Source organism: Pseudohongiella nitratireducens (assembly GCF_001642735.1).
Lineage (GTDB): Bacteria > Pseudomonadota > Gammaproteobacteria > Pseudomonadales > Pseudohongiellaceae > Pseudohongiella > Pseudohongiella nitratireducens.
The window spans coordinates 1-198,844 of record NZ_LWHM01000006.1 but is presented as its reverse complement, the minus strand read 5'-3'; the positions used below and the strand labels follow the sequence as shown (position 1 = coordinate 198,844).

At 51.6% G+C, this 198,844-nt stretch carries 200 protein-coding genes, 1 tRNA gene, 1 other RNA gene and 2 pseudogenes; 128 read left to right on the top strand and 76 right to left on the bottom strand.

The genetic code is table 11. The features are described from left to right. The 30 genes from tuf to PSCS_RS03820 all read left to right on the top strand — a co-directional run. Positions 1-1,143 (top strand): elongation factor Tu (tuf, locus tag PSCS_RS03960; RefSeq protein ID WP_068810517.1); only part of this gene is annotated, 1,143 nt, incomplete at its 5' end. 221 nt (positions 1,144-1,364) lie between these two features. Next, the gene (gene rpsJ, locus PSCS_RS03955) at positions 1,365-1,676 is read left to right on the top strand and encodes a 30S ribosomal protein S10 (RefSeq protein WP_068810496.1); all 312 of its coding nucleotides are present in this window, start codon (positions 1,365-1,367) and stop codon (positions 1,674-1,676) included. 192 nt (positions 1,677-1,868) lie between these two features. Next, complete coding sequence (rplC, locus tag PSCS_RS03950; protein WP_068810495.1) at positions 1,869-2,522, top strand: 50S ribosomal protein L3; 654 nt, start codon at positions 1,869-1,871, stop codon at positions 2,520-2,522. Between the two features lie 6 nt (positions 2,523-2,528). Next, the gene (gene rplD, locus PSCS_RS03945; RefSeq protein WP_068810494.1) at positions 2,529-3,149 is read left to right on the top strand and encodes a 50S ribosomal protein L4; all 621 of its coding nucleotides are present in this window, start codon (positions 2,529-2,531) and stop codon (positions 3,147-3,149) included. Then, complete coding sequence (rplW, locus tag PSCS_RS03940; protein ID WP_068810493.1) at positions 3,146-3,445, top strand: 50S ribosomal protein L23; 300 nt, start codon at positions 3,146-3,148, stop codon at positions 3,443-3,445. The genes rplD and rplW overlap by 4 nt, the downstream gene beginning before the upstream one ends. Positions 3,446-3,460: 15 nt before the next feature. Then, on the top strand, positions 3,461-4,291 hold the full coding sequence (gene rplB / locus PSCS_RS03935; RefSeq protein WP_068810492.1) for a 50S ribosomal protein L2: 831 nt from the start codon (positions 3,461-3,463) through the stop codon (positions 4,289-4,291). A gap of 25 nt (positions 4,292-4,316) precedes the next feature. After that, a complete protein-coding gene (gene rpsS / locus PSCS_RS03930; RefSeq protein ID WP_068810491.1) occupies positions 4,317-4,592 on the top strand; it encodes a 30S ribosomal protein S19 in 276 nt (91 codons plus the stop codon). Positions 4,593-4,610: 18 nt separating this feature from the next. After that, positions 4,611-4,943 carry a 50S ribosomal protein L22 gene (gene rplV, locus PSCS_RS03925; protein WP_068810490.1) on the top strand — a complete coding sequence of 111 codons (333 nt, stop codon included), beginning with the start codon at positions 4,611-4,613 and terminating at the stop codon, positions 4,941-4,943. Between the two features lie 9 nt (positions 4,944-4,952). Further along, positions 4,953-5,621, top strand: a complete 669-nt coding sequence (gene rpsC, locus PSCS_RS03920) for a 30S ribosomal protein S3 (protein ID WP_068810489.1) — start codon at positions 4,953-4,955, stop codon at positions 5,619-5,621. A 13-nt stretch (positions 5,622-5,634) separates the two neighbouring features. Further along, positions 5,635-6,048 carry a 50S ribosomal protein L16 gene (rplP, locus tag PSCS_RS03915; RefSeq protein ID WP_068810488.1) on the top strand — a complete coding sequence of 138 codons (414 nt, stop codon included), beginning with the start codon at positions 5,635-5,637 and terminating at the stop codon, positions 6,046-6,048. Next, positions 6,048-6,245, top strand: coding sequence for a 50S ribosomal protein L29 (gene rpmC / locus PSCS_RS03910; RefSeq protein WP_068810487.1), 198 nt, complete (start codon positions 6,048-6,050; stop codon positions 6,243-6,245). The genes rplP and rpmC overlap by 1 nt, the downstream gene beginning before the upstream one ends. Before the next feature lie 2 nt (positions 6,246-6,247). Further along, entirely contained in the window at positions 6,248-6,526 is a 279-nt protein-coding gene (rpsQ, locus tag PSCS_RS03905; protein ID WP_068810486.1) for a 30S ribosomal protein S17, read from the top strand. A gap of 77 nt (positions 6,527-6,603) precedes the next feature. After that, positions 6,604-6,972 carry a 50S ribosomal protein L14 gene (gene rplN, locus PSCS_RS03900; RefSeq protein WP_068810485.1) on the top strand — a complete coding sequence of 123 codons (369 nt, stop codon included), beginning with the start codon at positions 6,604-6,606 and terminating at the stop codon, positions 6,970-6,972. A 21-nt stretch (positions 6,973-6,993) separates the two neighbouring features. Then, on the top strand, positions 6,994-7,305 hold the full coding sequence (gene rplX, locus PSCS_RS03895; RefSeq protein ID WP_068810484.1) for a 50S ribosomal protein L24: 312 nt from the start codon (positions 6,994-6,996) through the stop codon (positions 7,303-7,305). Positions 7,306-7,324: 19 nt separating this feature from the next. Next, a complete protein-coding gene (rplE, locus tag PSCS_RS03890) occupies positions 7,325-7,894 on the top strand; it encodes a 50S ribosomal protein L5 (RefSeq protein WP_068810483.1) in 570 nt (189 codons plus the stop codon). Position 7,895: 1 nt separating this feature from the next. Then, positions 7,896-8,201 carry a 30S ribosomal protein S14 gene (gene rpsN / locus PSCS_RS03885; protein ID WP_068810482.1) on the top strand — a complete coding sequence of 102 codons (306 nt, stop codon included), beginning with the start codon at positions 7,896-7,898 and terminating at the stop codon, positions 8,199-8,201. A gap of 14 nt (positions 8,202-8,215) precedes the next feature. After that, positions 8,216-8,611: a 30S ribosomal protein S8 gene (gene rpsH / locus PSCS_RS03880; protein WP_068810481.1), complete on the top strand. Its 396-nt coding sequence runs from the start codon at positions 8,216-8,218 to the stop codon at positions 8,609-8,611. 38 nt (positions 8,612-8,649) lie between these two features. Continuing rightward, positions 8,650-9,183 carry a 50S ribosomal protein L6 gene (gene rplF / locus PSCS_RS03875; protein ID WP_068810480.1) on the top strand — a complete coding sequence of 178 codons (534 nt, stop codon included), beginning with the start codon at positions 8,650-8,652 and terminating at the stop codon, positions 9,181-9,183. An 11-nt stretch (positions 9,184-9,194) separates the two neighbouring features. Further along, the gene (gene rplR, locus PSCS_RS03870; protein WP_068810479.1) at positions 9,195-9,545 is read left to right on the top strand and encodes a 50S ribosomal protein L18; all 351 of its coding nucleotides are present in this window, start codon (positions 9,195-9,197) and stop codon (positions 9,543-9,545) included. 12 nt (positions 9,546-9,557) lie between these two features. After that, positions 9,558-10,067 (top strand): 30S ribosomal protein S5, encoded by a 510-nt coding sequence (gene rpsE, locus PSCS_RS03865; RefSeq protein ID WP_068810478.1) that lies wholly within the window; start codon positions 9,558-9,560, stop codon positions 10,065-10,067. A 5-nt stretch (positions 10,068-10,072) separates the two neighbouring features. Continuing rightward, positions 10,073-10,255 carry a 50S ribosomal protein L30 gene (gene rpmD / locus PSCS_RS03860; RefSeq protein WP_068810477.1) on the top strand — a complete coding sequence of 61 codons (183 nt, stop codon included), beginning with the start codon at positions 10,073-10,075 and terminating at the stop codon, positions 10,253-10,255. A gap of 3 nt (positions 10,256-10,258) precedes the next feature. Continuing rightward, the gene (gene rplO, locus PSCS_RS03855) at positions 10,259-10,720 is read left to right on the top strand and encodes a 50S ribosomal protein L15 (RefSeq protein WP_068810476.1); all 462 of its coding nucleotides are present in this window, start codon (positions 10,259-10,261) and stop codon (positions 10,718-10,720) included. Between the two features lie 43 nt (positions 10,721-10,763). Further along, positions 10,764-12,089 (top strand): preprotein translocase subunit SecY, encoded by a 1,326-nt coding sequence (gene secY / locus PSCS_RS03850; RefSeq protein WP_068810475.1) that lies wholly within the window; start codon positions 10,764-10,766, stop codon positions 12,087-12,089. 60 nt (positions 12,090-12,149) lie between these two features. Continuing rightward, positions 12,150-12,266 (top strand): 50S ribosomal protein L36, encoded by a 117-nt coding sequence (gene rpmJ, locus PSCS_RS15480; RefSeq protein WP_082628126.1) that lies wholly within the window; start codon positions 12,150-12,152, stop codon positions 12,264-12,266. 102 nt (positions 12,267-12,368) lie between these two features. Next, on the top strand, positions 12,369-12,725 hold the full coding sequence (gene rpsM / locus PSCS_RS03845; RefSeq protein WP_068810474.1) for a 30S ribosomal protein S13: 357 nt from the start codon (positions 12,369-12,371) through the stop codon (positions 12,723-12,725). A 22-nt stretch (positions 12,726-12,747) separates the two neighbouring features. Then, positions 12,748-13,146 (top strand): 30S ribosomal protein S11, encoded by a 399-nt coding sequence (gene rpsK / locus PSCS_RS03840; protein ID WP_068810473.1) that lies wholly within the window; start codon positions 12,748-12,750, stop codon positions 13,144-13,146. An 84-nt stretch (positions 13,147-13,230) separates the two neighbouring features. Then, positions 13,231-13,851 (top strand): 30S ribosomal protein S4, encoded by a 621-nt coding sequence (rpsD, locus tag PSCS_RS03835; protein ID WP_068810472.1) that lies wholly within the window; start codon positions 13,231-13,233, stop codon positions 13,849-13,851. 97 nt (positions 13,852-13,948) lie between these two features. Beyond that, complete coding sequence (locus PSCS_RS03830; RefSeq protein WP_068810471.1) at positions 13,949-14,947, top strand: DNA-directed RNA polymerase subunit alpha; 999 nt, start codon at positions 13,949-13,951, stop codon at positions 14,945-14,947. 48 nt (positions 14,948-14,995) lie between these two features. Further along, a complete protein-coding gene (rplQ, locus tag PSCS_RS03825; protein WP_068810470.1) occupies positions 14,996-15,385 on the top strand; it encodes a 50S ribosomal protein L17 in 390 nt (129 codons plus the stop codon). Between the two features lie 159 nt (positions 15,386-15,544). Further along, positions 15,545-16,747 carry a pyridoxal-phosphate-dependent aminotransferase family protein gene (locus PSCS_RS03820; protein WP_068810469.1) on the top strand — a complete coding sequence of 401 codons (1,203 nt, stop codon included), beginning with the start codon at positions 15,545-15,547 and terminating at the stop codon, positions 16,745-16,747. 21 nt (positions 16,748-16,768) lie between these two features. On the opposite strand, the gene lspA is transcribed toward PSCS_RS03820, so the two are convergent. From lspA to glpK, 4 genes are all read right to left on the bottom strand, one after another. Further along, the gene (gene lspA, locus PSCS_RS03815; protein ID WP_157885614.1) at positions 16,769-17,302 is read right to left on the bottom strand and encodes a signal peptidase II; all 534 of its coding nucleotides are present in this window, start codon (positions 17,300-17,302) and stop codon (positions 16,769-16,771) included. 73 nt (positions 17,303-17,375) lie between these two features. Beyond that, positions 17,376-18,164 (bottom strand): DUF1499 domain-containing protein, encoded by a 789-nt coding sequence (locus PSCS_RS03810; protein ID WP_082866539.1) that lies wholly within the window; start codon positions 18,162-18,164, stop codon positions 17,376-17,378. Then, positions 18,161-18,832 (bottom strand): histidine phosphatase family protein, encoded by a 672-nt coding sequence (locus tag PSCS_RS03805; RefSeq protein WP_157885613.1) that lies wholly within the window; start codon positions 18,830-18,832, stop codon positions 18,161-18,163. Before PSCS_RS03805 ends, PSCS_RS03810 begins: the two co-directional genes overlap by 4 nt. Continuing rightward, positions 18,816-20,324, bottom strand: coding sequence for a glycerol kinase GlpK (gene glpK / locus PSCS_RS03800; RefSeq protein WP_068810467.1), 1,509 nt, complete (start codon positions 20,322-20,324; stop codon positions 18,816-18,818). Before glpK ends, PSCS_RS03805 begins: the two co-directional genes overlap by 17 nt. 208 nt (positions 20,325-20,532) lie before the next feature. Here glpK and PSCS_RS03795 point away from each other — a divergent pair, with 208 nt between their 5' ends. Together PSCS_RS03795 and glpD are read left to right on the top strand one after the other, a co-directional pair. Further along, positions 20,533-21,240 (top strand): hypothetical protein, encoded by a 708-nt coding sequence (locus PSCS_RS03795; protein ID WP_068893779.1) that lies wholly within the window; start codon positions 20,533-20,535, stop codon positions 21,238-21,240. 34 nt (positions 21,241-21,274) lie between these two features. After that, positions 21,275-22,819 (top strand): glycerol-3-phosphate dehydrogenase, encoded by a 1,545-nt coding sequence (glpD, locus tag PSCS_RS03790; RefSeq protein ID WP_068810465.1) that lies wholly within the window; start codon positions 21,275-21,277, stop codon positions 22,817-22,819. 25 nt (positions 22,820-22,844) lie between these two features. On the opposite strand, the gene PSCS_RS03785 is transcribed toward glpD, so the two are convergent. Together PSCS_RS03785 and PSCS_RS03780 are read right to left on the bottom strand one after the other, a co-directional pair. Then, the gene (locus PSCS_RS03785; protein ID WP_068810464.1) at positions 22,845-23,261 is read right to left on the bottom strand and encodes an SMI1/KNR4 family protein; all 417 of its coding nucleotides are present in this window, start codon (positions 23,259-23,261) and stop codon (positions 22,845-22,847) included. 53 nt (positions 23,262-23,314) lie between these two features. Next, on the bottom strand, positions 23,315-24,043 hold the full coding sequence (locus PSCS_RS03780; protein ID WP_157885612.1) for a class I SAM-dependent methyltransferase: 729 nt from the start codon (positions 24,041-24,043) through the stop codon (positions 23,315-23,317). Between the two features lie 173 nt (positions 24,044-24,216). Here PSCS_RS03780 and PSCS_RS03775 point away from each other — a divergent pair, with 173 nt between their 5' ends. Further along, positions 24,217-24,882 (top strand): alpha/beta hydrolase, encoded by a 666-nt coding sequence (locus tag PSCS_RS03775; RefSeq protein WP_068810462.1) that lies wholly within the window; start codon positions 24,217-24,219, stop codon positions 24,880-24,882. A 4-nt stretch (positions 24,883-24,886) separates the two neighbouring features. Here the strand turns inward: PSCS_RS03775 and PSCS_RS03770 are convergent, their stop codons facing one another. Next, the gene (locus PSCS_RS03770; protein ID WP_068810461.1) at positions 24,887-25,324 is read right to left on the bottom strand and encodes a DUF2214 family protein; all 438 of its coding nucleotides are present in this window, start codon (positions 25,322-25,324) and stop codon (positions 24,887-24,889) included. Between the two features lie 2 nt (positions 25,325-25,326). Beyond that, positions 25,327-25,680 carry a glutaredoxin domain-containing protein gene (locus PSCS_RS03765; protein WP_068810460.1) on the bottom strand — a complete coding sequence of 118 codons (354 nt, stop codon included), beginning with the start codon at positions 25,678-25,680 and terminating at the stop codon, positions 25,327-25,329. 99 nt (positions 25,681-25,779) lie between these two features. On the opposite strand from PSCS_RS03765, the gene PSCS_RS03760 reads away from it, so the two are divergent. Both PSCS_RS03760 and PSCS_RS03755 read left to right on the top strand, forming a co-directional pair. Then, positions 25,780-26,427, top strand: a complete 648-nt coding sequence (locus tag PSCS_RS03760) for a TetR/AcrR family transcriptional regulator (protein ID WP_068810459.1) — start codon at positions 25,780-25,782, stop codon at positions 26,425-26,427. A gap of 310 nt (positions 26,428-26,737) precedes the next feature. Next, on the top strand, positions 26,738-28,540 hold the full coding sequence (locus tag PSCS_RS03755; RefSeq protein ID WP_068810458.1) for a thioredoxin domain-containing protein: 1,803 nt from the start codon (positions 26,738-26,740) through the stop codon (positions 28,538-28,540). Positions 28,541-28,641: 101 nt separating this feature from the next. Here the strand turns inward: PSCS_RS03755 and PSCS_RS03750 are convergent, their stop codons facing one another. Continuing rightward, on the bottom strand, positions 28,642-29,745 hold the full coding sequence (locus PSCS_RS03750; RefSeq protein ID WP_068810457.1) for a helix-turn-helix domain-containing protein: 1,104 nt from the start codon (positions 29,743-29,745) through the stop codon (positions 28,642-28,644). Positions 29,746-29,922: 177 nt separating this feature from the next. Here PSCS_RS03750 and PSCS_RS03745 point away from each other — a divergent pair, with 177 nt between their 5' ends. Next, complete coding sequence (locus PSCS_RS03745; protein ID WP_068810456.1) at positions 29,923-30,918, top strand: alpha/beta hydrolase; 996 nt, start codon at positions 29,923-29,925, stop codon at positions 30,916-30,918. Further along, entirely contained in the window at positions 30,915-32,396 is a 1,482-nt protein-coding gene (locus tag PSCS_RS03740) for an ATP-binding cassette domain-containing protein (RefSeq protein ID WP_068810455.1), read from the top strand. Before PSCS_RS03745 ends, PSCS_RS03740 begins: the two co-directional genes overlap by 4 nt. A gap of 18 nt (positions 32,397-32,414) precedes the next feature. On the opposite strand, the gene PSCS_RS03735 is transcribed toward PSCS_RS03740, so the two are convergent. After that, on the bottom strand, positions 32,415-33,233 hold the full coding sequence (locus PSCS_RS03735) for a hypothetical protein (RefSeq protein WP_068810454.1): 819 nt from the start codon (positions 33,231-33,233) through the stop codon (positions 32,415-32,417). Between the two features lie 198 nt (positions 33,234-33,431). Here PSCS_RS03735 and PSCS_RS03730 point away from each other — a divergent pair, with 198 nt between their 5' ends. The 14 genes from PSCS_RS03730 to gspN all read left to right on the top strand — a co-directional run bounded on the left by PSCS_RS03730 (position 33,432) and on the right by gspN (position 49,575). Then, positions 33,432-35,075, top strand: a complete 1,644-nt coding sequence (locus PSCS_RS03730; protein WP_068810453.1) for a hypothetical protein — start codon at positions 33,432-33,434, stop codon at positions 35,073-35,075. 108 nt (positions 35,076-35,183) lie between these two features. After that, positions 35,184-37,862 (top strand): TonB-dependent receptor domain-containing protein, encoded by a 2,679-nt coding sequence (locus tag PSCS_RS03725; protein ID WP_068810452.1) that lies wholly within the window; start codon positions 35,184-35,186, stop codon positions 37,860-37,862. A 17-nt stretch (positions 37,863-37,879) separates the two neighbouring features. Next, positions 37,880-38,740: a type II secretion system protein N gene (locus tag PSCS_RS03720; RefSeq protein WP_068810451.1), complete on the top strand. Its 861-nt coding sequence runs from the start codon at positions 37,880-37,882 to the stop codon at positions 38,738-38,740. Between the two features lie 18 nt (positions 38,741-38,758). Then, positions 38,759-40,789, top strand: coding sequence for a type II secretion system secretin GspD (gspD, locus tag PSCS_RS03715; protein WP_068810450.1), 2,031 nt, complete (start codon positions 38,759-38,761; stop codon positions 40,787-40,789). After that, the gene (gspE, locus tag PSCS_RS03710; protein WP_188619146.1) at positions 40,782-42,260 is read left to right on the top strand and encodes a type II secretion system ATPase GspE; all 1,479 of its coding nucleotides are present in this window, start codon (positions 40,782-40,784) and stop codon (positions 42,258-42,260) included. The genes gspD and gspE overlap by 8 nt, the downstream gene beginning before the upstream one ends. Continuing rightward, positions 42,247-43,467, top strand: a complete 1,221-nt coding sequence (gspF, locus tag PSCS_RS03705; protein WP_068810449.1) for a type II secretion system inner membrane protein GspF — start codon at positions 42,247-42,249, stop codon at positions 43,465-43,467. The genes gspE and gspF overlap by 14 nt, the downstream gene beginning before the upstream one ends. Positions 43,468-43,555: 88 nt before the next feature. Continuing rightward, on the top strand, positions 43,556-44,011 hold the full coding sequence (gene gspG / locus PSCS_RS03700) for a type II secretion system major pseudopilin GspG (RefSeq protein WP_269801321.1): 456 nt from the start codon (positions 43,556-43,558) through the stop codon (positions 44,009-44,011). An 11-nt stretch (positions 44,012-44,022) separates the two neighbouring features. Continuing rightward, positions 44,023-44,574, top strand: coding sequence for a GspH/FimT family pseudopilin (locus tag PSCS_RS03695; protein WP_068810448.1), 552 nt, complete (start codon positions 44,023-44,025; stop codon positions 44,572-44,574). Position 44,575: 1 nt separating this feature from the next. Beyond that, positions 44,576-45,046 (top strand): type II secretion system minor pseudopilin GspI, encoded by a 471-nt coding sequence (gspI, locus tag PSCS_RS03690; protein WP_068810447.1) that lies wholly within the window; start codon positions 44,576-44,578, stop codon positions 45,044-45,046. Continuing rightward, on the top strand, positions 45,043-45,819 hold the full coding sequence (locus PSCS_RS03685; RefSeq protein WP_068810446.1) for a type II secretion system protein GspJ: 777 nt from the start codon (positions 45,043-45,045) through the stop codon (positions 45,817-45,819). Before gspI ends, PSCS_RS03685 begins: the two co-directional genes overlap by 4 nt. A 19-nt stretch (positions 45,820-45,838) precedes the next feature. Then, positions 45,839-46,921 carry a type II secretion system minor pseudopilin GspK gene (gene gspK, locus PSCS_RS03680; RefSeq protein ID WP_068810445.1) on the top strand — a complete coding sequence of 361 codons (1,083 nt, stop codon included), beginning with the start codon at positions 45,839-45,841 and terminating at the stop codon, positions 46,919-46,921. Then, the gene (gene gspL / locus PSCS_RS03675; RefSeq protein WP_068810444.1) at positions 46,918-48,159 is read left to right on the top strand and encodes a type II secretion system protein GspL; all 1,242 of its coding nucleotides are present in this window, start codon (positions 46,918-46,920) and stop codon (positions 48,157-48,159) included. The genes gspK and gspL overlap by 4 nt, the downstream gene beginning before the upstream one ends. Continuing rightward, a complete protein-coding gene (gspM, locus tag PSCS_RS03670) occupies positions 48,156-48,668 on the top strand; it encodes a type II secretion system protein GspM (protein WP_068810443.1) in 513 nt (170 codons plus the stop codon). The genes gspL and gspM overlap by 4 nt, the downstream gene beginning before the upstream one ends. A gap of 31 nt (positions 48,669-48,699) precedes the next feature. Beyond that, positions 48,700-49,575, top strand: a complete 876-nt coding sequence (gene gspN, locus PSCS_RS03665) for a type II secretion system protein N (RefSeq protein WP_068810442.1) — start codon at positions 48,700-48,702, stop codon at positions 49,573-49,575. Here gspN and pxpA read toward each other — a convergent pair. From pxpA to pxpB, 3 genes are read right to left on the bottom strand one after another with little or no spacing between them, the layout of a single operon-like run. Beyond that, positions 49,559-50,323 (bottom strand): 5-oxoprolinase subunit PxpA, encoded by a 765-nt coding sequence (gene pxpA / locus PSCS_RS03660; protein WP_068810441.1) that lies wholly within the window; start codon positions 50,321-50,323, stop codon positions 49,559-49,561. The two genes, gspN and pxpA, sit on opposite strands and share 17 nt — an antisense overlap. Continuing rightward, entirely contained in the window at positions 50,320-51,279 is a 960-nt protein-coding gene (locus tag PSCS_RS03655; RefSeq protein ID WP_068810440.1) for a 5-oxoprolinase subunit C family protein, read from the bottom strand. The genes pxpA and PSCS_RS03655 overlap by 4 nt, the downstream gene beginning before the upstream one ends. Continuing rightward, positions 51,276-51,980, bottom strand: coding sequence for a 5-oxoprolinase subunit PxpB (pxpB, locus tag PSCS_RS03650; RefSeq protein ID WP_068810439.1), 705 nt, complete (start codon positions 51,978-51,980; stop codon positions 51,276-51,278). The genes PSCS_RS03655 and pxpB overlap by 4 nt, the downstream gene beginning before the upstream one ends. Positions 51,981-52,187: 207 nt before the next feature. On the opposite strand from pxpB, the gene PSCS_RS03645 reads away from it, so the two are divergent. Beyond that, positions 52,188-52,958, top strand: a complete 771-nt coding sequence (locus PSCS_RS03645; protein ID WP_082866534.1) for an SIMPL domain-containing protein — start codon at positions 52,188-52,190, stop codon at positions 52,956-52,958. Between the two features lie 231 nt (positions 52,959-53,189). Then, positions 53,190-55,283, top strand: a complete 2,094-nt coding sequence (locus PSCS_RS03635; RefSeq protein ID WP_068810437.1) for a PQQ-dependent dehydrogenase, methanol/ethanol family — start codon at positions 53,190-53,192, stop codon at positions 55,281-55,283. Between the two features lie 78 nt (positions 55,284-55,361). Here PSCS_RS03635 and uvrA read toward each other — a convergent pair whose 3' ends face one another. Continuing rightward, positions 55,362-58,211, bottom strand: a complete 2,850-nt coding sequence (gene uvrA, locus PSCS_RS03630; protein ID WP_068810436.1) for an excinuclease ABC subunit UvrA — start codon at positions 58,209-58,211, stop codon at positions 55,362-55,364. Between the two features lie 156 nt (positions 58,212-58,367). Between uvrA and ssb the strand changes: the two genes are divergently transcribed. The 10 genes from ssb (at position 58,368) to PSCS_RS03575 (ending at position 68,400) form a co-directional block, all read left to right on the top strand. Continuing rightward, positions 58,368-58,871 carry a single-stranded DNA-binding protein gene (gene ssb, locus PSCS_RS03625; protein WP_068810435.1) on the top strand — a complete coding sequence of 168 codons (504 nt, stop codon included), beginning with the start codon at positions 58,368-58,370 and terminating at the stop codon, positions 58,869-58,871. Positions 58,872-58,922: 51 nt separating this feature from the next. After that, positions 58,923-59,825, top strand: a complete 903-nt coding sequence (locus tag PSCS_RS03620; protein WP_229694661.1) for an SDR family oxidoreductase — start codon at positions 58,923-58,925, stop codon at positions 59,823-59,825. A 3-nt stretch (positions 59,826-59,828) separates the two neighbouring features. Continuing rightward, positions 59,829-61,043 (top strand): molybdopterin molybdotransferase MoeA, encoded by a 1,215-nt coding sequence (locus PSCS_RS03615; RefSeq protein WP_068810433.1) that lies wholly within the window; start codon positions 59,829-59,831, stop codon positions 61,041-61,043. Between the two features lie 35 nt (positions 61,044-61,078). Beyond that, complete coding sequence (locus PSCS_RS03610; RefSeq protein ID WP_068810432.1) at positions 61,079-61,825, top strand: hypothetical protein; 747 nt, start codon at positions 61,079-61,081, stop codon at positions 61,823-61,825. A gap of 475 nt (positions 61,826-62,300) precedes the next feature. Continuing rightward, a complete protein-coding gene (locus tag PSCS_RS03605; protein WP_068810431.1) occupies positions 62,301-63,854 on the top strand; it encodes an SLC13 family permease in 1,554 nt (517 codons plus the stop codon). 185 nt (positions 63,855-64,039) lie between these two features. Then, positions 64,040-64,957, top strand: coding sequence for a TOBE domain-containing protein (locus PSCS_RS03600; RefSeq protein WP_106387070.1), 918 nt, complete (start codon positions 64,040-64,042; stop codon positions 64,955-64,957). Beyond that, the gene (gene modA / locus PSCS_RS03595; protein ID WP_068810430.1) at positions 64,957-65,751 is read left to right on the top strand and encodes a molybdate ABC transporter substrate-binding protein; all 795 of its coding nucleotides are present in this window, start codon (positions 64,957-64,959) and stop codon (positions 65,749-65,751) included. The genes PSCS_RS03600 and modA overlap by 1 nt, the downstream gene beginning before the upstream one ends. Before the next feature lie 9 nt (positions 65,752-65,760). Further along, a complete protein-coding gene (modB, locus tag PSCS_RS03590) occupies positions 65,761-66,471 on the top strand; it encodes a molybdate ABC transporter permease subunit (protein WP_068810429.1) in 711 nt (236 codons plus the stop codon). Continuing rightward, positions 66,468-67,559 (top strand): molybdenum ABC transporter ATP-binding protein, encoded by a 1,092-nt coding sequence (modC, locus tag PSCS_RS03585; protein ID WP_068810428.1) that lies wholly within the window; start codon positions 66,468-66,470, stop codon positions 67,557-67,559. Before modB ends, modC begins: the two co-directional genes overlap by 4 nt. Positions 67,560-67,974: 415 nt before the next feature. Further along, entirely contained in the window at positions 67,975-68,400 is a 426-nt protein-coding gene (locus PSCS_RS03575) for a TIGR01244 family sulfur transferase (protein WP_068810426.1), read from the top strand. Positions 68,401-68,449: 49 nt separating this feature from the next. Here the strand turns inward: PSCS_RS03575 and PSCS_RS03570 are convergent, their stop codons facing one another. The 11 genes from PSCS_RS03570 to dksA all read right to left on the bottom strand — a co-directional run bounded on the left by PSCS_RS03570 (position 68,450) and on the right by dksA (position 82,104). Then, positions 68,450-69,631: an acetyl-CoA C-acetyltransferase gene (locus PSCS_RS03570; protein ID WP_068810425.1), complete on the bottom strand. Its 1,182-nt coding sequence runs from the start codon at positions 69,629-69,631 to the stop codon at positions 68,450-68,452. Between the two features lie 68 nt (positions 69,632-69,699). Next, a complete protein-coding gene (gene acs / locus PSCS_RS03565) occupies positions 69,700-71,634 on the bottom strand; it encodes an acetate--CoA ligase (protein ID WP_068810424.1) in 1,935 nt (644 codons plus the stop codon). 28 nt (positions 71,635-71,662) lie between these two features. After that, positions 71,663-72,538 (bottom strand): pantoate--beta-alanine ligase, encoded by an 876-nt coding sequence (gene panC, locus PSCS_RS03560; protein ID WP_068810423.1) that lies wholly within the window; start codon positions 72,536-72,538, stop codon positions 71,663-71,665. Between the two features lie 4 nt (positions 72,539-72,542). After that, entirely contained in the window at positions 72,543-73,355 is an 813-nt protein-coding gene (panB, locus tag PSCS_RS03555) for a 3-methyl-2-oxobutanoate hydroxymethyltransferase (protein WP_068810422.1), read from the bottom strand. 44 nt (positions 73,356-73,399) lie between these two features. Further along, positions 73,400-74,047: a deoxynucleoside kinase gene (locus PSCS_RS03550; protein WP_068810421.1), complete on the bottom strand. Its 648-nt coding sequence runs from the start codon at positions 74,045-74,047 to the stop codon at positions 73,400-73,402. After that, on the bottom strand, positions 74,044-75,594 hold the full coding sequence (gene pcnB, locus PSCS_RS03545; protein ID WP_106387072.1) for a polynucleotide adenylyltransferase PcnB: 1,551 nt from the start codon (positions 75,592-75,594) through the stop codon (positions 74,044-74,046). Before pcnB ends, PSCS_RS03550 begins: the two co-directional genes overlap by 4 nt. Before the next feature lie 542 nt (positions 75,595-76,136). Then, on the bottom strand, positions 76,137-77,552 hold the full coding sequence (locus PSCS_RS03540; RefSeq protein ID WP_068810420.1) for a sigma-54-dependent transcriptional regulator: 1,416 nt from the start codon (positions 77,550-77,552) through the stop codon (positions 76,137-76,139). A 40-nt stretch (positions 77,553-77,592) separates the two neighbouring features. Further along, entirely contained in the window at positions 77,593-80,547 is a 2,955-nt protein-coding gene (locus tag PSCS_RS03535; protein WP_068810419.1) for an ATP-binding protein, read from the bottom strand. Beyond that, a complete protein-coding gene (locus tag PSCS_RS15820; RefSeq protein ID WP_157885611.1) occupies positions 80,537-80,713 on the bottom strand; it encodes a hypothetical protein in 177 nt (58 codons plus the stop codon). Before PSCS_RS15820 ends, PSCS_RS03535 begins: the two co-directional genes overlap by 11 nt. A gap of 5 nt (positions 80,714-80,718) precedes the next feature. Then, positions 80,719-81,630 carry a tRNA glutamyl-Q(34) synthetase GluQRS gene (gene gluQRS, locus PSCS_RS03530; protein ID WP_068810418.1) on the bottom strand — a complete coding sequence of 304 codons (912 nt, stop codon included), beginning with the start codon at positions 81,628-81,630 and terminating at the stop codon, positions 80,719-80,721. A gap of 21 nt (positions 81,631-81,651) precedes the next feature. After that, positions 81,652-82,104, bottom strand: a complete 453-nt coding sequence (gene dksA / locus PSCS_RS03525; protein WP_068810417.1) for an RNA polymerase-binding protein DksA — start codon at positions 82,102-82,104, stop codon at positions 81,652-81,654. Positions 82,105-82,391: 287 nt separating this feature from the next. On the opposite strand from dksA, the gene PSCS_RS03520 reads away from it, so the two are divergent. Then, the gene (locus tag PSCS_RS03520) at positions 82,392-83,609 is read left to right on the top strand and encodes an aminotransferase class I/II-fold pyridoxal phosphate-dependent enzyme (RefSeq protein ID WP_068810416.1); all 1,218 of its coding nucleotides are present in this window, start codon (positions 82,392-82,394) and stop codon (positions 83,607-83,609) included. A gap of 18 nt (positions 83,610-83,627) precedes the next feature. Here the strand turns inward: PSCS_RS03520 and PSCS_RS03515 are convergent, their stop codons facing one another. Genes PSCS_RS03515 through PSCS_RS03505 form a run of 3 tightly spaced genes read right to left on the bottom strand, consistent with a single transcriptional unit; the run spans position 83,628 to position 86,567 of the window. After that, on the bottom strand, positions 83,628-83,972 hold the full coding sequence (locus PSCS_RS03515; RefSeq protein WP_068810415.1) for a Rieske (2Fe-2S) protein: 345 nt from the start codon (positions 83,970-83,972) through the stop codon (positions 83,628-83,630). Positions 83,973-84,005: 33 nt separating this feature from the next. After that, entirely contained in the window at positions 84,006-85,244 is a 1,239-nt protein-coding gene (locus PSCS_RS03510) for a cystathionine gamma-synthase family protein (protein ID WP_068810414.1), read from the bottom strand. 3 nt (positions 85,245-85,247) lie between these two features. Then, positions 85,248-86,567, bottom strand: coding sequence for a hypothetical protein (locus PSCS_RS03505; RefSeq protein ID WP_068810413.1), 1,320 nt, complete (start codon positions 86,565-86,567; stop codon positions 85,248-85,250). Between the two features lie 97 nt (positions 86,568-86,664). Between PSCS_RS03505 and PSCS_RS03500 the strand changes: the two genes are divergently transcribed. Beyond that, positions 86,665-87,375, top strand: a complete 711-nt coding sequence (locus PSCS_RS03500) for a hypothetical protein (protein ID WP_157885610.1) — start codon at positions 86,665-86,667, stop codon at positions 87,373-87,375. Between the two features lie 43 nt (positions 87,376-87,418). Here PSCS_RS03500 and PSCS_RS03495 read toward each other — a convergent pair whose 3' ends face one another. Continuing rightward, complete coding sequence (locus tag PSCS_RS03495; RefSeq protein WP_157885609.1) at positions 87,419-88,057, bottom strand: hypothetical protein; 639 nt, start codon at positions 88,055-88,057, stop codon at positions 87,419-87,421. Between the two features lie 192 nt (positions 88,058-88,249). Here PSCS_RS03495 and apbC point away from each other — a divergent pair, with 192 nt between their 5' ends. Then, the gene (gene apbC, locus PSCS_RS03490) at positions 88,250-89,074 is read left to right on the top strand and encodes an iron-sulfur cluster carrier protein ApbC (RefSeq protein ID WP_229694657.1); all 825 of its coding nucleotides are present in this window, start codon (positions 88,250-88,252) and stop codon (positions 89,072-89,074) included. A gap of 32 nt (positions 89,075-89,106) precedes the next feature. On the opposite strand, the gene PSCS_RS03485 is transcribed toward apbC, so the two are convergent. The 3 genes from PSCS_RS03485 to PSCS_RS03475 all read right to left on the bottom strand — a co-directional run bounded on the left by PSCS_RS03485 (position 89,107) and on the right by PSCS_RS03475 (position 91,980). Further along, positions 89,107-90,786 carry a sodium:solute symporter family protein gene (locus tag PSCS_RS03485; RefSeq protein ID WP_068810509.1) on the bottom strand — a complete coding sequence of 560 codons (1,680 nt, stop codon included), beginning with the start codon at positions 90,784-90,786 and terminating at the stop codon, positions 89,107-89,109. Continuing rightward, entirely contained in the window at positions 90,786-91,118 is a 333-nt protein-coding gene (locus PSCS_RS03480; protein ID WP_068810409.1) for a DUF4212 domain-containing protein, read from the bottom strand. Before PSCS_RS03480 ends, PSCS_RS03485 begins: the two co-directional genes overlap by 1 nt. Positions 91,119-91,269: 151 nt before the next feature. Further along, positions 91,270-91,980: a histidine phosphatase family protein gene (locus tag PSCS_RS03475; RefSeq protein WP_068810408.1), complete on the bottom strand. Its 711-nt coding sequence runs from the start codon at positions 91,978-91,980 to the stop codon at positions 91,270-91,272. 102 nt (positions 91,981-92,082) lie between these two features. On the opposite strand from PSCS_RS03475, the gene PSCS_RS03470 reads away from it, so the two are divergent. Continuing rightward, entirely contained in the window at positions 92,083-93,006 is a 924-nt protein-coding gene (locus PSCS_RS03470) for a LysR family transcriptional regulator (protein WP_229694658.1), read from the top strand. A 57-nt stretch (positions 93,007-93,063) separates the two neighbouring features. Here PSCS_RS03470 and yjgA read toward each other — a convergent pair whose 3' ends face one another. The 11 genes from yjgA to PSCS_RS03415 form a co-directional block, all read right to left on the bottom strand. Continuing rightward, entirely contained in the window at positions 93,064-93,585 is a 522-nt protein-coding gene (gene yjgA, locus PSCS_RS03465) for a ribosome biogenesis factor YjgA (RefSeq protein WP_157885608.1), read from the bottom strand. Positions 93,586-93,598: 13 nt separating this feature from the next. Continuing rightward, a complete protein-coding gene (locus tag PSCS_RS03460; RefSeq protein ID WP_068810406.1) occupies positions 93,599-93,865 on the bottom strand; it encodes an HPr family phosphocarrier protein in 267 nt (88 codons plus the stop codon). Continuing rightward, positions 93,858-94,739, bottom strand: a complete 882-nt coding sequence (rapZ, locus tag PSCS_RS03455; RefSeq protein WP_068810405.1) for an RNase adapter RapZ — start codon at positions 94,737-94,739, stop codon at positions 93,858-93,860. The genes PSCS_RS03460 and rapZ overlap by 8 nt, the downstream gene beginning before the upstream one ends. Further along, positions 94,736-95,197 (bottom strand): PTS IIA-like nitrogen regulatory protein PtsN, encoded by a 462-nt coding sequence (gene ptsN / locus PSCS_RS03450; RefSeq protein ID WP_068810404.1) that lies wholly within the window; start codon positions 95,195-95,197, stop codon positions 94,736-94,738. Before ptsN ends, rapZ begins: the two co-directional genes overlap by 4 nt. 79 nt (positions 95,198-95,276) lie before the next feature. Then, positions 95,277-96,851, bottom strand: a complete 1,575-nt coding sequence (locus PSCS_RS03445) for an RNA polymerase factor sigma-54 (RefSeq protein WP_068810403.1) — start codon at positions 96,849-96,851, stop codon at positions 95,277-95,279. 132 nt (positions 96,852-96,983) lie between these two features. Then, entirely contained in the window at positions 96,984-97,709 is a 726-nt protein-coding gene (gene lptB, locus PSCS_RS03440; RefSeq protein WP_068810402.1) for an LPS export ABC transporter ATP-binding protein, read from the bottom strand. Beyond that, positions 97,706-98,308 carry an LptA/OstA family protein gene (locus PSCS_RS03435; protein WP_068810401.1) on the bottom strand — a complete coding sequence of 201 codons (603 nt, stop codon included), beginning with the start codon at positions 98,306-98,308 and terminating at the stop codon, positions 97,706-97,708. Before PSCS_RS03435 ends, lptB begins: the two co-directional genes overlap by 4 nt. Continuing rightward, positions 98,274-98,900 carry an LPS export ABC transporter periplasmic protein LptC gene (gene lptC, locus PSCS_RS03430; protein WP_068810400.1) on the bottom strand — a complete coding sequence of 209 codons (627 nt, stop codon included), beginning with the start codon at positions 98,898-98,900 and terminating at the stop codon, positions 98,274-98,276. The genes PSCS_RS03435 and lptC overlap by 35 nt, the downstream gene beginning before the upstream one ends. Further along, on the bottom strand, positions 98,894-99,445 hold the full coding sequence (locus PSCS_RS03425; RefSeq protein ID WP_068810399.1) for a KdsC family phosphatase: 552 nt from the start codon (positions 99,443-99,445) through the stop codon (positions 98,894-98,896). The genes lptC and PSCS_RS03425 overlap by 7 nt, the downstream gene beginning before the upstream one ends. A gap of 14 nt (positions 99,446-99,459) precedes the next feature. Then, positions 99,460-100,434: a KpsF/GutQ family sugar-phosphate isomerase gene (locus PSCS_RS03420; protein ID WP_068810398.1), complete on the bottom strand. Its 975-nt coding sequence runs from the start codon at positions 100,432-100,434 to the stop codon at positions 99,460-99,462. Between the two features lie 17 nt (positions 100,435-100,451). Further along, positions 100,452-101,405 (bottom strand): calcium/sodium antiporter, encoded by a 954-nt coding sequence (locus PSCS_RS03415; protein WP_068810397.1) that lies wholly within the window; start codon positions 101,403-101,405, stop codon positions 100,452-100,454. Between the two features lie 162 nt (positions 101,406-101,567). On the opposite strand from PSCS_RS03415, the gene PSCS_RS03410 reads away from it, so the two are divergent. The 5 genes from PSCS_RS03410 (at position 101,568) to hisD (ending at position 105,847) form a co-directional block, all read left to right on the top strand. Next, positions 101,568-102,182: an MlaC/ttg2D family ABC transporter substrate-binding protein gene (locus PSCS_RS03410; protein ID WP_068810396.1), complete on the top strand. Its 615-nt coding sequence runs from the start codon at positions 101,568-101,570 to the stop codon at positions 102,180-102,182. Between the two features lie 75 nt (positions 102,183-102,257). Then, entirely contained in the window at positions 102,258-102,500 is a 243-nt protein-coding gene (locus tag PSCS_RS03405; RefSeq protein WP_082866529.1) for a BolA family protein, read from the top strand. 72 nt (positions 102,501-102,572) lie between these two features. Continuing rightward, entirely contained in the window at positions 102,573-103,832 is a 1,260-nt protein-coding gene (gene murA / locus PSCS_RS03400; protein WP_068810395.1) for a UDP-N-acetylglucosamine 1-carboxyvinyltransferase, read from the top strand. Positions 103,833-103,843: 11 nt separating this feature from the next. After that, complete coding sequence (gene hisG, locus PSCS_RS03395) at positions 103,844-104,494, top strand: ATP phosphoribosyltransferase (protein WP_068810394.1); 651 nt, start codon at positions 103,844-103,846, stop codon at positions 104,492-104,494. Between the two features lie 15 nt (positions 104,495-104,509). After that, positions 104,510-105,847 carry a histidinol dehydrogenase gene (hisD, locus tag PSCS_RS03390; RefSeq protein WP_068810393.1) on the top strand — a complete coding sequence of 446 codons (1,338 nt, stop codon included), beginning with the start codon at positions 104,510-104,512 and terminating at the stop codon, positions 105,845-105,847. Positions 105,848-105,899: 52 nt separating this feature from the next. Here the strand turns inward: hisD and PSCS_RS03385 are convergent, their stop codons facing one another. After that, entirely contained in the window at positions 105,900-107,126 is a 1,227-nt protein-coding gene (locus PSCS_RS03385) for a S1C family serine protease (RefSeq protein ID WP_068810392.1), read from the bottom strand. Positions 107,127-107,186: 60 nt separating this feature from the next. Here PSCS_RS03385 and PSCS_RS03380 point away from each other — a divergent pair, with 60 nt between their 5' ends. Next, the gene (locus PSCS_RS03380; RefSeq protein ID WP_068810391.1) at positions 107,187-107,951 is read left to right on the top strand and encodes a Nif3-like dinuclear metal center hexameric protein; all 765 of its coding nucleotides are present in this window, start codon (positions 107,187-107,189) and stop codon (positions 107,949-107,951) included. A gap of 119 nt (positions 107,952-108,070) precedes the next feature. Here the strand turns inward: PSCS_RS03380 and cysN are convergent, their stop codons facing one another. From cysN to PSCS_RS03365, 3 genes are all read right to left on the bottom strand, one after another. After that, positions 108,071-109,981, bottom strand: a complete 1,911-nt coding sequence (cysN, locus tag PSCS_RS03375; protein ID WP_068810390.1) for a sulfate adenylyltransferase subunit CysN — start codon at positions 109,979-109,981, stop codon at positions 108,071-108,073. A 2-nt stretch (positions 109,982-109,983) separates the two neighbouring features. Then, a complete protein-coding gene (gene cysD, locus PSCS_RS03370) occupies positions 109,984-110,892 on the bottom strand; it encodes a sulfate adenylyltransferase subunit CysD (RefSeq protein WP_068810389.1) in 909 nt (302 codons plus the stop codon). An 83-nt stretch (positions 110,893-110,975) separates the two neighbouring features. Further along, positions 110,976-111,572 carry a YhcB family protein gene (locus PSCS_RS03365; protein WP_068810388.1) on the bottom strand — a complete coding sequence of 199 codons (597 nt, stop codon included), beginning with the start codon at positions 111,570-111,572 and terminating at the stop codon, positions 110,976-110,978. A 201-nt stretch (positions 111,573-111,773) separates the two neighbouring features. Between PSCS_RS03365 and zapE the strand changes: the two genes are divergently transcribed. The 8 genes and pseudogenes from zapE (at position 111,774) to PSCS_RS03330 (ending at position 118,060) form a co-directional block, all read left to right on the top strand. After that, complete coding sequence (zapE, locus tag PSCS_RS03360) at positions 111,774-112,910, top strand: cell division protein ZapE (protein ID WP_068810387.1); 1,137 nt, start codon at positions 111,774-111,776, stop codon at positions 112,908-112,910. A 124-nt stretch (positions 112,911-113,034) separates the two neighbouring features. After that, on the top strand, positions 113,035-113,463 hold the full coding sequence (rplM, locus tag PSCS_RS03355; protein ID WP_068810386.1) for a 50S ribosomal protein L13: 429 nt from the start codon (positions 113,035-113,037) through the stop codon (positions 113,461-113,463). A 27-nt stretch (positions 113,464-113,490) separates the two neighbouring features. After that, positions 113,491-113,883, top strand: a complete 393-nt coding sequence (gene rpsI, locus PSCS_RS03350; RefSeq protein WP_068810385.1) for a 30S ribosomal protein S9 — start codon at positions 113,491-113,493, stop codon at positions 113,881-113,883. A gap of 430 nt (positions 113,884-114,313) precedes the next feature. Continuing rightward, positions 114,314-114,913 (top strand): ubiquinol-cytochrome c reductase iron-sulfur subunit, encoded by a 600-nt coding sequence (petA, locus tag PSCS_RS03345; RefSeq protein WP_068810384.1) that lies wholly within the window; start codon positions 114,314-114,316, stop codon positions 114,911-114,913. After that, a pseudogene (locus tag PSCS_RS16310) lies at positions 114,913-116,181 on the top strand (cytochrome b); the annotation flags it as partial. The gene petA and the pseudogene PSCS_RS16310, both read left to right, overlap by 1 nt. Positions 116,182-116,346: 165 nt before the next feature. Continuing rightward, the gene (locus tag PSCS_RS16305; protein ID WP_339866690.1) at positions 116,347-116,937 is read left to right on the top strand and encodes a cytochrome c1; all 591 of its coding nucleotides are present in this window, start codon (positions 116,347-116,349) and stop codon (positions 116,935-116,937) included. A gap of 42 nt (positions 116,938-116,979) precedes the next feature. Continuing rightward, positions 116,980-117,612, top strand: coding sequence for a glutathione S-transferase N-terminal domain-containing protein (locus PSCS_RS03335; RefSeq protein ID WP_068810383.1), 633 nt, complete (start codon positions 116,980-116,982; stop codon positions 117,610-117,612). Between the two features lie 16 nt (positions 117,613-117,628). After that, positions 117,629-118,060: a ClpXP protease specificity-enhancing factor gene (locus PSCS_RS03330; RefSeq protein WP_068810505.1), complete on the top strand. Its 432-nt coding sequence runs from the start codon at positions 117,629-117,631 to the stop codon at positions 118,058-118,060. Positions 118,061-118,144: 84 nt separating this feature from the next. Here the strand turns inward: PSCS_RS03330 and PSCS_RS03325 are convergent, their stop codons facing one another. The 4 genes from PSCS_RS03325 to PSCS_RS03310 all read right to left on the bottom strand — a co-directional run bounded on the left by PSCS_RS03325 (position 118,145) and on the right by PSCS_RS03310 (position 121,611). Beyond that, on the bottom strand, positions 118,145-118,717 hold the full coding sequence (locus tag PSCS_RS03325; protein WP_082866527.1) for a BON domain-containing protein: 573 nt from the start codon (positions 118,715-118,717) through the stop codon (positions 118,145-118,147). Then, positions 118,714-119,307 (bottom strand): D-sedoheptulose-7-phosphate isomerase, encoded by a 594-nt coding sequence (locus tag PSCS_RS03320; RefSeq protein ID WP_068810381.1) that lies wholly within the window; start codon positions 119,305-119,307, stop codon positions 118,714-118,716. The genes PSCS_RS03325 and PSCS_RS03320 overlap by 4 nt, the downstream gene beginning before the upstream one ends. Before the next feature lie 67 nt (positions 119,308-119,374). Beyond that, positions 119,375-119,755 carry a YraN family protein gene (locus tag PSCS_RS03315; protein ID WP_229694659.1) on the bottom strand — a complete coding sequence of 127 codons (381 nt, stop codon included), beginning with the start codon at positions 119,753-119,755 and terminating at the stop codon, positions 119,375-119,377. Next, entirely contained in the window at positions 119,752-121,611 is a 1,860-nt protein-coding gene (locus tag PSCS_RS03310; protein WP_267890016.1) for a penicillin-binding protein activator, read from the bottom strand. Before PSCS_RS03310 ends, PSCS_RS03315 begins: the two co-directional genes overlap by 4 nt. Positions 121,612-121,801: 190 nt before the next feature. Between PSCS_RS03310 and rsmI the strand changes: the two genes are divergently transcribed. From rsmI to argJ, 21 genes are all read left to right on the top strand, one after another. Continuing rightward, on the top strand, positions 121,802-122,692 hold the full coding sequence (rsmI, locus tag PSCS_RS03305) for a 16S rRNA (cytidine(1402)-2'-O)-methyltransferase (RefSeq protein WP_068810503.1): 891 nt from the start codon (positions 121,802-121,804) through the stop codon (positions 122,690-122,692). A gap of 66 nt (positions 122,693-122,758) precedes the next feature. Further along, an RNA gene (gene rnpB, locus PSCS_RS03300) (RNase P RNA component class A) lies at positions 122,759-123,137 on the top strand. A gap of 324 nt (positions 123,138-123,461) precedes the next feature. Next, positions 123,462-123,917, top strand: coding sequence for a division/cell wall cluster transcriptional repressor MraZ (mraZ, locus tag PSCS_RS03295; RefSeq protein ID WP_068810379.1), 456 nt, complete (start codon positions 123,462-123,464; stop codon positions 123,915-123,917). Positions 123,918-123,948: 31 nt separating this feature from the next. Then, positions 123,949-124,881, top strand: a complete 933-nt coding sequence (rsmH, locus tag PSCS_RS03290) for a 16S rRNA (cytosine(1402)-N(4))-methyltransferase RsmH (RefSeq protein WP_068810378.1) — start codon at positions 123,949-123,951, stop codon at positions 124,879-124,881. Between the two features lie 81 nt (positions 124,882-124,962). Beyond that, positions 124,963-125,301 carry a cell division protein FtsL gene (ftsL, locus tag PSCS_RS03285; RefSeq protein WP_082866525.1) on the top strand — a complete coding sequence of 113 codons (339 nt, stop codon included), beginning with the start codon at positions 124,963-124,965 and terminating at the stop codon, positions 125,299-125,301. After that, positions 125,298-127,025 carry a peptidoglycan D,D-transpeptidase FtsI family protein gene (locus PSCS_RS03280; protein WP_068810377.1) on the top strand — a complete coding sequence of 576 codons (1,728 nt, stop codon included), beginning with the start codon at positions 125,298-125,300 and terminating at the stop codon, positions 127,023-127,025. Before ftsL ends, PSCS_RS03280 begins: the two co-directional genes overlap by 4 nt. 29 nt (positions 127,026-127,054) lie before the next feature. Next, positions 127,055-128,563, top strand: coding sequence for a UDP-N-acetylmuramoyl-L-alanyl-D-glutamate--2,6-diaminopimelate ligase (locus PSCS_RS03275; protein WP_068810376.1), 1,509 nt, complete (start codon positions 127,055-127,057; stop codon positions 128,561-128,563). Continuing rightward, positions 128,553-129,938, top strand: a complete 1,386-nt coding sequence (locus tag PSCS_RS03270) for a UDP-N-acetylmuramoyl-tripeptide--D-alanyl-D-alanine ligase (RefSeq protein WP_068810375.1) — start codon at positions 128,553-128,555, stop codon at positions 129,936-129,938. Before PSCS_RS03275 ends, PSCS_RS03270 begins: the two co-directional genes overlap by 11 nt. Then, positions 129,938-131,020, top strand: coding sequence for a phospho-N-acetylmuramoyl-pentapeptide-transferase (mraY, locus tag PSCS_RS03265; protein WP_068810374.1), 1,083 nt, complete (start codon positions 129,938-129,940; stop codon positions 131,018-131,020). Before PSCS_RS03270 ends, mraY begins: the two co-directional genes overlap by 1 nt. 25 nt (positions 131,021-131,045) lie before the next feature. Then, positions 131,046-132,410, top strand: a complete 1,365-nt coding sequence (murD, locus tag PSCS_RS03260; protein WP_068810373.1) for a UDP-N-acetylmuramoyl-L-alanine--D-glutamate ligase — start codon at positions 131,046-131,048, stop codon at positions 132,408-132,410. After that, positions 132,407-133,594, top strand: a complete 1,188-nt coding sequence (gene ftsW / locus PSCS_RS03255) for a putative lipid II flippase FtsW (RefSeq protein WP_068810372.1) — start codon at positions 132,407-132,409, stop codon at positions 133,592-133,594. Before murD ends, ftsW begins: the two co-directional genes overlap by 4 nt. Further along, the gene (gene murG / locus PSCS_RS03250) at positions 133,591-134,700 is read left to right on the top strand and encodes an undecaprenyldiphospho-muramoylpentapeptide beta-N-acetylglucosaminyltransferase (RefSeq protein WP_068810371.1); all 1,110 of its coding nucleotides are present in this window, start codon (positions 133,591-133,593) and stop codon (positions 134,698-134,700) included. The genes ftsW and murG overlap by 4 nt, the downstream gene beginning before the upstream one ends. Beyond that, complete coding sequence (gene murC, locus PSCS_RS03245; RefSeq protein ID WP_068810370.1) at positions 134,690-136,123, top strand: UDP-N-acetylmuramate--L-alanine ligase; 1,434 nt, start codon at positions 134,690-134,692, stop codon at positions 136,121-136,123. Before murG ends, murC begins: the two co-directional genes overlap by 11 nt. Further along, positions 136,120-137,067 (top strand): D-alanine--D-alanine ligase, encoded by a 948-nt coding sequence (locus PSCS_RS03240; protein WP_068810369.1) that lies wholly within the window; start codon positions 136,120-136,122, stop codon positions 137,065-137,067. Before murC ends, PSCS_RS03240 begins: the two co-directional genes overlap by 4 nt. Then, a complete protein-coding gene (locus PSCS_RS03235) occupies positions 137,067-138,008 on the top strand; it encodes a cell division protein FtsQ/DivIB (RefSeq protein WP_068810368.1) in 942 nt (313 codons plus the stop codon). The genes PSCS_RS03240 and PSCS_RS03235 overlap by 1 nt, the downstream gene beginning before the upstream one ends. 13 nt (positions 138,009-138,021) lie before the next feature. Continuing rightward, on the top strand, positions 138,022-139,266 hold the full coding sequence (ftsA, locus tag PSCS_RS03230; protein WP_068810367.1) for a cell division protein FtsA: 1,245 nt from the start codon (positions 138,022-138,024) through the stop codon (positions 139,264-139,266). 37 nt (positions 139,267-139,303) lie between these two features. Then, positions 139,304-140,539 carry a cell division protein FtsZ gene (gene ftsZ, locus PSCS_RS03225; protein ID WP_068810366.1) on the top strand — a complete coding sequence of 412 codons (1,236 nt, stop codon included), beginning with the start codon at positions 139,304-139,306 and terminating at the stop codon, positions 140,537-140,539. A 109-nt stretch (positions 140,540-140,648) separates the two neighbouring features. Beyond that, on the top strand, positions 140,649-141,560 hold the full coding sequence (gene lpxC, locus PSCS_RS03220; RefSeq protein ID WP_068810365.1) for a UDP-3-O-acyl-N-acetylglucosamine deacetylase: 912 nt from the start codon (positions 140,649-140,651) through the stop codon (positions 141,558-141,560). A 38-nt stretch (positions 141,561-141,598) separates the two neighbouring features. Beyond that, positions 141,599-142,021, top strand: coding sequence for a hypothetical protein (locus PSCS_RS03215; protein WP_068810364.1), 423 nt, complete (start codon positions 141,599-141,601; stop codon positions 142,019-142,021). A gap of 124 nt (positions 142,022-142,145) precedes the next feature. Next, entirely contained in the window at positions 142,146-144,917 is a 2,772-nt protein-coding gene (gene secA / locus PSCS_RS03210; RefSeq protein WP_068810363.1) for a preprotein translocase subunit SecA, read from the top strand. Between the two features lie 92 nt (positions 144,918-145,009). Further along, on the top strand, positions 145,010-146,233 hold the full coding sequence (argJ, locus tag PSCS_RS03205; RefSeq protein WP_068810362.1) for a bifunctional glutamate N-acetyltransferase/amino-acid acetyltransferase ArgJ: 1,224 nt from the start codon (positions 145,010-145,012) through the stop codon (positions 146,231-146,233). A 90-nt stretch (positions 146,234-146,323) separates the two neighbouring features. Here the strand turns inward: argJ and PSCS_RS03200 are convergent, their stop codons facing one another. The 6 genes from PSCS_RS03200 to PSCS_RS03175 are packed head-to-tail and all read right to left on the bottom strand — an operon-like array spanning position 146,324 to position 152,032. Continuing rightward, positions 146,324-147,328 (bottom strand): Nudix family hydrolase, encoded by a 1,005-nt coding sequence (locus tag PSCS_RS03200; RefSeq protein WP_068810361.1) that lies wholly within the window; start codon positions 147,326-147,328, stop codon positions 146,324-146,326. Continuing rightward, a complete protein-coding gene (gene yacG, locus PSCS_RS03195) occupies positions 147,312-147,530 on the bottom strand; it encodes a DNA gyrase inhibitor YacG (RefSeq protein WP_068810360.1) in 219 nt (72 codons plus the stop codon). Before yacG ends, PSCS_RS03200 begins: the two co-directional genes overlap by 17 nt. Next, positions 147,523-148,161, bottom strand: a complete 639-nt coding sequence (coaE, locus tag PSCS_RS03190) for a dephospho-CoA kinase (protein ID WP_068810359.1) — start codon at positions 148,159-148,161, stop codon at positions 147,523-147,525. Before coaE ends, yacG begins: the two co-directional genes overlap by 8 nt. Before the next feature lies 1 nt (position 148,162). Continuing rightward, complete coding sequence (locus tag PSCS_RS03185) at positions 148,163-149,059, bottom strand: prepilin peptidase (protein WP_068810358.1); 897 nt, start codon at positions 149,057-149,059, stop codon at positions 148,163-148,165. Then, positions 149,056-150,267, bottom strand: coding sequence for a type II secretion system F family protein (locus PSCS_RS03180; RefSeq protein WP_068810357.1), 1,212 nt, complete (start codon positions 150,265-150,267; stop codon positions 149,056-149,058). The genes PSCS_RS03185 and PSCS_RS03180 overlap by 4 nt, the downstream gene beginning before the upstream one ends. A 31-nt stretch (positions 150,268-150,298) precedes the next feature. Continuing rightward, a complete protein-coding gene (locus PSCS_RS03175) occupies positions 150,299-152,032 on the bottom strand; it encodes a GspE/PulE family protein (RefSeq protein WP_068810356.1) in 1,734 nt (577 codons plus the stop codon). Between the two features lie 131 nt (positions 152,033-152,163). On the opposite strand from PSCS_RS03175, the gene PSCS_RS16225 reads away from it, so the two are divergent. Together PSCS_RS16225 and PSCS_RS03165 are read left to right on the top strand one after the other, a co-directional pair. Continuing rightward, entirely contained in the window at positions 152,164-152,601 is a 438-nt protein-coding gene (locus tag PSCS_RS16225) for a pilin (protein ID WP_082866523.1), read from the top strand. Between the two features lie 180 nt (positions 152,602-152,781). Further along, a complete protein-coding gene (locus PSCS_RS03165; protein ID WP_068810355.1) occupies positions 152,782-153,189 on the top strand; it encodes a c-type cytochrome in 408 nt (135 codons plus the stop codon). 111 nt (positions 153,190-153,300) lie between these two features. Here PSCS_RS03165 and nadC read toward each other — a convergent pair whose 3' ends face one another. Then, entirely contained in the window at positions 153,301-154,155 is an 855-nt protein-coding gene (gene nadC, locus PSCS_RS03160) for a carboxylating nicotinate-nucleotide diphosphorylase (RefSeq protein WP_106387069.1), read from the bottom strand. A gap of 65 nt (positions 154,156-154,220) precedes the next feature. Here nadC and ampD point away from each other — a divergent pair, with 65 nt between their 5' ends. The 4 genes from ampD (at position 154,221) to aceF (ending at position 160,380) form a co-directional block, all read left to right on the top strand. Beyond that, on the top strand, positions 154,221-154,772 hold the full coding sequence (ampD, locus tag PSCS_RS03155) for a 1,6-anhydro-N-acetylmuramyl-L-alanine amidase AmpD (protein ID WP_317621777.1): 552 nt from the start codon (positions 154,221-154,223) through the stop codon (positions 154,770-154,772). After that, positions 154,769-155,716 carry a regulatory signaling modulator protein AmpE gene (gene ampE / locus PSCS_RS03150; protein WP_068810353.1) on the top strand — a complete coding sequence of 316 codons (948 nt, stop codon included), beginning with the start codon at positions 154,769-154,771 and terminating at the stop codon, positions 155,714-155,716. Before ampD ends, ampE begins: the two co-directional genes overlap by 4 nt. A gap of 263 nt (positions 155,717-155,979) precedes the next feature. Continuing rightward, positions 155,980-158,673, top strand: coding sequence for a pyruvate dehydrogenase (acetyl-transferring), homodimeric type (gene aceE, locus PSCS_RS03145; protein ID WP_068810352.1), 2,694 nt, complete (start codon positions 155,980-155,982; stop codon positions 158,671-158,673). Between the two features lie 45 nt (positions 158,674-158,718). Continuing rightward, positions 158,719-160,380 carry a dihydrolipoyllysine-residue acetyltransferase gene (aceF, locus tag PSCS_RS03140; protein ID WP_068810351.1) on the top strand — a complete coding sequence of 554 codons (1,662 nt, stop codon included), beginning with the start codon at positions 158,719-158,721 and terminating at the stop codon, positions 160,378-160,380. 431 nt (positions 160,381-160,811) lie between these two features. Here the strand turns inward: aceF and PSCS_RS03135 are convergent, their stop codons facing one another. The 4 genes from PSCS_RS03135 to PSCS_RS03120 form a co-directional block, all read right to left on the bottom strand. Further along, positions 160,812-161,756 (bottom strand): HpcH/HpaI aldolase family protein, encoded by a 945-nt coding sequence (locus PSCS_RS03135; RefSeq protein ID WP_068810350.1) that lies wholly within the window; start codon positions 161,754-161,756, stop codon positions 160,812-160,814. 240 nt (positions 161,757-161,996) lie between these two features. After that, positions 161,997-162,782 (bottom strand): ABC transporter ATP-binding protein, encoded by a 786-nt coding sequence (locus PSCS_RS03130; RefSeq protein ID WP_068810349.1) that lies wholly within the window; start codon positions 162,780-162,782, stop codon positions 161,997-161,999. Next, positions 162,772-163,785 (bottom strand): FecCD family ABC transporter permease, encoded by a 1,014-nt coding sequence (locus PSCS_RS03125; protein WP_068810348.1) that lies wholly within the window; start codon positions 163,783-163,785, stop codon positions 162,772-162,774. Before PSCS_RS03125 ends, PSCS_RS03130 begins: the two co-directional genes overlap by 11 nt. Before the next feature lie 76 nt (positions 163,786-163,861). Next, on the bottom strand, positions 163,862-164,863 hold the full coding sequence (locus tag PSCS_RS03120; RefSeq protein ID WP_068810347.1) for a ketopantoate reductase family protein: 1,002 nt from the start codon (positions 164,861-164,863) through the stop codon (positions 163,862-163,864). A gap of 102 nt (positions 164,864-164,965) precedes the next feature. On the opposite strand from PSCS_RS03120, the gene PSCS_RS03115 reads away from it, so the two are divergent. The 8 genes from PSCS_RS03115 to PSCS_RS03080 all read left to right on the top strand — a co-directional run bounded on the left by PSCS_RS03115 (position 164,966) and on the right by PSCS_RS03080 (position 172,534). After that, positions 164,966-165,448, top strand: coding sequence for a YajQ family cyclic di-GMP-binding protein (locus PSCS_RS03115; RefSeq protein WP_068810346.1), 483 nt, complete (start codon positions 164,966-164,968; stop codon positions 165,446-165,448). After that, positions 165,449-166,945: an AmpG family muropeptide MFS transporter gene (locus PSCS_RS03110; RefSeq protein ID WP_068810345.1), complete on the top strand. Its 1,497-nt coding sequence runs from the start codon at positions 165,449-165,451 to the stop codon at positions 166,943-166,945. 55 nt (positions 166,946-167,000) lie between these two features. Continuing rightward, on the top strand, positions 167,001-167,546 hold the full coding sequence (locus tag PSCS_RS03105) for an FxsA family protein (protein ID WP_068810344.1): 546 nt from the start codon (positions 167,001-167,003) through the stop codon (positions 167,544-167,546). A gap of 161 nt (positions 167,547-167,707) precedes the next feature. After that, the gene (locus PSCS_RS03100) at positions 167,708-167,998 is read left to right on the top strand and encodes a co-chaperone GroES (RefSeq protein ID WP_068810343.1); all 291 of its coding nucleotides are present in this window, start codon (positions 167,708-167,710) and stop codon (positions 167,996-167,998) included. Between the two features lie 59 nt (positions 167,999-168,057). Next, the gene (gene groL, locus PSCS_RS03095) at positions 168,058-169,713 is read left to right on the top strand and encodes a chaperonin GroEL (protein WP_068810342.1); all 1,656 of its coding nucleotides are present in this window, start codon (positions 168,058-168,060) and stop codon (positions 169,711-169,713) included. A gap of 175 nt (positions 169,714-169,888) precedes the next feature. Beyond that, positions 169,889-170,392 carry a 5-(carboxyamino)imidazole ribonucleotide mutase gene (gene purE / locus PSCS_RS03090; protein ID WP_068810341.1) on the top strand — a complete coding sequence of 168 codons (504 nt, stop codon included), beginning with the start codon at positions 169,889-169,891 and terminating at the stop codon, positions 170,390-170,392. Positions 170,393-170,397: 5 nt separating this feature from the next. Beyond that, complete coding sequence (locus PSCS_RS03085; protein WP_068810499.1) at positions 170,398-171,489, top strand: 5-(carboxyamino)imidazole ribonucleotide synthase; 1,092 nt, start codon at positions 170,398-170,400, stop codon at positions 171,487-171,489. A 112-nt stretch (positions 171,490-171,601) separates the two neighbouring features. Continuing rightward, positions 171,602-172,534 carry an alpha/beta hydrolase gene (locus tag PSCS_RS03080; protein ID WP_157885607.1) on the top strand — a complete coding sequence of 311 codons (933 nt, stop codon included), beginning with the start codon at positions 171,602-171,604 and terminating at the stop codon, positions 172,532-172,534. A gap of 29 nt (positions 172,535-172,563) precedes the next feature. On the opposite strand, the gene PSCS_RS15815 is transcribed toward PSCS_RS03080, so the two are convergent. The 3 genes from PSCS_RS15815 to PSCS_RS03065 form a co-directional block, all read right to left on the bottom strand. Further along, positions 172,564-173,427 carry an OmpA/MotB family protein gene (locus PSCS_RS15815; protein WP_068810340.1) on the bottom strand — a complete coding sequence of 288 codons (864 nt, stop codon included), beginning with the start codon at positions 173,425-173,427 and terminating at the stop codon, positions 172,564-172,566. After that, positions 173,424-174,242 (bottom strand): motility protein A, encoded by an 819-nt coding sequence (locus PSCS_RS03070; protein WP_068810339.1) that lies wholly within the window; start codon positions 174,240-174,242, stop codon positions 173,424-173,426. Before PSCS_RS03070 ends, PSCS_RS15815 begins: the two co-directional genes overlap by 4 nt. 191 nt (positions 174,243-174,433) lie before the next feature. Next, a complete protein-coding gene (locus PSCS_RS03065; protein WP_068810338.1) occupies positions 174,434-175,027 on the bottom strand; it encodes a superoxide dismutase in 594 nt (197 codons plus the stop codon). A 237-nt stretch (positions 175,028-175,264) separates the two neighbouring features. On the opposite strand from PSCS_RS03065, the gene PSCS_RS03060 reads away from it, so the two are divergent. Next, positions 175,265-176,041, top strand: a complete 777-nt coding sequence (locus PSCS_RS03060) for a hypothetical protein (RefSeq protein ID WP_068810337.1) — start codon at positions 175,265-175,267, stop codon at positions 176,039-176,041. Between the two features lie 71 nt (positions 176,042-176,112). Next, a tRNA-Leu gene (locus tag PSCS_RS03055) sits at positions 176,113-176,197 on the top strand. Positions 176,198-176,318: 121 nt separating this feature from the next. Here PSCS_RS03055 and PSCS_RS03050 read toward each other — a convergent pair. Then, a pseudogene (locus PSCS_RS03050) lies at positions 176,319-177,101 on the bottom strand (SDR family oxidoreductase). Further along, positions 177,098-177,424 carry a polyketide cyclase gene (locus tag PSCS_RS03045; protein WP_068810336.1) on the bottom strand — a complete coding sequence of 109 codons (327 nt, stop codon included), beginning with the start codon at positions 177,422-177,424 and terminating at the stop codon, positions 177,098-177,100. Before PSCS_RS03045 ends, PSCS_RS03050 begins: the two are co-directional and overlap by 4 nt. Between PSCS_RS03045 and PSCS_RS03040 the strand changes: the two genes are divergently transcribed. Continuing rightward, positions 177,423-177,716 (top strand): winged helix-turn-helix transcriptional regulator, encoded by a 294-nt coding sequence (locus PSCS_RS03040; RefSeq protein ID WP_068810335.1) that lies wholly within the window; start codon positions 177,423-177,425, stop codon positions 177,714-177,716. The genes PSCS_RS03045 and PSCS_RS03040 overlap by 2 nt on opposite strands. 104 nt (positions 177,717-177,820) lie before the next feature. On the opposite strand, the gene PSCS_RS03035 is transcribed toward PSCS_RS03040, so the two are convergent. Beyond that, complete coding sequence (locus tag PSCS_RS03035; RefSeq protein ID WP_068810334.1) at positions 177,821-179,053, bottom strand: type II toxin-antitoxin system HipA family toxin; 1,233 nt, start codon at positions 179,051-179,053, stop codon at positions 177,821-177,823. A 577-nt stretch (positions 179,054-179,630) separates the two neighbouring features. After that, complete coding sequence (locus PSCS_RS03025; protein ID WP_068810332.1) at positions 179,631-180,131, bottom strand: hypothetical protein; 501 nt, start codon at positions 180,129-180,131, stop codon at positions 179,631-179,633. A 148-nt stretch (positions 180,132-180,279) separates the two neighbouring features. Here PSCS_RS03025 and PSCS_RS03020 point away from each other — a divergent pair, with 148 nt between their 5' ends. Continuing rightward, positions 180,280-182,430 carry an FAD-dependent oxidoreductase gene (locus PSCS_RS03020; protein WP_068810331.1) on the top strand — a complete coding sequence of 717 codons (2,151 nt, stop codon included), beginning with the start codon at positions 180,280-180,282 and terminating at the stop codon, positions 182,428-182,430. Between the two features lie 113 nt (positions 182,431-182,543). Here the strand turns inward: PSCS_RS03020 and PSCS_RS03015 are convergent, their stop codons facing one another. From PSCS_RS03015 to PSCS_RS03010, 3 genes are all read right to left on the bottom strand, one after another. After that, positions 182,544-184,556 carry a TonB-dependent receptor gene (locus PSCS_RS03015; protein ID WP_082866521.1) on the bottom strand — a complete coding sequence of 671 codons (2,013 nt, stop codon included), beginning with the start codon at positions 184,554-184,556 and terminating at the stop codon, positions 182,544-182,546. After that, positions 184,557-185,102 (bottom strand): TonB-dependent receptor plug domain-containing protein, encoded by a 546-nt coding sequence (locus PSCS_RS15475; protein ID WP_157885605.1) that lies wholly within the window; start codon positions 185,100-185,102, stop codon positions 184,557-184,559. A gap of 167 nt (positions 185,103-185,269) precedes the next feature. Further along, the gene (locus PSCS_RS03010) at positions 185,270-186,814 is read right to left on the bottom strand and encodes a multicopper oxidase domain-containing protein (protein ID WP_068810330.1); all 1,545 of its coding nucleotides are present in this window, start codon (positions 186,812-186,814) and stop codon (positions 185,270-185,272) included. A 97-nt stretch (positions 186,815-186,911) separates the two neighbouring features. Between PSCS_RS03010 and PSCS_RS03005 the strand changes: the two genes are divergently transcribed. Genes PSCS_RS03005 through PSCS_RS02995 form a run of 3 tightly spaced genes read left to right on the top strand, consistent with a single transcriptional unit; the run spans position 186,912 to position 189,606 of the window. Beyond that, the gene (locus PSCS_RS03005; RefSeq protein WP_068810329.1) at positions 186,912-187,940 is read left to right on the top strand and encodes a patatin-like phospholipase family protein; all 1,029 of its coding nucleotides are present in this window, start codon (positions 186,912-186,914) and stop codon (positions 187,938-187,940) included. Next, complete coding sequence (locus tag PSCS_RS03000; RefSeq protein ID WP_229694660.1) at positions 187,937-188,800, top strand: VWA domain-containing protein; 864 nt, start codon at positions 187,937-187,939, stop codon at positions 188,798-188,800. The genes PSCS_RS03005 and PSCS_RS03000 overlap by 4 nt, the downstream gene beginning before the upstream one ends. Continuing rightward, entirely contained in the window at positions 188,797-189,606 is an 810-nt protein-coding gene (locus tag PSCS_RS02995) for a J domain-containing protein (RefSeq protein ID WP_068810328.1), read from the top strand. The genes PSCS_RS03000 and PSCS_RS02995 overlap by 4 nt, the downstream gene beginning before the upstream one ends. An 89-nt stretch (positions 189,607-189,695) precedes the next feature. On the opposite strand, the gene PSCS_RS16220 is transcribed toward PSCS_RS02995, so the two are convergent. From PSCS_RS16220 to PSCS_RS02980, 3 genes are all read right to left on the bottom strand, one after another. Then, positions 189,696-191,021, bottom strand: a complete 1,326-nt coding sequence (locus tag PSCS_RS16220; RefSeq protein ID WP_068810327.1) for a methyl-accepting chemotaxis protein — start codon at positions 191,019-191,021, stop codon at positions 189,696-189,698. 453 nt (positions 191,022-191,474) lie between these two features. Beyond that, complete coding sequence (locus PSCS_RS02985; protein WP_068810326.1) at positions 191,475-192,236, bottom strand: enoyl-CoA hydratase; 762 nt, start codon at positions 192,234-192,236, stop codon at positions 191,475-191,477. A gap of 56 nt (positions 192,237-192,292) precedes the next feature. Next, a complete protein-coding gene (locus PSCS_RS02980; protein ID WP_068810325.1) occupies positions 192,293-193,267 on the bottom strand; it encodes a ferritin-like domain-containing protein in 975 nt (324 codons plus the stop codon). 181 nt (positions 193,268-193,448) lie between these two features. On the opposite strand from PSCS_RS02980, the gene PSCS_RS02975 reads away from it, so the two are divergent. The 5 genes from PSCS_RS02975 to tnpC all read left to right on the top strand — a co-directional run bounded on the left by PSCS_RS02975 (position 193,449) and on the right by tnpC (position 198,033). Next, complete coding sequence (locus tag PSCS_RS02975; RefSeq protein WP_068810324.1) at positions 193,449-195,044, top strand: AMP-binding protein; 1,596 nt, start codon at positions 193,449-193,451, stop codon at positions 195,042-195,044. Between the two features lie 19 nt (positions 195,045-195,063). Beyond that, positions 195,064-195,300, top strand: coding sequence for a phosphopantetheine-binding protein (locus PSCS_RS02970; protein ID WP_068810323.1), 237 nt, complete (start codon positions 195,064-195,066; stop codon positions 195,298-195,300). Positions 195,301-195,683: 383 nt separating this feature from the next. Beyond that, positions 195,684-195,995 (top strand): IS66 family insertion sequence element accessory protein TnpA, encoded by a 312-nt coding sequence (gene tnpA, locus PSCS_RS02960; RefSeq protein ID WP_068810321.1) that lies wholly within the window; start codon positions 195,684-195,686, stop codon positions 195,993-195,995. A 47-nt stretch (positions 195,996-196,042) separates the two neighbouring features. Then, positions 196,043-196,363 (top strand): IS66 family insertion sequence element accessory protein TnpB, encoded by a 321-nt coding sequence (tnpB, locus tag PSCS_RS02955; protein ID WP_157885604.1) that lies wholly within the window; start codon positions 196,043-196,045, stop codon positions 196,361-196,363. A gap of 56 nt (positions 196,364-196,419) precedes the next feature. Further along, positions 196,420-198,033, top strand: a complete 1,614-nt coding sequence (gene tnpC, locus PSCS_RS02950; RefSeq protein ID WP_068810319.1) for an IS66 family transposase — start codon at positions 196,420-196,422, stop codon at positions 198,031-198,033. 51 nt (positions 198,034-198,084) lie between these two features. Here the strand turns inward: tnpC and PSCS_RS02945 are convergent. Beyond that, positions 198,085-198,844, bottom strand: a 760-nt coding sequence (locus PSCS_RS02945; protein ID WP_068810216.1) for an IS3 family transposase, incomplete at its 5' end; no start/stop codon positions are given.

The following is a 198,844-nucleotide window of genomic DNA, read 5'->3' as shown; positions in this document are numbered from 1 at the left end:
ATTGGTCACGTTGACCATGGTAAGACGACGTTGACAGCAGCACTGACGCGCGTGTGTGCAGAAGTTTGGGGTGGTGAGGCGCGTGCATTCGATATGATCGATAACGCCCCGGAAGAGCGTGAGCGTGGTATTACGATCTCCACGGCACACGTTGAGTATGACTCTCCAGAGCGTCACTATGCGCACGTTGACTGCCCAGGGCACGCCGACTACGTAAAAAACATGATTACCGGTGCGGCGCAGATGGATGGCGCTATCCTGGTATGTTCGGCTGCTGATGGCCCCATGCCGCAGACGCGAGAGCACATCCTGCTGTCACGTCAGGTAGGCGTTCCTTACATCGTTGTGTTCATGAACAAAGCGGACATGGTAGACGATGCTGAGCTGCTGGAGCTGGTTGAGATGGAAATCCGTGAGCTGTTGGACGCTTACGACTTCCCTGGCGATGACACGCCAATCATCATCGGTTCTGCGCTGATGGCGCTCAACGGTGAAGATGACAACGAGCTGGGTACAACAGCGGTCAAGAAGCTGGTAGAAACACTGGACAGCTACATTCCAGAGCCTGAGCGTGACATCGATCGTCCGTTCCTGTTGCCAATTGAGGACGTGTTCTCAATCTCTGGTCGTGGTACGGTTGTGACAGGTCGTGTTGAGCGCGGTATTGTCAAAGTTGGTGAAGAGATCGAGATTGTTGGTCTGAAAGACACCACAAAGACGACCTGTACAGGTGTTGAGATGTTCCGCAAGCTGCTCGACGAAGGTCGTGCGGGCGAGAACGTAGGTGTTCTGCTGCGCGGTACTAAGCGTGAAGATGTTGAGCGTGGTCAGGTTCTGGCCAAGCCGGGTTCAATCACGCCGCACATTCACTTTGAAGGTGAAGTGTACGTACTGAGCAAAGATGAAGGTGGTCGTCACACGCCATTCTTCAAAGGTTATCGTCCACAGTTCTACTTCCGTACAACTGACGTGACTGGTGCTGTAGAGCTGCCAGAAGGCGTTGAGATGGTAATGCCAGGTGACAACCTGAAGTTCAAAGTCACGCTGATTGCACCAATCGCAATGGACGAAGGTCTGCGATTCGCGATCCGTGAAGGTGGTCGTACCGTGGGTGCCGGCGTGGTATCCAAGATCATCGAGTAAGGACGTTAGTCTCGAAAAGAGGCGGCTCGAGTACGAGTCGCCTCTCTTTTGTTGGAAAAGTGCAGAAAAGCACGAAAAACCAGCAGATATGGAAACCTTTGCTTGACATTAAAAGGGTGCGGCCTTAGAATTCCGCTTCCTTTTTTCCAGTACCTGCAATGTCTGCAGGTGTTGAGCAAGAAAGTTATTGATTAATTTAAGTGTTTTGGAGAGCAGACTCGATGCAAAATCAGCGTATCAGAATTCGGCTGAAAGCCTTTGATCATCGGCTGATTGATCAGTCTACTCAGGAAATTGTCGATACTGCCAAGCGTACCGGTGCGCAGGTTAAGGGGCCTATCCCTCTGCCTACCAACAAGGAACGCTACACGATTCTGGTCTCGCCACACGTCAACAAAGACGCGCGTGATCAGTACGAAATCCGAACGCACAAGCGCCTTTTGGATATCGTAGAGCCAACAGAGAAAACAGTGGATGCATTGATGAAGCTGGATCTGGCGGCAGGCGTGGAAGTGCAGATCAGTCTTGGGTAAGGGCTGAGTCATCCAGAATTTTGTGTTAGGCCGGGTTTGTAGATAGAGCGAGAATGGTTCAGTAATGGTTCGAATCTGAAACAACTGATAACAGCTGGCTTGGTGGAGCTAATAAAGGCTCCCGGGCAAACATGGTGTAATGCGATAGCAGCCATAGCGGGTTAAAGCCCCGTACACGATGAGGTTCAAAAAATGTCGATTGGATTGGTCGGTCGAAAAAGCGGCATGACCCGTATTTTTACTGAAACTGGTGAATCTGTACCGGTGACAGTAGTTGAGGTCAGCCCCAACAGAATCACTCAGTTGAAAACTGAAGAAGTTGACGGCTATAGTGCTATTCAGGTGACTGCGGGTGAGCGCAAAGCTTCTCGCGTAAGCAAGTCACTTGCTGGGCATTTTTCCAAAGCTGGCACTGAAGCAGGTGATGGTCTTTGGGAATTCCGTATGGCTCAGAGCGATTGCGGCGAATTAGCGCCGGGTGCTGAGTTGACGGTAACTCTCTTTGAAGCAGGTCAGAAAGTAGATGTGACCGGTACCTCTAAAGGTAAAGGCTTCGCAGGTGCGGTTAAGCGCCACAACTTCCGTACACAGGATGCAACACACGGTAACTCTCTATCTCACCGTGCGCCTGGTTCTATTGGTCAGTGTCAAACGCCTGGGCGTGTCTGGAAAGGCAAGCGCATGGCTGGTCACATGGGTGATGTGCGTACCACAACGCAGTCACTGGAAATTGTGCGGGTAGACGCTGATAACAACCTCCTGTTGGTTAAAGGGGCTATTCCCGGCGCAACGGGTTCGCACGTTATCGTGCGTCCGTCTGTAAAGTCTTCCGGGTCCAAGGGGTAAGCACTGATGGAATTGAATCTTTCAAAGCCAGGTAGTCAGGCTGGAGCAGGAACTGTTTCAGTATCCGATGAGACCTTTGGCAAAGAATTTAACGAAGCGCTGGTACATCAGGTGGTTGTAACCTACCTGGCTGGTGCTCGTCAGGGAACGGTTAAGCAAAAGACGCGTTCTGAAGTCGCTGGTGGTGGTCGTAAGCCTTGGCGCCAAAAAGGCAGTGGTCGTGCCCGTGCCGGTACAACACGCGGTCCTATCTGGCGTTCAGGTGGCGTAACATTCGCCGCTCGCCCTCAGGATCACAGCAAAAAACTGAACCGGAAGATGTATCGCGGCGCCATGCGCAGCATTCTGTCTGAGCTTGCTCGTCAGGAGCGTCTGGTTGTGGTTGAGCAGTTTGCTGTTGATTCGCACAAAACGAAAGAGTTGTCAGTAAAGCTGAAAGAGTTTGCTTTAGACAACGTGCTGATCGTGGCGGAAGAGATCGCAGAAAACCTGTACCTGGCAGCGCGCAATCTGCGTGATGTTGATGTGCTGGATGTTGCTGGTCTGGATCCGGTTAGCCTGATCGGTTTCGAGAAGGTGCTGATAACTGTTCCTGCGCTGAAAAAGGTTGAGGAGATGTTGTCATGAACCAACAGAGACTGTATTCGGTAATCGTTGGGCCTCACGTGTCTGAAAAGGCAGCGTTGATGGCAGAAGCCAACAATCAGGTTGCTTTCCGTGTTGCGCTGGACGCGACCAAGCAGGAGATTCGCGAAGCTGTTGAAACCCTGTTCAAGGTCTCAGTCGAAGAAGTGCAGGTGTTGAACGTTAAGGGTAAAACCAAGCGTACAGCGCGCGGCAAGCTGAGAAAGAAATCTAATTGGAAAAAGGCTTATGTCAAGGTCGCGGAAGGTCAGGAAATTGACTTCGCGGAACTGGCGTAAGGAAGGGTCACGGTTATGGCAGTAGTTAAATGTAAACCCACTTCGCCTGGTCGCCGCTTTGTCGTCAAGATTGTTAATCCTGATCTGCACAAAGGCGAGCCTTATGCTGGCCTGGTGGCGTCAAAGTCAAAGACTGGTGGCCGAAATAATGCTGGTCGTATCACGCGCCGTCATGCCGGTGGTGGTCATAAGCAAAAGTACCGCATTATTGATTTCCGTCGTAACAAAGACGGTGTGCCAGCCAAAGTAGAGCGTCTGGAGTACGATCCCAATCGTACTGCCAATATTGCACTGCTTCTGTATGCTGATGGTGAGCGTCGCTACATAATCGCGCCTGCCAAAATTCAGGCTGGCGATGTTCTGCACTCAGGAAACGAAGCGCCAATCAAAACAGGTAACTGTTTGCCTCTGCGTAATATCCCGCTGGGTAGCACGGTTCACTGTGTTGAACTGAAGCCTGGTAAAGGTGCTCAGCTGGCTCGAAGCGCTGGCGGATCTGTGCAGTTGGTTGCGAAAGAAGGCAACAATGTCACGCTGCGACTGAGGTCGGGTGAGACGCGTAAAGTGCAGGCAGACTGTCGTGCTACGTTGGGTGAAGTATCCAACTCAGAGCACAGTTTGCGTTCGCTGGGTAAAGCTGGTGCGAAACGCTGGCGTGGTATTCGTCCAACGGTTCGTGGTGTTGCCATGAACCCGGTTGATCACCCACACGGTGGTGGTGAAGGTCGTACCGCGGGTGGTCGTCATCCAGTATCGCCTTGGGGTAAGCCGACGAAAGGCTACAAGACCCGCACTAACAAGCGTACTACCAAGATGATCGTACGTCGCAGAAATGCAAGCCGATAAGGCCTGACTACAGAGGATTTTAAAAGTGCCACGTTCACTGAAAAAAGGTCCATTTATTGACCTTCATTTAATGAAAAAAGTTCAGGCAGCACGGGATGCCAACGATAAGCGTCCGATTAAAACCTGGTCGCGTCGTTCCATGGTTTCTCCGGATATGCTTGGGCTGACAATAGCCGTGCACAACGGCAAGCAGCATGTGCCTGTGTTTGTTTCTGAAGACATGGTAGGTCACAAGCTGGGTGAATTCGCCTTGACTCGTAACTACCGTGGTCACGCGGCTGATAAGAAAGCCAAGCGCTGATAAACGGGGAGAATAGAGATGGAAGTTGTAGCTAAATTGCGCGGCGCTCGGCTCTCTGCCCAGAAGGCGAGATTGGTAGCCGATCAGATTCGCGGAAAAGGTGTAGAGGAAGCCCTGCAGTTGCTGACATTCAGCACCAAAAAGGGTGCTCACATTGTCAAGAAGGTGCTGGATTCTGCCATTGCCAATGCTGAACATAATGAAGGCGCCGATGTGGATGAGTTGCGTGTTTCCACAATCTTCGTCGATGAAGGTATGACCATGAAGCGAATCATGCCACGTGCTAAAGGCCGTGCCGATCGCATCCTGAAGCGTACCTGCCATATCACAGTTAAAGTAGCCGATAAGTAGGAGATTAGGATGGGTCAGAAAGTACATCCAACCGGAATTCGGCTTGGTATAGTTAAGAAGCACACTTCAGTCTGGTTTGCTGAAGGTAAAGATTATGCTGAGCATTTGCTTGTTGATTTGCAGGTGCGTGATTACATCCGCAAGCAGCTTGCCAATGCGTCTGTTTCACGTGTCGATATCGAGCGTCCTGCGCAATCTGCCAAAATCACAATTCACACGGCTCGTCCGGGTATCGTGATTGGTAAGAAGGGCGAAGATGTAGAGAAGCTGCGTAATATACTGTCTGCAAAGATGGGTGTTCCGGTTCACATCAATATCGAAGAAATTCGCAAGCCTGACCTGGACGCACAGCTGGTTGCCGATAGCGTTTCACAGCAACTGGAGCGTCGAGTCATGTTCCGCCGTGCCATGAAGCGCGCAGTTCAAAACGCGATGCGTCAAGGCGCGGAAGGTATCAAGATTCAGGTAGGTGGTCGTCTTGGTGGTGCCGAGATCGCGCGCTCTGAGTGGTACCGTGAAGGTCGAGTGCCTCTGCACACATTGCGAGCTGATATTGATTACGCAACGTCCGAGGCAAGCACAACTTACGGAATTATTGGCGTTAAGGTCTGGATCTTCAAAGGCGAAGTTCTTGACCTGAAGGAAGCCCCGGCGGCTCCGCAGAAAGCGTCCAAGTAGAGGGTAGGCCAAGATGTTACAACCAAAACGTACCAAATTCAGAAAGGTGCAGAAAGGCAGAAATCGTGGCCTGGCTCACCGTGGTAGTAAAGTTGATTTCGGTGAATACGGACTGAAGGCTCTGGGTCGTGGACGCTTGACAGCTCGCCAGATTGAGGCAGCTCGTCGTGCCATGACACGTCACGTAAAACGTGGCGGCAAGATCTGGATCCGTGTTTTCCCGGACAAGCCGATTACTCAGAAGCCTCTTGAGGTTCGTCAGGGTAAAGGTAAAGGTAGCGTGGAATATTGGGTGGCACAAATCCAGCCAGGTCGCGTGATGTTCGAGATTGAAGGTGTTGAAGAAGGCCTCGCGCGTGAAGCGTTTGAGTTGGCAGCGTCCAAACTGCCTTTTGAGACAGCGTTTGTTAAACGGACGGTGATGTGATGAAAGCCAGTGAATTACGTGAAAAGTCAGTAGAAGAACTGAGCGAGCAGCTCAATGGCCTGTATCGTGATCAGTTCAATACCCGAATTCAAAAGCGAACCGGTCAACTGGGTCAGACTCATCTGCTCAGCGCGATGAAAAATGATATCGCCCGGATTAAGACCATCATTACTGAGAAGCAGAAGAGCGGGTCCTGATTATGTCGCTGAATGAAACAAAGACCGAAACAATCGCTCGTACCGTAACCGGCAAGGTCGTCAGTGCCAAGATGGACAAGTCCATCGTAGTGCTGGTTGAGCGTCGGGTGAAACACCCCGTATACGGAAAATTTATTACACGTTCATCTAAAGTGCATGCGCACGATGCGAATAATGAGTGCAAATCAGGTGATCGCGTAACAGTTAAGGAAGTCAGTCCGATTTCAAAGACCAAGACTTGGACTTTGGTATCGATCGATGAGCGCGCGACGCAAATTTGATCACTGGCAATAAATAGGTTTCTGGCGCCTTGCGGCGTTGTTGCTAAAGCGACAGTTTAAGGGTTCGGAGAGAATCGATGATTCAGGTACAGTCATATTTAGATGTGGCAGACAACAGTGGTGCCAAGCGAGTAATGTGCATCAAGGTACTCGGTGGTTCACACCGTCGTTATGCTCGCATCGGGGATGTCATCAAAGTGACAGTTAAAGAAGCGATTCCCCGAGGCAAGGTAAAGAAAGGTCAGGTGCTGTCTGCTCTGGTCGTTCGTACCAAGAAAGGTGTTCGCAGAAGTGATGGGTCTCTCATCAAGTTCGACGATAACGCTGCGATACTTCTCAACAACCAGCAGGCGCCAATCGGGACGCGTGTCTTCGGGCCGGTGACTCGTGAACTTCGTAATGAGAAGTTTATGCGAATCATCTCCCTGGCTCCTGAAGTGCTGTGATAGATATCGAGGCTGCGGAATATGCGTAAGATTAAGACAAATGACGAAATTATCGTCGTCACAGGCAAAGACAAAGGTAAACGCGGAACAGTGAATCGACTGGTCGGCGAAAACAAAGTCATTGTCAGTGGAATCAACATGGTAAAACGGCACACCAAGCCAAACCCGAATGCCGGGATTGCTGGTGGTATCGTCGAGAAGGAAGCGCCGCTGGATATTTCCAATGTCGCAATCTTCAATCCGGAGACCAATAAAGCGGATCGCGTAGGTTTTCTGGTAGAAGACGGCAAGAAACAGCGCGTGTACAAATCCACAAATAAAGTTATTGATTAACGGAAACCAGGTCGCCAACATGGCTCAGTTAAAAGAATTTTACAGAAGTGACGTAGTGCCTGCGCTGACTAAACAGTTCGGGTTCGACAATCCAATGCGTGTCCCTCGCATTACGAAAGTGGTGCTGAACATGGGTGTCGGTGAGGCAGTTGGCGACAAGAAGTTGCTGGAAAATGCCGTTGCTGACCTGACCAAGATCAGTGGCCAGAAGCCAATTATTACTAAAGCCCGCAAATCAATCGCTGGCTTTAAAATTCGTGCCGGATGGCCGATTGGCTGCAAAGTAACACTGCGTGGCGCACGCATGTATGAGTTCCTGGATCGTCTGGTAAACATTTCGATTCCACGTACTCGTGACTTCCGCGGTTTGAACCCGAAAGCATTTGACGGTCGCGGCAACTACGCAATGGGTGTGAATGAGCAGATCATTTTCCCTGAAATCGAGTTTGATAAAGTCGATAAACTGCGTGGTCTGGATATTACGGTGACAACAACAGCGGAAAACGACGATGAAGGTCGAGCACTGTTGAGCGCAATGCGCTTCCCGTTCCGATCAATGCCTGGTAAAGCGGCTAGCAAGGAGTCCTGAGATGGCTAAGAGTTCAATGGTAGCGCGCGAAGAAAAGCGTACGCGCACAGTTGCTAAATATGCTGAAAAGCGTGCAGCACTGAAAGCGATTATTGCGGATGTCAACGCAAGTGAAGACGACAAGTGGCAGGCGCAGATCAAACTGCAAAAACTGCCTCGGGATGCAAGCCCGGTTCGTCAGCAGAAGCGCTGCCGTATCACCGGACGTCCTCACGGCGTCTATCGTAAGTTTGGTATTTGTCGCCATAAGCTGCGTGAAGCAGCCATGCGTGGTGATGTACCTGGTCTCACTAAGGCCAGCTGGTAAGCGGAGAATAGATTATGAGTATGTCAGATCCTATTGCTGATCTGCTGACGCGCATCAGGAATGCACAGATGGCCAGCTTGCCGCAAGTGAGCGCACCGTCCTCTAAACTGAAAGTTGCAATTTGCAACGTGCTGTTAGATGAAGGCTATATTAAGAGCTACCAGGTTCAGGAAGAAGGTGCTCACAACACATTGGTAGTCGACCTGAAATATTTTCAGGGAGCCCCGGTTATTGAAGAGATCAAGCGTGTAAGTAAGCCTGGTCTGCGTCAGTACAAAGGTAAAGACGAATTGCCAAAAAACCGTCAGGGACTGGGTACTGTCATCGTGTCGACTAACAAAGGCGTAATGACAGACAAGCAGGCTCGTGCCGCCGGTATCGGCGGGGAAGTTCTGTGTACGGTATTCTGATACACGAGATTCTTGAGAACAGTATATAGAGCACGATTATGTCCAGAGTAGCAAACAGCCCGATTACACTGCCTAAAGGCGTGGAAACCACAATTGCCGGTAATTCGGTAACGGTTAAAGGCAGCAAAGGTACCCTGAATCTGGATCTGCACGATAACGTACAGATTTCAGAGGAAGATGGCGTACTGCGTGTCGCGTCCAAGAATGCGTCGCGTGATGGCACGGCAATGGCAGGTACCTTCCGCGCACTTATCAACAACATGGTTGTCGGTGTCAGCACCGGTTTCGAACGCAAGCTGCAACTGCTTGGCGTTGGTTATCGAGCCAAGGCACAAGGCAACACGCTGAATATCGTTGTCGGTTATTCGCACCCGATTGATTATCCGTTACCCAAGGGTGTAACAGCTGAAACACCTTCGCAGACAGAAATTGTTCTGTCCTCAGCAGACAAACAGTTGCTGGGTCAGGTGGCATCAGAAATTCGTGCGTTCCGTCCACCGGAGCCTTACAAAGGTAAGGGCATTCGCTATGCAGACGAGAACGTTTACAGAAAAGAAGCGAAGAAAAAGTAAGGCGTGACATTATGAACGTAAAGAAGCAGGCTCGTATCCGTCGCGCACGACGTGCCCGGGCAAAGATTAATGAGCTCGGCGTAAACAGACTGTGCGTTTATCGTACTCCTCGCCACATGTATGCGCAGATCATCGCGCCAACAGGCGGTGAAATTCTCGTAGCTGCATCGACAGTCGAGAAAGAGCAGCGTGGTAGTACAACCGGCAATATCGAAGCAGCCAGCAAAATCGGTGCTTTGATTGCTGAGCGCGCCAAAGAAGCGGGCATCAGCAAAGTAGCGTTTGATCGCTCCGGTTTTAACTACCACGGTCGTGTGAAAGCACTAGCTGACGCAGCACGTGAAGGCGGCTTGGAATTTTAAGGGTTTAAGACTATGGCACTGAGAGACGAGGCGAAAAAGAACGAAGAAGGTTTGCAGGAGAAACTGATCCAGGTAAACCGTGTCGCCAAAGTGGTTAAGGGTGGTCGAATTTTCGCCTTTACTGCGCTGACAGCAGTCGGTGACGGAAATGGACGCGTTGGTTTTGGTCGTGGCAAGGCTCGTGAAGTCCCACTGGCTATCCAGAAAGCAATGGAAGCGGCTCGCCGTAACATGATTTCTGTATCACTGGACGGCAATACGCTGGAGTATCCAGTAAAAGCGCGCCACGGTGCATCAAAGATCTACATGCAGCCTGCATCAGAAGGTACTGGTATTATTGCTGGTGGCGCGATGCGTGCAGTTCTTGAACTGGCAGGTATTCAGAATGTTCTGGCCAAATGTTACGGATCTACAAATCCTGTAAACGTGGTCAATGCAACATTCAATGGCCTGAGAGACATGCGTTCGGCTGACAGCGTTGCAGCTAAACGTGGCAAGACACTTGAAGATATCCTGGGTTAACAGTTATGGCGGATAAAACAGTTAAAGTAACACTGGTTCGCAGCCCGATCGGTACGATGGCTCGCCATCGTGAGTGCCTGAAAGGCTTGGGACTGCGTCGTATGCACCAGACAGTTGAGCTGCAGGATACCCCCGCGGTACGCGGCATCATCAACAAAATCAGCTATATGCTGCAGGTTGAGGGTTAATACATGCAATTGAATACGTTGAGTCCGGCACCCGGAAGCACTCACTCCTCCAAACGCGTAGGTCGCGGCATTGGTAGCGGTTGGGGCAAAACTTGTGGTACCGGTCATAAAGGTCAGAAATCACGTAGCGGCGGAACAGTTCGTCCGGGTTTCGAAGGCGGTCAGATGCCTTTGCAGCGTCGTTTGCCAAAATATGGCTTTTCGTCGCGTGTAGGTCGCACTACTGACGAGATCCGTACAGGTGAATTGAACTCACTGGATGTTGACGTTATCGATATGGCAGCACTGAAAGCAGCAAACCTGATCACCGCTAACATCAAGCGTGTCAAGGTTATGCTTTCTGGTGAGATCACTCGCCCGGTTACAGTCGAGGGCCTGCGTGTCACCAAAGGTGCGCGTGCAGCCATCGAAGCAGCTGGCGGGAAAGTAGTAGATCCGGTTGCGGCCGACACTGCTAAGAAGTAAGCAAACGTCATCGAATCCTCATAACTGAGGCGGCAGGTAAATAATGGCAAAGCGACCGAATATGGCAGCAGGTGAAGGAATCGGAGCGGGCCTTGGAGAATTGAAGGCACGTCTGCTGTTCCTGTTGTTCGCCATCTTTGTATATCGGATTGGTACGCATATTCCTGTGCCTGGTATCGACCCGGCACAGCTGACAGCGTTATTCAACCAGAATGAGGGAACCTTCCTCGGCATGTTCAACATGTTTTCTGGTGGTGCGCTGGAGCGTATGAGTATCGTTGCGCTGGGTATCATGCCTTATATCTCTGCGTCGATAATTATGCAGCTATTGACTGCTGTAAACCCGCAACTTGCGCAATTGAAAAAAGAAGGCGAGTCGGGGCGACGCAAGATTACACAGTACACACGTTATGGTGCGCTGTTGCTGGCACTGGTTCAGGGTACCGGCATGGTGGTTGGTCTGTTGGCCCCCATGGCATACAATCCCGGCCCCGTATTCACGTTCACGGCTGTTGTCTCACTAGTGACGGGTGCCATGTTCATGATGTGGCTGGGTGAGCAGATCACAGAGCGGGGTGTCGGTAACGGTATCTCAATGTTGATCTTTGCCGGTATTGTCGCGGGCTTACCAGGTGCAATTGGTAACTCCCTGTCACAGGCGTATGAAGGTCAGATCAGTGGTTTGCTGCTGTTTGTCGTGGCTATTATTGCAGTCGTTGTTATCGCAGGTATTGTCTTTATTGAACGAGGCCAGCGAAGAATAACGGTCAATTACGCCAAGCGTCAGCAAGGCAATAAACTGTACCAGGCACAATCAAGCCATTTGCCGCTTAAGGTAAACATGGCAGGTGTGATTCCGGCAATTTTTGCTTCAAGCATTTTGTTGTTCCCGGCATCCATCGGTCAGTGGTTTGGTCAAAGTGATAACGCGGCATGGCTTCAGGACTTTGCATTGCTGATTGGTCCGGGGCAGCCACTGTATATCATTATCTTTAGTGCCATGGTTATTTTCTTCTGCTTCTTCTACACCGCTTTGGTGTTCAACCCGAAGGACGTGGCAGATAACCTGAAGCGCTCTGGCGCTTTCATTCCCGGTATTCGCCCGGGAGAGCAAACAGCACGCTACATTGATAGCGTACTGACACGACTGACAATGTTTGGCGCGATTTACATTACGATAGTATGTCTGTTGCCAAATTTCTTCCAGATGATGGCAAACGTGCCATTTAACCTGGGCGGAACAGCACTGTTGATCGTCGTGGTTGTGAGTATGGACTTCATGTCTCAGGTTCAATCTCATCTGATGTCGCATCAGTATGATTCCTTGATGAAGAAGTCGAATCTGGGCAGTTTCGGTCGCGGCCGATAACGTTTTGAGCAAAAATCGTGTGGGCAGCCCAGGCTGCTGACATCGAATGGAGAACATAAAGTGAAAGTCAGAACCTCAGTAAAAAAGATTTGCCGTAAGTGCAAAGTCATTAAGCGTAATCGTGTGGTTCGCGTCATTTGTGATGCCGAGCCTAGACACAAACAGCGCCAGGGCTAAGCCTCTGGTTGATTTTTAGAACGCCAGGGTATATCCTTTGCGCCCCTGATTTTGGGGTCGGAGCACTGGTGCACGATTAATTAGAGAGATTGGAGTTTAACTATGGCACGTATTGCCGGTGTCAACATACCAGACAACAAGCACCTGGTTATTTCCCTGAGTTACATTTACGGGGTAGGCGCCACGCGAGCAAAATTAATTTGTGATCGCGCGGGAATTGAGCCGTCCATGAAGACCAGTGAGCTGTCTACTGAGCAACTGGACACCGTGCGTGCAGAAGTTGGCAAATTCACGGTTGAAGGTGATCTGCGTCGAGAAGTATCCATGAGCATCAAGCGATTGATGGACCTGGGTTGTTTCCGTGGAATCCGTCACCGTCGCTCTCTGCCGGTTCGCGGCCAGCGCACTAAAACTAATGCTCGTACCCGTAAAGGGCCGCGCAAGCCAATTCGTAAATAACAGGTGAGTTCAGGAATTTTCTATGGCAAAGCCAGCAGCTAAAGCAGCTCCGAAGAAGAAGGCGCGCAAGTCAGTCATCGATGGTATCGCGTTTATTCACGCGTCTTTCAACAATACCATCATTACGATCACTGATCGCCAAGGTAATGCATTAAGTTGGGCAACCTCCGGTGGCTCCGGCTTCCGTGGTTCTCGTAAAAGTACGCCGTTCGCTGCCCAGGTGGCTGCGGAGCGTGCCGGTAAGAGTGCAATTGAATTGTATGGTCTTAAGAACGTTGACGTTAAAGTCAATGGTCCTGGCCCAGGTCGCGAATCTGCCGTACGTGCATTAAACGGTTGTGGACTGAAAGTTGGTGTGATCACTGACGTAACACCAATTCCACACAACGGCTGTCGTCCTCCCAAGAAACGTCGCGTATAAGTCGGCGTTCTTGGTTAATTATTATTCGGAACAGTATTTGAGTGTAACGGCCAACGGTCGTGAACTAAAAACAGGAGTCATCGTATGGCCCGTTATCTAGGCCCCAAGTGTAAACTTTCTCGTCGCGAAGGAACTGACCTCTTTCTGAAGAGTGGTGTTCGTCCGCTGGACAGCAAGTGTAAGGCGGAGACAATCCCCGGTCAGCACGGTCAGCGTCGTGGTCGTTTGTCAGACTATGGTGTACAGCTGCGTGAGAAGCAAAAAGTACGTCGTATCTACGGGGTGTTAGAGCGTCAATTCAGAACTTATTACAAGGAAGCTGCACGTCGTAAAGGCGCGACAGGTGAGAACCTGCTGCAACTGCTTGAGTCTCGTCTGGATAACGTAGTTTACCGTATGGGTTTTGGTTCCACTCGTGCGGAATCCCGTCAACTGGTATCGCACAAGGCGATCCTGGTCAATGGTAGTGTCGTTAATGTGCCTTCTTATCAGTTGGCAGAAGGTGATGTGGTCTCAATTCGTGAAAAGGCCAAGCAGCAGTTGCGCATCAAGTCTGCATTAGAGCTTGCAGGCCAGCGAACTCCGGCCGATTGGGTTTCCGTCAATGCAGGCAAGCTGGAAGGCCAGTTTAACCGCAAACCAGAGCGTGCTGATCTTTCAGCAGATATTAACGAAAACCTGATCGTCGAGCTTTACTCCAAATAATCGGTAGTGAAGGGCAAGGCGCAGTACATGCTTTGCCGGACAACCGTACGAAGGACTAAAGTTTCACATTACCGGGCTAATTGTTAAGGGTGACCCCATGCAGATTTCGTTGTCAGATTTTCTTACACCACAATTGATTAAGGTTGAAGAGTTTGACAAGTATCATTCAAAAGTGGTGCTTGAACCTCTGGAGCGTGGCTTCGGCCATACACTGGGGAACGCGTTACGTCGAATTCTCCTGTCTTCCATGCCAGGATGTGCAGTAGAAGAAGTAGAAATTGACGGCGTTGTGCACGAATACAGCAGCATCGAAGGCGTCCGTGAAGACGTCATTGAAATTCTGCTGAACCTGAAAGGTGTAGCGATTGTCCTGAATGGTCAGGATGAAGCTGTACTGACAGTCAACAAGAAAGGTCCAGGTGAAGTGACCGCTGGCGATATCGTTGGCGATCATAATGTAGAGATCGTTAATCCGGAACATGTGATAGCCAACCTGAATGCTGCCGGTGAATTGAATATGCGCCTGACTGTACGCAGCGGCCGTGGCTATGTGCCTGCAGATGCGCGTCAGCGTGATGACGATGAATCGCGCGCTGTTGGCCGTCTGATGCTGGATGCGACTTACAGCCCGGTTCTGAGCGTTGCCTACAATGTTGAAAGCACTCGTGTTGAACAGCGTACCGACCTGGATAAACTGATCCTGGATCTGCGTACCAACGGTACGATCGATCCTGAAGAGGCGATTCGTCGCGCAGCAACGATTCTGCAGCATCAGCTGGCCGTGTTTGTTGATCTGCAAAGCCAGGAAGCTGCAGCACCGGAAGAGCCTGAAGATGAAATTGATCCAATTCTGCTGCGTCCGGTTGATGACCTGGAGTTGACAGTACGCTCAGCTAACTGTCTGAAAGCGGAAGATATCTACTACATTGGCGATCTGATTCAACGCACAGAAGTTGAGTTGCTGAAGACACCAAACCTGGGTAAAAAGTCGCTGACTGAAATCAAAGACGTATTGGCTACTCGTGGCCTGTCATTAGGTTTGCGACTTGAAAACTGGCCTCCAGCCAGTCTTCGTACAGAAGAAAAGTCGAATTAATTAACTGCCTGTCAGCCGTGAGGCTGCTGTTGGAATAGGAATTGAGATATGCGTCATCGTCATAGTGGACGTAAACTGAACAGAAATTCAGCGCACCGTAAGGCCATGTTTCGTAACATGACAGCGTCACTGGTGGAGCATGAAGTTATCAAAACAACTGTCGCAAAAGCGAAAGAGCTGCGCACAGTCGCTGAGCCTTTGATTACACTGGCGAAGACAGACAGCGTTGCTAATCGTCGACTGGCCTTTAGCCGACTGCGCAGCAAAGAAGCCGTTGGAAAATTGTTTGATGATCTGGGTCCTCGTTACCAGGCACGCCCAGGTGGCTACCTCCGTATCCTCAAATGCGGTGTTCGAGCCGGTGACAAAGCCCCAATGGCTTATGTTGAACTGGTAGATCGACCAGAAGCAGCTGACGCAGAGAACGCAGAGGATTAATATCCTGTCCTGCGCATAAGCTGGTGCTAACAGCTTACTAAAGAACACAAAAAAGCCGGGTTAGCCCGGCTTTTTTGTGCCTGTTTGGTTCTCGTTGAAGTGTGGTATTGTCGGTCTGGCAGTAGTTTTAATACCCGATTGCATTAAGGAGTCGAGTTCATGGAAATTCGTTCGTTTTACCCTCAGCCTCGATTATTGATGGGGCCTGGACCTTCTGATGTGTCTGATCGGGTACTGTCTGCTTTATCCCGCCCGACTATCGGACATCTTGATCCGGATTTCATTTTTTTAATGGATGAGATCAAGCTACTACTTCAGTATGCCTTTCAAACCGACAATGCCCTGACCCTTCCTGTTTCAGCCCCGGGGTCGGCGGGTATGGAAACCGTATTCGTAAACCTTATTGAGCCAGGGGACAAAGTTGTCGTCTGCCGCAATGGGGCCTTTGGCGAGCGTATGCGTGAGAATGTCGTACGTTGTGGCGGGCATGCAGTTATGGTCGATAGCAAATGGGGTGAAGCTGTTCAACTGGATCAACTGGAGAGGGCACTGGATGACAATCCTGATGCCGTAGCCGTTGCGGCTGTTCATGCTGAAACGTCCACTGGTGTTTGCAGTGATGTTCAAGCTATCGCGACACTCGCTGATAAGCATAACTGCCTGTCCATTATCGATGCTGTCACGTCACTTGGCGGAATTCCTGTCAAAGTTGATGAGTGGGGTATCGATGCGATTTATTCCGGTACGCAAAAGTGTTTGTCTTGTGTGCCCGGTTTATCTCCTGTCAGTTTTAACGATAAAGCGGTTCAGCGGATTACAGCACGCAAACACCCGGTACAAAGCTGGTTTCTTGATCTCAACCTGGTGATTGGTTATTGGGGCAAGGGAAGCCAGACCGGTGGAAAGCGCAGTTACCACCATACCGCACCAGTTAACAATCTTTATGCGTTACATGAGTCGCTGCTGATGCTCAAAGAAGAAACGCTGTCTGCTTCCTGGCAGAGGCACCAGTTAAACCACCAGGCGCTTAAAGCCGGTATTGAATGCCTGGGCTTGAGTTTTGCCGTCTCTGCTGATGTGCGACTACCCCAGCTTAATACCATTAATGTGCCAGAAGGTGTCAACGAAGCACAATTACGCCAGCAATTACTGAATGACTGGCAGATAGAAATCGGCGCTGGCCTGGGAGATTTAGCCGGAAAGGTTTGGCGAATCGGCTTGATGGGGCACAGTGCAAGTCAGCCGAAAGTGCTTACCCTGATAAGTGCGTTGGCTGCCTGCCTGGTCGCACAAGGGGGGAGTGTGGACTCACTCGCAGCTGTGAAGTCAGCAACAAAGGTCTATGAAAGCGCAGGCAATTAATGCCTATCGTGGCCTTTGCTTCTACTGGTTGTTGTGTCGTGCTGCTATCAGGCTGAATATCAACAACGGCCACAACCCTACATGGATGAATACATCTGCTGTATTAAATATGTAATGCCAAAAAGGAATGCCGCGTATATCAATGAAATCGACCACGCTTCCGTAAACCAGACGGTCGAGCACGTTGCTAAAGCCGCCACCAGCGACAAAACCAAAGCAGATATATTCGTAGCGTTGCAGTGAACTGCTGCGCCACAGGTATACGACCAGCCCTGTCAGCAGGGCAAAGCTGAATACTGCAAAGAGCCAGCCTTTGCCCTGTGCCATACCAAACACGCCCCCCAGGTTCCGTATGTGTGTGAAATAAAGGGACGGATCGAGTACAGCAACAGAATTGCCTAAAGGTATGTTCTCATTTATCAGGTAACTGCTGGCTTGTGACGCCAGTAAAACCAGCAAGGCGATGCCGGCAAACAACAGCATGGACGCTCTGCGTTGCTTCAGGTCCGTGGTTTTTTCCTGGACTGGAGAGTTTGAATTAGCTTGCTGGCTCACGTGATACCACTCAATTTTTGTATTCGCGTGTTTAACGTAAATTTGTCAGCCAGCAAGCTTATCTAATCATCCTTCAGAGTGCATCAAAAAATGCACGCAATCTGGCAGCATTCTTGCCCACATCACTCATACCGACTCGTGAGGTGGAGCGGGCGTCAAGATAAGTGGTCTCTCCGGACTCTCGAATACGGATAACAACATCATCTTTGAAGCGGAACCAGAAGGTGGTTGCTGTTGCTTCAATACGCCCTTCTTCGGGTTCTGCTGCAACGATTTCCCAGCCTTGATCCCTGGCAGCAGCCAGTGCGCGATCAAAGACCACATCAGCAGGCTCATCAAAGGTCTGGGTGACGATATCCGGGTAGGCCTCGCGCTGCATCGCTGCCTGACGTTCAGGTGTCATTTCACCCCAGTTGCCATAATCAGTGGTATTGCTGTCTGAGCCACGCAGTGGCATTACCGCGACAAACTCTGGTGGGTTGTCGAGGTCAGTTGTAATGTCATGGATCGGAGGAATGGTGACGCCTTCCCCAGGCAGGTAGGAGTTCGGTATGTACCAGGCAATCACAGCGAGCAGGGTGGAAGCCAGCGTGATGCCCAGCATTTTACCCTGGCCATCCAGGTTGCGGGAGCGTCCTGTCAGGAACACAGCAATTGCGCTGATGACACAAAGAGCAATGATCCAGAGCACCAGCGGCTGGGCCATACGGAGAATGGTGAAACCCAGCCGGAAGTCCCAGAAACCGGCCCAGACACCAAGTGGTGCGAGAAGGGCAAAAAGAGCCAGCCCGATACCGGCGATACCGGATAACCTGACCAGAATAGAGAGCATTTTAGGTGTATTTGTTGTTTGCTCGTTCATGCGTTGTCTTCCTGAGAAATGAGGTGAGTGTATGGTTGATCAGCGTAGGTCAATATCGTTCGCTTGCCAAGCTCGTTTATCCGGATTTTACTTAGCGAGCAGTTATGCATACGAGGCGGATGCCACAACTGGTTTAGTGGCCTTTGTTCAATGGCACATAGCACCGATTTTATCCATGCGCCGTGACTGACGATGGCGATATGTTGGTGACCGTTATCATCCAGAATTTCTTGCAGCCGTGTGATTGCCCGCTGTTGTAACTCCTTGAACGTTTCTGCGCCATCAACCTGAAATTGATCCGGAGAATGCCAGAAAGCGTCAAATTGAGCCTGGTTGTCACGACGAATATCATCATAGAGTCTGCCTTCCCAGGTTCCCATCCGTATTTCACGCAGCCGGTCGCAATACGTGATTGCCATATTGCGGGCACCAAATGCCAGGTCAGCGGTTTCTCGTGTTCTCAGGCTGCTGCTGCAATAAATGCTGTCCAGGTGCTGCTCTGCCATTCGAAGTCCTAACTCCTGCGCTTGCTGGCGCCCCTGTTCTGTCAGACGAGACTCCTGCTGCCCTTGCGCGCGCCGCTCCCGGTTCCAGTCAGTTTCTCCGTGCCTGAGTAAATAGATATACCTTGTTGTTGCTGTCATAGGCTGTTTAAGATCCTCTGCCATGCTGGCTCCGTGTTCGCGCGATGGCATCCAGCCAGCGGTTATAGTGGTGGTCACGCCAATCTTTGTCTTTTGTCGGGGTAAAAGCCCGGTCCTGTTGCCACAAGGATTCAATATCCCCCAGGCTGTTAAACAGCCCACAGTGCAACCCGGCCAGGAATGCGGCCCCCAGAGCGGTAGTTTCAGTAATTTTTGGCCGTGACACTTCGCAGCCCAGCAAGTCTGCCAGGTTCTGCAGCATCAGGTTATTGGCGCTCATGCCACCATCGACCCGTAATGTGGTTGGACGTAGGCCGTCAGACTCCATTGCCTTTTGCAGATCTTTGGTCTGGAAGCAGACGGACATCAGTGCGGCAGCGACCAGTTCGGGAATACCCGCATCACGTGTAAGACCATAAATGGCGGCTCGCGCATCTGCGTCCCACCAGGGGGCGCCAAGGCCAGTAAAAGCAGGCACCATCATCACAGGCAAACCGGGCTGGGCTTGCCGGGCCAGGGCTTCACTTTGGGCCGTGTCGTCAAACAGGCGTAATTTGTCACGCAGCCACTGCATTGTGGCGCCGGCCATGAAAATACTTCCCTCCAGTGCGTAACTGGTTTTTCCCTGCAGACGATAGGCAACGGTTGTGAGCAGGCGGTGATCGGACTGTATGGCTTTCTCTCCGGTATTCATCAGCAAAAAACTGCCAGTCCCATAAGTAGACTTGGTCATGCCGGTCGAGAGGCAGCCTTGCCCGACTGTCGCCGATTGCTGGTCACCAATCATGGCGGTAATGGGTATCTTACGGCCAAACAGTCTGGCATCCGTAGAGCCGAAGTCGTCGGCACTGTTTTTCACTTCTGGCAGAATGCTGTCAGGGATATTAAACCGGGACAGTAACTCATCATCCCAGTTTTGCGTGTGAATATTGAAAAGCATGGTGCGTGAGGCGTTACTGGCATCAGTCGCATGCACTTTGCCACCGGTCAGGTGCCAGAGCAGAAAGCAATCGACAGTGCCGAAAGCCAGATTGCCAGCTTCTGCCTCTTCGCGTGCACCAGGTACATTTTCCAGCAGCCAGGCCAGTTTACTGGCTGAAAAATACGGATCAGGCAACAAGCCGGTTTTCTCCTGGATCCAGTCAGGATTACCTTCAGCGATCAGGTTGCGCTGTAAATTGTCACAGAACTCAGCTGTGCGTCTGTCTTGCCATACGATAGCGCGATGCACAGCCTTGCCAGTTTTGCGGTGCCATAACACAGTGGTCTCTCGTTGATTGGTAATACCAATAGCGGCGATACTGCCAACATCAAGGTCGGCACGGCTAATGGCGTCCTGGCAGCTGCGCAGTGTCGTACGCCAGATATCCTCGGGCTCGTGTTCTACCCACCCGTCTGCCGGGTAATGCTGCTCGTAGGCGTAGCGGCCGATAGCGATAGCTTCGCCTGTGGTAGCGAACAAAATTGCGCGGCTGCTGGTCGTTCCCTGGTCAATTGCCAGCAAGTACTTTTCCATATGCCCTCCCGTTATTCTGGCGCTTATTATTGTTGAGGTACTTCAGGATCTGTTCACAGGCCCTAAGGTGGTGCATAGCATAGTACAACAAATCAAAAGCGGTTTAATCCTAACCCGATACAGGTATTGACTGGAAAGGTGTTGTCAATGTTGGCATTATTGGGTCAATAACAATATTCACCGTAGTAGACATGGAACCTGACTGGGTATGACAAATCGAGTTCCCTCGCAGATGCGATGGCAAATACTTTATCTGGTTGCCGCGTTTTTTTTTCATGCCCTGATTGTGTATTGGGCTACAACGCGACAGCAGGAACGCCTGCATTTTGAAAACGGTTGGCTGGAGAACCTCCAGGTTCTGTATCTGGCACTGGCAGCAGCGGTGTTTGCCGTGAACGGAAAAGTTACGGTTGATCGCCATCGCGTGCTGTTTTACTGGCTATCAATGGTTTCTCTGCTTTTTATTATCAGGGAGGTAGAGTTTGGTGATCTTGCGATTCCTGCCTGGATGAAATTTATGTTGGCTGGGGCAGGGCGGGCAGTATTTTATGTTATTGCCATCGCATTGTTCATAACAATGTGCAGACAGTTTCGCGAATATTGGTGTAACCGTAGATTTTATCTGCACTCGTCACTGTTCTGGTATCTGGCAGCGAGTGGCTTTTTTCTGTTGGCTTTTAGTTTGACATTGGATCGTCAGGTTTTCGACATTACTCATTATCAACTGTTGGAAGAAGCCTCTGAAGCCATCGCTTATGTACTGTGGTTGGGTGCAGCACTATTCGGGTCTTTCGGGATAAAGCGAAGCTACCCGTTTTCGGCAATACAGAAACATTACCGTTCTGGTGACAATAGTCTGGAATTACCATTCCAGTTTGATGCTGGATTTCAGCCACCTCAGAAGCATAATCGCTAAATAAAATGTAGATGGTTATCTTGGAGACAGGTATATGGCAGGGTTCAGACAGCTCCACGAGCGATTTGGCCAGGAAGATGCGTGCTCGGATCTATTGGTTATTGGCGGTGGCATCAATGGTGCAGGTATCGCTGCTGATGCCAGTGGACGTGGATTGTCGGTGGTATTAGTGGATGGTGACGACTGGGGACATGCGACGTCCTCTGCCAGCACCAAGCTGATTCACGGTGGCCTCAGATATCTGGAGCAATGGCAGTTCAGGATGGTGAGAGAGTCGCTGCAGGAGCGCCGCATTCTTATGGAGGCTGCCCCGCACATTGTGGAACCATTAGAGTTTCACCTGGTGCATTCGCCAGAGATGCGTCCTTTCTGGATGATCTGGCTGGGTATGAAACTCTATGACACTTTAGCTGGGAGCAGCGCGTTACCGGCTTCTTCTGCGCTTCGTTTTAATCATGAAAATTCAGCATTGAAACCTCAGTACACCAAAGGGTTCAGTTATTTTGACTGCCGGGTGGATGATGCCCGCCTGGTTCTGGAAAACGTGAAACAGGCACAATCAAGAGGTGCTTGTGTTGCCAGCCGGACAAAATGTACCGGCTTGTCCGCCTTGCCTGATGGAACAGGCTGGAAGGCCGAGTTGACCTGTCAGCAAAGTGGCCAAACCTCTTCTATAAAGACTAAATGTGTTATCAATGCCACTGGCCCCTGGGCCAGCTACATTGATGACATGGCCGGGTTGAATGCTGAGCACAAAGCCAGATTAAGGTTGGTTAAAGGGTCTCATATTGTAGTGCCTGCTTTGTATGAAGGCGATCAGGCCTATTTATTACAGCTGCGCGATGGGCGGATTATTTTTACCATACCCTATCAGGATAACTTCACCATGATCGGTACGACTGATGAAGAAATCGGTGGTGATCCAGGTGATGCCAGAATCAGTGCGGCGGAAGTCACCTACCTCTGCGAGGCAGTGTCCGAATATTTTACAAACGCACCGGTTGCAAGTGATGTGGTTTGGCAATTTGCAGGTGTCCGTCCACTGGAGCAGTCGGGAGATGGATCAGAGAATGCCAGCCAGGTTTCCAGGGACTATCGGCTCAGTCTTGCATCCACACCGGCCCCATTGTTATCTGTGTATGGTGGTAAGTTAACCAGTTACCGTGCGTTAGCCGAAGCTGCGATGGATACCCTGGGAGACGTTTTTCCTCAAATGACAGAGTCATGGACGAGCACAGCATCGCTGCCAGGTGCACCCAAGGGTGAGGGTACGTTGGTATTATTGAAGGAATCCCTGCAAGCCGCATTTCCTGTGATTGAGCCTGGCGTCATTTCGCGCTGGCTGGCCAATTATGGGGCTCAGGCGGTAAAGGTGATGGATTATGCAAGCAAAGGCAGCAACGGTCTGCTCGAGGCCGGGCCATTGGTAGGCCCGGGCCTCTATAAAGCAGAACTGGATTTTTTGATAAACGAAGAGTGGGCTGAAACGGCAGAGGATGTTCTCTGGCGCAGAAGTAAACTGGGTCTGCATTGGACTGATACTGATGTTCTTGCTTTAACAGAGTACCTGCGTCAGTAGATGGTGAATTTGTGAACGATTCTGTTCATGCTTGCAGCCAGACCTGCTGAACCCAGTGCCAGATTGAGTCCCACTCTGACTCGCCGTTGGCGTCAGGCCCCAGGTCTTGCCCATCCCAATACTGGACCTTTCCGTCCGGGTCGATGCAGTAAAAGCCTTCCCCATAAGCGCATACGGGCAATAAATGTCGGGGCATGCCAACGTTCCAGGCCTGTGCGGCGACATCAGGAAGGAAAGTGTGAGAACGTTCATCCGTCACTGTAACCGGCTCAAGCGCTCCGTAAACAACGTCACTGACTTCCAGCAAGTAAACTCGCATGTCTGCTGGTATCGACATGTAAAGCTGCTCTTCAATTTCTACCAGTAAGTCTTCGTCCGGTAATTCCAGTGTCACTGATACGGGTTCATTACACTCGCGTAACTGTTCGATAATGTCTTCCACGAAAGTTTATAGCTCCTTTGTTACTACTCGTTTTTACGACTTAAGGTTTATTGCTATTGGTCTGAGATCGGTTTTCTGAAACGCAGCAAAAACTGGCTGGTTTGCCGGTTTAGCATGGGGTCGAAAATGGATCGCACGGGATTATCTGTTGCGACCTCAAGCAAAGCACTTTCTGCATCCAGAATAAAGCCGGCATCGTTTACCACCGATATTGCAGTATCAGACGGCATTCTGTGCAGGCGGCGATTGTTTAATTCAATCTGCCCGTGATGGTCTATCACGCCCAGTATGCCGCCAGGGCGCAATGTCTGGAAAAGAGTCGCCAATAGCTCACTGGCACGCTGCGGGCTGCTATTGTAATAGTCATGCAGTATTTGTGATAGCAAAATGAAATCAACCGATTCGGGAGCAAGCGACATATCGTCTACTGGGCGATCTATGCGCACAACATTATTTAGGTTCCCGGCTGCAATTTTTTGAGCCAAAGCGTCACTCTGGGTGATATCGCTGCGGTCTTCATCAAACCTGAGTGCCCTGGGAGAATTCTGAGCCAGCACTGTTCCTTCCGGGCCAACAGCCTTTGATAAAACATAAGTGAAATATCCGCCGGCGGCGTAAACATCCAGCGCAGTCATGCCGGGCTCTAGTCGGAGAAACTGAAGTACCTGTAAAGGTTTACGCTGCTCATCCCGCACCCGGTCTGCAATGTCCCGCTCTGTGCTGTTTAAGGTGTCTGCCAGTGAGGCAATGTCGAGTTGCGGTTGTGCCGCGACGGAGTGCATAACCATTGCTGTAAGGGCCAGGACTGGCAGCCATATTCGCTCTTGCATGACCAAGGCCCAATGCCGGTATTTCTCCATAGTCTGTTCTCTTTAGCCGCTGTGAGGTTTCGTTTTCCTGGTTGCTCGCTCATAATAGCGAATTTGTTGCAGTTTTAACCATGAAAGGGGGCGGTATGAGCTTATTGCCAGCTATTATTCGGGAAACAGGGAAAAAAGGCACCATTGATGCTGCCGTTATCTGGCTGCACGGCCTGGGGGCTGATGGCAGTGATTTTCTGCCTGTTATCCCTGAATTGGGGTTGCCGGATGATTTGGCTATACGTTTCATCTTTCCTAACGCGCCGAGTATCCCTGTCACCATTAATCAGGGCTTCCGAATGCCGGCCTGGTATGACATTCGAGAAATGGCCATTGATCGAAAAGTTGATGAGCAGCAACTTCGACAATCAGCTGCTGAAGTCCATAAATTTGTTGATGCGCAAATTGCCGAAGGCGTTGCAGCGGAACGGATCATCCTGGCAGGGTTCTCCCAGGGGGGAGCCGTGGTGTTGGAAGCGGGTCTAAGCTGTGAACACAAACTGGGAGGTGTTTTGTCGCTTTCCAGTTACTTCCCAACGGTTGATTCGGTGATTCCCAGTGATCAAAACCGGGCTCTGCCGGTTCGGGTCTGCCATGGCAATGCTGATCCTGTTGTGCCGGAAAGCCTGGGCAGGAAAGCTGTGGCTGACCTGGAAAGGCTGGGTTATACAGTGGAATACAGTCATTATCCGATGCAGCACGCTGTTTGCCCCCAGGAAATTAACGATATTTCACAATGGCTACAATCCAGGCTTGGCTGATACTTTATCCGGAATATCCAATCCCTCTGGCCATAAGGTAGGCCAGCGGTGGGATAGCCAGGAATATCGCCAGGGCGATTTTTTGCACCCAACCCAGCCACCGTGGCAATTGCGCTGGCAGGGAAGAGCACAACATACATCGTCGAATCGTGACGATCTGAACGACCAGGAGCAGAGCAAAGAGCATAAATATGCCTAGTTTGGCATGAAAGACGGCATTGTTGCTGTAGAATTCAGCGGGTTTGCCAATTGCCAGCCAAAGCGTCAGCCCGCTGGCCAAGGCAAAAAGCAGACAGGCAAGCTTGAGATAATACACCTTAAGTAATTGCGCAGCGGATTGCCGGTCAAACTCTGCTGAGGCAGCTGGCAAAACGATTAAGGTGCCAATGAACATCGCCAGCACTGAGAGAAGATGAAAGCTACTTATGATGGCCTCAGGCATTCTTACGCTCCGCTCTGGCCTAACCAGTTGCTAAATTGGCCTGATCGAATTGCAGCGTGAGTTTCGGTATATCCGCCGACGGACTGTCTGGCGACAAAAACCTGAGGCAATGTGCGGCTGCCGGTCAGTTGTTGCAATTCCTGTCGTAGTCTCCGGTGTTCAGCTTCGATGGCGAATTCACCGCGATCCAGCTCATATTCCTGAAAAGGAACCTTGATTTGCTGTAGAAGCTGTTTGACCGCCTGGCAGTAGCTGCACCAGGAGAGGCTGAAGACGGTCACTGGCGCCTCATGGGAGGTCAGCAGTTCGGCAATGGATAATGGCGGTTGGTTTGGCTGGTGAATATCCTGGTTCATGTTAAATCAGAGGTTCCCTAGCATCAAAATGGCGCTGATTATGGCATAATTCGCTGCTGAATAAGAATGGACTGAATTTTCATTGCGGAAACCGGATAGATGAAAGAGCAAAATACCCGTCTTGACCTCACTTTACTGGATGACCCGTCATTTGCGTCGCTGGGGCTGAGGGAGCGTAAAAAGCTGCTTCGGTTGAAGCGCATCGTCTCGGCTGCCCGGGAATTGTTCATGAAGAAAGGGTTTTCCAGTACAACTATTCAGGATATCGCCGCTGAGGCTGATGTCGGGCTGGGTACCTTATATCTCTATGCAAAGAGCAAGGAAGACTTGCTCGTCATGGTGTTCAAAAGTGACATCATCGGCATGATTGAGGAGTCCTACGCGCAAATCGACCCGGAAGCACCATTCCTGGATCAGTTAATGGTCTTTTTCGAGTGCCACATTCGTTATCACGGACATGATAAGTCGCTATCGCGCACCGTGCTGAAAGAATTGTCTTTTTCGATTACCGAACAGCGTCGGGAAGATATTGATCAAATTACCCGGCGTACCTATGGTAAGTTGATTAAACTGATTGAAGCTGCCAGAAAGTCTGGCAGACTCGAAAAAGACCTGTACACAGGGACTGCTGCCTGGAGTTCATTTGCCTTGTATTATCATCTGTTGCAAGGCTATCTCTGTGATTTTCACGATGAGGCAGAGTTTCGCAAGAGCCTGCGCAACGGGTTGTCTGTCATCTTCTCCTGAAACCTCTGTTACCCGCCAGTTAGCTGTTCTGAAGTATCAATAGCCGCTGTAAACCTTGGGTGATTTTATGCAAACTGGCGCACCAGCTCTGCGCTTCATCGCAATGTTTCCCCTGCTGCTCATTTTATGACTTTCGTCATTTGACTTTGCTTGCAGGAGTGCTACGATCAAAATATGAATGTACTCACTTTTAGCAGGTTCTGAAACTACCGTTCGTTCACTATCAGGCATTCAAAGATGTTGCAGTTTAGCTGAGCGAGCTATTATTCAATGGTCTTTGGTGAGCCAGCTCAGGCACCTTGGGGGATCTATGACTTTGCACAGACATGATAAAAAAAGAACCGTGCGCGGGGCCTTGATAGCCGTCGCTACAGCAGCAGCGCTAACGCTGACGAGTCCGGTTGTGGCAGAAAACAAGCGTGTTGGCGATTTTTCTCTGCTGGACCAGGCTGGTTATTTCCATCACATGGCCTGGTACGATAACCACAAGGCTATCGCGTTCCTGGTTCACGGGGTTGATGAGCCTGATACCCAGGCCGCGTTGAACTCATATTCAGAAATGAAAGCTGCCTATGAAGACCAGGGCATTTTGTTCATGATGATTAACCCGCTTGGCGAGGACAGGGACGCGGTTGCCAGTGATGTCGCTTCGCTTGGTATTGATATGCCTGTCCTGATTGATGATGTGCAGGTAGTCTCAGAGGACATGGGTGTTGAGCATTTTGGTGAGGCGGTCATTTACGACCCCGAAGCATTCACTGTGCTTTATCGTGGTGACGCTGCAGACGGACTGGCATCGGCCCTCGAAGCAGTTGCCAACGATACCGAGGTCCAGCAACCACTGGTTGCCACACAAGGTGCTGCTGTGACTTATACCCAGCGGCCAAATAGCAATCTTTCTTACGAGAACGATGTGGCACCGATCATTGCTGAGAACTGTGCAAGCTGTCACCGTGAAGGTGGCATTGCACCGTTTGCGCTGGATAGCCACGCCATGGTTCAGGGTTGGAGCCCTATGATCCGCGAAGTGCTGATGACCAAGCGAATGCCACCCGGACAGATTGATCCGCATGTTGGTGATTTTGACAACAGCTATGTTGTGCCGTTTGAAGATCAGCGCAAAGTGCTGGACTGGATTGCCGCCGGTTCACAAAAAGATGGCAGCACGGATCCGCTTGCTATGCTGGAATGGCCTGAAACTGACTGGGCATTCGGAGAGCCGGATTACATTATTGACATTCCCGAGCAGGAAGTACCCGCTACCGGTGTTCTGGATTACCGTTACGCGATGATCCCGATTAATCTGCCGGAAGGTGAGGATCGTTATGTGCGTGCCAGTCAGTATTTGCCGGGAGACCGGACGGTTCTGCACCATACCTTGAATGCGTTGTTCCGTCCCGGTGAGCGCCCCAATGGTAATGGTTTTGTGACCCCGCCCGATCCTAATCTGGCACATATTACACCTTACATTCCAGGTGCCGCCCCTGCAGTGGAGAAGCCCAACACAGGAGGGTTGCTGGAGCATGGTTCAACCCTGGCCATCCAGTTGCACTACACTACGACAGGCCGTGAAACGACAGATAACAGCCAGATTGGTTTGTGGTTCTATCCAGAGGATGAAGTGCCAATGGAGCGTCGAACCGGTGAATGTGCCTGCATCTTTACGCCAGGCTGGACCAATATTCCGCCATATGACCCCAACTTTGAACAGCAAACCTCAATCCTGATCCCGGACGATGCATACCTGGAAAGCTTCCTGCCACACATGCATTTCAGGGGTAAATACATGCGTTTCGAAGCGCATCTGCCTGACGGAACAGTTGAGCCGCTGATCAATATCGCTAATTATAACTACAACTGGCAGATGGAATATCGACTGGAAGACCCGATTATGGTGCCCGGTGGGACCCGCATAGTCGTCACAGCTGCTTTCGACAACTCGGAGCAGAACAAGGCCAACCCAGACCCTTCACGATCTGTGCCTTGGGGCGACCAGAGCTGGGATGAAATGTTCTTTGGCCAGGTTTACTACAAGTTTGTGGATCAGAGCCGGTATCACGCAGAGGCGGAATCCAGTGATGTCGAAGCAAATCTGGTAAGTAGTAACCAGTAACCTGATCAGGTCAAAATTTTCAGGCATAAAAAAACCGGGGCTCTCCCGGTTTTTTTATGCCTGTATGATACGTCCACTCACATGCCAGGGAATTGCACTTATCATAATTGCTGGGTCAGCCAGTGAGCGAACTGACGATCTCCTATAAACTGATCATTCAGACTGGCCTGATAGTCGCTGTCTGCTAGCACAAACTGCTGACTTCTGGCTGCAGAGGGCGTCACACCAAACTCTCGTTTAAATATTCGGTTAAAAGAGCTGGGATCATTGAATCCCCATAAGCTGGCAATTTGTGTAATTGACAGATGAGCCATGTTTTTATCAGACAGATTGCTGAGAACCCGGCTTAGTCGCTGTTGGCGTATGTACTGTTGAATACCACCAAGCGGAGCACAAACACGGTAGAGAGTGGATCGTGATATTCGTAACGCCTGGGCTATTGAGTCAGGGGTCAGAGTGTCCCGGTTCAGGTGCTGGTTAATATAGCGTTTGATTGAAATCAGGCTGCCTGCCACGGCAGCGTCAGGGAACGTTTCAAAATCCTGGTGGTTCAGATCCAGTGTTGACGCCAGTAACTCCATAGTAGGTTGCGTTAACGTAGAAGCTTGCGGCAACGTCATTGCTGGCGCCTGTTCATGTAACGACATGAGGTAGCTGCGCAGAATAATGGCTCTGGGTTCCTCCGCCGGAATAATCATGCCGTGCAAAGAGTCTGGATCAGCGACCATCGGCTCCAGTAAAGTGCGTGGAACCCAAAGCGTAAAATTCTTAAGTGCGCTGGTTCTGGAATGTATTTTTCGGGATGCATCCAAAACAAGTATGTCGCCGGGTTGAACCAGAGTACTGCTTTCTGTGTCGCTGAAAAGGCATTTTCCTTGGATGTAAAACTGTACAAGAAAGTGGTCGACGCCATTGCGTGCTGCATCTAGCGGTGAGCGCAACCATGTCGTGGCGACCGTGCTGCAGATCGATGTGATCAGGGAGCCTAGATGATAACTTTCAATATCTGCAAAAAAAGGGGTTGATGCAGTGGGTTTATCCGGCTGGGCGTCAAAAATGAAACGGGTGCTGTCGCGCCAGATTTCGATTTTCTCGTCGTCATTATCCAGTCCTGCGGTTGAAAAAAAAGAATGCTCGACTGTCTGAACTGCTTCGGAAATAGAGGTGCCAGATAGAGTTTGTTGCTCGCCAGTGTGCTCTTTCATGGTGCCACCTTCGAGTGATTTTTTTGGTTGACTGGAATAGTACTGTTTGCCTGTTGGGCAGAGCAATTGGCTCGGCAATAATGATTTGTAACAGACTCGTACAGTTAAATAACGCCTGAATGTGCTATGCTGCATTTCTGGTTTAATTAATAGAGTACTGATATGTCAGGGGTTTTTATGATTTTTCGGCAGATTTTATTGAAATCAGTCATGGTCTTGGTGCTATTGGGTGGAACGGCTGTTAACACCTTCGCACAGCAAGAGGAGAAACTGCCGGTCGGGTTGCAAACAGAGTCGTTTTACAGCCCGGCAGTTGATCGTGAAATGAAGTATGACATTGTACTGCCGCCTGATTATGAAACTTCAGACCGCCGCTATCCAGTGCTTTACTTGCTGCATGGATACATGCAGAACTATACCGTCTGGGGGCGTAACCTGGGTGCAGCTTTCTATGCACGTGATATCGGAGAGCTGATTGTGGTCATGCCTGATGCGGGGAATAGCTGGTATGTGAACTATGCTCAGAGTGAAGCAGGTCAGGTCAATAACTGGGAAGATCACATCATAAAAGATGTCATCGGGCATGTTGATGAAAATTTTCGCACCGAAGCTCGGCGTGAAGGCCGGGCAATAGGTGGCTTGTCGATGGGCGGGTTTGGTGCCATGTCACTGGCACTGCGTCACCCTGAGATGTTTGTTTCGGTTTCGAGCACCAGCGGCGCATTATCGTATGCCCGTGATCGTGCTGCCGATATTGCGGCGGGGGCACCGCCGCCTGCCAGAAGGAGCGCCGAAGACTCGCCAGAGATGGCAAGAGCGGACGCTTTTATTTCCCGTATTATCGATATACCCGGGTTCAGCACACAGGATGAACGTAACCCTGAAGGTACCGATTTCACCACAGTGGCCCAGGCTGAGTCATATGACCCTTTTAAAATCATCTATGAAGTGCCAAAGGCTGAGCTGCCTCATATTTATGTTGATGGCGGTCTTCAGGATGGTCTGCTGAATTCTGCCAGGGAGTTTATTCAGATATTGCTGTTAAATGATGTGCCCTTCGTCTACATGCAGGACCAGGGCCGTCACAATTCAGAGTACTGGCGGCGCTCGGTTGGACACTTCATGAACCTGCAGAATGAGGTGATGCAGCGGGCGCTGGATAATCGACCGTGACTCCCCTTGTGGAGCCTGTATTAAAGATATCGCAACTGGTCAGCCGTGTTAGTGCCAATACGGTGTTGCGAGTTAGCGATTTGACTATTGGACTTGGTCAGCACTGGGTTATCTATGGGCAAAATGGATCCGGTAAGAGCCTTCTTGCCGCATACCTGCTGGGACAACTGCCACTGGGCCGGCACCGTCTCTGGCAGGCGCCGACCTTAAAAGGACGCATAGCATGCGTTTCTTTTGATGAGCAGCAACAGTTAACCGCCGCCGATCGCCGGCATGATATTAGTGAGTACAGTGTCTCCGCGCATGATGAAGGCACTCGGGTATGTGACTTGCTGAGTTTGACTGGTACTCCTGGCAATGATCAAAAGCACTTGATTTCGGCATTGGGTATCGACGATTTACTGGAGCAGGGGATTCGTTTTCTGTCTTCCGGGCAACTGCGCCGTGTCATGATAGCCAGAGCGATCAGCCTTAAGCCCGTTGTGTTAATACTCGATAGTCCCCTGGACAGTATCGATGCGGTCAGTGCTGCCACCATACAAATGACACTGACAAACTGGATGGGGCCTGACAAGGCCTTGATCGAGCTGTCCCGGTCAATCGATGAGTCAGTGCCGGGTTGTACCCACATGGCTTTGATGTCTGATTGCAAGGTGGTGGCGACGGGCTCATTTACAGACATACATCGAAGCAGTCAGTTGCGAGAATTGAGCGGTGCCGTATTACCGGCACCGATGCCAATACCTGAGCCTGATGCTGAAACGTCAATGCACACGCCAGATGAAGTGATCCGGTTAGCAGGAGTCAGTGCCAGCTACGGAACGAAATTGGTGATCGACCGGCTGGATTGGCTTGTGCGCCGAGGTCAGCATGTACTGATCGAAGGCCCGAACGGCTGTGGCAAGTCAACGCTGCTATCTATCCTCACCGGGGAAAACAATTTTGCCTACGGGCAGTCGATCTGGCTGTTTGGGCAACCATGGGGCAGCGGGCAGTCAGTCTGGGATATCAAAAAACATTTCGGGGTTGTGTCGAATCACCTGCACCTGTCTTATGGGAAAGGGTGGTCGGTGCTTGATGTAGTCTGTAGTGGCTTTGCCGACACCATGGGGTTTTATGGTCAGCGTCGAGCCAGTCAGCAGCGTCTGGCCAACGCCTGGCTGAGTGCAGTGCATTCGCAGCACCTTGCCGATAGTGCTTTTGATCAGCTTAGTTTTGGCCAGCAGAAGCTGATCCTGCTGGCCCGTTCGCTGGTGAAAACGCCTCCGTTGCTGATACTTGATGAGCCTTTGGTGGGCCTGGATGACTACCATCGCAGGCTGTTGCTGTCATTGCTGGCGCGAATCGCGCAGCAAAACCATACTCAGCTGCTTTATGTCTCTCACACAGTCAATGAGAGGCCGGCTTTTTTGAACCGGCGACTCACATACCTCGGTGCTGGACGCTGGCAGTCAGCGGATTTAAAGCCTCAAGTCTGAGCCGGTGAATCAATCGTGTTACCAGGGCGCCCCGGCAATACTGCTGTCCCCCGGTACAAACAGGCGTGCCATGTCCGGAGCCTGGTGCAGGCGCGTAATCGTCAACAATACACCTGGAACATCCAGTAAATCATAATCACTGAATTCCAGCCTGCCTGAAATACGAGCTTCACGCATCTGCACGCGACCATCTTCCAGGAACGTCATATACTGATATCGCTCACCATATTCCCCCCAGTTGGCTGAGATCATTTCCTGGCCAACTTGCCCCAGCAGATTATCGACGGGATAAAACCAGCGTTCTCCTGCACTGCCAGCCAGATAGGTGATGATATGCCCTGTCGGGTAGTACCAGGCTTCATTGACCGTCCAGAAACTGTAGGTCGCCGGGTTGCCATTGGGCCACAGCAGTGTATTACCACCCCGTCCCCAGTTATAAGCCATGATCTGGCCATTAGGGTAGTAAACCGTACCTCGACTGCCAGGGCGTTCAATGAATATTTGGCCATTGGGAAAATACCAAGGGGATTCTGCCAAATCCCTTGAGATCAGTCTGCCGTTATCATACCGGTTCTCAAACTGGATCTCTTCATTGAAATGCACCGACTGGCACGCTAGCTGGTTCATGGCAACCAGGTGATTTTGTGTCTCCTGTAACGTCGCCAGATTGTCATGGTTGGCAGGTAAAATAAGGTTGATAGCTGTCATTTTCGCCATCAGCTCCAGCGTGGCACAGGCCGACTGACGCTGATCATTGTCGCTGATGTCAGCCAATGAACTGGCTGAAAAGAGCATAAAAGCAAGCAGCGTAGAGATTCGTAAGTTGTTGATAGTCATGCCGACACCTCCATTTTTTAGCGGCTGGTGCCAGCTTCTCACCCTGCAGCTGAATCCCGCCTGAATGTGGCCTTCTTCGCAAAAATCTGAATTGTCATAAAGCTGTCAAGATCCCCGTCGCACAATAACGCCCCGAAACGGTATGACAACCAAAACCCAAATATCAGAACCGGTATCTATCAAGGAGTGTTCTAGAACATGAATATCAAGTCACTTTTCGGACTTAGCCTTCTGGCAGCAGCTATCACCGCCTGTGATGGTGGTGGTGTGACATTGGCGCCGTCTAACAATGTTGAAAACTCTAATAACACTACTAACAATGGTGGTGATAATGGCGACAGCGGCTCTACTGAAAACCCTTGTGCCAGCTACACGGTTTCTGGTCAGGTTATCCAGGGAGCATTCTCTGGTGGTAATTGCACCTACTCAAACACATTCGTTAGCGACACTCGCCCTCTGACTGAAGATCTGGTGATTAACGCACTGGAAAATGACGGTCTGCATATCTTTGAGGACAGCCTGTTTGTTGGTGAAGATGTTAATGCTAACTCAGTTGCTCAGGGTGTACGTATTCCACAAGACGGTGAAGGTCCCAAGCTGACAATTGGCGCTGGCTCTAAAATCGCTTTCTTTAACTCTGAAGATTATGTGCGTATTTCACGTGGTTCTCGCATTATCGCGGAAGGTACTCGTAACAACCCAATCATTTTCTCCGCGGTTGCAGACCTGCGTGATGGTTCAGCAACTGAGGCAGATCGAGGCCTTTGGGGCGGTATGCAAATTAATGGTAACGGTCTGACTAACAAATGTACCGATGCTGACCGCCAGGCAACAGCTAATAACCCGCATAGCTGCAACGTGACTGCAGAAGGTCGCCCTGCCACATACGGTGGTAACAACAATGCTGAAAACTCTGGTGTTCTGCGCTACGTACAGATTCGTCATGCCGGCTTCGAAGTGGTTGATGGTGATGAGTTGAACGGTCTGACACTGAACGCAGTGGGTTCTGGAACAACACTGGAAAATGTTCAAGTCTATACGACGCAAGACGACGGCTTCGAAATGTTCGGTGGTGCAGTTGATCTGAAAAATGTCGTTGCAGTCAACGTTGGTGACGACTCACTGGACTTTTCAGAGGGCTGGACAGGTGATGTGCAATTTGCACTGATCGTTCAGACTTCTGGTTCTAACCGTTGCATCGAAGCAGATAACACAGGTGATTCTCAGCCTGACAACATTGCGCCTTATACCAAAGGCCGTGTTTCCAATATGACTTGTATCACATCTAACGTTGATACTAACGAAGGCACAGCACCTAGCTCTAAAGGTGATGCTGAAGGTCCTCTGTATCGCGAAGGATCTTACTTCGAACTTTATAACTCCATCATCACTTCAAACGCTGATGGTATGTCCAGCAACGAGTGTCTGGAAGTGACAAGTGATCAGACAATCGCTGGCATGAACTCAGGTATTTCTGCTGCATCAGGCAACATCATTGCTTGTACTGAAGCGTTGAAGAGTTCTGAAATTGACCTGCCTGCTTTCTGGGCTAACGGCAATGCAGTTGTAGAAAATTCTGCCAACCTGCCTGCGAATGTCATCGAAGGTCTGAGTTCCAGCAACAAGACTGCGTATGTCACTGCTTCAAACCTGCAAGACGCCAATGGTGCTGCCATCAATGTTCAGGTGTTCGATGTGACAACACTGGAAGATAGTTTTGCCGCTGACGCTGCCCCTGCAGTCGGAAGTGCTGGTAGCAGCTCCTTCTACGAGTCAGTTGATTTTGTCGGTGCAGTAAAAGCCGGTAACGACTGGGTTTCAGGCTGGACAACTGGCCTGTAAGACAGTCACAGAAGCATTGCAGTAAGTGCTGACCTGGCGGGGGTAAGACCAACATTTTGGGCTTATCCCCGTTCGGGTTATCAAAGCGAACAAAACAGACAGGTTGAGATGATGAAAAATCTGGAAAAGTTGAAGAAACGCAGTCTGGCCAAAGCAGTGGCCCTTGTTGTTGCCGGTAGCGCGGCGATACCCCTCAGTGGACAAGCTCAGGAGAACGACGAAGCGCAGACCGCACCACAAATCGAAGAAGTTGTGGTAATGGGCAGACTTCGTGATGCTGCCAGATCGCTTGTCATGGAAAGAATTGAGCAGCCATTTGCTGCTGAAGTGGTTGGTATTGAACAGATTTCCAGAGCAGGTGACTCTGATGTTGCCATGGCTCTGCGGCGTGTCACGGGTCTGACGCTGGTTGACGGGAAGTATATTTACGTTCGTGGTCTGGGTGAACGATATTCCAGTGCGACACTGAACGGCGCTGAGATTCCTTCACCGGAACTGAGCCGAAATGTTATCCCGATGGATTACATACCAGCTTCGATTCTTGAGTCAGTGAAAATCCACAAGGCGTACTCGGCAGACCAGCCTGCTGCATTTGGTGGTGGTAATGTTGATATTCGCACCAAGGGAACACCAACTGAACTGGTCTTCAATGTGTCAGTGGGTGCTGGCTGGAATACGGAGAATTCAGGTGATGGCCTGACAAACCTGGGTGATCAGGGTGATATGCCTTCTCCTATTATGACAGCAATCAATAAGTACCAGGGCGACATTCGTCCAGCCAATATTACGCGTTTTGAATACCCTTCAGCGACTACACCGACCGCTGAGCAACTGGCTGAAGGCGAGCGCATTAACAAAGAGTTAATGTTATCGTTAAATCGAGACATCAATATTGAATCCGAAACATCACTTGATCCGGATCGCAATGCATCGATTACAGCCGGTAACGCTTTCTTTATTACCGATGATATTACCGTTGGTGCCCTGGCAAATGTATCTGTAGGTGAATCAAGCAGGAACTCTGATCAGTTCGAACAGAACTTCAGTAATCCTGATGAAAGTTACAGAAACATCACACGTACGTTTACCAATGAGAGCATGACCGCAGCATTAAACCTGAGTGTTGACTATCAGGAGCGGCATAGCATTGCGACAAACAGCTATGTGCTGCAGGACGATGAAGATCAATCTTCTCTGGTACTAGGGTTTAACCCTGACTTTCAGCAAGCCAGTGGTCGGCAGCGTAAAACTAACGTAGCCCGGATGGAAAAGCGTGAGCTGGTAGTTAACCAGGTAATTGGTTCGCATCAGTTTGAACGTTATGACCTGGAAGCAATTCCCTACCTGCCGGTGCCTGAGTTTATTACCAGTGTCAACGCTGACTGGTTCTACTCACTGGCGACAGCCAGTACTGAAGTACCAAATGCAAGTTCAGTACAATCAACTAACCTGTTAGACCCGGCAACCAATCAGTTGCTGTCGAGCCAGGTGAACATAGGTTCAACGGCACAGTTCAACTTCCTCAACCTGGAAGATGAAGTGGAAAGCTGGGGATATAAGGTCGATACAGATTTCGATCTGGGCTTTACCAATGGCACGTTAAGCGGTGGTTATACTTATAGCGAGAAAGCACGTGAATACTATGGTTATACGGCTAATATCGTTACCAGTGCAACCGATCGCCTGGGTGATCCCTGGGAAGTATTCGGCGATGACAACCTCTCAGATCCGGAAAATGACTTCTTTTTAAACATGGGGTCTAATTTCGGTACAGAGAGTTATATTGCCGGCGAAACCAAGATGGCTGCCTTTGGCTCTGTTGACGCTTATCTGACAGACAGCTGGCGCGTATCAGGTGGTGTGCGTTGGGAAGATTTCACTCGCGGTGTATTACCTCTGAACCTGCTTGATTTCAAAGGTGACTCACTGCAAGCCATTATGGACCAGTTGCAAGACCCGAATCAGACACTGGCCGTTCGGAATGATGATTTGTACCCTTCTGCTGCGTTGACGTACATCAATGACGGGCTGTTTGGTACCGATAACTTTCAGGTACGGTTGGGTTACGGCCGCACGGTTGTGCGACCTGATCTACGCGAGTTCGCAGACATCCAGTTCATTGATCCTGAGTTGAATGACCGGGTTCAGGGTAACCCAAGCCTGCGTTTTTCGGATGTGGATCACTTGGACCTGCGTACTGAACTGTTCTACGAGAATGGTGATAACCTGACTGTGTCACTGTTCTACAAAGACATTACTAACCCGATTGAACGTGTCGAACGTCCTGGTCCGCAGGATGCACGCTTGCTCAGTTTTGATAACGCACTGTCCGGTGAAGTTTACGGCGTAGAATTTGAAGGCATGAAAAATATCGGTGCCGGATTCTTCTTAAGTGGTAACCTGGTATTGAGTGATTCAGAGCTTCAGTTTGATGCCTCTAGCTCACAAACCAGTCTGACCCGTCGCCTGACAGGTCATTCTGAGTATGTGGTTAACACTCAGTTGGGATATGACTCTGAGAACGGTATGCACTCGGCTTCGCTGCTGTATAACGTGTTTGGCGAACGTGTATTCTTTGGTGGTCGTAACTCGTCACCTGATGCTTTTGAGTCTCCTTTCCATTCATTGGACCTGACTTATTCGTTCTTCCCGACCGATCACATCACGCTGCGTTTGCGAGCGCAGAATATCCTGGATGAGAACCGCGAATTCACCCAGGGTGATGTTGATATCATCGATGTCGAGACCGGGTCTCGTTTGCGTTTTGATCTGCAGTGGAACCTTTAAACGCTTTGTTTAACAGGGTGAGATCGCTACTGGACAATGGACGAATCACAGCGCTGCTGGCAGTTGTATTAACAACTGCCATGCTGGCGCTGTCGGCCGTTCAGCTGTCTGATATTTTCTGGCGACTGATGTTGCCGGTTGCCGCTGTTGAAATCTCCGGAAACAATCTGGTTGAGGTTGATCGTGGTCGTCGTAACGGCGCGGTAGACAATGTTGATCTGGCGAGCGTCAGTGATGCATTGCGTTTCGACAGTCAGACTGATCTGAATAATATTTCTCCGATTAATGCTACAGAAACGCAGCTGGCGCTGGTTCTGCATGGCACTATTGTTGCCAGTGACAATGTACATTCGCGTGCGATCATTTCTTCGCAGGATTCACAATCAGTATTCCGACCCGGTGATGCCATTTCGGACAGCAGTCGCGTTAACCTGATTGCTGTGCATGAAACTTATGTCCTGCTGGATAACCAAGGTGTCACGGAAACGCTGCGCATTATCCCCAACGAAGAAGAGGCCGCTTCTGCTTTAAACACTGGCCAGGCTGAATTAATCGCAAACACGGCTGCATCCGACTCTTCAGCTTTAAGTGAGCTGGCATCCAGGCCCGTTGCCGAATGGCTGCGAATTCGTTTCGTCAATCGTGATGATGGTGTTCAAGGCTTGCAGGTGCGGCATGGCAGCCGTGTCGATATGCTCAGATCAATTGGTATTGAGCTGGGTGATGTTATTACGGCCGTTGATGGCCAATCCATTCAATCTCCGGCCCAACTGGCTGGACTTCAGGAAAAAATGACGACTTCGGGCAGCTTTACGCTGCAGATTCATCGTGCTGGTACGATGATCGATCTGGACGTTAATCCTGAGGCATTTCGTTAAACTTCACTGAGATAAGTCATGTTGAAAAGAACATTCCTGCCCCAACTGTTCCTTGTCGCTGTCATCAAAATGTCATCTGGCGCCACCGTTGCGCAAGAGATTATCACATGGACACCAAACTTCCGTGACAGCGATATTATGGAAGTCATTCGTGTTGTTCAGGATGTGACAGGTAAGACCATGGTGGTTGATCCGCGGGTGACCGGCACCATTACAGTGATGAGCAATCAGGCAGTCGATGCCGATTCCTATTATGATATTTTTCTCAGAGCATTGGACCTGGCGGGGTTTACTGCTGTTGAAACAGAGCCCGGCCTGGTCAGCATTCTCCCCTCTCAGGAAGCGCGATCAGCCGCGTTACCGATTGGTCAGTCTGTACAAGGCGGCCGTGGTCAGAATAGTGGCTATGTCACCGAAACCATTCGGCTGGACAATATCGCTGTCAATGATGTGTTGCCGGTATTACGTCCACTGGTTTCGCAAAGCAATGGACAAATGTCTGCGTTTCCTGACGGTAACATGCTGTTGCTGGTTGATACGGCATCCAATGTTCGCCGCATCCGGGAAGTACTGGCTCAGCTGGACCAGGGCGTAGCGCCAGAAACCGAGATAGTCTCACTCAAGTTTGCAATTGCGACGGACGTGGTCGAACTGGTTCGTGAAATGCAGCAAGGCCGTCGTTCCACCCCTGCTGAAGAAGGCAGCGTCAACCGCCTTGGCATCAATGCCGACCCTCGCACCAACAGTGTACTGATCAGTGGCAGTGCACGTCAGCGTGAACAGTTGCGGACATTGGTTGAGCAACTGGATCGGCCACGGGAACAGACCGGAAATACACGCGTTGTTTACCTGGAGTATGCCAATGCAGAGCGTTTGGCTGGCGTGCTCGGTCAGGTGGTTGAGAATACCTTCAACCTCAACCAGGGCGAAAACAGCGGCGGCAACAACAGTTCTGTTAGGCAGGCCAGTATTGAGGCAGATCCCGATAACAACGCCCTGATTATCACTGCTGACATGGATATCATCGAGTCGCTGATGGATGTCGTACACCGACTGGATATTCAGCGAGCACAAGTGCTGGTTGAAGCGATTATTGTCGAAATCAATGATGATACCGGCCAGAACCTGGGTATCCAGTGGCTGTTTCGGGATGACAGCGGGGCCTTTGCCAGTAGCTTTGAAGCAGGCAATAACCTGACTCAACTGGGTCAGATTGCAGAAGGCGCCTTGAATGAGGATCGTGAGGAGGGCTTAACCAGCCTCGCCGCCGGTTTGGCCGCGACAGCAGGCCAAACGATAGGTATCGGGCGTATCGGCAGCAGCAATGACCTGCTGGCACTGGTCGATATGCTGCAGGCCACTTCGGGTGCCAATATTCTTTCTACTCCAAATATCTTAACAACGGATAATTCAGAAGCGGTTATAACAGTTGGTGAAAATGTACCCTTTGTCACCGGTTCCTATACTGGCGCTAACAGCAACGGTAATGTCGATAATCCGTTCCAGACCATCACACGAGAAAATGTGGGTACTACACTGCGCGTTACCCCTCATGTGAACCAGGGCAATAATGTCGCCCTGGATATCAACCAGGAAATCTCGAGTATTTCCCAGAGAGCGGGCGCAGTGGACCTGATTACCAATGAACGCAAGATAGAAACACGCGTTACCGTAGCGGATGGGGAAATTGTTGTCCTGGGTGGCCTGATTCGCGACAACATTATTCAGAGCGAATCAAAAATACCTCTGTTGGGAGATGTGCCTGGCCTGGGCCGCCTGTTCCGTTCAAATTCCAGTTCAGTGCAAAAAACCAATTTGCTGGTCTTTATCCGTCCGACCATTTTGCGCGATGACCTCGCTTTGCGCGGCGCGACTGCAGAAAAGTACCAGCAGATCCGGAACCAGCAGATCCAGCAACAATCCCAGCGCAACATCCTGCTGGACAGTCTGGATATGCCGGTTTTACCTGAGTGGTCGTCGCAGTTGCCAACGGAAAACAGCAATGATGACACGGGCGCAGAACGTACAGCGGGAGATAACAATGAGTGAGGTAGCCCGACTGCTTCCTTATGATTTTGCCAATAGTCACGGTGTGCTTTTGGACAATGGTGATATTTACTATCGCCGGAGGCCGGATGTGTCATTACTGGCAGAGCTTAACCGGGTGATTAAAACGGATTTTTCCCTTCAGGCAATCAGTGAGCAGGATTTCCAGGCACGGTTGGCCTCGCTTTACCAAAGTGGAGCCGATGCCGCACAGCGTGCTGCTGATGAAATGGGTGACGAAGACGATCTCGCCAGTTTGATGGATGAGATTCCTTCAAATAGTGACCTGTTGTCAGATGCTGATAATGCGCCAGTGATTCGCCTGATTAACGCGCTGCTTGCGCAGGCTGTGCGTGAGAAAGCTTCTGATGTGCATATTGAACCTTTTGAGAACCAGCTGTTTGTTCGCTTTCGTGTAGATGGTGTGCTTCGGGATGTTCTGTCCCCCAAGCCAGAACTGGGCAAAGTGCTGGTTTCGCGATTGAAAGTGATGGCCAAGCTGGATATTGCCGAGAAGCGCCTGCCACAGGATGGCCGCATTCGCGTCAAACTGGCGGGCCATCAGGTGGATATTCGTATGTCGACCATACCGTCGTCATTTGGTGAGCGGGTCGTACTGCGTATTCTTGATCAGTCTGCGGGTCAACTGACCCTGGATCAACTGGATATGCCGGAGGCTGTATATCGGCATTACGCCAATGCCCTGGCCAGGCCACACGGCATTGTTCTGGTTACCGGGCCCACAGGGTCGGGCAAAACCACAACTTTGTATGCCGGATTACAGCAGATCAATGAGCGTCAGCGCAACATTATGACCATCGAAGATCCAGTGGAATATGTGTTGCAGGGTATTGGTCAGACGCAGGTTAACGCGCGTGTGGATATGACGTTTGCGCGAGGGTTGCGGGCTATTTTACGACAGGACCCTGATGTCGTAATGGTTGGTGAAATACGTGACCGGGAGACGGCAGAGATTGCTGTCCAGGCTTCTTTAACGGGTCATTTGGTACTTTCAACGTTGCATACCAATACCGCCATTGGTGCCATGATGAGGCTGCAGGATATGGGGGTGGAGCCCTTCCTTTTAGCCTCAAGTGTGCAGGTCATCATTGCCCAGCGCCTGGTCAGGCGTTTGTGCCAGGCGTGCCGTCAGCCGGTTCACATTGATACGGCTGCCAGCCAATTGACGGGGCTGCCTGAAGGCGAGGTCGTTTATCAGGCGCAAGGCTGCGATGTCTGCAACGGCAGTGGTTATAAAGGACGAACCGGTATTTATGAGGTACTGGTGATCAACGATGATATTCGTCGCATGATCCACCAGGGCGCTGAGGAACAGGAAATGCTTGGCGTACTCCGTCACCAGCATGACAGCATTGAAGCGCATGGCAGGCAGCGGATTTTGTCAGGCGAAACCAGCATTGACGAGGTGCTTCGGGTGAGTGCCTTGCAAGGAGCAGAACATGGGGGCCTATAGTTACCAGGCCCTGGATGCCCAGGGCAAAAAAATCAAAGGTGTTCTTGAGGCGGATACCGACCGCGATGCGCGACAGCAGCTTCGTGCCAAACAGCTTAAACCGATTTCGATCAGCAGTAAAAAGTCAGGTTCAGCAGCGAATACTTCACAGTTTAGCCTGTGGCGCGGGCAAAAGCTCAGTACGGCGCAATTGTCTCTTTTTAGTCGACAGCTGGCTTCCCTGGTCCAGTCTGGTATGCCGCTGGATGAAGCACTGCATATTTGCGCACGTCAAACCACGCAGCACCGCGTGCAGCGTCTGGTCTCTGAGCTGCGGTCGCGGGTGCTGGAAGGTCGTACCCTGGCGCAGGCCATGAGTGAACACCCGCTGGCGTTTAATCGCATGTATTGTGCAATGGTAAAAGCAGGCGAAACTGCCGGACACCTGGGTGAAGTCCTGGAGCGCCTGGCAATTCACACTGAAACCGGACATCAGTCACAGCAGAAATTGCAGAATGCTCTCGTTTATCCCCTGGTGCTGTTTGGTGTCAGTGTTGCTGTTGTGATGCTACTGATGAGTTTTGTGGTGCCCAGGCTGGTGTCACTGTTTTCCGCCTCTGACCGGGTTTTGCCGCCCTTGACCCGTGCCTTGATTACCGTGAGTGAATTTCTGACCAGTACGGGATTCCTGGTGCTTATTCTGTCTCTGGTTGCCATGTGGATGGGCTTTTTATTCTGGTTGAGACAGCCGGGCCAACGGCAGAAATGGCATCGACTGTTACTGAAGATACCTGGTTTAAACAGTTACTGGCGACAAGTGGACAGCACGCGTTTTGCTTCAACCTTATCCATCCTGCTCAACAGTGGCGTACCCTTGCTGGATGCCTTGCGCATCGCTTCCCAGGTATTGGATAACGTAGCACTTCAGGAGCAGGCCGATAATGTGGCAGCCAAGGTGCAGGAGGGGGCAGGTTTTAGCCGGAGCCTGGCACAATCCGCTGCCTTTCCGCCGTTGCTGGTCCAAATGGCAGCCAACGGTGAAGCTAACGGCACCCTGGCTGAACAACTGGGTTATGCGGCCAGTAACCAGGAAAGAGAATTAAATTTACGCATGGCAACGTTGATGACGCTGTTAGAGCCATTAACGATTGTCATTATGGGTGGCGTCGTCACCTTGATCATGCTGGCGGTACTGCTGCCGGTTTTTGATATCAATAGCCTGATTTAAAGTCCTGGGCAGGCGACATGACAGCAATACCAGGCGAATAGATTAGACAAATACATCAGCCAAACACGAGAGAAAACAGGTGAAAGCAATGCAGGTTCAGATGAAACGTCACAGACAGTCCGCTGGCTTCAGTTTGATTGAAATCATGGTAGTCCTGGTAATTATGGGACTGCTGATCAGTATCCTGGCACCCAATGTGCTGGGTCGGGCAGATGAGGCCCGCGTACAGAAAGTATTTGCCGATTTCAGTGCGATCGAAACGTCGCTACGAATGTATCGCCTGGATAATTATGACTACCCCACTAGTGAGCAGGGGTTGAGTGCCTTGATTGAGCGCCCGAGGATGGAGCCGGTTCCCGCTAACTGGAAATCAGATGGTTATCTTGAATCATTGCCTGTCGATCCGTGGGGGCGCGAGTATCTGTATTTGAGTCCTGGGCAGCAGGGCGCTGTGGATATTTTCACCTATGGTGCCGATGGTGTGCGCGGTGGTGAGGGGCAAAACAGCGATTACGGTAACTGGCAGCAACAGGAAAACCTGTAGGGAAGCCCTTGATGTATGACGTCACTCTCAAGCCCTCTCCAGCCACAGCAATGCAAGGGTTCAGCCTGATTGAATTGCTGGTCGTGCTGATGATAGTGGGTTTGATGAGCAGTCTGGTGATCGTTACGCTGCCAGGCGCCGGGAGTACCGGTCGGCCAGGTGAAAAGGAAGCCGGGCAACTGGCTGGGCTGTTTCGTCTTGGCAGCGCTGAGGCGGTGATCCGGGCAACGCCCATGGCGCTGTCTGTCCAGCGTGAAGAGAGCCGCAGTGGCAGGGTTTCTCTGCATTGGCTGACATGGCAGGAAGGTCGCTGGAGTGCGGCTGACATGAAAGTGTTTCCGATACCGGAAAATGTGGATATGCAGTGGCGAAAACCTCAGCAACGGCAGACAGCTGACATGTCCAATATGACTGATATGGTGCCGGATGTAGTATTTTACCCGACAGGAGAAATGACAGATTTCGAGATTCAACTGGGGGATATGACGGTTCAGCTTGATCGTTTCGGAAAGGTTCTGGTCAGCGCGGAAAGCAGTATTAGTGCAACAGGCCCGGGAGTTTAAAGTGATCGTTCGCAGCAGAGCCAGACAGCCGTCGCCGAGGCAATTCAAACTGCACCCATCGTCACCTGGCTTTTCATTAGTGGAAGTGATGGTAGCCATGTTGATTATTGGTATTGCGTTACCGGCGCTGATGTTTCAGCTGGGGACACAGATGGATAGTGCCCAGCGATTACGGGACCAGACCATTGCGGGTTGGGTGGCTCAGGACAGGCTGTTGCAAATGCGTATTGAAGCAGCCTCGGGGAGCCTGTATCGCCCGGGTATTTATAACGGCGTCGAACAACAGGCGGACCGTAACTGGCACTGGCAGATGGAAGTGGCGACGACAGCAGTGCCTGGGCTTTATCGATACGATGTTCAAGTCGCCAGTGCTGAAAACCCGGCTGAATCTCTGGTCACTTTTATGGACTACCTCGCTGCGGTGCCATCAGCTCAGCGTAATATCACTGCAGGGCAGCAGGGGGATACATGAGTTCACGTATGGTGCGAACAGCAGACCAACGTGGTTCACAGGGATTTACCTTGATTGAATTGCTGATCGCTATGTCGTTGACAGCCTTGATCGGTGTCTTGGCAGTACGATTTTTGGGCGCGGCAATGGATGCCGAAGCGCGTTCCGCCACACTGCTCGAGGACGTCAATGCGGTGGAGCAGGTTTGGCAGTTATTGGCCAGTGACCTGGAGCAGATTGCCATGCACACATTGAATCAGCCCGCTGTAGGCAATGATGTGTTTGCCGCCTTGGTCAGCGAACAGTCATCGCCAGCATTGGTGGGAGGCCCTGGACGAAGGGCTGTGCTGGATCAGGCAACCGGGCTGACGGGCGGACTGTTACTGTTTAATCGCCATGGCTGGGATAACCCATTACAGGAAGCCAGGTCTGAGGTGCAGCGGGTGCTTTATCGTCTGGCAGATAACACCTTGATACGTGATTACTGGCAGGAGAATAACCAGCGCTATTCAGCGCCGCCGGAGGGAAGCCTGCATTTGCTGTCCTCTGTGCGTGATATAGAAATCCAGTTCCTGCCTGCATTACCTGATGGTAACTCAGCGTTGAACTGGCGATCTGACTGGCCAGCGGCTGATATGAGCACTGTCACGAAGAGCGACCAGGACTCAGTATCAGAAGAGGAAGCAGGAGATGCACCGCAGATTCTGGATGCACGGCCAAGGGCAGTAGCCATCACTCTGGAAACGGAAGCATTAGGACGCGTGCAGCGATTGTTTGCATTACCTGGTATATAAATGATCGGTAAAATAGCGGATGAATAACCACACTCAACAAATCATGCCTGCTATCGCGTTGGGGCATAAGCGACAGCAAGGCAGCGCCTTGATTCTGGCGATGATGGTTGCCGCCTGGGTGGCCATTATGGCGGTGAATATGGCGGAAGATTTTCGTGTTGACAGTCGCCTGGCAGAGGGGCGCTCTCTGCAATCCCGTACGGCGGGTTACCTGCACGGTGCTGAGTCCCTGGTTGCCGGTGTGTTATGGGCTGATGTGCTGAAGGACCAAAGTGCTGAAGGTGACCGGGTTGATCATGCCGCTGAGGACTGGGCAATGGCCAGTACGACACTGCCGACAGATACAGGGTTTGTTCGGGTTGATTTAAGCGATGCGCAGGGGAAATTCAATATCAACAGTCTGTCCCGCATTGATGAAGATTTCTACGATGCATCACTACCGCTGGTGGAGCGTTTAACCGCAGAGCAGAAAATGTTCATCCGGTTGCTGAGGCTGGTGCAGCCAACCATGACCATGACCCAGGCCCAGCAATTACTTGAAGCAGTGATAGACTGGATTGATGAAGATGATAACGTCAGTGATCAGGGTGGTGCCGAGTCGCTGTATTATACCTCACAAGCCGTGTCGAGGAACCCGGCGAACCGTCTCATTGGTGATCTCAGCGAACTGCAGTCAGTCAGGTATATGAATCGGGACATACTGGCGTTACTGCGCCCTTACCTGGTCGCACTGCCTGCGGTGACGCCGGTGAATATCAATACGGCACTTCCCCTTGTCTTACAGGCCATGAATAGTGACAGCACCCTGGAGCCTGCCAGTGATGCATACCGATTGTCACTGCAGCGTTCCCGCGAAGAGTCGCCGTTCGGAACCGTCGCAGAGGCACTGAGCAACGCCGGTTTTCAGGAGGCGGTCGAGCTGTCGAATGCGTTGTCCGTTAACAGCCATTACTTTATGGCGCAGGTTGATTTAGAAGCCGGGCAACAGCAACGGCATGCCAGCTTATTGTTTTACCGTAATGACAGTGGTGTTTCGGTTGTCCGGAAACAACGCAGTCAGTTTTGCTGCCGCGCCAACGACGCGGTAAGGAATCCAATGTGAAAGTCAGTTCAGCGATCATAAAACCATTGCACCGTGATGAGTCAGGTGCCAGTTATCTCTGGCAATGCCTGGACAATAACAATCGGGCAGTGGGGGATGTTAAAACCGGTACAGCCAGGCAGATTGGTCAATATCTGAATGGCAAAGCGGGCATATTGCTTTTCGATGCCAGTGATGTAGTCGACAGCCGTGTCAAGGTCTCACAAAAACAACAAAAACAGCTCTCACAACTGTTGGCATTTGAGATTGAGCCGCAGCTTGCCAGCGATATTACGCAACTGCATATTGCTGGGCATGTGGTGGCAGGTGAAGACGTTGCCGTCGCCCACCTCGACCGCTCCTTGATGGTGGCAGCTGTTAATGATCTGGAGGCTGCCGGTGTTGCGATAAAACACTGCTACAGTGAGGGACACTTGTTAAATGCCCGGCCCGATCATTGGTTGCTGGTGCATAATCCGGTAACGGATGCTCTGACCTGTTGCTGGGGAGAGAACCGCTACTGTGCAGTAAAATCATCCCAGGCAACTATGTTAATCGACACCTTGCTCAGTGGCTGCGAACAACCGGGAAATATATCTGTGTTGACCACTTCGACTGAGGACGCGGTGCCCATCAAAGCAATGCTCGACCAGAAAACGACAGCAAGGATTCAGCTGGAAACCGGAGAGCATGTAAGCTGGCAATGGATGTCACTGGAGGAGCCGGTCCGCGCTGTCGACCTGCGCCAGGGAGAATTTCAGGCGCCGGTTCGATGGGGGCAAAAAATCGGCTGGCTACGTATGCCTGCGCTGGCCGCAGCATTGGCATTGACGACGTATATTGTTGCTACTGCCTTGTCGACGTATCAGGCGAATCGACAGTTTGAGGCATTACAGCTGGCCATTGAAGACAGTTATCGCCAGGCAATGCCACAAGGAGTCCTGGTTGATGCAGCACAACAGCTTCGCAGCCAGTTGGCGCAATTGACAGGCAGCCCGGAAGGTGCAGGGTTGTTATCAATACTGGATCAGGTGGCACCTGCCCTTGCGGACATCCAAGGTATCAGGGTACAGCGTCTTAACTACAGCGCAGGTCGGCAAGAGTTGAGCCTGTCAGTCAGTGCACTGAGTAACGAAGACATTCTTTCGTTCAACGACGCACTGAATGCAGCGGGCCTGAATGCCAGAACACAAAATATCACGCGACAAGGGGAAAGCCACCTCGCGCAATTTGTCATTTTTGCAACGGGGGTATCATGAGAGGTTTAATAGGCAAGAGATTGCAAGACTGGTATCAGGCACGCCCTGCCCGGGAACAATGGTTACTGGCTGCCGGTCTGCTGGTCATTGTCGCCTGGGCAATCTGGTTTGGCGTTATTAGCCCGCTGCATCAGGCAAACAGCCTGGCACACTCTCGAGTGTCCGCTGCGCAGCAATCGTTGCTGGAAGTGCGTGAGCTGAGCCAGCAACTGATTGCTGCCAGATCACAGCAACCGGCGTCAAGCGGGCGGCAGAGTGGTGGTCTGGCCCAATGGGTTTACCGGACGTCAGAGCAGAATAATGTGGCACTGGCTTCTCTGGATTTGTCAGCAGATGGTATGTCAGCCAACCTCAGGACAGAAACCCTGAGCCTTAGGGATGCATTGGAGTGGCTGTACGACATGGAGTCAGAGAGCCTGGCCAGGATTGATAATGTGGCATTGAATCCAGTAGCAGAAACCGACATGGATAATGCGGTTGTTGCGGCACTGAGTTTGCGCTGGCGCTAGTGAATAGTGCACGAACAAGGCCGGATAATTAATGGAAGTGAAAAATATGCGTGTTAACCGATCGTTAAAAGTCAGCCTCATTGGTTTACTGCTGATGTTCCTGGTTAGCCTGGTCGTACTGATGCCTGCCAGGCTGGGGCAGGTGATCGCCCTGCCTGAACATATCACTGTCGGTAACTGGTCAGGCAGTATCTGGCAGGGCCGTGCCGGGCATATTGCGATGAATAACAGGCAGGGACAAGTGTTGCTGGAAGGGCGTCTGGATTGGGATTTACAACTAGGGTCATTGCTGCAAGGGAAACTGTGCACCTTGTTTTATGTTGAAGAGTCGGGTCTGGCTAAGTCTCAGGCACATAGCATGGCCGCACAGGCTCAGGGACAGGCGTGCTGGGCAGATGGCACGGTTTCATTGCATGATGTGAGTTTCGCTCTGCCTGCTGAACGTATGCTGTATAACGCAGACATGTCACTGTCCGGTCTGATCCAGGGCCGGCTCCATTCACTTGAGTGGCAATTGCCTGCGAATGGCGTTCAGCAACGCATTGCAGTCTCCGGTGAGGGACAATGGCGTGATATCGATCTGACAGTGCCGGGGATGACGGCATTACGCCAGGTAGACTGGCCGAATATTCCTTTTATCATTTCTTCACCAGATCCTGGCAGCTTCCAGCTCCAGGCTGAGTTTGGCACCGGGGAGACCGTATCAGATCCTGTGAAAGACGGGTGGCCGGTTGCAGCGCTCTCAGTCAATTTGAACGTGACCATGAACGGAGCTTACCAGACAGAGATCCTGTTATTGCCAGATGAGCGTATTGATCAGGAACTGGATAACTGGCTGGCTATGCTGGCAGAGGAAGGTAGCGGTGATTTTGCTGGCGGTTATCGCTATTTTATCGCGTCGCCTTAATGGCAATATGATTTTCCGCCAGGGCTGAGCGTAACTGTTTAGCGATAACCAGGGCTTCAGGCGAGTCACCGTGCAGGCAAAGTGAGTCAGCCTGAACCGTTATGGTCTGGCCCTCCAGTGTGGTGACTGACTGATCTTCAATAAGCTGCAATGCCTGTTTGACCGCTGTTGCCGAATCGCGGATCGTGGCCCCTGCCTGTGAACGACTGACTAACGTTCCGTCAGCCTGGTAGCGACGGTCAATGAATGCCTCTGCGATAAACGGTATATTCATTGCGTTGCAAGCCCTGGCGACAGCACTGCCTGCCAATCCCATTACGGCCAGGGAGTCGTTAAAATCAATGACCCACTGACAGAAATTTCTGGCGAGTTTTTCATCACCTGCCATGTCATTATAAAGTGCACCGTGCGCTTTTACGTAGCGCAGTTCAGCGCCTGAATCTTTTGCCAGCTGATCAATATGATTTAATTGTTCAAAAACAGAATCGGCTAGCGATGACAGAGATATCGCCAGGCTTTTTCGGCCCATATTTTCCCGGTCGGGGTAGGAAGGGTGAGCACCAATGACAACGTCATACTTCTTGGCAAAACGGATAGCGTCGTTGATGGCAGTGTCATCCCCCGCGTGGGCACCACAGCTGATATTCGCAGAACTGACAATGGCCAGAATGGCTTCATCATAAGGACTGCCTTCACCCAGATCCGCGTTCAGGTCGATTGCCTGACTGTGAGTTGAGGTGTTTTTCATAGGCTGTCTTCTACACCCAGTTGTTTCGCCAGGCGTTGCATGTATTGCTGTCTGGCTGAATGTTGACCTTGCGCCTCAGCGATACTGACGGGCACAAACGTAATGATTTGTCCGGGTTGCAAATACGCCAGTTGCCAGAGATCGGCACTAATGACGCTGGCAATACAAGGATAGCCGCCGGTCGTTTGGGCGTCAGCGGCCAGTAAAATGATCTGTTCTCCGCCCGGTACCTGAATCATCCCCGGCAACACACCAGCAGACAGCCGGTTAGCTTCTGACGGGGTATCCAGTTGGCTGCCATCGAGCCGGATGCCGGTTCGGCTCAGGTTGTGACTGATTTTCCACGGGTGATACCAGAAGGCTTGCTGGCACTCTTCCGAAAAAGCGTTGATATCCAGGCCCGGTACCGCACGTAATCGGCCATCGACCTGCCAGGGTCTGACGCCATGACCACAGGCCTCGGTGTTAATGTTTGCCTGGCCAACCTTTATGACATCGTTCCGTTGTAGTGGACGCCCCTCGACGCCACCGAAGCGATTCACCAGATCGGTACTGCGTGCATGCAACTTGACCGGAACGTCAACGCCTCCGGCAATTGCCAGGTAGGCCCGACCACCTGGTTCCCGGGTGGCAGGCAAGGAGACTGTACTGCCCGCCGGGATGTTATGGGCAAACCCGCACGACAAGTCGCTTTCATTACCGTCTGAATCACAGCGTCTGGCCTGATAGTCATGCCCTGTCAGTGCAATCCGATGAGACTGATGGAACTGCAGTGTTAAGGGGGCAGTCACAATCTCCAGCCCCGCCAGATTAGCCGGGTTGCCCACCAGCCAGTTGGCGATGCTCAGTGCATAAGGGTCCATTGCACCACATTGAGGGATACCAAGGTGGCGTAAACCGGTTCGCCCTAAATCCTGGACGGTCAGCAAAGGTGAGGCCTTTATAATTTCAATCATGGCAGGGCACTACCTTCATCCCACTGTGGAATGAAACAGATTTGATCGCCTGGTTGCAAATAAGTCGGAGATGCAGAATCCGGGTTAAACAGGCTCAGGCGGGTGTGACCAATAATGTGCCAGCCGCCTGGTGAATCTGCAGGGTAAACACCCGTTGAGGTGCCACCGATAGCCACGGAGCCGGCGCGGATCCGGTTGCGGGGTGTTTTGCGCCGGGGTATGGCGAGGCGGTTATCCAGTCCGCTGAGATAAGCAAACCCCGGCATAAACCCAAGCGCACTGACTGTATAACAGGCAGTACTGTGACAATTTATGATGTCCTGCTCGCTCATGCCGCAATGGCTGGCGACAGCAGCCAGGTCGGGGCCATACTCGCCACCGTAATAGACCGGAATCTCGACTTGCCGCGATTTACGTTGCGTGTTTGTCTGGCTGCCCCAATGCTGTTCGGCTTCTTTCAGGACGCGCCGGGCGCTATGTCCATCATTAAGTACAATTAGCAGTGAGCCAGGCGCAGGCACCAGGTCCGTCAGAAGCTCGGCAACCGGGCTCTGACGTAATGTATTTGCCAGGTCGATAATACGCATCTGTAACTGATCTGCGCTGATGCTGCCTGCTTTGGGGTTCAGCCGCGGTTCAGCGAATGACAGTAGAATGGCATTCTCGGTTGCAAAATTGATACTGGGCTCTGGTATGCTCATAAAGGCAATGTAATGCAGAATGGCAAAGAGTCAAGCGCCGCCTTATGTCATTGTCAGTATCAAGCGGCCTGGAGGGCTTAGCAGGTTAAGTGGCTAAGCCCGGTAAGCAAGCGTTGTAGGTAAGCGTGGTAAGTAAACCATGAAAGGCCGGAACTCGTGGTTCGGGTTAATCATGTATGCTTTTTAGCTGTTATTGGGAGATTCATCATGAACACTGTTTCGACAATTGCAATACGCCAGCAAAATCAGCCGGTATATCTGGCCCTGGCGCTTCTTGTCATGCTGGTATTGGCACTGGCACCCGGTGCTGCCAAAGCACAGAACACGGAATTGTTACCGGAGGGGCAAACGCTAATACGCCTGTCTGTGAGTGAAACCCGCTCGGTTGAGCAGGACTTGCTGGTGGCACAGTTGCGGGTTGAGAAAGAAGACCGGGATGCAACGCTGCTGCAAAATGCTATCAACCAGATGATGACTGCAGCGCTGGATCAGGTGGATGCTGCTGCGATCTCTGACCTGGATGTGGAAACGGGTTACTACAGTGTCTATCAGACTAACCGGCAGCCCCAGGGCGGCAGAGCCGACCAGGTTTGGCGTGGCACGCAAAGCCTGACGCTGCAGTCCAGGTCGGCAGCCGATATTCTCGCTCTGGTTGGCGAACTGCAGGGCGCTGGCTTGATATTGGGCAACCTGTCTTACCAGGTCAGTGATGAGCTGGCCCGGGATGTCAGGGACTCATTGCTTGAAACTGCACTTAATAGCGCGAGAATGCAGGCCGAACGTATTGCTGAGGCGCTGGGTAAAGATAAGGTGGACATGGCGATTGTTGACCTGGATGACATCTCCCGGGGCGGCCAGCCAGTGGCCATAATGATGCGAGCGGAATCTTCTGCTGGTCTCGACGTAGCAACTCCGGCAGCGCGGGCTGGCGAGAGTGAAGTCAGTCTCACTGTCAGGGTTCAGGCCGTCGCCAAGTAGCAACAATTTGCAAAATTTCGAGCGAACGTTCTTGATTTGCCGGTGCGGGCTGCTTATTCTCGGACATGAATAACAATAATCATGCTCCGAGAATGAGGCCCGCCGATGAGATCTGACAGCAGTCGCTTAGCGCCAGAATTACTACCCCTTCCTACCTTGTCATCGCCCATCCAAAAAATGCTGGGCACCTTTCGCTCGTCATTCAAACTGTGTTTATTACCAGGTGTATTCATGCTGGTTGCCTGCAGCGGTGAGAGCCAGCCAGATTCAGTTGCCAGTTCACCTGCCCTTAATCAGGAGGCCAGTGTTGCAGGACCTGCGTTCCAGGCTGTTGATGCCGCGCGTATAGAACAGGCTGACGCGGCCCCGGAAGAGTGGTTGAGTCACGGGCGCACTTATTCAGAACAGCGCAACAGCCCGCTGGATCAGATCAATCGTAATAATGTGTCTGACCTGGGGCTGGCCTGGGATTTTGAACTGGATACCGACCGTGGCCAGGAATCAACACCACTGGTGATCGATGGCGTGGTTTATTTCACTTCCGCCTGGAGCAAAGCCTATGCGGTTGATGCCCGAACCGGCGATATGATCTGGCAGTTCGACCCGGAAGTGCCGGGTGAAAAGGCGGCGGATGCCTGTTGCGATGTGGTGAACCGCGGACTCGCTGCCTGGGGGGATGCTGTTTACCTGGGCACACTGGATGGGCGTCTGATTGCCATTGACCGGCAAACGGGCGAGGAACTGTGGTCAGTCATGACGGTGGACCCGGATAAACGCTACACCATCACGGGTGCCCCCCGTGTTGTTGATGGCAAGGTCATCATTGGCAATGGTGGTGGAGAGCTGGGTGTGCGCGGATATATTACGGCTTATGATGCTGATACCGGGGAGCAGGCCTGGCGTTTCTATACGGTTCCGGGTAACCCGGCAGACGGTTTTGAAAATGTAGCGATGGAAATGGCGGCAGAAACCTGGTCTGGCGAATGGTGGGCCATCGGTGGGGGCGGCACGGTCTGGGATTCCATGGCCTATGACCCTGAACTGGATCTGCTATATATCGGTGTCGGTAATGGCAGTCCCTGGAACCATCAACTGCGTTCCAATGGTGAGGGCGACAACCTGTTCTTGTCTTCCATCGTGGCACTGCGTCCGGACACAGGCGAATATGTCTGGCATTTCCAGACCACGCCTGCCGAATCCTGGGATTACACCGCGACACAGCACATGATTCTGGCTGACATTGAAATCAATGGCCGCATGCGTGAGGTCATCATGCAGGCACCTAAAAATGGTTTCTTTTATGTTATCGACAGACGCACTGGTGAGTTTATATCCGGAGATAACTACGTAGATGTTAACTGGGCCAGTGGACTGGATCCGGCCACAGGGCGACCGATTGAATCCGAAATTGTCCGTTATCAGCGCGACCCGGCACTTGTGATACCCGGGCCATTAGGGGCTCATAATTGGTATCCGATGTCATTTGATCCCCAAACTCAACTGGTTTTCCTGCCGGCGCAAAATACATCCTATGTCTATGCACCGGCTGATGAAGTCACTGATCAGGCCGTAGGCTGGAACCTGGGACTGGGAGCTGCCATGGCGGAGCCTGCCAACATGGCTGATCAGGGCATGATCATGGACCAGGCGCCGGCTTCCTTGCTGGCCTGGGACCCGGCAGCCCAGCAGGCTCGCTGGCGCGTGGATTACGATGTGTTGGGCAACAGTGGCCTGCTTTCCACCGGAGGTGGACTGGTTTTTCAGGGTTCAGCCGATGGGGTATTCCATGCTTACCGTACTGACAATGGCGAAGAGCTTTGGTCGCATGAGGTCGGTGATGCCATTCTTGGAGGCCCGGTCTCTTACGAACTGGATGGTGAGCAGTATGTGCTGGCGCTGGCGGGGCAGGGTGGCGCAATCCCGTTGACAATGGGTCTGACTTCCGGGAATTACCCCAGGCAGCGCAATGGCCGCCTGATGGCGTTTAAACTCAATGGTGAGGCCAGTTTGCCTGACCATCAGCAGGAGTCGCTGATTCCACTGGACCTGGAAGGGGTGAGCAGTGCTGGCAACCCCCTGTTGGGTGAAGCTATGTACGGAGCCTACTGTTCTGTGTGTCATGGCCCGGTTGCTTTGAGCGCAGGCCCGATCCCCGATCTGCGATATAGCCCGATGATTCTCAGTGAAGAGGGTTTCGCGGCGATTGTGCTTGAAGGGGCGCTGCAGGAGCAGGGTATGCCTGCCTTTGCCGCTGATATTGGTGCGACTCAGGTTGAAGGCATCCGGGCCTATTTGCTGCAACGCGCCGCATCCGTATCAGAGTGATGATCAGGCACGTGAACCGGTACGCTTCGGTTTACTAAGCATCGCAGGGGGCAGGCTGCTTTATCGAGTTAACAAGTGCTAGCCTGCCTTGCGGTTGCTGTCTGTACCTTCGAGATACTGGGCCAGGTATTGGCCGGTGTAGGAGCCTGGCGTGGCAGCGACGTCTTCCGGTGTCCCTTCAACCAGGATTCGACCGCCACCACTGCCACCTTCCGGCCCCAGGTCAACGATCCAGTCAGCCGTTTTAATCACATCCAGATTATGTTCAATCACCACGATAGTGTTGCCTTGGTCACGTAATTTGTGGAGCACGGCCAGTAACTGGCGAATGTCTTCGAAGTGCAGGCCGGTGGTGGGCTCGTCCAGAATGTAAAGTGTTTGGCCGGTATCCCGTTTGGACAGCTCTCTGGCCAGCTTGACACGTTGGGCTTCACCACCGGACAAGGTGGTAGCCGATTGCCCCAGGCAAAGGTATGTCAGGCCAACGTCAATCAGTGTCTGCAATTTGCGGGCAATCACCGGCACCGGGTCGAAAAATTCCCTGGCTTCCTCGATGGTCATATCAAGGACTTCTGCTATATTTCTGCCTTTGTAACGCACTTCCAGCGTTTCACGATTGTAGCGCTTGCCATGGCAGACATCGCAGGCCACATAGACGTCAGGTAAAAAGTGCATTTCCACTTTAACCACGCCGTCGCCCTGGCAGGCTTCGCAACGCCCTCCTTTGACATTGAAGCTGAAACGTCCCGGACCATAGCCGCGAGAGCGGGCTTCCTGTGTGCCGGCGAAGATTTCTCGTACCGCAGTGAACAGACCGGTATATGTCGCCGGATTGGAGCGGGGGGTACGGCCAATCGGGCTTTGGTCGATATCAACAACCTTGTCCAGTTGCTGCATCCCTTCAACTTTCTGATAGGGGGCCGCATCTAACGTGACGGCACCATTTAATTCCCGGGCAGCAATCGGGTAGAGCGTGCCGTTAACCAGCGTCGATTTGCCCGACCCGGACACACCGGTAACACAGGTCAGCAGGCCCAGAGGAATGCTGAGGTCTACTGACTGCAGGTTATTGCCCCTTGCGCCGACAATTTTTACGACTTTTTTGTTGCCGGGGTGAGGGTTGCGCTCCGGCACCAGAATCCGGCGCTTATTGCTAAGGTACTGGCCAGTCAGTGACTCCGGGCAGGCGATCAAGTCATCAACGGACCCCTGGGCGACGATATGACCGCCGTGAACACCGGCACCAGGGCCGATATCAATGATGTGGTCAGCGTGCCGGATGGCATCTTCATCGTGCTCAACCACGATCACAGTGTTGCCCAGGTCCCGCAAGTGGAACAGGGTTTTTAGCAATCGGTCGTTGTCACGCTGGTGCAGGCCGATGGAAGGTTCATCCAGGATGTACATCACACCAACCAGGCCGGCTCCAATCTGCGATGCCAGTCTGATGCGCTGTGCTTCGCCACCGGAGAGCGTGTCAGCACTGCGGCTCAGGGTCAGATAGTTGAGCCCCACATCAATGAGAAATTTAAGGCGCTGCTGGAGTTCTTTGAGAATTTTGTCAGCAATCTCTGCACGGGAACCGCTCAACGTCAGGCTGTCGAAATACGCCTTGGCTTGCTCAATGGTCATGGCGCTGACAGAGGGCAGTGATACGTTATTGATAAAAACGTGTCTTGCGTCGGCACACAGCCGCGTACCCTCACAGGAAGGGCAGGCATGCACACTCAGAAAGCGGGCGAGGTCTTCTCGTACTGCCTGGGATTCTGTTTCATGGTAGCGGCGTTGCATATTGGGCAGGATGCCTTCAAAGGCGTGGCGCCTGACAGTTGTATCACCCCGGTCATTGGCAAACTCAAAATCAATGATTTTGCCGCCACTGCCATTAAGAATGACGTCCTGGTGTTGCTTGCTCAACTCGCAGAAAGGAGTCTCCACGGCAAAACCGTAATGTCTGGCCAATGAACTGAGCATCTGGAAATAATAGAAATTGCGACGATCCCAGCCCCGAATCGCACCTTCAGCCAGGGATAAGGTGTCGTCGACAATAATACGGTCGACATCAAATGACTGTGAAACCCCCAAACCATCACAGGTTGGGCAGGCACCCGCCGGGTTGTTGAATGAAAACAGCCGCGGTTCCAGCTCTTTGATACTGTGTCCGCAGGTCGGGCAAGCGAAGCGCGATGAAAAGGTCAGCTCCTCCCTGTCATCATCCATGAAGGCAATTGAGGCTACGCCATCACTTAACATCAGCGCGGTTTCCAGGCTTTCGGCCAGGCGCTGTTCAATGCCGTCGCGCACTTTCAGGCGGTCGACTACCGCTTCGATAGTGTGTTTCTTGTTTTTGTCCAGGCTGCCGACTTCAACCAGTTCACTGACCTGGCCATCGACACGGACACGAATAAAGCCGTCACTCTGCAAGGACTGGAAAACACCGATATGTTCTCCTTTACGAGCCTGAATGACCGGTGCCAGAATCATGATTTTGCTGCCTTCCGGCAACCCCATTATCTGATCAACCATCTGGCTGACAGTCTGTGCCTGTAGTGGCAGATCATGGTCAGGGCAGCGCGGTTCACCGGCACGGGCATAGAGCAAACGCAAATAATCGTAGATCTCGGTGATGGTGCCCACAGTTGAACGCGGGTTGTGCGATGTTGATTTCTGTTCAATGGAAATGGCCGGCGACAGCCCTTCAATGTGGTCAATTTCCGGTTTGTCCATCATCGACAAAAACTGTCGGGCATAGGTCGACAACGACTCCACGTAGCGTCGCTGGCCTTCCGCATACAACGTATCGAATGCCAGTGATGATTTGCCGGAGCCGGAAAGACCGGTAACCACGACGAGCTTGTCGCGGGGTATATCCAGGTTAACGTTTTTCAGGTTATGGGTGCGGGCACCCCTGATACTGATGTTGTCCATGCCGATCCAGACCAATAAAAACACACCATTATGAGGAATATTGTCCGCTATCGCAAAGAGTCATTCTCTTAGCGCTAGGGACTATCTGCGAGATTGGCAGTTTCGTGCTATGCTTGATAAGAATATTGAGAACAGCCAATTTAAGGAGATAACAAGGTGGCGAGTCGCGGCGTAAACAAGGTGATTCTGGTCGGTAATGTTGGGCGGGATCCGGAAACGCGTTACATGCCCAGTGGCGGGGCAGTCTGTAACCTGGCGCTGGCAACCAGCGAGACCTGGAAGGACAAAAACACGGGTCAGAACCAGGAAAGAACCGAATGGCACCGTATTGTCTTTTTCAATCGCTTGGCAGAAATTGTCAATGAGTATGTCCGCAAAGGCAGCAAGTTGTATATTGAAGGCAGCCTGCGCACCCGTTCCTGGGAGCAGGACGGCATCAAGCGTTATGCGACCGAAATTGTTGCCAATGAAATGCAGATGCTGGATTCTCGAGGCGGTGCATCCAATGACAACTATAGTGGCATGAACCAGGACATGAATCAGGATATGTCACAGCAATCCCAGTCGTCCGGTCAATCCGGTGGCGGCCAGCCCAACCAGAGTGGTGGCCAGCAGCGTCCAAGTGATTTCGACAATTTTGACGACGACATTCCCTTTTAATTCTCACATACCATTTTTACAAGCAGGCCTGGGATATAGTCAGTGAAACTGATGATCATTGGCGCCGATTCAGCAATCGGCAACGAACTCAAACAATTGCTGGAAGAACGAGGGGTTGAATGGCTGGCACCTGACCCCGCAGCGGTAAATGCTGATGATCCCCTGGGTACTGCGCGCGTGATCACGCAAGCGGAACCCGACCAGGTCATTAATCTGGCGTCATACCTGCCGGATCAGCACGACGCTATTTTTCAGGCGGAAAAATACCCTGATGAGTGCGCTGCCATTAATCATCGCCTGCCGGAACTGCTGGCCCAGGTTTGTGATCATCTGAATATTCCGCTGATTCATCTGTCTACAGCCTACGTTTTCGGTGGTGAGAAAAAGCTTGCCTATAACGAGCAGGATGCCGTCAAGCCGGAAGGTATTTTCGGTGAGACAGCTGTCGCTGGTGAACAGGCTGTTGCGGAGACGGCTAAACATATCATTCTTCGTTGCGGTTGGCAGTTTGGGCCTGGTAAATCCCAGTGGCTGGATCGCTGGTTGGATGAACTGCGTTCCGAGGAAGGACAGGTAACGGTAACCCGGGGCAAAATGTCTCCAACGCCGCTGGAGGATATTGCTCGTGTGATTATGGCGATTTCTCTGCAGGTCGATTGTCAGGCAGATGTCTGGGGCACTTATCATTACTGTGCACTGGAACCAATGCGACAAAGCGAGTTTGTTCAGCAAATGGTCAAGTACGCGGCGCAGCATGATGAAAGTATTTATCGTTTGCTGGATCACCTGACGATCAATTTGCAGCGGGTGGAAGCCCCTCTGGTTAGCAATGCTACGTTGAATACCAAACGCATCTTCGAAACTTTCGGCATAAAACAACGCTCCTGGCATGGCAGCCTGCAACGGATGTTGAAGGCCTCATTGTCCAAATCAGCCTCGTCAGCGGGAGAGTGATTCATGTCTTCCCGCGCCGCCTTACTCTCTTTGGAGCAAGCACGTCGCCAGTTATTGGCCAGCATAGCGCCTTTGACTGATACAGAAATGGTATCACTGGCCAGCGCACTGGACAGGGTTGCTGCAGCTGATATCGCTGCGAGTATACCGGTTCCGCCCTGGGATAATGCGGCGATGGATGGGTATGCGCTACGCCGGGCAGACCTTGAACAGACACCAACCTTGCCAGTGAGCCAGCGCGTTGCTGCCGGTATGCAACCCGACCCCTTGCAGCCAGGTACTGCCGCCAGAATCTTCACTGGCGCTCCGGTACCAGACCATGCCGATACGGTGGTCATGCAGGAAAACTGTGAGCAACAAAACGGTCAGGTGACTGTGGTTCAGTTGCCAGAGCGCGGTGAGAACATTCGCCGACAGGGTAGTGATATTAGCGCGGGCAGCAAGCTGATTGAGAAAGGGCAGCGGCTGGGGCCATTCCAGCTGGGCCTGCTGGCATCCACTGGTATTGATCAGGTTCCTGTTGTTGCCAAACCCAAAGTTGCCCTCTTAATGACAGGCGATGAATTGGTTGAACCCGGTTTGACGCTGACACCGGGCAAGATTTTTAACAGCAATCAATATGTCATTCAGGCTTTGTGTCAGCGCATGGGTATCGACGTCGTCGCGTCTGATCATGTTGTAGACTCTCTGGACGCAACAGTATCTGCACTGTCGCAAGCAGCAGAAAAAGCCAATGTCATTATCACCATGGGCGGCGTCTCTGCCGGTGAAGAAGATCATGTAAAGGATGCTGTGTCCCGGGAGGGGGAGTTGCTGCTTTGGAAACTGGCCATCAAACCCGGCAAGCCATTTGCCTTTGGACGGTTTGCGGACAGTCATTTTTTCGGACTGCCAGGGAACCCGGTTTCTGCGGTCGTTACCCTACTGCTATTGGTCAGGCCAGCGTTGCTTAAATTGATGGGGGCTGCTGAAACAGACTGGCCCGAGCGCTGGGTCGAGGCCGGGTTTTCCAGGGATCAGGTCAGTGATCGCGAAGAGTATTTGCGAGTCAGCCTGAAATCTACTCCTGAAGGAGATGTTGTGCAGCCATTTTCCCGGCAAAGCTCCGGGGTTCTGTCTTCGCTGGGACAGTCAGACGGGTTGGCAGTGATTCCCAAAGGGAACAAAGTCAAGAAAGGAGATCGCTTGAGATTCCTGGCGTTTAATGCCATATTTTAGCGGCCCAATTCCTCATAACCTGTGTTGCAACTGTTATGCACGTACTCTCAGCGTTTCCCAGCTTCTCGCGTATCATCGCATCCTGTATTCTGCCTGTTTGCTTCCTGGCTGCCTGCCAAAGCCAAGCACCTCAGACCCGGCCAGTTGAAACGGTCCAGCTAGAGCCGGAGGAGCAGCCCAGCATGGCTAACCAGGAGCAGGCGCGTCGGGACCGGGAGGATGCAGAACGCCACCGGCAGTATGTCGCCGATATTTTATATGACGGTATGCGAGCTCTTCGAGAAGACCGCTTGACGACACCTGTTGAGGATAGTGCGTTCCATTACTTCAATCGTGCTTTTGCACTGGACCCGGGTAATCAGGTTGCGCTTGATGGGTTGCAGGATATCGTCGCCCGTTATTTGCAGTTAACGGAGAAAGCTGCCAGGCAAGGACATTTTGCAACTGCTGAGCAGTTCCTGGATCGGGCGATGATGGTCGACCCTGACGCTGAGGGCATTGATGTCGCAGCGCAGAACCTGCAGTTGGAACGGGAACGCACGCACAGTGTGCACCGTTTCGAGTTTGCCGGGGTCCGTACTCAGCAGCCGGCTGTCGCTGACAGCTTGCGCCAGATTGCCAGTACAGTATCCGAGATCAACGCCTTTGTACTCATCACTGCGCCTAGCGATGAAATGGGACGCTGGATGTATTCTCAGGTACAAAGCGGCATGGTTAACAGCCGGATCCGGGCAGACATCGAGATTGGCGAGCAATCCAGTGTCAGATTGGTTGTTCAATAAAGCCTTTTCGTTCATCAAGTTGTTACATTGATTCCCTAAGATACACCTGACTGGCATGCACGGATTGATGAGTGCAGTGTTTATGCCTTGTTCATCTGGGTGAGTTGTTGACCCAGTGAACCGTATTGCTGGTTTTCTTCCCGCATATTTATGGCTTTCAGATTGCAGAGATCTGAAAGCCTTTTTTTTGCGCCAGGCATAGTGCAGTTGCCCCGAAAACACTTCAAGCAAGGCACATAGGCAGGGCATCACTCCACATTCCGTAGCCAGTCAGACCACGCTTTGCCTAGCGGTCTTCACCCGCAATCGCAGCCGAACTGTTTGAGCCGTCAGGCGAGTTTTCGGCTGCTGGGTGAAAGGCCGTTAGGCAGTGGTCGGCTTCGGAATGTGGAGTGATGCCCTGCTCGCCGACTGGACAATATCCAGACTCTGCTTTAGTCTGCCTGACTGACTCCCACAAATAAAAAAATCAGACATGTTTAAACGCTTGCTTTCGTTGCTCTTCCCGGCAAATACAGCCGACCGGTCCGGCTCCTCTTCGGTATCCTCTTATTCACTGAGTCAACGTATCGGCCTGGTGGCAGGTCCTTTGATGTTCCTGTTGACGTTGCTGTTTTTTACGCCAGCAGACTTAAGTCCTGAAGGCCGGGCCGTGTTGGCAACCACAATCTGGGTTGCTATCTGGTGGATGACCGAAGCGGTGCCGATCCCGGCGGCCTCACTTCTGCCGATTGTGCTGTTACCCATAACCGGAGCGCTGGACAACAGCGCCGTCACTTCAGCTTACGGCAACGATATCATTTACCTGTTTCTGGGGGGCTTTTTCATCGCTACAGCAATGGAGAAGTGGAGTCTTCACCGTCGTATCGCCCTGGCTATCATTGCTTTTGTCGGCACCAGTACACAACGTATCCTGTTGGGTTTTATGCTGGCGACAGCCTTTCTTTCCATGTGGGTGTCAAACACTGCTTCTGTGATGATGATGGTGCCAATGGCCATGGCGATATCAAGCCAGGTCGCTGCGGCCTTAAAAGACCGGCCTGAAGCGGTTGATATACCGGTATTTGAAAAAGCGCTTTTGTTTGGCGTGGGGTATGCTGGCACTATTGGTGGCCTGGGCACACTGATCGGTACACCGCCCAATATTATATTGGCAGCGCAGGCGCGCGAATTATTCGGTTTTGAAATCAGCTTCGCCAGTTGGATGTTGATCGGTGTACCGATGGTGGCAGTGTTGCTATTAATCGCCTGGGTTTATCTGGGACGCTACGCATTCCGAATGTCGATCACTGGATTGCCCGGTGGACGCGAGATGATCAGCAAGGAACGAGAGGCATTAGGCCCCATCGGACCGGAAGAGAAAGCCGTATCCTGCGTGTTTACTCTGGCGGCATTTTTCTGGATTACCCGCTCTTTCATCTGGGTCAATGTGTTCCCGGAAATTACTGATGGTATGGTTGCCATAGCTGCTTCAGTCGCACTGTTTTTGATTCCGGCAAAGCAAGCGGATTCGCCGCGAGTGCTGAACTGGGTAGACTCAAAAAATATCCCCTGGGGCATACTGTTGCTGTTTGGTGGTGGCCTGGCGATTGCCACCGGCTTTCGTGTCACCGGTCTGTCAGACTGGATGGGTAACCAGTTAACAGTGCTGGACGGTTTGCCGGTCATCCTGGTAATTGCCCTGGCCAGTCTGCTGATCCTGTTCTTGACGGAAATCACCTCAAATACTGCCACTGCTACCATGATTGTACCGGTGGTGGCTTCCCTGGCACTGGCGCTCAATCTGCACCCGTTTGCTTTGATGATCCCTTGTGCAATGGCTGCAAACTGTGCATTTATGCTGCCGGTTGGCACGCCACCGAATGCCATCATCTTTGCAACAGAGAGGTTGCGGATGACAGAAATGATGCGGGTGGGTTTTTTATTAAACCTGACTGCAGCGGCACTGATCACCCTCGCGGTCTACTTCCTTGTGCCTCCTTTGTGGAATCTCAGCCTGGATGTTATCCCCCCCGCGTTTCAGCTTTAGATCAGCAGGCATCAGAGCTTGCCTGCTGTTCTCACCGGACGCACACGACCTGTTATCCATCAGAAAAGCGTCGCTACGTAGCTTGCAAGGGTTATTTAGTTTGGTATATATTGGTAGTCGTTATATTGCTGGGTATATATAGAGGCAGGGGATATAGATGCAGAGGGTAGATGAGGGTAGGGGTAATGAGCGAACGTCGTTCCCAGGCTGACCGACGAGCTTCTTCGGGTCGGCGAGCCTCAGAAAAGTCTGATAACACAGCTGGTTTTGCAAATGCTGCCATCGCTGTCTGTGACGAATTGGGCAAGCTCACAGCTCCTCTGCTGCTCCAACTGGACGGCGGCGATATTTCGCCACGCCGTCTTTCTCTTCTTGCTGCTATCGGGGAATTAGGCTCGATAAGCGCAGCAGCAAAATATGTTGGTATGACATACAAGGCTGCCTGGGATGCTGTGGACGCCATGAATAACCTGGCAGGCGTTGTGCTGATTGCTGCTAAACACGGCGGCAAAGGTGGTGGTGGTGCAGAATTGACTGAAGCCGGTAAACGGCTGGTTGGCGACATCAACAATATCCGCGATTTGCAAAATCGAATGCTGGCGCTGGTGGCCGCCGAAGGGGCTGATGAATCGCTCTGGCACAGCCTAAAAACAATCAGGCGAATGAACATGAGAAGCAGTGCAAGAAATATCCTGAGTGGCACCATTGAGTCGGTTGACGTGGGTGCCGTTAATACCGCGATTACCCTCAGGCTTATTGGTGATGATCGTCTTGTTGCGACTTGTACGCAAGAGAGTGTGCGGGCGATGTCACTAACACCCGGTGACAGGGTTGAAGCCTTGATCAAAGCGAGTTGGGTATTGCTGGCTGATGGTGTTGATGGCGCGTCAACAACGGCAGATAACAGCCTCACAGGTAAAGTCAGCCGTGTAACAGATGGCGCCGTCAATGCTGAAGTCAGCCTGCAACTGGAAGGAGGCAATACGCTGACTGCAATAGTGACGATGGATAGTGTCAAAAAGCTGGATATCAAACCGGGAAGGATACTGACGGCGCTGATCAATGCTTCCAGTATTATTATTCACCATGGAGATTCAGAGTGATGTGTCAGCTCCGTACACTCATTGGCATATTGCTGGCGCAGGTTTTTTGCTTTTCTTTCGCCAGTGCCGGGGACGCGACTGTTGCCGCTGCTTCCTCTTTGCGACCGACACTTGATCGCCTGGTTGAGGCCTTCGAACAGTCACACCCCGGTGATCATGTCATTCTGGTGTATGGCTCATCTGGCCGGTTAACGACCCAGATTCTCCACGGTGCACCATTTGATGTGTTTATGGCGGCCAATACTGAGTTCCCGGAGCAAATTGCTGAATCGCAACCAGAGACTTCGGTGCCCAGGCTATACGCCGCGGGACAGCTTGTGATGTGGAGCGCCAGTCGTGATGCCAGAGAAATTGGCTGGCAAGGGTTGCTGAAGCCTGAGGTGCGTCGTATAGCCATTGCCCAGCCGGATGTTGCACCTTATGGTCAGAGAGCCAGGGAGGCGTTGATTCACTATGGTATCTGGGACCAGGTGCAGGATAAACTGGTCTATGGGGAAAGTGTGTCTCAGACAGCCAGAATGGCACTAAGCGGCGCTGCTGATGTCGCCCTGTTGGCTGCTTCGCTGGCGAATCAGGAAGCGATGCAGCAACAGCCTTATATGCGTGTTGATGCCACAAGCCACCTGCCTTTGAATCAATCCATGGTAGTCACAGCACGCGGTCAGTCCAATCCGGTTGCTGCTGCCTTTTCACAGTTTGTAATGTCCTCGCAAGCGCAGTCTATTCTTTCAAGTGCCGGTTTTCTGTCTGCCAGGCAGGTCGGGCAGCAAACGCCCGCCGAGCTGGCTGAGTAAGCGGGACACATGTCTGACTTCTTTGCATTCACTCCAGCAGACTGGCAGGCGATCTGGCTAACGTTGAAGCTGTGCTTCATCACCACGCTATTGCTCATGTTGTTGGCAACCCCGCTGGCCTGGTGGCTGGCACGCGGAGGCAGCTGGTTTCATACCGTAGTTCAGTCTTTGGTGGCGCTTCCGCTCGTACTGCCGCCGACTGTGCTTGGGTTTTATTTGCTGATTTTGCTGGGGCCGCAAGGCTGGATCGGTCAAACCCTGGAAAGTATGGGGCTGAACCACCTGGCTTTCAGCTTTAACGGTATCGTGGTGGCCTCATTGATCTATTCCCTGCCTTTTGCTGTTCAGCCGCTGCAAGATGCTTTTGGCCGACTAGGGCATCGACCGCTGGAAGTTGCGGCATCCCTGGGAGCCTCACCAATGGATCGGTTGCTGACGGTTGTGTTTCCCCTGTGTCGCGGCGGATTGGTGACTGCAGCCACATTAAGCTTCGCTCATACCATGGGGGAATTTGGTGTCATTCTGATGCTGGGTGGCTCGATCCCTGGGGAAACCAGAGTGTTATCGGTGATGATCTATGATTATGCTGAAGCACTGGATTTTCAGAATGCTCACCGGCTGTCGCTGCTGATGCTGGTATTTTCTTTCCTGATCCTGGTGGCTGTCTATGGCAGGCAGCGCCGTTTCAGTCTGTTTGCTCAACGGAATGTGAACTCATGAGTCTGAATGTTTCCGTTAACTGGCAGCGGGATGCCTTTTGTTTGCAGTTGGCCCAGAGTTTCCCCAGCAAAGGGGTGACGGCTCTGTATGGCCCCTCAGGTTGTGGTAAAACCAGTCTGCTGCGTATTGTGGCCGGGCTGGAAAGAGGTGCCATGTCCAATGTCTCATTTAATGGTGTCGACTGGCAGAATGAAAGTCTCTGTGTGCCACTTGAAAAGCGGCGAATCGGTCTTGTTTTTCAGGAGGCGAGTTTGTTGCCTCACCTGGATGTCAGGGCAAACCTGGAGTATGGCTGGCGCCGAACAAAGCCAGCACAACGACGTTTGGCGCCGGAAGAAATCTACCGGATGCTGGCGCTGGAGTCTTTGTTGCAACACAGAACCGACCAGTTGTCGGGTGGCCAGCGTCAGCGCGTGGCTCTTGGGCGTGCGCTGATGACCAGCCCTGATCTGTTGTTACTTGATGAGCCACTTGCTGCTCTTGATGCTGTTGCCAAACGCCAGATACTGCCTTATCTGGCCCGGGTCGTCCGGGACACAGAGACACCGACATTGCTGGTGACTCACTCAACCGATGAAGTACTGCGACTGGCTGATCACATCGGGTTTATGGAGAATGGATCGGTTGCCCCGGTAGTCAGGCTTGCTGAAGCACTGCAAGACCCGTCTTCCCCGCTGTTTGCAGATGAAGGGGCTGTGTCGGTATTACAGGGGCAGTTTGTGATCGAAGGCAACGGTGGCTGGGGCATGTTCTCTACCACCTCGTACCACCTTCATGTCAGAAGCTCGCCTGAGTACATGTCTTTACACTCAGGTTCGACAGCATTCCAAAACCACCGCCTGCAGATCTATGCCCGTGATGTCAGTATTGCATTAACAGACCCGACTCAGATCAGTATTCAAAACCACCTCGCTGCGAAGATTAGCGGTTTGACTGAAAAGGACGATGGGTTAGTGCTGGTCAGGCTGACTTTAGCGGATGGTCAACTGTTGATGGCAGAGCTGACGTCGGCATCTGTGTCACGGCTGGGCCTGATACTCGGGATGCCAGTCTGGGCGCTTGTGAAATCTGCAGCCTTGTTACAATAAAGTCAGAAGCACCTGAGTCGAGTGGCCTGTACACACCCGTTCGCTATGCAGACTGGTTACAAGTCTTGTCTGGGGATGGGTTGCGGCTCTGGTGGCAGCCCTCTCCAGCGGCCTCCCTGCCGCCTCTGGTGATTGATACTTATCTGGAACAAATGAGTTGTGGTGTTGGGATTGTAAATATACAAGGTGTTGTGAAAGATCAAGAAGATGAGGCATTTCGCGCCTGTCATCGGCTGGCAACTGGCAGTTTGCGAGAGCTACCTGGAGTGCAGATGCAATTTTCGTCACAGCCGTGGCTCGATTACTGCTCCCGGATGCGTTAGTGTTTCGGATCAGAGTTGAAACCAGCGGCATTTTGATGCATGTTTGCGCGCCAGATTAATTCGAAAGCCTTGGATAACATTAAGGAATCAAGATGAAAGCAAAGAAGATAACAGATGATTTTTCTGTAGCAGAACAGTTGCTACCGGATGATGTGGATGAAATGGCTGCCGCTGGCTATAAAACGATTATCTGTAATCGACCCGACGGGGAAAGCTTTGATCAGCCTATCCGCGCTGAAATACAGGCGGTTGCCGAAGAGCACGAGATCGACTTCCGTTATATTCCTGTGGTATCGGGCCAGTTAAATCTGGAAGATATCGCCAAATTTACTGAGGCACTGGATGACGCTGAACGTCCTATTCTGGCGTACTGCCGCAGTGGCACTCGCTCCATTCAGCTGTGGGGGCTGGCTAACGGTTTGAAAGGCATGGCACCTGAAGAAATTGTGAAGCTTGGTGCTGAGCACGGCTACGACTTGCGTGGTGTAGCAGGGTGGCTGGCTCAGCAGTCAGAATAGTCAATCACTGACTGTGAGCCCTGAAGTCACCGGACTTGATACATGGCCGCTAAGGTCGTTCCACCGCTATCGCAACACCCTGGCCGCCACCAATACATAAGGTGGCCAGGCCTTTCCTTGCTTCGCGTTGCTGCATGGCATGAATCAGGGTAACAAGTACCCGGCACCCGGAAGCACCTATCGGGTGTCCCAATGCAATCGCGCCGCCGTTGACGTTGACCTTGTCCATGTCCCAGCCAGTCTCTTTGGCAACCGCCAGCGACTGCGCGGCGAAGGCTTCGTTAGCCTCTATCAGATCAATATCCTGTAATTGCCACTGAGCTTTTTCCAGACAACGTCTGGTTGCTGATACCGGGCCGATACCCATGATGGCCGGGTCGACACCAGCACTGGACCAGGCGCGTATGGTGGCCAATGGCACCAGCCCGTGCTGCTCGGCAACGTCCCGGCGGCAGACCAGCACCATGGCGGCACCGTCATTAATACCGGAGGCATTACCCGCTGTGACACTGCCGTCAGCCTTGAATGCCGGGCGCAGCCTGGCAAGCGATTCGGCGGTTGTGCCAGCGCGAATCCCTTCATCCTGGTCGACCATGATGGGGTCAGACTTGCGCTGGGGAACCGCGATGGGCACGATTTCTTCTGCAAATGCCCCTCTGGAAGCAGCCTCGCTGGCTTTCTGCTGGGAGGCTGCTGCGAAGGCGTCCTGTGCTTCCCGGCTTATGCTGTATTGGTCAGCCAGGTTTTCGGCGGTGATACCCATGTGATAGTCATTAAACGCATCCCAAAGCCCGTCACCGATCATCGAGTCCACAGCCTGCCAGTGTCCCATACGCTGGCCTTGGCGAGAGTGGGGGAGAACGTGCGCCGACTGGCTCATCGACTCCATACCGCCAGCGATGACCAGATTGGCATCCCCCTGGGCAATAGCTTGTGCCGCCAGGTGGACAGCCTTGAGTCCGGATCCACAAACCTTATTGATCGTCATTGCTGGTGTGGCCTGGTCCAATCCACTGTTAATGGTGACCTGGCGCGCGGTATTCTGGCCACAGCCCGCGGTCAGTACATGGCCCAGTATGACCTCATCAACTGCTGAAGCATTAATTCCGGTTTTTTTGATCAGGGCCTGCATGACCTGAGTCGCAATTTCAACCGCAGAAAGCGAAGACAAACTGCCCTGAAATGTGCCTATCGGGCTGCGAGCGGCGGCAGCAATGACGATATCTGTCATGATGTTATCCTTTAATTTGTCCTTGAATCCATGGCAACCCGGGGTGTCCCCCGGTTACAAACCGGCGACTAGCCGCGGTTAACCCGGTTATCTATCAGTGCCTGTACGACTGAAGGGTCAGCCAGCGTTGTGGTATCCCCCAGTTGCTCCGTTTCATTGGCGGCAATTTTGCGCAGGATGCGGCGCATAATTTTACCGGAACGGGTTTTCGGCAATCCGGGTGCAAACTGGATGATCTCAGGTTTAGCAAAAGATCCGATTTCAGATGCGACGAAACGGACCAGTTCGGCGTTCAGTTCATCTGAGTCTTCCACTCCTGCCATTAACGTCACGTAGGCGTAGATGGCACTGCCTTTGATATCATGGGGATATCCCACGACAGCCGCTTCGGCAACTTGCGGGTGCAAGACCAGTGCGCTTTCAATTTCGGCAGTCCCCAGACGGTGTCCTGAGACATTGATAACATCATCAACACGACCGATTATCCAATAATCACCGTCAGCATCACGTTCAGCGCTGTCACCGGTGAAGTAATAGCCGGGGTAAGCACTGAAGTAGGTGTCAATACAGCGCTGATGATCGCCATATACAGAGCGGATCTGGCCTGGCCAGCTTTGCGATATCACCAGGTTACCTTTGCCTGCCCCTTCAACAACCTGGCCTTCTGCATCGACTAACTCTGGTTTAACGCCAAAGAAAGGTCTGGTCGCGGATCCGGGTTTCAGGTCAGTGACGCCAGCGATGGGCGTAATCATCATGCCGCTGGTTTCAGTTTGCCACCAGGTATCGACAATCGGGCAGCGACCATCGCCGACCACGCGGTGATACCATTCCCAGGCTTCCGGGTTGATGGGTTCGCCAACTGAGCCCAGCACTCGCAGGGAGCTGCGTTGATAACGTTTGACGGGTTCATCACCCTGGCCCATCAGCGCACGGAGTGCGGTCGGTGCCGTATAGAAAATATTGACCCGGTGTTTGTCGATGACCTGCCAGAATCGCGAGGCATCAGGGTAAGTGGGTACACCCTCGAAGACCAGAGAGGTGGCACCATTGCAAAGTGGGCCGTAGACGATGTAGCTGTGTCCCGTCACCCAGCCTACATCAGCGGTGCACCAGTAAATTTCCCCTTCGCGGTAATCAAATACATAACGGTGCGTCATGGCAACCTGGAGCAAGTAGCCGGCAGTGGTATGCATGACGCCTTTGGGTTTGCCGGTTGAGCCTGACGTATAGAGGATAAACAGGGGGTCTTCGGAGTCCATCGGTTCAGCCGGACAATCCGTGCTGGCCGAAGCTACCGCCTCCTGGTACCAGATGTCACGCTCTTCATGCCAGTCGATATCAGCTGCAGTATGTTTAACCACTACTACTGTCGCTACGTCAGGGCAGCCTGCCAGCGCTGTATCGACATTGCTTTTCAAGGGGATACGCTTGCCGCCGCGGACGCCTTCATCGGCGGTGATGACAGCCGAGCAGGCTGAATCAAGAATACGGTCACGTATGGAGTCGGGAGAGAAGCCACCGAATACCACCGAGTGAATGGCACCAATGCGGGCACATGCCAGCATGGCATAGACGGCTTCGGGAATCATGGGCATGTAAATGCAGACCCGATCGCCTTTTTTAATTCCCCGGGATTTCAGTACATTAGCGAAGCGACAGACCGCTTCGTGCAACGCCTGATAAGTAATAGTGTCACTGGTGTCCGGCTCATCGCCCTCCCAGATCAAGGCAACCTGATCAGCGCGGGTGGGCAGGTGCCGATCAACACAGTTGTAACAGACATTAAGTTTGCCCCCCGCAAACCACTTGACGTCTGCCTTACTGAAATCACCGCTGACTACTGTGTCCCAGGGTTCAATGAAATCGATGAAGGCTTTTGCCTGGTCTGCCCAGAAGGTTTCGGGCGCCTCAATAGAGGCGTTATACATCGCCTCATAGGCTTCTTTGTCAATAAGACTGTGCGATTGAGGTTCAGCCGGGTAAACATGCTTTTCTGACATACTGCTCTCCTAAACTCTGATCCTGTTATCAAATTGGGCGACTTGTTACCATATTGTCAATTAAACGTGTTTTGCCGACGAATGCGGCAAGCAATAACACGCAATGATCAGCTGCAGCCAGCTCATCGTCGGTTAACTCAGTCATCGGCTGTAGTGTCTGATAATGGCATATCCGGAAATAGTCCATACGAATGCCGTGAGACTCCCAGTACTGACAACTGTTGTTTTCCAGTGATGAAAAGTTGTTATTACCTTGCCGGATGTCAGAGGCGACTAGCGAAAGCTGGCGATACAGGTGACGGGCGGTTTCTATTTGTGATGCTGTCAGGTAGCCATTGCGAGAGCTCAATGCCAGTCCATGCTGGTCACGGACGGTGGGGACGCCATGCAGGGTAATGTTGAAACACTGATCCGCGACCATTTTGCGGATCACCTGGAACTGCTGATAGTCTTTCAGGCCGAACAGAGCGTGATCCGGTTGAACCATGTGGAACAGTTTACTGACCACGGTGGTAACACCGTCGAAATGTCCTGGTCGGCTGGCGCCACAATGGCGGGCAGAGATGCCGGGAACATGGACCACGGTCTGTTCCTGCAACCCCTCCGGATAAACCTCGGATACGGTCGGTGCAAAAAGCACATCACAGTTGGCAGCTGTGAGTCGCTGGCTGTCCTGCGCGAGTGTCCGGGGGTAGGCATCCAGATCCTCACCTGCGCCAAACTGCATGGGGTTGACGAAAATGGAGCATACTGTGATGTCGGCAAGTCGCCTAGCCTGGTCTACCAGATTGATGTGTCCGTCGTGCAGGTTGCCCATGGTAGGTACCAGAGCAATGGTTTGCCCAGACTGACGATAACTGGTTAGTGTTGAGCGAAGCTCGTTGATGGTATGGATTGTTTGCATGACATCAGTTGAAGCTGTGCTCGGGGCCGGGGAAACGGCCTTCCCGGACATCCTCGGCATAATTCTGAATGGCGCGGGTAATATCGCCTTCCGTGCCGGCCAGGAAGTTCTTGACGAACTTCGGGCGTATGGGTGAGATACCGAGTATATCGTGTAGAACCAGAACCTGGCCGGTCGTATGCGGCCCGGCACCTATGCCAATAACCGGAATGTTAAGCGCCTCTGTGATGCGTTTTGCCAGAGAAGTTGGTACACACTCCAGTAGCACCATGCTGGCGCCTGCATTCTCAAGTGCCAGGGCATCCTGGTACATTGTTTCGGCCTGTTTATCAGCTCGCCCCTGTACCATGTAGCCGCCAATCTGATTGATTGACTGAGGTGTCAGTCCCAGGTGTACACACACAGGAATGCCTCGCTCCGCCAACAGCCGGGTGGAGCTGGCCAGCCAGGCGCCACCTTCCAGTTTGACCATTTCCGCGCCCGCCCGCATCAATGAGGCGGCGTTGTCCAGCGTTTCACTGTCGGTGGAATAGCTCATGAAAGGCATATCAGCCATGATAAAAGCGCGGCTGTTACCACGTTTGACGCAGGCGACATGGTAAACCATGTCCTGCATGGTGACGGGCAGGGTACTGTCATGGCCCTGCAGGACCATGCCCAGCGAGTCGCCAACCAGTATGACTTCGACATCGGCCTGGTTCAGTATTTGCGTGAAACAGGCGTCATAGGCTGTCAGGCTGGCGAATTTCTTGCCTTCGGCATGTAATTTGTTAAGTGTGCTGAGCGTAATGTGTGCTCGCGACGATTGTACACTCATAGTGCTCCCCCAATCAGAAATCGCAGCTTAGCGTGCGATCCGTTTTACAGCAAGGTTGGCTTGGGATTGAAGTACTGCACACCATGCAGGCCAGACAGGATTTGTTGAAGCAGTTGCTCATAGTCTGAGTCATTACCTACCAGATCAATCTCGCTGCTGTTAACGATCAGCAAAGGGGATTTGTCGTAGTAGTGGAAAAACTCGGTATAGGCGTTGTTGAGATTCTCCAGGTAGTCGGCAGTGATGGTCTGTTCCGCAGCAATACCACGTTTCTGGATGCGTTCCAGCAGGATCGGGGTTGGTGCCTGTAAGAAAATGACCAGATCCGGCGTGGGCGCGTCAATCGTCAGATGATCGTAAACATTGTTATAAATGCCAAACTCATCAGGATCCAGGTTCATACGGGCAAACAGCCTGTCTTTGTCGATCAGAAAATCAGCCACCCGTACCGGTTCAAACAGGTCATCCTGCTTCAATTCCTGTAGCTGACGGGCACGCTGAAACAGGAAAAACAGCTGAGTTGCCAGAGCATGCTGTTGTGGATTTCTGTAGAACCGCTCAAGAAAGGGATTCTCTTCCGGTCTCTCAAGTACCAGATCATAGTTGAAGCTGTCTGCCAGGCGGCGTGTCAGGCTGGTTTTGCCAACCCCTATCGGACCTTCAACAGCAATGTATCTTGGAAGTGTGGTCACGCCTTGCCGGTCTCCTGGGGTTTTTTGCGACGTCGTCGCTTGTTTTTCTTCTTGCCAGCGGGCGGTACCAACTGCTCCATCATAGCGCGCTGGCCGGCATTGTCGCAGGCTTGAAACGCTGTCCACCATTGCCCTGCCTGGGCGGTATCCTCGCCGGCTTCCTCACGTAATACGAGGAAGTCGTAGGCTGCCCGGAATTTGGGATGTGAGTACACACTTTCCACCTGTTTGGCAGAACGGGGTGCTAGTCGCCATTGTAGCTCCCAAATTTCGCGCATCATGGCCGTCAACCGCTTGGGAATGGCGGTAAACTTCAGCTGCTCCACAATGGCCTGGGAAGCGGCTTGCTGCAGTATTGGCATTGGGGGACGACCACTGTTGTTGTGCAATTGCGCAAGTTGCTGATGCAGGGCAGGCCAAAGCAGGGCGGCATACATGAATGCAGGGGTAATTGACTTGCCTTGTGATAGCCGCAAGTCAGTGTTACTCATCGCTTTTTCCAGTATGCGGGCATGAACCGGTTTGGCCTGGTCCAATGCTTCCAGAGCAGGTTTAAACAGATAGTCGGCCAGGTCATACTCTCTCAGCATACTGAAAGTCTGCTGAGCCTTACCTGTGGTGAAGAGTTTGACGGTTTCATCGAACAGGCGTGCAGAGGAGATGGAGGCGAGTAATGGCGCCAGTTCTTTAATCGGGGCTTTGGTCGCAGACTCTATCTCGAAACCAAGCTTGGAAGCCAGCCTGACCGCTCTGAGCAAACGTACTGGATCCTCGCGGTAGCGCACCGCAGGATCGCCTATCATGCGGATCTGGCGAGCCTCTATGTCCGCCAGCCCGTCAACGAAGTCGAGCAGCGCAAACCCTTTTGTCGTGTAGTAAATCGCGTTGACGCTAAAGTCCCGGCGTATGGCATCTTCGTCGATCTTGCCATAAACGTTATCGCGCAGAATCATGCCGCTGGCAGCATGCGCTGAATCAAGGTGTTTAATGGACTTTCGATCCTGGTCTTCTGTCAGGGGCTCGGTGTCATGGTGGGCGCGAAAGGTCGTTACCTCAATAATCTCTCGGCCAAACCGGACGTGAACAATTTTGAAGCGGCGGCCAATGATGCGTGCGTTTCTGAAAACAGACTTTACCTGCTCGGGCGTTGCATCGGTAGAGATATCAAAGTCTTTCGGGTGGCCACCAAGCAGCAAATCTCGGACCCCACCACCGACCAGGAAGGCCTGATAGCCTGCATCACCGAGGCGATATAGTACTTTCAGCGCGGCAGGGGAGATATCCCGGCGGGAAATATTGTGTGCATCACGTTTAACAATACTGACGTCTGCTGGTGTAATACTGGCCAGATCCTGGGGCGAGAGCGTAAAACCGTCAGCAGGGGAGTTGCCATCTTGGGGTTTCTTTGCCGTCGATTTGCGTTGCTGGCGCTGACCCTGTTTGGCTGGTCGGGGTGTGTAGTCGGTTTCAGCGGGTTTTTCAGCATTCTTCGCTGGCGCCGAGACTGTTGATTTGCCTAGGAAAAGTTTGGCAATTCGCTTCAGCATTGTAACTCTGGTTTCCATTTTGACATAGGGGTATACCTGACAAGGTTGCTGATACCGACAATAGCGGATTTCAGGCAACAAAATAAGTGCCAGATATCAAAAGGGTAATAATACACTGAAGTTGCGGGAGTTTGCAGGTGGAAATGTTCTGGGGGGTGACTCGACCCCCCCGCAAGGAAGGTATGTATTGTTTTTATTGTTATATATTGTTGTTTTTGTTTGGGCGGCACCACATTAAGTGCCTTGCTAATATACAGTGTTCATAGTTGCCGGAAGTCCCGGTCTGTTCTATGCGCCTGATTGGTTATTGTTATTTTTTTTGTGCACCGACGTTGGATGCCATTGTTTTTATTATCAGAGGTTATTTTTATTGTGTCTTGTTATTGTTATTGAACGTATATAATGCACTTACCGTGCCAGAATTAGTAAATTGTTTATTAACAGTAACTTAGTGTTTTTACTAGTCCATTTAAACTAGGCCATTTGTCTAATGTGTTACCAAATTGCCCTATAGTTATGGGTAGATGGGTATCGGTAACAGTTTATGCCTGTTTTTTCTTTCGCGGCAGACCAAATCGTTGACGTCTTTCCCAGAGACATTTGCGGCTGATCCCCAGCTTCTTTGCCAACTGGGTTTCGTTCATTTGATCCTGATGTTCCAATACAAATTTCTGGAAGTAATCTTCTAATGATAGCTCTTCTGAAGGGACGCTGGCCTCGAGTGATTCAGCGCTGGTCTGATCCCGTTCAGTCAGCGGTCGAATGGTTTTTTTGTTATTCAGGTCGATGGCGAGTAGCTCCGGACCAATTTTATCGCTTTCAGCCAGAACCACGGCTCTTTCAATGGCGTTTTCCAGCTCTCGCACATTACCTGGCCACGGATAGGTGGAAATGGCCTGTGTCGCGCCCTCTGTAAAGTTCAGCAATGGTGATTTCAGGCGCTTACAGGTGCGCTCAAGTATCGCGTCAGCCAGTTCCAGTATGTCGTTACCGCGTTCTTTCAGAGGTGGTAACAGCAGTGCCATAACATTGATCCGGTAATACAGGTCTTCACGAAAGTCACCATCGATGACCAGCTGTTTCAGGTCCCGGTGAGTGGCGGCAACCAGACGCACATCGACTTTTCTTGACTGCACTGAGCCGACTTTACGTATTTCGCTCTCCTGCAGGACGCGTAACAGGCGAGCCTGTGCATCCAGGGGTAATTCTCCGATCTCATCCAGGAATAACGTGCTGTTGTTGGCAGCTTCGACCAGGCCGGTTCTGTTGGCTGTTGCTCCGGTAAAGGCGCCCTTTTCATGGCCGAACAGTTCCGATTCGATGAGGTTTTCGGGAATGGCGGCACAATTGACAGAAATCATCTCTTCTTCGCGGCGGTCACTGAGGTCGTGGATTGCACGTGCCACCAGTTCCTTGCCGGTACCGGATTCGCCATTGATCAAAACGGTGGAGTTGGTCATGGCGACTTTACGGATTCGGCGAAACAGCTCCATCATTTGCGGACAGCTGCCAATCATGCCAGGTACGGGCGGCTCATCAGGTAAATCGTGCGGCGCGGTTGCTGGTGCGCTGTCTGAGGGCCTTGCTTCCTTAGCCTTTGATGCATGATCTTCGATGATGCGGGCGACAGCCTGAAGCATTTCTTCGTGTTCAAAGGGTTTGGGGATGTAATCAACCGCTCCCAGCTTCATGGCATCAATGGCCGAGCGCAAGCTTGAGTAGCTTGTCATGATCAGCACCGGCGTCCGCGTTTCCTTGATAATATCAGTACCCGGCGCACCCGGTAGTCTCAGGTCGCTGACGATGATATCGAAAGTCTCTTTCTTTAAAATCGCTGCAGCATCTTTGACCGAACCGGCTTCACTGACCACGTAATCATGACGCTCGAGCAACCGGCGCAGGGCCGTGCGAATCACTTGTTCATCTTCAACTACCAGAACTCTATGCGGTACCGTCATAATATACTCTGCAACATCAGATCAATTTTTCAGACTCAGGCTAAGCCTTCTCAGGGGAGTCGCGTAAAACACTGTCATCTTCCTTTGCTTCATAGGCAGGGAAGCTCAGGGTAACGCGTGTGCCCGGATTCTGCTTCCGTTCAGAAGCCAGCATTATATCAATATGTCCATTAAGGTTTTCAACCAGGCTGTACACTAATGAAAGGCCCAGGCCTGTTCCTTCGCCTGGTTCCTTTGTTGTGAAAAAAGGTTCAAACACCCGATCCCTGATAGTTTCCGGAATACCGCTGCCCTCATCGCTGACAGACACCTGTACGGAGGCAGCGATATGTTCGCACTGTATTGTTATTGTGCTTTCTTCCGGGCTGGCGTCGCGGGCATTGTTGATTAGATTGACCAGGATCTGCAGGAGTTGCTGTGAATCACCTTTCAGCCTGGCATTCGCCTCACACTGTACATCAAACTGCATGTGTTTGCCTTTCCTGTTCAGCTTGACGAGTGTGATTGCTTCATCAATGCACTCAGCTACGTGAACCACTTCCATTCTCTGTTCGGAGCGGTTGTTGGAGCCGCTGTGGGCGAAATTGACCAGGGACTGCACAATACGTGATGTGCGGTCAGTCTGCTCAATGATTTGCCGAGCCATATTGCGCAATTCATCGTTGCTGGTTTCATCGCGGATATTCTGTGCCAGGCAAGCGATTCCGGTGATAGGGTTACCGATTTCGTGAGCGACCCCGGCTGCGAGGCGTCCGATAGATGCGAGTCGCTCGCTGTGAGCCAGTTCTTCTTCCAGTAACTCTGTGTCCGTCAGATCCTCAAGCAGGATGATCACGCCATCATGTCGAACCCTTGGGCTGTCCGATTTTTCAATGACAGCTTTGTGCAGGCTGATAAAGCGTTTGTTGCCTTTGATGTTTACGGTGACTTTGTGCTGATGCGGCGCATCGTTGTCACGGAATTTGTATAACATGCTGTGCCAGGGTTCTCCGATCTCCGACAGATGGAGTCCCGCTGCTTCATCACTGGGTGTACCGGTCATGTCTGCCATCGCATGGTTCCACATGATTATCTGGTCATCCGGGCCTAATGAGCAGACACCCAGGGGCAGGTCCAACAAAATTTGCCGGTGGTAACGTCGCAGGTTGTCCAGGTCGGCAGCCATACCGGACAGGTTACTGCGGTAGGCTTCGATTCGGGTTTCGATTGCTGCCAGGTCTGAAGCGCCTGGTTCGCTGTCTGCGGTATACGGCAGAAACCGGTCGATCAGGTCATGGGCAATGGCCGGGCCAAGCAGTCCTGACAGGTTCGCCTCCAGACGTCCACGCAACAGGCGTAACGACTTGGGGCGGTGATCATTACTTTCCATATTCAGGTCGCGAAGCGCCTGCATGACCTCGCGGGTCGCTGTTCTTTCCCCCAGGGGTTTGGTTAGCTGGCGAATGAACTCTTCCGGAGAGCCTGCCGTCAGGCGGGCACGGTGTTGTCGGCGGAGGTTGTCGACAGAGCAGATGTCAGCAGAAATACGCTCTTCATTGGAGCTTTGTGACAGGAATGATACGACCATGAAGGTCAGTACGTTGCACAGCAGTGAGATCGCACTCACCTCGCGTGTGCTCAGGTCCCAGGCCGGTATCAGGTCAATGCCACTGGATACTGGCAGGAACAGGAATATTAGCCAGATGCTGGTGCCGACTGCCAGCCCCGACATAAATCCGACCTTATTACCACGTGGCCAATACAGCAGAGCGATTATCGCAGGCAGAAACTGCAGGCTGCCGATCAGACCAATGTTGCTGACAGCCCGGATATTCTGACTGTCGTTAGGCAGATAATAGAAGAGAAAGCCGCCCCAGATAAGTGCTGCGATCAGCAGTCGTCTTTTCCATAACAGCCAGCGGTAAATGTCCTGTCGGGCAGTGGGTTGCCAGATGGGCAGAATCAAGTGGTTCAGGCACATGGTGGAGAGCGACAGGGTGATAACAATCATCAGGCCACTGGCTGCTGACAAGCCACCAATAAAACCAATCAAGGAAAATACCGGTGCTCCAAGGTCATATCCCAGTGTGATCTGGAAATACTCAATGGCAAACTGACTGTTGATGCTGAGTGCAGCCCATAAGATAGGTAACACCGGCAGACCCAGCAGCAGAAAGTAAAAGGGCAGTCCCCAGCTGGCAGTGTTCAGTGCTCGCGGGTGGTTGTTTTCATGGAAGATAATATAAAACATGTGCGGGGTTGCCACGGCTGCGGTAAAGAAAATCAGTGCCGTCACGTGGTAGGTGCCAGGTGGAGCTGGTTCTTTGAGGCGCTGTAGTAACTCTGGCTGTGTATTGAGCCAGGCTTCCATTTCGGCAAAGCCGCCAAAGCCTTTGTATACTGCAAAAAAGCCCAGGACCAACAAGGCCAGCAACTTCACCACAGACTCAAAAGCAATGGTGACGACCAGTCCTTCATGCCGTTCCCGGCCTGAGCCTTTTCCGGTACCAAAGAATATGGAGAACAGCGTAATCATGATACAGAAAACCACTGCCATGATGGTTTCTGAGGAGTCTGGCGCCAGCAGTCGAACGGTGTTGGCAACGGCCTGGATTTGTAGCGACAGCAGCGGCATAACGCCCATCAGCATGACCAGGGTGGTGATTGTGCCTGCCCACGGACTGCGATAGCGAAATGCCAACAGGTCAGCCAGAGAGCTTAACTGGAAGTTTTTGGTCAGGTTCAGAATCGGGCGCAGCAATAGTGGCGACAACAGAAAAGCCAGCGATATGCCGATAAAGGGCGCCAGATAACCAAAGCCGTCACGGTAAGCGCTGCCAGTCGATGCATAATAAGACCAGACGCTGGCAAATACCCCTAACGAAAGCACATAGACAACAGGGTGGTGGACCACTTTTTCTGGAATCCAGCCACGGTCTGTGATGTAAGCGATAGCGAACAGTACACAAAGGTAGCCGGCACCAACGGCAAAAATGGTACTTAATTCAAAGTTCATCTGAATTGTTCTCCCGGTATGCCCATGCGGCAACTGCTATGACGCTGATACATATAACAAAGGGACGATACCAGGCGCCATCGACGGCCAGTGCCCAGTCCATGCTGAGCAGGAAAATGAGATACGAGAATGTCAGCATCATCAATGTCGATGGTGGGATGTACATGGCTGTCAGCCCTCTTGCTGAAGGTCAGCTAAGTCAGATGAAACGGGGATAGTATCCAATTTAGGTACCTTCTGCACATCCCAGTGATGAATTGCCCATGTCAGGATATGATCAGTAGTGTCATTGGCGATGTCATGCGGTGGCGGATGCCCCAAAGCCATCAGTGCCTCTGTTAAACAGCGGTTGATCTGGTTTTCGGGCAAAGCCGGGGCAAAGTGTTGTTTGCTCAGTTTCTGCCCCAGGCGATTAACGGCAACGGGAATATGGGCATAATGCGGTATTGGGAAGCCCAGTTGCGATTGCAGGTAAATCTGCCTTGGGGTTGAGTCCAGCAAGTCGACGCCTCTGACAACGTGCGTGATATCCTGCCAGGCATCATCAACGACAACCGCTAGCTGATAAGCGGTTAATCGATCCCGGCGCCTGATCACAAAATCGCCGCAGGCCTGTTGCAAATTTTGTTGATACGAGCCCTGGATTGCGTCTTCGAAGCTGATGCATTGATCGGTCACTCGCAATCGCAATGCATTACCCTGGTCAGGCAGGTTCATTGTGCGGCAGTGACTGTCATAAACTCCCTTTAGCTCACGGATACGCTGCCTTGGGCAGGCGCAGTGAAAACACAGGCGTTGCCCGGTCAGTGCAGCAATTGCTTCATCGTAAGCAGCCTGTCGCTGGCTCTGATAGACAACATCGCCATCCCAGTACAAGTGAAAGGCTTCGAGCGTGTGAAGTATAAGGTCAGCCGTGCCAGGAGGTTCTCTGGCAGGATCGAGGTCTTCCATGCGAACCAGCCAGGTTCCTTGCCGGGACCTGGCATCGAGAAAGCTGGCCAGTGCTGCGAGCAAAGAACCAAAATGCAGCGGCCCACTGGGCGATGGTGCGAAACGACCTGTATAGGTTTTATCAACACTCATCGCCAAGCCGGAATGCGCTTATCAGGCGCCCCACTGCTTTTCGCGGATTTCGTCTAGCGTTTTGCAGTCGATGCATTTATCAGCAGTCGGGCGTGCTTCAAGTCGTCGGATGCCAATTTCGATGCCACATGACTCGCAGTAACCGTAGTCATCCTGAGCAATCTTTTCGATAGTGGAATCGATTTTTTTGATTAGCTTGCGTTCTCTGTCGCGGGTACGCAACTCAAGGCTGAACTCTTCTTCCTGTGTGGCTCTGTCGGCTGGGTCCGGGTAATTGGCAGCGTCGTCCTGCAGGTGGTGTACCGTACGGTCGACTTCTTCCATTAACTGGTTACGCCAGGTGCGCAAAATGAGCTTGAAGTGCTCCTTTTGCGCTTCGTTCATATATTCTTCGCCTTTTTTGGCTTTATAAGGCGTGAAATTTTTCAGTACAGATGCGCTGTCAGTGACAGGAATGTCTTGCTTCTTGGACATGGTTAACCAGGCCTCTTACCCTCCAGGGTTTACGGAACTCTGTGAAAAGCGGCAATAATATGCCTTGTTTGTCACAGAATTTTGACTCTTCAACTGCGGCACAATCCTGCGTGCCTGCTTACAAATGTCAATCCGAGCCAGCATCGCCAGAGTTTGGCATTTATGTGTCCGTCTCGGCAAGCGCAGTAAGCTACCAGATAATTTACGCGCACGCTAGAAAAAATGTTATGTTGCGCTCTGGTATTTGGTTCTCAAATCTAAGTTGTTGAATTAAAGGTAGTTTAATAATGCGCATAGCGAACCGAGCGAAAAGGGTCAACCCTTTCAGGGTGATGGATGTCATGGCTCGGGCCCAGGCAAGAGAAGCGGCAGGGCTGCCTGTTATTCACCTGGAAGTGGGTGAGCCGGATTTTGGTACCTGTGAAGCAATCAGGGCGGCGGGTATAGCTGCCTTGCAATCAGGTCAAACAGCCTATACCGGTGCTACAGGTTTACCGGAGCTTCGTGAACGTATCGCCGCATTTTATGCGGCGCACCATGGTGTCACGGTCGACCCGTCGCGGATTATTATTACACCGGGCGCCAGTGGGGCGTTAGTGTTGCTGTCGCAGCTATTATTATCGCCTGGCGATGAAGTATTGATGCCAGATCCATCCTACCCCTGCAATCGTAATTTTGTCACTTTGGCTGGTGCCAGCACAACGTTGTTACCTATGGCGGGAAGTGGACGAGCCGCTCCCGATATTGAGCAGCTCAATGCCCACCTGCAAACCGGCAATCACTCGAACAAGAATACAACCCTGGCTGGTTTGTGGTTGGCGTCACCGGTTAACCCAACGGGTGCAATCATTTCCAAAGAAGAGATGCACGACCTGGCCGGCTGGTGTCGAAAACATAACTGCCACTTGCTGATGGATGAAATTTATCATGGTCTTGATTTCCGTGTTTCTCAGGGGGCTTGTCAGCGGATGGGAGATTTACCCAGTGTGCTAACGGTTGATGCCGAGGCGCTGGTCGTCAACAGCTTTTCGAAATATTTTGGCATGACAGGGTGGCGTATTGGCTGGATGGTGTTGCCAGAGAACCTGGTGGAAAGAGCCACTGTTCTGGCGCAGAACCTGTTTATATCAGCATCGACACCGGCGCAATATGCCGCTCTGCGCGCCTTTGACAGTGATGTCATTGATCAGTTGGAAGTTCAGCGTCAGGTGTTTCGGCAGCGTCGGGATTTTCTGCGCGAGGCCTTACCGTCTGCTGGCCTGGAACTGGCCTGGCAACCAGATGGCGCTTTTTACTGTTATGTGGATATCAGTCGTTACGATAACGACTGTGAGCGTTTTTGCGGCAGAATACTGGACCAGTACGGTGTGGCAATTACGCCTGGGACTGACTTTGGTGATAATCAGGCCAATCGGTATGCGCGTATTGCATACACCCGACCGGTGGAGGAATTGGAGAGCGCTGTTGAACAAATCACCCAGGCTCTCCAGGCCATCAGGGTCTAGGAAACCTGCAGGCCGGGTTCAGATACGCCCCAGCGACTGTATCAGCGCTTCATCGACCATGAGCATGCCATTACCTGTCTCAAACGGTATGGGACGCAGCGACTTCCCTTTACAAGGGCCGTGAACGCACAAGCCATCCTCGACGTTGAATAAAGCACCGTGCGTTGCGCACTGTATAAAAACGCCATCAGGGTCCAGGAATTCATCTTCCAGCCATTCCAGCGGCGTACCCAGGTGTGGGCAGCAGTTGTAATAAACGTGCAGTTGATCATCTTTGCGTACAGCGAACAGGCTTTTGTTACCGATATCAAACCCTTTTGCCCGTCCTTCAGCAATTTCATCCAGCATGCAAAGTTGAATCATATGACTCCTTGTTTTTTCTTTCAGCTCTGTCTGTCAGCTTAATGCCTGCGAAAAATCGGCCAGCAGATCATCTATGTCCTCAATACCGACTGATAACCTTATCAAGTTGTCGCTGACGCCCATGGAAGCTCTGCGCTCTGGCCCCATTTCATAGAAAATAGTATGTGCGACCGGGATGGCCAGCGTTCGTGTATCTCCCAGGTTGCTGGAAGACACAACATGTTCAAGGTTGTTGAGGAAATCAAAACAATCAATGGACGCATCCAGGTCTATGCTCATCAAGGCACCGGGGTGGCGAAATAAAGTACGCGCGCGCTGGTGTTGCGGGTGCGAGAGCAGCCCTGGGTAATTGACTTTCGCTATCGAGGGGTGCTCGTGAAAAAAATCTGCCAGTTTCTGAGCATTAAAACAGGCTCGGTCCATACGCAGTGCCAGTGTTTCTGATCCGACTGCCAGGTGGTGAGCCGCTTCCGGGCCCAGTGTGGCACCGAAATCCCTGAGGCCTTTTTTACGCACCTGGGTTAACCCCCAAGAAGAGGCGTCACCTTTTTTGTAGGTGTCCAGAATATTGTCAAAAGATGCCCAGTCAAAGGTGCCGGTATCCGTCAGCACGCCTCCCAGGGCGTTGCCGTGACCGCCAATATATTTGGTCAGGGAATTGACGACAAAGTTGGCACCGACGGTCGCTGGCCGGAACAACCAGGGAGATGTCATGGTGTTGTCGACAACATAGATCAAACCATGGCTGGCACAAAGTGCACCAATGCCAGCAAGGTCAGCCACTTGTGTGACCGGGTTGGCAATGGTTTCCGTGAACACCAGTCTGGTGTTTTCCTGAATCGCCGCTGCAACCTGATCGGCATCCGTGCTGTCAACAAAGGTAACCTCAATGCCCAGTCTCGTGAAGGTATTGAGCAGACTGTTGGTGTTGCCAAACAGGAAAGAGCTGGAGATCAGATGGTCGCCTGCCTTCAGCAATGAAAAAATCAAGGAACCGATCGCGGCCATGCCAGTGGCAAAAGCGACACTGGCGACACCATTTTCCATTTGAGTGATTTTATCCTGCAGCGCATTGACTGTCGGGTTCTGTTGCCGTCCGTAATTAAATCCGCTTTTTTTGCCCTGGAATACCGCCGCCAGTTCACGGGCATCGTCATACTCAAATGCCACTGATGTGTGGATTGGTTTGTGCAAGACGCCATGTTCCGGCTTGCCCTGACGGTCGGCATGCAGGTTTGCTGTGTTGAAGCCGGGTGGCTGCTTCTTGCTCATGATTTATTCCTGTGGCTGTCTCTCTGGTGCTTCCTGATACAAAGGAAGTGCGTCGATCATGGTTTCAATTTCTTGCAGTCGCTGTTGATAGACAGGGCTGTTGCGATCAATAAACGATTCTGCAAAATCCGATTCACTAAGTCCGTCCGCATCGGTTCTGGGTCGCGGCAACAGTTGCGACTCTTCTGTTAATGTCTGCATATAGGACTGTAACCATAAGGCTGAGTCCTGGTTATGCACGGCTATCTCACCGAGCCGAACGCCTGCGAGGTTAGCTGCCAGGTCGCTAAAGCTAAAGCCAGAACGCAAGCGCGCATCATACACTTCTTTGCTATTTGCCAAAACCTCAGCAACATCCGGGTTGGTAGACGCAGCCATGGCCGCCGAGTTGATGAAATGCTGGCTCAGGTCTTCCCGGCGGTAAAGTGAGGTCCTGATCGCGGGCAGGGTGGGTGTTTCCACCGATACCGATGAGGACAGGGCCTGGGTTAGTGGTGTATCAGTCACAAACAAGGACATTGCTTGCAGCAGGGCACGGTTTTCCTGTGCTGCATCGTCATGACTGCGCTGGGCAGCAAATGCGAACAGCTCGGGCAGCAGCGTCACCAGTGAGATTCGTCGCTGACCTTCCAGAGATGAGGTTATGAGATTGATTTGACGGACATACTCAACAATGCGTTGCTGGCCTTCAGGGGGTACCAGCATTTGCTGGCTGTAGGTGCGTATTTGCTCAAGGGTTTCCGGTTCCCATTGTACTTTCAGGTACAGCCGGTCGTTTCTCAACTGGTAATCTTTAATATTGGTGCGCAGAGAGGCCAGTTCCTGGCTTGCCGGGCTGGCTGCCTGTAAACGGAATCCTGCCAGTTTTTCGACTGAACGTTGCACGATCAATGGCACAGGCAACTGTCCGAAGTGCAGGCTTTGTAACTGGGCTCTGCCATCCTGTTGCGCGAAGCGGGCCCGGATGTTCAGATAAAAATCCACTGGGCCTAATGACTGGGGGATGGCGAGCCGGGTATTGGCTGTGTCTTCGTCAATGGTAAAGCGGATTGCTGAACCTTTGAGCGTCTGTATCTGTTGCAAGGCAAAATTAGTGAGTAGATTTAGTGAGTCGGAGTCCAGGCTCAGGTCGCTTTCCGACTGCTGCCCATAAGCCGGACTGTTATCGGCGATGATCTGTTCGATTTCCCTGATTTCTGCTGTATCAAAAGGTGCTAGACTTTCGACACTGGGCTGAGTGTCAAAAATAGCGACAACCAGCACTGTCAGCACGATGAGTGGTATCAGCAGCAGGGTGCGCTTCGATGTTAGGTATGTTGCCATAGGATGTTGAATATTCGGGTACCAAACGGTCGACAGCGATGCGCAGGAATTATAAAGTATGTGCGACGAAAAATAGAGTCAGACTGGGGATATGAGGGTGAAAATTCGCCAATTGGTGACAGAAAGCATGGGAAAGAGCCAGATTAATCAAATGCTCAAGCCTCGGTTATGGTTGGCACAAAACATGGCGGCTCGCCAGACAAGGTTCGGTATGGCCCTGGTTTCTGCCTTGGTGTTGGCATCCTGTGCCGGTACTCAGTCCGACGTTGGGCCATCCGCGTCACAAACTCAGGCTGCTGAAACGATGCAGGCGCAGGTGGAGCAGGCTGAGGCAGAGCGTATGGCGGCAGAAGAGGCTCGACAACAAGCTGAGAGACGGGAAAGAGTCCTGCAGGCTGAAGTTGACCGCCTGGCCCGTGAGGAGGCAGCTGCAGAAGCTGCCAGAGAACAGGCCGAGCGTGAGGCGGCACAGGCGCGGCGTGAGGCAGAGGAGCGTCGGCGCAGGCAACAAGCCCGTGCCGAACAGGAAGCCCGAATCGCTGCCCAGGAAGAAAGAATTAACGAACTGGAGACGCAGATTGCTTCCTATGATGCCATGATTGCTGAGCAGGAAGAGACCAATGCACGTTTACGTGATGCGGTGATGGCAGCAGAAGACCTGCTTCGGGCGCTGAATGTTGAGCAAGAGAAATATGACAACGTAGATACCAGTGGTGAGCCGATAGCGCCACTGAACAAGGCCCGTTTATCTGAACTTGAGTCTCGAACGAACCAGTTGATTAACGCAGCACAATCCCGGTCTCAGTGACAGAACCATACGCACGACTGGCTAGTAGTGAATTGGCAGGCGTCTAGTAGATCGGCAGGCGTTCAAAGTGGTACATCAACCATTGCTGGCGCATCACCGTATCTTGTGAGTCGGCATCTTGCCAGTAGGACTGCACACTGCGGACACACTGAAAAATCCGGAAAGAGCGCGTATCCTCAATGATGAGTCCCCGTACTGAGGGGTTCAGCGTGTAATTTGAAATCTCGACCAGCTTCCAGTCTTCATCCATGGTGTTGCTGACACACTCGTTGCCGTTCAACAGGTCAACATAGGGGAGTTGTGTATCCGCCCAGCCATGAGCAGGGATTTCCAGGTCAAGTTCTATCTCGGTATCTGACATGGAGCCAGATTCGTCCGCAAATACCACTTTTTCAAGCCGGTAAGCAGAGTCGCCCTCATTGTGGGCAATAATTTGCAAGCCGGCATTGCTGTTCATATACCAGGCGGCGGAATAGATAGCATACTTCACCGGGTGCTCAAAACTGCGCTGAGCCTGGGTCAGCGGGTCAGATGAACTGTCAGCGGTATCCTCCAGCGATGCGGGCTCTTCAGCTGCAACATTGCCAGCACATAAACATAAGCTGAACAGACCGGACAGCAATACTGCACTCCAGCTGGCTTGCCTGTTAACGCAAGGCGCGTTTGTATCCGAATATGTCATGACAGCAGTTTTCATAATCATGCCAATCTTGCAGTCGTTGATGAACACCATAAATCAGATATTCATGGTGTCGAATAACTGAGTTCAGTATACCTGAAATAAACGACAGATTCGCCACTTCAGCAGACAGTCCTTCAAACAAAGGCTGACTGTAAGCGATAATGACAAAAAGTCATTCTGGGAGAAAGTATTTTGAGTCATTTGGCGGGTATATCGCATATTGTCTGCATAGCATCGGGGAAAGGAGGGGTCGGTAAATCAACTACCGCCACCAATCTGGCGGTTGCCTTGCAGCAGTCAGGGTTTCGGGTGGGCTTGCTGGATGCTGATATTTATGGCCCCAGTTTGCCTGCAATGCTGGGCGTTCCTGAAGGCACCCGACCCACTGTGGTCGACAAGAAGGAAATTGAGCCTATTATGGCGCACGGGCTGGCCACGGCTTCTATCGGCTACCTGGCTGATCGTGATACCGCGATGGTCTGGCGTGCGCCAATGATAGTGGGTGCTTTTCAGCAGATATTGACACAAACCCGCTGGGGGGAGCTGGACTTTCTCATTGTCGACTTGCCGCCGGGCACCGGTGATATCCAGTTAAGTCTTTCTCAGCAGGTCCGTTTGACGGGAGCGGTTATTGTTACCACGCCGCAGGATATTGCCTTGCTGGATGCAGAAAAAGCGATACGGATGTTCGAAAAAGTCAGTGTGCCGGTATTGGGTGTGATCGAGAATATGAGCCTGCATGTTTGCAGTGAATGCGGACATGAATCGCATATTTTTGGCGAAGGCGGTGGAGAGTTGCTGGCTGCCAGATACGGGGCCGAGGTGATTGGGCATTTGCCGTTGGATGTCAGTATTCGCCATCAAGGCGATGCCGGCACCCCTGTTGTGTTGGCGGCGCCGGAAAGTCATGCGGCACGCTGTTACAGGGATGCTGCTGCGGCATTGGTCGGTCAGGTTGAGCGGCTAGCGTCAACAGGCCAGCAAAAAGGGCCAAATCTGCATATCAGTGATGACTGAGTATCGGTTTGGCCCTGTCGGGTAGTACCGGCTTAGCGGTCCCCGGGGGTCCGTATACTGTCTACCAGCTCCCGGATGTGTTGCGGTGGTGCCGCATATAGCCTGCAAACAATCAATGCCACGAGCATGTTCAATAACATCCCCAGCGCACCGATTCCTTCGGGTGATATCCCGAATAACCAGTGTTCGGCTGAGTTGGATTCTGGGGCAATGAGTTTGAAGTAGGCAATATAGCCTGAAGTAAACAGGAAGCCGGCCACCATGCCTGATATTGCGCCTTGCCGGTTCATGCGTTGAAAAAAGATACCGGTAACGATGGCCGGGAAGAAAGACGCTGCTGCCAGGCCAAAGGCAAAGGCGACGACTTCGGCGACAAAGCCTGGCGGGTTTATGCCGAAGTAACCTGCTATCAGGATCGCAATGAATATGGCAATGCGGGCAAAGAGCAGCTCCTGTTTTTCTGTAATTCCCGGCATCAGGCTGCGTTTGAGTAAATCATGGGAGACTGCCGTCGAAATCACCAGCAGCAGCCCGGCAGCCGTCGACAAGGCAGCTGCCAGAGCACCAGCGGCGACAAGCGCAATGACCCAGTCGGGCAATCCGGCAATCTCCGGGTTGGCCAGGACCATAATATCCCGGTTCACGGTGAGCTCATTGGTGGACGCATCACCGGTATATTGCACCGCCCCGTCCCCGTTCAGGTCACTGAACTGGATCAACCCTGTCTGCTCCCAGGTGTAAAACCACTCCGGTAGTGCCTGATATTCCGTGTTGCTGACAGTGGTCAGCAAATTGGTTTTTGCGAAGGCCGCAATTGCGGGTGCCGTAGTATATAAAAGGGCAATAAAGATCAGGGCGTATGCGGCTGATTTGCGGGCTGCTCGCACACCCGGCACGGTGAAGAAGCGAATAATCACATGCGGCAGGCCAGCGGTGCCAAACATCAGCGCAGCGGTGATGAAAAAGACATCCTGGGTGCTTCGTTGTCCTTCGGTATACGGAGCCAGCCCCAGCTCGGCGCTAAGGTTGTCCAGCCTGTCCAGCAAATAGCCGCCGCCATAATCGGCGTTCAGCTCAGACCCAAATCCAAGTTGTGGAATCGGGTTGCCGGTCATCATCATGGAAATAAAAATAGCAGGAACCAGGTAGGCAAATATCAGTACGCAATATTGTGCGACCTGCGTATAGGTAATGCCTTTCATGCCGCCCAGCACGGCGTAAAAAAATACGATACCCATGCCGATAAAGACACCAGTTGTGATGTCGACTTCAAGGAAGCGTGAGAACACAATCCCGGCTCCCTGCATCTGTCCGCAGACATAGACGAAAGAGACGGTAATGGCACAGACCACAGCGACGAGCCTGGCGCTGCGGGAGTAATAACGGTCACCGATAAAGTCGGGTACCGTGTACTGACCAAATTTACGCAAGTAGGGGGCAAGCAACAAAGCCAGCAATACATAACCACCGGTCCAGCCCATCAGGTAAAAAGAGCCGTCTCTCCCAAGAAAGGAAATCAGTCCTGCCATAGAGATGAACGAGGCCGCTGACATCCAGTCAGCAGCCGTGGCCATGCCATTGGCCAGCGGGGAAACACCGCTGCCGGCAACATAAAAATCGTTGGTGGAACCGGCCCGAGACCAGATGGCAATGCCGATATAGAGTCCAAAAGAGAGAGCAACAAACAGGTAGGTCCAAAGCTGTACAGTCATCATTCACGACCCCCTGTGATTTCAGAGTCGTCGCCAGCGTCATTACTACTGTCTTCAGGGCTTTGTTCAGGCGATGAGGGATGGTGGTCGCGGTACTGGCTGTCAAGCTTGTCCATGGCTTTGACATACACAAGAATCAGCGCAATGAAGACGTAAATGGCGCCTTGTTGTGCGATCCAGAACCCCAGTTTAAAACCACCGATACGGATGTTGTCGAGCCAGTCTGCTAAAACAATGCCGCAGAGATAGGAAATGAAAAACCAGATGGAGAGCAATATCATCAATAAGCGGATGTTGGCCCGCCAGTATTCACGTGCATACTTATCCTGCATACCCGAGTCCTCATTTTTATTATTGGCTCGATAGTAGCACTGGCCAGTTCCGGCTGGCTACCAGCGACAGATATTTAAAGACAGTCGGGTCTTGCTGGGCGTTTAATGGTCTGCAGGGGGCGATGATGGTAGCGGCGTGTAACGATGCTTGCTACGTGTAACTGAGGTGAGCCAGGCGGTCCTCGCGCATCAGGTGTGGCAGGGCATTGAATGAGGAAAGCTGATATCCGCGCTGATTGAAAAACAGCTGATGGTACCCGGTGTTGCGTGTCTGCATGTTTAAATCGATCATCTTTTCCACATCACATCCAAGGATTTGTGAAACCGCCAGTGCCATTGCCCCGCCAGAACTGACGACCAGGACGTTCTCATGTGCTTCGTTAGCGATGATGGTGTTCATGGCATCTGCGACTCGTTGATTGAAGTCAGGCCAGGTTTCCAGCCCTTGCTGTCTGGCGAAACACGAGGCGGTATCCTCAGCACTGGCGTGAAGTTCTCCGGCTGACCAGGCCAGGATGGCTTGCCGTAGCATTTGAAAGAAAAGTTTACCGCCGTGTCGTGTGGAGGGCAGTTCAATGCCAGCCGCATGGCAGTAAACGGATGCAACAGTTTTGAAGTCAAATTCATTGAAACCGGGGTCTGTGGATACAGGCAGATCCTGCCGGGCTCCCCGCAAAAGATGTTTGGCAGTATCTTGCTGTCGCTGCAATGTCCCGGTTACCACCCGGTCGAAATTCAGTGACAGTGATTGAAAGTATTCCCCCAGCCAATACGCCTGTTGTTCGCCTAACCTGGAAAGTTCATCATAGTTGGCTTTACCAAAAGATGCCTGACCGTGTCTGACCAAGTACAGTTGTCCCATTTCCCTTCCTGATTTTGAAATCACTCGTATTATACGTTTGTATTATTCTGTAAATTCATTACTATTCATAGGAATAATAGTAAAAAAAATCATGAAGATTGATTGTCGAGGTGTGTTCTGAAAAAGCTGGATTTAAATCTGTTCCTGGTATTCGACACCATCTATAAGGAACGCAATCTGACCGAGGCTGCCAAGATCCTGGCGATCACTCAGCCAGCAGTGAGCAATGCATTGTCGCGGTTACGCCGGGTCTTCAATGATGAGTTATTTGTCCGTACTTCCAAAGGCATGTTACCCACCCCGGTTGCCGACGGAATAGCCCAGAATGTCACCATGGCGCTAGGCATGCTGAACGCCAGTGTGCTCGAGCGAGAGGAATTCGTACCCACGCAGGCGGAACGTACTTATCACTTCAGTATGACGGATCTGGCAGAGGCTGTGCTGCTGCCCCGACTGTTTCCGTATTTTGAAAAGCACGCTCCGGGGCTGGGTTTGCAAAGCTACTACACCAAACGCCATGAACTGGTCAGAGCATTGGCGCGTGGAGAGCTGGATTTTGCGATCGATGTTCCCCTCATTGAGGATTCCCAGATTGCTCACCAGTCTCTCATGCGTGATCAGTATGTCTGTGCCACCCGACCAGATCATCCCTTGAGTGGCGATCAACTGACGCTGGAGAGCTATCTTGAGTATCCCCATATTCATGTTTCCAGCCGTCGTAAAGGGCTCGGTCAGGTAGATATGGCACTTTTAAGGCAGCAACAGGAAAGGAAAATTCAACTGCGTGTGCAGCACTATCGTGTGGCAACAGAGGTGTTACGGGAAACAGACCTGATTCTGACAGCCCCTCGTTTTCTCGCTGAACAGTTTGAGCTGTCAATACAGCCGCTGCCCTTTGATATGCCGCCGCTGGACTTGCACCTTTACTGGCATCGTCAGTCAGACAGTGATCCCTCTCATCGCTGGTTGCGAGAAACATTGCTGCGGCTGTTTCCAGGTAACCGCCCAGTTGCTGACGGGGAATAGAGCCGTTCAGCTTAGAGGAAAGAGCCGCTCAGCTTAAAGGGTGTAACCAGGGGGAAATCAGGTGTTGATGTGTTCGCCAAGGTAGTTAAGCAGCTGGCGTCGCGATTTCTTCACGGCATCGTCACTGCCGGTCTCACTGGATAGCTGCTGTTGGTGGCGCCTGACCAGCTGCCGCAACGGCTGCCTCTCTGCATTGGGAAATGCGGATAAGAAAGATTCAATGGTGTCGCCGTCACCTTCGCTTAAGCGAAGGCACCAGCGTTCGATTTCCCGGCTTCTGCCTGCCTGTCTGGCGTCCGGCGTTAACAAGCGATCGAGTTCGCCTCTTATCGCATCATGGTCTTCATGACGCATGACTTTGCCAATGAACTGTAACTGTCGGCGTTTGGCCTCATTACGGTTGGGCAGGCGGTGATAGGTTGAGATCGCTTCGCGTAACGTGTCTGACAATGGCATTTTTTGCAAGTGAGCCGGTTTGAGTTTCAGCAAGTCTTCACCGAGCGTTTGCAGTGCTGTCATCTGGCGTTTGCGCTCAGATTTGCTCTCGGGTAATGCATCTGTGTTGTCATCTATTGGCATGGCGTTCCCTGCTTTACTCATCTTCATCGAAACGGTTGTTAACCAGGTTGACGATGGCATCAAATGCTGCCTGTTCATCATGACCGTCAACGGTGATTTTTAACTCGGTCCCTTTACTGGCAGCGAGCATCATCAACGATAATATGCTGTGCGCATCAACCATTTTGTCCTGACCAATCTGCACTTTACTGTCAAAGTGACCCGCAACTTTGACAAGCTTCGATGCAGCGCGGGCATGCAGTCCCGCCTTGTTGCAGATGGTGATGCTGGCTTCAATCATGATGTGTTACCGTTTCTTTGTTGGAGAGCTCTCGGTGCATGACCTGCAAATTGATTATTTTATCGGCAAATGCCTGTTGTAACTGTTCGCATAAAAACACGGATCGATGTTGTCCACCGGTGCAGCCAATGGCGATGGTCATATAGCTGCGATTGCTGGCCTCATACTGCGGTAACCAGCGCTGGAGAAAACGCTTGATGTCATCAAGCATGCTGATGACCTCTGGCTGCACAGACAGGAAGTCCTTGACGGGTTTATCCAGGCCAGTGAACGGTTTTAGTTCGGCATCCCAGTAAGGGTTGGGCAGGCAGCGGGCATCGAAGACAATATCCGCATCCACCGGCACGCCATTCTTGAAGCCAAAAGACTCAAACATCACAGACAGTGACGATGACGTTCTGTTTATCAGTCTGGCCCGAATCAGTTCCCGTAACTGGTGGACAGACATGTGGCTGGTGTCGGTGGACAGCCCGGCAAGCACGGCGATAGGTTCCAGTAATTCTCGCTCACGATTGATTGCTTCGCGCAGACCGATTGTTTCAGTGGTTAGCGGGTGCCGTCGGCGGCTGGCGCTGAAGCGGCGAATCAGTGTCGCATCACTGGCATCCAGGTAAACAACTTCCGCATCCAACTCTGATGAGCGCAGTTCATGGACAATCGCCGGGACTTTACGCAAATCATCCGGGATGTTTCTGGCATCTATGCTGACCGCAATTCTTGATACATCCAGGTCACCTGAGCTGATACGCTTGATAAAAGCAGGCAGCAGGCTGGCAGGCAGATTGTCGATGCAATAATAGCCATGGTCCTCAAGCATGTTGAGGGCAGTGCTTTTTCCGGAGCCGGATCGCCCGCTGATAATGAGTAGTTTCACGTTTGATCGCTAAGTGCTATTGCCGTATCGAAAAGCGCTTCATTGCTGGTCTGCGCCCTGAGTTTGTGACAATAGCTGTCATTATGGAAGAGGTGCGCAAGCTCACTGAGAACACGTAAGTGTTCATCCGTCTCTTCGGCAGGAACGATCAGGACAAACAACAGGTCAACCTGTTGTGAGTCAACCGCATCAAAATCAATACCTTGGTCCAGGGTAACCAGTGCGCCGGTAATCCGGTCACAGGTACCTACCCGGCAATGAGGAATGGCAATGCCGTTGCCAATACCGGTACTGCCGAGCTGCTCTCTGGCCAATAATGCCGTATAGATGGCATCCGGTGTTAATGATGGCGTGAATGCGGCGATATGCTCACTGATCGTGGTGAGGAATCGTTTTTTGCTGACGCCAGGCAGTTTGCAAAACGTGCGCTCCGGCGTAAGTATCGAGTTGAGTTGCATGGAATATTCCTGTAGTCGTGCGATCAATATTCTAGTGACTTGTCAGATGACTGACAATCACACGCGGAGCATATTGTCGCTAGACCAGTTTCTTTCTTTCGTTTGAGGGTGGTATATGCAGCGACTCGCGATATTTTGCAATGGTTCGTCGGGCCACCTTGATTTCCTGCTCTGCCAGTAAGGCAGCGATTTTGCTGTCGCTAAGCGGTTTGCGCGGATTTTCCGCTGCCACCAGCTTTTTGATGAATGCACGAATCGCCGTTGAAGAACACTCACCTCCGCCAGCCATACTGACATGGCTCGAGAAGAAATACTTCAGTTCAAAGATGCCACGCGGAGTGTGCATGTATTTTTGAGTTGTCACACGAGAAATTGTCGATTCGTGCATCTCCACGGCTTCGGCGATATCGTGTAGGACCAATGGTTTCATGGCTTCTTCGCCGTGCTCGAGGAATTCCTGTTGGTGTTCCACGATGCGACTGGCCACTTTGAGCAGTGTTTCATTGCGGCTTTGCAGACTTTTGATAAACCAGCGGGCTTCCTGCAGATTATCTTTCAGGTAGTTGTTTTCCGTGGAATTATCCGAGCGTTTTACCAATGCCGCATAATCAGGGTTGATACGCAGTTTGGGGGCTGTTTCCGGGTTCAGTTCAACACGCCAGCGGCCACTGCGTTTGTCTTTGAGAACCACCACATCCGGGATTACGTAGCTGGCGGTTGAAGGTGCTATTTCTGAGCCCGGCCTTGGGTTCAGCCTTTCTATCACAGCAATGGCATCCCGTAACTGCGGTTCTTTCAGTCGGGTTTGGCGCATGATCTGGGTGTAATCTCTGCCGCCTAATGCCTGCAGGTGGTCTTTGACAATCATGCGCGCATGCACAATGGCATCAGTCTGCAATTCCGCAGGAATATGGTTAAGCTGGATCAATAAGCATTCGCTGAGATCCCGGTAGGCGACGCCAAGCGGGTCAAACTGCTGAATACGGTGCAGGACAGCAAGGACTTCATCAAGCTCCAGCTCTTCAAAATCATTCTGTAGACCTTCAAAAATAGATTCTGCACTAATGGAAAGTTTGCCATTGGCATCAATGGCATCAATGATCGACATCCCGATGACCCGGTCAGTATCTGACATGGGGGTCAGGTTCAGTTGCCAGCTCAGGTGGTCCTGCAGTGATTCGATCGCTGAGTCCTGGGATTCAAAATCATTGTCGCTATCGGCAGGCATGCCAGTGGAATAAGTGCTCTGGTAAATATCATCCCAACTGGTGTCGACGGAAAGTTGCTCAGGTATGTTGTTGTCATCCCAGCTGTTTTCCGGATCGCTGTCGTTGCTGCTGTAATCACTGTTGCTGCCGCTGTCTTCATGCATGGCAGTGGCATTGTCGTTCTCTGCTGAACGCGTTTGTTCCGTCTCGCGTGACTCATTCGCGGAGTTGTCGTTACTGCGCTCGTCGCTGTTACTTTCTGCGCTGTGCTGGCTGTCATCGCCGTCAAAGTTTTCATCAACTTCCAGCATGGGATTGGTTTCGAGTGCTTCGTGAATCTCGTTTTGAAGATCCAGCGTCGACAGTTGCAGCAAACGAATCGCCTGCTGCAATTGCGGTGTCATCGTGAGCTGTTGCCCAAGTTTTAGCTGTAGGGATACTTTCATAGTGTTACTGCATTCTAGAGTGTTGCTGCAGGCTCAAGCAGAATTAGCGTCATTTTTGCAAGCAAACATCATGCCGTTCATTGAGGGAATTTGCAATATGCGGATTGAGGTCAACATACCAATCAGGCAGCCTCAAATTTGAAAGTGCTTGCCAAGGTAGACTTCGCGAACCTTTTCGTTGTCCAGAATCTGTGCCGAGGTACCTTCGGCAATGATGCCGCCTTCACTGACAATATAGGCTTTTTCGCAAATATCCAATGTTTCACGCACATTATGGTCGGTTAGCAGGACACCGATATTGCGTTGGCGCAAATGTTCAATGATTGATTTGATATCGCTGACGGAAATCGGGTCGACACCAGCAAAAGGCTCATCCAGCAGGATAAACTGCGGATCTGTTGCCAGCGCCCGTGCAATCTCAGTTCGGCGTCGCTCGCCACCAGACAGACTCATACCTTTGTTGTTGCGAATGTGAGCAATATGGAACTCCTGAATCAGGCTTTCCAGTTTGTCTTTTTTCTCATCTTTATTCAGGTCTTTGCGCATCTCCAGAATGGCCATGATGTTTTGTTCCACGGTCAGGTTCCGGAAAATGGACGAGTCCTGGGGCAGATAACCCAGGCCAAGTTTGGCTCGGGCATGAATAGGGAGGCCGGTCACAGGGGTGTCGTTGATCTGAATCTGTCCGCGGTCGGCATGAACCAGTCCGACAATCATGTAAAAACAGGTCGTTTTGCCGGCGCCATTGGGTCCCAGCAAGCCGACAATCTGGCCGCTGTTGACCGATATCGACACATCGCGGACAACTTGTCGGCCTTTGTAAGATTTGGCCAGGTGTGAGGCGCTAAGCTGATTCATTCGCTCTCAACCGATATCTCGTCAGAGGGTGCAAACACGCCGCTGCAGGGACCAGGGGAATCTGATGCGCCGGTTTCAACAATGTGTTTAATCATGGCGCACTGCAGCGCTGTTCTGCCCCGGTTGAAATTGGCATCGCCGATAAATTCAACCACTGAGTATAATGTCTGTTCGGCTTCAGCTGGTGCAGGCTCGTTGTAGTAGACAATGCTGTTACTGAATCCAGTGATGTTATCCGCTGCCTCTGTTGATTCGCGAGAGAATCGGGCGGGTTCACCCTCAACGGTGACCTTGATCAGATCGCCGGAGGCGGCATCTTGTTCAACACGCGCCATATTACCCAGAATTTCCACTGCACCCTGCTTTATCTGGACATTGCCGCGCAATGTGGTGACTCTTGTGGTGCCGACGGTTTCCAGACTGCTGCCACCGTCTGCGCTGAAAAAGATGTCACTACTCTCATCCTGTGCCACTGACAGTGAGGGCAGGCATAATTGACTGACAAACAATAGGCGCATCAGGTTACGGAAAAGGCTGCGCTGAACCTTGCCTGACGCGTGACGGTTAAAGTTTGTCCCGAGAAATTCGACCTTCGACATTCGCAAGAAAATCCAGTTGGTTAGCGGCATAGTTTGCTGTCATACCGGTGGCACGTTGAAACATGCCGTTGCCTTGAACCTGTACATCAGCCTGAGTATGTAATTGTCTGTCTTCGGGGCGGATGATCAGCCATTCTGTGTTTAGTTGAATGTCATCTTCCGCGCCGAGTTCGTGCCTAATTTGTACAGCATTGTCCAAATCAAGCTGTTCAATTGACTGACTTGAGGCACCGGGCTGAATTCTGCCTGATACCGCTGATATATTCCAGCGCTCCAGCCCCTGTTCGAAAATGGTGACGACGGGTAAATCCAGTTCTGTCACGCCATTGGTGTAGCTTTGTTGAGACTCGGCGGTCAGGGTGTAATGCAAAAAGCCATTTTGATCATAGATGCGGGTACTGACGCCGTCGCCAAAACTTTCGTAGGCCGCCACCGAGCCAGGTAATGACTCGTCGTCAACTACTGTTGATGTGGTTACGCCAACGTTGCGAACCAGTAGCCAGAAAATCAGGATGGCCGGAGCCAGTGCAAGCAGCCACACCTTGAGGGGCTGATTGAGAAATTGTTCAGGAAGATGTCTGCGTATCAACATGAGCGATCCGTATAATGCCGGATAATATCGTCATACTGATTCTGGCTCTGGAGCAGCCAGTCAGCAAGTTCCCTGACTGCACCATGGCCGCCTGGTCGTTCGGTACACAAATGGGCGTGATGCTTCAGGCTCTGATGAGCGTTGGGAACCGTGATGGCCAGTGCGCAGTTGCACATAATCGTGAGATCCGGCAAGTCGTCACCCATGCAAGCGATCTGGTCGACTGACAGGTTATCGTTTTCAAGTAATTCCTGAAGTGCCTGCCACTTGTCTTCCCGTCCGGTTTGCAAGCGGCTGATACCCAGGTTTTGCGCTCTGAGCTGTAATGCTGCACTGCGTCGTCCGCTAATAATCACCACTTCAATGCCGCATTGCTGCAGCAGTTTGATACCGTGACCATCAAGGGTGTTGAATACCTTCAGGGACTCACCCTGTTCAGAGAAATACAGGCGCCCGTCTGTCAATACACCGTCTACATCAAGCACCAGCATGCGAATCTGTTTGCCTAGTTCGTCTACTGAGCTGTGTGGCTGTAAATATCTCATAGGGTTACCGCTTATCAGATGACGTTTGCCTGGAGTAAGTCATGCATACGAATGACACCATTCAAAGCACCTGAGTCGTCAACAACAATCAGTGTGTAGATCCGGTTTTCCTCCATCAGTCGTGCAGCTTCCGTCGCCATTGCTTGTGGGCTGACGGTTTTGCCATGATGGGTCATGACAGAGTCGACCTGTGTTTGCATGATGTCACAGCCTGCATCCAGAGCCCGTCGTAAATCACCGTCTGTGAATACGCCCTGGAGGTGGCCGCTGGCGTCAGTGATGGTCGTCATGCCCAGCCCTTTTGCGCTGATCTCATACAGAGCATCTTTAAGCAGAGTGCCAGGCGTGACACTGGGTATTTCATCCCCTTGGTGCATCAGGTCCTTGACCTTCAGTAACAACCTTCTGCCGAGCCGGCCACCCGGATGAGAAAAGGCAAAATCTTCTTCAGTGAAACCGCGTGCTTCCAGCAGAGCCATAGCCAGTGCGTCTCCCATCACCAGGGCTGCTGTGGTGCTTGATGTAGGGGCCTGGCCAAGTGGGCACGCTTCCTGGCTGACACTGACGTCCAGATTGGCATCAGCCGTCTCTGCAAGGACGGACGCCGGGTTGCCAGTCAAGGTAATGAACGGAACCCCTTTACGTTTAAGCAAGGGCAGAATGTTCATCAGCTCTTCGGTGGTGCCGGAGTTTGATAGAGCCAGAACCACGTCCTTGTCGGTAATCATACCCAGGTCGCCGTGGCTTGCCTCGGCCGGGTGGACAAACATGGCAGGCGTGCCTGTGCTGGAGAGTGTAGCCGCGATCTTGCGGGCAATATGCCCGGATTTGCCCATGCCGGTGACGACAATACGGCCTTCGCAGGCCAGAATCAGCTCGCAGGCATGAATAAAACTCTGGTCCAGCCTGTCGTTCAGATCGGCTATGCATTGGTGCTCAATGGCGATTGTTCGCCTGGCACTGTCGATAAGCGTCTTTTTGTCTGTCATTAATGATCCGGGATGCGTTAAACCTGACCGTACATTATGCCGAACCAGGCGAAATAAATCAGCAGAAACAAGATGCCGGCCATACGCCCGATGGGTTTTTGCTGCCTGATTGCCGGATAGCAGAAGATTACCAGAAGTACAGTCAGTACCATCATTGCAGAAATGTCTCGCTGCAACAGCTGCGGATTGAAGGGGCCCGGCGCAAGGAGTCCGGGAAAGGGCAGGACAACCAGGATGTTCATTATATTTGAGCCAATAATGTTGCCAATGGCCAGTGCGTGATGACCGCGAAGTGCACAGGTGACTGTTGCCGCCAGTTCGGGAAGACTGGTGCCCAGTGCCACCAGTGTCAGGCCAATGATGCCTGAGGATACGCCAAGAAAATCAGCGACTGATATGGCGGACTCAACCAGGTATTCAGCGCTGACAATCAGTAGCAACAAGCCGAATAACAGCCAGAATGCTGCTTTGGGGGTGCTGACATTAACGGGTATTTCTTCTTCATCTTCACTGGGCAGCGTGCTGTGTTTGCGGCTACGGAATAAGCGGTAGACAAAAAACGTTATCAGCACAATCAGGATCAGCGCGTCCATGGCTGCCAGTTGATAGTCAAGCAGCAGCACTGCGCAAGTTACGCTGACCAGCATCAGGGCAGGCAGCTCTTTATGGAGTAGCGAGGGTGGTGGTGTCAGCGGTTTGATAATTAGTGCGACTGCCAGTGCCACGCCGATGTTAAAGATATTTGAGCCGATAGCATTGCCGATAGCGAGTTCGGGTTCATCTTCCAGCGCAGAGGCTGCCGAGGAGAATATCTCCGGCGCAGACGTGCCGAAGGCGACAATGGTCAGGCCGATCACCAGTGGTGGAATACCCACGTTACGGGCAAATGCTGATGCGCCATAGACAAATTTGTCGGCACCCCAGATCAGGCCGACGAAGCCCAGGCAGATAATGACAATATCAAACAACATATAGTATCAGTGTTACAACTTGACTCATTTTTGAGCGCCCATTAGAGCGAAGGTACATGAGCCTTTGCAAGTAGTAATTTATTGAAATGGGTAATTAAGGTACACTGACGCTCCTGAACAGGAGTTGTCAGCAACTCAATGTAGCTGTCGTCGGAGGCAATTATGACAAAGCAGTTTTATCAGTTTTTTTTAGCGGTACTGGCCGGGTTGTTGCTCAGTGCAACCGCTCATGCCCAAAGTGGTAATGGCCCGTCTGCTGTGGAGGCCGCCGAGCAGTCAGTTACGGATTTACTGCAGCGGGTCAGGGACTTGCGGCCTTACTTCGATTCTGAGCCGGAAAGGTATTATGAAGGCATTGAAGAAGAAGTGACGAAGTTCGTGGATTTCCGGGAAGTGGCGCGGGGCGTCATGGCCCGGTACTCACAAATGGCGACAGATGAACAGCTTGAAGCGTTTGGTGACAAGCTGCGCGAGACGCTGACCCGCTTTTATGGTTCAGCATTGGTTGAGTACGGTGGCCAGGAACTGACCTATCTGCCGTCAGAAGAGGCTCCTGAGGATCCTGATGCGCCGACAACGGTACGTATGCAGGTCAATGCCAGTGGCTCTCAAATCGAGCTGCGTTACGCGCTGTTTAAAAATGATGCGGGTGAGTGGAAGCTCCGTAATCTGTATGTCGGAGGCATTAACCTGCGCCGTCAGTATTACACCCAGTTTGCAGCCCTGATGGCACGACACAATAACGATATCGACCAGGTTATTGAGGCGTGGCAGTAAGCAAGAGCCCAGTTTGGTCAGCCTTCTGATCAGCAGAAGGCTGAAGATCAGAAAACACAGGTTAGAGGAAAATAGATGAGTGTGGATGCACAGCAATTAAATGACGAACTGAGTGGGGTCTTATCAGACTGCCAGGTGAGTGTAGAAGGTGGTGGCGGTAAATTCCTGGTGACTGTCATTGGTGATGTGTTTGCCGGACTCAATGCTGTCAAACGTCAGCAACTGGTTTATCAACACCTGAATCCGCATATCCAGTCCGGCGCTGTCCATGCCGTCTCTATGCAACTGCATACCCCGGAGGAAGCTGCTCAGCATTAATGAGCAGCTTCTTGCTTCAGACCCGCCATCGTCCGCAATTCGCAGGCGGATAACCAGCAGACAGGAAAATTCATGGATAAATTAGCGATTCAGGGTGGAGTCCGCCTGAGTGGTGAAATTCGCGCAGCGGGTGCCAAAAACTCTGCTTTGCCTATTTTGGCGGCAACATTACTGACGGATGACGCGGTACAGGTGAGAAATGTCCCCCACCTGTACGACGTCACTACCATGTTGGAGCTGCTCGGTAGTATGGGCATTGAGCCGGTAGTGGATGCCGAGCTGAATGTCGAGGTCAAAAGCGGCTCAGTCACAGACTGTAGTGCCCCGTATGCCTTGGTCAAAACCATGCGTGCTTCCATTCTGGTACTTGGCCCGTTGCTGGCGCATTTCGGTCGTGCCGAAGTGGCCTTGCCCGGAGGTTGTGCGATAGGCAGCAGACCGGTCAATTTGCATATTAGCGCCCTGGAAAAAATGGGTGCTGATATCGTTGTTGAAGACGGTTATATCAAAGCCAGTGTCCCGGGTCGACTTAAAGGCGCGCATATTTTTATGGATATGTGCACCGTCACTGGTACAGAAAATATATTAATGGCTGCCACGCTGGCGGATGGTCAGACCATTATTGAGAATGCTGCCAAAGAGCCTGAAATTGTCGATCTGGCGAATTGCCTGATTGCGATGGGCGCTGATATCAAAGGGCAGGGTACCGATACACTGATTATCAACGGTAAAGAGCGGCTGCACGGTTGTACTTATTCCGTCATGCCTGACCGAATTGAGACCGGTACCTACCTGATTGCTGCAGCTGCCACCCGGGGCAGTATTCGCATCAAGGATACCTGCCCGGATACGCTGGAAGCAGTATTGCTCAAGCTTGAAGAAGCCGGCGCCGTTATTCGCACAGGTAAGGATTGGATTGAGCTGGACATGCAGGGCAAGCGACCCAAAGCGGTGTCTTTACGAACAGCCCCTTATCCAGCCTTTCCAACGGATATGCAGGCACAATTCATGGCGCTGAATGCCATCGCTGAAGGCGTGGGCATTGTGACTGAAACCGTATTTGAAAACCGTTTTATGCACGTACATGAAATGAACCGTATGGGGGCTTCGATGAAAGTCCAGGGTAATACTGTCACCATTACCGGCGTAGAGCAGTTAAAAGGAGCGCCGGTCATGGCAACAGATTTGCGTGCTTCTGCCAGTCTCGTGATTGCCGGGCTGGTGGCGGATAATGAAACTGTCGTCGATCGGATTTATCATATCGACCGTGGTTATGAGTGTATTGAAGAAAAAATGCGATTGCTTGGTGCCAAAATCAGGCGCTTGCCATAAGGGAGTAAAGCATGGCCCAGACAACACCTCTGGTTCTTGCCCTGACTAAGGGGCGTATCCTGCAGGAAACGTTGCCGCTACTGGAGCAGGCCGGTATTAAACTGGCCGAAGACCATACGACAAGCCGTAAACTGATCTTTGATACCAATCGGCCTGATTTGCGTATCATGATTGTTCGCGGATCGGACGTGCCAACTTATGTTGAGTTTGGCAGCGCTGATCTGGGTGTGGTCGGTAAAGACCTGTTAATGGAATACGGTGAAGGCGCTTTCTATGAGCCGCTGGATCTGGGGATTTCCCGCTGCCGCTTAATGACGGCGGCGCCAAAAGGTGCAGAGGCACCGGCAGGACGAGTCAAGGTGGCGAGTAAATTCGTCAATATTGCCCGGCGTTATTTTGCTGAGCAGGGTATCCAGACGGAAATTATCAAACTTAATGGTGCGCTTGAACTGGCGCCATCGATGGGGTTGGCTGACTGGATTGTGGACATTGTCGACAGTGGTAATACCCTGCGTGCAAATGGCATGGAACCACTGGAGCTGATTGCTGATATCAGTTCCCGGTTAATCGTCAATAAAGCCTCCATGAAAACCAAGCATGCGGCAGTCACAGCGTTGACAGAGCAAATCAAAGCTGCCGTCGCTGGTAGCCAGGCGGAGTGATTAAGGTCGTTCAAGATGACTAACGAATTCAAGATAAGACGCATGTCGACCACCGAGGCCGGTTTCGATAGTGAACTGGCTGATTTGCTGAATCGTCGTATGATTGAAGAACAGTCGCTGAGTGAAACAGTGGCCTCAATTCTGGCTGATGTCCGCCAGAATGGTGATTCAGCCGTTGTTGCCTACACACAAAAGTTTGATCGGCGTAATGATGTGTCTTCGATGGCACAGTTAACGGTGACCCAGGCGCAGTTACAGGCGGCACTGGCAGCATTGCCGGAGGATCTGTCACACGCTTTACACCTGGCGGCTGAACGGATACGACGCTATCACGAACACCAGAAGCAACCATCCTGGCAATATGAGGAAGAGGACGGATCTGTCTACGGTCAGCATGTTGTGGCACTGGAGAGGGTGGGGATTTATGTACCCGGTGGCAAGGCTAACTATCCTTCTTCCGTGTTAATGAACGCGATTCCTGCCAAAGTCGCTGGAGTCGAGCAAGTCATTATGGTGGTGCCAACTCCCTACCAGGGAGATGACGGTGGCGAGGGGCAACTGATATTTGCTGCTGCCGCTGTGGCCGGTGTTGACCAGGTTTATACCCTGGGTGGAGCACAGGCTGTGGGAGCGCTGGCGTTTGGTACTGAGACAGTGCCGCGTGTCGACAAAATTGTCGGCCCGGGCAACGTTTTCGTCACGGCTGCGAAAAAACAGGTTTTCGGTGAGGTCGGTATCGATATGGTAGCCGGCCCATCCGAGTTAACGGTGGTTTGTGATGGGCATACCGATCCCGATTGGATCGCAATGGATCTGTTCTCTCAGGCTGAACATGATGAGCAGGCGCAATCTATTCTGATCAGTCCGAATGCAGCGTTTCTCGATCAGGTTGCTGCCAGTATTGCTCGGTTGTTACCAAAGATGGAGCGTCGGAACATCATTGCAACATCGCTTCGCGACCGCGGCGCATTGATACTGGTTGAAAATGACCAGCAGGCCCTGGATGTTTGTAATCAGATAGCGCCTGAGCACCTGGAACTCTCAGTGGCTGACCCCCAGCAATGGCTACCGGGCGTAAAGCATGCCGGTGCGATTTTTCTGGGGCGTCATACCCCGGAAGCCCTGGGTGATTATTGCGCGGGACCTTGCCATGTCCTGCCAACCTCCGGAACGGCACGCTTCTTTTCGCCGCTGGGTGTTTATGATTTCCAGAAGCGCAGCTCCATCATTCAATGCTCTCCGGAAGGTGCGGCGGCGTTGGCGCCGGTCGCTGAGACGCTGGCGACCAATGAACGCCTGCAGGCGCACGCATTATCTGCCGCCTGGCGAATACCGGGCCGGGAAAAACTTTAGGCAGGTGTTGTTAGTCTCCTGGTCAGTTGCAGCGCGCGCCTTAACCAGGGTGCTAATCGTTATTACGCAGGATTGAGCTGCTGCTCTGCCCGGCGTTGAACTGTGTTCGGTATTGGGCAGTCCCGCTGCCCAGTGTGACTGTCTGATCCATGTAACGGCCATTTCGATACAATTGGAGAACGACAGTCTGACCGGGCAGTTTGCGGTTAATCTGCTCGATGGCGCCGATGACACTATCAATCGTCCGGCCATCAATCTGGACCATCACGTCGCCAGCCTGGATGCCGGCATTGGCCGCCGGGCTGCCTTCAGTGACCTGTTCAACCAATAACCCATGAATATCCGGGGTGCCAAAGAAGGTCTGGCTGCTCTCTTCTGTTAAAAGTTCGCCTGTTATTACACCAAGATAGCCCGGCGTCACCTGGCCGTGTTCGATTAACTGTTCTGCCACGATCATGGCCTTGTTAACCGGAACGGCAAAACCGATACCATCGGAGCCACCTGATTCCGAGTAGATGAAGGAGTTGATGCCGATCAGTTTGCCCTCGGCATTGATCAGTGCGCCCCCAGAATTACCATAATTCATGGCAGCATCAGTCTGGATATATTCAACCACGGGTAAACCATCACGGGGAATGCCGAGTGCGCTGACAATGCCGCGGGAAACGGATTTCTGGTTCATCAGATCCCGGCGCGGGTAGCCGATCGTCAATACGGTATCACCAACCTTAATATGGTCTGAGGTACCTACGGGAATCGCGGGGGGGAAAGTGTCTCCGTCTACTTTCAGCAGTGCCAGATCTGTTGCTGCATCAGAGCCGACTAATTCTGCTCGACCTGTGACAGTCCCCTGGTTGCCATCATTGAAATGGACTTCAATCTCTTCTGCGCCTTCGATAACATGCAGTGCTGTCAGGATGTGGCCTTCGTTGGTCACGGCAACGCCAGACCCAAGGCTGTCCCAAAGACGCTCAGAGGGAATATCCTGTAACAGTTCCCGCAAGGCAGAGGGCAACTCTTCGGTAGGAGGCAGCTGTATCTGCTCACGAATGGTCGAATGAATGCTGACGACCGAAGGAGCTGCCATGGCGATGGCAGAAGCATAGGAGCTGGCAGTATTGGTGTTTGTTGTCATTGCCTGAGGCTGCCGCTCTATCGCGGTCGCAAGCTGGCTGACCTCAGAAGATAGCTGGCTGATCTGCTGGTATTGGAACATGACCAGTGCGATGAGCACACCACTCAGTACTGGCCAGCCTGTAATCTGCAAAAGGTTTTTCATAGTTGACGCATTATGCGAATTATTTGCATTAATGTGAAGGTAACACACAGGAAATAAATGATGACAGTATTACGAGATGATCTCGTCAAACAATTAAGTCGCATGTTGCGCGTAGACCAGTTTAATGATTATTGTCCGAATGGGCTGCAAGTGGAGGGGGCCGGTACGGTTCGTCGCATTATCAGCGGGGTTACCGCCAGCCAGGCACTGATCGAAGCGGCTATTGAACGCCAGGCTGATACGGTACTGGTTCATCATGGGTATTTCTGGAAAGGCGAACCTGCAGCAGTGGCTGGCATGAAGAAACAGCGACTGAAATTACTGCTGGAGCATGATATCAATCTGCTGGCCTACCACTTGCCGCTGGATGCGCATGCTGAGTTTGGCAATAACGTTCAGTTGGCGCGGGTGCTCGACTTGCCGGTCAGCGGGGAGTTGATGAAACAGAATAACCAGGTCATGGGGTTGTTTGCAGACCTGGACGAAGCGATCTCTGGCGAACAACTGGCAAGTCGCCTGCATGAGAAGCTGGGACGTCAGGCATTGCACATTGCCCCGTCGGCGAATAAGACCATTAAGCGTATTGCCTGGTGCACCGGTGGGGCACAGTCATATATTCATCGTGCCGTGGACATTGGCGCAGATGCCTATATTTCCGGTGAGGTGTCAGAACCCACCTTTCATACTGCACGGGAACTGGGTATTCATTACTATGCAGCGGGCCACCATGCGACTGAGCGCTATGGTGCTAAAGCGTTAGGCGAGTGGCTGGCTGCTGAATATGACCTGGTGCATGAGTTTGTCGATATTGATAACCCGGTTTAACGCCGGGGACCTGCTAACAGGCTTGCTGGCCCCCTGAATCGACAAAGCCCGCCTGACATCTTGGTATGCTGTCAGATGGGCTTTGGGGTAATGTGACTTGAGGTTGGTCTGCGCCAGTGTTAGCGAGCGTTGAGGATGCCGGTCTCTTGCATCAGTTCAACCACTTTGTCCAGACAGTCTTCAACCGACAAGGCATCAGTATCCAGCTCCAGTGCGACATTTTCTGGCGGTGCGTAAGGGAAAGAGATGCCCGGTATATCGGCTGAACCCGTTGCTTCAGCTGCCGCATAAATACCACTGGGGTCACGTTGCTGACACACCTCGATTGGTGGGTTCAGATAGATGATGTGGCAGTTGTCCTTGCCGATCACACTGATCGCATGCTCACGCGAATCCGGGTTTGGTGCCACAAAAGCTGCGCAGCAAATCAGGCCCGAGTCATTGATGAAGCGTGCCACGTGTGCACTGCGGCGCAAGTTCTCGGCACGGCCTTCGGCATCATGTGGCAAGTCTTTGCTGATGCCCAGGCGCATCGCCTTGCCATCCAGCACAGTGCTTACCCGCCCCAGGTCAAACAGTCGGCGCTCAAGCCCGTGTGCCAGTGTTGATTTGCCCGACCCGGATACACCGATGAACATCACTGTGGCTGGCTTCTGGCCATAACGTGCGGCCCGCTCTTCACGTGTCACGTGTGTTGTGCTGCTGCGGTTGCGACGTTTCTTGGTGGTCGCATCAGAGGAAATCATGCCGCCGCCAACAGTGACGTTGCTGAGACGATCAATGACGATAAAGGAGCCGGTATTACGATTTTTGGTATAGGCGTCAACGCAGACGGGTTGGTCGACACTGATTTCACAAACACCAATCTCGTTCAGTTCCAGAGACGGTGAAGGGTTCTCAGCCAGCGTATTGACATCAATCTGGTGCTTGATGGCATTGATGCGTCCGCTGACCGTCTTGCCAGCCAGTTTAAAGTCATACAATTTGCCGGGTAGCAGGGGCTCTTCTATCATCCAGACAACAGTTGCCTCAAACTCATCGGTTACGGCAGGCTGGTTGTCGCGATGAACGATCATGTCGCCACGGCTGACATCAATCTCATCTTCCAGGGTTAACGTTATCGCCATATCAGAGAAAGCCAGTTCCAGCTCTTCTTCATAAGTCACAATGGACTTGACCCGGCTTTTCTTGCGAGAAGGCAGGACGATGATTTCGTCGCCCTTGCGTACAACCCCTGAGGCGATAGTGCCGCAGAAGCCACGGAAGTTCAGGTTGGGGCGGTTAACGTACTGAACCGGCAGGCGGAAATCCTGGTAGTTTTTGTCTTCTGCCAGCTCCACATTTTCCAGCAGCCACATCAGGGTAGGGCCGTCGTACCACTCCATGTTAGTGCTGTTGTTTACGACGTTGTCGCCGTCTAGTGCCGACATTGGAATAAAGTGAAATTCGGCGTCAGGCAGGTTTTTCCTGAACTCCAGGTAGTCTTTTTTGATCTCTTCGAACCGCTCTTCGCTGTAATCAACCAGGTCCATCTTGTTGACAGCAACAACGATGTGGCGGATGCCAAGCAATGAAGTGATGAAGCTATGGCGTCTTGTCTGTACCTGCACACCGTGCCGGGCATCAATCAGTATGACGGCCAGATCACAAGTTGATGCCCCGGTTGCCATGTTGCGTGTGTATTGCTCATGCCCGGGGGTGTCGGCAATGATGAACTTGCGTTTGGAGGTTGAGAAATAGCGGTAGGCCACGTCAATCGTGATGCCTTGCTCACGCTCAGCTTGCAGACCGTCCACCAGCAAGGCCAGGTCAATCTTGTCGCCTGTGGTACCGACTTTCTGGCTGTCTTTCTGAATGGCAGCCAATTGATCTTCGTAGATCATTTTGGAGTCGTGAAGCAGGCGCCCGATTAACGTGCTTTTGCCGTCATCCACACTGCCACAGGTCAGGAATCGCAGCAGTTCCTTGCGCTCGTGCTGGGCCAGGTAGGCCGTGATATCTGTGCTGATCAATTCTGATTGGTGTGACATGATTAAAAATATCCTTTGCGTTTCTTTTCTTCCATTGAACCGGCCTGGTCTGAGTCAATGAGGCGGCCCTGGCGCTCCGAACTGGTCGTCAGCAACATTTCCTGAATAATTTCAGGCAATGTGGTGGCTTTGGACTCGACGGCGCCGGTTAATGGGTAACAGCCCAGGGTGCGGAAACGCACCATTTTGTTCTCTACTTTGGTTTCCGGGGTAATCGGCATGCGATCGTCATCAACCATGATGTCAACGCCATCCATGTTGACGACCGGACGCTCCTTGGCAAAGTACAGTGGCACGATATCGATATCGTTCAGGTAGATGTACTGCCATATATCCAGCTCAGTCCAGTTGGAAAGCGGGAAGACCCGGATACTCTCACCTTTGTTAATCTTGCCGTTATAGATGTTCCACAGTTCGGGGCGCTGGTTCTTGGGGTCCCAGGAATGGTTCTTGTCGCGGAATGAGAACACCCGTTCCTTGGCCCGGGATTTCTCTTCGTCGCGTCGTCCCCCGCCAAATGCCGCGTCGAACTTATGCATGTTCAAGGCCTGGCGCAGCGCCTGGGTCTTCATGATGTCGGTATGCTTTTCGCTGCCATGAGTGAATGGCCCGATCCCGGCATCGATACCTTCCTGATTTTTGTGAACGATCAGGTCGAGGCCCAGCTTTTCCATCTGGTCATCACGAAACTGGATCATTTCCTTGAATTTCCAGGTGGTATCGACGTGCATTAAGGGGAACGGCGGACGGCCTGGATAAAATGCCTTCATTGCCAGGTGGAGCATGACCGAAGAGTCTTTACCAATTGAATAAAGCATGACAGGGTTGTCGAACTGAGCCGCGACCTCCCGGATGATATGTATGCTTTCCGCTTCGAGTTGCTTAAGATGAGTCAGGTTGTAGTCGGCCATTTATCATTCCCATAGACTGAAAAACCGCCCAGCTTCCTGCTGAGCGGTATGCAGTAAATTACTTGTCGATTGGCAGTTGAGAGCTACTGCTTTTTGTCAGTGGTGCTGGCGTCGGAATTGCTGTCGCTTTCCTTGTCGCTGTCAGCATCGCTGTTGTTGTCGCTTTCACTTTCGCTGCTGTTCTGTTTCTCGTTTGCACTGTCATCCTGGTTCTGGTCTTCGTGCTTTTCTTTCTCAAGACCGAACTCTTCGGAAAGTGCGCCAGGACCAGAGGACTTTTTCGGAGCATAGTCTTTAGGCTGCTCTATGCTATCGCTGCCCTTGGCCTTGGTGTTTGTTGCATCAACATTAGAGCTGTCTTCATCCGAGGCAAACATCTTTTGCTCACCGGCAGGAAGTAGTTTGCTCGCGACATCTTCTGTGCACAGATTCTGAGCACCGCTGGCGAGATGCTGGTAGACATCACGGTAGCTTTCGGTCATCTGGTGAACCAGTTCTGCAGTTGTGTTGAAATGCTCACTTACCTGATCCCGATACACTGCCTGATCGCGTTGTAGATCTTGCAGTCTGTTCTCAAGCTCGTTGACTCGTGCCGGATTGTCGCCCTTGATAATTCGCGCCAATAGCAAGCCTGCAGCCAGTCCGACCGCCAAGCACGTGATACCTGTCAACCAAATCATAGAAGTACCTTCTGCTTTTATTAATGAGTGCTTTGTGATTAACCGCCAATGGTGTTTCTGTATTAGCGATTCGCGATTCTATCATGAAGTGGGGAGCATGTAGAGACGCGAAAAAGAAGGTCGGAATTATCTGTGGCTGATCTGGTATAGCGGGGCTGAGTGGCATAAAATGCGCGGCACTTGAAACACAGGAACTCTGGGATGTTGCAGGATACTTTGGCTCTTCGACCCCGGCAGCGTTATGAGAATGACCTGGCCAGCGGTCGCATTCAGAAAGATAAAGCGCAGGCGGCAGCGATTGCTTATCTTGACTCGCTTTATGTGCAGCTGAATCAGGCGCCTTCCTCCCCAGGCTGGCTGGGGCGAGTCAGGGCCGCGCTGCCATCGTGGCTGTCAGGGCCGGTTGAGTCAGCGTCGCCGCAAGGATGTTATTTTTATGGCGGAGTTGGCAGAGGTAAAACTTATGTTATGGACCTGTTCTATGACAGCCTGCCATTCGAACACAAGCAGCGCACCCACTTTCATCGCTTTATGCAGCAGGTTCACGCCGGATTGAAAGCGCACAAAGGTAGCAAGGATCCACTGGAGCGTGTGGCGGATGCTATTGCTGATCAGGCGCGAGTGCTTTGCTTTGATGAATTCTTTGTGTCGGATATCGGTGATGCCATGATTCTTGCGGGGTTGCTGGGGCGTTTGTTTGAGCGAGGCGTTGTTCTTGTGGCGACGTCAAATATCCACCCGGATAAACTCTACGAAAACGGATTGCAGCGACAACGGTTTTTGCCGGCTATTGAGCTGGTAAAGACGCATACCCGGGTTTTTGAGCTGGACGGCGGGGTTGATTACCGGCTTCGCACGCTGGAGCAGGCGCCATTGTATTTCTCGCCCCTGGGTGATGACTCGGAGGCTGCTTTGCAGGGAGCTTTTGAAAACCTGGCCACGGATCAGTTGCGTTGCCGCCGAGATGTTGAGATCGAGGTGCTGGGGCGTCAGGTGCCTGCCAGAATGGAATCCGACGGAGTGGTCTGGTTTGATTTTGAAGTGCTTTGCGGTGGTACACGCAGTGCATTTGACTATATTGAGCTGGCGCGCGAGTACCATACTTTGCTGCTGTCCGGGGTTCCGCAGCTGGCAGCAGCCAACGATGATAAGGCAAGAAGATTTGTGAGTTTGGTCGATGAGCTGTATGATCGCCACGTAAAGTTATTGCTGTCGGCAGAGGTCGAACTGCGTGCCTTATATATAGGTGACGACCTGGCGTTTGTATTTGAGCGCACCCAGAGTCGTTTGCTGGAGATGCAGTCCAGAGACTATCTGGCGTTGGAGCACAGACCATAGCGGAATCACGATACTGGTGGTTGCTGCAATCAGTAATATTGTCCATAAAAATACTTGATGTTCTTGGGGCGCTTCTGTAAACTTCGCGCTCCCTGAAGATAATGCTCGTTCGGTGACGTTTAAAATGAAAACTTTTAGTGCAAAGCCACAGAATGTTGAACACAACTGGCTGTTGATAGATGCGGAAGATAAGACGCTGGGTCGACTGGCGACGGAAATCGCAACTCGCCTGCGTGGAAAACACAAGCCAGAATACACGCCTCACGTGGATACCGGCGACTTCGTCGTGGTAGTGAACGCTGAAAAAGTTCGCGTGACCGGCAATAAAGCATCTGACAAGATGTATCATCGTCATTCCGGTCACCCGGGTGGCCTGAAATCTTTCAGCTTTGAAAAGCTGATCGATCGCTCTCCAGAGCGCGTACTCAAGCTTGCTGTTAAAGGTATGCTGCCTCGTACGCCACTGGGTCGAGCCATGTTTAAAAAGCTTAAAGTGTATGCCGGTACTGAGCATCCACACGCGGCGCAGCAGCCACAGGCGCTGCAACTGTAAGAATTTAACGAGGTCCTCGGAATCCCTATGTCAACAACTCAATACTATGGCACTGGCAGACGTAAAACTGCCACCGCTCGTGTGTTCATCCAGAAAGGAACGGGCGCAATTACTGTTAACAATCGTACGCTGGATACATTCTTTGGCCGTGAAGTGGCGCAAATGATTGTAAAACAGCCGCTGGAATTGCTGGAACTGAGCGATCAGTTTGATATCAAAGTGACCGTTAACGGTGGTGGCAGCTTTGGCCAGGCGGGCGCAATTCGTCATGGTCTGACGCGGGCGCTGATTGCCTATGATGAGGAATTCCGTTCACCGCTGCGTAAAGCTGGTTTTGTAACGCGTGATGCGCGTGCAGTTGAGCGTAAGAAGATCGGTTTGCGTAAAGCACGTAAGCGTCCTCAGTTCTCCAAGCGTTAATTTTTGGGGAGCGACCTCGTTTATTGAGGTTACTTCCTGTTTGGAAAACAGCTATTTTGGCTGGATTCTGAAAAAAGCGCCCCTGATTTGTCAGGCGGCGCTTTTTTTATGTCTTTTTGAAAAAATAAATTCTTATTTATTTCAGTGGGTTAAGTGTTTTGGTGGGATATCAGTGCTTGAAAAATCTCGCTAAATTAACTACCATTCCGCCCGCTTGCCGGTTTGCGCCTTTCTATTGCTGTTCTTAAATCAAAATAATGATTGGAGCAGCTCACCTCTACATAACGGGGCAGGATGTGACTGTCTTCGTTTTTGGAGGCCATCTTAGCGCACCCTAGCAGCACAAGCAGATTTCCCCGCATCAGATCATCCTGTTCTGAAGGCGGGCGCAATTCTTTAAGACAGACGACAAAGCTCAGGAGATTACACGGTGAGTGAAGACGGTACTGATTCTGGCCGCAGGCGGTTTTTGTTGGGGTCGACCTCGGTCGTAGGGGCAGCCGGTGTGGTGGGTGCGGTAGTACCTTTCGTCGGTTCCTGGAACCCAAGCGCAAAGGCACGTGCGGCAGGTGCTCCAGTCAGGGTGGACGTAAGTCGCCTTGAAGAGGGCAGCATTTTGGGACCCATTCCAGCCTGGCGCGGCAGACCCATTTTCGTAGTCAAGCGTAGCCAGGAAGCGCTCGATGCACTTCCTACTATTACGGATCAGTTGCAAGATCCGGATTCCACGCAGCCGGAACAACCGGAATATGCGCAGAACGCTTACCGATCACGTGAACCGGATGTGCTGGTTCTGATCGGTCTGTGTCCTCACCTCTTTTGTTCTCCGACACCTCGTCTGGAGATCCGGCCAGAGCCGTTTGAGGCTAACTGGAAAGGTGGTTTCTTCTGCCCGTGTCACGGGTCCAAGTTCGACATGGCTGGCCGTGTTTATAACAACTCGCCTGCTTCTCGAAATATGGAAGTGCCTCCGCATTACTATGAATCCGAGAATATTCTGGTGATTGGTGAAGACGAGGGAAGTGCATAATGAGCGATACAAAGAAACAAGGCTGGATCGTGTCATCACTCGTCGGCCTCCGCGACTGGACAAATGATCGTTTACCGATCGTGACAGCGTGGGAAAAACACATGAGCAAGTACTACGCACCCAAGAATTTCAACTTCTGGTATTTCTTTGGCGTGTTGTCCCTGGTAGTGCTGGTTATCCAGCTGGTTTCAGGTATTGTCCTGACCATGCACTACACGAATAGTGCTGAAGGTGCATTTGCGTCTGTTGAATACATCATGCGCGATGTCGAGTTTGGGTGGCTTATCCGTTATATCCACTCAACGGGTGCGTCCGCATTCTTTATTGTTGTCTACCTGCATATGTTCCGGGGTCTGATGTACGGTTCGTACAAGAAGCCGCGTGAACTGATCTGGGTATTTGGTATGGCCATTTACCTGATCCTGATGATGGAAGGCTTCATGGGTTACGTACTGCCCTGGGGACAGATGTCCTACTGGGGTGCGAACGTAATCGTATCACTGGTTGGTGCCATTCCGGTTATTGGTGAAGACCTGCTGGTTTGGGTACGTGGTGACTTCCTGATTTCAGGCGCGACGCTGAACCGCTTCTTTGCCTTGCACGTGGTGGCATTGCCAATCGTCTTGATTGCTTTGGTTGTTCTTCACTTGCTGGCACTGCACGAAGTGGGTTCTAACAACCCTGATGGTATTGAGATCAAGAAGAACAAGGATGAGAACGGTATCCCGAAAGACGGTATTCCTTTCCACCCTTACTACACAGTTCACGACCTGGTCGGCATCTGTGTCTTCTTCTTCGTATTCTGCGGCATCCTGTTCTTTGCGCCTGAGATGGGCGGCTACTTCCTTGAGCCACCAAACTTCCAGGAAGCGAACCCGCTGGTGACGCCGGAACACGTTCCGCCGGTCTGGTACTTCACGCCATTTTATTCAATGCTGCGTGCGGTCACTGTGCCTTTGTTCGGTATCGATGCGAAGTTCTGGGGTATGATCGTGATGTTTGGTGCGATTGCCATCCTGTTTGTGTTGCCATGGCTTGACCGCAGCCCGGTTAAATCCATTCGCTACAAAGGCTGGTACAGTCGTATTGCTCTGCTGATCTTCACAGCATCATTCCTGATCCTGGGGTACCTGGGTACCGTAGGCACCAGTGCGGGACGCACTGCACTTGCGCAATTCTGTACAGTGCTGTACTTCCTCTACTTCTTCATGATGCCTTGGTACACCAAGAAGGAAGATACGTTCCCTGAGCCTGAGCGTGTGACTGGTCGCTGGATCACCGGCAAGCAGTTACTGATAACCCTGGCTCTGCTGGCTGCACTGATTCTGCTGCCGCTTAAAGCGGTTGGTGCTGAATCACATAATGTGCATCTGGATGAAGTGGAAACGGATCTGCGTGACGAAGCGTCACTGCAGCGCGGCTTTTCGACTTACATGAACTATTGTCATGGTTGTCACGCATTGCAGTACGCCCGTTATGAGCGTACTGCCAATGACCTGAACATCCCGCTGGACCTGGTCATGGATAACCTGCTGATTGGCGATCACGCTACGGGTGACCTGATGAGCAATGCCATGCAGCCCGAGGACGGCAATAACTGGTTCGGTAAAGTGCCGCCAGATTTGACGTTGATTGGTCGTATCCGTAGTCCAGAGTGGTTGTATACTTATCTGCGTTCTTTCTACGTGGATGAAAGCCGCCCCTGGGGTGTGAATAACTCGGTATTCCCTAACGTGGGTATGCCGAATGTGATGCACGGATTGCAAGGTGATGTGATTTGTACAAACGCAGAAGAAGCTGCTTCACCTGACGAATGTCATCTTGAGCACGTTGCCGGTACTGGTGACCTGTCTCCGGAAGAGTTTGATACGGTTGTAGCGGATCTGGTGAATTTCCTGTACTACATTGGTGAGCCTGTGCGTCTGAAGCGCCAGTCTATCGGTGTGTACGTACTGGGCTTCATCGCTATCCTGTTTGTTTTGGTACTGTTGCTGAACCGAGACTACTGGCGTCGTATTCACTAATCGACGTTAACCACTGTAAGGGATTGATTGAGGACAGATTATATGGGTGTGGTATCAAAACGCTCTTCCATGACGTTTTATTCGGATGGCAATAGTCAATACAGTCATCGTGTCCGCATTGTGCTTGCGGAAAAAGGTGTGACTGTTGACACGATTAGCGTAGATCCGGAGAACCCGCCCGAAGATCTGCTGTCACTCAACCCTTACGGTAGTTTGCCTACCCTGGTTGACCGGGATCTGGTGCTGTATGAAGCCAACATCATGATGGAGTATCTTGATGAGCGTTTCCCGCATCCACCGCTGTTTCCGGTTTATCCGGTCGCGCGTGCGCAGAGCCGTTTATGGATGTATCGCATACAGCGTGACTGGTGTGTTCTGGTTGATAAATTAGTGGCAGGTGAAGGCAGTGCTGCCCAGCAGGACAAAATTCGCAAAGAGCTTCGCGAAAGCCTGACGTCAATTGCGCCAATTTTCGCGGAGAAGCCCTTCTTTATGAGCGATGAGTTCACCATTGTGGATTGTTGCGTTGCTCCTATCCTGTGGCGTCTGCAATCATTGGGGATTGAGTTGGGTAACCAGAAAGCGCTTCAGCCATTGCTGCAGTATCGAGCTCGTCTGTTCAGCCGGGACTCAATTCGCAGTAGTCTTTCTGAGCAGGAAAAGGAAATGGTGTAAGGGTGGCAGGATGAGTATGACTTCAAGTCGTCCCTATCTGCTAAGCGCCTTATACGAGTGGATTCTGGATAATGAATGCACGCCTTATATTGTCGTAAATGCGTATGCTGACCAGGTTTCTGTGCCTCAGGAATACGTGAAAGACGGGCAGATTATTCTCAATATTTCTCCCTCAGCTGTGCATGGTTTGCAAATGGGCCAGGAGGCAGTGGAGTTCAGCGGTCGTTTTGCTGGCATCCCCACTCCCGTGTATGTGCCTGTTCAGGCTGTCATGGGTATCTACGCCCGGGAGAACGGGCAGGGTATGGTATTTGAAACTGAAATGCCGACGCCGCCTCCGGATGGTGGCAGTGATGACTCTGATTCGGTTGAGAAACCTGGCAAACCAGGGGCTGATAAACCTGCTCCTGCGCCTGCCAAGCGCCCCTCTTTAAGAGTGGTAAAATAGATTTCTATCCGTTACCGGCCTGAAGGTTTTAGTCAGGCCGGTAATGAATACTCAGTCAGCGTTTACCTTGTGTCTGTATTGGCGTTACAGGTATTCGAATACGCTGACAACTCTGGCAACACCGCCCACGTTCCGGGTCAGCTGTACCGCTCGCTCACCCTCACTTCGATTCACTATCCCCATCAGAAATATAGCGCCATTGTTGGCGATGACCTGCATTCTGTTGGAGTTAATATCATCATTGGCAGCCAGTTGCGTTCGCACTTTTGTTGCCAGCCAGGTGTCATTGCTCCTGGAAAGCAGGCTGCGGCTGCCTGCGATTTCCAGCTCGTTATGAACACGGCGAATGTGCACGCTGGCAGCAGCAGCAATCTCGGCAGCTTGCTGTTTCAGGGCCTCTGATTGAACCTGGCCAACCAGCAGCACGATGCCGTTGTGGCTGGTGACATTAAAGCTGGCATCCCTGAACGCCGGCTGTTGTGATTGCATGTTGACCCTGACCTTGGTTTCGATGGACTGATCTTCAACAACGGTCCCGGCTGTGCGTATATAAGGGTCTTCACGTAAACCTTCATCCCCGGTGGTCTGGGTCAATATGGTTGAGCAACTGGTCAGTGCCAGAGAGAGGCTAAAGAAAGTGAGAAATTTGCGAATCACGATGCATCTCCAAAAATTTGTATATCAATTAAATCACATAATGTGTGAGTTGTAGCCAAATGCATTTCCTGGATTTCATGGCTGACACTGCCAATGACCTGGATCTCTATGCTGTTTTCACATAGCAAGCTTCCGAGTGATGTACTTAGGGCACTGTTAAACAATACCACAGGAATACCCCGATCAGTTGCCGTTTCAATTGCTTCACGGCAGCTAGGTGTTTCGTCATTAGCACTATATAGCACAAGAATGTCCGGTGGCTGCACCAGGGTTCTGATCAGGGCAGACCAGGTGTTGCGCTGTGAAAACTCCGATACTGCTGCGCTGTAAGTTACTGAGTCAGCGTTGAGGGAAATGGCGGGCAGACCAGGTCTTTCCCGGTCAAACCGGGTCATCAGTAATGCTGCCAGGTATTGGGCAATTGACGTCGAGCCGGCCAGGCCCAGTGTCGCTACTTTTCCACCTTGCAACAGGCTGTCTCCTATCAGGTGTGCAGCGTCAATTAACTGATCCTGCACGGCATGCATTGAGCGGTCCAGTATGTCCTTGCGTTGTGCCAACTTGTCAGCAAAATAACTGGATTGATTCATACGGTTCCATACTGATTAACGAATGAGGATGACTAATATTCTACTTCAGTTAAGCGCGTACTGGCGATTATGCTGATATGGCATTACGGACCCAGTTAATCCTTTCGGGTTGACACCCGCCGTCTATACCAATGAAATCAATGCGGCTACTGACTTTTTCGGTAAGCTTGTAACGGTGAAGGTAATGCCTGGCGGTCCGGACAATTCGCTTCATTTTGACAGGAGTTATACTTTCCTGGGGTGAGACAAACCCGGCATCGCTACGAAAGCGAACTTCCACGAAAACCAGCGTTTTCTTGTCATTCATGATGAGGTCGATCTCACCGTAGCGGCAATGGTAATTGCGTGTTATCAGCGTCAGGCCGTTGCGGCATAAATAGTCAATTGCCAGGCTTTCAAATTCAGTGCCAGCAGCGCGTCTGGATGTCGGTGGAATCGGGTGCTTCACTGTTCGGTGTTTGTTTCACTGATCAATACTGGCTGACCTTCTGCAAATAAAGCGGGCAGTAATTGCCTGGAAATCCTGCCAGATTCGTCCATGCGTAATGTCCCGGTAGCGCCTTGCAGACTAACACCCGGAAAATTATCCAGTTGTGCCAGCCGGTCAAGCAAACGAAAGCTGTCTATGCCCATGGCGCGTAACCGCATGATGGTGCTGTTGCCCTCGTCAGGCCACATGCTCTGGGCATCCGGTTTTAATTCGTCTGAGTCCCGTAACAGCCAGGGGGCGTCTACGAATACTGTGTCGTTCAGGTCCCGATTGGCACCTGGTGTAGCGTTACCATCATAAATAGAGGGTAAAGCATATATGGGAACATCGCCGGCATAATGAAACGCGAAGGTTGGTAACAACTGTTTGCCTTCTGCTGGTGTTGCTTGCAAAAACAGTAAGTCGATATCCTGGCGTCGTCTTGGAATGGATATCATGCTGTCGCGAGGTAGTGTCGACAACAAGGCGTCCGCACGCGCTTCGCTGCGTTCTATATGCATAAGCTGACGGATGGTATCCGAATAACTGCTGGCGTCGCGAAAAGTCGCGCTGGACAGCGCTTTTCCGCCCAGCGATTGCCATTGCTGGGTAAAGCTGTCGCGTATTCTCGTATAATTTGCTCCATCTCTGGCCAGAACAGCTGCCTGACTGTGCCCTGCTTGCCTGGCCAGCGATGTAAGTTGTGCGATTTCATCTTCAGGTGCAAGGCCGTATTGGTAAAGGTCTCTCGGGATGACGTCACCATCATCGAGATAGTTCAATGCCAGAGTGGGCGTTGGCAAAGAGTTCATGCTCTGCAATTGTCTGACCAGCTCTTTATCCAGTGGGCCAATAATCAGGTCTGCACCAGTGCTGACAGCCTGCTGGTATAGTGGGCTGATCTCACGCGTTTGTGATGTGTCAAAAATTTCTACAGCTGGTAAAGGTTGCGACTGGCCTGCCGCATGATAATACGCCAGCATGAAACCATCGCTGATAGCCTGGCCGACGACATTCTCCATCGGCAGTAACAGGGCGACTTTCTGGGGGCGTTGTTGTTGCAGGTTAACCACATAAGCAATAGCTGAAGGCAACTGGCTTGCAGCCGGGTGAGCATTCCATAGCGCTTGCCAGCGTTCGACGGCTTCTACCTGTTCATCGATATTGTTTTGATAGCGATTAACGATGTTTGTAAGCTCCAGCCAGCCCCGCAGTTCATAGCTGTCAATAATGTCAGCTTCCGCGTTCAGAGCGCCGTCCGGCGCAGAGGACAGGATTTCCCATATCTGGTTGGCCCGGCGCTGAGCGGCATTGGTGGTTGTTGCCAGTGGTGTTGAGGTAATCGCTTTTGCTGCCGCCAGGGGTTGCTGCTGTGCCAGGTAAATCCGTGCGATTGTCTGCCCTGCTTGTCTTCGTAAATCGGAAAACTCTGTGGGCAGGTTTTGAAAAACCGGATCAGTAAGAGAAACAAGAGCTCGCTGGTTGTCATTTTGCATGAGCGCAATTTCAGCTTTTGCGAGCAGCACATTAGCCAGCAGGTTATTTTCAATCTGATCAGTTGGTATGTCGTCAAGAATCGCTGCAGCAGTATCCGTGTCGCCGTTTTCCAAAGCCAGGCGACTTGCCTGGGTTCGCAAAACAATGGCATCTTCTGTCGATGCTGTCATGGCCTGCTGCAGTTGCGAGTTGATCCGTGACTCATACGAGTCCGGTTGTGGCTTGGTGGCAGGTTGTTGATCAAGTGGGGCCTGGGGGGATGACGCGCAGCCAATTAGCAGGCATGTAGACAGCAAGAGTGACCCGTAAACCGCTCTCTTGCGATTGTTGCATTGCATGACATTACCTTTGATCAATCGTATATAGAAATCATAGCAGGCAGAACAGGGGAGTGCGACTGTTGGTATGCCTGGTAATGCGGTAAGTTCTTGCCTACTCTCTTTAAGGCTGGGTAACATGCGCCTTTGGTGTTGAGGTGGTGTAATGAGTGGCAGTGACGCAGGAGAGCAACCGTTTGGAGGTGATGGCATGCAAACGACACATGCACCGTTGCCGGAAGAAAATGTGAGCCTGTCTCCCGGTCTTTATGTGGTGGCAACGCCGCTGGGAAACCTGGCTGATATCAGTCGTCGTGCCCTGGATGTTTTGAGCAGTGCAACCGTAATTGCTGCTGAAGACACGAGGCACAGCGCCAGATTGTTGCAACACTACCAGATCAGGGCAGAGACGGTCTCCTGCCATGAGTTTACGTCAGAGGGCAAGATTCAGTACCTGCTGTCTCGTATGCAGGCGGGCGATTCTATTGCACTGATATCGGATGCAGGAACGCCGCTGATTTCAGACCCCGGGTATGTGCTGGTGGCGGCTTGTCATCGCCTGGGGTTGCCCGTTCATCCGGTGCCAGGTGCTTGTGCAGCGATAGCTGCATTGAGTGTTGCAGGATTGCCTAGTCACAATTTCCGTTTTGAGGGATTTCTTCCTGCCAAGCCAGGTAATCGTAAAAAGGCTTTAAAGTCGCTGGCCGGTGAAACGGCAACCATGATTTTTTATGAAGCGCCGCACCGTGTCATGGCATGCGTTGAGGATTTGGTTGAGGTTTTTGGTGGTGATCGTGAAATGACCGTTTGCCGGGAGTTGACCAAGCGCTGGGAAACGGTGAGATGTGCTACTGCTGAAAGTATCGCAGAGTGGATGAAAGCAGACAGTAACCAACAGCGTGGAGAGTTTGTGCTAGTGGTTGCGGGGATGGCACCTGCTGATACTGGTGACGAAATATCAGATGAGGTCCGGCATATGTTGACCGTGCTTGTGGGTTGTATGCCAGTCAGTCAGGCAGCGGCTGTGGCGGCCAAGATATCAGGGTTGAAGAAGAATCAGCTCTATCAAATAGCGTTAAGGATGCAGGGTGGCGCTGAATAAATGGCTGACGTTGTTGTTTTCGCTGAAAAAGCTTGTGTTTCCAGGCGAACTCTCATAATCTTGCTGCGAGCTGGCCAGGCAGTCGCTGCCCGGTTGCTGGTTTTGCGCAGTTTTGCGTGAATTCGGCACCAGGTGGAGGAAAGTCCGGGCTCCAAAGAGCAAAGCGCCAGGTAACGCCTGGGGGGTGAAAGCCCACGGAAAGTGCAGCAGAGAGTAGACCGCCTAAGCGCATAGCGCCGGTAAGGGTGAAAGGGTGCGGTAAGAGCGCACCGCGCGACTGGTAACAGTTCGTGGCATGGTAAACCCCGCTTGGAGCAAGGCCAAATAGGGACCCTTCGGTGTGGCTCGCACTGGGTCCGGGTAGGCTGCTTGAGGTTGATAGTGATATCAATCCCAGATGAATGACTGTCCCAGACAGAACCCGGCTTATCGGCCAGCTCGATTTTTTTCAGACTCGTTCAGAGTGCTTTTTTTCTTTCGTATTCCTCTCAAAATTCAGCCTAACATCACAATTTACTTTAAGTTGCTGATCTAGGTTTATGAAACTGTTTTTGTTTCCTCTTCTTCTTAAGTTGGGATCTCAAGGATTCCGATTTTTCCCTGAAATTTCATAAGCTTCGGCGTCTCAAAAAGTGCAAATAGTACTTGCGTTGATCTATTTCTGTGCATATAGTGTCGAAATGTGGAGTTTAGTGGGTAATAGTGTTGCAAAATGGCAGAGCGGGCGATGAAGTAAGCCTGTTGCTATTAACAATCCGGAGTGGGATCAGTGTTCAGAGGCGTCAACACAATCAATATCGATGCAAAAGGGCGTATGGCTTTGCCTGCGCGCTATCGCGATATGTTGACTGACAAATACGCTGGACACCTTGTGGCGACAGTGGATTTCTCTGGCCAGTGCCTGCTCCTTTACCCTATCGATGAGTGGGAAGTTATCCAGCAAAAAGTTGAGGCGCTATCCAGTTTTGATGCGGCCAGTCGACGCGTACAGCGTATGTTGATAGGTCATGCGCACGATTTGGAAATGGATGCCAGTGGCCGGGTGCTGTTGCCGCAGATTTTGCGCGGCAGGGCAAACCTGGAAAAACATGTTGCGCTGGTTGGACAGGGTATGAAGTTTGAAATATGGAACGAGGAAACCTGGGTTAAGAATGCTGACGATTGGTTTGACAGTGATGCAGAAACCGTTGAACTGCCTGCCGAACTTATGAACCTTTCGTTATAAACGCAGTGCCAAAAGCCGGAGCCGGTGCGAAATGACTGCATTGCAGAAACATGAAACTGTTTTGTTGAAACCTGCTGTTGATCAGCTGGTATCAGATAGCAGCGGCATTTATATCGATGGCACGTATGGCCGGGGCGGGCACTCACGAGAAATCCTTAGCAGGTTGTCAGAAAACGGGCAGTTACTGGGTATTGATAAAGATCCGAGGGCAATTGAGTCAGCTCGTGAACTTGCAGCCAGTGATGCCCGTTTTTCGGTTAAGCAATGTTCGTTTGCCGGGATCGGTGATGAACTGCGATCAAGAGACTGGTTAGGCAAACTTGATGGCGTGCTGCTTGATCTGGGAGTTTCATCGCCGCAACTGGATGAAGCAGAGCGTGGTTTCAGTTTTACCCAGGATGGGCCGCTGGACATGCGGATGAACCCCCAGGATGGGGTGTCAGCTTCAGAGTGGATCATGAATGCAGCTGAATCCGAAATTGCAGATGTGCTTTATCACTTTGGTGAGGAGCGCTTTTCCCGGCGAATTGCTAAAGCCATTGTGAAAGCCAGGGCAGAGCAACGCATAACACGCACCTTGCAGTTGGCGGAAATAGTGAAAGAGGCCAACCCGGCCTGGGAACGGCATAAGCATCCGGCGACACGAGCGTTTCAGGCTATAAGGATCCACGTTAACAACGAGCTGTCAGATGTCACTGAATTGCTGGAACAGGTTATCAGTTGGTTGCGTCCAGGCGGTCGGCTGGTGGTGATCAGTTTTCATTCACTGGAGGATCGAATAGTTAAGCAGTTCATTCGTCGTCATAGCCAGGGTGAACCAATACCGAGAGGTGTTCCTATTATGGATGAAGAGCGTCAGGTATCGCTTAAAAAGATTGGCAAAGCGATTATGCCTGAACGAGAAGAAACCACTGTTAACCCAAGGGCAAGAAGTGCAGTTATGAGGGTGGCAGAAAAAAAGTAAGCCAGGGTCTGGCAAGTAAACGGATTGCTGAAAACAGCAATACGCAATGAGTAAGAATAATCGCTCCAGGATGGGCAAAAGATGGCAGGCACAACACCACATAACAAGCAGCGAACTGAGCGCGCTACCGTGCTGCGCTGGTTGCTGCTGGGCGCCCGTCAGAATCTGACATTATTCGTTATGCTGATGGCTGTGATGGTGAGCGCAACAGCGATCGTATTAGTTAGTTTTGAAAGTCGCCTGGCCTTTCAAGAGCTCCAGCAGGAACTGGAGTTGAAAAACGACATGGAAGTGAAGTGGGGGCAACTGCTCATTGAGCAAAGCACTTTCGGTGTTGATGACAGAATCGAACGAAAAGCCAGTGAAGAACTGGATATGAAAGTTCCTGACTGGTCCAACGTTGTGGTGGTGCAACCATGAGCCAGGATAAATCAGAAGAAATTATTGGTATTTGGCGTTTGACGCTGGTGCGGGTCTGCCTGCTTCTGGCTGTTGTTGCTGTGTTGTGGAAACTTGCCTCGCTGATTCTGCTGGAGAGGGATTTTCTTCAGGGCCAGGGGGATGCCAGAACAGTCAGAACAGAGCCTCTGGTTGCTCATCGCGGTATGATTACCGATCGCAATGGCGAGCCCCTGGCAATCAGTACACCAGTAAAATCAATCTGGGTTAATCCCCGACAAATTGCTGATAAGCCAGCAGAGATTACCCGACTGGCGGACGCATTATCGCTTGATGCAGAAAGTCTGATTTCAAGTGTGCAAAGTAACGCTGGTCGGGAATTCATGTATGTCGAGCGCAGAATGCCACCTGCGGATGCAGATGCAGTTCTGGGTCTCGATATCGATGGCGTATATGCCCGCCAGGAATACCAGCGTTATTATCCTCAGGCAGAAGTCACTGCGCATGCGCTTGGTTTTAGTAATATCGATGATATTGGCCAGGAAGGCCTGGAGCTTGCTTATGATGAGTGGCTGAAAGGCATCCCCGGCAGCAAGCAGGTTGTAAAAGATCGTCGCGGAAAAATTGTCAGGGAACTGGACACCCTGGAAAGTGCACAGCCAGGCAATTCGCTCGCGTTGAGTCTCGACTTCCAGTTACAGAATCTGGCATACCGAGAATTGAAAGAAGCCTATATATACAGGCAGGCTCGCTCTGCGTCTGCTGTTGTTCTCAAAGCTGGAACGGGCGAAGTTCTGGCAATGGTCAACCAGCCTTCATTCAACCCTCATAATCGTAGCAACATCTCTGATTTTGGTGCGCTACGTAACCGTGCCATCACTGATTTATTTGAACCCGGTTCAACGCTTAAAACCTTCACTGCGATCGCCGCCATAGAGTCTGGTCGGTACACGCCCGGCACAATGATCAATACTTCTCCGGGAAGAATGCGGGTTGGTCGTGACTGGGTTTCCGACCGAGGACAGGACTTTGGCGAAATTTCCCTGGAAGAGATGCTGGTGAACTCCAGTAATGTCGCCTCAGCAAAAATTGCGCTTGATCTTGGGCATGAAGCGTTGCGGGATGTGCTGCTGCGTGTGGGGTTTGGTGAAAATCCGGCTAGTGGTTTTCCTGGGGAAAGGGCAGGTGTCATGCCAAATCACAGGGTCTGGCATGACATAGAGGTGGCAACACTCTCGTTCGGTTACGGTATGTCTACATCTGCCTTGCAGCTTGCTCAGGCATATTCGGTTATTGCTAATGATGGTTTAAAAGTGCCTGTTACCTTTCTCAAAAATGGCAATGAAATGGATGGTGCAGCTGCTCCGCAACGAGTCATTGATGAAGATGTGGTTGCTCAGGTTACCGGCATGTTAAAAGCTGTGGTTGATCCAGAGCAAGGTGGTGGTGATAGCGCAGCCGTACCTTTTTACAGCATTGCCGGGAAAACCGGTACAGCCAGGGTGGTCGGTGCAAATGGTTATGACTCCCGCCTCCATAATTCAATGTTTGCAGGTTTTATACCGGCAGATGATCCGGAAATTGTCGTTGTCATTGTAATAAATGAACCCCAGGGAAGAGAACAGTACGGTGGCCAGGTAGCTGCACCGGTGTTTGCTCGTATAGCGGCAGGTGCCATGAGGTTAATGGATGTTACACCTGATCGGGTTTCCCCTGAGAATGTCATGACACTAACAGCGAGGTGAGCGTGACAACAGTGTGCTCGACATTAAGAATGACAGAACTTAGCACCTTGCTGGAGCCATCCCTCAATCAGGCCCTGGTGGATATGGGGTGCCCGGATATTGAGATCACAGGCATCGTCCAGGATAGCCGTCAGGTTCGTGAAGGTAATCTGTATCTGGCATTGTTTGGCCGCCATCATGACGCCAGGGATTATGTGCCAGCAGCCATTTCTTCAGGCGCTGCAGCGGTTATCGTGCAGGCAGGTGGTGATTGGGAAACTCATTACCGTGATAGCAGTGGTATTCCGGTTCTGGTAGTCGATGATTTAAGAACAAAGATCGGGGTGATGGCTTCGCGTTATTATGGTTGCCCCTCAGAAAAAATGTCTGTTATCGGGATCACGGGTACTAATGGCAAAACCAGCTGCACTCAGTTCGTGGCTCAGATTTTGTCCGGACTGGGCAAGCAATGCGGTGTAGTAGGAACGATGGGAGCAGGTATTTACCCTGCATTATCTGATACTGGCTATACGACTCCTGATGCGATTGCGTTACAGGCCTGTCTGTCAGAACTTTCTGGTGCAGGTGCCGGTTATGTTGCAATGGAAGTTTCATCGCAAGGGTTGCATCAATACCGAACTGCAGGAACAAAAACTGATATTGCTGTATTCACCAACCTGACCCGCGACCATATCGACTATCACGGCAGTATGGAGGCTTATGCTGCATGCAAGCGCCGGTTGTTTGAGCAAACAGAGCTTAAGACGGGAATTGTAAATGCCGACGATCAGTATGCAGTGATGATGCTCGACGCATTACCTCGAACGGCCAACAGTTTGACTTACAGCATGGCCAGCCAGCGGGCAGACATATATGCCAGCAGTCTGAGTTTTGATACCAGTGGTTACCAGGCAACTGTGGTAACGCCCTGGGGAGAGACTGAGCTGAAAGGTAAACTGCTGGGTGCATTTAATTTCAGTAATGTTCTGACCAGCCTGGCAACGGTGATGAGTCTGGGGGAAAAGTTTTCTCTGGCAGAAGTTGCCACGCAGATAGAATCGCTGTTGCCAGTAACAGGTCGGATGGAGCTTGTTGGTACGTGTGATGGCGTTGCTGCTGTTGTTGATTATGCACATACACCAGCAGGCCTGGAGTGTGCGTTACAGGCTGTTCGTCAACATGCACGCGGCCAGGTCTGGTGTGTGTTTGGCTGTGGTGGTGATCGTGACAATGGCAAGCGTCCCATGATGGCTGAGGTTGCTGAACGGTATGCGACCCAGATTGTGGTCACTGATGATAATCCGAGGATGGAAGACCCGGATCAGATCATTACGCAAATTATGCGAGGCTTTTCTTCTGACAAATCTGTCGTGGTTCAGCGTGACAGATCTCTCGCAATTGATCATGCCATTCAACAGGCAAAATCGGGGGATGTTGTCCTGATTGCAGGGAAAGGGCATGAGACATATCAGGATGTAGCTGGTAAACGCAGTGTCTTTAGTGATGCTGCACAGGCGCGATTGGCTATTCGCCGCAGGGAGGTTGCCAATGATCTCTGAGTTGAAACTTTCTGAATTGCAATCAGTTATGCCAGCACATTTACATGGCAGGGATGTGGTGTTCAATAAAGTCAGCACAGACTCCCGTTCACTTTCAGCAGGTGATTTGTTTGTTGCCTTGCAGGGGGATAACTTCGATGGCAACCAGTTCGCTGAGCAGGCTGTATCAAGCGGTGCATGTGGCCTGATTGTCAGCCAGTTGCAACCTGGTCTTGATGTGCCCCAGTTGCAGGTTGGCAATACTGAGAAAGCACTGGGCTGGTTGGGTTATCTGAACCGCAAACAATCGCGAGCAATCGTTGTTGCGTTAACTGGATCACAGGGTAAAACGTCTGTGAAAGAAATGACACAGCGCATTCTTTCAGAAGAGTTCAGTACTCACTATACGAAAGGAAATTTGAATAATACGGTTGGTGCGCCGTTAACGCTGTTGGCAATGGATGCGCATCACGAGCGAGCCGTGATTGAGTTAGGTGCCAACAGCGCTGGTGAAATTGCCTGGACAGCAATGTTGACTGACCCTGAGGTTGTACTAATCAATAATGCATCAGAAACACACCTGGAAGGGTTCGGAAGCCTGCTCGGGGTTGTCGAAGCGAAAGGAGAAATTATCGATTCTGCTGAGTCGACAAAAGTCGTTGTGCTCAATGCTGATGACCCAAGTGTGGAAGTCTGGAAGACAAGAGCCGGACAGAGAACTGTTGTGTTGTTCTCAATAGATGAATCGAAAGCGGGGGCGGTTGATTACCTGGCAACGCAACTGGAGTGCTCAGGAGGGGAGTCCCGGTTTGTCCTGCGCGGCCCTGAAGGTCTGGAAATATCGTGTTTATTGCCCCTGCCTGGTTCTCATAATGTCGCTAATGCAGTTGCCGCTGCTTCCTTGGCATTGTCTGCTGGCGCCACAGCACGTTCAGTACAACTTGCACTGTCTAGAATGAAGGCGGTGAAAGGCCGGCTTAGTGATGTATCTGGCTGTGGAGGCTGCACTCTTATTGATGACAGCTATAACGCCAGCCCCAATTCATTTCGAGCAGCTATCGATGTACTGGTGAGTAGCGCCGACGAAAAAGGAAAAACCTCAATACTTATCATGGGTGACATGGCGGAAATGGGGGGTGAAGCAGAACTGGCTCATCGCCGTGTGGGCGAATACGCAAAAGCCGCTGGTGTTGCTGAGGTGTGGGCAACAGGTTTGCTTAGTAAACAAGCAATCGATTCTTTCGGTCATGGCGGGCAATGGTTTGAAAGTCGCCAGTCATTGATTGATTTTGCCATCAATAGCCTGGATACAAATAAAGTTGCATTGGTTAAAGGTTCTCGTAGTGCTGCGATGGATACCGTGGTTACTGCATTGAAAACAGAGGGGGCCTGCTGATGTTGGTCTTGTTATCCGAGTATTTGGCACAGTTCTATAGCGGTTTCACCGTGTTTCAGTACATTACTGTCAGAACCATCATGGGTGTGTTGACAGCGTTGATTGTCGCCCTGATGGTTGGTCCCTGGATGATACGTCGATTGAGTATCCGTCAGATTGGTCAGGTGGTGCGTGATGATGGCCCGGAAAGTCATTTGTCCAAAGCTGGCACGCCAACAATGGGCGGAGCCCTGATTCTGGTTGGTATCGCTTTAAGCACAATCTTATGGGCTGATCTGCGCAACCCTTATGTCTGGGTATCGTTAGCCGTGACACTGTCTTTTGGAGCAGTTGGCTGGGTAGATGATTACCGCAAAGTGTTCCGCAAGGATCCTACCGGACTTCCTGCTCGCTGGAAGTACTTCTGGCAATCTGCTATCGGTCTGACAGCAGCTGTTTATTTGTACATGACGGCAACAGACCCCGTACAGACGTCCTACATTATCCCTTTCTTTAAAGATGTCTCTCTCGATGTCGGGATTCTGTATGTGGTTGTCAGCTATTTTGTCATTGTGGGTAGCAGTAACGCCGTCAACCTGACAGATGGTCTGGACGGTCTGGCTATTCTGCCAACCGTGATGGTCGGTGGCGCACTCGGTATTATTGCGTACCTGGTTGGCCACGCTGAATTCTCTGCCTACCTGAATATTCCGTTTGTAACGGGAGCGGGTGAGCTGGTTATTTTCTGCGGGGCAATCGTGGGGGCTGGGCTTGGTTTCCTTTGGTTCAACACCTATCCGGCCCAGGTATTCATGGGTGATGTGGGAGCGTTGGCACTTGGTGCTGCGTTGGGAATCGTAGCCGTCATTGCCAGGCATGAAATTGTTCTTTTCATTATGGGTGGCATCTTTGTGATGGAAACCGTGTCAGTGATTTTGCAGGTTGCTTCCTACAAGTTGACCAAGAAGCGTATTTTTCGCATGGCACCTATTCACCACCACTTTGAACTTAAAGGGTGGCCTGAGCCACGCGTAATTGTTCGGTTCTGGATTATCACGGTCATGCTGGTTCTGTTTGGCTTGGCGACACTGAAATTACGTTGACCTTAAAGTAAGTATAGGCATCTACATGGTAACAAGGCAGGAAAGACAGCAGTACAAAGTCATTGTCGGTCTGGGATCGACAGGGCTTTCCTGTGCGCGTTTTTTCCATGCTCAGGGCATTCCCTTCCGGGTAGTGGATAGTCGGTTTAGCCCACCATGTCTTGCCACATTAGAAGTCGAGTTTCCATTTGTAGATGTTGAGCTGGGCGGCTTTTCGGAAGAGACCTTACTTTCTGCAGATGAACTGGTGGTGAGTCCGGGTGTCAGTCTGGCAACACCGGAGATTGCAAAGGCAATTAATTCGGGTATTCCTGTTACCGGTGATATCGATATTTTTCGTCATTATTGCAAACAGCCACTTGTTGCCATAACAGGTTCCAATGGTAAAAGCACAGTGGTGACGCTGCTTGCGGAAATGGCGCAACATGCCGGCCTGAATATGGGTGTTGGTGGCAACCTGGACGGAAGAGCCAGTATGCCAGCACTGGATATGCTGAGTAGTGAGGAGCGTGAAATATATCTGCTGGAGTTATCTTCTTTCCAGCTGGAAACAACACAGCATTTAAATGCTGATATTGCCGCTATTCTGAATATCAGTGAAGACCATATGGACCGCTACGAGTCCATGCATGAATACAGGCAAGCCAAGCTGAGAATTTTTGATGGCTGTAAAACAGCTGTTGTGAATCGTAATGACGAGTCCACTCTGCCACCTGGGACTTTTGGTGGTGAGGTGATCAGCATCGGATTTGATATTCCCCTGAGTAATGAATTCGGTATCAGAGTCCTGGAAGAGCGTGAGTGGCTGGTTAAAGGTGAAGACTGCTTAATTGCACTGGATGAAATGAAACTGGTTGGTCGGCACAATGTCGCCAATGCCATGGTTGCGCTGGCTGTTGCGATGCAAATTGGTATTCCTTTGGTTTACGCCGTGGAGACTTTAAAACAGTTTCAGGGGCTGCCGCACCGTTGTCAATGGGTTCGATCTTTACGTGGTGTTGATTACTATAATGACTCTAAAGGTACCAATGTAAGTGCCACGTGTCAGGCTATTGCCGGTGTGGCTGAAAAAATTCAGGGTGATGTTTATCTCATAGCAGGTGGGCTGGCTAAAGAGGCAGATTTCGGGCCGTTGGTTCCATTGCTGAGAAATTATGTCAGTCGCGTTGTGCTTATAGGTCGTGATCGCCAGCTTATCGCAGATGCTATTGCAGATGCTGTCGTCACTGAATTTGCCGAGTCTCTGGAAGAGGCCATTAGTACATGCAGGGAACTTGCCATTGCTGGAGATGCTGTGCTGCTTTCTCCTGCATGTGCGAGTCAGGACATGTTTAAAGATTTTGCCCACCGTGGACGTGTGTTCGTCGCAACAACGGAGGGCCTGCAATGACAGTTATTGCCAGAAAAGCCCATGGTGCTGTTCGGGTGGACAGAGAGCAGAGCATCAATCATCGCCCCAATATCCTGCTGGTTTGCACCATAGTGCTGATGGGTATCGGTCTGGTCATGATGACATCGGCCTCTACAGAAATTGCCAATAGTACTTACGGCGATCCGCTCTACTTCTTTAAACGGCAGTTGTTTTTCATGTGTCTGGGTGTGTTTTGCATGCTTGCGACAGCGCATGTGGACATGGCTCTCTGGTATCGGGCGAGTGCTGTGCTACTCATTCTCGCCATAGTGCTATTGGTTCTAGTGCTGATTCCAGGTGTGGGCACGGTTGTAAATGGCAGCGCCAGATGGATTGACTTGAAAGTATATCGCCTGCAGCCATCTGAAATGTGTAAGTTGTTTATGGTGCTCTATATATCAGCTTATCTGCACAGGCGCAGGGATGAGTTACATGCCAGTTGGGCCGGGTTTATTAAACCCATGGTTATTCTGGCGGCCTGTATTGTGCTGTTGCACTTTGAGCCAGATCACGGAGCAATGGTCATTCTGATGACGACGGTGTTCACCATGCTTTTTCTGGCTGGCGCCAGGTTACACCGCTTCATGCTGATCGTGATGGTTTGTTTTGCAGCGGTGGTTGGTCTGGCAGTCATGAAACCTTACGTAATCACACGTCTCACATCATTCCTGAACCCCTGGGCTGAGCAGTATGTTTATGGTGAAGGGTATCAATTGACGCAGGCGCTCATCGCGTTCGGTCGGGGAGAATGGTTAGGTATGGGGCTGGGTAACAGTTTGCAGAAACTGTATTTCCTGCCTGAAGCTCATACTGACTTTGTTCTCTCAATTGTCGCAGAAGAATTGGGGCTGGCCGGAGTGCTTCTGGTGCTGGTGGTCTTCAGTGTGCTGATTGCCAAAGGTTTACAGCTGGGTCGTACCGCAGAGCGGGCAGGGTTACAGTTTCATGGCTGTGTCGCATATGGCATTTCTATGGTTTTTGCCACTCAGGTTTTTATCAATTTTGGTGTCAACACAGGACTGCTGCCAACCAAAGGCTTAACGCTGCCATTTTTAAGTTACGGGGGTAACAGTTTATTGATATGCAGCGTCATGATGGGTGTGTTGCTGCGCATTGAATATGAATTAAACAACCCGGTTCCAGAGAAGGAGGACGTGGCATGACGGAAAAAAGCGTTCTCATCATGGCTGCAGGAACTGGCGGGCACATTTTTCCGGCGTTGGCAGTGGCTGAAAAACTGCAGCAAAAAGGTTTCCGGATTGATTGGCTCGGTACTCCCTCGGGAATGGAAAACCGTGTGCTTGGCGACACGTCTATCAAAGTGCATCAGTTGCCGGTAAACGGTCTGCGCGGTAAGGGGAAACTGGCATTATTGAAGGCGCCGTTCATGTTGTTTCGCTCTTTGCTGGCTGCCATTGCAGTGGTGCGGGAAGTGAAACCTTGCTGCGTATTGGGTATGGGCGGTTATGTGGCTGGTCCGGGGGGGGTTGCCGCCTGGTTGCTTGGATGCCCGCTACTGTTACATGAGCAAAATGCAGTTGCTGGTACCACAAACCGTTTGCTTGCACCATTTGCTAAGCAAATCATGACGACATACCCGGATACATTCTCTGGCAAAAACAAGGGGAAAGCGACTGTTACACAAACAGGTAATCCCGTGCGCAGTGGTATTAAGCGCCAGTTGCAATCTACCAACCAGGAACCGACCGATACCACTATTTTGCCTATAAAGGTTCTGGTGATCGGAGGAAGTCAAGGTGCCGCAGCCATCAACCAGGCAGTCGCTGAAATGGCTTGTCGGGTGTCAGCTGAAAATATGACTATCTGGCACCAGGCAGGACGGGGAAAAGTACAGAGCGTTCAAGAAGTATTGGCTGAGGCGGGTGTAGAGGAAGGTAGTGTTAGGGTTGTCGAGTTTATTGATGATATGCCGGCAGCGTACGCCTGGGCAGATATTGTTATTTGTCGGGCAGGCGCAGGCACCCTGGCAGAGATAACAGTTGCTGGGTTGCCATCGGTATTAATCCCGTACCCCTACGCAACTGATGATCATCAGCGAGTTAATGCTGAACAACTGCAGAAAGCCGGTGCAGCTGAAATGCTATTGCAATCAGAGCTCAGTAGCGAGGTATTGCAATCGGTGATGGAAACGTTAATGAAGGATGCTGGAAAGCGGCTCAGTATGGCAGAAGCAGCCAGATCTGCTGCATTCCCGGATGCCGCTGAGAATGTCGCACAGGCATGTGAGGAGTATTGTAATGGCCGCTGATCAATCCAACTATTATCAGGTGCCCGAAATGCGGCGCATTAAAGCCATACATTTTATCGGCATTGGTGGTGCCGGCATGTGTGGTATTGCTGAGGTATTGTTGAACCAGGGATACATAATCAGTGGTTCAGATATAAAAGCATCGCCGGTCACAGAAAGATTGGTAGGTATGGGCGCAGAGGTGTTTATTGGTCATGCCAGTGACAACGTTGCAAAAGCCGATGTGGTTGTCTATAGCAGTGCTGTGAAAACTGATAACCCTGAGATGTTGGCAGCAAAAGAGAAGGGTTTGCCTATTATTCCGCGTGCAGAAATGCTCTCCGAACTGATGCGATATCGTCACGCTGTGGCAATTGCCGGCACGCATGGAAAGACAACGACTACGAGTCTGGTTGCATCCATTTTTGCTGAAGCTGACCTGGCGCCTACGTTTGTGATTGGCGGGCGGCTGAATAGTGCTGGTGCCAATGCAGGTTTAGGGGAGAGTCGCTATCTGGTTTGTGAGGCTGACGAAAGTGACGTCTCCTTCCTGCACCTTCAACCAATGGTTGCAGTAGTAACAAATATTGAAGCGGATCATATGGGCTCTTATGACAACGACTTCGAAAAGATGAAGCGTTATTACATAGAGTTTCTGCACAATCTGCCTTTTTATGGTTTGGCTGTACTTTGTATCGATGATCCTGTTGTTCGTGAAATTATGCCTCGAATTTCCAGGCCGATTATTACCTATGGTTTTTCTGAGGATGCCGACTATCAAATCAAGGACTGGAAACAAAAGCGTCAGAACACATCGTTCGTTGTTAAGCGACCTGATGGGCTGCCTGATCTGAGTATTAGTCTCTCTATTCCGGGGCGACACAACGCGTTAAATGCAACAGCGGCCATTGCTGTCGCCACCGATGAAGGTATTTCTGACCAAGCTATCGGCGATGCGCTGGTACAGTTCGAAGGCGTTGGACGAAGGTTTGATATTCAGGGTGAGTTTCCTGTCAATGGTGGCGGCAAGGTTCTGCTGCTGGATGACTATGGACACCATCCCAGTGAAGTGGCTGCAACCATTAATGCACTTCGTCAGGGTTGGCCTGATGCCCGTGTCGTTATGATTTATCAGCCGCACCGGTATTCCCGCACTAAAGATCTCTATGATGACTTTGTCCAGGTGCTCTCTGATGTGGATGTGCTGCTGATGCTGGAAGTGTATGCCGCAGGAGAGTCGCCTATCCCTGGTGCAGATGCCCGGAGTCTGTGCAGAAGCATACGCATGCGAGGCAAGGTTGATCCGGTACTGGTGCGTGAAAACGATGATGTTGTTAGTGTGCTTCAGGATCTGGTTGCTGACGGGGATATAGTTATTACACAGGGAGCTGGCAGTGTTGGCGCTCTGGCTCGGCAGATTGTAGAGCGAGGATTTTTGGCATGAAGGTCAAGAAAGCAGTTTTCCATGATGCTCCTGAAAAATACGGCCGTGTGGCGGTACTTTTAGGTGGTGATTCAGCGGAAAGAGAGGTTTCACTGTTAAGCGGTGAAGCTGTACTGCAAGGCTTGCTTGGTATGGGGGTTGATGCATTTGCGATTGATGCCGGTAAGGATCTCATCGATCGGCTTCAGTCCGAAAAAATCGACCGTGTCTTTAATGTTTTACATGGTCGGGGCGGTGAAGATGGTGTCCTGCAGGGGCTGCTTGAGTACATGGGAATCCCATATACAGGAAGCGGAGTGCTGGCTTCTGCATTGGCGATGGATAAGGTCAAAACCAAGTTGATCTGGCAGCAACATGGTCTGCCAACGCCCGGGTTCAGTGCCTTAACGGTAGATACAGATTTCGAACGATTGATAGCAGAACTTGAATCCGTTGTTGTTAAGCCCTCCAGGGAGGGATCAAGTATTGGTATGTCGATAGTTGATGATGCCGTGGCGCTTGAAAATGCCTTTGCAACGGCGTCGGAATATGATGCTGATGTCATGGCTGAGCAGCGCATAGTCGGTCCTGAGTTTACAGTCCCGTTTATTGGCGATCAGGTGCTTCCTGCCATTCAATTACAGACTACGCATCAATTCTACGACTACGACGCGAAGTACATCGCGGATGATACGCAATACCTGTGTCCGGCACCTTTGAGCGAAGCCAAACAGATTGAACTGGAACATATCTGTCGCCAGGCGTTTACCACAATTGGTGCGAGTGGCTGGGGCAGGATTGACGTTATGCAGGATGACAGTGGACGGTTCTGGTTGCTGGAGTTGAATACAGTGCCCGGTATGACAAGCCATAGCCTGGTGCCCATTTCTGCCAAGGTGGCGGGACTTGAGTTTGGCGACCTGGTGTTAAAAATTCTGGATACAAGTCTGGAGAAACTAGCCTGATGTCAGCGAAAAAACGACCAACATTCAGTGCTTACAGCAGTAGTGAAAATGTCCCTGTGGATTTTGGTCCTATCAGAGCTGGTGGTCGTGTGGGTGGTAACAGTGTTGATGTTGACAATGAAAGCAGAGAGTCCACCGCTAAAAGCAAGCGTGGACGTGTGTTTATAGTTGCTGTTGCGTTGCTTGGTTGCCTGGCAATAGCAGTTAATCATTATCGTGGAATTATTGCTGACCGCATAGCGATGATGGGTGATCAACTGAACTTGCCGGAATGGCGAAGCTTGAATTTGCCTGACATGCCAAGGCCAACAATCAATCGTGAAATCAGCACAGTACGATTTGCGTCTCCATTGGATAAAGTCACTGAGACAGAAATCCGGGAAATGCTGGCTCCATACACTGAGTCAGGTTTTCTTGGTGCAGATGTGCAGGACTTAAGGGATGAGTTGCAGTCGAACCCATGGATTTCCAGAGCCAGTGTTCGTCGTGTCTGGCCTGATATTCTCGAATTGAGTTTGCAGGAAGAACAGCCTGTTGCACGGTGGGGGGCAAGTGCCTTAATCAATATCGATGGCGAGATTTTTGAAGCACCGGCGCGGGGAGAAGAGCAGTCTCTGCCCATGATGTCTGGGCCGGAAGGTAGCGAAGAGCTGGTGCAGGAAATGTATATGAGCTTCCAGCAAATGCTGGGTGCTATTGGCAAGTCGCTTGGTCAATTAGCCCTGAGTGACAGGGGAAGCTGGACGCTGACAACTGATGAAGGGCTGGTCATAAAGCTGGGCCGCACAGAGGCTGAGCAGAGACTGGCGCGTTTTACACGATTGTACCAACAGGGGTTGAGTGAACGCCTGGTCCAGGCAGAGGCTATTGATTTGAGATATGCCAATGGATTTTCAGTTAGTAATAAAGAGACTGGCGACGCATCTGTCGCCAGTCGTTGAGCAGGTGTGAGATATGAGCGCTGCAGATAACACGAATATGATTGTCGGTCTGGATATCGGCACCTCGAAAGTGGTGGCGATAGTCGGCGAGGTCAAGGAAGACGGTAACCTGAATATCGTCGGTATCGGCAGTCACCGTTCCCGGGGGCTGAAGAAAGGGACCGTCGTTAATATTGAGTCGACGGTTGAATCCATTCAGCGAGCGGTGGAAGAAGCTGAGTTGATGGCAGGTTGCCGAATTCATTCTGTCTATGCCGGTATTGCAGGCAGTCATATTCGCAGTATGAATTCGCATGGCATTGTTGCGATACGAGACCGTGAAGTCAGCCGTGCCGATATTGACCGGGTCATTGATGCCGCCCAGGCGGTAGCAATACCTGCTGATCAGCGTGTGCTTCACATTTTACCGCAGGAATACATTATTGATTCACAGGAAGGTGTTAAAGAACCGCTGGGTATGTCGGGAGTCAGGCTGGAAGCCAAAGTCCACCTGGTGACTTGTGCCATCAATGCAGTACAGAACATTGAGAAATGTATAAAACGCTGCGGCTTGCATACCGAGGAAATTATTCTCGAACAGTTGGCATCCAGCTATTCGGTTCTGACCGACGACGAGAAAGAACTTGGCGTCTGTATGGTGGATATAGGTGGTGGTACTACTGATATAGCTGTATTTACAGAGGGGGCCATACGTCACACAGGTGTGATTCCGGTTGCCGGTGATCAGGTGACCAACGATATCGCTATGGCTTTACGAACGCCAACAGATAATGCCGATGAAATCAAAATTAAATATGCCTGCGCGCTGACACAGCTTGCCAATGAAGGCGAGATGATCAAAGTTCCAGGTGTGGGAGATCGCCCGCCGCGTGAGTTGTCGCGCCAGGCGTTGGCAGAAGTCGTGGAGCCGCGTTACGACGAACTGTTTACGATGATCAAGGCAGAACTGCAGCGCAGTGGCTACGAGAACTTGATGGCTGCCGGTATTGTGCTGACCGGTGGTACCAGCAAGATGGAAGGTGTCATTGAATTGGCAGAGGAAATCTTCCATATGCCCGTACGTCTGGGGATGCCTACCAGTGTGAAAGGGTTGTCAGATATTGTCCGCAACCCGATCTATTCAACGGGTGTAGGTTTATTGATGTACGGAATGAAACAGCACCGGCATCGTGATGGGAGTCATGACCCGGTCTCAGTGAAAGAAACGAAAATCAGCGTCGTCAGTCGCGTAAAAAACTGGTTTAAGAACAATTTTTAATCCTTGTAACAATTACATGAAGCAGTAAGGGGGCCATATGTTTGAGCTATTAGATAGTGTTCCGCAAAGCGCAGTAATAAAAGTGGTAGGTGTTGGCGGCGGCGGCGGCAATGCTGTACGTCATATGATTAACAATCAGGTCGATGGTGTAGATTTTGTCTGCGCTAATACCGATGCACAGGCGTTGAAAGATGTGCACGCCAAAACATTGCTGCAACTTGGCAATGCGGTCACCAAGGGGTTGGGGGCCGGTGCGAATCCGGAAGTGGGTCGCCAGGCCGCACTGGAAGACCGGGATGAGATCGCAGAGATCCTGTCGGGTGCTGATATGGTATTTATCACCGCTGGCATGGGAGGAGGCACAGGTACTGGTGGTGCCCCCATCTTTGCTGAAGTGGCGCGAGAGCTGGGTATTCTGACTGTTGCGGTTGTCACCAAGCCGTTTCCGTTTGAAGGTAAAAAACGCTCTTTGATCGCTGAGCAGGGTATTGAGGAACTGAGTCAGCATGTCGACTCACTGATCACTATCCCAAATGAGAAATTACTGGCAGTACTGGGTAAGCAGGCATCATTGCTGGAAGCATTTAAAGCGGCGAACGATGTCTTGCTTGGGGCAGTAAAAGGCATTGCTGATCTGATTATTCGCCCCGGTATGATTAACGTCGACTTTGCGGATGTTCGTACAGTTATGTCAGAAATGGGCATGGCCATGATGGGTACTGGTGACGCGACTGGCGAGACACGCGCTCGTGATGCCGCAGAAGCCGCTATTCGCAGCCCGTTACTGGAAGACGTAAACCTGCATGGTGCACGCGGTATTCTGGTGAACATCACAGCAGGCGAGAATCTGTCGCTGGGCGAGTTCTCCGAAGTGGGTGATACGATTGCAGAATTTGCTTCTGATGATGCCACGGTGGTGGTTGGTACGGTGATTGATCCTGAAATGACGGATGAGATCCGTGTCACAGTTGTGGCAACCGGTCTGGGTGAGGTTATCTCAGCTGAGCAGCGTCCGCCACAAACCATGGAGCAACCTCGCGCGGTGGCTAGCCAGTCATCAACGTCGTCGGCCAAGCCTGAGAGCGCGCCTTTCCGCACGCCAAACCGTCCTGCTCCGGCAGAGCGCCCGGCAGCTGCAGCGCGCACCAGAGGCATGACAACAGGCAGCAGCGGCCATACTGTACAAAGCGGCAGTCTGGCACGGGCTGTAGGAGCAGAAGAAGGCATGGATTATCTGGATATTCCGGCTTTCCTGCGCCGACAGGCTGATTAAACGCCTGAAAACCAGACACCGGTACCTGGGTTGGCCCCCGGAAGGTACCGGTTTGTCTGGAATTTTGTTATGATTCAGCGAAATCACCTCAGTGGATTCAACATCTGACATGTTAAAACAGCGTACGCTTAAAAATATCATTCGTGCCACTGGCGTTGGCCTGCATACGGGACAAAAAGTCTATCTGACATTGCGCCCGGCGCCGGTCAATACCGGGATCATATTTGTTCGTACTGATATTGACAGCCGACCGGAAATTCCGGCTCAGGCACACCTTGTGGGCGATACCACGCTGTCGACAGCGCTGATAAAGGACGGTGTCCGGGTTTCTACCATTGAGCACCTGATGTCAGCACTGTCAGGTCTTGGTATTGATAACGCCTATGTTGAGATCAGTTCGGCTGAAGTGCCGATTATGGATGGTAGCGCGGGTCCGTTTGTTTTCCTCATACAATCAGCAGGTATTGAAGAGCAGGATGCTGCCAAAGAGTTTATTCGCGTTCTGAAACCCATTTCCATTCAGGATGGTGACAAAACGGTCAGTCTGGAGCCTTTTGACGGCTTTAAGGTCAGCTATACACTGCTGTATGATCACCCGGTTTATCGTCGTTACACCAAGTCGGCGACTATCGATTTTTCCAGTACATCATTTGTCAAAGAAGTCAGTCGCGCCCGTACTTTTGGGTTCATGCATGAATTCGAAGAGTTACGGAACCGTAACCTGGCATTAGGTGCCAGCATGGACAATGCGATTGCTGTCGGTGATTACAAGGTGCTGAATGAAGACGGATTACGTTATGAAGACGAATTCGTTAAGCATAAAATTCTGGACTCCATTGGCGACCTTTATCTGCTCGGACACAGTCTGCTGGGTGAATTCAAAGGTTATAAATCGGGTCATGCACTGAATAATGCTATCCTACGCAAGCTTCATGACACGCCGGACGCCTGGGAACGGGTCAGCTTTGACTCTGAGTCAAATGTACCAATTGCCTATCTCAAACCTGTACTGGCAGCCTGATCTGGAAGCACGCTCGATCATTACTGGCATGTTGGTAAATGAAATTAACCCTGGTCAATAAACGCGACGGCAACAGCAGCACTTTCGTCATCAAAGGATGGTTGCGAGGGCTGCTGTCCTTGTGTTTGCTTGGTGCTCCCGTTGCTTTTGGCTGTTTTGGCTTTCAGGTCGCCTGGAGTGACAGCCCGGCCGCGCAGATTGCAGGCCGGGTATCAGGAACTCACGAGGGAGACAGCCCGACGGATAACCTGTCTTCTCTGGTAGAGATTACCACCCAGCGCTCTGCAACAGACCAACAAGCCGTTCTGTTCTATAGATTGCCAGACAGGCTATTAACTCATACCGCAGACCTGTCCTTCAGGCACCGGGTTCGTATGGTGACTGCAGGCTCACCTGTTGCTCTCTACAAATATGGCCGGGCCATGGATCCTGCCGCTTACTCCTCTACCACGCTAAGTTGATTCATTGGCACCACAACCGGCACCGGTTGTGATTTGCTCAATTTCCTTGCATCTGTCCAAATTGTCCCCATATCTGGTTGGATGCGCCTTAAATGAATCAAGAAATGCGAATAAGAGAACCCGTATGAGCGCCACAATGTTAAGCAAGATTTTCGGCAGCAGTAATTCCCGGAAACTTAAAAAACTTCGCCGTATTGTCAAAAAAATCAACGACCAGGAGAACTCGCTGGAGTCACTCTCCGATGCTGAGTTAGGAGCAAAGACGGCTGATTTTCGTGCTCGCTTTGAGCAGGGAGAGTCTCTCGATAGCATACTGCCTGAAGCCTTCGCGGTTGTGCGTGAAGCCAGTAAACGCGTCATGGGCATGCGTCACTTCGATGTGCAGATGATCGGTGGCATGGTGTTGCATAGTGGTGATATAGCGGAAATGAAGACAGGTGAGGGTAAAACGCTGGTAGCGACCCTGCCTGCTTACCTAAATGGCCTGACCGGGAAAGGTGTGCACATTGTCACGGTTAATGACTACCTTGCCAGTCGTGACGCCAACTGGATGCGTCCACTGTATGAGTTTCTGGGCCTGAAGGTCGGTGTCATTGTCGCGGGACAGGCGCCGCAAGACAAGCGCCAGGCCTACGAGGCCGATATTACTTACGGTACCAACAACGAGTTCGGCTTTGACTATCTGCGCGATAACATGGCCTTCCGCATGGAAGACAAGTATCAGCGTGAATTGAATTTTGCCATTGTCGATGAAGTTGACTCCATTCTGATTGATGAAGCCAGAACACCACTGATTATTTCTGGCGCAGCGCAAGACAGTTCAAAGCTCTACATGGCAATCAACGGCCTGGTAGACAAGCTGGAAAAGGGTGAGACACCAGCTGAAAAATCAGGCATGCCGCTGGAGCGGGATGAGCGCGTTGAAACCGGCCATTTCTTTGTTGATGAAAAGGCCAGACAGGTAGAGCTGACGGAAGCGGGTCACGAATACCTGGAGCGTTTGCTGTCGGAGCAGCAGCTACTTAAGGAAGGTGACAGCCTCTATGCAGCATCCAATCTGGGACTGTTGCATCACATTCAGTCTGCCCTGAAAGCGCACTACCTGTTTAATAAAGATGTCGAGTATATCGTCAAAGATGGCAAAGTGGTGCTGATTGACGAGCACACGGGCCGGACCATGGAAGGCCGCCGTCTGTCGGAGGGTTTGCACCAGGCGATTGAAGCGAAAGAAGGCCTGCAGATCCAGAGTGAAAGCCAGACAATGGCTTCTACGACTTTCCAGAATTTCTTCCGGCTTTACGCCACCCTTTCCGGTATGACCGGTACAGCAGATACGGAAGCATTTGAATTTAAACAGATTTATGACCTTGATGTGGTTGTCATTCCGCCCAACAAGCCAATGCAACGCAGGGACATGAACGACCTGGTCTTCCTTTCCATGGAGGAAAAGTTCGAGGCAATTGTCCGTGATATCAAAGAGTTCAGCGAAAAAGGTGCGCCTATCCTGGTGGGTACGGCATCGATTGAAACGTCCGAGATACTTTCAGCATTTTTGCGTAAAGAAAAGATTGCCCATGAAGTGCTGAATGCTAAATTCCACGAAAAAGAAGCTCAAATTGTCGCTCAGGCAGGCCGGCCTGGTGCCGTCACCATTGCCACAAACATGGCCGGTCGTGGCACGGATATTGTCCTGGGCGGTAACTGGGAAGCCGAACTGGCTGAGCAGGGCGAGGTTACCGATACAGAGGTTGAGACGCTGAAAGCCGCCTGGCAGCAACGTCATGATCAGGTACTGGAAGCGGGCGGCCTGCATATTATCGGTACGGAACGCCACGAATCGCGTCGTATTGATAACCAGCTGCGCGGTCGTTCCGGTCGGCAGGGTGATCCGGGTTATTCTCGTTTCTACCTGTCTCTGGAAGACAACCTGATGCGGATCTTTGCTTCTGACCGTGTTAAAGGCTTCATGCAGAAACTCGGCATGGAGCGTGGTGAAGCCATTGAACACGGCATGGTGAGCAAGTCCATTGAAAAAGCCCAGCGCAAGGTGGAAGGCAGAAACTTCGATATTCGTAAACAGTTGTTGGAATACGATAATGTCGCGAATGACCAGCGAACCATTATCTATCAGCAGCGTAATGAGGTGATGGCCAGCGATGATGTCAGTGAACTGATTGGCAATATGCGTGAAGAAGTGGCCGATGATCTGATCAGTGCACATATCCCGCCACAAAGTATCTTTGAGCAATGGGACGTGCCAGGGCTGGAGAAAACCCTGGAAGCGGAATTCGGTATTGAAACGCCGATTGGGCAGTGGCTGGAAGAGGACGAGAAGCTCTACGAAGAAACACTGCGCGAAAAGATTAAACAGTATCTTGATGGTGCTTATCAGCAGAAGCGAGAACTGGTTGGCAGTAAGATGGCACTATTGGAAAAGCAGATCCTGCTGCAAATTCTCGATACACTTTGGAAAGAGCACCTGGCAGCGATGGACCAGTTACGTCAGGGGATTTTCCTGCGCGGTTATGCTGGCAAGAACCCCAAGCAGGAGTACAAGCGCGAAGCGTTTAATCTTTTCCAGGATTTGCTGTCACGACTTCAGCATGATGTTATCCGCTTCCTCAGTCACGTGAAAGTTCGTTCGCCAGAAGAGATCGAGGCGATAGAAAAAGCGCGTGAAGCTGAGCGGGCGAGTGAAAAAATCCAGTATAAACACGACGAGGCTTCTGCCATGCCCGAAAGTGGTGACAATGCCTCCACTCAAGGGCAGCAGCAACCGGCCAGTGGGGAGAATAAAGCTCCCTTCGTTCGCAATGACCGCAAGGTCGGCCGCAACGATCCTTGTCCATGTGGTTCCGGGAAAAAGTATAAACAGTGCTGTGGCCAGATTAAATAACATCAACAGACCAGACTGTAACTAACTCAGGCAGTAATTAAGGCGCACAGACTTTGCCAAGTCTGGCTTTAAAGGGATTGGAGAGTAATATCATGGCAACAGGAACAGGTGATTTTGGCGTGTTAAGCGCAGTTGAAGGTATCAGACTGTCTTCAGTGGAAGCTGGGGTGCGCTATCAGAATCGCCGTGATGTTGTGGTTGTGGAAATTGCTGAAGGCAGCACAGTAGCTGGGGTTTACACCCTTAATGCGTTTTGTGCTGCACCAGTAAAAATTGCTCGCCAGCATTTAAGTGACAACCAGGGAAAATGTCGCTACTGGCTGATAAATACTGGTAATGCCAATGCCGGCACAGGTAAGCAGGGAGCCGTAGATGCACTAGCCTGCTGCCAGTCGCTGGCCGAACTGGCGGGCTGTGATCCCAGTGAAGTGATGCCTTTTTCAACTGGCGTTATTGGGGAGCGTTTACCGGCCGGTAGAATAACCGCTGCCCTGCCCGGAGCATTGGAGCAGTTGCAGCCAGACAACTGGCTGTCGGCAGCGAAAGGTATTCTGACAACGGATACACGCCCTAAAGGTCTGACGCGCACCTTGCAGCTTAATGGTCGGACTGTGACTATCACCGGTATCAGCAAAGGCGCTGGCATGATCAAGCCGAACATGGCGACCATGCTGGCTTATGTTGCCACGGACTTAAGCGTGGATTATGCACAGCTTCAGGCATTACTGAGTGATGCTGTGTCTCAGTCATTCAATCGCATTACTGTGGATGGCGATACCTCTACCAATGATTGTTGTATGTTGGCGGCGACCGGCCGGGCTGGTGTTGCGTTCACTGAGTTGAGTGATAGTGATAAAGCTCAGTTTCGGGGAGCGCTGAATGAGGTGCTGCAGTCACTCGCCATTCAGATCATTGAAGATGCTGAAGGTGCCAGCAAGTTCGTTACTATTGATGTCTCCGGTGGTGAAACATCAAAAGAATGCCTTCAGGTAGCCTATGCGGTTGCTGAGTCGCCTTTGGTCAAGACCGCCCTGACAGCATCAGACCCGAACTGGGGCCGGATTCTTGCCGCTGTCGGTCGCGCGGGCGTGCCAGCTCTGGATGTTGATAGCGTTTCCGTGTCTCTGGATGCCGTTCCCCTGGTTGAACGAGGCCAGTTGTCGGCGGATTACTCCGAAGAGAAAGGTCAGGCTGTTATGAATCAGGAAGCAATTACCATCAGCATTGACCTGGGGCGTGGTGATGCAAAAGAGCGTGTCTGGACCTCAGACCTGTCAGAAGAATATGTCCGCATTAACGCCTCTTACCGAAGTTAAACGGCGCCCCGGGTATTGCCTGAGGTCTGTGAATAGAGCACGGTGAAAAACGATCGCCGACAAGAGTTCGATAAAAAAGCGAATGAAGGTTTAGCGATATAAGCTGATACCGGCAATACCATAGGCAGCAGACTGCCGCGCCAGATGATAATCCTGCTGAGAGAGCCCGCCCATAGCGAAGCATGGCATCATGCCAGTCTTGGCAATTGCCGCAAATGCACGCCAACCCATGCCCGGGTTCTCCGGGTGACTGGTGCTGCTGGCTACCGGTGAGGCGATCACGAAGTCCATGCCTTTGTCGACTGCCAACTGGTACTCCTGCTGATTGTGACATGAAGCGCCAATGGTTATGTTCTCAAGCAAGGGAGGACGTTGCTCAGACATAGCTGCCAGCACCTGTTTATTGGCATAGTACCCCCATCCGGGTAATCCCAGGCCCAGCACTTTTTCTCGAAGGGCTTCCAGTTCTGCGATGCTCTGCAAGCTGACGTCGAGATCAATCAGTAACGGGCGGTTGCGAGTGCTGCTTATTAAAAAATCTTTTGTTTTTTGCAGATACTGAGATGGGGTTGACCCTGTTATGGCGCGCAACCGTAACCAGCATTGTGGCGGTAACGCAGAAAACCCGGCTATAACTGATGGCCAGTCTTGCTCAGCATCATGGCTGTTATTGATGATAGCTATGTTCCTGGGTAAACGCGCAGCCCGGACAATGGCCTGATTGGCGGCCGGGAAAATGCCAGGATCCATTTCACTGGCTGCCAGCCATTGCAAGGGTTGGCCTTCCAGCCCAATCGGCTTGCCTGAGAAGCGGGTGACCTCTCTGACTTCAAGAAACACATGACGGTCCGGGTAGCAGTGCCGGATCTGGCACAATGGCTGATCATGTTTAACCTCGATACCCAGCTCTTCTTTTAATTCCCTGGCCAGAGCTGTAGAGACATTCTCCCCCTGCTCCACTTTGCCTCCGGGGAATTCCCACTTGCCGCCCTGGTGTTGCTGACTGTTACGCCTGGCGATGAGGATTTCATCTGAATCGTTTCTAATGACACCCACAGCGACATGTAGCACTTTAAGCTTATTGATAGCTGTCATTGCGTGCCTGGTTGGTAATAGCTTCCATCAGTACTTCCGGGTCAGCAGGGTCGCCCGGAATCGCGTTTTTCTCGCTGGCCCATTCACCAAAATCGATCAGCTTGCACCGCTCAGAACAAAAAGGCCGGTACTGATTCTCTTGTTTCCATTCGACTATTTCCTGACATGTCGGGCAGTTCACGCGAGTGATGTTCTCAGGCATTAAATAACTCCAGATACGCCTTGTGCTGCAACTTGACCGCCTGGGTCAATGCATCGAGTGAATTATCGTTAACAATTATATCATCGGCCAGCGACAGTCTGTCTTTTCGTGACATTTGAGTCCTGATGATGGACTCCACCTGCTCTGGTGTAGAGTCGTCCCTGGTGACGGTACGGGCAACCTGTTGCTGCTCCGGAGTGTCGACCAGTAGCACTCGCTGGCACCATTGATGCTGTCCGGATTCAAGTAAAAGCGCAGAAACCAGAATAGTGTATGTCGATTGGCTCTGCTGGATTTGACGCATCGTTTCCTTTCGAATTAAAGGATGTAGCAAAGCCTCAAGCCATTGCTTTTCTTCGGGGCTGGTAAAAATGATTTCACGTAGCGCCTGCCGATCCAGTGCCCCGTTAGCTTGCAGCACATTGTCACTGCCAAAATGCCCGGCAATCCGGGTCAGCGCCTGAGTGCCGGGCTCGACGACCTGGCGGGCGATCACATCGGTGTCAACGACAGTGATTCCCAGGTCGGCGAAGGTGTCGCTGACAGTTGTTTTACCACTGCCGATACCGCCCGTGAGACCTACCACCGGGGGGTGTAACTGTTCGGTCGTTGTTTTATTTTCTGTTTGCATCTCAGGTCAGTACGGAAAGGTACCACTGGTTTAGTTGTGGTCCCCAGATTAAAGCAATGAAGCCAGCGGTGGCCAGGCAGGGGCCGAACGGCATCGGGCGATTTTTATCACGACCGGCCAGGATAATCAGAGCGATACCGATCACGGCGCCTGCCAGTGAAGACAGAATGATGATGCCTAAAAGGGACTGCCACCCTAACCAGGCCCCCAGTGCTGCCAGCAGCTTAAAGTCGCCGAAGCCCATCCCTTCGCGGCCGGTCAGCAGGCGAAAAGTCCAGTAAACCGACCATAAACTTAAGTATCCAAAAACTGCACCCAGTACTGCCTCCTGGGCAGTTGTGCCTATGCCGTATGGAGTAACACTCAGGGCCAGCCCAAGCCAAAGTAGTGGCATGGTCATGTTGTCTGGCAGTAACTGATGGTCCAGGTCAATCATGGTCAGTGATATCAGGATCCAGGTTAGTATTAGCGCAGCCAGGCAGGCCGGTGTGGCGCCAAAACGCCAGGCGACCAGTCCGGAAAGCAGGGCTGTTGCTATTTCGACAGTCGGGTAACGCCAGTGGATGGGTGTTTTACAGCCGGCACACTTTCCTTTTAACAGGATATAACTGACCACCGGAACATTCTGCCAGGGTCGGATGGGTTTATTGCAACCGGGGCAATGAGAGGGCGGGTTGGCCAGGTTGAACACCTTGTGATCAGGTACCGGGTCTGTCAGTTTCAGTGACTCAGCGCTGCGTTCCAGAAATTCACAGCATTGTTGCTGCCAGTCCCGCTGGAGCATGATTGGAACCCGGTGAATGACAACGTTCAGAAAGCTGCCTGTTAATAAACCCAGCACAGTCACTAAAGTTATGGTCAGTGGCTGCGATCCCTGGAGCACCTCAATGAATGTCATATTACGCTTCCGAGCTGAAAAATGGGTAGATAAACGGCAAGCATCATTAAGCCGGCCATGGCACAAAGCAGTGTCATCAGTGCAGGTTCCAGCAGGCTGGTCAAGGTCTGAACTCCTGACTGGTGACGCTGCTTGTACAGTTGATTGGCACGCGCAAACATCCCCTCAAGCTGCCCTGATTCTTCACCGATATGAATCAACTGGGCAATCATAACCGGAAAATGGCTGTTGAGGCGAATAGCCTCCGTCAATGATGAACCGGACTCAACCTGCTTCGCCAGATCCAGTAAACTCTGTTCAAAGCAGATGTTCAGGCTTGTCGGCGCGGCAAGGCGCAATGCGTCCGGCAAAGGGATGCCTGCTTCCAGGACCAGTGCCATGGTGGCTGAGATTCGCATCATGATACCGTCCCTGTGTATCTGTCCGCAAAATGGCAACAGCATCTTCAGTCTGGCTGCAAACCACAACCAGCGGCAGCTACGTTTGCTCAATAGGATAAAAAATGACATTGAAGCTGTGACCACTGCGGCAGTGGTCACAGCATACTGCTGGCTAAACTCAGAAAAAGTCAGCATGCAACGGGTCAGGTAGGGCAGCTCGGCACCGAACTGGGCAAAGCTGCTGGCAAATTGCGGCATAACCCAGTTCAGCATCAAAATGAGTACCGCAAGCATGGCAATGAGCGTAATCATAGGATATCGAAGTGCCTGGCGCGTTGTGTTTCTCAGCCTTTGTTCTGCTGACAGGTGCGTTGATAGCTGCTTCAGGCAGGTGGGAAGCCGACCGGATGCTTCGCCAGCGCCAACGATAGCTATAGCCATCAGTGGTAACTGAAAAGGGGCAGATTTAAGGGCTGACTGCAGTGTATCTCCACGATTGATGGCGGGTTCGAGGTGATTGAGTATTGTCTCAAGTGGCTTGGGTTGCCGGTTGGTGAGACTGATCTCTATAGCCTGTGATAAAGGGATGCCGGATGATAAGAGGGTACTTAGGTTGGTGATTAACCTGATGCATTGCTGGAGCGGCAGTTTTGCTCCGGGTGAGGTACCCGGTGACTGAGTGCGCCGCATACCGGCCTTGCTGTATTGAGGTTTGATTGCTGTGGCTGCGATTCCCGATTTGTAAAGACGCAGCCTCGCATCATCCAGTGAGTTAGCCTCAATGGTACCGCTGTCACTGTCATGAGTTTGCCAATAAAATAATGTCATGCCTGCCCGTATCTGATGACTATATATCCTGTTATAGCTGATTTACGTTATCTGACGATTCCTGGAGGTAGGGCGCTATTTCCTGGAAAGTGGTAAGCCCCTGCAGCCAGGCTTTCTCTGCAGCCTGCGACAACGTGGAGTGAATGTTGCGAGTACAACACTGGCGAAGATCACTGAGTGGGCGGTTATCTGCCAGGGATTGATTTAGCTCAGCTGTGACGGGCAGTATCTCAAAGATGGCGATACGACCAGCGTAACCGTTATGGCAGGCGCTGCAGCCAACCGCTGTAAAACAATTGTGTGTTGACCTATCCTGGCGGGACTCTTTCTGCTTGGGCTCTTCCTGGTCTGGTTCTGTCGCCGGGCCACTGCTACTGATATCACCCGGGAGTGGTTTTTTGCAGTGGCGGCACAATTTTCTTAACAGGCGTTGCGCAATGATCAGCGTTAGTGTGTCGCTTAAATTGTATGGAGCAATGCCCAGGTTGATTAACCTGATCAGGCTTTCTGTGCAACCATTGGTGTGCAAAGTGGATAGCATCAGATGCCCGGTCTGTGCAGCTTTGATTGCCGTATCAGCGGTTTCCCGGTCGCGAATTTCCCCTAGCATCACAATATCCGGGTCTTGTCTCAACATGGATTTAATGGCGTGCTGGAAAGTCATTTTGGAGGTTGCAGAAACGGCAATCTGGTTAATTCCAGGTAAATCAATCTCAATAGGATCTTCCAGTGTCATCAGGTTTTGTGATGGCTGGTTTAACTGGTTCAGCATCGCGTATAGCGTTTGCGTTTTGCCGCTTCCGGTGGGCCCTGTCACCAGCACCAGACCCTGGTGACGTGAAATGGCCTTCCGGGTCTGATGTAACTGTTTTTCACTGAGACCCAGGTGAGCCATCGCAAGCACGGCACCGGCAGCACTCTGGATTCTTATCACTGCCTTTTCACCCCAGGCAGTTGGCAGGGTGCTGAGTCGCATATTGATGTTGCCACTACCGGGCTGCTGGATAGTCAGCCGTCCATCCTGGGGCTGACGTCGCTCCGTGATATCGAGCTGTGCCAGTACCTTCAGGCGTGAGATAAGTTGCTTGTGTATGGTGCTGGATACCGTATCGTGCTGCTGAAGCTGGCCATCTACGCGAAAGCGTATCCGTGACTGGTGCTGAAAAACTTCCAGGTGAATGTCACTGGCTTTTTGTCGCACAGCCATGGCAATGATGTTGTTCAGCAGTTTCACGGCAGGCGCGTGTTCATTATCTGGTTCACTGATGTCGCTGCTATCTGGTTTGTCAGTAGGCCCGTTGGCTAGTGTCGATAATGACAGGCTGTGGTTTGTCTGTGCGGCTGACAAACCAGAACTGTCGGTGGTCACTTCATCATTTCCGCAACAGGACTGCTGAAAGGTTCCTTCGTCAGTCAGTAACGTAAGTGGCAATTTGTCTGTTGCCTTGGTTGAACTGTTCAACTGGTTTGGCCGGGTGAGCAACTGCACACCACCGGTCGGGCTACGTAATATAGCCTGTTGTTCATTCTGGCTGATTTCCAGTTCGCATTTTGATTGCTCCAGGGCGATTAACTCAGGAGCTATCCAGGGAATGCCGAGCGCGATGGATAGGCACTGGTTTAAAGCGGGACGACGTTCCGGAAAATACTCTGCCAGCGCTGTCAGTGAGTGATCCGGAGCAATAGCAGCATTATCAAGGAACTGAGCCAATTCCGGTTGACTGAGCCAGCCCTGGGATATAAGTGATTGGTAAAGTGCCTGCATGTCAGTTTATTAATAAGTGGAGCTGTTGAGTATTGTATTTGGCATATAGCAGAGGATGACCTGGGCTGCTATATATCAACTGCACGCCATGGACAGGCGTGAAAATCATCACTGCCAGGGAGGGCAAAAAAATGAGGGTGCAGTCGAGCATCAAGCTAACCATGTCTGGATTTACATTAATGGAAGTCATGATGGTTGTGGCAATTGTAGGCATATTGGCTGCCGTAGCTTTGCCTTCATATCAGTCTTATGCAGATCGCGCGGCATACGCCGATGTGGTGTCAGCAGCCGTTCCGGCCCGGACCGAGGTCGACCTTTGTGTTCAGATTCGAGGCGCTGATGAATGTAATGCGATACCGGCTCAACCAGGGTGGTCTGTATCCGAAATGGTAAATAATGTCAGCATAGATATGGAGGATGAGAACTTTCTGGTCACCGTTGTACCTAGCGACACTCGAGCCGGGATAGACGGTGAAGACACTTATGTGTTGCGAGGTGTGCCGCAGGGTGGTTCCTTGCAGTGGGGTGTAGACGAGGCATCAGGTTGTTTGGCGGCCAGTTTGTGTTGATCAGGACTGGTTAGTCAGGTTGACTATGCCAGCGGCGGGTTTTTTGCTACATTAACGCCTCACAAATTATCGCCAACCCGTTCAGCCATGGTTCAGGCTATTTTTCTTACACTGACCATGTCGAAAAAAAGACGGTAACTCCATTGAGGTAAAGGCACTGTTGGTGCCGGAGTAGCAAATATGAAAAAGATCAGAATGCCATTTTTGTCAGCAATGACGTTAGGTGTTGCTATTGCAGCGTGTTCAAGTGTATCTGCACAGCCAGAGACCATTCTGGATGGTGTCTACACAGAGGAACAGGCAGAGCTGGGTCAACCGATTTACGAACAGCGTTGCTCTGCTTGCCATAATGCGGATTTTTACGCAAATAGCTTTAACAATCGCAATAGCCAACCACTGGCTTATCTGTTCGAGGAAATTCTGGTAAATATGCCAGCGGATATGCCCAGTTCATTGATGGATCATGAGTATGAGCAAGTTTTGGCACATATTCTGTCTCTGGTTGGCTACCCTGCTGGCGATCAGGAACTGAACTACGCGAATGGAACAATGTTCGAAATTCAGATCGCGCCACCGCCAGAATCCTGATAAATCAGAGTTTTATACATACCAGACCGGGCACTTTTGCCCGGTCTGTCTGTTTTACCTCCCCCTTTTTTTCACTTGGGACCGGCTTTTTTCCTGCGGCGACACCCGAGTCTAGGCATTAAAGCGCATTGACAGATCTATGGCTTTGAGGTGTTTGGTCAGAGCGCCAATTGATATGTAGTCCACGCCTGTTGCTGCCAGCGAAGGTAATCTTTTTGCATTAACATTACCGGAAACCTCGATCTTGCAGGGGTGTTTGTGGCTCTTATTCAATTTCACTGCTTCGGCAATATCAGCGATGGAAAATTCATCCAGCATTATGATGTCTGCGCCATGTGATAAAGCCTGCTTGAACTCTGCTAACGACTCCACTTCAATTTCTAGTGGTTTGTCAGCTGCAATTTCCCTTGCTTTTCTTATTGCGGCGGCAATGGAGCCACAGGCATGAATATGATTTTCCTTGATCAGAAAGGCGTCAAACAGGCCTGTTCTGTGGTTGTGGCAACCGCCAGTACGAACAGCATATTTTTGTGCCATCCTGAGGCCGGGCAGGGTTTTGCGTGTATCCAGTATTCTGACAGTTGAGTTGCCAACCAGTTTGGCAAAACTGTTGGCGTGGGTTGCTGTACCAGAAAGAGTTTGCAAAAAGTTGAGCATACTGCGCTCAGCAGTCAGGAGTTGCCTGGCATTGCCTTGAAGATTGGCAATGACTGAGCCTGCAGGCACGCTGTCTCCGTCACTAAACTGCCATTGGCAGCTTACTTCCGGGGCGATTTGCCGTAATACTTCATCTGCCCATGCGGTTCCACAGAGTATGGCGGCCTCTTTCGCGATGATGGTCGCGGACATTTGATTGTCAGCTGCAACCAGCATGGCTGTTATGTCTCCATCTCCCACATCCTCTGCTAATGCAATACGAACAGTCTGGGCGATATCAGCGGGCAGGTTTACAACGTTTTCAGACATAATTTTTCCGGAATATCCATGTACATCAATGTTATACTGAGCAGCTATAATACTATAGTAAGGGAGTGAAAGTGGGGCCGATTAGTAATCATTGGCTACAGGGTGTGCAACGGTGTGAATCGCCAAATCACAGTGATCGGCCAGCCGATACTCAACCCTGGCTGCTGGTCATCCATAATATCAGCTTGCCGCCCGGTGAGTATGGTGGAGACTGGATTCTTGATCTTTTCAGTAATTGTCTGGACCCAGATTTTCACCCCTACTTTGAGGGTATTGCTGATCTAAAGGTTTCGGCACATGCATTGATCAGAAGGGATGGCGCCGTTGTGCAGTTCGTTCCTTTCGACAAGAAAGCCTGGCATGCTGGGCAATCCAGTTATGAAGGGGTTGCCAGCTGTAATGATTTTTCCATTGGTGTCGAACTGGAAGGGTGTGATACAGATTCTTTTACCGATGCGCAGTATACGACGCTTGCGGAGCTGACGCGCTGCCTTTTCACTTATTATCCGACACTTAGCCCGGAACATATTGCGGGTCATAGTGATATTGCTCCCGGCCGTAAAACTGACCCCGGCCCGTATTTTGACTGGGCACGTTATAAGGCGGCAGTAGTATGACTTTTTTCTGCGTAATCGTGGCCTTGCTGGTGAATTATTTCTGGCAACGTGAAGATGCCCGGTCTATGGACCGGCAAGTACTGAAGTGGCAATCCTGGGTACTCGAGCGGGTTGGTCAAAAGTCTGATCAGCTGTCGGTTTTACTCACCATTATGATCTGTGCCGGTTTTCCTGCGTTAGTGCTCATTAGTGCCTTGCTCTTGCTGGATGGGATTGCGTTTGGGGTATTGACCTTGCTACTGCATATCTTCGTGCTGGTGCTGGCGCTGTCTGGGGAGGATGTTCGAGGTATCCTGCTGGGCAGTATGCAGTATTGTCGCACGGGCGCGGTGGCGGCAGCCAGGCGACATGCACATAAGTGCCTGGAGCGACTATCGGTAAGGCCAGCAGAAAGTACAGAAAGTACAGAAAGTACAGAAGGTGCAGAAGGTGCAGAAGGGGAAGATTGGGCCCGCCTGCTGGTCAAAGCGGCTTTAGGGCAAGTTTTGAGGCGGCTCTATGTTGTTGTTTTCTGGTATTTAATAGCGGGGCCGGTAGCAGTCGTGGTGTATGCCCAGTGTTTGTTTCTCTGGCAGGGGCAGGCAGCCGGGGCTGCAGGTGTTGACCTTGAATGGGCTGACATGTTGCGAAATACGGCAGAACGGATTATCGCCATAATCGAATGGCTGCCCATTCGATTGCTCATGGTCTTCTTTGCGTTGGCGGGTCACTTCAGCGAAGCCTGGTCAGAAATGGCCGATGAGCAATTCTGGACGCTGGATGTCAGGCAGGGTGAGTTGCTACTATACCGTGTTGCTGTCGCAGCTACAGGTGTGTCGAAAGACAAGTCACGCGATAATGATGATACTGATTGCCCGGAGTTGCTCTCTGCTGTCGCTGATTTATTGCACCGGACACAGTTTGTTGGTATCGCGATTGTGGCGCTCTACATTCTTGTAGTTTAACTACAAAACAGGTGTGTGTGGCTTGAGCATTTGCTAAATTTGCGATAGTATCCCCGACACAATGTAATTAAATTACAAACTGTATCAAACAACTGACAGCTGTAGCGCTGATTTCTGCGACATACATGTAGCCCATTGTTACTGGTTTCATGCCAGTGGCTAAATTTGTGGTGTACGTTCTTATGCCGTACCGACATTCTTTGTCAGCGCCGGTTCATCCAGTTGTCAACCAATCATAATCAACAGAAACAGAACTGACGCTTATGACCGATCTTCACGACGATTTGAATCCTACTGAAACAGAAGAGTGGCTGGATGCCCTGGGTGCTGTAATTGAGCACGAGGGAAGTGACAGAGCCCACTACTTGTTAAAAAGCTTATCTGATAAAGCTGCACGTCTGACACAGAAGTTACCGATTTCTGCTGTGACAACGCCGTATCGCAACACGATCTCGCCGCAAGACGAAGATCGTATGCCGGGCGACATGTTCATGGAGCGCCAGATTCGTGGCATCATTCGCTGGAATGCCTTGATTACTGTTATGCGGGCCAACCAGGATAATTCAGATCTGGGGGGGCATATTTCTTCATTCGCCTCTTCCGCCACACTTTACGATGTGGGCTTCAACTATTTCTTTCGGGGCCCGACCGAGAATCATGGTGGTGACCTGATTTTATTCCAGGGACACGTGTCCCCTGGTATTTATGCGCGATCTTATCTCGAAGGCCGAATCTCTGAAGAGCAGCTGGACAACTTCCGTCGTGAAGTCGATGGTGGTGGCCTGTCATCATACCCACACCCCTGGCTGATGCCTGATTACTGGCAGTTCCCAACCGTATCGATGGGTCTGGGGCCGCTGCAGGCCATCTATCAGGCGCACGTTATGAAGTACCTGTCAGCCCGCGAAATGCTGGATGCCGGTGACCGTAAGGTTTGGGCATTCCTGGGTGACGGTGAGATGGATGAACCCGAATCACTGGGTGCTATCAGCAAGGCCGGTCGTGAAGGCCTGGATAACCTGATTTTCGTGATCAACTGTAACCTGCAGCGCCTGGATGGTCCGGTGCGCGGTAACGGTAAAATTATCCAGGAACTGGAAGGCGCCTTCCGCGGTGCCGGCTGGAATGTGATCAAGGTCATTTGGGGCCGTCACTGGGACCAGCTGCTGCAAGCTGATACAGACGGTATCCTGCAAGCGCGCATGGACGAAGTCTGTGACGGTGAGTATCAGAACTACTGGGGTCGTGGTGGCGCTTACACGCGTGAGCACTTCTTCGGCAAAAGCCCTGAGCTGCTGAAAATGGTCGAGCATTTGTCAGATGATGACATTATGGCGCTGAACCGTGGTGGTCACGATCCATTTAAAATGTATGCTGCTTACAAAGAAGCAACCACCAATGCCAATGGTAAGCCGACGGTTATCCTGGCGAAAACCGTTAAAGGTTATGCGTTTGGTTCTTCTGCAGAAGCACAGAATGCCGCACACCAGACCAAAAAACTGGATATTGAGTCGCTGAAGCGCTTCCGTGATCGTTTCAATATTCCGATTCCTGATGACAAACTCGAAGACCTGCCTTATTACCGTCCTGATGAAGATTCACTGGAAATGCGCTACATGCGTAAGATCCGTGATCAGCTGGGTGGTCAGGTGCCACATCGCCGCGCACAAAGCCATGCCTTGCCCGTGCCGGATGTGTCCGCATTTGACGCGCAACTTAAAGGTACGGGTGAGCGTGAAATCTCTACCACAATGGCTTTTGTGCGCATGCTGAACACCTTGTGCAAAGACAAGGAAATCGGTAAGCGAATCGTGCCGATTGTACCGGATGAAGCACGTACGTTTGGTATGGAAGGCATGTTCCGTCAGTTGGGTATCTACTCGGCTGTGGGTCAGCTGTACGATCCTGCTGACTCGAATCAGGTCATGTATTACCGTGAAGACAAGAAAGGACAGATGCTGGAAGAAGGCATCAGTGAAGCAGGTGCGTTCTCAACCTGGCTGGCGGCAGCAACGTCATACAGCGTCAACGATTACCCGCTGATTCCATTCTACATCTACTACTCCATGTTCGGCTTCCAGCGCATTGGCGATCTGGCATGGGCAGCAGGTGACTCACAGGCGCGTGGCTTCCTGATTGGTGCCACGGCTGGTCGTACTACGCTGAACGGTGAAGGTCTGCAGCACCAGGATGGCCACAGCCACTTGTTGTCATCGACCATCCCTAACTGTGTCAGCTACGACCCGACTTATGCCTTTGAGCTGGCAGTGATTGTTCAGGACGGTTTGCGTCGTATGTACCACGACAAAGAGTCGGTGTACTACTACATCACCACCATGAACGAAAACTATGTTCACCCTGAAATGCCAAAAGGCGTTGAACAGGACATCATTAACGGCATGTACTTGCTGGAAGACAGCAAGTCCAAAGACTACAAAGTGACTGGCAAGGCAGCTGCTAAAGATGCGGTACGTCTGCTGGGTAGCGGCACTATCCTGCGTGAAGTGCGTAAAGCGGCGGAGATTCTGCGGGACACATACAAAGTGCCTGTTGATGTGTACAGCGTAACCAGTTTCAACGAGTTGCGCCGTGACGGTCTGGATGTGGTTCGCTGGAATATGCTGAATCCGGGCAAGAAAGCGAAAGTTCCGCATGCCACTAAATGCCTGTCCGGCGGACAAGGCCCGGTTGTGGCAGCAACAGATTATATGCGCCTGTTCGCAGATCAGATCCGTGAATATGTCCCGGCGTCCTATCGGGTACTGGGTACGGATGGCTTTGGCCGCAGTGATACTCGCCAGAACCTGCGTCGCTTCTTTGAGGTGAATAGCAGCTACATTGTACTGGCTGCGCTGACAGAGCTGCATGACAAAGGTGATATCACCAAAGCAGTGCTGACCAAAGCGATCAAAGAACTGGGAATTGATTCCGACAAGCCGAACCCACTGACAGTATAAGTCGGTTGGGATTGAGTTGAACGATAATATCAGGAGCATTTCAAGGTGCCTGTAGAAAACATTAAAGTCCCGGATCTAGGGGATTCAAGTGACGTAGAGGTCATCGAAATTCTGGTCAATGAGGGAGATAGCGTTCAGGAGAACGATTCCTTGTTGGTACTGGAAAGTGATAAAGCTGCGATGGAGATCCCGTCACCGAAAAGTGGTGTGATCAAGAAGATTCTGGTGAAAGTAGGTGATCAGGTTAACGAAGGTCACGAAATTTTCGCCATGGACATCGAAGGCGGTTCAGAAGAAGCCCCTGCGGAAGAAAAGGAAGAAGCATCAGCAGAAAGCGAAAGCGCGGCTGATGAACCCGCTTCTGAAGCGGATTCCTCTGATAGCGAGCCTGCAGCTGAAGCTGGAGCGACCAGCGTTGAAACGATCAAAGTGCCGGATATCGGTGGCGACAGCGATGTCGAGATCATTGAAGTGCATGTGGCTGTTGGTGACGAAATCAGTGCAGAAGATGCATTGATTACCCTGGAGTCAGACAAGGCAGCAATGGATGTACCTTCTCCGAAAGGTGGTGTGGTCAAATCACTGAAAATCAAAGTCGGTGACAAGGTCTCGGAAGGTTCCGACATTATCGAACTGGAAGTTCAGGGCGCGGCACCAGCACCTGCAGCTGAAAAACCGGCCAAGGCCAGCCAGTCTTCGGCTCCGGCAGCAGACAAAAAAGCGGCGCCGGCCAAAGAAGAGCCCAGCCTGGCAGCAAAACAGGAAGCGTTCGCTGAAGAAGCGGCTGCTAATAAGGGGTCGCGTATTTACGCTGGCCCAGCAGTGCGCAAACTGGCCCGTGAGCTGGGTGTTGATCTGACACAGGTCAATGGCACTGGCTCGCGCGGACGCATTCAGAAAGAAGATATTCATGAATTCGTTAAGGCGCGTATCAACGCCCCGGCAACGGCGACTGTTTCAGGTGGTGGAGCGGGTATTCCTTCCGTTGCCGATATCGACTTCAGTCAGTTCGGTGAAGTTGAAGAAGTGGCTATGTCCAAGCTGCACAAGGTCACCGCCGCTAACATGCATCGAAACTGGCTGAACGTTCCGGCGGTTGCCCAGTTTAACGAAGCGGATGTGACTGACCTGGAAGATTTCCGTAACGCACAGCGTAAGGTTGCAGAGAAGAAAGGTGTTAAATTGACACCACTGCCATTCCTGCTGAAAGCCTGTGCCAAAGTGCTGCAGGAATACCCACAGTTCAATGTGTCGCTGCATTCTTCCGGTGAGAAACTGATCCAGAAGAAATACATTCATATAGGCGTAGCGGTCGCGACACCGGCCGGTCTGATGGTTCCCGTTATTCGGGATGTCGATAAAAAAGATGTATGGCAACTGGCTGCCGAAATGGCCGAGCTGGGTGAAAAAGCCAAATCCCGTCGATTGACCAAGGATGACATGCAGGGTGCCTGCTTTACCATTTCCAGCCTCGGTGCACTGGGCGGCACCGGCTTTACGCCAATCGTCAATGCGCCGGAAGTTGGTATTCTGGGTGTTTCCAAGACACAGGTGAAGCCGGTTTATATCAACAATGAGTTTGTGCCGCGTCAGATGCTGCCGTTCTCACTGTGCTATGACCACCGTGCTGTGAACGGCGTCGATGCCGGTATGTTTGCAACTCGCCTAGCCGAGCTGCTCAGCGACATCCGCTTGCTGATGATGTAAACCATTGTCAGAGACGAACTTTGGTTCGTAAGAGCAAAAAAAGGTCGGCATTTGCCGACCTTTTTTTTGCCCACAAAACCCCAGACACCAACGCTCACGGCACAAGGACATGGCATCACACCACGCATCGTAGCCAGTGAGGCCACGCTTTGCCTGGCACTCCTCACCCGAAAGAGCAGCCGAACTGTTTGAGACGTCAGGCGAGTTTTCGGCTGCCGGGTGAGGAATGCCAGGCAGTGGTCGGCTGCGGTGCGTGGTGTGATGCCCTGACCGTCGCTCGACAGTCTGAAGCCGTCAGGCTGAGTTTCCGCCCGCCGAGTGTCGCCCGGGGAGCTGTGGTCGTCTGCAACCGGAACTATGCTGACCTGATCGTTCTCACTAGCAGGAAAAGTGTCAGTATTTACCGACACTTTTCCTGTTTTCAGCGTGTTTTAGTCGTCACGTCCAGCATGTTCACGAGCTTTTTGCAGGTTGCGCTCTGTGCTGCCAGAGATGCCAGCATCACCCCAGTAGCCTACCGTTGGGAAACGGAAACCCTGGTCCAGACGTGCTTCAATATCCCCCTCGTTAGTGGTGATACCGCAAGGTACATCATGTTTCACACAAAGCTTGGCCACTTTATCGATGGCTTCCTGAACTTCTGGTGAGTTGCCTGGCAGGCCCATATTGAACGAAAGGTCAGCTGGGCCAACAAAGATGGCACCAACGCCAGGTGTTGTCATGATCGCTTCTGCGTTGTTAACACCTTCTTCTGACTCAATTTGCATGACAGCCAGCAGGTCGCCGTTCTCGTTCAGCGGCCATGTGTCAGCACGTTGTATGTAATCACGAGCACCCCAGTACCATGCAGCAACGCTGGGAGAGACGCCACGTACACCTTTAGGCTCTGCAATCTCTGAGCCGCGTGGTTGCGGGTAACGCATGGCTTTTACCGCACGCTCAGCTTCTTCAGCCGTTTCAACGTATGGGAACATGATGCCGAATGCACCGATGTCCAGAATCTGTTTTACCAGCCATTCCGGATCGTTGCGGCCGTTGGCAGGCAAGCGCACGATTGGAGTGGTACGCATCTGGAGGTGGCCTTGTTGAGCGATGGCTGTTTTGTCAGTCATACCCAGCAGGAACTCCTGCAACTTTTCCATATCCCAGGCAGTATGTTCCATATCGATTAGGATGTAGTCCAGACCAGAACGGGCCAGGCCGCGGGCATTGGCCAGAGAAAAATTGCCGGTAAATAAACCGAACGCAGGGTCACCTTTTTCAAAGGTTTCAATCGTGCGGTTCAGATGATCGCTGTCCTGAGCTGATACGTTTGTCGCTGCCAGTCCGGTTGCAGCCAACACTGAGAAAAGTGCCGCGAGGTACTTCTTTTTCATTACGAATTCCTTCTTCAATACTGCTGTAAAGTTTTGTAAAAAATTGATATAGCAAGGAATTTATTGTTCTTATTGGTTGGCAGAGGTTAAACCAGCAACTGCTAATTATCAATTCAATTCCAATGAGTACACTTTGGGTAATTGGAACAAAGCCAGCAGTGGCGGGGTGGGTCATCCGGCTCAGGTTTGATACTTGGGTTTGATAGGAGTACCGATAGTGTATCGATGTTGGCAAATAGACTAACCAGGAAAGAAAACGGGATAATCTGTATCTGTTTGGGCTTGCCTGACCGGGTGCCCATAAACGTCGCTGAGGGATGATTCACTGAGAATATCGTCGCGAAGGCCAAACAGGTAGCTGCCATCGGTATTCAGCAATAGAACCTTATCAGCAAAACGAGCGGCCAGATTCATATCGTGTGTCGCGAAAATCATGGCCTTTGCCATGCTTTTGATATGCTGGTGCAGTAAGGTCATCAAGCTGATCTGGTGAGCAATATCGAGGTGATTGCCGGGTTCATCAAGCAGGTATAAGTCAGGATCCTGAGCCAACAACATGGCGATGGCCAGGCGTTGTCTCTCTCCGCCAGAAAGTGACTCAACGTCTCGCGCGGACATCCCGGATAAATCAGTCACACTTAGCGCCTTGGCTACAATGTTTCTGTCCTGTTCGGAGTCCGATTTCCAGAACCGGGAGTGAGGCAGGCGACCCAGCATGGCAAAGTCATCAACACGGCTGGGCATCTCATCTTTTACCTGTTGTAAGAGCAGGCCAACACGCTGTGCAACCCCCCGTCCGGTCCATTTCGATAGTGCTTGCCCAGAAAGGTGGATCTCACCGTGATCTGCCTGATGAAGACCTTGTAAGGTGTGAAGCAGGGTCGACTTGCCACTGCCATTCTGGCCCAGAATGGCAATTGACTGCCCGGGGTAAACAGTGAGGTTTAATTGCTGGCAGAGGGTTTTGTTCTGCTGGCTGATACACAGGTCCTGCGTCTGAAACAAAGGTGGTTGGCTAGTCGTCATTGGCTGGCCCCTCTGTGGTGTGCTGGTAGCCCTGTCGGTAGTTCAGCATAAACAGAAAAATGGGCACACCAATGACTGCGGTAAGGACACCAACCGGCAACTGCTGCGGTGCCAGCATGGTTCTCGCCAGACAGTCTGCCAAAGTCAAAAATGCAGCACCAAGTAAAGCGGATGCAGGAATCAGCCAGCGGTGATCCTGGATGCCTGCCAGTCTCAGCAGGTGAGGAATGATCAAACCCACAAAACCCACAGAGCCGGCAATGACCACAGAAGTAGCTGTCATGGCAGAGGCCAGTAAAAACAGAGCCAGGTTTAAACCCCGAACAGGCACTCCCAGTGTGCGCGCCAACAGCTCACCTCTTGCCAATGTATTAAGTGCCCTGGCCTGACTCAATAAAATGGCGAGACAGATAAAAAGAAAGGCAAAGTGCCACAGGCTGATTCGACTCTGGCTGAGATCCCCCATTAACCAGAACAGCATGGACTGCACGGTGCTTGCCGTGCTGGTGGTCAGCAAGACATTGATCACTGCGCCCCAGCCAGCGGAAACTACAACACCGGTCAGCAGCAGACGTTGCGAGGACCATTGCTGCCCTCTGGCTGCTAATCCGAATACCAGGAATATAGAAATAATAGCGCCAGCTAGCGCAGATTGGGTCAACCAGATACCGCTGGCACCCAGGCTCAGTGCGGTCAGCGCGCCAACCGCGGATCCGCCTGAGACGCCGAGTATATAGGGGTCGGCTAACGGGTTACGGAGTAGAACCTGCATGATAACGCCAGAAAGCGCCAGCATGGCGCCACAAATAATGGCCGACAGTGTTCGGGGCAGGCGAATATCATGGATGATCTGGGCGTTCACTGAATCATCAGGCGAGAACAGGACCGAAAAAATATCACTGACAGGAACAGCGTAGCTGCCGCTTAGCAGTGACGTCATGACGGCCGCCACCAGCACAATGCAGAGCAAAACCAGGCTATACAAAGGTGGTATTGTCTTCAATGGCAGTTCCTGTGAATTGAACCTGAGACCTGGCAGCAATGCGGCCGTGTCGATAGTGATGAATTGGGGAAAGAACTTATCTTATCACAGCATGATGGTTGGTTATGCTGCGCAAAACCGCCTGATTATGCGGGCAGGGTAAATTGGCCCGGGCTGCCAGCTCACAAAGGTAACCATTGAACTCTTCAATTTCGGTGATTCTCCCTGCTTGTACATCTTGCCAGGTGGAAGACCAGTTTGTCGCAGTTGCCAGCAATATTTTCCGGACATAGGGGTACAAAGCCATATTCAGACGGTCAGTTTGTGTGAGCACCGTTTCGGTCTCGGAACAAAGCGATACCAAGTCCTGGTGAGCGGAAGGCCGTGTCAGTAATGCTCCGTTCTGGCAGTCATGGATAACCGTTAATCCGTTGATGACACAATTGGCCGCAAACTTTTGCCAGAGGCGTTTTTCCATATCCTCTGTGTGTTTAAGATTCATCGACTTTGTCAGTGCCGCCGGGAAGGTAGAGCGACTCAAATGTCTGCTGTATTCAGGGTTCACTGTTTGCAAGGGTCCGAAAAAAGTTTGCCCCGATCCGGCATGTACGACATGAAAGCGATGTTTCAGCCAGGCACCATGACTGGTTGTCATGCTCAATACCCGGATTCCCGTCATATTCTGCAGGGCAAGGTGATTGCGTATGCCATTCTGGAGTAAACAGATTGTCGAGTTGTGATCCAGCCAGGGTAATACTGACCTCAGTGCCTCTTCCGTGTCGAATGCTTTTGTGGTTACCAACAGGTTGGAAACCGGGTAATTCAGCTGTGCTGCCGAGGTGGCCTTCAAGTTGAAGGGTGTGGCTTCTCCCTGTGCTGACTCAACAACGACCTGTCCAGTAAACGAAGCCAGGGCATCATTGTCACGCAGTATCAGAGTCACGTTTGGCGTATGACCGGTTTGAATGAAAGATTCAGCCAGTCTGGCTGCCCAGAGGCAGCCCATCGCGCCAGCACCGAGTACATGCCAGTGATGTTGCCCGGGGCTATCAGTCGGCTGTTCCGGGTCATTTGCCAGTTGCTCAGGGCTAACCGTCATTAGGTACCCGTTTGCGATTTTGGAGTTGGGTGGCTGCGATTTTTGTCATCATGATGGTAGTATTACTCAATTACCTGTTTGCCGGAAAGTATGAGGTCGATCATGCCATCATTTGATGTAGTGTCTGAAATTGAATTAGCTGAGGTTCGTAACGCCGTGGACCAGGCGAATCGTGAAATTGGTACCCGATTTGACTTTAAAGGGGTTGATGCGTCATTTGAATTAAATGATGCGCAAATCACGGTGTCAGCTGAAGCGGAATTTCAGGTTCAGCAGATGCTGGATATCCTGCGCAATAAGCTGATCAAGCGCAACATTGATATCAAAAGCATGCAGGAAGGTGACATTGTCGAGTCAGGCAAGAAAGCCAGTATGGATGTCACCATGCAGCAAGGGATTGATACGGATATTGCGCGCGCCATGGTCAAAAAGATCAAGGCCTCAGGTGTCAAAGTACAGGCAGCGATCCAGGGCGATAAGGTCCGGGTGACAGGTAAGAAACGCGATGATTTGCAGGCAGTGATTGCTCACCTGAAAGACAGTGATTTCGATATTCCGCTGCAATACAATAATTTCCGGGACTGAATGAAGTATTCTGAGACGGGGCAGCGTAAGGCTGAAACCATTCGCGAAAGCCTGCAGCAACTCAAAGATAAACGCTTCCTGGCCATTTTTCTGCTGGGCTTTTGCAGTGGTTTCCCATGGGTTTTGCATGGCTCGGTGCTGACGCTCTGGATGCAGGAAGAAGGCCTGTCTCGTTCCGCTATTGGTTTCATTGGTGCGGTTGCTACCGTTTATGCGATTAACTGGCTTTGGGCGCCGCTGATTGACCGTGTGCGCTTGCCCTGGCTGCATCGCAGGCTGGGGCAACGCCGGAGCTGGATTGTCTTTACGCTGGCCGGCATAGCGCTGGCCCTGCTGGCAATCAGCACAGGTGATCCGGGAGAAAGCCTCCCCCTGATCAGTCTCTGTGCTTTGATGATTGCGATACTGTCGGCCAGCCAGGATATTGCTGTCGATGCCTACCGGATCAATATATTTCACGTCGATGAGATGGATGCCAAAATGCCCTTTGCCGCAGCTGTCACAACGACAGGGTGGTGGGCTGGTTATGGCTTTATCGGTGGTGCGATTGCTGTGGCATTGGGTGGCGAAACCATTGGACTGCCCTGGCCGGATGTTTACCGGGTACTGGCGTTCTTCTATGTGATTCTGATCGTTTGTGTAGTGATGATTGCCGAACCTGCGGTGGAAGGATCAGCAGCGGTTGTGTCGTCATCAGCGAGAGCTGACCACGATGAAACCCGCCACGACAGTGAGCAGGCGGCAGCGGGTAGCGTGACTGCACCGGATGCGAGAGCAACACCCGTTGATGTTACCGCTGCAGCACCGGCACCGGGTAAACAGTCCGTTGGTGTACTGGCGTTTCTTCAGGATCTGGTCGTAGCACCTTTCAGCGAGTTCTTTAAGCGTTGTGGTCTGAAGCTGGCGCTGTCCATCTTGCTGTTATTGCTGGTTTTCCGGCTGGGTGACGCGATGCTGGGCCGCATGTCGCTGGTATTCTATGTGGAAATTGGTTTCAGCCGCGACCAGATTGCGTTCTTCCAAAAATTCTTTGGCGGCATCGTGACGGCGATCTTTTGTCTGGGCGGGGCACTGATCAATACCCGCTTCGGCGTGATTCGTGGCCTGTTGGTCGGTGGTTCAGCCATGGCTTTGACCAACCTGATGTTTGCGCTCCTGGCCGTGACCGGCCCGAGTGTCCCAGTTTTATTGTCCGCGCTGGTGCTGGATAACTTTACCGGTGCCTTCGCGACCGTGGCTTTCATTTCCTTTATTTCCTACTTCACCAGTCGGACCTATACAGGCACCCAGTATGCACTGATGTCATCCGTCTCCAATTTCGGGCGCACCACACTGGCCGCTGGCAGTGGTTTCATCGTTGACAGTCTGGACGGTAACTGGGCACTGTTCTTTATTATGACCAGTCTGATGGTCATCCCCGGTCTGTTGATGCTGGGCTGGATAGGGCGCCAGATTGAAACTTATGACCAGACACGACACACTAAAACCGCATCTTGAACCGTGCAAAATCCATCGCACGCCTCTACCGGCGTGCACGACAGCAGGATAACTCATGAGAATTCCCTTTCTTGCCTTTGTACTGATCCCCATGGCAGAGCTGTATCTGTTATTCACTGTAGCGGACTGGATCGGCGGTTTTACAACCCTGGCGCTGGTCATTCTGACTGCGGCTGTCGGGCTTTCTGTGTTACGGGTTCAGGGTTTTGCGACGTTGATGCGGGCCAATCAACGGATGGCTCAGGGCCAGGTGCCCGGGCAGGAAATCGTTGAAGGTATGATGCTCGCCATTGCCGGAGCTTTGTTGCTTACACCTGGCTTGATCACTGACACGGTTGGGTTCGCCTTACTGACGCCGCTGATTCGTCGCAAGCTGGCTCAACAGGCCATGAAGAAAGGATCTTTTTTCTTTATGGGCGGTGGCGGCCAGTTTCGTGCAGGCGGTGGTTTTGGTGCTGGCGGTCCATTTGGCCAGGGTTCCGGCGGCCGGGGAAATACCATCGATGGCGAGGTGGTGGATCGTGATGATATTGACCCTGATCGTGGTCTGAACGGCGACACTGCTGACAAGGATGAGCCCGGTTCTTCCGGCAGGCACTGACACTGTTATTTTTGCAAAAAAATTTACTCTCCACTATTGAAATCCCATTTGCAGCCCCCATCTAGGCAGACACTGGATATTTTTACCGGCGGTCAGGCGTAATGCCGGGCAGCCACTATTTAACATTGATCAACTAACTTTCAGTCAGGAGAGTAAGAAGAATGAATATTCGACCTTTGCAAGACCGCGTTGTCGTCCGACGCAAGGAAGAAGAAACCAAAACTGCTGGTGGCATTGTGCTGCCTGGCTCAGCCGCTGAAAAGCCGGCTCAGGGTGAGGTACTTGCTGTAGGTCCGGGTCGCGTGATGGAAAACGGCGACAAGCGCCCGGTAGATGTCAACGTCGGCGACACAGTCGTGTTCGGCAAGTATGCCAGCAACACCGTCAAAATCGGTGACGAAGAGCTGCTGATCCTGAGCGAAAACGAAATCTTTGGTGTTATCGAAGGTTAATCTTCGCTTGGCAAACCATCTAATTCATTTGTTCAACGTTAGGAATACAGGACGAAATAATCATGGCTAAAGACGTAAAATTCGGTGATCCGGCTCGCCAGAAACTGCTCAAAGGTGTCAACCTGCTGGCAGATGCGGTAAAAGTCACTTTGGGCCCTAAAGGCCGCAATGTAGTACTGGATAAATCTTTTGGCGCACCGACTGTGACGAAAGACGGCGTATCCGTGGCAAAAGAGATTGAACTGGAAGACAAGTTCGAGAACATGGGCGCGCAGATGGTCAAGGAAGTCGCTTCCCAGACCTCTGATGTCGCTGGTGACGGTACCACAACGGCAACAGTACTGGCTCAGGCTATCCTGAACGAAGGCCTGAAATCGGTTGCTGCCGGCATGAACCCGATGGATCTCAAGCGCGGTATCGACAAAGCGGTTAAAGCGCTGGTTGAAGAAATTGGCACACTGTCTACACCTTGTACAGATTCCAAAGCGATCGCCCAGGTCGGCACAATTTCTGCCAACTCTGACAGCGAAGTGGGAAAAATCATCGCAGAAGCGATGGAGAAAGTCGGTAAAGAAGGTGTTATCACGGTTGAAGAAGGTTCCGGTTTCGATAACGAACTGGACGTTGTGGAAGGTATGCAGTTTGATCGCGGTTACCTGTCACCATACTTCATCAACAACCAGGACAACATGAGCGCAGAGCTGGAAAACCCTTACCTGCTGCTGGTTGACAAGAAAATCTCCAACATTCGCGAATTGCTGCCTCTGCTGGAAAGCGTAGCCAAGTCCAGCCGTCCGCTGCTGATTATTGCCGAAGACGTGGAAGGTGAAGCGCTGGCGACACTGATTGTTAACAACATGCGCGGTATTGTGAAAGTCGCTGCGGCCAAGGCGCCTGGATTTGGCGATCGTCGTAAAGCCATGCTGGAAGACATCGCTATTCTGACTGGCGGTACTGTCATCTCTGAAGAAGTGGGTCTGAACCTGGAGCAAGCCGAACTGGCTCACCTGGGTAGTGCCAAGACAGTCACGCTGTCTAAAGAAAACACTGTCATCGTAGACGGTGCAGGCGATGGCAAAGCGATCGAAGGTCGCGTGGCGCAGATTCGCAAGCAGATCGAAGACACGTCTTCAGATTACGACAAGGAAAAACTGCAAGAGCGAGTTGCCAAGCTGGCTGGTGGTGTTGCGGTCATCAAAGTCGGTGCTGGCACTGAAATGGAAATGAAAGAGAAGAAAGCACGTGTTGAAGACGCGCTGCACTCCACTCGCGCTGCGGTTGAAGAAGGCGTTGTTCCTGGTGGTGGTGTTGCTCTGGTTCGTGCTCTGCAGAAGATCGAAGGCAACATCTCTGGTGACAACGATGACCAGAACGTGGGTATCGCACTGTTGCTGCGTGCTGTGACTGCACCGCTGCGTCAGATCGTGCGTAACGCTGGTGAAGAGCCTTCAGTGGTGCTGGACAAAGTGAAGTCGGCCACTGGTAACCAGGGCTACAACGCGGCCACTGGAGAATATGTCGACATGCTGGAAGCCGGTATCATTGATCCGGCGAAAGTGACTCGCAGCGCATTGCAGGCTGCTGGTTCTGTTGCCGGCCTGATGATTACGACCGAGTGCATGATCACTGAAATCCCGGAAGAGAAGTCCGGCGGTGCCCCTGATATGGGTGGCATGGGCGGTATGGGCGGCATGGGTGGCATGGGCATGATGTAAGCCCATCACCTGTCCGGCTCGCCGGACGGCACAAATATTTGTGCTTCGAACAGGGGAAGGTCTCAGGACCTTCCCCTTTTTCGTTATGAATCAGTGACAAGTTGTACGGATGTATTTTGAGTGGGCGTGAATAATCGGTATAATCTCCGTTTTTTCTTTGCGCGAGGTTTCGCCGATGAGCACGCCGACAGGCCCGCTGGTAGGGGTCATCATGGGGTCAAAGTCAGATTGGGCCACCATGAGTCACACTGCCGATATGTTGGAAAAACTGGGTATCCCACACGAAGTTAAAGTCGTGTCTGCTCACCGTACGCCTGATTTGCTGTTCAGCTACGCGGAAACAGCGGCCGAGCGCGGCATTGAAGTGATTATTGCTGGTGCTGGTGGCGCCGCTCATTTGCCGGGTATGTGTGCCTCCAAGACACATTTGCCGGTGCTGGGCGTTCCTGTGCAGTCGTCCATGCTTTCCGGTGTGGACTCGCTGCTATCCATTGTCCAGATGCCTGCGGGTGTTGCCGTGGCAACATTGGCGATCGGTCGGGCAGGCGCTATTAACGCAGCGTTGCTCTCTGGCAGTATACTGGGTGGTAAATATCCAGATATCGCCAACGCTGTCACTTCTTTTCGTGAGAACCAGACCCAAACGATTCTGGACAACCCTGACCCGACACAGGCATGAATACCATGAAAATCGGTGTAATTGGTGGTGGGCAACTGGGGCGCATGCTGGCGCTGGCCGGAACCCCACTGGGCATGGAGTTTGTTTTTCTCGACCCTGCCCCTGATGCCTGTGCTGCCGCATTGGGTACCCATATCTGTGCCGACTACCAGGATCACGAGCACTTGCAGCAATTGGCGCAGCAGGTCGATCTGATCACCTTTGAGTTTGAGAATGTCCCGGCTGAGACCGTGGCGTTTCTTTCGCAGCTGGTGCCGGTCTACCCCATGGCGAAAGCACTGCGAGTTGCCCGTGACCGCTTGACTGAAAAGTCACTGTTCCAGGACCTGGGTATTCCGGTAGCGCCTTTTGCAAACATTGACTCCCAGGATGACCTGGAATCGGCAGTGGATACCATTGGCCTGCCTGCGGTATTGAAAACACGCACGCTGGGTTATGACGGTAAAGGTCAGCGCATTCTCAAAACGCGTGAAGATGTTGCGGGCACTTTCGATGAATTAGGTGGCGTGCCCTGTATTCTGGAAACCTTCGTCAAATTCTCGGGTGAAGTTTCTGTGATCGCGGTTCGTGGCCGTGACGGTGAAACCGTCAGTTACCCCCTGTCTCACAATGTGCATACGGACGGCATTCTGCGTGTCGCCAGAGCCAGTGATAACCACCCCCTGCAAAATAAAGCGGAAGACTACGTAGGCCGGGTACTCGATCACCTTGAGTATGTTGGTGTGCTGGCGTTTGAGTTTTTTGAAGTGGGTGATGAACTCTATGCCAATGAGGTAGCACCTCGGGTTCACAATAGTGGTCACTGGACCATTGAGGGAGCGCAGTGCAGCCAGTTTGAGAACCATCTTCGTGCCATAGCCGGTCTGCCTCTGGGTTCGACTGCCAAAGTCGCAGAAAGTGCTATGATCAATTTCATTGGTGAAGTGCCTCCCCTGGCAATGCTGATGGAGGAGCGCGATGCGCATATCCATCATTATGGCAAAGCGTTTAAATCGGGTCGCAAAGTCGGTCACCTCACGTTGTTAGCGGAGTCGTCTGAAGCACTGGGTCAGCGTTTGGCCGAACTGCAGGAAAAAGGCATCGGCACCCCCAGCTGAGTTGTCAGCAGCCATTTTTGGTGAAGAGCCCGTGCTCAACGAGCAACATGACACTCTCGCGATTGCTGATGCCCTGACGTGTTCAACGCATTCAGAATTCGGATTTGAGACCATGCTCACAAGACATCACATCAGAAAACGATCCATTGCATCACGGTTATGCAGTTGGTACCTGAAACGGCGCTTCAAACCGATACTGGCTAATGAGTCGTTTGATCCCATTCGGTTTCGCAAAGCGATTGATCAACAAATGGCGAGGTCGGGCGTCGCTTCCGGCGTCAGTATCGACACTGTTGATTCACCGGTTAAAGGACAATGGTTGACGCCAAAAAATGCCGATGGCCATGGCTGCATTCTTTACTGTCATGGCGGCGGATACCTGTTTGGGTCGGCAGAGGCCTATCAGTCCTTTACTTCCCGCCTCGCTGCAGCAAGTGGAATGCGGGTTTTCTCCCTTGAGTACCGGTTGGCACCAGAACATCGTTACCCGGCGGCGGCAGAAGATGTTCTGCAGGCCTGGCAGTACCTGGTGAATAACCACGACCCGGAACGCATTGTCGTGATGGGGGACTCCGCAGGCGGCGGGCTGGCATTATCCCTGTTGTCGCAACTGACGAAATCGACATTGCCGATGCCGGCTGCTGCACTGGTACTGTCTCCTTATGCGGATCTGTTGGTGACCGGCAGTTCCGTTGATGCCAATGAGCGGCATTGTGCCATGTTTACTGCTGCTGGTATTCGCCGGGCAGCGGCGGGCTACCTGGATGGGGCTGACGGGGCTGAACCGGCAGCATCTCCCATGTATGCCGACTTCAAAGGGTTCCCGCCATTACAGATCTACATCAGCAGCAGTGAGGTGCTGCGTGATGATGGTATGCGTGTGGCTGAGCGCGCTGCTGCAGCGGATGTGCCGGTTTCATTGCATATCTGGGACAATCAGCCGCATGTCTGGCCATTGTTTCTACCCTGGCTTCCTGAGGCCAGGCAGACCTTGAAAGAGATGGCACAGTTTGCCAGGCAGCATGCAGGTCGGGTAGTCACCTGACAGCTGCCTCACAGTCATTTAACAGCCATTTAACTTCCCAGGTCAGCCTCTCTGAGAACAATTTCAACCCGCCGGTTGGTTGCTCTGGCGGTGCTGCTATCGTTTGCTGTCAAGGGTTGTGAGTCGGCATAAGCGACTGCCCGCATGTTGGCGGGGTCTAGGCCATCATCATCAAGAAACCTGAGCACTGCTAATGAGCGGGCACTGGACAACTCCCAGTTGGATGGAAACTGGGCAGTGTTGATGGGCAGATCATCAGTGTGACCTTCAATGGATAGCTGGCCCGAGAAATCGGTGAGAATCGGTGTCAATTCTTTCAATAGCATCATGCCTGCATAGCGAAGCTCGGCATTACCACTGAAAAAAAGCAGGCTGTCGTCGATGCGCAAGGTGAGCTCCTGTGTGCCGGGGCTGGCATCGATACCAATTTCGGCGATGGTGCTAAGTGTACTGGCAATATCGGCAAGCTCCTGGTTTAACCCCCCTGTGTCCGGCTCATTAGAGAGTGATCTGCGCGCCTGCTGATCCAGGTTGTCGGCAAGCGAATCGCTGTCGACAGAACTGTTATAAGTATCAACTACACTGTTACTGGCTGGGAGCACTGAGCGGCTGCCATCAAGCAAGCCGTCGCCAGGTGCTGCAGCAGCTGGCGCAATCTGTATATCCGTTATCGACGCGTTTGCAGCCATCGTATCGCCCTCGTCAAGGCCGCCGGTTTCTGTTTCCGGTCTGGGGATGTCTTCGGTTTTAGGTTCTGACATTGCCAGGAGCAGAACAAAGAAGGCGATCAGCAACGTCATAACATCCAGATAGCTCATCATCCAGGCTTCGCCTTCACCTTCCTCCACTGGTGAGTCGTCATCCAGCAAGTCAATTTCGTAGCGATTGCTCATGCACGTTTTGCCTTTCTGGCGGGAGTTTGGGCTGCAAACATGCCTTTATCCCGAATCTCGTCATCGTATGAAGCGGCAAATGACTGCAGTGTGTCTTCGATAAAGGATGGTGGGCGGCGTTTGCTCATCATGGTGACACCCTCCATGACCATGTTCATGGCAATCAGTCGTTCTTCGGTACGCCGCTCAAGCTTGACAGCAATAGGCTTGAACAGGCCATTGCCCAGCAGAACCCCATAGAATGTTGTCAGCAGTGCCACAGCCATCTGTGGACCAATCAGATCCAGGCTGCCGGCATCCATAACGGCCAGCATGTTAACCAGCCCGACCAACGTACCAATCATGCCAAAGGCTGCGGAATAGGTGGACATGGTGCGGAAAATGCTGGCCTCTGCGCGCTCCCTGGCTTTCAGGCGCGAGATACGCCAGCGCATACTGTCTATGATTTCCTGTTCATCGGTGTTGGCAATCACCAACTGCACCCCGTTGCGAAGGAAAGGGTTACGAGTTTTGGCCAGCGCGTCATCAACATCTTTGATGCTGCCCTGAAACCAGAGTCGTGAAATCTCCACCAGTTCCTTAATGTCGTCACGCGTATACGTGTTCTCGCGACGAAAAACCAGTCCGACCAGGCGGACAACCCGGATCACCTCTTTCATGGGGTAACTGATAAATGTCGCTGCCAGGGTGCCTGCAATCACAATAGACAAGCCTGGTAAATTGATAAACGCAGCGGGGGATTCCGCGGAAAAAAACAACACACTGGCCAGTAATGCCACGCTGGCGAGCATACCGATAACGGTGGACGGATTCATACGACAACCAATATTCAGAGTTTGACGTGTGGGTTATCGGCGGTGAGGAGAGGAACTTGATGGACCAAATACCAAAGCAGGGAGGCTGGATGGCTAAAATGTGAAGCAGGTATACAGAATACCAAAATACAGTGAAGTGAGAGGCAATGCCGCAGCAGTTCACCGCTGCGGCGCCCGTTAGGTCATTAAGCTTACGCTGAAGCCAGTGCGTCGTTAGCCTGGTCCCAGTTGACCAGGTTATCCAGGAAGCTTGCCAGGAAGTCAGGGCGACGGTTCTGGTAGTCCAGGTAGTATGCATGCTCCCAAACGTCGCAGACCAGCAGTGGCGTGGCACCCGCAGTCAGAGGCGTTTCTGCGTTGGCGGTTTTGACGACTTTCAGTGTGCCACCGTCAAGTACCAGCCAGACCCAGCCGCTACCGAACTGGCCAATGCCGTTATTGACGAACTCATCGCGGAATTTGTCGTAGCTGCCGAAATCATCGTTGATCTTGTCGGCAATCGCACCTGTCGGCGCACCGCCGCCATTCGGCTTCATGCTGACCCAGAACAGGTTGTGGTTATAAACCTGGGCGACATTGTTAAACAGTGGACCACCCACTTTTGCCGCTTCTTTAACCAGGTCTTCGAGGTTGTCAGCATCGATACCGGCGTCCGCCAGCAACTCGTTACCTTTAACCACGTATGTGTTGTGGTGTTTGCCATGGTGGAAGCTGAATGTCTCAGCAGACATGTGAGGTTCCAGCGCATTGGCAGCGTAGGGAAGTTCAGGCAGTTCTAGTTTCATAACATCCTCGTTAATTTACTATGGCTAACGTCCAATTGGCCTTTTTCAGGACATGGCTTGTTGAGGAAGGAGCATAAATCACAACGTCGGGTGATTCAAGATAGAAGGCATGATACTGGCTGTCTGAAGCCTTTCGGGAGCCGCTGTGCAGACACCGTGAAATGGTGTTTTGCTGAATGTGTTATCTATGACTACAATACAGCCTTTCAACCAGTAATTTGTGCCGGGGAAGTATGCATGCGTGACAATGACGAGCTAGGCGATGATATTCCGTCGATGGTACCAGATCGAGATGAAGTCGTTTCCCGACAAAAAGCGCGTCGCCAGCCTGACCTGGTAAAACCAACCCGTTACGAGGAGGTCGTAAAGGTTAGCACCTGGCCAGTTCGTATCATGCTGGGCTTACTGGTGCTGGCGGTTGGCGGGATAAGCTATTATGGCTTCACGCTGCATGAGGAGACGCTGGACGATCTTGCCCAGGCAAACAATCGCATTGCTGATCTGGAAGGGCGTCTGGCATTGGTAGGCAATAGTGCTGAAGAAACCACCGGCAACCTCATCGAGCGGCTGGATTTCAACTTCTCGGAAATTGATAAGCTTTGGGCGGCTCGCAATGCCACTAACAGTGATGTAGACGACCTGACGGGGCGTGTCGCCAATGTAGAAAACCGCTCCCAGGAGAATCAGACCACAATAGAGGAAACCAATGTCCGTCTGGTTGAAAGCACCAATATTGCTGAGGGTAATCGCCAGGACATCGCTTCACTGCGCACGGAATCTGAGCGCCTGGCCCAGCGCCTGAACACACTGAACGGTCAGGTGCAGAACCTGCAGGGCGTGGCCCAGGAACTGGTCAACCTGCAGGCAACCATCAGTACGGCTGAAAACGCCTCCGGCGGCCTGAATGAGCGACTGATGCGTGTCGAAGAGGCAGTTGAGGCGATCGATGCCTACCGAATGCAGGTCAATCAGACCATGCAGCGTCTGCAGCAACAGATTGAGGGTATGCAATAAGGCAGGGAATTGCTGAAAAATAGGCCTGACATTCCCAAAACAGGGCGGTATAATGCCGCCCTCTTCAAAGAGCGGACGTGGTGGAATTGGTAGACACGCTGGATTTAGGTTCCAGTGCCGCAAGGTGTGAGAGTTCGAGTCTCTCCGTCCGCACCAGATTTTCTTATCTTGATTCCCATCCCTACACTAGCATCCTTATTCACAAAATCAGGGAAACAGAATAAAAGATATCCCAGCTGAATCGTCCGTATCATTCCTTGTTGAAAAAGTCTCTCTGTCACACTGTGGGAACTGTTCCGTCATCGATAACATATTCAGTTCCTGTGATGGATGCCGCGCGGGGAGAAACCAGAAATGTTATCAAATCGGCGACTTCCTGAGGTGTGGATGGACGACCAATAGGGATACCGCCAAGGGAGTCCATGATGATCTTCTTTCCTCCCTCATAATCAGTGCCTGCCTGTTCAGCCAGGCGCTCGGCAAGTCGGACGGCAGCATCCGTCTCGATCCAACCGGGTGAGACACGCAGTACTCGAATACCTTGCGGTGACACTTCTTTGGACAGGCTTTTGCTATACGTTGACAACGCGGCTTTTGCAGCGGCGTAAGCAGTAGTCGACTCCGGCAGTGGCAATACATTCTGAATAGAAGTGACATGTATGATCACTCCGGAGCCCTGGGAAATCATCGAAGGGAGCAAGGCTCTGTCCAGGCGTACGGCGGGCATCAGGTTTTGATTGAGTGTGGCTTCCCACTCCCTATCATTCAGGTTTATAAAGCCTCCTCCAGGTGCACTGGATCCACCGAGGACATTAACGATGATATCAATGCCACCCAGGCGATCCATAACTGATTCTGCAACATCCCGACAACCATCTGCAGTAGTCAGATCGCCAGCGATTTAACTAACGCCTTCCGGCGCGACCTCAGGCACAGAGCGCGCTGTCGCGATAACCCTTGCTCCTGCGCCATGCAAAGACTCAACTACGGCGGCCCCCACGCCTTTTGTGCCTCCAGTCACAAGTGCTCGGTGACCATTGATATCTAGATTAAAGCTCATGGTTTGATCTCCAGATATGCAATCTTGTCCTCTTCCAGGCCAAAGAAGTAGCGAAGATCAATAGGGCTGCCTGGAAAATCACCAGTCAGTTTGCTGGTTACAACGGTTTTACTATCTAGGTTCTCGCAGGCAAAAGGCACACTCTCATAGGTAAATTTTGTGGTTACATCTGATTTCCATTTCCTGATTGCGTCTTGGCCGTTATAGGTTTGTTTTTCATCGATTACGATGGCATTTTTAGCAAATAACTCGGCAATATCATTGCCGGCATCGCTGTCAGCTGAAAAGTAATTTTCAATTAGTTTTGGAAGTTTGATAGACATGAGGAGGCTTGAGGGTAAATGGAAACTGGTGATTCTGTTTCATCTTTTCGGAGGGAAGCTACTCCGGTTCTCAGAGCTCGAAAGAGCGATTCCAGCTATTACTCAGAAAATGCTGATTCAACAACTTCGCCAAATGGAGGCCGATGGTGTTGTTCGGCGCATAGTTCACCATCAAGTGCCGCCAAAGGTGGAATACGGATTAACTGATTGGGGACAGGCCTTATGTCCAGCTCTTGATGCAATATTGAAATGGGCTGATTTGCGTGAGGAAATGAATAATTCAGAAACTTAACTGCACTTGGGGAGACATGGAGCTTTGTTGCATTATTACATTCCAATAATCAAGCGCATTGAATAAATTGCTCAATGTTTCTCTCTCCAACTGCACTATCAAATTTATGGTTTAATAGCCGTGGCATAAACGGCTATATCTGCCGGGTTCATACCTAACTGCCGGGCCAGACTCTGCCAGCCTTTCAAGGCAATCGATACTTCATTCAGGATCGCTAGAGCCTGCTTGTTCTTCAAAGCAAAATATGGGGCGGCACTCAGAGCCTGGTCAACGTCTGCATCAGGGCCAGCATCAGATATCCACGTTGAGAGTTCGCGCGTTTTTTCTGAGGCAGGCACTGGATTTAAATCGTAGGCGGGTGATAAGCGCCACTTGTCCTCACCGTCATACAGGAATCCGTGGTTACGCAAGTGATCATCAAGGTTGCCAATCAGCACGCTGAAAATAATTCTTCGCCAAAGCTCGTGAAGGTCTGCCTTGGGTTCACTTGAATACATACGAATACATTCGGCGATATCGATATAAGTGGCTTCATCACCATCACTCAGGCCCAGCAGGCTCATTGCTGATAAAAACGGGATGCGCTGGCTTTTGTGCCTGTCAAACCGTGAAATAAGAGCCACAGGTCGTCCCGCCACATCTTGTAATTTTGCGTCGGCAACCTGCATTCCTGCCCGTTTTGCTAATTTCATCGCTAGCACTTCACCGTGAGGAATGCTGCGATCATCATCAGGCTTGGGGAATTTGGCAATGGCAAGTAAGCCCTCATTATCTACGACGGCTGATTTGGGTCTTGCTCCACCGAGTGGGGAGCCTTCATTTAGCAGCAGTCGTAAATCATCGGCAGTCTCTGTATTTGTCTGGACGGCGTCGGCCGCATTCATTAATGCAGGTAATTGGATTAAAGGAGGTACACGGTACGGACCAATGTTGTGATCGAACGAGTTCTCGTGCTCGCGTTTATATCGTAGTGCTCCTATGCGTGTTCGATCGTTGATAGCAAGCAGGTAGTCAATTTCAGAGAGCGCACGGTTTTCGCCAGCTTTGCGAAATGCGCGTTTTATCAATTGTTGCCCCCAGCGGTCTGGTGCAGTGTCACGCAAAGCGCCGGGTAGCGCTGACTTGCTGGAAGAGGTATAAAATGGCTGGCGATCCAAAGGCAGGTTCGCAGGGTCAATAGCAAATGCCTGGGGATGCTTGAGCCATTTTTCAGTGTACTCAAATACCGAACTTTGACTGTTTCGTTTGGCAATATAACGGCACCGGCCGACCAGTGTTGTCTCCGTATCCCCCTGATCATTATTCAGGTCAACATAGATTTCGAGAGTATCAGTCATGATGCTGAACCTTTACTACCCGTGTTTCGTTTATGGGTAGTAGACGCTCTTCGTCCAGAGTGTACTTTTCTCGGGAGCCGGTCTTCCTCAATATCGAGTCCTAGCGTGTCGATTCTACGGTCAGCCAGGTCACCCAGGCCTTCGGCAAGGCCTAGAATCGCAAGCACCGTGGCATATATCCCCATCGAAACAGAAGGATCTCCTTTTTCAACTTTGTACAGTGTCCCTCTGCTGATGAATGCTCTCTCAGCCATAGATACTGTGGATATGCGGCGCTTCTTGCGTGCAACTGCAATGTCTCCCCCTAGTTTGACAAGGGACTGTCGAGCCATTCTTGGTAAGGTTTGAGTTGCCTGGGTTTTCATATTTGTCTTATATAGTGATCTTTATATTGACATATGTTCATAATATAAGACATATAATCTCTTGTTGCCAGATATTATGTACGGGTTCGCTGATTATCTACATAAGAGGGGGGGAGAGTTCGAGTCTCTCCGTCTGAAGCTTAGCCGGATGCTCCTGCCTGTGGTCTGGCCCCGGGGGACCGGGCTGTTTAGCAATACAAGGCTGGCCGGTATTAAGGAGAAAACGGGTTGTGTCGTGAAAGATACCAGCTGACAAGACCGCCTGTTACCAGTGATATGCCACCATTGAGATAGTAAAACAGCGTGAAGAGGGGTAATTGAAACCATTGCCCGGGGTTGAGCAGGAGTGAGAAGCTGGCATTATCATTTATCAGGATGGCTGTAACCCACCATAAAAACGTACCACCCAAGCTCGAGGCCAGTACAGTCCATACGCCAATTTCAGCAACTTCCCAGGTTTTTAGCGAACTGCGTTTTAGTCGTGGTGTGACAAGGTATGCCAGTCCGGCGGCAAAGGGGAGCTGAAACAATGCCAGCTTGAGGCTAAACAAAACTCCACCATAGCGGTGCCAACCGGAAGCAGGGCCATCTATGAACAGTGCTCCCACCAGTGCCGACAGTAGAATTTGTGCAAACGGCAACAAGCAGAATCCTGCCAGAATAAACTGATTTTCAGTCAGAGAAATGCGTTGCTGCGGTATCGTTATTATCATTAAAGCCAGTCTTTGCACTATTAAGGGGAGTTAGCGGGAATAGAATCGATTCTATCCGGTCTTTCCTGTAGGTTAATGAATCGGCGGGCAATGCGCAAATCTGAGCCTGGTATCGCGAAAACATCAAAGAATGAAGTAAGGGACGTACATGCGAAAAATAGGATTGATGCTGCTTATCTTTCTGGTAGTGGCAGTTTTCTTTGCACTGGATCTGAGAAGTTATCTGACCCTGCAAGGGATGCAGGATGCGTTGGGAGAGTTCTCCCGCTGGCGTGATACATCACCTTACCTGGTCAGTGGCATCTTCTTTGTTATTTATGTCGCTGTGACAGCCCTGTCATTGCCCGGCGCGGCTATATTGACGCTGGCTGCGGGTGCCTTATTCGGCCTGGGGTGGGGGCTGGTGCTGGTTTCTTTCGCCAGCAGCATTGGGGCAACACTGGCGTTTCTGGTATCCCGGTTTATTTTACGTGATACCGTCCAGCAGCGCTTCGGGGGGCGGCTAAAGACCATAAACGCCGGTGTCGAGCGAGAAGGTGCTTTCTATTTGTTTGCCTTGCGTTTGGTGCCACTGTTTCCGTTTTTCCTGATTAATCTGCTGATGGGACTGACCCCGCTGAAAACACGCACGTTCTACTGGGTCAGCCAGTTGGGCATGCTGCCGGGAACTGCCGTTTACATTAATGCTGGCACTCAGCTGGGCAGCCTTGAATCCCTGAGCGGCATCATGTCACCATCCTTGCTGTTATCATTTGCGCTACTTGGCACGTTTCCATTGATCGCCAAGAAATTACTGGCTGTGATTAACCGGCGTCGCGTCTATGCCGGTTTTAAAAAGCCTCGTCAGTATGACCGCAACCTGGTAGTCATTGGTGCCGGTTCAGGCGGTCTGGTTGCATCCTATATTGCTGCCACCGTGAAAGCCAAGGTCACATTGGTGGAGGCGAACAAGATGGGAGGCGACTGCCTAAACTATGGTTGTGTGCCAAGCAAGGCTCTGATCAAGTCTGCCAAAGTGGCTCATCAGATGCATAATGCTGAGCGATTTGGCTTACAGGGCAATACGCCAACTTTTGATTTCAAAAAGCTGACCGGTCGCATCGAGCAGGTGATCAAGGAGATAGAACCCCATGACAGTGTCGAACGTTATACCGGGCTCGGAGTCGATGTGGTGCAGGGGTATGCCAGGTTGGTTGATCCCTGGACAGTAGAGATAGACCGTGCCGATGGTGAGAAGCAACGCCTGACCTCGCGCGCTATCGTGCTCGCTACGGGAGCAAGCCCTGTGGTGCCGCCATTGCCCGGGCTGGAAGAAACCGGTTATGTCACCAGTGATACGCTATGGGAAGCGCTGTCTGCCTTGCAAGAGCTGCCAGAGCGTATTGTTGTGTTGGGTGGCGGTCCAATAGGTTGTGAGCTGTCGCAAAGTTTCGCTCGGCTAGGTGCCAAGGTTACCCAGGTTGAAATGTCAGATCGTTTAATGGGGCGTGAGGATGATGACGTTTCATCGTTTGTGGCGTCCTCTCTGACAAGTGATGGGGTTACTGTGCTCGTTGAACACAAAGCGGTGCGCTGTGAACAGGTGGATGATAAAAAGCAGATTATCGTGGAGCAAGGTGGGGTAGAGGCTGCTCTGGAATATGACATGCTGATCTGTGCGGTGGGACGAAAGGCCAGATTAAAAGGCTATGGCCTGGAGTCTTTGGGTATTGACACCGATAAGCCACTTCAGACCAATGAATTCCTGGAAACCCGGTTCCCGAACATCTACGCCTGTGGCGATCTCATTGGCCCATACCAGTTCACGCACGTTGCCTCGCATCAGGCCTGGTATGCATCAGTGAATGCACTGTTCGGGCAATTTAAAAAATTCAAAGCGGATTATCGCGTGATTCCTCGTACCACCTTTACGGATCCGGAGGTTTCCCGTGTCGGGTTAAGTGAGCGCGAAGCAAAGGAACAGGAAATAGCGTATGAAGTCACCCGTTATGGAATAGACGATCTGGATAGGGCGATTGCAGAAACGGCAGCTCATGGATTTGTCAAAGTGCTGACCTCACCAGGAAAAGACAACATCCTGGGGGTGACCATTGTCGGGGAGCACAGCGCTGAGACCATGAGTGAGTTTGTTCTGGCGATGAAACACGGCCTGGGTCTCAACAAATTGCTAGGCACCATCCACACCTATCCGACCTGGGCTGAGGCCAACAAATACGCTGCTGGTGAGTGGAAGAGAAATCATGCACCTGAGAAACTGCTCTCACTGGTGGAAAAGTTTCATGCCTGGCGAAGGAAGTGACCTGTTTGCCATTGGCGGGGGAATCTGTTCGTGCTCTGTCTGAAAGTTTGTCAGTAAAGTTCTGTCAATAAAGTTGTGCAGCCAGGGGCTAGCCTGGCTGCACAGCATCTTTGTTAGAAACGTCCTTTCAGACCAAACGCAAAAGTAGGGCCGTACTCTTCCAGTTGCAGGGTATAGCCTTTTGATCCCTGGTACAGCTCCAGCGGTTCGTCCGTTAGGTTGATCAATTGCGCAACCAGTTCAATCTGTTGACTGAAACGATACGATGCCGTCAGGTCTACCTGGGTATGTGAGGCGACATAAATGTCGAAATCACGATCGTCACCGACTTCATCCAGCATCTCGCCACGGTAAGTGGCACTCAGGCGGGTACTGAATTGCTCGTTTTCGTAGCCGATGAAAATATTGCCAGATTCTTCGGCGGCTGCTGGCAGCATGAAATCTTCACCATTACGTTCGGCCAGTGTCAGTTCGGTATCCAGTACCGACAGGTTTGCGCCTGCCAGTAATCCGGTTAATACCGGGTCAATGATTTCCAGACCTTGTTGAACATTAAACTCAAACCCTTTTACGGATGCCTTGGTGCCATTGACCGGCTGGGTCACATCATAACCCGCGTAGACTGGATTATTTCTGGACGTAAATTCCACAATATAATCATCAATGTCTTTGTAGAAGACACCCGCTGATACCACACCCGTCTCACCGTAGTACCAGTCAGCCAGCAAGTCGAAGTTGGCAGAGGTGTAAGGGTCCAGGTCCGGGTTGCCTGCTTCGATTTCCAGGTCTTCCCGATTAACGAAGGAGCGGGGTGAAATGTCGCCGAAGGAAGGACGGGCAATGGTATTGCTCCATGCAGCTCGAATCACCAGGTCGTCGGTGGGTTCGTAGCGCAGGTGCAGACCTGGCAGGAAATTGGAATAGCTTGAGTCTACACGCCGTGGGTTAATACTCAGGTTGCCATCGACATCATAGACCACTTCATTACCCAGCGCGCTATAGTCGGTTTGCTCGATTCGGCCACCGGCAATGATCTGCATGTTTTGCATTTCCCAGGTGCCCATCAGGTAAGCTGCGGTAACATCTTCTTCCGCCTGATAGTCCTGTGAGAGTGACAGTTCATTGTTCTCGTCAACATCCTGGGGGCGCTGTGAGAACGATGAGCGGTCATTACTGAAATACCCCATAAACTGATCAGCACTGATGCCATCGCCCATGTCGGCGAGTCCGTGTGACCAAGGCGCCATACTGTAGTCAGCCAGATTCAGGTCGGGTACATCTCTCAGTTCAATTTCGTCAACATTGGAGTCTTTTTCCTTGAAACGTCCGTCCAGACCGGCTTTCAGCGTCAGGTTCTGAATGCCAAAGGCATAGGGAACTTCCATGTTAACGGCAAAGTTGACATCTTTGTCGTCCACCCAGATCGGTTCCAGTACGACGCGGTCGAGCTCATAGTTGCTGTTGACCAGGTGTTCACGTGTCACTGTGTCGCCATTGCGAATCGTGAATGAAGGCAGATCGCCGCCAATCAAGACATCGGCGTTCAAGGCGTCCCCTGTTTTTTCGAAGCGCCCCTCTTTCTCATCCAGTACGCGCTCTTTGGTATCAGAGATGCCCACATTGTAATCCAGGCGCCACTGATTGAAGTCATGCTCGCCACCGAGATTCAAGGCCATGGTGTCCTGGTTCTTGGTGCGGTAACGAATGCGGCGACGGAAGCCATCTTCGGGTATGTCCGAGTAAACAGCAGCGGAACCATCAAAGCTGCTCAGATCACCATCTTCAAAGGCATAAATCGTGCGTTGGCGTGATTCTGCGTCCTGGAACTCACTGTAAACGGCCGAGGCAAAGTAGCGAGTGGACTCATCTGGGCGCAGTTCCAGGTTCAGGTTGGCGCCAGTACGTTCACGGGTCAGCGCATACTTGCGTTCCTGCAATTCGATAACAGACAGCACGTCATTGCCATTAAAATCCAGCAAATCGTATGCGCCTTCCACGTTATCGGATTCCATCTGGCGCTCAGTGTAATTCAGGCCAAAGGTCACACCCAGGTTGTCCATGCCACCAAACGCGTCATAAGTGTCGCTGAAATCCACCTGACCTTTCGGGCTGGTTTCGCCACTCAGTTAGTTATAAGACGCTTCAGCACGGTAAGTAAACTGTTGCCCGTCCCGATCAAACGCCGAAGCAGAGCGTACATTCACGGCGCCACCGATGGCGTCACCCGGCATGTCTGGAGTTGGGACCTTGGTCACTTCCAGCAAGTCAACGGAACCTGTTGGAATGACATCCAGAGGGACTGCACGCGATTCATCTTCTGGCGTACCGATACGCATGCCGTTAATGGTGACCGTGCTCAGGCCCGCATCAATACCACGCACGCTGACGAAGCGGCCTTCACCCTGGTCACGGGAAATTGAAATACCGGGCAGACGCTGCAGGGATTCGGCGACGTTCTGATCAACGAACTGTCCCATGTCGTCTGCAGCAATGAAATTCGTGATCGAGTCGGCACTGCGGTACTCGTCCAGGGCTTTGTTCTGGGCAGCACGCTGGCCATAGACGACAATTTCTTCCATATCACTGGATTGTGCCAGAGCGCTAGTGCTGGCACTGACTGCCATTATGGCGAGCAATAGCTTGCGAGGCATAAATTTGTGGGAATTATGCATTGGTAAACTCCGAAAACATTGAATGTGTGAATCGTTGTTGTTATCGGGGTAGCATGCTATGACGTTGTAGTGACGATTTGATGTAACTGGGGTGACAAGTGAGTGACAGGTAGGTGACAGCGGCATGTCGTCTGGCGACCAATATAGGTTGCCAGACAGTGATGCTGTCAGACAATAACAAACTGTCCCATCATGCCATTGTCTTCATGTTCAAGAATGTGACAGTGAAACATAAAGGGAATATGTGGGTTGGATTCGCCGCTGAATCGGGCGATGACCCGCACCCGGCCGAAAGGTGGCACTCGCACCGTGTCTTTGTAACCACGTTCATCTTCGCCCGGGGGTTCACCGTTCCTGTCCAGAATCTGAAAATGTACTTTATGGATATGGAAGGGGTGCATCATGGGGGAGTCATTGGTGATTTCCCAGATTTCAGTGGTACCTGCAACGATACTGGCTTCAATGAAATTCATGTCCATCATACGGCCGTTTATACGGTGCTTGCCGCCGCCCCAGCCGCCTCGTTCGCGCCGGGCCCCCGGACCGCCACCGCGTTTACCACCATTGCCCTGACCTTCGCCCATTTGCATGGCGATCAGACGATGATAGCTGGCATCCTGTTCCGGTAACCAATCAATGTCATTCAGTTGCGCCGGTAACGCTGGCGCCGCTGGCACCGCCGCGGCAGGAGGGATGATGGTCAGCACGTCAAACGCCTGCGTGTCCAGCTCACGCATCAGGTCGCTCAATAAACCGAAGTGCGCCTGATAAGTCGATGGCACCGGCAGGTTGACCAGTGTAAAGGGTTGCGTTGACAGGGTGTCCACCACTATCTCCGCCCTTTCACCGGGGCTTAACATCAGTGTTTCCAGCGTCAGGGGTTTTTCAATCAGACTCAGGTCGGTTGCGATCAGGTCAAAGTGACGGCCATCGCTGAATGCCAGGGTGAATGCCCGGGCGTTAGCTGCATTGAGCAGGCGCAGGCGAACTCGACCGGTAGTGGCAATGAATGTGGGGCTAATGACGCCATTGACCACCATGACGTCGCCACGCATGCCGACCATGTGATCGTCCATCCGGTCCGGGTATGAGAGCTGCCCTTGATCATCAAACAGCCGGTCCTGCAGGATCAGTGGTATATCATCCACCCCGTAGTCCCGGGGCAGAGGCAGCGAGCGGTGATGCTCATCATCGACGATCAACAGGCCCGCCAGACCATGATAAACCTGGCGACCGGTCTGGTGCATCATGTGCGAGTGGTACCAGCAGGTAGCCGCTGGATTTTTAACCGTGTAACGGGCAGTCCAGGCATTACCGGGCTGAATAATCTGGTAAGGGCCGCCATCTTCTTCAGCAGGGAGATCCATACCATGCCAGTGCAAGGTAGTGGCCTCGGAAAGGTCGTTCTGCACATGGATATGCACCTGTTCGTGCTGACGCACCTGCAGGGTCGGGCCCAGGTAGCTGCCATTCAACCCCATGGTGGCTGTGGGCTGGCCGGGATAGAATTCGGTTTCCCCGTGCCTGGCTCTCAAGTAATAATGGAAACCGTCAGCTTGCGCTTCGCCTGAGATCAACTCGGGAATAGGCAAGGGGCGAAAACTGGTCTGTGACCAGTCACCGGCATCAGACGCCCAAAGCGGCGACGTAGCCAACAGGCCAGCGCCTAAGGCGGTATGCTGGAGAAACTGACGACGTGAGCTGTGAGACAAACTTCGAATCCTGTGATTGATTGTCGATTTCGGCTAAGCTGTTTGACCTGAAAGGCAGTGAGATTCATTCAAGACATTATAGCGTGAGAAGAAATCAATGGCGAAGTCAGTAATTCCAGTGTCATTGGTACTGGGCAGTGGCGGGGCGCGTGGCCTTGCTCATATTGGTGTTATCCGGGCCCTGGAAGAAGCCGGTGTGTTTGAGGTGCGTTCGGTCAGCGGGTCCTCAGTCGGCGCCTTGATCGGTGCCATGTATGCAGCTGGCAAGCTGGATGAATACGAGGAATGGGTGCGAACCCTGACTACCAGAGACATCTGGGGGTTACTGGATTTTTCCTTTACCTGGTCAGGACTGTTCAAGGGTGACAAGCTCATGAGCAAAATGCAAGAGATGCTGGGTGATGTGCTGATTGAGGACTTGCCGGTTGCTTTCACGGCAGTGGCAACCGATGTTGACCGGCGTCGGGAAGTCTGGCTGGATCGCGGTTCGCTTTATGAGGCCGTGCGTGCATCCATTGCCATCCCTGGTTTTTTTACGCCAGTCGTGCGTGATAATTGTGTTCTTGTAGATGGCGGTTTGCTCAGCCCCTTGCCGATAGCACCTGTGCAAAGAAGTGGTGCGGAAAAAATGATAGTGGTTTCTCTCAATGGTCAGGAGGAAGCCGAATGGCTGGCCAAAGATCGTCAAGATGAAACGCCTGCTGTGGATATTGAACAGCTGGAAGCCGGTGAAGCCAGGTTACAGGGGTTCAGTCCAGATTCGGGGGCGCAAGGTAAAGCTGTGCCGCAGACAGCAGCAACATTGCCTCAGGCCGAGGTTAGCAACGGGTCTACATCCTGGTTCCGTCGCATGCTGTTGGAGGCGCGCGGCCAGTTGGGGTTCAGCAGTGAGGAAGGTGAGCAGGCTGACTCAGCGCTGGAAATCATGACCAAATCACTGGATTCCATGCAGGACCGTATTGCACGACATCAGTTGGCAGCCTATCAGCCGGATTCGTTGATTGAAATTTCGGTCAATTCCTGCGGCATGCTGGACTTTCATCGGGGTGAAGAAATGATCGCTCTCGGTCATCAACAGGCTAAGAAAGTGATTCTGGAAGCAGTAAACGGTTCAGTTAAGCCATGAGTGACAGCAATTCAGACAACAATTCAGACAAGAGAAAACAAAGTGAGAAATCACCGGGCAGCCTCGTTTCTGGGTGGTTGGCGCGCGGCAAAGCGGCTTTGAGTAAAAAATCTTCACAGGTAAACCGTCAATCCGGTTGCCAGTCCGGGCAATTACCCTCTAGTCAAAAGGTCGACGCCTTCTTGCAGAAAGCGGATCAGACCCGTGCTGTTGCCGCCGTCCGGGAGAAACAGCCAGCTGGCCGTCTGATCTTTGCGCTGGATGCTACAGCCTCCCGTGAAGCGACCTGGGACCAAGCATCGCAGTTGCAGGCCGAGATGTTCCTGGCGGTACAGAATCTGGACGCGGGTCAGCACCAACTTGCCGTGCAGCTTTGCTATTTCAAAGGCTATGCCGGTTTCTATCGCACAGACTGGTTTCGTGATTCGGCACCGCTGCTGAAAGTGATGGGCAAAATGCGTTGTGAGGCAGGCATCACCAAAATTGAACGTGTCCTGTCACACATCCAGACTGAAACACGGAAAAACAAGGTTCAGGCGGCTGTTTATATCGGTGACTGCATGGAGGAGAACCCCGATCGTCTGATACAAAAAGCCGGTGAACTTCGCTTGCTGGGTGTACCATTATTTATATTTCAGGAAGGCGCAGAGCCATCAGCAAAATCCTGTTTTCAACGTATGGCTGATGTGTCAGGTGGCGCCTATGCCAGTTTTGATAACAGCAGTGCTGATCAATTACGCGATTTGCTGAAAGCCGTGGCAATTTACGCCGGTGGAGGTTTGTCAGCTTTACAGCAGTTCAGTCAGATAGCACACCCAGCCGTGGCGCGTCTCAGTCATCAACTGGGGGGCAAGTCGTGATTGTCCTGATTCGTCTATTATTGCCAGCGCTGCTACTGGTGCTTGGGTGGTTTGGCCTGAAGCGATTAAAGCAGCATTACAACCTCAACGGACAGCAGTTCACCTGGCTGGTCATGCTGTCCGGCGTTGCTGCTGTCGTGCTCATATTGATTGTACTGGGGCGTCTGCCTATTCAAGCGATTATGGCGCCAATCGCCTTTCTGGCCACTTTTGCCATGCGTCATGCGCACTGGCTGATACAGCTGCTGAGTGTGTGGCGATCCCGCCGTGGTGGTGCCACACGAGTCGGAGGCAGTGGTGAAAGCGCTGGTGAAGGGGAGTCGGGTATTAAAACAGCCTGGTTGAGTATGACGCTTGATCACCGCACGGCAGATATGGATGGCACGGTGCGCCAGGGGCAATTTGAGAGCAGGCAACTCTCTTCCATGGACTTGCCTGAACTGGTGGCACTGGCGACAGAGTGCCGCGATGACAGCGACTCGTTGCAATTGCTGGAGGCGTATCTGGACAGGCGTTTTCCTCAGTGGCGGGAGCAATACGAGGATGTTGCTGGCGCCAATGGCAACGCGGGTCACTCCTCTGGCGCAAATGGCAGAGAAAACCACCGCCGGTCCGGTCTGGATAATGCAGGTATGACAGAGGCGCTGGCGTTGGAAATCCTCGGTTTGCAACGTGGCGCTGAGCGCAAAGCCATCACAGAGGCTCACCGACGCCTGATGCAGAAGCTGCATCCGGACCGTGGTGGCTCAGACTATCTGGCCAAACGCATCAACGAAGCGCGAGACTATTTGCTGGGCCATTTGTGACGAGCTGATGGGTCGCCCAGTCCAACTGATTCCTTTATTGCGGCTATTTAACGTTATCACGTCTGGCAAACCGAACAACGCAGGTTGATTCATCGGCCGGAGTTGTTGACCAGATCACCCACGACCTGTGAAACATAGTCAGCACCTTTGAGGATTTCCATCACGATGCTCTCTGCCTCGGATACCAGCTCAGCATTGCTGGCAGCTTGTTCTGCAACCTCTGTCATGTTCTCCCTGGCTTTATTCACTAGTCCAGAATTCTTCTCAACAATCCCGTTGATTTCTTCGGTGGATGTCGTGGTTCTGCTGGCCAGTGTCCTGACTTCATCGGCTACTACCGCAAACCCGCGACCATGCTCACCTGCCCTGGCGGCTTCAATAGCAGCATTTAGCGCCAACAGGTTGGTTTGATCAGCAATTGACTTAATGGTTGTGACAATTTGAGCAATGTCAGTTGATTGCACACTTAACTCTTTGACCAACGCCATTGACTGCTGAATATCAGCGGTCATTTTTGCAGAGTTAATCGAATTTTCTTTGAGAACGACAGCGCCCCGTTCGGAAACTTGTGCGGTTTCTATGGAGGTACTATGAGCGACTTCAGCGGCCTTCTGAACGGCTTGCTGATGGTTTATTCTCTCCGTCACATCACTTGCTATTTTTACCACTTTGATAACTTTGCCAAAACTGTCAAATACAGGGTTGTAATTTGCCTGGATCCATACCGGGCTACCCAGTTTGCTTTGGCGGCAGAAAAGGCCGCTTTTGACTTCGCCCTGACGCAGGTCATGCCAAAAATCGGGGTTGTCTTTATAAAACTCGGGAAAGCAGAAAGTGTCATGGTCCAGACCAACGATTTGATCCAGCGTCTGGTAGCCCAGTGCCTGGATAAAATTACTGTTGGCGGTAATCACTTTTCCGTCAGGTGTAAATTCAATGACGGCATTCGATCGGTGAATGGCATTAATTAAGGCTGTGTTACTAACTGACTGTTCATGGCTGCCTGTGACATCGTTGGCAATCTTGAGAATGCTGGTGACGACTCCGTTTTCCATGACAGGGATGTATGTCGCTTCCAGCCAAATGGTCACGCCATTTTTGTGTTTTCGAAGGAATTTACCGCGTTGCACCTGGCCTTGACCGAGACTGACCCAAAACTGTTTGTACTCGGCTGACTGGTAGGTGTCCTCATGGCAAAATAATCGGTGGTGCTGGCCTTGAACTTCGTTCGCTATGTAGCCAACGCAATCCAAAAACAGTGCACTGGCACCCAGGATAGTACCGTCAGGAGTGAAATAAATCGTCGCGCAGGAGTTATCAATGCTTCGGCTTTGAGATAGCAGTTTGCTTTGACTGGCTTCACAAGCCTTCAATCGAGCTGTTAATTCGCTTTTGCCTTTCTGTCTAAAAATCATGTTGATATACCAGCTCAGTGTTAGAACAAGGAAAATAAAAAATAAACACGAATTTGTTCATTATCAGTATCTATCTGAAAGTCAGGGGCGCCTATAAAGTTAGCGGACGTAAACTGAAATAATTTAATAAAATTAGTAAGTTATGACATTTCAGCTAAGCTCCTGGAAGCGTTTGTCACAGTAAAATCGAGACAATTGTCACGGTTATTGATGACGGCACCGTGGTACATAAATCAGCCCGGGTTTTCTGCAAGCAAAATATACGTAAGAGCTTAAAGGTTTAGATCACCGCTAATGAAGATTTCTGACATTTAGAGAGGGCGTGTAGGGGCGTGTAGGTATGCGGGTATAAAGGAGGAGGGTGTGGGAGGAAGAAAGGAGTTGATGAGCCAGTCAGAAAAGGTTCATGACTGGCTCGTCGCATACCAGGGTTGATACAAAACGTTGATGGGATTATTTCTTTTTGTTGAGAAACGCCTGCATGATGGCCTGGGCTTCGTCAGATTGAAGCAAACGGGCAAACTGCAACAACTCAGCCTGTATGGTGTCGCTCATCGGCGAAGACTGGTTACGCTTGATTAGCGCCTTGCTGGTCTGTACAGCATCCGCTGGCAGGCGTGACAGCTCGACAGCCTTGTTCATGGCGTATGCCAGATAGTCTGCTGTCGGTTGTACTTCATTGACGATACCGTACTCCTGGGCCTTGCTGGCAGAGAAGCGTTCACCCAGTAATAGCAGCTCTGAGGCGCGCTGGTGACCCATTATGGCTGGCAGCAAGCTGCTGGAGCCGGCTTCGGGGCAAAGGCCCAGGCGTGTGAAAGGAAGCTGGAAGTAGGCATCATCAGCCGCATACACCAGATCACAATGCAGCAGCATGGTAGTACCGATGCCGATAGCCAGACCGCCCACCGCGGCGATAACCGGGGTGCTGGCACCCGCAATGGCTTTCATGAAGCTTACCGATGGGCGCTCTGTGCCAGCATCCTTGGTCGTGACGAAATCATTCACGTCATTGCCGCTGGTGAAACAGTCTTCGGTACCGCGCAGCAGAATCACGTTGACTGATTTGTCCTTATCCGCCGCCAGAATGCCTTGTGCCAGTGCCTGGTACATGGTCTGCGTCAGCGCGTTTTTCTTTTCCGGACGCTGAATCTGGATAACAAAGACACCCTCTTGCTGGGTGTAGACGATATGGCTGTCGGGTGATTCGATCATGTCGGTATACCTGGGTTCGAAATCAAGAAGCATTCGATTGTAGATCAGGTTTGTAGTTAATGATAGGGGGATCCGTCCTCTACATTGGCAGGGTCCGTCAAAATACCTGCAATCATTTTTCGAGTCTCTTTAGTGAGCAGGCCGCAGCGCGTTAATGCACTGGCAAGATGTTTCCTTCTGCTCAAAACTCTGAGTGGAAGCTTTCGTCGACAAACCCTGAGGTGTTGTTTTAAGCGTCGTTCACACCACCCTTCCTGTATGGCAATTTTTGCTAGTAAAAAATCACTCTCAGAAAGTGCCATTAGTTTCTCCAGAACGTATCTTAGGCGTAATTTCAGATCCTCGGTGCTGAGGTTCTTATGTAGTGATTTTAACCAGTGTGCACCAGAGCCAATGTGTCGCGCTTCTTCACGGAGAATAAGGCCCAGGGCGTCTTTTAACACCGTTATCGAGGTGTCTTCTCTGACCTCTTGGAATTTCGAGATTGCCATACTTTCCAGAATTACCTGACATGCCAGGCATTTAAAGTCGGGGCGTGTGTCATTCAGTATTGAATTGGCAAAGCTGGTTAGTGCAGGGCTGGGTGGTGTAATAGGGAGATGATATTGACTTGTATACTGTGTAAAAAAATCCAAATGTCTTGCTTCGTCGCTGACCTGGGCGCTTGCTGCCATTTTTGCAGCAAATGACGGTGCTTCATTGACTAATTGTGCTGCAACCAGCATAGCGATTTGCTCGCCATGAAGAAGCTCACTTATTTCCATGGAATGACATTGCCAGTACAGGTCATGCTTTTTCTTTTCAGATAGTACTTCAAATTCCGGAAATCCTGCCAGGGGGAATGCTCCACCAATGTATGGGTTTTTGATGCAACTGCTTTGATCCTTCCACTTTAGATCGAGTTTGGGGCTCCAGGCTTGATTGCAAGCGCTGTTATAAATTTTCCTTAACCTGGGCTGGTGAATGAAAGACCAGTCCAGTGAGCCAGTAATTTGTACATTAAAAACTGAGTTTTTAGTGTTGTGATCCATAACCTGATTCCTTCCTTGGATGTTAAAAGTATTTATAGCTGTAATTTTCAATCTTGCAGGGATCAATAATTAAAATGTGAACTCGGACACATTTATTTTTGAAATGAACAAGACAATGAGCAATGTCAAAAGATACCTGCTTAACTAACTTGAGGTGAACACGGTGGCGTGAGGTGAAGAAATGAGATATGAAAACCTGGCAGAGATGTTTGAGTCACAATGTCAGGAAATAGGCCATAAGCGTCTTTATGTATTTTATGACAAACGACTTCGTATAAAAAATACACTGACAGCAGTCGAGTTACTTGAAAAGTCCCGAAACACTGCCAGACAGATAGCTGCACTGTCTCCAGTGAAAAATTTTAATATCAGCGGGCGAGTAGTTTTTTTGAGTTTTTCATCGGTGTCAGATTTTATTATTGCATTCTGGGCTGTAGTAATATCCGGAGGAATACCATCGCCGATACCGGTAAAAATGGCAAAAAATGTGGGGAGACTGAATAAAGCCTTATCTTACAGTAGCGCAGTTCTTTTAATAAGAGATACGAAGTCCCCGGACAAAAATATCGATACACTTTCAGTGGCATTTTCAGATTTATGCAAAATCCAGGAAGCTGTCACTGACAATATAGTTTCAAGGCAGAAAACTAAAGATATTGCATTGTTGCAACACTCTTCTGGGTCAACATCAGAGCCAAAACCAATAGCACTGTCTAACGGAAATGTGCTGCATAACCTGGATAGAATTGCCAGGAGTTTTTCCATATCTGAAAGTGATGTGGGTGCTTCCTGGCTTCCGCATTACCATGATATGGGGTTGATTGGACATATACTGGTTCCCTTGTTCAGCGGAATTGAAAACCACTTTATTTCTCCTGTCACTTTTTCGATAAGTCCAATATCCTGGCTTACACTTATTTCGAAAACCAGAGCTACGATCAGTGGTGCGCCAAACTTTGCGTATCAATACTGTTATGAATATATAAAAAAGAATCGCAATAAAAATGAATTGGAGCTGTCAAGTTGGAGGGTTGCCTATTCTGGGGCTGAATGTATTTCCTTGCAAACATTAAAGCACTTTTCATCTGCCTTATCTGGGACGGGATTTTCTGCTGATAATTATTACCCCTGTTACGGATTGGCAGAATCAACATTAATGGTGAGCTGCAGAAAGGGGATAAGGACTTGTCAGTTGGATCCAAAGAAACATAAAAAATATGTTTCAGTGGGGGTGGTTTGCCCTGATGAAATTACCGTCACCAGGGAAGATGGGGCAGTATGCTCTGAAAGGGAAATCGGACAGATTATTATTCACTCACCTTCCGTTACAGAGTTTTCTGAACAAAGCGCTGTTAATACAGGGGATGTCGGATTTATCTCCGACTGTGAACTTTATGTGGTTGGCAGGCAGGTAAATGTTGTTAAGTACCATGGTGAAAAGGTGTATCTTGAAGAAGTTGAGTTGCTGCTTGATCAGAAACTCGCTGAACATGGAGTAAAAAGGAGCATCGTTATCCAGGCTGATGACACTGATTCTCAGTATATTGTGTTGATAGAGTCCAATACTAAAATAATTATCAGTATTAGCAAAGAAATAAGCCAAATAATTTCTCATGTGATTTCAGAATATTTAGGCGACTCAAGTTACAAGGTCGTAACTGTTGCCAGAGGTGGGGTGCTTACAACATCCAGTGGGAAACCGGACAGAAAACAGAATCGACAATTAATGATAGGTAAAGCAAAAGCTGAGTACTGCCGAAAAATCCAAGCAGAATGAAAAAATATTGGGGGTTAAAATGAATGCAGAAAAGTTTGTTGTTGATCTTGTTGTGAAGAAATGCAGCGGTGCTAATCATGCCGATATCAATTGTGACTCATCACTATCCAGTCTGCCTCTGGGGTCATTGAAAGTGTTAGAAATTGTTCATGAGATTGAATCGAAGTACGCAATTGATATTGATGAAAAGCAGTTGTTTGAAATAGAAAAAGTGGGCGATCTTGTTAACCTGGTTTCTGGGGTGGGTAGTGAATAAAGACTTGGTCGCGGCATGTAAGGAAGTGAATGAGATGATAGGAAAAATGCCTTTGAGTTTGGTAATGAATGCATTTGATATATCAACCTCAATGCCAGCTATAACAATAATGCGTGACGAGTTCATGATTCAACTGACCTGTCGTCAGAATACTCTTTCGGATGATGAGATTAATGAGTCGATCAATAGCATAGAAGCGATTGTTTGTGAGCTAACAAAGTATAAGCTTTCCTGGTTAGACAGACTATCAGTCTATTGCAGAGCGTATGTTCAGTCATATTCGGTGTTTTTCAAGATAGTGTAAGCGCCAATAAACCAGCATCTACATTCGGTTCGTAAGATTGCCCACACTGATTTTCTCGTCAACCTCAGGAGGAATCAGCATGACGCATACCGAACGAAAACGCGCTTGGCAGCAGCATATAGCGGACTGGCAGACCTCTGGTCTGTCCGGAATGGCCTACTGTAAGCGACAGTCACTGACCTATTGCCGGTTTGTCTATTGGCGCAAGAAGCTAGCCAAACCGGAGGTGGTTCCAGACCGGTCAGCACCGTCCGGGTTTGCCAAAGTGGCCGCCATCCCCGGCACGCAAGCGGCGGAAGGTTTAACCATTTCACTGCCCGGCGGTATCTCAATCACCGGCCTGCACGCTGGCAATGTCGAGTTGCTGGGCGACGTTCTGAGGCAGCTGTAATGCGCCACCGGTATCTGCGCCCATCCTGGGATCTACCGGAGATTTACTTGTATCGAAAACCTGTAGATTTCCGTAAGCAAGCCAACGGCCTGGCTCTGTTAGTGGAGCAGGAGTTGGGGCATAGCCCCTTCTCCGGTGCGCTTTATGCCTTCACCAACCGGCAACGGAACAAGATCAAGTGCCTGATGTGGGAAGACAACGGTTTTGTGCTTTATTACAAAGCTCTGGCGGAAGAGCGGTTCAAGTGGCCGGGCCCGTCCGATGAGTTGATGTCGCTGACCGGCGAGCAGATCAACTGGTTGCTGGATGGCTACGACATCACCTTGTTGCGAGGCCACAAAACCCTGCATTACGAGAGCGTTGGATAGCGCTTTTTGTCGTGTTTTTGGGTGTTTCAGGACGTTGTTTTTGCTATAATTTCACCATGAAAGCAACGCCTGATAACGCCTCCAAAACACCCGATCTTAGCGCTCTCTCCAGCGCTGAAATGATGGCCGTTATCAGCGATATGCAAGAACAGCTGGCCGTAAAAGAAGCCGAACTTCAGCAGCGTGATCAAGCGGTCAAAGCGCGCGAAAACTACATCGCCATTCTCGAAGAGTTGCTGCGCCACAAAAAGATCCAGCAGTTCGCGGCCAGCAGCGAAAAGCAGCCCAACCAGATCACTTTGTTCGACGAGGCTGAACTGGAAGTCGGGATTGACGAGCTGCGCGATGAGTTGCCTGAGGATGTCGAAGAGGCCGATACACCTCCTCATTCACGCAAGCGCCGCCAACGTGGCTTCTCCGATAAGCTGCTGCGTGAGCGCATCGAACTGACGCTTAGCGAGGAAGAGAAAGCCGGGGCCAACAAGACTTTCTTCACCAAGGTGAAAGAAGAGCTGGAGTATATCCCGGCCCAACTGAAAGTGCTGGAATACTGGCAGGAAAAAGCCGTGTTCGAACAGGACGGCGAGGAGCGCATCGTTGCGGCACCTCGTTCGGCCCACCCACTGGGCAAATGCATTGCCACACCGTCATTGCTGGCCTACCTCATCACCTCCAAATACGCCGACGGCTTGCCGCTGTACCGGCAGGAGCAGATGCTCAAGCGCCTGGGTCACGAAGTCAGTCGCGCCAACATGGCGCATTGGATTATCCGCCTGAACGACGTGTTCAAACCGTTGATCAATCTGATGCGGGAAACCCAGAACGGCAGCGATTACCTACAAGCCGATGAAAGCCGGATCCAGGTGCTCAAAGAAGACGGCAAATCGGTTCGCTCCGATAAATGGATGTGGGTCACCCGGGGTGGCCCGCCCGGAAAAGTCTCGGTTCTGTTCGAGTACGATCCTTCTCGTGGTGGCAAAGTGGCGGTACGTCTGCTGGATGACTTCCAGGGCATACTGCAAGCCGATGGCTATTCCGGTTATGGGCAGGTGTGCCGCGAGAACAAACTGATCCGGATTGGTTGTTGGGATCATGCCCGGCGCAAGTTCGTGGAAGCGTCCCGGGCTGCGCCGGGCAAAGGCAAACCCTCGAAAGCCGACGTGGCCTTGAGCCACATCCGGAAACTGTACGCGGTTGAAAAAGCCGCCCGGGATCTGAGCGATGCCGAGCGCTATCGGGTTCGCCAAGAAAAGAGCCTGCCTCTGCTGAAAGCCTTCAAAGCCTGGCTGGAGAAACATGCGCCAAAGGTGATGAAAGGCATGCTCACCCGAAAGGCGATGGACTATACCCTGAGCCAGTGGGATACCCTGACAGGCTATTGCGAACGCGGTGACCTGCACATCAGTAATGTACTGGCCGAAAACGCCATCCGGCCCTTCGCCGTTGGCCGAAAGGCCTGGTTGTTCGCCGATACCTCACAAGGCGCGACCGCCAGTGCCACCTGCTATTCTCTGATCGAAACGGCCAAAGCGAATAACCTGGAGCCCTCTGCTTACATCCACCATGTACTGAAACACATTGCGGAAGCGGACAGCCTCGAAAAACTGGAAACATTGTTGCCCTGGAATGCTGAGTTGCCAGCTTCAAAAAAAGTGACTCAGTACGATTAGGGCAAGTGGGTCGGTTTAGCGGCGCTTACAAGATAGTTGACACCTTTTTCTTCACGCGGCCTGTTTCTCCGCACTGATAATCTGATCGTCTCTTTCCGGATTCAAACACACTGCTCCGACCGGCGTACAGTTCCTGGTTGGTCGACTACCCCAACGTGACGGCGTATTCAGTTTTGCTCGCTCCAGGATCTCTTTACGATTGTTCAGTATCGTCTGATCCTGACCACTGTGCCGCTGCTGCGGTGTCACAAACCGGATCTTGCTGTGCTTGTGTTCATGGTTGTACCAGTAGATAAACCGTTCAACCCATTGCCTGGCTGCTGTCAGATCCACAAACCCGTTTGACGGCCACTGTGGTCGGTATTTCAATGTTCGGAACACCGACTCTGCATAAGCATTGTCGTTGCTCACTCGCGGCCGGCTGTACGATGGCATCACGCCTAGCTCTTCCAGTTTTATTTTCAGTGTCTGAGACTTCATTGGCGAACCATTGTCGGAGTGCAGAACCAGCGGCGTGTTAAAGCACTGCTCACTTAAAAGTGAGCGCTGCAATAGTGCTGCCGCATGCTCACCGCATTCCACCTCATACACCTCGTAGCCAACGATTTTCCGGCTGTACACGTCCATGAACATGTACAAGTAGAAAAACTGACCACGGACCTGGGAGGCGAGATAGGTTATATCCCAAACCCACACCTGGCACGGCGCTCTGGCAATATGTGTGCTCAGTGCCGTTTTACGTTGCGGCGCATGTGCCTTGCCTCTGTGGTGTAGCTGTCCTTTTTCTTTGAGCACCCGATAAAACGAGGAC

Coding starts and splice junctions, on each gene's coding strand:
- rpsJ (WP_068810496.1), top strand. CDS start 1,365: ATGCAAAATCAGCGTATCAGAATTCGGCTGAAAGCCTTTGATCATCGG.
- rplC (WP_068810495.1), top strand. CDS start 1,869: ATGTCGATTGGATTGGTCGGTCGAAAAAGCGGCATGACCCGTATTTTT.
- rplD (WP_068810494.1), top strand. CDS start 2,529: ATGGAATTGAATCTTTCAAAGCCAGGTAGTCAGGCTGGAGCAGGAACT.
- rplW (WP_068810493.1), top strand. CDS start 3,146: ATGAACCAACAGAGACTGTATTCGGTAATCGTTGGGCCTCACGTGTCT.
- rplB (WP_068810492.1), top strand. CDS start 3,461: ATGGCAGTAGTTAAATGTAAACCCACTTCGCCTGGTCGCCGCTTTGTC.
- rplV (WP_068810490.1), top strand. CDS start 4,611: ATGGAAGTTGTAGCTAAATTGCGCGGCGCTCGGCTCTCTGCCCAGAAG.
- rpsC (WP_068810489.1), top strand. CDS start 4,953: ATGGGTCAGAAAGTACATCCAACCGGAATTCGGCTTGGTATAGTTAAG.
- rplP (WP_068810488.1), top strand. CDS start 5,635: ATGTTACAACCAAAACGTACCAAATTCAGAAAGGTGCAGAAAGGCAGA.
- rpmC (WP_068810487.1), top strand. CDS start 6,048: ATGAAAGCCAGTGAATTACGTGAAAAGTCAGTAGAAGAACTGAGCGAG.
- rpsQ (WP_068810486.1), top strand. CDS start 6,248: ATGTCGCTGAATGAAACAAAGACCGAAACAATCGCTCGTACCGTAACC.
- rplN (WP_068810485.1), top strand. CDS start 6,604: ATGATTCAGGTACAGTCATATTTAGATGTGGCAGACAACAGTGGTGCC.
- rplX (WP_068810484.1), top strand. CDS start 6,994: ATGCGTAAGATTAAGACAAATGACGAAATTATCGTCGTCACAGGCAAA.
- rplE (WP_068810483.1), top strand. CDS start 7,325: ATGGCTCAGTTAAAAGAATTTTACAGAAGTGACGTAGTGCCTGCGCTG.
- rpsN (WP_068810482.1), top strand. CDS start 7,896: ATGGCTAAGAGTTCAATGGTAGCGCGCGAAGAAAAGCGTACGCGCACA.
- rpsH (WP_068810481.1), top strand. CDS start 8,216: ATGAGTATGTCAGATCCTATTGCTGATCTGCTGACGCGCATCAGGAAT.
- rplF (WP_068810480.1), top strand. CDS start 8,650: ATGTCCAGAGTAGCAAACAGCCCGATTACACTGCCTAAAGGCGTGGAA.
- rplR (WP_068810479.1), top strand. CDS start 9,195: ATGAACGTAAAGAAGCAGGCTCGTATCCGTCGCGCACGACGTGCCCGG.
- rpsE (WP_068810478.1), top strand. CDS start 9,558: ATGGCACTGAGAGACGAGGCGAAAAAGAACGAAGAAGGTTTGCAGGAG.
- rpmD (WP_068810477.1), top strand. CDS start 10,073: ATGGCGGATAAAACAGTTAAAGTAACACTGGTTCGCAGCCCGATCGGT.
- rplO (WP_068810476.1), top strand. CDS start 10,259: ATGCAATTGAATACGTTGAGTCCGGCACCCGGAAGCACTCACTCCTCC.
- secY (WP_068810475.1), top strand. CDS start 10,764: ATGGCAAAGCGACCGAATATGGCAGCAGGTGAAGGAATCGGAGCGGGC.
- rpsM (WP_068810474.1), top strand. CDS start 12,369: ATGGCACGTATTGCCGGTGTCAACATACCAGACAACAAGCACCTGGTT.
- rpsK (WP_068810473.1), top strand. CDS start 12,748: ATGGCAAAGCCAGCAGCTAAAGCAGCTCCGAAGAAGAAGGCGCGCAAG.
- rpsD (WP_068810472.1), top strand. CDS start 13,231: ATGGCCCGTTATCTAGGCCCCAAGTGTAAACTTTCTCGTCGCGAAGGA.
- PSCS_RS03830 (WP_068810471.1), top strand. CDS start 13,949: ATGCAGATTTCGTTGTCAGATTTTCTTACACCACAATTGATTAAGGTT.
- rplQ (WP_068810470.1), top strand. CDS start 14,996: ATGCGTCATCGTCATAGTGGACGTAAACTGAACAGAAATTCAGCGCAC.
- PSCS_RS03820 (WP_068810469.1), top strand. CDS start 15,545: ATGGAAATTCGTTCGTTTTACCCTCAGCCTCGATTATTGATGGGGCCT.
- PSCS_RS03810 (WP_082866539.1), bottom strand. CDS start 18,164: ATGAACGAGCAAACAACAAATACACCTAAAATGCTCTCTATTCTGGTC.
- PSCS_RS03805 (WP_157885613.1), bottom strand. CDS start 18,832: ATGGCAGAGGATCTTAAACAGCCTATGACAGCAACAACAAGGTATATC.
- glpK (WP_068810467.1), bottom strand. CDS start 20,324: ATGGAAAAGTACTTGCTGGCAATTGACCAGGGAACGACCAGCAGCCGC.
- PSCS_RS03795 (WP_068893779.1), top strand. CDS start 20,533: ATGACAAATCGAGTTCCCTCGCAGATGCGATGGCAAATACTTTATCTG.
- glpD (WP_068810465.1), top strand. CDS start 21,275: ATGGCAGGGTTCAGACAGCTCCACGAGCGATTTGGCCAGGAAGATGCG.
- PSCS_RS03780 (WP_157885612.1), bottom strand. CDS start 24,043: ATGCACTCCGTCGCGGCACAACCGCAACTCGACATTGCCTCACTGGCA.
- PSCS_RS03775 (WP_068810462.1), top strand. CDS start 24,217: ATGAGCTTATTGCCAGCTATTATTCGGGAAACAGGGAAAAAAGGCACC.
- PSCS_RS03770 (WP_068810461.1), bottom strand. CDS start 25,324: ATGCCTGAGGCCATCATAAGTAGCTTTCATCTTCTCTCAGTGCTGGCG.
- PSCS_RS03765 (WP_068810460.1), bottom strand. CDS start 25,680: ATGAACCAGGATATTCACCAGCCAAACCAACCGCCATTATCCATTGCC.
- PSCS_RS03760 (WP_068810459.1), top strand. CDS start 25,780: ATGAAAGAGCAAAATACCCGTCTTGACCTCACTTTACTGGATGACCCG.
- PSCS_RS03755 (WP_068810458.1), top strand. CDS start 26,738: ATGACTTTGCACAGACATGATAAAAAAAGAACCGTGCGCGGGGCCTTG.
- PSCS_RS03750 (WP_068810457.1), bottom strand. CDS start 29,745: ATGAAAGAGCACACTGGCGAGCAACAAACTCTATCTGGCACCTCTATT.
- PSCS_RS03745 (WP_068810456.1), top strand. CDS start 29,923: ATGATTTTTCGGCAGATTTTATTGAAATCAGTCATGGTCTTGGTGCTA.
- PSCS_RS03735 (WP_068810454.1), bottom strand. CDS start 33,233: ATGACTATCAACAACTTACGAATCTCTACGCTGCTTGCTTTTATGCTC.
- PSCS_RS03730 (WP_068810453.1), top strand. CDS start 33,432: ATGAATATCAAGTCACTTTTCGGACTTAGCCTTCTGGCAGCAGCTATC.
- PSCS_RS03725 (WP_068810452.1), top strand. CDS start 35,184: ATGATGAAAAATCTGGAAAAGTTGAAGAAACGCAGTCTGGCCAAAGCA.
- gspD (WP_068810450.1), top strand. CDS start 38,759: ATGTTGAAAAGAACATTCCTGCCCCAACTGTTCCTTGTCGCTGTCATC.
- gspE (WP_188619146.1), top strand. CDS start 40,782: ATGAGTGAGGTAGCCCGACTGCTTCCTTATGATTTTGCCAATAGTCAC.
- gspF (WP_068810449.1), top strand. CDS start 42,247: ATGGGGGCCTATAGTTACCAGGCCCTGGATGCCCAGGGCAAAAAAATC.
- gspG (WP_269801321.1), top strand. CDS start 43,556: ATGCAGGTTCAGATGAAACGTCACAGACAGTCCGCTGGCTTCAGTTTG.
- PSCS_RS03695 (WP_068810448.1), top strand. CDS start 44,023: ATGTATGACGTCACTCTCAAGCCCTCTCCAGCCACAGCAATGCAAGGG.
- PSCS_RS03685 (WP_068810446.1), top strand. CDS start 45,043: ATGAGTTCACGTATGGTGCGAACAGCAGACCAACGTGGTTCACAGGGA.
- gspK (WP_068810445.1), top strand. CDS start 45,839: ATGAATAACCACACTCAACAAATCATGCCTGCTATCGCGTTGGGGCAT.
- gspM (WP_068810443.1), top strand. CDS start 48,156: ATGAGAGGTTTAATAGGCAAGAGATTGCAAGACTGGTATCAGGCACGC.
- gspN (WP_068810442.1), top strand. CDS start 48,700: ATGGAAGTGAAAAATATGCGTGTTAACCGATCGTTAAAAGTCAGCCTC.
- pxpA (WP_068810441.1), bottom strand. CDS start 50,323: ATGAAAAACACCTCAACTCACAGTCAGGCAATCGACCTGAACGCGGAT.
- PSCS_RS03655 (WP_068810440.1), bottom strand. CDS start 51,279: ATGATTGAAATTATAAAGGCCTCACCTTTGCTGACCGTCCAGGATTTA.
- pxpB (WP_068810439.1), bottom strand. CDS start 51,980: ATGAGCATACCAGAGCCCAGTATCAATTTTGCAACCGAGAATGCCATT.
- PSCS_RS03645 (WP_082866534.1), top strand. CDS start 52,188: ATGAACACTGTTTCGACAATTGCAATACGCCAGCAAAATCAGCCGGTA.
- PSCS_RS03635 (WP_068810437.1), top strand. CDS start 53,190: ATGCTGGTTGCCTGCAGCGGTGAGAGCCAGCCAGATTCAGTTGCCAGT.
- uvrA (WP_068810436.1), bottom strand. CDS start 58,211: ATGGACAACATCAGTATCAGGGGTGCCCGCACCCATAACCTGAAAAAC.
- PSCS_RS03620 (WP_229694661.1), top strand. CDS start 58,923: ATGATCATTGGCGCCGATTCAGCAATCGGCAACGAACTCAAACAATTG.
- PSCS_RS03615 (WP_068810433.1), top strand. CDS start 59,829: ATGTCTTCCCGCGCCGCCTTACTCTCTTTGGAGCAAGCACGTCGCCAG.
- PSCS_RS03610 (WP_068810432.1), top strand. CDS start 61,079: ATGCACGTACTCTCAGCGTTTCCCAGCTTCTCGCGTATCATCGCATCC.
- PSCS_RS03605 (WP_068810431.1), top strand. CDS start 62,301: ATGTTTAAACGCTTGCTTTCGTTGCTCTTCCCGGCAAATACAGCCGAC.
- PSCS_RS03600 (WP_106387070.1), top strand. CDS start 64,040: ATGAGCGAACGTCGTTCCCAGGCTGACCGACGAGCTTCTTCGGGTCGG.
- modA (WP_068810430.1), top strand. CDS start 64,957: ATGTGTCAGCTCCGTACACTCATTGGCATATTGCTGGCGCAGGTTTTT.
- modB (WP_068810429.1), top strand. CDS start 65,761: ATGTCTGACTTCTTTGCATTCACTCCAGCAGACTGGCAGGCGATCTGG.
- modC (WP_068810428.1), top strand. CDS start 66,468: ATGAGTCTGAATGTTTCCGTTAACTGGCAGCGGGATGCCTTTTGTTTG.
- PSCS_RS03575 (WP_068810426.1), top strand. CDS start 67,975: ATGAAAGCAAAGAAGATAACAGATGATTTTTCTGTAGCAGAACAGTTG.
- PSCS_RS03570 (WP_068810425.1), bottom strand. CDS start 69,631: ATGACAGATATCGTCATTGCTGCCGCCGCTCGCAGCCCGATAGGCACA.
- acs (WP_068810424.1), bottom strand. CDS start 71,634: ATGTCAGAAAAGCATGTTTACCCGGCTGAACCTCAATCGCACAGTCTT.
- panC (WP_068810423.1), bottom strand. CDS start 72,538: ATGCAAACAATCCATACCATCAACGAGCTTCGCTCAACACTAACCAGT.
- panB (WP_068810422.1), bottom strand. CDS start 73,355: ATGAGTGTACAATCGTCGCGAGCACACATTACGCTCAGCACACTTAAC.
- pcnB (WP_106387072.1), bottom strand. CDS start 75,594: ATGCTGAAGCGAATTGCCAAACTTTTCCTAGGCAAATCAACAGTCTCG.
- PSCS_RS03540 (WP_068810420.1), bottom strand. CDS start 77,552: ATGACGGTACCGCATAGAGTTCTGGTAGTTGAAGATGAACAAGTGATT.
- PSCS_RS03535 (WP_068810419.1), bottom strand. CDS start 80,547: ATGAACTTTGAATTAAGTACCATTTTTGCCGTTGGTGCCGGCTACCTT.
- PSCS_RS15820 (WP_157885611.1), bottom strand. CDS start 80,713: ATGTACATCCCACCATCGACATTGATGATGCTGACATTCTCGTATCTC.
- gluQRS (WP_068810418.1), bottom strand. CDS start 81,630: ATGAGTGTTGATAAAACCTATACAGGTCGTTTCGCACCATCGCCCAGT.
- dksA (WP_068810417.1), bottom strand. CDS start 82,104: ATGTCCAAGAAGCAAGACATTCCTGTCACTGACAGCGCATCTGTACTG.
- PSCS_RS03520 (WP_068810416.1), top strand. CDS start 82,392: ATGCGCATAGCGAACCGAGCGAAAAGGGTCAACCCTTTCAGGGTGATG.
- PSCS_RS03515 (WP_068810415.1), bottom strand. CDS start 83,972: ATGATTCAACTTTGCATGCTGGATGAAATTGCTGAAGGACGGGCAAAA.
- PSCS_RS03510 (WP_068810414.1), bottom strand. CDS start 85,244: ATGAGCAAGAAGCAGCCACCCGGCTTCAACACAGCAAACCTGCATGCC.
- PSCS_RS03505 (WP_068810413.1), bottom strand. CDS start 86,567: ATGGCAACATACCTAACATCGAAGCGCACCCTGCTGCTGATACCACTC.
- PSCS_RS03495 (WP_157885609.1), bottom strand. CDS start 88,057: ATGACATATTCGGATACAAACGCGCCTTGCGTTAACAGGCAAGCCAGC.
- PSCS_RS03485 (WP_068810509.1), bottom strand. CDS start 90,786: ATGACTGTACAGCTTTGGACCTACCTGTTTGTTGCTCTCTCTTTTGGA.
- PSCS_RS03480 (WP_068810409.1), bottom strand. CDS start 91,118: ATGCAGGATAAGTATGCACGTGAATACTGGCGGGCCAACATCCGCTTA.
- PSCS_RS03475 (WP_068810408.1), bottom strand. CDS start 91,980: ATGGGACAACTGTACTTGGTCAGACACGGTCAGGCATCTTTTGGTAAA.
- yjgA (WP_157885608.1), bottom strand. CDS start 93,585: ATGCCAATAGATGACAACACAGATGCATTACCCGAGAGCAAATCTGAG.
- PSCS_RS03460 (WP_068810406.1), bottom strand. CDS start 93,865: ATGATTGAAGCCAGCATCACCATCTGCAACAAGGCGGGACTGCATGCC.
- ptsN (WP_068810404.1), bottom strand. CDS start 95,197: ATGCAACTCAACTCGATACTTACGCCGGAGCGCACGTTTTGCAAACTG.
- PSCS_RS03445 (WP_068810403.1), bottom strand. CDS start 96,851: ATGAAAGTATCCCTACAGCTAAAACTTGGGCAACAGCTCACGATGACA.
- lptB (WP_068810402.1), bottom strand. CDS start 97,709: ATGAATCAGCTTAGCGCCTCACACCTGGCCAAATCTTACAAAGGCCGA.
- PSCS_RS03435 (WP_068810401.1), bottom strand. CDS start 98,308: ATGTCGAAGGTCGAATTTCTCGGGACAAACTTTAACCGTCACGCGTCA.
- lptC (WP_068810400.1), bottom strand. CDS start 98,900: ATGTTGATACGCAGACATCTTCCTGAACAATTTCTCAATCAGCCCCTC.
- PSCS_RS03425 (WP_068810399.1), bottom strand. CDS start 99,445: ATGAGATATTTACAGCCACACAGCTCAGTAGACGAACTAGGCAAACAG.
- PSCS_RS03420 (WP_068810398.1), bottom strand. CDS start 100,434: ATGACAGACAAAAAGACGCTTATCGACAGTGCCAGGCGAACAATCGCC.
- PSCS_RS03415 (WP_068810397.1), bottom strand. CDS start 101,405: ATGTTGTTTGATATTGTCATTATCTGCCTGGGCTTCGTCGGCCTGATC.
- PSCS_RS03410 (WP_068810396.1), top strand. CDS start 101,568: ATGACAAAGCAGTTTTATCAGTTTTTTTTAGCGGTACTGGCCGGGTTG.
- PSCS_RS03405 (WP_082866529.1), top strand. CDS start 102,258: ATGAGTGTGGATGCACAGCAATTAAATGACGAACTGAGTGGGGTCTTA.
- murA (WP_068810395.1), top strand. CDS start 102,573: ATGGATAAATTAGCGATTCAGGGTGGAGTCCGCCTGAGTGGTGAAATT.
- hisG (WP_068810394.1), top strand. CDS start 103,844: ATGGCCCAGACAACACCTCTGGTTCTTGCCCTGACTAAGGGGCGTATC.
- hisD (WP_068810393.1), top strand. CDS start 104,510: ATGACTAACGAATTCAAGATAAGACGCATGTCGACCACCGAGGCCGGT.
- PSCS_RS03385 (WP_068810392.1), bottom strand. CDS start 107,126: ATGAAAAACCTTTTGCAGATTACAGGCTGGCCAGTACTGAGTGGTGTG.
- PSCS_RS03380 (WP_068810391.1), top strand. CDS start 107,187: ATGACAGTATTACGAGATGATCTCGTCAAACAATTAAGTCGCATGTTG.
- cysN (WP_068810390.1), bottom strand. CDS start 109,981: ATGTCACACCAATCAGAATTGATCAGCACAGATATCACGGCCTACCTG.
- cysD (WP_068810389.1), bottom strand. CDS start 110,892: ATGGCCGACTACAACCTGACTCATCTTAAGCAACTCGAAGCGGAAAGC.
- PSCS_RS03365 (WP_068810388.1), bottom strand. CDS start 111,572: ATGATTTGGTTGACAGGTATCACGTGCTTGGCGGTCGGACTGGCTGCA.
- zapE (WP_068810387.1), top strand. CDS start 111,774: ATGTTGCAGGATACTTTGGCTCTTCGACCCCGGCAGCGTTATGAGAAT.
- rplM (WP_068810386.1), top strand. CDS start 113,035: ATGAAAACTTTTAGTGCAAAGCCACAGAATGTTGAACACAACTGGCTG.
- rpsI (WP_068810385.1), top strand. CDS start 113,491: ATGTCAACAACTCAATACTATGGCACTGGCAGACGTAAAACTGCCACC.
- PSCS_RS16305 (WP_339866690.1), top strand. CDS start 116,347: ATGAACTATTGTCATGGTTGTCACGCATTGCAGTACGCCCGTTATGAG.
- PSCS_RS03335 (WP_068810383.1), top strand. CDS start 116,980: ATGGGTGTGGTATCAAAACGCTCTTCCATGACGTTTTATTCGGATGGC.
- PSCS_RS03330 (WP_068810505.1), top strand. CDS start 117,629: ATGACTTCAAGTCGTCCCTATCTGCTAAGCGCCTTATACGAGTGGATT.
- PSCS_RS03320 (WP_068810381.1), bottom strand. CDS start 119,307: ATGAATCAATCCAGTTATTTTGCTGACAAGTTGGCACAACGCAAGGAC.
- PSCS_RS03310 (WP_267890016.1), bottom strand. CDS start 121,611: ATGCAATGCAACAATCGCAAGAGAGCGGTTTACGGGTCACTCTTGCTG.
- rsmI (WP_068810503.1), top strand. CDS start 121,802: ATGCAAACGACACATGCACCGTTGCCGGAAGAAAATGTGAGCCTGTCT.
- rsmH (WP_068810378.1), top strand. CDS start 123,949: ATGACTGCATTGCAGAAACATGAAACTGTTTTGTTGAAACCTGCTGTT.
- ftsL (WP_082866525.1), top strand. CDS start 124,963: ATGGCAGGCACAACACCACATAACAAGCAGCGAACTGAGCGCGCTACC.
- PSCS_RS03280 (WP_068810377.1), top strand. CDS start 125,298: ATGAGCCAGGATAAATCAGAAGAAATTATTGGTATTTGGCGTTTGACG.
- PSCS_RS03275 (WP_068810376.1), top strand. CDS start 127,055: ATGACAGAACTTAGCACCTTGCTGGAGCCATCCCTCAATCAGGCCCTG.
- PSCS_RS03270 (WP_068810375.1), top strand. CDS start 128,553: ATGATCTCTGAGTTGAAACTTTCTGAATTGCAATCAGTTATGCCAGCA.
- mraY (WP_068810374.1), top strand. CDS start 129,938: ATGTTGGTCTTGTTATCCGAGTATTTGGCACAGTTCTATAGCGGTTTC.
- murD (WP_068810373.1), top strand. CDS start 131,046: ATGGTAACAAGGCAGGAAAGACAGCAGTACAAAGTCATTGTCGGTCTG.
- ftsW (WP_068810372.1), top strand. CDS start 132,407: ATGACAGTTATTGCCAGAAAAGCCCATGGTGCTGTTCGGGTGGACAGA.
- murG (WP_068810371.1), top strand. CDS start 133,591: ATGACGGAAAAAAGCGTTCTCATCATGGCTGCAGGAACTGGCGGGCAC.
- murC (WP_068810370.1), top strand. CDS start 134,690: ATGGCCGCTGATCAATCCAACTATTATCAGGTGCCCGAAATGCGGCGC.
- PSCS_RS03240 (WP_068810369.1), top strand. CDS start 136,120: ATGAAGGTCAAGAAAGCAGTTTTCCATGATGCTCCTGAAAAATACGGC.
- PSCS_RS03235 (WP_068810368.1), top strand. CDS start 137,067: ATGTCAGCGAAAAAACGACCAACATTCAGTGCTTACAGCAGTAGTGAA.
- ftsA (WP_068810367.1), top strand. CDS start 138,022: ATGAGCGCTGCAGATAACACGAATATGATTGTCGGTCTGGATATCGGC.
- ftsZ (WP_068810366.1), top strand. CDS start 139,304: ATGTTTGAGCTATTAGATAGTGTTCCGCAAAGCGCAGTAATAAAAGTG.
- lpxC (WP_068810365.1), top strand. CDS start 140,649: ATGTTAAAACAGCGTACGCTTAAAAATATCATTCGTGCCACTGGCGTT.
- PSCS_RS03215 (WP_068810364.1), top strand. CDS start 141,599: ATGAAATTAACCCTGGTCAATAAACGCGACGGCAACAGCAGCACTTTC.
- secA (WP_068810363.1), top strand. CDS start 142,146: ATGAGCGCCACAATGTTAAGCAAGATTTTCGGCAGCAGTAATTCCCGG.
- argJ (WP_068810362.1), top strand. CDS start 145,010: ATGGCAACAGGAACAGGTGATTTTGGCGTGTTAAGCGCAGTTGAAGGT.
- PSCS_RS03200 (WP_068810361.1), bottom strand. CDS start 147,328: ATGACAGCTATCAATAAGCTTAAAGTGCTACATGTCGCTGTGGGTGTC.
- yacG (WP_068810360.1), bottom strand. CDS start 147,530: ATGCCTGAGAACATCACTCGCGTGAACTGCCCGACATGTCAGGAAATA.
- coaE (WP_068810359.1), bottom strand. CDS start 148,161: ATGCAAACAGAAAATAAAACAACGACCGAACAGTTACACCCCCCGGTG.
- PSCS_RS03185 (WP_068810358.1), bottom strand. CDS start 149,059: ATGACATTCATTGAGGTGCTCCAGGGATCGCAGCCACTGACCATAACT.
- PSCS_RS03180 (WP_068810357.1), bottom strand. CDS start 150,267: ATGACATTATTTTATTGGCAAACTCATGACAGTGACAGCGGTACCATT.
- PSCS_RS03175 (WP_068810356.1), bottom strand. CDS start 152,032: ATGCAGGCACTTTACCAATCACTTATATCCCAGGGCTGGCTCAGTCAA.
- PSCS_RS16225 (WP_082866523.1), top strand. CDS start 152,164: ATGAGGGTGCAGTCGAGCATCAAGCTAACCATGTCTGGATTTACATTA.
- PSCS_RS03165 (WP_068810355.1), top strand. CDS start 152,782: ATGAAAAAGATCAGAATGCCATTTTTGTCAGCAATGACGTTAGGTGTT.
- nadC (WP_106387069.1), bottom strand. CDS start 154,155: ATGTCTGAAAACGTTGTAAACCTGCCCGCTGATATCGCCCAGACTGTT.
- ampE (WP_068810353.1), top strand. CDS start 154,769: ATGACTTTTTTCTGCGTAATCGTGGCCTTGCTGGTGAATTATTTCTGG.
- aceE (WP_068810352.1), top strand. CDS start 155,980: ATGACCGATCTTCACGACGATTTGAATCCTACTGAAACAGAAGAGTGG.
- PSCS_RS03135 (WP_068810350.1), bottom strand. CDS start 161,756: ATGAAAAAGAAGTACCTCGCGGCACTTTTCTCAGTGTTGGCTGCAACC.
- PSCS_RS03130 (WP_068810349.1), bottom strand. CDS start 162,782: ATGACGACTAGCCAACCACCTTTGTTTCAGACGCAGGACCTGTGTATC.
- PSCS_RS03120 (WP_068810347.1), bottom strand. CDS start 164,863: ATGACGGTTAGCCCTGAGCAACTGGCAAATGACCCGGAACAGCCGACT.
- PSCS_RS03115 (WP_068810346.1), top strand. CDS start 164,966: ATGCCATCATTTGATGTAGTGTCTGAAATTGAATTAGCTGAGGTTCGT.
- PSCS_RS03110 (WP_068810345.1), top strand. CDS start 165,449: ATGAAGTATTCTGAGACGGGGCAGCGTAAGGCTGAAACCATTCGCGAA.
- PSCS_RS03105 (WP_068810344.1), top strand. CDS start 167,001: ATGAGAATTCCCTTTCTTGCCTTTGTACTGATCCCCATGGCAGAGCTG.
- PSCS_RS03100 (WP_068810343.1), top strand. CDS start 167,708: ATGAATATTCGACCTTTGCAAGACCGCGTTGTCGTCCGACGCAAGGAA.
- purE (WP_068810341.1), top strand. CDS start 169,889: ATGAGCACGCCGACAGGCCCGCTGGTAGGGGTCATCATGGGGTCAAAG.
- PSCS_RS03085 (WP_068810499.1), top strand. CDS start 170,398: ATGAAAATCGGTGTAATTGGTGGTGGGCAACTGGGGCGCATGCTGGCG.
- PSCS_RS03080 (WP_157885607.1), top strand. CDS start 171,602: ATGCTCACAAGACATCACATCAGAAAACGATCCATTGCATCACGGTTA.
- PSCS_RS15815 (WP_068810340.1), bottom strand. CDS start 173,427: ATGAGCAATCGCTACGAAATTGACTTGCTGGATGACGACTCACCAGTG.
- PSCS_RS03070 (WP_068810339.1), bottom strand. CDS start 174,242: ATGAATCCGTCCACCGTTATCGGTATGCTCGCCAGCGTGGCATTACTG.
- PSCS_RS03065 (WP_068810338.1), bottom strand. CDS start 175,027: ATGAAACTAGAACTGCCTGAACTTCCCTACGCTGCCAATGCGCTGGAA.
- PSCS_RS03060 (WP_068810337.1), top strand. CDS start 175,265: ATGCGTGACAATGACGAGCTAGGCGATGATATTCCGTCGATGGTACCA.
- PSCS_RS03040 (WP_068810335.1), top strand. CDS start 177,423: ATGAGGAGGCTTGAGGGTAAATGGAAACTGGTGATTCTGTTTCATCTT.
- PSCS_RS03045 (WP_068810336.1), bottom strand. CDS start 177,424: ATGTCTATCAAACTTCCAAAACTAATTGAAAATTACTTTTCAGCTGAC.
- PSCS_RS03035 (WP_068810334.1), bottom strand. CDS start 179,053: ATGACTGATACTCTCGAAATCTATGTTGACCTGAATAATGATCAGGGG.
- PSCS_RS03025 (WP_068810332.1), bottom strand. CDS start 180,131: ATGATAATAACGATACCGCAGCAACGCATTTCTCTGACTGAAAATCAG.
- PSCS_RS03020 (WP_068810331.1), top strand. CDS start 180,280: ATGCGAAAAATAGGATTGATGCTGCTTATCTTTCTGGTAGTGGCAGTT.
- PSCS_RS15475 (WP_157885605.1), bottom strand. CDS start 185,102: ATGCATAATTCCCACAAATTTATGCCTCGCAAGCTATTGCTCGCCATA.
- PSCS_RS03005 (WP_068810329.1), top strand. CDS start 186,912: ATGGCGAAGTCAGTAATTCCAGTGTCATTGGTACTGGGCAGTGGCGGG.
- PSCS_RS03000 (WP_229694660.1), top strand. CDS start 187,937: ATGAGTGACAGCAATTCAGACAACAATTCAGACAAGAGAAAACAAAGT.
- PSCS_RS16220 (WP_068810327.1), bottom strand. CDS start 191,021: ATGATTTTTAGACAGAAAGGCAAAAGCGAATTAACAGCTCGATTGAAG.
- PSCS_RS02985 (WP_068810326.1), bottom strand. CDS start 192,236: ATGATCGAATCACCCGACAGCCATATCGTCTACACCCAGCAAGAGGGT.
- PSCS_RS02980 (WP_068810325.1), bottom strand. CDS start 193,267: ATGGATCACAACACTAAAAACTCAGTTTTTAATGTACAAATTACTGGC.
- PSCS_RS02975 (WP_068810324.1), top strand. CDS start 193,449: ATGAGATATGAAAACCTGGCAGAGATGTTTGAGTCACAATGTCAGGAA.
- PSCS_RS02970 (WP_068810323.1), top strand. CDS start 195,064: ATGAATGCAGAAAAGTTTGTTGTTGATCTTGTTGTGAAGAAATGCAGC.
- tnpA (WP_068810321.1), top strand. CDS start 195,684: ATGACGCATACCGAACGAAAACGCGCTTGGCAGCAGCATATAGCGGAC.
- tnpC (WP_068810319.1), top strand. CDS start 196,420: ATGAAAGCAACGCCTGATAACGCCTCCAAAACACCCGATCTTAGCGCT.